This is a genomic window from Paenibacillus sp. OAE614, from assembly GCF_040546645.1.
Classification (GTDB): domain Bacteria; phylum Bacillota; class Bacilli; order Paenibacillales; family Paenibacillaceae; genus Paenibacillus_AQ; species Paenibacillus_AQ favisporus.
In genome coordinates this window covers 1,338,937-1,569,622 of record NZ_JBEPOD010000001.1, presented here as the reverse complement: position 1 = coordinate 1,569,622, position 230,686 = coordinate 1,338,937, and the positions used below count along the sequence as shown (strand labels likewise).

The window sequence follows — 230,686 nt, the reverse complement described above, 5'->3', positions numbered from 1 at the left end:
GTGCAAGGTTCTCAACCACTGCCATACTGCTCCCCCAATAGCCCCGATCGAATCCCCCTCTATCGCTTCCCGGCAATCCCCTTATTCGCCCAGCTTAGCGGATGGAATTCCCATCCGGTGCAGGCAACACTGCGATAACATACCGAGAGTAAGATGGGAAAACAGAGACATCTCAGATCCAAGGCTACCTGAAAGGAGCGAGAATAGTATGGACAATCGGACTTGGTATAGACGTTTTTTGCTGTCGAATCTCTCCATCTTATTCATTTCCGGCACGATCGTCATCGCGATCGTTTTTTCCGTGGCATACGGCAACGTAAGTAAAGAGACCGAAAAGGAGAGCCGCACTTATGCGGAGCAAGTGGTGGACGGCATGACGACCAGGCTCAAAAATATCGAGCTGATGCTTGCCGGCCAGACCGTCAACAACGATGCCATTAACGATTTCTTTAACGGGAGCGCAAACGCCCCCGATCTCGTCGATTACAAAGCTTCTAACGAAATTGCCAAAATGCGCAGCAATCTGCTTATTCACTCGGTATATTTTTACCGTTACAAGGACGGGCTCGTACTGACGGGCGGCTATGCCGCGCCACTTGACGACTTTACGGACAAGACCTTTATTCAGAGCCTGCCGAAGACAATACAAAACCGCTGGTCACCGATTCGGCTCTACAGCGAGTTTCCGTTAATCGATCCGCCGGAGCGGGTCATTTCGATCGTAAAAAGCTCCCGCGGCAACGAAGGCATCATCGTGCTGAACGTAAAGGTGGACAAGCTGCTGTCTATGACCGGCAGCGCGGGCAGCGGCCAGCGCTCCTTCTTGGACATCGCCGACGTTCAGGGCAGCACGATCTTCTCGACTGAACCCGCCGCGCAGAAAACGAAACCGACGACTTATATGGAATCCGATTACATCGGGCTAAAATACGCTAGCGGTCCGGTTAGCCCGGATCTGTTCGGACAAGCCGCGACCCGTTCGCTCGCACCGCTGTCCATCCTGATTCCTTCCCTCCTGGCCATCCTCGCTTACATTATGTTCGTCACCCGGAGGAATTACCGTCCGATCGAAAACATCGTGCGACGTATCTCTGACTATCGGCACGAAACCAAGCCAGCTGCCAGCGACGAATTTTCGATGATTGAGCAGGTCTTTGACAATATGCTTGGCCGTATGAATCTGATCGACCGGCAGGAGGCCGAAAACGTGATCATGCGCCGCAAACGCTTTTTCTATGAGCTGCAGGAGGAAGATGCGGCCTTCACCGCGAGTGAATGGGAGGATTATGCCCGGCTGTTCCGGATGCCGGAGAAGGACGGCGGCATCACCGTCGCGATCGTGGAAATCGACAAATACGTTTCCCTGATGCGCGGAGACCGTCAGCAGCTTCTTGAAGCCAAGCGGCGATTGGAAACGGAGCTTGGCATGCGCCCCGAGCTCGCGGCTGCTGTTGCTGGCTCGGATTGGATTGCCGGCGGCCGCTTGGCCCTGCTGGTTCGCTCCGGAACGGACGGTATCTCCGGTACGCTCGGCCCGGACGCTCTAATGGACGGCTTGCGCAGTTGGGTGCAAGACGCGTTCCCCTTCTCGGTCACGATCGGGATCGGATCGGTCGTGGGCAGCCTCTTAGAAGCCAAAACCTCCTTCCGGGAAGCACTTGCCGCCCTGCAGTACAAAATGACGGCCGGAAATAACCGGGTGATCGTCTATTCGGAAATCAGAAACAGGGAAAACCGGGTCGACACGGATTACTATAAATGGGCGGAAAATTTGATTCATCATTTCAGGCTGCCTGCGCCGGCATGGCGGAACGACCTTGACCGGATCTTCGGCCATTTGGAGGAGCGCCTGCTGAAAGAGGATGAGCTGCGGCTGCTCCTGAACGATCTGACGCACCGGTTCGCAAGGCTTATCGAGGAACTGCCGCCGGCCATTCAGGAGCTCTGGCATGCCGCTTCCTACTCCCGCATGGCCGGGGCGCTTCGGGAAACAGGCTCGGTTGCGGAAATCCGCGAGCTGTACGAGTCGCTGATCGGGGAGCTGTACGATCAGTACGCAGCGATCCTGGATAAAAGCAGCACCAACCCTGTGATCTATGAGGTAAAAAAATATATTGAAGACAATTTTGCGAACCCCGAGCTGTCCCTGAATCATATCAGCGACCGGTTCGGCATAAACGGAAAATACGCGAGCCAGCTGTTCAAGGAGCAGTTCGGCGTCAAATTCGTCGATTTCCTGATCGGGCTGCGCGTTGAGCGGGCACAGAAGCTGCTTCGCGAGACGGAGCTGACGATCGGCGATATTTCCAGACAGGTCGGTTACGAGCATGCGATTTCCTTCGGCAGGGTGTTTAAGAAATCGGTTGGCGTGTCGCCCGGGGACTACCGAAAGCTGATGCAGCACTCCCGCATACCGGAGGAGGTGTGAAAATGCTGAAGGCTCCAGCTAGTCGCATTTCCGAAGACAGTCCGACCTTTCGTATGCCTCCGGAAAAAGGTATGCCCTATACAAAAAATTAAGGCAGATGCGCAAATCTGCTTTTTTGTTTACTCCGCTGAAACGTGTAAATTGCCCGTTCTATTGCGCAGCGCTATAACTTAAGCTGCAGGCCAAAAAAAATAGCGAGGTGTCTTATGAGAGGGAAAGGATTGCGTTTCACGCTGGCTGTGGCGCTGATCGCCGGTTTGCTGGCAGGCTGTTCGCAAGGAAGAAACAAAGAAGGAAGCTCCTCCGCAACGGCTTCGGGTCATACGGAACAGGTCACGCTCAAGGTTGGTATTTTTGACAGGGGCAATGCGCCAGCAGGTTATACGGCAACCGAAAATTATTGGACCGATTACGTCCAGAAAAACTTCGGCGACCCGAATAACATTAAGGTCGAATTCGTACCGATTCCGCGCACCGACGCCAGCGACAAAGTCAATGTGATGATGTCGAGCGGCGATGCCCCGGATATCGTATTCGCCAACACAAGCCCCCTCACCGCCTATGGATATGCCAAAGACGGAGGGCTGCTGCCACTGGACGACCTGATCGAGCAGTACGGGCCGAACCTGAAAAAATATTTAGGTCCCGCCCTGGACAGCGGCAAAGTGGACGGCGTCCAATATTCGATTCCAGGAAGGCGCGTGAACACCGGCAAATACGAAAACCTCATCCGCCAAGACTGGCTGGACAAGCTGGGGCTTCCGATGCCGAAGACGACGGAAGAAGTCTACCAGACCTTGAAAGCCTTTAAGGAGAAAGATCCCGGGCAGACTGGCGGCAGCGTCATTCCTCTCGGTTTCTCACTGACTCCCGCTTCCATCGAACCGATCGTCTGGTCCTTCATTGAGGACGGCCTGACGGATGAGCAGCGCTATTCGCTGTCAGAGAGCCTTGGCTACCCTCTCCTTCTCCCCGGGCACAAGGAAGCGGTCCGATTTTTGAACAAGCTGTACAACGAGGGACTGATGAGCCCCGATTTTTCCCTCGACAAGGACGAGAAGCAGGTATTCCAGGACGTCATGACCGGCAAAGTCGGCATGTACAGCGACAATCTCGGCAACAGTTACAATGCGACGCCGGGCATCGCCAAAGTACTGACGCAGAACGTTCCCGGCGCCAAACTGGTTCCGGTCGATCCATACACGAACAACGCAGGCAAGCATCTCAAACCCGAATACGATCCGACCGGCTTCTTCCTCATGGTGCCCGCAGCGAGCAAACGCGGCGTGGAGGCGATCAAATACTTGGACTGGATGGCGCAGCCGGACGTGCTGAATACAATCATGAACGGAATCGAAGGTGAGGATTACACGCTGACGGACGGCGTGCCGTACCGCATCGAATCGGAAGAAACGAGCACGCGGATGTTCAATGCCAACGATATCGCCATGATTACACAGGGCCAGGATTTCGGCAGCGATGAGAAGAATTGGGCGGCAGCGGCAGCGGCGGTACCTAAGGAATTCCGGGATTATGTCGTGGATGCCTACAAAATGTCGATGACGGATACGATCCGTTATGCGAACTTCACGTCGCCGATCGAGGCTGAAAACAAGTACATCCCTACACTGCAGGATAAGTACGACGAACTTATCGTCAAAAGCATCATGACTAAACCGGGCGATTTCGATAAGACTTACGACAATCTGCTTAAGGACTATATGGCAAGCGGAGGCGACGCCATCAAGCAAGAACGGACTGAAGCCTATGCAGCCATGAAGAAATAATGCAGGACGGGAGGGTGCCGAAATGAAAAGCTTAAGACTCTATCTCTATCGTAACTGGCAGCTGTACGCTCTGTTGATTTTGCCCCTCGCCTTCTTCCTGGTTTTTAAGTACGGCCCGATGTACGGTATTCTGATCGCCTTCCAGGACTATAACCTGTTCAAAGGGGTGACGGGCAGCGAATGGGTCGGACTGGACGTGTTCCGGGAAGTGTTCGGGATGAGCGGCTTCTACGAAGCGCTCAGGAATACGTTCATGCTCAACCTGCTCGATCTGATCGTCTCCTTCCCCGCCCCGATTGTGCTCGCGCTTATGCTCAACGAGCTGGCCGGGCGGCGGTTCAAAAAATTCGCGCAGACGATTCTGTACCTGCCCCATTTTCTGTCCTGGGTCATTATCGGAGGCATCATGTTCCAGGTATTCGCTACGAAAACAGGCATCGTTAATCTGCTGCTCGGCCGGTTCGGCATCGATCCGGTTCCGTTCCTGACGGACAAGTACGCCTGGCTCGTTACCTATTTGGCCGTCGGTGTGTGGCAAAGCGCGGGCTGGGGAACGATCATCTACCTGGCCGCCATAACGGGCGTTAATTCCGAACTATACGAAGCCGCATCCGTCGACGGTGCGGGAAGGCTGCGCCGCATGTGGTCGGTGACGCTTCCGGGTATCCGGCCGACGATCGTCATGCTGCTCATTCTGAAGATCGGTGAAATCGTCCAGATCGGCTTTGATCGGCCGTACGTACTCGGCAATGTCAGCGTCCGCGATTTCTCCGAGGTCATCAGCACTTTCGTCTACAAGACAGGGATACAGACGGCTCAGTATTCGATTGCGACCGCCGTCGGTCTGTTCCAGGCTGTCGTCGGGATCGTATTGCTGCTTATGGCAAACGCGATCGCCAAAAAAATAACCGATAACGGAGTGCTGTAAATGATGGCAGATAACGGCGGGCAGATGGCGGCCCGAAGAAGAACGCCTTTTGAGTATATCAACATCATTTTGATCATCGTGATGGTCATCTTGTGTCTGGCTCCCCTGCTGCACATCGCTTCCATGTCGCTCAGCTCCAACCGGGCGATTCTCTCAGGCGAAGTGAGTGTGCTTCCCAGAGGCATCAATTTGGAGGCTTACCGGAAGGTGTTCCAGGACAATTCCATGCTGAAATCACTCGGACTGACGGTGCTGCTGACGGCAGGCTATACTTTCCTGGCCATGCTCATGACGATTGCGGCGGCCTATCCGCTTTCCAAGCGGCTGAAAGGAAGATCCGTCTTCATGTTCCTCATCCTGTTCACGATGTTCTTCAGCGGCGGCACGATCCCCGACTACCTGCTGATCCGGGGACTGCACCTGACCAATCATATCGGCTCGCTGATTTTGCCGGCCCTGATCAATCCGTTTTTTCTTCTTATTCTCATTTCATTCATCCGGTCGCTTCCGCCAGGCTTATCCGAAGCGGCCGAAATGGACGGATGCAGTCCGATGCGTACGCTGACGCGAATCGTGCTGCCGCTGTCGATGCCGGCAATCGCTACGCTCAGCTTGTTCTACGCGGTAGGACGGTGGAACGGCTTCATGGATGCGCTCATGTATATTACCAATCCGAAGCTGTATCCGATCCAGCTGAAACTGTACCAAGTCATCGTAAACAGCATGACGAACGACCCGCTGTCGATGCAGGGCGACCAGTTGGTGTCGATCATGCCGGAGAGCATCAAGGCGGCGAGCATCATGTTCGCCACGGTACCGATTCTGATCGTCTACCCGTGGCTGCAGAAATATTTTATCTCAGGCGTCATGCTGGGATCCATAAAGGAGTAGGTAGCGGAGATGGACAAAGGCGATTATTCATACTCAACCTGTTGGAACATCAAAAATCACAAAGACGGACGAGCCATGATCGAAGAAATCAAACGACTCGGCTTCGGCAGCGTCGAGCTGAATTATAACGTGACGCAGGGGCATCTCGCTGCGATTGAGCCGATGATTGAGCGCGGCGAAATCCGCATCTCCAGCGTGCATCACGCATTTCCTTTTATCGACGACAAGGAATACGATACGGATTCCGTCATGCTCGGCTACAAAGACGAATCGAAACGCAGACGTGCGGTGGAGCTGCTGAAGCAGTCCGTCGAATACGCCGTCCGTTACGGGGCGGGTGCGGTCGTCGTCCATCCCGGCGAAGTACCGTTTCCGGTTAACGTCGACGCTCAGCTGAAGCGGATATACCGTGATAACGGCCCGGAATCCATAGAGTATCGCGAGCTGTGGGAGCAGATGGCCAAGCAGCGGGATTCCGAAGCTCCGGCTTATCTGGATCGGATCCGGCGCAGCCTGGAGGAGATCAGCGAATATATCGCCCGGAAAGGCTACCGCGTCGCCATCGGCATCGAGACCCGGGCCCGCTGCAATCAGATTCCGACACTCCGGGAGGCGGGCGAGCTTATCGCCGGTCTGAAAGGCAGTCCGGTCGGCCTCTGGTACGACATCGGGCACGCCATGATGATGGACCGGATGGGCCTTTACGACAACCTGAAAGATTTGCCTGCGGTCAGCCCTTATATCGTAGGCGTACACATCCACGAAACGATCGGGCTCTCGGATCATTGGTGCCCTTACGTGCACAGCAAGGACGACGCTTACTTCGACCACTTTTTGGAAATTATTGATCGTTCGCCAATCAAAGTCTATGAGCTGAAATCGCAATGCCTGACCAAAGAAATCGACAAAAGTCACGCCTTGATTACATCCAAAATCGCTTCAATGAAAGGATGAACCCCATGAACTACGAATGGATAGCAAAATACGCCCCTTATATTTACTTTGACGACAACGAGCCGTTCTTCCCCGTCCGCGTCGGTATTACCGTGCTGGAAGCGGCCGGCCCGTCTCCTTCGACGCGGAGAACCTTCGATTTTAGCGATCCCAAGGTCAAAGCGATCATCGAATACGCGATTTACTGGGATTACGATATTCAGCATTTGTACGAGCTTGAGCATGTATGGGTCTATGTTGGTCATGACGGTGAAGTCGTGGACTGCGACGCCAGCTTCCACGGCAGACATTTCAAAGGACTTCTCCATGACCGCAGCAACATCGCTGACGGCACCCATGTCAAGCTGTATTCCCAGCCCGGCAAGCACGCTTTCCTGCCTCAGCCCGAAATGTTCTATCTGCTGCCCGATCTGATGACCAGTACGGACGAAACTGCCGGCCGGCGCGGGCTGCTCATTACTGGCCCGTTCGACGGTGTCTATACGACCGATGAAGAGACAGACCGCCTGGTGGAGCGGTATTTGAAGACACGCCGCTTCAAGCCGGCCATGACGTTTACGGAATACCGCATCGATCCGTCCCTGTATGTCACCTGGCCGGAGCTGCACGCAGAAGTACCGCTGCGGATTAAGGACAGACTTGCCGAGATCAAAGAGATTCTGGGAGGGATCAACGAATGACGGATCAAATTAAGATTGGGATTATCGGCTGCGGCTCGATCGCTAATGGCAAGCATCTGCCTTCGCTCAGCAAACTGGAGCAGGTCGAGCTGGTCGCCTTCTGCGATATCGTACAAGAACGGGCCGTGCAGGCGAAAGAAAAATTCGGAAGCGCGGGAGCGACAGTTTACGCGGACTACCGTGAGCTGCTGGCCGACCCGTCCATCGACGTCGTCCATGTCTGCACACCGAACGATGCCCATGCCGAGCTATCTATCGCGGCGCTGGAAGCGGGCAAACATGTCATGTGCGAGAAGCCGATGGCAAAGACGGCGGCCGACGCCAGACGCATGGCAGAGGCTGCACAGCGGACGGGCAAAAAGCTGACGATCGGCTACAACAACCGGTTTCGTCCGGACAGCCTGTTCATGAAGCAAATGTGCGAGAATGGCGAGCTTGGCGACATTTATTTTGCCAAGGCGCATGCATTACGCAGACGGGGTGTACCGACCTGGGGCGTCTTCCTCGACAAAGACAAGCAGGGCGGCGGGCCGCTTATCGACATCGGTACGCATGCACTCGACCTGACGCTGTGGCTCATGAACAATTACGAGCCGCGGGTCGTGCTGGGCACTGCCTATCACAAGCTGTCGCAGCGCAAGCAAGCAGCGAATGCCGGCGGGTCTTGGGATCCCGATAAATTTACGGTCGAGGACTCGGCCTTCGGGATGATCGTGATGAAGAACGGCGCGACGGTCATGCTGGAATCCAGCTGGGCGCTGAACATGCTTGATACGCGGGAAGCGATCTACACGCTTTGCGGAACGGAAGGCGGAGCCGACGTGAAGGAAACGCTGCGCATTAATGGCGAGAAGTATGGGCGGCTGTACGCAAACGACATTCAATTCAACGTCAAGGGTGCGGACTTCTTTGAGGGCCGGAAGGAAAGCATGCACGACAAGGAGATCCGTCTGTGGATCGAAGCTGTCATGAACGACACGCAGCCCATGGTTCGTCCGGAGCAGGCCTGCGTCGTATCCGAAATTATCGAAGCCGTCTACGAATCGAACCGGACCGGAAAAGCCGTCTATTTCGATTGACCCGGCAGACTGGAGGAATGAAGACATGATTAATGTCGCCATCTTGAGTTTCTGGCATGTCCATGCCAAGGATTACGTGCTGCAGGCGCAGCAGCATCCTGACTTATCCATCAAGGCGGTATGGGACGAGGACCCGGGGCGGGGCCGGGCGAAGGCGGAAGAGCTCGGTGTTCCTTTTTACGAGGAGCTGACCATGCTGCTGGCCGAACCGGGCATCGATGCTGTTATCGTAACCGCGCCGACGACGATGCACCGCGAGATGATGATCGCGGCGGTGAATGCGGGTAAGCATATTTTTACGGAAAAGGTGCTCGCACCTACGATCCGGGAATGCAATGAGATCGTGGCGGCCGTTCGGGATAGAGGCGTGATGCTTATGGTATCGCTGCCGAGGCTGAATATGGGGTTTGCGCAGGCGGCCCGCGAGGTCATCGGCAAAGGTCTGCTCGGCAGCCTGACTCTTGCCCGCGTCAGGCTGGCGCATAAGGGTGCGCTCTCGGAGACCGGGCTGCCTCCCTACTTCTACGACATGAAACAGAGCGCCGGTGGGGCGATGATCGACCTCGGCTGCCATCCGATGATTTTGGCGCGATACCTGCTCGGGATGCCGGAAATCGTCAGCGCCAGCTACGGCTTCATAACCGGCCGCGAAGTGGAGGATAACGCGGTAGCCGTGCTAAGCTACCGGGACGGCGCGCTTGGCATCGTTGAAGCCGGCTTTGTGAACCCGCTCTCGCCATTCACGCTGGAAGTGCACGGCACGAAAGGCAGCCTGCAGTATTCCACGCACAGCCGCAAGGTGATCGTCGCGAGCACCGAAAACGGTGCCGAGCCGATCGTGGAATGGCCGCTGCCGGAGCCGCTGCCTTCGGCGATGGAGCAATGGGTCGACCATATCCTCACGGGCGAGTCCGGCTCGTTCAATACGGAGATGGCGCTCGACCTGACCCGGCTGATGGAAGCTTCCAACCTGTCGGCCCGCTCGGGCTCGGCCGTCAGGCTCGCCGATTTATCGGAATAACTTGCATGAGCAATGATAAGGGCCGTCTTGTAAGCCGCGCGTATCACGCGGCTGAGGACGGCCCTTCGGCTATTGGCAAGCTTAACGATTCGGGGGTGGTCTGCCGAGGAATGAGCAGGTCTACTCGAACCGGAACTGTTCAATGATCCCATTTCAGACCGGATTTTTACTGGCACCTATCTCGTTCCCGACCAGCTTTTTTCCGTTATTTCGTTTCCGACCGGCCTTTATCCCGGTTCGGCTCACCTCCAAGTCAAGCTAATCGTCCCAGTCGCTCCCTTCCCGTGTTCCGCTACGTCCAATAACGGCGGGAAACGCAGTGCTCGTCAGCAAGCTTATACCCTTTCAGCGGAATCAGTTCCACCGAGCTAGCCGAATCCGGCGAATGGATCATGTGCCCATCCCCGGCGTAGATGCCGACATGATGGACGCGTCCCTTGCCCTGCTCATAGGCAAAGAACAGCAGATCCCCCGGCTGCAGCTCCTCCGGCGGGATGCTGGCTCCGTGCAGCGCCTGGACAGAGGCGTCCCTTGGGATGACGATGCCGCAGGCGAGATGCATGGAGTGGGCAAACCCGGAGCAGTCGTAGCCCCAGGCCGACATCCCTCCCCACAAGTAAGGCAGTCCCAGAAAGCGCTTGGCCTGCGCCACGATGGCCTGGCCCCTATTCTGTTCATCCGCACGAAAGCCCGGGTATTCCCCTGGCTCAGCCGCCACCTGTACGTCTGCCCGTCTGATCCGGGCAAGACCGTGCGGGGTCTGTACGACGACAAAGGAATCCCCACGAGAATTTGCCCCTGCCTCAACACCATCTCTCGGAACACTCCCTGCTTGGGGTAAAGCTCCAGCAGCGGGTCCCGCTACCGTTTCGGCTTGTAAACCCGTTACGGCTTGAACTCCATCGCCGGGTTCTACCTCAGGGACCGTCCCCCGCTCTTCCTCGGTCGCCAGCGGCAGCCTTGTCAGGAAGCTGATACGCATCTTCGCCGATGAGGACAACAGCTCCAAGTCCGTCGTAGGTGCCGCAACGATCGCAGAAGCTGAAACAGCAGCGGCGCCGGGAACGCTTCCGCCGCTGTCCAGCAGCCGACGCGCTTCCTCCTCACTCAATGGCAGCAGCTGCTTCGTCGGAATCCAGCCGGGATATCCATTCTCATCCTTGGGCGAGAGCTGGCCCGGAATGGCGACCCGGCTCCAGCCGTCCTGCTCTTCGTAGGCAAGGACAGGCGTGCCGTACAGCGCCTGGGTCTGCACGCGGTTAGCCGCGCACAGGTCGAGCTTATCCGGTACCGTCATTGCGGCGAGCCACGGCTCGATACCGCTCCCCCGCGCAATCCCCGGATCGGTTTCCTCCTCCAACGGGTTCCCCGAATCAGATTGGCCCTTGGCCTCCCGTCTCCTACTCCCAGGTTCGCTAGGGGCAAACCCGGCCAGTGCCGGTTCGTCCAGCGCCCGCGGCGAGGACGAGCTGGTCCAGACGGTGGCTACCGGAACGCTGACCACCCGCCATGCCGGGGATACGGCCTGATCGTCTCGATTCACCATCACCATACCCCCACTTCGTCCGTCGTGCGCACGTCGGTTATGCCCAGACCCGGCGCATCCGAGAAGGTCATCACCCGGCCGTCGTACATGACGCCGCCGACGACATCATCCTGGTGCAGCATCAGCGGCGCGTCAAAGTCGTAGCGGGTGACATTCTTTTTGCTGGCGGCGAAGTGGGCGGCGGCGGTCACCGCCAGGCGGGATTCGATCATGCTCCCCACCATACACTCGACGCCGTATTCTTCAGCCAGCTGGTTGATCAGCTGCGCCTTGTAAATGCCGCCCGCCTTCATCAGCTTGATGTTGATCAGGTCGGCCGCGTGCCGCTGCAGTACCTCCAGCGCCTGCACCGGAGAAAAGACGCTTTCGTCGGCCATAATCAGGGTGTCCACCGCGGTGGTCACCTGCTGCAGCCCGTAAATATCCCCGGCCCGGACCGGCTGCTCCACCAGTTCGATGTTCAGCCCCATGTCCTCCATCTTCCGGATGGAGCGGATCGCCTCCTTGGCCTGCCAGCCCTGGTTAGCGTCCAGCCGGATCTTGACGTCGCTGCCGATGCGCTGCCGGATTTCCTGGATGCGGCGGATATCATGCTCGATGTCGTCCTTGCCGACCTTGATCTTCAGTACGGTAAATCCAGCTTGAACGTATTGGGCCGCATCTTCTCCCATCTCCTCGGGCGAGTTGACGCTGACCGTAAAGTCCGTTTCGATCCGGTCGCGGTACCCGCCGAGAAATTGGTACAGCGGCATACGCCCGTGCTGAGCCACCAAGTCATAAACGGCCATATCGATGGCCGCTTTGGCGCTAGTACAGCCGACCATGGCCTGGTGGACCGACTGCAGGATCTGCTCGTAGGCGAGCAGGCTTTGGCCAATCAGCAACGGCTTGAATGTATGCTCAATGGCGGACTGGATCGCCTCAAGGCTGTCGCCTGTGATAACGACGGTGGCCGGCGCCTCGCCCCAGCCCACTTTTCCGTCGTCGGCCGTCATTTTCACCACAATCGATTCGGCTTGATGAACCGTGCGCAGCGCCGTCTTGAACGGTTTGGTCAGCGGCGTGTATTTGCGCAGCACTTCGATATCATGTATTCGCATTTGCCGGTTGCCTCCTCTATATAATGGCTGACTCCAGCGCTTCCACCTTTTTGTCAGCCGTGCTCAGCTCGGCTTCCATCCCGTGCGGAACCGCGACGTTGGGCGAGCCGTGCCCGATCCCGAAGCCCATCAAGGAAGGTCTGCCCGCTTCAGTCACATAATGCCGGACGACCTCCTCTAAGGTAAAGGAGACCGGGCGCTTGACCGGCTCACAATCGCGGAAGTCGCCCACCAGGATACCGGCCGCCTGCTCCAGCTTGCCCGCCATCCGCAGTTGATTCAGCATACGGTCGATCCGGTACGGCTCCTCCCCGATATCCTCGATAAACAGGAGGCAGCCCCGGGTATCGATCTCAAACGGCGTACCGAGCGTACTTGTCAGTAAAGTCAGGTTGCCTCCGACGAGCGGGCCCTTGGCTTTGCCTTCCACCAAGGTATGCAATGGGGTGATGTCCTCGGTGTAGCGAAACGGCTCGGGCCGGACAAGCTGGGCGAAGCTCTGCCGGGTCAACGGGTGCACATCCTTGTCTCCCAGGCAAATCATCATCGGCCCATGCACCGTGATCAATCCGGTCATCTTCCAGATGGCGGCGTGTAGGAAGGTGATGTCGCTGTACCCCCACAAAATTTTGGGATGCCGGCGGATCTGATCGTAATCGAGCTTCTCCGCAATCCTGGCGGTGCCGTACCCTCCACGAGCGCAAACGATGGCCTGAATGCCGGGATCCGCAAACATGGCGTTCAGCTCGGCGGCCCGCTCGGCGTCGGTTCCGGCGAGGTAGCCGTGGCCGCGGTCCAGCGAATCGCCAAACCGGACCTTCAGGCCAAGCTCTTCAAACACTTCGGCCGAACGGCGGATCGCCTCCGCGTCCCCGCGGCTCGCCGGGGCGGTGATGCCCACCGTGTCCCCCGGCTTCAACCGGGCCGGCCGGATCGGCCTTCTCCCGGCACCAGCCTGCGCCCCTTCTATGCCCGAATCGGCAGCATGCATGAACGGTCTCAGCCTTCTCATTTCAAATCAGCCCACTTAAAGTCCATGTAGCCGTATGGATGGCGGACCACGTCGACGAGCTTATCGCTTTGGAGATAAGCGGAATCATAGAAATACATCGGCATGATCGGCGCCTCGTCCATCAGGATTTTTTCGGCCTGGTGCATCAGGTCATAGCGCTTCGCCTCGTCCGTCTCTTGGTAAGCGGCCTGGATCAGCTTGTCGTATTCGGCATTGCTCCAGCCCGTACGGTTGTTCGGACTTTTGCTTTGGAAAATATCCAGGAAGTTGATCGGATCGGCGAAATCCGGCAGCCAGGACGACCGGGAAAACTGCAGCTGAAGCTGCTTCTGCTCCGCGGTGAGGACTTTGCCTTCTTTGCCCGCGAGCTTGACGTCGACACCCAGGTTTTCCTTGAACATGGCCTGCAGCGTTTCGGCGATTTTCTGATGCAAATCGTTTGTATTGTAAGTCAGCGTCACTTCGGGCAGCGTGCTGTATCCCGCTTCCTTCATGCCTTCCGCAAGCAGGCTCTTGGCCTGCGCCGCGTCAAATGTAATCAGGTCGCCGCCCACCTCGCGAAAATCACGTCCGTCCGGCTCCTTGAGCCCGTAGGATACGAAACCGCCGGCCGGCTTTTGCTTCTGCTTGACCACCAGGTCCACGATTTTCTGACGGTCCACCGCGAGCGCAAAGGCTTTGCGGATTTTGGCGTTGTCGAACGGCTTCATGGTCGTATTGAAGCGGTAAAAATACGTACCTGCCGAATCCTGAACGTTCACCTTGCCTTCCGAAAACAGCTGGTCGCTCATATCGGCGGGAACACCGGCAATGTGCAGCTCGCCGCTTTGGTACAGCTGGTATTCCGTGTTGGAATCGTTGATCATTTTGAACGTGACGCCGTCCAGCTTCACGTTCGCCGCATCCCAATATTTATCGTTCTTCACCATTTTCAGCTCGGAATCGTGATTCCACTGGGAGATGCGGAACGGGCCGTTGCTGACGAACGTATCGGCCTCCGCCGTCCAGTTCGGATTGGACTCCACGGTCTTTTGCGGCACCGGGAAGAAGGCCGGATTCGCCAGCATGCTCAGCAGCCAGGGCGCCGGCTGGGCCAGCGTCACTTCCAGCGTCTTGTCGTCAGCGGCTTTGACCTCCACGTCGTCCGCCGTCCCTTTGCCGGAGTTAAAAGCCTCCGCTCCTTTAAACACATAGGCCAGCGTCGCGGCCGAAGACGCCGTTTTCGGATCGAGCATTCTTTTCCAGGCAAACTCGAAGTCGCTCGCTTTAACTGGCTCGCCATTGCTCCACTGTACGCCTTCGCGCAGCGTGAACGTGTATTTGAGTCCGTCTTCGGATACCTTCCACTCGGACGCCATGGCCGGCTCCGGAGACTGGTCCTTGCCGAGACGCGTCATGCCCTCCATCGCATTGTTCAAAATGTCATAGGAAACCTGGTCGAAGCCGATCGGCGGATCGAGCGAAGTGGGCTCGCGAACGTTGTTGTACAGGAGGATTTTACTTCCGGTATCTCCTCCACCGCCGCTTGCTCCTTCGGTTCCGCCGCCGCATGCGGCCAGCAGCAGACTGAGCAGCATGCACGTCAGCAGCGTCAGTATTAACCTTCTTTTCACAGCCTTGTTCATGACAGCCTTTTCCATGAGACCCTCTCCCTTAAGCCCGAATTGGTTGGTTGCTGCAAATACAAGCTATTCCGTTATTCATGAGCTTGCGCTATTCATGACGCTGATCTATGGTCAAGTCCCAAGGCTTGCAGAGCAAACCTGAAGCAGGATCCTGTTCCCGCAAAATGATGAAACTGTGTTCTTCATGCCTTATTTATCCCTGGCTGGCCGATGCGGTTTCAACCTGCGCCGGCCCTCGCGGCGGCATCGTTCTGGCCCTGGCGTCCTGCAGCCAGCAAGCTACGGTATGCTCTCCGTTCAGCTTCACGCTGTCCGGCGGGAACAGGCCGCATACCTCCATCGCGTGAGGACACCGGGCGGCAAACGCACATCCCTTCGGAGGTGCGAACAGGTCCGGCGGCGTGCCCGGGATTGCGTCGAGCTTCGCCCCTCTTGGCCGGTCCAGGCGCGGGATGGAATCGAGCAGCCCCCGCGTATACGGATGCTGCGGATTCCGGAACAGCTCCTTGACCGGTGCGGATTCCACGACCTGCCCCGCATACATGACATTGACGCGGTCGGCGATGCTGGCGACGACGCCGAGGTCGTGCGTAATCATGATCAGCGAAGCCTGGGTCGTGCGCTGCAGCATGCGGAACAGATCCAGGATTTGCGCCTGGATCGTGACGTCCAGCGCGGTGGTCGGTTCGTCCGCGATCAGGACGGCGGGACTGCAGATCGCCGCCATCGCGATCATGATCCGCTGCCTCATGCCCCCGCTGAACTGATGCAGGTGCTGCTTCAGCCGGAGCTCCGGGTCGCGGATGCCCACGAACTGCAGCATCTCGACCGCCCGCTTCCTCGCCTCCGTCCGGGACAGATGCTGGTGGCGGATGACGCCCTCCATCAGCTGCTCCCCGATCGTCATGGTCGGATTCAGCGCGGTCATCGCGTCCTGAAAGATGATCGCGATGTCCGAGCCGCGCACGTCACGCATCTGCTTTTCGCTCAAACGCGTCAGCTCGCGTCCGTTAAAACGGATGCTGCCCTCCGTAATTTTCGAGTTGTTCTTGGGCAGGAGCCGCATGATGCTGCGGGCGGTGACGCTTTTGCCGCAGCCGGATTCGCCGACGATCGCCAACGTCTCTCCCCGGTGAAGGCGGAGGCTGACGCCCCTGACGGCCTTTACCTCCCCGCCGTAGGTGGAGAACGAAACATGCAAATTGTCCACTTCGAGCAGCGCGTCGTTGTTCATCTTCCGTTACCTCCTTTGCTTCGGATTAAAGGCGTTCAAGAGTCCATCTCCCAACAGGTTGAAGGCGAGCATCGTCACCGAAATGAAAAAGGCCGGGAAGAACAGCCGCCACCAGTTGCCGGACAGAATGGTCGGCAGGGCATCGTTGGCCATCGTTCCCCAGCTCGCCAGCGGCGGCTGGATGCCGAGACCGAGGAAGCTGAGGAAGGCTTCGGCGAAAATGGCCGAAGGCACGGAAAACGTCACCTGCACGATGATGACCCCTACGGCGTTGGGAAGCATATGCCTGCGGATGATGTACCACGACCCGGCTCCCAAGGTCCGGGCGGCCAGGACATACTCCGACGATTTCAGCTGAAGCACCTGCCCGCGGACGATCCGCGCCATCCCGATCCACCCCGTCGCCGTCAATGCCAATATAATGGTCAGCAGCCCGGGGCCCATTACGACCATGAGCAGAATGACTACGAGCAGATAAGGTATGCCGTACAGCATATCGACGAAACGCATCATCGCGTTATCGACGCGCCCGCCGAAATATCCAGCGATGCCGCCGTAAATGATCCCAATGAAAAAATCGATCAAGGCGGCGGCCAAACCGACCGTAAGCGAGATGCGCGAACCGTACAAAATCCGGGCGAAGACGTCCCGCCCAAGGTCATCCGTTCCGAACCAGTGCGCGCCGGACGGAGGCTGGTTCGCGCTCAGCAAGTTCTGGCCGGAGTAGCTCTGATCCGTCAGCAGCGGGCCGAACACGGCCAGCAGTGCCAGCAGCACGATCAGGACGAGTCCGCAGCAGGCCAGCTTGTTGCGGAGCAAACTGCGGACGGCCTGCTGCCATAACGACTGGCGCGGCCTGACGATCCGCTCCTGTTCTCCGGCCGTTCTGTACATCGGGGTAAACAAATGGTCCGGTACCTGCATGCGTCAGGCCCCCTTTCTATGCAGCTTGATACGGGGATCGATGAACCCGTACACGATATCCACAATAAACATCATGAAGATAAGGAGTGCGCTGTAAAAGACCGTCGTGCCCATGATGACGGCGTAATCCCGGTTGTTGATGCCGTCCACGAAGTATTTCCCCATGCCGGGGATCGCGAAGATTTTCTCGATGACGAAGCTCCCCGTCAGCACGTTGGCCAGCAGCGCGCCGAGCAGCGTCACCACGGGCAGCACCGCATTGCGCAGCGCATGCTTGACGATCATCCTCGCCGGCGACAGCCCTTTGGAGCGTGCCGTCTCCATATAGTCCTGGGTCAGCACCTCAATCAGATTAGCACGGGTCAGGCGCGCGATCGTGGCGATGGGCCCAACCGAGAGAGCGAAGGCCGGAAGCACTACATGCTTCCACGTCCCCCACGAAGCGACCGGCAGCAGCCCCCATTTGACGGCGACATATTTGATCAGGAGCGGTGCAATCACGAAGCTCGGCACCGCAATGCCGATGACAGCCAGCACCATGGCGATATAGTCGATGATGCCGTTCTGCTTCAGGGCGGCCACCGTACCCAGTGCTATTCCGGCTGCAATCGCCAGCAGAATGGCTGCTGCGCCGAGCTGGAAGGATACCGGGAAGCCGCGGTCGATCATCGTGTTCACCGTTGTCGGGTAATGGGATATCGATGGCCCGAGATCTAAGGTCAGCAGCGATTTGAGATACAGCAAATACTGGACGCCCAGCGGCTTGTCCAGATGGTAAAACGACATCATGTTCTGCACGACCGCTGCGCTTGCTTCCTTCCCGTCGCGGTCAAACGGAGAGCCGGGAATCGAGTGCATCAGGAAAAAGGTGACCGTGACGATCAGCCACAGCGTGACCAGCATGGATAAGAAACGCTTCAAAATGTATTGCGCCATGAATCTCACCCTCTCTTTACTCGGCATATGGTGCATTCTTTCGGGCCCATCTACCTCGGATAAACCTGACAGCGTATTTTCGGAAAACAGGCGGCCTTCGTCAGCAGAAGGACGTCCGCATGGCCAACTCGGTCATGACCAGCATAGCCTGGTACGCTTCAAGAATATCTTTGGCCTGGAACGAGACGACAGGCGATCCCTGTTCGATCGTGGTGCCTGGCATCAGATGGGCCCATTCCGCCTGCCCGTAATTCGCGAATTCGATCGTCAGCTGCGGGCGTTCCGGCGGAACGAGCGGCTTGACGCGGTCGCGGCCGGCAATCGCTTCAGCCATCTTCTGCCGGAGCAGCCGTCCGCTCTTCTCCGGTGACAGGCACAGCGCCGACGTGCGGGATATACGCTCCTTGACGATCGCCGTCGTCACGCCGGGCAGCAGACTTTCGGCCTCGATAGCCGTCTCGTCGTCACCGGCCACCATCAGTACCGGCACGCCATAATGTCCCGCCACGTACGCGTTAAATCCCAATTCGCCTACGGAGACGTCGTTGATATACATGTTCCGGACGCCGAAAATCATCGTATGGCTGAGGACGCCCTTTCGGGCCGCCATCGCGTGATAGCCGAGAAAGACGGCTCCCGCATAACTTCCGTCAAGCCCCTGCATCATCGAAAACGGTTTGACGTCGCCGGAAATCAATTTGCTGTCCGGGTGGAGATTTTCGATAATCAGATTGTTCATTTTCGAGTGGCTGTCGTTGACGATCACCTCGCTGAACCCTTCTTCAAAAGCAGTTTCGATGACGTGATTCGCCTCGGCCGTCATGATATGCTGGCCCCGGGTGTAGTTGTAGCGGCTGGAATCGACGAATGTCGCGTCCACCAGACCGGTAATGCCCTCCATATCAATGGATATGTACAATTTCATCTTCAAGTCCCTCCGATTGTCGTATTTGGGTATAAGAAAAACGTCTATCGACGTACCTTCAAAGAAGACAGACCGCGTTTAAAAGTAATTTTTCTTGCAATATCAGGAAGCTATGGCTCTGGAGTTTATACTTTCTGATATTATAAGAAAAACGTCTATCGACGTACCTTCAAAGAAGACAGACCGCGTTTAAAGGAAGTTTTTCTTGCAATATCAGGAAGCTATGGCTCTGGAGTTTATACTTTCTGATATTATGAAAAAAACCCGGCAAACGTCATATGCCTGCGCTGCCCGGGCGTGCATATGTCATTTGCTGGGTTTTATTTACGCGTATGTCGCCATACTGATAAACAAAGCAGCGGTATGCAATTGATGAATCACGGAAAAACACGGCTTCAAATCGTTTCGAATCGCTGCTGCTCATGAATCCGGCGAAGCTTCCCTCGACGAAAGCGCCGATTTGTACTTCTTCTGCGCATCCTTGAACGCCACGATGATCGCCTTCTGCGAAGAGCCGTAATACCTCGTCCGGATCTCTTCCGCTACCGGCTCAAGGGAAAGCATGCTCTTCCCGAGAAAGATGGAGCGTACAAACTGCGACGTGAGAGGAATCGTGGAGGAACAGGCGGCATCCACGATTTTGTGGCTGACGGTGTCCACGACCAGTCCGATAAAAAAGGCGCTGTACTGCTGGGTTATCGGATTATTCACCGAGGTCTGTGCATCGCCGACGATGTAGATCGTGTCTTTATCGTACAATTGACGCATCCCCCGTCTCCTCGCTCTCCTGCTGAACCCATAGGGATGTTCGATGGGCGGCATCGGACGACCTATAAGCCGCAAGGACAAGCTGATTTGTTATTTATTCTAACAAGGGATTCGCGATTTTGTAAATACAAAGTTCATGCAAGCGCTTAATATTTTTTGACACGTCAGAAAATATTACATATGCTAACCTTTCATATCTCCGGATCCTGACACACTGGCCTTCCCGGCGCGGTTCGTACCCAGCAGCCAAGGCAAGGAACGCCTAGCCAAATGCACCGACAACCCGAACAGCAGCAGCGCATCCACCGCATGAAGTGCACGCAGCGAACCTGTCACATTTTGAATGGTGATGTGCTGCAGCGCAGTCAAGGCGAACAGCGCGAGCGGCCACCATCTTAGACCACCCCGGATATCCCCCAAGAAGGACAAGACAAACATTACAATAGGAACGAACTCAAAAACGTTCGCAAAGACACGATGCAGCTGCAAATCGCCGGGATCCACCAAAATGCCGAGGCCGGCGAAAAACACCTGCACAACAACACAGGCGAGGTAACCCACCGCCAACAATGCGTAGATCCACCTTACGGTTCGGATCCGGACCGGCATCGTTGCAGCTCCTGCATCACCGGAGTTGAACTGCCACCCAGGCTCCGATTTCGTGCCGAATCCTCCTTTTGCTTCATTTTTCCCCTGCTTTTCGTTCCTGCCACCCATTCCTTACCGCTCCCTTTCATCTTTTAACATGGAGTCTTACTTTGTCCCGCCTTGCTCCCCACGGTTTGAATACCGAAATGATAAATAACCCTGCCAGCGAAACGATCTGCAAAATGATCCCGGTCCACAGCTGCACGTTGTTCACCGTAAATTCCGGGCTGAGGATACCCTGCATTCCCGGCTCGGAGACGTATTGGACCGCTTGCAGCGTCCAGTAATACATGCCGACGGGCCCGAGAATGACCAGAAGCAGCGTCAGGATTTCCTTGATGATGATCCAGTAATATTTGAATAATCCCCACGGCGTCCAGACCGACAGCATGATGCCGGTTACGAGCGTTGCGATCGTGGACACGCGCACCGTCTTTTCGGATAGCATATGCATGATGCTGTAGCATGCGCGAAATACGCCCTCATCCTCTGTGACGGCTGCCGTAATGCTCAAGAACAAGAAAATAACAGCCGTGCCCAGCATGACGGCCGAAAACAGCAAGTGCAGGGTCAGCAGCCATTTCCGCTGCTTCACCGTCATTTTTTTCATCCGATTCACCTCCTACTTCAGCATAGATCTCGTTTCTAAACCGGCTCTAAACCGAATCTAAAAAAAGTATAAAAACACGCTCGGGCCTCAAAGCTCCGAAAACGCAAAAAGGCCTTTACCGACAGTAAAGGCCTTCCCAAAAACGCTTTATTAGGATCAAATGCGTATCTTCATCTATACATTAAAGCGGTAACCCACGCCCCAAATCGTCTCGATATATTGCGGCTTGGAGGGGTTCGCTTCGATTTTCTCCCTTAATTTGCTGATATACACCGTGACGGTGGCGTTATCCCCCATAGCATCCAGTCCCCAAATTCGTTCGAACAGGTCGTCCTTGCTGAACACCCGGTTCGGGTGGTTGCAAAGGAACAGCAGCAGATCATACTCTTTGGAGGTCAGCAGCACCTCCTGTTCGTTCACGAACACCTTGCGGGACAGCTGGTCAATCCGGATTCCCCGCAGCCGCAGCTCGCTCTTCGGCTCTCGCCGATGCTCCGACGTCAGCCGGTCATAGCGGGACAAATGCGCTTTGACGCGTGCCACAAGCTCGCCTACGCTGAAGGGCTTCGTAATATAATCGTCCGCACCGAGGCCGAGTCCCCGGATTTTATCGATATCCTCCTTGCGGGCGGTCACCATCAGAATCGGAATGTTCCTCGCCTCGCGGACCTGGCGGCAGATTTCGAATCCGTCCACCTTCGGCAGCATCAGATCGAGGATGATCAAATCGTACTCCTCTTCCAGCGCCTTCTTCAGGCCGGTATCCCCGCTTGCCGCGACGTCGACGGCATATCCGCCAGCCTCCAAATAATCCTTTTCCACTTCCGCAATGACCAGTTCATCCTCAATGATCAAAATACGCTTCACGCCCGCTCACCGCCATCTCTTGTCATCTTTGGCAACGCAAAATAAATGCTCGTTCCTTCATCGGTACGGCTCTCCGCCCAGACCCTGCCTCCCATGCCCTCGATCATTTGCTTAACGATCGCAAGCCCGAGGCCGCTCCCGCCGGTATCCGTATTTCGCGACGGCTCGGCGCGGTAGAACCGGTCGAAAATGTGCGGCAGCGCCGCTTCTTCAATCCCGGAGCCGTTATCCTTGATTCGGATCACAGCCTCATCCGGCCCGTCGCTCAGGTTTACGGACAGCTCCTTGTCCGCCTTATCCAAATACTTCAGGCTGTTATCGATAATATTCAGGATCACTCTGCGCAGCTTCTCCCGGTCCGCCATCACCTGAACGTGCTCCCTATCAGGCAGCTCACACTCGATCTTCACGCCGGACATCCGTGGATCGAGCCGCAGCTCCTGAACACAGTCCGTAACATATCCCTTCAGATCGGTCGGCTCCATATGAAAAGGCAGCTTCTTCAGATCCAGCTTCGAGAACAGCAGCAGTTCTTCAATCAGCCGGTCCATATCCTCCGTCTTTTTCGCGATCATCCCCATATACTTATCGCGCATCGCGTCGGTATCGGCAATCCCGTCCTGAAGACCCTCCACGCAAGCCTTGATGCCTGTAATCGGCGTCTTGAGATCATGGGAAATGCTCGCGATCAGCTCCTTGCGGTTATCCTCGTACTGCAGCTGCAGGCGGATCGATTCGCTCAGGCGGCTTCGCATTTCTTCAAACGCCTCTCCCAGCTCCCCGATCTCATCCTTGCGCTTCAGCGCGATTTCGTGGCTCAGATCCCCGTCCTTGATCTGCTCTGCGGCATGCTTTAATGCATACAGCGGCTTGATCAGGCTCCGGGAGACCGAGTAGGTCAGAATTCCGTTGGTCAATCCGATGACCAGAAGCAGGGATAGCATCATCAGCGGGAAAAACTTTTTGGCTTCCGCAAAAAATGTGCTCATATCCGTCAAGACGTAGACCGCTCCCGTATGCTGGCCGCTGAACGCGACATCGAATTTCTCCACGGAGAACCGGCCGCTTCCTTTCGCTCCCCAGCGGTGCCAGGACATCGCCGGCTGCCACTTCTGAATTTCCTTCTCCACATCGACGCCGCGGAGCAAATTCGAGGCATATGTGATCCGGCCGTCTTCCGTTACGACGATCCCCGCATCCAATCGGGTCAGCTGTTCGTCCGCTTTGGCCACGAAGGAGGGATCGGCGAACCGATCGGGTTCGGTCTGGATCATAAACTTGAGGCCGGCGGCCATTTCGCCGCGAAGGCTTGCCTTTTCCCAAATGGCAGCGGTGCCACGGCCTTCCCCGATGTTTTTGAACAATACAGTATACAGCCCTCCGGCAATCACAGCGAACAGAACGACCGGGATGAAGGTCATCGCAATATAAGAAAGCAAAAGTCTTGTTTTGATGGACATGGGCCAATCTCCTTAGAGCTGTTTTCTCGCGAACATCATGAATCCCGCCGCATAAGCCATTATAATATAAGACAGCAGCAGGAGAAACGTATTGAGCAGTGTACCCGCCGGCGCTCCGCTGCCGGTCCACAGCACATCCCAGCGTGTGTAGGAAAAGACGGACCAGGCAGACAGTTGCGGCAGCAGCAAAGGCAGCGCTTTGGCCGCGGCGTAGATCAGCACGATGGTCATTAAGGCGCTGGTTCCGGACGAAAACAGCTGCGCAATAAATACGCACACTAGGCCGATGGCCATCATCGGCACAAAGGAAGCGGCGTACGCCTTCAGGCTGTCCGCCATGCCGCCTGCCGGTCCCCCGACCGCCCACGCCGATACGGTTGAGGCGATCCAGAGCACGCCAAGGCATAGGGCGGCAAACACCGCGATGGCGATCACTTTAGACGCGTACGCCCGGGCACGTGTAACGGGCCGCAGCAGAACCAGCTTCATCGTGCGGGCCGCCACCTCCCCGGGAAACGAGTGGGCCGCTGTAGCCGCCATGTAGAGCGGAATGATCGCAAAGGTGAACAAGTGAAGCATGGCCACCGGAAGGCTTCCCTCCAGTCCAAACAGCATGCCTGCCCTCATCTTCAGAAGGCTGGACAGCAGCACGGTAGCGACTGGCAGGATCAGAGCCAACAGCAGAAATCCCTTCGTCCGGCGCTGCCGCCAGAGCTTCTCCGTTTCATTCAGCAGATTGGCGTATAAGCTGTGCATCGCGCTCCCCCTTCTTGGACTCCAGCAATTTAAAAGTGACGTATTGTTCCAGCGACAGACCTGCCCCGTTCCATTCGTTTTCCCTTCCCAGGCTGATCAGATGACCTTCACGCATCACGCCGACGCGGTCCGCGATCAAGCTCAGATCGTGGATCAGGTGGCTGGAAATGAGGAAGGTGATTCCTTGGTCTGCCAGCTGCCGGACCGTGCTGCGAAAATCGGCCATCCCTTCGATATCCAGACCGTTCGTCGGTTCGTCGAGCAGCACCAGCCGCGGAGCGGATAGCAGCGCTGACGCCAGCCCCAACCGCTGCTTCATTCCCAGCGAAAAACCGCGCACCCGTTCATGACGGTATGGCTTGAGACCGACCTTCTCCAATACCTCGTCAATCCGGCTCGCCGGCAGATCCCGGTAAAACCGTGCCGACAGCTTCAAATTATCGCGGGCGCTCATGTATTCATAAGCTTCCGGGGTCTCAATGATACACCCGGTATGGCTGATGGCCTGTTCAAAACGCTCCGCGATATCATGCCCCATGATCCGGACGTTTCCCCGATCAGGCCGGATTAAGCCCGTTATGATTTTGAGCACCGTCGTCTTGCCCGCGCCGTTGGGCCCGATGAATCCGAATACTTCGCCCTCCGAGGCGGTAAATGACACTTCTTTGACCCCGCGGTGGTTACGAAAAAGCTTGGTGATTCCCTCCACTTCAAGTACGCTGTTCATGCGTTCAATCCCTCCTTCTAAAAAAGGGCGGCCGGACCTTCTCCTGCCCGGCCGCTGCCTTCCTGCTTAGCCTTCCTGCTTAGTGATGCTTCCAGCCGTTTCTATCCCAATGGTTTTCGACCTTCTCGGTCTGTTTACCCGCGAGATCGATCCGATCTGGTGTCGTTGCGTCATACCCCGAGAAGCCGGCGTTCAGCTGGAAGGTGAGCACATGCGCTGCTCCTGCCGCATCCTTCCCCGTAACCCGGATTTCCGCCGATTGGTTTTCCAAGGCAGCGTTTTTGCCGATTTTGGCATCCAAATCGACCTGCTCCACCTTGATCTCATCCGTCAGCTTCGGCAGATTCATCTTCCATTCCGAATTTCCGGCCGGCAGATGTCCCTGAACCGCCGCACCGTGATTCCAGCCATCCGCGCTGCCGGACTTGGAAGCGATGAGTGAGCCTACGGCATTCACCACGGCCGGAATCTGGCTGCCCGATAAATGGAGCTCCGCCTCCTTCGTACCGTCGCTGCCCGTCTCCACTGTCGCCAAATCCTTGATGTTCCCCATCAGCGCTTCCATTACCTGCTCCGCGGCTTGCGGCATTTGGGCCGCTTTACCGTCATGCTGCCACTCTGGCGCCTGGTCCATCACCCGATATACTTCCGAATCACTGCTCTTAAGAATCATCTTGCCGTCCTGTCTGTAAGTCTGCATCGTATGTGTCCGTGTACCGTCATCTACCACCGCCGTCATGCTCATCGCCTGCTTGGCGTGATTGACCTTCATGTCCGTCGTACCGGACAGCACCTTCGTACCGTTATCGCTCAAACTCCATACGACATGGGAAGCCATACTGTCAGCACCCTTCGTATGCGTAAACGCTGATTTGTAAGCTTCATATCCGGATGTGTTCGCCATGACGGAATACCCGCTTGCGAACAGCATAACCGCACCCAGCCCGACCACCGCTCCTGCCGACAACCATTTTTTTCTCATCATATCCTCCATTGTTTCAAGAATTAGAAAGCCCGGGTCCCGGGATGGCAGCTGCCGTCCGCCTTCGGAGCGGACTCGCCCTGGCCCTCTAATCACCATCTTATCCCCCGTCTCTAAAACGCCTCTAAACCAAATCTAAAAAAAGTATAAAAATGCGCCCGGTCACCACTGTCCGGGTACGATCCGGGAAAACCTTCCCGGCCGGGCGTCCGTACGTTTCCAAACGCCTGCGTACCGCATTAAGCTGTATCATCGGTTATTTATGGCCAGATTCTATGAACGATGGAGGGAGTGCGCTGCGATGAACCGGCAAGTCATTATCAATGCAGACGATTTTGGCCTGTCACCTGCCGTGAACCGCGGCATTATTGAGGCATACCGAGCCGGTGGAATCACCAGCACCTCGATGATGGTCAATATGCCCGGTTTGGCGGACGCTGTGCATGCAGCACGCTCGCTGCCCGGTCTCGGCGTCGGGCTGCATTTTAACCTGACATATGGACGGCCCTTGTCGGACCCGGCTGCCGTCCCTTCGCTGGTGAGAGAGAACGGGGTATTTCTTGATGGTAAAATCAGACGCAGCCGGAATGCCGCCGATGTTGCCGCCGAGCTGGATGCCCAGTGGAACCGGTTCCTGGAAACCTCCCTGTTCCCCACACACCTGGATTCACATCAGCTGCTGCATCAGGAAGACCCTGTGATCTACCGAGTGATGGCTGAGCTGGCGTGCAGGCACCGGATCCCGCTCCGGAGATCGCAGATTGAACATCCTCATCTTTCCCCGCCTAATCTGAAAATGACAGACCGGGTCCTTCTGGACACCTATGGCGACAGCGAAGGCCTGCAGCGGCTGCTGCACTATATCCGCTCTGCTCCGGATGGGATTACCGAGATTATGTGCCATCCCGGTTACGTGGATGTAGTGCTGCGGGGCTTGTCCGAATGGACAGAGATCCGGGAGCGCGAGCTTCGGGTATTTACCAATCCCGAAATTGCTTGGACGATGCAAGCATGTTCCATTGAACCGGTGAACTTTAACGCGCTGAGGGAGTGCCCCGTTTTATCCGATGACGGAGTTTCATCCGCAGCCCCGCTTAAAAAAACCGCCGTCCCGCGAAGCTCTTTAGCGAAAAGGAGATCGCGCTCGCCGATCACGCAAACCGGCAGGCACGCAAACCATAAGCACCGGCGCAGGCGTTCCGGGTTCCCTTCCGGGAAGCCTACCCTGCCGTAACATGCCGAAAGCCCTCCATGTGGAGGGCTTTCCATCGCATGATAAACTTCAGGGAATGTGCAAAAGGATTCAGCAGTTCATTCCTGCATTCTCTTGGAACGACTCACTGCTGCGGGTGGACGTTTACCGTCACAAACGCATCGTTTCCATAGGTTTACAGTTCGTTTAATAGCATAAACCCGCTTCAGGGGACGATACAGGTGTTTTGTTATGGATTTGGAAGGAACGGCAAAAAAGGAGAAGAAAGCATCTTCTTCTCCTTAGTCCACGGCGGTCAACCGAACGAATCGGCAGTAGATATGCTGCAATGAAACGGCTACGAACGCTGGAAGGTACTTTCCGTGCACAGATGCAGTGCCAAGCATGCCGGTGCAATGACGACTAAGCTTCGTGGACTGCCTTGGCGAGATTTTGAGCCGCGTACCGGTTGGCCGGGACCGGCAGCCCGAGATTCCCGCGCAGCGTATCGCTTTCGTACTCCGTCTGGTACAGGCCCCTCGCTTGAAGGATCGGCACCACGAGATCGACGAAATCGGCCAATCCGTTCGGTACGACGGTCCGGACATTGAAGCCGTCGGCTGCCCCTTCTTCAAACCATTCCTGAATCAGGTCGGCGACCCGCTCCGGGGTACCGATAAATGAGGTGCGCGGGGTCGAAGCGCGCAGCGCCACTTCGCGGAGCGTGAGCCCCTGCTCCCTGGCTTCCTGCTTGATTTTATCCGTCGTGCTGCGGAAGCTGTTGCTGCCCAAATCGCCGATGTCCGGGAACGGCTCGTCCAAGGGGAATTGCGAAAAGTCGAAATGGTCAAAATAACGTCCCAAGTAATTCAGCGCCTGATCGATCGAAACGAGCTCCGCAATCTCGCGGTATTTCCGCTCCGCCTCCTCCTCTGTGCGGCCGACGATCGGCCCGATTCCCGGGAAGATCAGCAGCTCCTCCGGCTTGCGGCCGTACGATGCGGCTCGCCCTTTGACGTCCTGGTAGAAAGCGCGTGCTTCCTCCAGCGTCTCGTGCGCGGTATAAATCGCGTCCGCGGTGCGGGCCGCCAAATCCCTGCCGGACTCGGAGGATCCGGCTTGAAAGATGACCGGATGCCCCTGCTTTGACCGTGCGATGTTGAGCGGCCCCTGCACGGAAAAGTGCTTGCCTTGATGGTGCAGCGTATGCAGCTTGGACGGGTCGAAAAATACCCCTGCCGCCTTATCCCCGACAAACGCGTCATCCTCCCAGGAATCCCACAGCCCTTTGACAACCTTCACATGTTCCTCGGCGATTTCGTACCGCAGGGAATGCTGGGGGTGCTCTCCCTTGCCGAAATTGAGCGCAGAGCCCTCCAGCGGCGAGGTGACCACATTCCAACCCGCTCTGCCCCCGCTTAATTTATCGATAGAAGCGAACTGCCGGGCCACGGTGAACGGCTCGCTGTAGGACGTGGACAGGGTGGCTACGAGGCCGATATTCGTCGTCACGGCCGACAGGGCGGACAACAGGGTCAGCGGCTCGAACCGGTTCAGAAAATGAGGATTGGACTTTTCGTTAATGTACAAACCGTCTGCGATGAACAGCAAATCGAATTTCCCCTCTTCCGCCTTCAGCGCCTGCTGCTTGTAAAACTCCAGGCTTACGCTCGCATCGGTGGGAATAGAGGGATGCCTCCAGAAAGAAATGCTGTTGCCGACGCCATTGAGATTTGCACCCAGCTTTAATTGCCTTCTGGTCATCATACAGCCTCCTCCGGCCGGCTGAGGACCAGCTCGCCTTCGATCGCCTGGGGATCACGGAGCAAATTGAAAATCGGGCAGACCCGTTCGACAGCCTCGTGCAGCGCCTGCAGCGTCTCCTCGCTTTCGTCTGATTCAATGATTAGCCGGTAGCGGATGTCATGCGGGTAGATAGGAATATGCTCGTATCCGGGTCTTCCCGCCAGCGGATGCATCTGCGCCTCCACTTCGACTTCCAGGCTGTGCAGGGACACCTCGCGTTCCGCGGCTTGAATAAGCGTAATATGCGTCAGGCAGCTGCCGAGCACGCCGAGCTGAAGCTCAGGTGACGAAGGCCCCAGGTCATAGCCGGCAAAGTCAGGCGGACTGTCGCTGATCACCCGGTAATCCCGGATCCGGATTTCGCGCACCCCGCTTCTTCCCTTGGCCGACACTTTGGCACGCAGCGTGTTGACGGCCTGCGCCGGCTCCGCTTCGGCCTTTGCTCGCCGGAGCAGCAGCGCATTCCTCTTTTGCTTCAAATACTCATTCAGATCAGCCATATTGGACTTCGCCTCCCACTGATTTTTTCCGCCATGCCACCTACGGAATTTTCTATAAATCCTATAAGAAAAGTAGTAATTATAAATATAGGGGAACTCCAGCGGCTTGTGTAATAGAAAAATCCAATTCGCGCATGCAAAATTTAAATCCAAATAAAAAAGGCCGCCGGAAATGACGACCCAATGATCTAGCCTATTTGGGACAAACCTTAATTTTGTAGCGATAGCTTTCTCACGGCGTTCACCCGCCATGCTCGGCCTAAAGTGCGTACTCCTTCAAAAGCTTTTCCGTCGTTTCCGCATCCGGGTTCTCTTCAACACCTGTATGCTGTGCCTTCCAGCAGGCCAGGCATTGCTCTTCGGTCGTGCACTCGTAAGCTTTCGGACAAGTATAGCAGCAGTGGATCATAAACGTCGTCAGGTCGCGGAGTCGATTGATCTCGGTCATCACCGTTCACCTCTTTCTCGTGATAGGACTGCTCATCCAGGTCATGATGCGAAAGACTGCCAGAGTTGTGAAACACTTCACATCATCGGGCGGAAGAGGCCGGGCCTCCAAAGTTACAATGCTTGAAAGTCCGTCATGCATGCTCTTTTCGGCTTCCCCCTGCAGTTTCATTATATATCCGAACATGAGCTGAAACTGTGACCTATATTACACTTGTGGCGTTCAAACGCTATTTTCGAAAAATAACCGGATTTCCCTGCGCGCATGCTCCGCCGAATCGGATCCGTGGATGACATTCTCTTCAACGGCCAGCCCGAAGTCGCCGCGGATCGTGCCGGGAGGCGCCTCAGCCGGATTGGTGGGACCGATGAGGGAACGCGCGTTAGCCACCGCTTCCTTCCCTTCCACGATCATGGCAAAAACCGGTCCGGACGTAATGTATTCGACCAGTTCTTCAAAGAACGGCTTGTCCTGAAGATGGCCGTAATGCACGCGCGCCGTTTCCTGGGAAATTTCCATGATTTCGCCGCGCAGCAGACGGAGTCCCTTCTTCTCAAAGCGGCTGACGATTTCGCCGACCAGCCCCCGCCGGACGCCGTCGGGTTTAATCATGACGAATGCTTTTTCGCTCATCGTTGTCATCTCCTTCTAGCCCCCATCTTACGGGTTAAGTCGAAAAAAAGAAGTGAGCTTTCTCACAGTTTCGCCGTTGATTTCGGCAGCGTCAACGTTACCGTCGTCCCGCTTCCCGGCGCGGAGTCGATCCGGAGTCGGCCGCCGGCAATTCGGGCCCGCTCCGCCATACTGAAGCGTCCCACCCCTTGGGTTGGCAGGGACGGCTCGAAACCGGCCCCCTGGTCGCTGATGCGCACGGCAACCTCCTCTTCTTGCTCCCTGATCTCCACCTCAGCCTCGGAAACGTCGGCATATTTGGCGATATTGGTCAGCGCCTCCTGAATGACCCGGTAGATCACGGTTTCCTTCTGGATATCCAGACGCTTCCGCAAATTGCATTCAAACGCAACCTTGATCCCATAATGGGATGCATAGTTTTCGATATAAGTCCGGATCGCAGGGACGATGCCGAGATCATCCAAAACGGACGGCCGCAGTTCCCAGGCGAGCCCCCGGACTTCCTCGATGACCCCCGCGACATGCTCGCGGATCCCGCGAAGGTCTTCTTTCTCAGGCTCAGGGGAGGCAATGGCCCGGTCCAGCTGGATCAGCAGGGAAAACAAGCTCTGCCCGATGCCGTCATGGAGCTCGCGCGAAAATTTGCGCCGCTCTTCTTCCTGAATGGTCATGACCTTGGCCAGCGTTTCCTGCAGCTCTTCCTCCACCCTTTTCAGGCGGGTGACTTCGTTGCGGATGGCCAAATATTGATAAGGCTTCCCGTCCTCGCCTATGAACGGGACGATCGTCGTGTTCACCCAATAATAAGTCCCGTCTTTGGCCCGGTTCCGGATATCTCCGGTCCAGACCCGCCCGGAGGAGATGGTGCTCCACAAGTCGCGCATAAACGCTTTGGAATGCGTCCCTGAGTTGATGATCCGGTGGTCCTGGCCCAAGAGCTCCGAGCGGTCGTATTTCGAGATTTCGCAAAATTTATCGTTGACGTATTGGATCTTCCCCCGGTGATCGGTCACCGCCACGATCGACGACTCGTCCAGGGCGAATTTGACATCCGCCAGCTGTTTCAGCGATTCCCGCAAGTCCGTGCGGAACCGGGATTCCGGGAGCTGCTCATCGAGCTTGGACAGAAGCGACTCGACATGCTCGGCGATGATCTTCCTTCCGGGTTCTGGTTGTTTATTCAAATTGCAGCAGCCCCTTCTTCATGGCGTATTTAATCAGCTCCGGACGGGTTTTCAGCCCCAGCTTCTCCATTAGATTGCTCTTATGCGTCTCGACGGTTTTGACGCTGATCACGAGCTGCTCGGCGATTTCTTTGTTGGCATAGCCCATGGCCGTCAGCGACAAGACCTCCTTCTCGCGTTCCGAGAGGCCGTCGAACAAATCGGTGCTCTCGCCCCTCCGCATCTGCTCCACATATTCGTTCATCAGCCGCTTCGTCGCCGTCGGATACAAATAGGCGTCGCCCCCAGCGACCGTGCGGATCGCGGTAAGCAGCTCTTCATGGGGCGCGCTCTTGAGCACATATCCCGCGGCGCCGGCATGAATCGCCCGGAACAAGTATTCGTCGTCGTCATGCATGGTCAGAATGAGAACCGCCACTTCCGGCAGCTGCTGCTTGAGCTCGGTCGCCGCCGTTAAGCCGTCCTTCCCGTGAGGCATGCTTAAGTCCATCAGGACAACGTTCGGCTGATGCTCAAGGGCCATGCGGATGCCTTCGTCCCCTTCGGATGCTTCAGCCGCCACCTCAATGTCGGGCGCCGCGCTCAGCAGCATGCGAAGCCCGGACCTGACCATGGCATGGTCGTCCACAATGATAATGTTGATCATGGCGTCCTCCTTTTGCTTTTATGATCTAATCATATCATTTCTTGCCGGGTTCACAGGCGCTTCTTCCGGATAACGCGGACTTGATCCACGCCGTCTCCGTCTTGGCATATGCCCTGCCATCCCGTCTCCCTAGCAATAGAATACCGCTGCTTGCAGTGGAATGGCCAGTGGTTACCGGAAATGCCATACCGGAGAGCAGCTTTTCGGCGAGCATGACCGGACATTCTTCACGCATGAACGGGTTTTCCCCTTCGTGAGCCGTATATATCGTGCCATGGCGCATCACCATGCCGCCCAAACCAACGCCGGGCTTGATCGTCATCTGCCGCACCCGGACATTGCTGCCACCCAGGATGCGGTCCCATCCCATCCTGCGGGAGCTGCCGGCCGGCTGCGCATAAGCGATGAAATCGCTTCCGCTTTTCAGGCGAATCCATTCCAGCCGGCGGTCGAATTCGTCGTCTGTCACTGCCCTTTCCATGCATATCCCCCTCTATCGAGTCGTGCGCTTCATGAACATCGATATTCCTATTTTCCCAATAGTTCTATTGAAAATAGAAACGTCTAGCGACGTACATTCTATGAATCCGGACCGCGTTTAGTTGAAGCTTTTTTGCGAGATCCGGATGTTTAGCCTCGTCCGTTTATATTTTCTGATTTCTAAAAAAGCCCGCCTGTTTGATGTAAGGGGATCCCCCGATTCCCCGCTCAGGGAGCCGCCACCTATATATGCAAAAAGGCCAGCTTGGTTTGTAATGTGGGCTCACTCCGTACGGAATGCCTGCTGCGCAGCAAAAGGAAGACCAGGCAGCAGCTGCCCGGTCTTCCCCACGCCGGTCCGGATTACATACGGCATATTTCTTTCGGACAGTTCTCGCACCGGCAAATATCCCGCAGATAGTGAAGGTCCTTGATGATGATATGGCCGTCCACCGTTTCGATCACGTCTTCCTTTTTCAAATCGCTCAGCATCCGGTTCACGCTTTCGCGCGTGGCCCCGATCATGTCGGCCATTTCGGAATTGTTGATTTTCAAATCGATATAGACACCTTCTTCCCGCTCCGTTCCATACGAATTCCCAAGCCGAATCAACAGCGAACAGAGCGCTCCCGTCTTGCCGAACATCATGAGATCGCGGAATTTGGTTTGCGTCAAACGATGCATCAGACCCATCCATTTCATGAACTCGACGGCCAGATCGCCGTGCTGCCAGAGCAGAACCTCCAGGTCTTTGCGCTGAATGACCCCGACCCTGGCATCCTCCATGACCTCGGCGCTGAAGCTGTGCATCGAATCCTGGAACGGGTCCATCTGCCCGACCAGATCCCCTTCATGATGCAGGTACAGCGTCAAAGCCCGCCCGCTGTCCGAGGTCTTCGTCGTCCTGACCCGGCCCTCGATGATGAAATACAGCTTGTCGGCCGGATCGCCTTCCCAGAACAGGCAGCTGCCCTTTTCCACGCTGCGCTTATACATGATGCTCTCCAGCTTCTCGAAGCTCTCTTGCGACAGCAGCGGCTCCAAGCCCTCCCGGCCATGCTTCGCCTGTGTCCCCGTCACGGTCTGCCCCATCGTTCATTTCCCCTTCCGCACATCTTTGCCTTTATCATAACCCTTCGGGATGGATTAACCTATCGGGGGATGCACTGATTTTTCATAGGGGTGAGCCCCTGATCCTATGAGAAAAATCACACCAGAGCTCGGTAAGTCCCTTAGGGCAGCCCCGTAAACGGAACGACGCAGCGCTCAGGAAATATCCGGACGGATTCGGATGGAATCGACGGCAGAGAGGATTCCGGCGAACGATTCGGAAATAGGGCCGGGGCTAAGGGCTGCCGGATCCTGTTCCCGACTCTCTGCTCCCTATTATGGCCGGGACGTCGCAACCCTCCGCGCCGCCTCGATCAGCTCTCTTGCGCGCTCCACCTCGCGGTCCGTTGGCGTAGGCACGCCTTCCAGCGCGTACGGGCGGCCTAACTGCTGCCATTTGTATACGCCCATCCGGTGATAGGGCAGCAGCTCGACTTTCTCCACATTGCGCAGGTGTCCGATAAATTCCCCCAGCAGCGTCAGATCTCCTGCCTGATCGGTGATCCCCGGTATCAGAACATGTCTAATCCATACCGGCTTCCCGATGGCGGACAGCCATGCCGCAAATTTCAGAATCCGGTCATTCGGCTGCGAGGTCAGCCGCTCATGCTTCTCGTTGTTCAGCTGCTTCAGATCGAGCAGGACCAGATCCGTATAGCGCATCAGTTCGCCTGCATGAGACGGTTCGCAGAAACCCGAGCTGTCGAGCGCCGTGTGCAGGCCGAACCGCTCCTTGCAAGCCTTGAACAGCTGGGCCACAAAAGGCGCCTGAAGCGTCGGTTCGCCCCCCGTCACCGTGATGCCGCCACCCGAGCTTTTATAGTAAGGCACATAGGGTTCGATTTCCCGGAGAACCTCCTCGACGGTAACTTGGCGTCCCCCCTTCATATCCCACGTATCGGGGTTATGGCAAAATTGGCACTGCAGCGCGCAGCCCTGCATGAACAGGACGAAGCGGATGCCCGGTCCGTCCACCGTACCGAAGGTGTCCATGGAATGTATTCTGCCTTTCATGCGGGCCACGCTCCTCTCTTGATGACAACTTTTGATTTCATTGCTTTATTGCCTTGCTAATCGTAACGGTAACGTCAGATCTCTCCGTGGAACGTGCGGCTGATGACATCCAGCTGCTGCTCCCGCGTCAGCTTGATGAAGTTGACCGCATACCCGGATACCCGGATGGTCAGCTGCGGATAGTTCTCCGGATGCTCCATTGCATCCAGCAGCTGCTCGCGGTTAAAGACGTTGACGTTCAGATGATGTCCGCCGCTTGCGGTATAGCCGTCCAGCAGCGCCGCCAGGTTGCTGTGTCTGGCCGCGTCCTCTTTGCCGAGCGCCTTCGGAATGATCGAGAAAGTATTGGAAATGCCGTCCAGGCTGTGCTCGTAAGGGATTTTGGCGACCGAAGCCAGCGAAGCGAGCGCGCCTTTGCGGTCGCGTCCGTGCATCGGATTCGCGCCCGGTGCAAACGGCTGTCCGGCCTTGCGGCCGTCCGGCGTGCTGCCCGTCTTCTTGCCGTATACGACGTTTGACGTAATCGTCAGAACCGACATGGTCGGAATCGCGCCGCGGTACGTTTTATGCTTGCGCAGCCGGTTCATGAACCCTTCCGCCAGCTCCACGGCGAGCTGGTCGACCCGGTCGTCGTTATTGCCGTACTGCGGATACTCGCCTTCGATTTCAAAATCGACCGCGATCCCTTTTTCGTTGCGGATCGGGCGAACCTTCGCGTAACGAATGGCGCTCAGGCTGTCGGCCACGACCGACAGGCCGGCAATACCGCAGGCCATCGTCCGGACAATATCCCGGTCATGAAGGGCCATTTCGATGCGCTCGTAGCAGTATTTGTCATGCATGTAATGGATCACGTTCAGCGTGTTGATATACAATTTCGCCAGCCAATCCTGGATGACGTCGAACTTCGCTTTCACTTCCTCATAGTCCAGCACCTCGGACGTGATCGGCGCGATGGCCGGTCCGACCTGGGCGCCGCTCTTCTCGTCGACGCCGCCGTTGACGGCGTACAAGAGCGCCTTGGCCAGATTGGCCCGGGCTCCGAAGAACTGCATCTGCTTGCCGATCCGCATCGCGGATACGCAGCAGGCGATGCCGTAATCGTCGCCGAAGTGCGGACGCATCAGGTCGTCGTTTTCGTACTGGATCGAACTGGTCTCGGCCGACACTTTGGCGCAGAACTTCTTGAAGTTCTCCGGCAGCTGTGCCGACCACAGCACCGTCAGGTTCGGCTCGGGCGCAGGTCCCAGGTTGTAGAGGGTATGCAGGAAGCGGAAGGAGTTCCGCGTCACGCGCGTTTTGCCGTCAAGCCCCATGCCGCCGACCGACTCGGTCACCCATGTCGGGTCGCCGCTGAACAGCTCGTTGTAGTCCGGCGTGCGCAAAAATTTGACGATCCGCAGCTTCATGACGAAATGGTCGACGATCTCCTGCGCCAGGCTCTCCGTCAGCGTGCCTTCTGCGAGGTCGCGCTCGATATAAATGTCCAGGAAGCTGGATACCCGGCCAAGGCTCATCGCCGCTCCGTTCTGCTCCTTAATGGCTGCCAGATAAGCGAAGTAGAGCCACTGCACCGCCTCTTTGGCATTCATCGCGGGTCTCGAGATATCATGTCCGTAAGATGCGGCCATCGCCTTCAGCTCGCCGAGGCTACGGATCTGTTCGGACAGCTCTTCGCGCAGCCGGATGACGTCTTCGCTCATCGCGTCGACTTCGAGCTGGAGCAGCTCCTCCTTCTTGCCCTGGATGAGGCGGTCGACACCGTACAGCGTCACGCGGCGGTAGTCGCCGATAATCCGGCCCCGTCCGTAGGCATCCGGAAGGCCCGTGATAATGCCGGCCTTGCGGGCTGCTCGCATCTCGGACGTATAGGCGTCAAACACGCCTTGGTTATGCGTCTTGCGCAGATCGGTAAAAATGCGCTCCAGCTCCGGGTTCAATTGATACCCGTATGCATTGCAGGCATCGACGACCATCCGGATACCGCCGAACGGCTGAACGGCACGCTTAAGCGGTGCGTCGGTCTGCAATCCAACGATGGTTTCCTTGTCTTGGTCGATGTATCCCGGTGCATGCGAGGTTATGGTGGAGACCGTGTTCACGTCCACGTCGTGAACGCCGCCCCGCTCCCGCTCTTCCTTCAACAGCTGGCTGACCTGCTCCCACAGCTCCAGCGTGTTCTCTGTTGGCGGCGCAAGGAACTGCTCATCGCCCTCATACGGTGTGAGGTTGCGCCCGATAAATGAATTGACGTCAATATTCTTCTGCCAGCTGCCTCCCGCAAAACCACGCCATGCCTCCTCGAATCCAGCCCGGTTCTTTACTTCGCTTTCTTTCATCGCCATGATCAAGCACCTCCGTTTTCTATGCTTTCATGTTACTTTTTTCACAGGTTAAAGACAGTGATTTTTCTCACTCTTTTCACTTTTTTCACCATCTTCGCTGCCGCTTATTTTTATTTGAACGATGTTGATGCTTTCCCTTCGTCAGCCAAAAATTCGGTCAGCGCATCTCCCCAAGCATCTTCGAGTGTACGAACAAAGCCGCCGTCCATGCCTTGATATCCGAAATCCGTTTCCGCAACCGCCAGATAACGAAGCAGTTGAACCAGACCATCAGCTTCCGTATGGCCGCTCTCCAGAAACTGCCCAAAATACACGGCGCAGGAGCGATCATAAATACCGTGAAGCGGATGGAGCCTGCCGCCGATCATCGGCAGGACGGCGTCGAGCCCTTCCTCCAGCCTCAACGCCATCAGCTCAGCGGCGTCGGCCGAGGGATACGGCATGTGGCACCCGATGATCCACACGGCCCGGTGTTTAGACAGGGAGAGGCCCGCGTGCATGCCGCCAAGCATTCCTTTTCCGACATAATAATCCGTAATGATCCGGATATCCCGGTCCACTTGGCGAAGCAGCGGCCGGGGATCGTCCGTCACGATCGTAATCTCGCCGCAGCACTTCCGCATTTCACGGACCTGCCGCTGCAGCAGCGTTTCTCCTTGAATCATCCGGAATAGGGTAGGTGCGCCTTTCGTAGAACCATGATTGCCGCCTGCCAAAATAACGCCGGACAGCATATGAATCACTCCTTTCCACTGCGATCAACGCACATCACGATTCTGATACAAGAAGGCTGCCGACGCTTTCGGTCGGCAGCCGGCTGGATCATGCGGTGCAGCTCCTAGAATTTGCCGTAGAAGGCGTTCCGGTAAACGTCCGCCAGTTCACTGACCAGCGGCATCCGCGGGTTGGCCGTCGTGCACTGGTCTTCGAACGCACGGTCGGCCAAATAATCCACTTTAGCCTCGAAATCGGCCGGGTCAAAGCCGAGATCCTGGAATTTCTCCGGAATGCCCAGCGACTGGTTCAGCTTGCGCACCGCCTCGATCAGGCTGTTGACACCTTCCTCCGTATTCCGGGACGGCAGGCCGAGCATCCGGGCGATTTCCGCATAGCGCAGGTCGGCCACGAAATGGTTGTATTTTGGGAACGACGCGAACTTCGTCGGTTTCTGCGCATTGTACCGGATGACATGCGGCATCAGGATCGCATTCGTCCGCCCGTGGGCCGTATGGTACTGGCCGCCCCACTTGTGGGCCAGGCTGTGGTTGATGCCGAGGAAGGCGTTGGCAAACGCCATGCCGGCAATCGTCGACGCGTTATGCATCTTCTCCCTGGCCAGCGGATCCGCTGTGTGGAAGGACTTTTCCAGATTTTCAAACACCAGCCGGATCGCATGAAGCGCAAGCCCGTCGGTGTAATCGCTCGCCATGACGGAAACGTACGCCTCGATGGCATGCGTGAGGACGTCCATGCCGGTGTCGGCCACCGCCGTTTTTGGCAGGCTGTACACGAATTCCGGGTCGATGATCGCCACGTCCGGCGTCAGCTCGTAATCGGCGAGCGGATACTTCGTATTCCCTTCCTTCTTGTCCGTGATGACCGCAAAAGAGGTCACTTCCGAGCCGGTGCCCGAAGTGGTCGGGATGGCGACAAACTGGGCTTTTTCTCCAAGGCGCGGGTATTTATAGACCCGCTTGCGGATATCCATGAACTTCTGCTTCAGCGAGTGGAAACTGGTGTCCGGATATTCGTAGAAGAGCCACATCGCCTTGGCCGCATCCATCGGGGAGCCGCCACCGAGCGCGATAATGCAGTCGGGCTTAAAGCTCTCCATCAGTCTCGTGCCGCGCTCTACCGTCTCGACGGACGGATCCGGCTCCACGTCGGAGAACACTTCGATCGCTACCGGGTTGACGCGTTTGCGCAGGTAGTACTCCACCTTTTCGACGTATCCCAGCTTGACCATCATCTCGTCGGTGACGACCAGCACACGGGAAATGTTCGGCATTTTCTCAAGGTACTGCGTCGCGCCCTTCTCAAAATAGACCTTCGGCGGAACCTTGAACCACTGCATGTTGACCGTCCGGTAGGCCACGCGTTTCACGTTGATCAGGTTCACCGACGTGACGTTGGACGTCGTCGAGTTGTGTCCGTACGAACCGCAGCCGAGCGTCAGCGACGGCAGGTTCGTGTTGTAGATGTCGCCGATCGCCCCGTGCGTCGAAGGCGAGTTGACGATCACGCGCCCGGTCTGCAGGCGGTTGGCGAACGCCTGGATGACGGCGTCATCGTTCGAATGGATGACGGACGAGTGTCCCATGCCCCCGAATTGGACCACTTCGGCCGCGCGCTCGATGCCCTGCGCCGCCGTCTTGACCTTATAGCAGGCAAGCACCGGGCTCAGCTTCTCTGCGGACAGCGGGTAGGCCGGACCGACGCCCGCCAGCTCGGCCACGAGGATTTTGGTGTCCTGCGGTACCTGAATGCCGGACATTTCGGCGATTTTTACCGCCGGCTGGCCGACGATGACTCCGTTTACCGCGCACTTCTCGCTGTTGATGACCAGCTTGGACACGGCCTCGGTTTCGGCCTTGTTCAGGAAGTAGCAGCCGCTGTCCTTCATCAGCTTCCGAACCTGGTCGTACACCGGCTCCTCGATAATGACGGCCTGCTCGGAAGCGCAGATCATGCCGTTGTCGAACGTCTTCGAGAGAATCAAGTCGGTCACGGCTTGCTTCAAATCCGCAGACTGCTCAATGAAGCAGGGAACGTTGCCCGGCCCGACGCCAAGCGCGGGTTTGCCCGTGCTGTAAGCGGATTTCACCATCGCCGAGCCTCCGGTTGCCAGCACGAGCGCCACGTCGGGGTGGTTCATCAGCAGCTGCGTCGCTTCCAGGGACGGCGTTTCAATCCACTGCACGCAGTGTTCTGGCGCGCCGGCCGCAATTCCGGCATCACGCAGCGTGCGGGCTGCTTCTGCGCTGCACTTTTGGGCGGAAGGGTGGAAGGCAAAGATGATCGGATTGCGCGTCTTCGTTGCGATCAGCGTCTTGAACATGGTCGTGGACGTCGGGTTCGTCACCGGGGTAACGCCGGCGATGATGCCGACCGGCTCGGCGACCTTCTTGTAGCTCTCAAACGCGTTCTCCTCGATAACGCCGACCGTCTTGTCATGCTTGATGCTGTGATAGATGTATTCCGTCGCGAATATATTCTTGGTGATTTTGTCCTCGTAGACGCCCCGGCCGGTCTCCTCGACCGCCATCTTCGCGAGCGGCATGTGCCGGTCCAAGCCGGCCAGCGCCATCGCCTGTACAATTTCGTCAATTTCCTCTTGATTCATGTTCAGGTACGCTTCTTGCGCCTTCCTGGCGCGGGCGACCAATCGGTTCACTTCTTCTTGGGCGGAGTTCTTTGTTTCCAGCTTGCTTTCTTTAACAGCCATCGTTTTCTCCTCCTTGGAGACCTTTGCCGGTCCCTCATCTCCTTGATGAGTTCATCCTACTGGAACCCCAGGGGGGCTAACTATGACATTACTCACATCGATCTATAAAATTTTAAAGGTCCGAAAAATGCGGTGCTTAGGCGCTTTTTGCGAAATTCTATCGTCTAAACAAAAAAATACCGAATGGAGCTATGGCTCTCCATTCGGCGCAAAGGAATAGCAGTTAGGAGTCATCAAGACTTGAAGACAACAAACCTGGCTTAATCAGCAAAGAGGTGCCCGTAAGTGCCGTCCGCCCTGCGGTAAACGACTTCTTCACGGTTGGTATTCCGGTTCAAGAACAGATGGAAGCTGTGGTCCAGCAAATTCATCTGCAGCACGGCCTCCTGCAGATCCACCGGCTTCATCACGAGCCGCTTTTCTTTTGCAATGACAAAGGCTTCCTCCGGCGCTTCCGGTTCCGGCTGTCCGCCGTCCTGAATGCCGGTGCCGACCGAGCGTCCGTGGCTGCGCAGCTTGCGGCGCGCCCGCTCCTTGTACTTGCGGAGCTTGCGGTCCAGCTTATCCGCGGCCTGGTCAATGGCGGTATACATGTCCGCATCCTTCACTTCGACCCGAAAGACCATGCCGTGATAGGGAATGGTAGCTTCAACGACATGCTCCTGTTTCCGGGCCTGCAGCAGCAGGGTGACATGGATGGTCACCGTCTCGTCAAACCAGGATTGGGCCGAACCGATCTTCTGCTCGGCATACGCCTGGAGTGCCGGTGTCACTTCAAAATGTTTGCCATGAATGTGTGTAGCCATGGAATCTGCCTCCTTCAACGGGAAAGGACTCTTGCATAACTTTATTGTAAAACGGCTGGGCACCCTGCGCTGTGAAAAATATCACACCATCACGGAAAAGTCCTGCATCCCTGTGCATGACTGATCCTTGACGCAAGTCGGCCATTTACACATGCTTGGTCTGTTTTCGCGGCAGCCGGTGCATATGCTGGTTTTTTTGCACTTTCTCCCTCACCTTCAGCAGCGCAAACGAGCCGGCAAACCAGCCTATAAGTCCCAGCATCAGGCTGGGCCACCAGGCGCCGGTTATTTTCAGGGCATACCAGACCGTCACGACGCAGACAGCGCAGCCGGTCATCCCGTATACCGAACCTCTGGCAACCGCGGCCGCCTTTTCCGAGCCCTGGCTGAGGCCGACCATCAGCACGGCGACGACCATCACGGCGGGGAACGCTGCAAAAATACCGCCAAGCGCCTTCCACGGCAGCAGGACCGACGCCACATAGCTCAATACGACCGCCAGACCGCCCAACACGAACCGAAGCAGCAGCTCCCGTAATTTCATGTTCTGTTTCCCCCTTTACAAGCTGAACAGCACATAGGATATCGTGAACGAAACGAGCAGCCAGCCGCCTACGGACAAGGTCAGCCCCTTCTTCCATCCTTTGCTGGTGCACAAGTAGCCTGCCGCCGCGGCGCACGCCACATTAATCGCCATACCGATCAAAGCGCCTTGCGACAAATCAATCGAATGGGCGACCAGCTCACGGGCCCCGTAATCGAACCTCATCGTCAGCAGCGCCGCCAGAAAAACGGCGGGGAACGCGGCAAAAATGCCGCCGACGGCTCCTCCCGCGCGTTTGGCAATAAGCGATGCCGCCACCACGGCTGCACCTCCCAGAAGGAACCGCAGCAAAATGCCTATCAGCGATAGATGAGCCAGAGCCATGTCCAATCTCCCCCGTCAGTTTTGTGAAAATAATCACTAACTCAACCGACCCCATCATAGCACAGGGCTGGATCAGGTTCTGTAATCTGCATCACAGCCGTGCCCAGGACAGGTACAAAATGCATATCCATGCCAGCAGCTCTTGAATACGGAAGCTGGCGCCGAAATCGCCGATGCTCTGCCGTATCTCTGTTTCAGGCTGCTCGAGGCCGTAGGCCTCCCTTAGCCGCTTCGCTTCCTCATCTGAAAGCTTGGGGGATACAGCCGGGCTTGTGACGACGGGTATGGGTACGCGTTTCGTAAGGATCGGCCCTTCCCATGACGATAACCCCGAAGCTTGAACTCTCTCCGAGTTTGCCGGAAGCCAAAGGGCGCAAATCAGCATCAAGGTAAAGATTTTTTGGATCATGACAACTCTCCATTTACGAAAGGTTAACATTAGTGACGGCTGCAAGCCGCCATCTTGAAACTATTATAATCGTAGACGAGCTCTGTGGCACACGGAATCTATGAAAAAAATCGAGCCCATCAGCTTTGCCCCCGAACGGCCGCCGTATTGCCGGCATAAGCACTAAAAAGATCCTTGGCATGATCGCCAGGATCTTTTTATCCACTGCTCCCGCAGGGTTTCACAGGTTCAGCAGATTTTTGCTTGTCAAAAGCCTATCGAAATAGAGACAACTCCAATTTATTTGTGGTAACATTTAACAAAAATAGAATCGGAGGATCTCACCAATCTATGCTAAAGTATATCGCTTTACCTTTGATCTTTGTCGTTTGTTTTGTTCTTATTCAAACCGGCATTCAGACGGGCCTCGGTATGTATATGACCCAAAAACATACAGCGAACATGATGGCCGCCTATGATCCAAACCGTGCGGAACCCCTGCCGTCCACGGTTGAATTTGGCTCCGACCGTCCGTGGATTACGCCGCAAAAAATAACGGTATGGTTGATTTCTCTCGTGATTTCAGCCGCCGCTGCGTTCCTGTTTCACCGGCTTGTGTTTAGAACATGACGACTGCCACGACGACGATCAGGATCGCGCAATAGAATCGGCAAGCTGATCCTTCATGGTCCATGATGGAGGCGGCAATGTACAGCATAGCTATAATTAATTTTTATTATCGATTGCCACTAACCGCTTATTGGCCAAATCCAACCGGTATAACACATCGCGGGTGTCTTCTTCGGGAGTCCCGGCTCCGATCGAGGGATGAACCACCAAGCGGTCGTTTTCGATGTGCGGAGAAGGCTCTATTTCCGAATACACAAGCGTGCCGAAAGCATGCCCCTTTTGCATGACTTTTAAAGCTGTGGCCTCGCCGCTGCGGCGGTCGATCGCAAACACGTACGCCTCCATTCCATGACCCGACTTATACTGAGGCGCAAGAAAGTAAACATCCGCGTCTTGGAAACGTACCTGCTCGAAAGGAACCTTCTCGTCATTGGGTCTTACAAATAAAAAGGCAGGCAGGTCCAATAACAGAGTATCTTCCTTCCCGGCTTGCCTGTAAACGATGGAATAGTCGGCCTGAAACGTCAGGTCCCCTTCCCGTCCGTAATTGCTCGGAACCGCTAGATGCCCCCGTTCCTCCCTTCCTTGGGAAATCATGAGAAGAGTCCCTTGCCGGGTCACGATTTCTGCACGAACCACTCGCGTATCCGAAGCCGCGTCAAGCACAACCGATCCCGAAATGAACGATTTCGGAAACCGGCTGACCCGTTCAACCGAAGTGCCCTGAGAAGAAGAGGATGGCTGCTGCATACCTTCGCCAGGGTTGTCATCCGTCGATGAAGACTCAGTGGATAAAGCGTTATCCGGTAGATCGTCGCTTTGATTACAGGCGAGCAGGAAACCGAATAACAACATCGATGCCATCGTTAATGGAAATTTCCTCATGTCGCTCTTTCCTGCTGCCGCCCGGCCGATTCCAAATCCGCCAATCCGTCATGTTCAACCGTAGATAACAGCTCTTCATTTCGGACCTCTAATAGATACTCCTTATACACGCGGTCCCTGCCGCCATGCTGGTCGTACCAGTTCTGTATCCGCTGTACGTGTTCCTTGTCGCTTCTTATTTTAGCCTCAATTTCCTCATACTGATCGCGGCTGTCATATTCCCAAATCGCAAAAATTTCGGTTGTGGATTCATCACGAGGCACCATCCATCTTCCGATCAGGCGGGTGCCGTGTTTCATTTGATTCGGTAAATTGGTTTCATTAAAATGGCGGTTGAAAACGTCCACAAATTCATTTTTCACAATGTAAAATTTTCTGCGGTAAAACATCCGTTCACTTCCTTCCAGATTATTCAACCCAAACTTTTCGATCCTCCATATGCTGAAATTCGATCCAAAGACGATCATACTGCTCCTTTAGCTCTTCTCGCTGCGAACTGTCTCGTAATAAGGCCATTCTCCCGCCTCCTTCGACTCGTCTATTATTATAAACGCCTCCCGGAGTGCAAACGTTATGTTTTTTTGCTGGGGCATGCCTTTTATATATGGTAAAATAAAACATTATCGTTCAAGAAACGGAGGGCCATGACTTATGGAAAAGCGGCTGGATAAGTTATAACGTGCCTCAGGCCGAGAGCGCTGTTCCCTTCCGATTCGCGGACCGCCTTCCTTCAAGGATGACATTGCAGAACTAGAGAATAGGGGAGGTTGAAGGCAAAATGCGAAGTGAGCAAGAAATGATGAAGCTGCTTTTGGATTATGCAAAACACGATGACCGGATTCGATTGGTGACCCTGGAAGGATCGCGCACCAACACAAATATCCCTCCGGATGCATTCCAGGATTATGACATTTCTTATTTTGTAACCGAAATGGATTCGTTCAAGGAGCATGACGGGTGGCTAGATTTTTTGGGAAACCGCATCATGATGCAAAAACCTGAGGATATGGAGCTGTTTCCGCCGGAACTAGGCAATTGGTTTTCCTATCTAATTCACCTGGAAGACGGCAATAAAGTCGACTTGACCCTGATTCCATTCAATGAGGTGGAGAATTATTTCACCCAGAGCGACGGTTTGGTCGAGGTGTTGCTGGATAAAGATGCTCTCATTACAAGTGAGGTGATCGCGGATGACCGCCAGTATTGGATTAAGAAGCCTACGGTCAGGGAGTTTGACGATTGCTGCAATGAGTTCTGGATGGTTTCAACTTACGTAGTCAAGGGATTGGCGCGAAAAGAAATCCTGTTTGCCATCGATCACTTGAACGAGGTCGCCCGGCCGAATTTGCTGAGAATGATGGCCTGGCAAATTGGCTCTGAGCACGGGTTTACCTTTAGCGTAGGAAAAAATTATAAATTTATCGACCGTTACCTTCCCGATGAAGATTGGGAGACTCTGCTGTCAACCTACGCGGAGAACGGGTACGAGCACATGTGGAAATCTTTATTCACTTGTTACGAGCTTTTCAGAAAATATTCCAAAGCGTTGTCTAGCCGTCTCGGATATCCGTATCCCGATTACGACGAAGCCATTTCAAAGTATACGGAAAATATTTATTCTGCATGGAAGTAATGAACCGCTATTAAAAAAGGCTGGCATCCGGGGGATGCCAGCCTTTTCCGTTAAGCTGCTTCAAAACGATCACTTCAGAAAAGTCACTTTCTTCTTATTATATATATCGAAGGCTACAGCCGCCAAAAGGACGAGACCCTTAATCCCCTGCTGCCAGTCGACCCCCAGACCGATGAGCGACATCCCGTTGTTGAGCACGCCCATGACGAGGCCGCCGATAATGGCGCCGAAGACCGTTCCGATGCCGCCCGTCGCCGATGCCCCGCCGATGAAGCTTGCGGCGATCGCGTCCAGCTCAAAGTTGGTGCCGGCTCTAGGCGTGGCCGCGTTCAGGCGTGCCGCAAAGATGAGTCCCGAGATGGCGGCCAGCACGCCCATATTGACGAAGACCCAGAACGTCACCTTTTTCGTCTTCACGCCGGACAGATCCGCCGCTTTTTCGTTGCCGCCGAGAGCGTAAATATGGCGTCCCATCACGGTTTTGTTCATGACGAACGAGTAGATGATAATGAGCACCAGCAGTAGAATCAGAATATTCGGCAGCCCGGCGTAGATCGCAAGCATAAAGGTAAATGCGTTGATGATGGCCGCAATGACGACGAGCTTCAGGATGAACAGTCCGCCGGAAACCACTTCAAAGTTATATTTCTTTTGCGCTCTGCGGTCGCGGAGCTCGTTGACGATATAGATGACGGTGAATAGAATACCTGCCAGCACCGCCACGATATTCGTTCCGGCACTGCCGAAATCCGGAATGAAGCCCGAGCTGATCTTCTGAAATCCGTTCGGAAACGGCGCGATGGACTGCCCTTTCAGCACGATCATCGTCAGACCGCGGAACAGCAGCATGCCGGCCAGCGTAACGATAAACGCCGGGATTTTTACATAAGCGACCCAAAAGCCCTGCCAAGCGCCGATCAGCGCACCGACAACCAGGGAGGCGATAACGGCGACAACCGGATGCCAGTGCAGGTCAACCATCATAATGGCGGCCACCGCACCGACGAACGCGGCGATCGAGCCGACCGACAGGTCGATATGCCCGGTAATAATGACAAGCACCATCCCGATCGCCAGGACGAGAATGTAGCTGTTTTGCAAAATCAGATTGGTAATGTTAATCGGCTTGAGCAGCAGGCCGCCCGTAATAATTTCAAACAAAATCATGATGACGACAAGGGCGATGATCATCCCGTACTGCCGGATATTATTTTTGAACAGTTTAACCAACGTTTCCATGCTTGGCCCCTCCAGTCTTGGTCATATATCTCATCAGCGTCTCCTGCGAAGCTTCTTCACGGCTCACTTCGCCCGTGATCCGGCCAGCGTTCATCACATAAATGCGGTCGCAGATCCCTAGAATTTCCGGGAGCTCGGAAGAAATAACGAGGACGCCTTTGCCCTCATCGGCCAGCTGATTGATAATCGTATAAATTTCGTATTTGGCTCCCACGTCGATTCCGCGCGTCGGTTCGTCGAGAATGAGGATATCCGGCTCGGAAAAAATCCATTTGCTCAGCACCACCTTCTGCTGGTTGCCTCCGCTGAGATTCCCCGTTTTCTGCAAAATGTTCGGCGTCTTGATCTTCAGCTTCTTCCGCATTTCCTCCGCCACCAGAACCTCCTGCTTATCGTCGATCACCGTTCCCTTGGCCAGCTTGGGCAGCCCCGTCAGCGAAATGTTGCGCTTGATATCGTCGATCAGGATCAGGCCGTAATGCTTGCGGTCCTCTGTCACGTACGCAAAGCCGTTGTCGATCGCCTGCGTGATCGTGTTGTTCTGGATCGGCTTTCCGTCCTTGATCAGCGTCCCGGAAACGTTGCGCCCATAAGCTTTGCCGAAAATGCTCATCGCCAGCTCCGTCCGCCCGGCCCCCATCAGCCCGGCAATGCCGACGATCTCCCCGCGCCGGATATGAAGATTGACCTGGTCCAGCATTTTGCGGTCGCTCCGCTGTTCGTCGTACACGGTCCAGTCCTTGACCTCCAGAATAGTATCGCCGATCTTCGGCGTACGCTCCGGATAACGGTTCGTCAAGTCCCGCCCGACCATGCCGCGGATAATCCGGTCCTCGTTCACGTCCCCGCCCTTCATGTCAAGCGTCTCGATCGTTTGGCCGTCCCGCAAAATCGTGATCGAATCGGATACTTTCGACACCTCGTTCAGCTTGTGGGAGATGAGAATGCAGGAGATGCCCTGCCGCTTGAATTCCAGCATCAGCTGGAGCAGGTTTTCGCTGTCGTCCTCGTTAAGGGCCGCGGTCGGCTCATCCAGAATCAGCAGCTTCACCTTTTTGGAGAGCGCTTTCGCAATTTCGACCAGCTGCTGCTTGCCGACCCCGATATTGCCCACGGGCGTGTTCGGGTTTTCCTTCAGTCCGACTTTGTCCAGCAGCTCTTTCGCTCCCGTGATCGTTTCATTCCAGTTCATGATGCCGCGGCTCGACCGTTCATTGCCGAGGAATATATTTTCTGCAATCGACAGATACGGGATCAGCGCGAGCTCCTGGTGGATGATAACGATGCCGAGCCCCTCGCTGTGCTTGATATTTTTAAATTCGCAGGTTTTCCCTTTGAATAAAATCTCTCCGTCATAGGTACCGTGCGGATAGACCCCGCTCAGCACCTTCATCAGCGTCGACTTGCCCGCCCCGTTCTCCCCGCACAGGGAGTGAATTTCGCCTTCCCGGATTTTAAGGTTCACGTTGCTCAGCGCCTTGACGCCGGGAAACTCCTTCGTAATGTTCCGCATTTCCAAAATGTATTCCGACATGTGTGCTTCACCTTCCCCTCGCTTCGCTTATGTTGATTCCGAACTTCGGACTACTTCAGGCCGATTTCCGCCTTGGTGTAATAACCGGATTCCACCATCTCTTTCTCGACGTTCGTCGCATCGACCGATACCGGCGGCAGCAGATAAGCCGGCACGACTTTGATGCCGTTATCGTAAGACTTCGTATCGTTGACTTCCGCCTCCTGGCCCTTCAGGATGCTCTCAGCCATCTCAACCGCCTGCTCCGCCAGCTTGCGGGTGTCTTTGAACACCGTCTGCGTCTGCTCCCCGGCGACGATGGACTTGATGGAAGCAAGCTCCCCGTCCTGGCCGGTGATGATCGGCATCGGCTTTTTGGCCGTGCCGTAGCCGACGCCCTTCAGCGAAGAAATGATCCCGATGCTGATGCCGTCGTACGGCGACAGCACCGCGTCCAGGTTCGCGTTCGAGTAGTTCGCGCTGAGCAGGTTATCCATCCGGGATTGCGCCAAGGCGCCGTCCCAGCGGAGGGTCGCGATCTGCGCCATCGTCATCTGCTTGCTGCGGACGACCAGCTTGCCGGAGTCGATATACGGCTTCAAAATGGACATCGCGCCGTCGTAGAAGAAATAGGAGTTGTTGTCGTCCGGCGATCCGCCGAACAGCTCAATATTGAAGGGGCCTTTGCCTTCCTTAAGACCGAGCTTCTGCTCGATGTAAGAAGCCTGAAGCACGCCGACTTTGAAATTGTCGAACGTCGCGTAGTAGGACAGATACGGCGTGTTCCGGATCAGCCGGTCATAGGAGATGACTTTGATCCCCTGATCATGCGCCTTCTTGATGACGTCGGTCAGCGTGTTTCCGTCAATCGAGGCGACGACAATGACGTCAACCCCCTTGGTAATCATGTTCTCGATTTGCGAAATCTGGTTCTCGACCACATCCTCCGCAAACTGCAAATCGGTCTTGTAGCCTTTTTCCTGGAACAGCCGCTCCATGTTTTTGCCGTCGTTCACCCAGCGCTCGGACGATTTGGTCGGCATCGCCAGCCCGACATAGCCCTTGCTTTTATCACCGGCTCCGCTCTCGGCCAGATTGCAGGCCGTCAGGGCCATCAGCATCGCGACCATCAGGAGCGCTAACATTGCTTTCTTCATCGGTACGTTCTCCTTTCCGGTATGCCCAAGGTCGAGAGCGCTTACATCCAATGGATCGTAAAGCCTCTCTGTACTTCAAAGGATACATGCTGACCCGCGCCGGGGTCTTTCCACGGATCGAACCTTTTTTATAAATTTCAAACCTTTGTTGGGATCGTTGCCGGAGGGTCATGCCAGGGTAAGACGTGGGGGATGGATATGAGGGCAAATAAAAAACGACCGAAAAATTTCGGTCGTCGGTCGTTAGGTTTATAATGATGCCGCCTGCTCCTCCCGGGCCTCTACACTTCCTGATACGCGTCGCCTCGCCGGTACCGGTTGGGAGAGACGCCAATCACCTTCTTGAACGCTGTGCTGAAGTAATGCTGGCTGTCGTAGCCGACCTGCTCGGCAATTTCGTAGATGGTCAGGTTCGTCGCGTTCAGCAGCTGGATCGCTTTGCGGATCCTCGTCTGCGTCAGGAAGCCGACGAAGGAAGTCCCCAGCTCCTTTTTCAGCATCCGGCTCAAATAAACCGGCGATACCTGCAGGCTCTCCGCAAACGACTCGAGCGTAAGTTCGGGCCGGTCGTAATTGTCGTGGATGAGCTGCCGGGCCCGCCGCACCAGCGGGGACAGCTGCGCGTCCCGGAACACCGCTTCCCGGCAGGCATCGTACGCGGCCGCCATAGCACCCGGGCCTTCCGGCACCGCTTCGATCTGGCAGTGGACGGTGATTTTCAAATATTGCTGCACCGCCGATTCAATATTCGCTGCCATTTCCAGCGGCGCGTTATTCCACAAGCAGATGCCGATCAATTCCGTATGCTCGCGGAATACCTGATGCGGCGTATCCTGCAGCAGCTCCGAGACGATGTTTTCGATCGCGAACAAATACAGCTGTCTCTCGCTCTCTTTCATCAGCGTCTGACTAGAGGCCGTCTCCGGCCATCTGACAATCCCCAGCTCTGCCGGGAGACCGGCAGGCAGGCCGAGAAATTCCAGCTGCTCGAGCGCGTTCCCGTCATCCACCAGCCCCTGAATCCACTCTTGGCAGAAACGCTGCCGCAGGAGCGGGATGTTCCGCTCAATCTGTTCCGAGGCCTGCTTCAAATAGTGGCTCTGCACCTGCTGCTCATCAAGCTCCTGCTTGACGCTCTGCAGCACCTCTTGCAAATGGCCGCTGTTAACCGGCTTCAAAATATAATCCTTGACGCCGAGGCGGATAGCTTCCTGTGCGTAGGCAAATTCGTCATGCCCGGTAATGATGACAAACCGGCACGCCTGGCGTTCGGCCTTCAGCCGCTTCATCAGCGTCAAGCCGTCCATGATCGGCATATTCATGTCGACCAGAACGATGTCGACCGCTTCGCGCAGGGCGAACTCAAGCGCTTCCTCCCCGTCCTCCGCTTCGCCGGCGACCTCCATGCCAAGCGTCTCCCAATCCACCGAATCCATGATGCCTTCCCGGATAATCGGTTCATCGTCCGCAATCAGTACCTGATATCGCTTCTTCATTAACGATCTCTCCCATCTTGTACACGTTGCGCCGGGACCGTATGCAGCAGCGGATGCTCGATCATCACGCTCGTGCCCGTGCCTTCCGTACTCTCAATGCTAATTCCGTATTTTTCTCCAAAAGTCAGTGCAAGCCGCGCCTGAACGTTCAGCATGCCGTAGCTGCGGCTGGCCGGTCCACCTTCTTCCGGTGGATGATCCATGGCCGCCAAAGGATCTTGAAGCTGGCGGCGGAGCGCATCTAGCCGCTCCTGGGACATCCCCGCCCCGTTGTCCTTAACAATGAGGCGCAGGACGCCGCCCTCCACCTCAGCGGATACCCGTATGATGCCCGGGCCTCGGCGTGCCTTAATGCCGTGATAGATGGCGTTTTCAACGATTGGCTGAAGCACAAGCTTTAGAACGTACAGCCCTTCCGCTTCCTTTGGCAGATCCAGCTCGTAGGTGAGCCGGTCCCGGTAGCGAGTCTTTTGAATCTGCAAATAGCTGGAGATATGCGTCCATTCGTCGGTCATCGGAATGATGTCATCCCCTTTGCTGAGGCCGATCCGGAACAGCCTGGACAGCGACTCCACCATATCGGACACATCGTCGGCCCCTTTTTTCTTAGCCATCCAATGGATCGTATCAAGGGTATTGTATAAAAAATGCGGCTTGATATGCGCCTGCAGGCTGCGCAGCTCCGCTTCGCGCTTCTGCCGTTCCCGAAGCTCGCTCAGCTTCAGCAGCTTGCGGATTTCGGCCAGCATCCGGTTAAAGCTGCGACCCAGCATACCAACTTCGTCCTGCCTTCCGCCCCAATACCGGATCGTCAAATCCCCGGATTCGGCCTTCTGCATAAAGGCCATCAGCTGGCGAATCGGCCGGGACACGGACTGCGACAGCGTATACGAGGCCGTCAGGCCGAACATGCAGACGACAAACAGGAAGCAGATCACGTAGAAGCGGATCTCCCGCACTTCGCGGACCGCTTCGCCGCTGTCGAATACGCCGATGGTCCGCCAGCCTGTAAAAGACGAGGTGCCGTAAATAAACTGCAGCCGCCTGCCGTCGACCTCATGCCTGAACATGCCGCTGTCTTCCCGGGGAATCCAGGATGAAGGAATGTCCCCAACCAGCGGTTCATCCGGGGTGTAAATGGCCGAGCCGCCGGCATCGGTTACCATCAAATACCCGCTTTTACCGAGGGTGACGTTCCGGACCGTGCTGGCCACCGCCCGCAGCTTCAGGTCAATCAGGACGGCTCCGGTGACTTTACGCGTATCCGGATCGACAAAGGACCGCACGACCGAGATCAGCTCATCGTTGGCATAATGCACATGCGTCGTGACGTTTCGCTCAGAAGGATGCCCCAGCACTGTAAAAATCCCTTCGTGTCCCGCAGCCTCCTTATACCACGAATCCCGGGTCAAATTGGCCGGCGTCCGGGCATACATTTCGTTGCTGATGTAATCGCCGTTGTGGTTCACGACCAGGATGGCGGCAATTTCCGGATACAGCGTCGTGAAGCCCTGCAGATACTTCTTCAAGGCGTACACTTCCCCGTTTTGGTCATTAATCTGCGGGCGCTGCGCTTGTCCGGCAACCCCTCCGGCGTGTACCCGCCCCTTCGGCGGCAATCTGCCCATTCAGGAACCGGTTGATGGCCGGGTCGAAGCCGATCAAATACGTAATGTTCTGCAAGTTTTCCATATCGTTATCAAGCGTCTGATTGACTTTGCCGATGAGCTGCACCGTGTTCGCCGTGACCTGCCCGTCGACGATCCGGTTGACCGTCCAGTTGACCAATGCGCCGAGCGCGATCGACGGAAGGATGCCTACCATCAGAAAAAGGATGATCAGCTTGTACCGCAGAGGCAGATCACCGAACCGGGTCCACTGAAGCAGACGCTGCCGCCAGCTATGACGAAGCTTATTTCGCATAATAATCCTTCACATTCTCGCGGGTAACGATCGTGATGCCAGTATCCACCCGCGGCGGCAGCGGGGATACGTCGTTGCCCAGCGTCGGTGCGGGAACGGTCAGCCCATGATGAAGATGGAATAAATACTGCAGCGACCAGTAGCCCATATTCCACGTCCCCTGCGCAATCGTCGCTGAAATCGTGCCGTCGGATATCCGGTCCAGCGTCTCTTTATTGGTATCAAACCCGATGATCTTCACCTTCCCGGTCCGATTCGCTGCGATCACCGCGTCCGCCGCCCCTGTGCCACCGCTGGCTTCCGTCACGAAAATGCCTTTAAGGTCCGGATGCTTGCCCAGCATGTCCGCGACCGCGGCCTTGGCGATCATGGCGTCGCCTTTTCCTTCCTTCACCTCAACCACCGACATCGCCGGATACCGGCTCGCGATCGTTTCCTTGAACCCTGATGTGCGGTCGCTGTGGTTTTGCTGGCCGGACTGCGTGATGATGCCGACCTCGCCCTGCCGGCCGACGATTTGCGCCATTTTATCGGCAGCCGCCACACCCGCATTGTAGTTATTGGTCGCAAGAAAAGAGTACGCCTTGCTGTCCGGGGCGTCCGAGTCGAACAGGACAACAGGAATGCCCGCGTCTACCGCCTTGTTGATCGTCGCGGTCAAAGCGTCGGAATCGATGGCCGACAGCGCGATGCCGGCAGGCTTTTTGGCAATGACCTGCTCAAGGACGGTGATCTGCTCCTGCACGTCGTACTGGGTGGCTCCGTGGTATTCGACGGACACGCCGAGGGCGTCACCTCCATCCTCGAAGCCTTTCACAATATTTTTCCAATATTCCATTCCGGATTGGAAGGTCACCATCACATAGTTCTCCCCGATGCTGCCGTGCAGCCCGCCGTCCGGCCATGCAGAAGAACGTTTGTCATCCATCCGGTACATAAATACATAGACGCCAAACGCAATGATTAGTACCAGGTAAACCATCATCATCTTCTTCATCTGCGTTTCCCCTTGTCACAGTCTGCTGAACTCTATGGAATCGGTTACATTATAGCACAAGGCAAACTTTTGGGAAGCGCAAGAACTTGCCAATATCCATATCACAATCCTGCAGCACCACCTTTTACTGTCCATCGGCAAACCCTTGATTCTCCCCTGTTTTCACCGGAATGGCCAATAGATATTGGGGGAAGCTCATGAGCTTTCCGTTGTTTTTTATCTCCAAAGTGAAACCGATCCGGGAAGTAACACGTAAAATCTTTAGGTACGGTTATAGAATCTTTAAGGTTTTCCTCAGGTTTGCTGTCTATAATGACCTTAGGCTGAAGATCTCACTTACCCCATACCAGTTCACACAAATGACCCGTAACAAAATACATGAAAAGAGGATTTTTACCATGAACATAAAGCGAGTGATGATTGTCGGAACGATGGTCGTGATCATGTCCTTTGGAAGCACCGCGTTAAGCGCCTCCATCACAAGCGCAAGCCCGGCCGCGAAATGGGCTACCACTGGCGTAAAGGATAAAGACGAACTGCTGGAAGCTCTCCACCAGGACTCCGACGAGGAACTGTATGAAGCGCTGTATGAGGGCAAGTCCCTTCATGACATCGCGGCTGATCAAGGAGCCGACATCGAGAGAATTATCGATCTGCAAGTATCGCAGCTGACACGTCAGCTGGATGAGCGCCTGCGCAAAGGGAGCATTAGCGCAGATCAATATTCGGCGCACAAGGCTGAACTAAGGGAAATCGTCGAACGAAGCGTCCATACTTCATTCGGGTAACTGGAAGTACATACGACCGTCCAACGTTTTGATGGTCATCCGGGCGCTCCGATACGGATCCGGCGTGCACACATGGAGGATAACATGATTCTCCACGGCCAACGGAAACAGAATGCTCGAACGAAATTCAAATGGAGACTGATAACGAAATTTGTAAACCAGCCTGGACACGTTGTCCAGGCTGGTTTTTTGATAAGAAAAACGTCTATCGACGTACCTTCAAAGAAGACAGACCGCGTTTAGCTGAAGTTTTTCTTGCGAGATCCGGAAGCGGAGGCTCCGAATCCTATACTTTCTGCTCTCTTAAGAAAAACGTCTATCGACGTACCTTCAAAGAAGACAGACCGATTCTAGAGGAGGTTTTTCTTGCGAGATCAGGAAGCAGAAGCTCCTAAACTTATACTTTCTGATCTCTTAAATAAAGACCCCGCCGGCGCCCGGCAGGGTCTTCGTCTGTTTCCTCTTCCCTCAATGCATATGGAACCTCGAAAGCAGGGATCCTACTAGAAAATCGCATGCGGGGCGGTGCCCACTCTCCAAAATTGCCCGACTTTCTCAAACTTGACCGTCACGTATGCCGGACCCTGAAGATGCTCCGGGTAAGGAACGCTCAGCTTATACACGCGCTGCGTATCCGTCATGCTGAGCAGTTTGGCCGTCGCCTTGTCGAATTCCAGAATGTTGCCGCCGTCGGCGTTCAGCTGGGCCAAACGACCATCATGAGAAATGAAATATTTGTCCACAAAATAGGCCGCTGCCTTTTCCGTATATACGGACTTCAAATAGTTCATCAGCTTCTCCCGGGTTCCGATATCATCGGACAAGTACCGGTACTCCCGGCCATCCACCTTGAATGGGTCCCCTAATCCCTTGCCGCCGCCCAGGGCATAAAAATACCGCTTTTCGGCTTCTATGATTAATGGCGTGACGCTGGTATGGTTCAGCTTGCTGATCTTGGTCGCGTCGGTCACGACGACCTTCTCTACCGTTTGTGCCGGCACCTGCGCCGGAACAGTCACGCTCCCCGCCGGAGCCGCTCCGGCCGCAGCAGCCAGCAGGCTTGCTCCCATCAAACCGGTTGCTAGTGTAAATCCAATTTTTCGATTAAGTTTCATCTTGTATGATCGCCTCCACCCTGTTAAACGAATTCAGGATGGAAAAAGTTTCATCCAGGAAACGATAAGCTATGATTTGAAATGTTTAAACTGCGGCAAATATTCGCGATTGGCTTCAAACATCTCATCAACCATCGATTTGATCTCAGCCAGGCTGAGGACCGCGGAAGTCAGCGGATCGAAGCATACCGCATGGAATACTTTCCGCGGATCGCCCGTAAGCGCGCCTTCCACAGCCATCTCTTCGCAGCGTGCGCTTATATTGGTCAGGGCCGCCAGCTGATCGGGCAGGGCTCCCACATGAATCGGCTCCAGCCCTCTTTTCGAAGCCAATACCGGGACCTCAACGCAGCAGCCGTCCGGCAAATTATCGATCAGGCCATAATTACGGACGTTGCCGTTAAATTTAAACAGGGTACCGTCCCCGATCGTAGCGTTAAAGATATACGCGGCGTACTCTTCGCCCCGTTTTAAATCGACGGGCTCTTCCATCCAGCGCCGCATCTGTTCCTTCCAGCTGCCCTGCCTCTGTTCGTAGCCTTTGATAATATACGCGTATTCACCGGGATTCCAGCCCGTGCCGTTCGTACAGTACTTTTCAATCAAATCCGGCCGCTTTCGGAACCAGGCATTGTATTCAGAGTTATGGCCGCTGGATTCCGTGACGTAATAATCCAGGTGTAGGAACATTTCATTTCTGACCTGCTCCTCGTTGTAAATGTCCGGATGATTCATCGCCTCCCGGATGAGCGGATACGCGTCTTGGCCGTTCCAGCGAAAATCCAGGTAGAACGCCTGATGATTGATGCCTGCGCAGAGATACGTGATCTCTTCTTTAGGCGCCCCGATCCACCTGGCCAGCATCGATGCCGTTCCCTGCACGCTGTGGCACAGACCTGTCACGGTCACGTTCGTTTCGCTCTGCATCGCCCTGCACAGCATCGCCATCGGATTCGTATAATTCAGAAATACCGCCTGCGGACAGTACCGCTCGATATCGCGGCAAATGTCCAGCATCACCGGAATCGTGCGGAGCGCCCTGAATATACCGGATGGCCCGCGCGTATCTCCGACATTAATGTCCACGCCGTATTGTTTCGGAATCTCGATGTCTTTCCGCCATACGTCCAGGCTTCCAGCCAAGATCGTGCAGACGACCCCGTCCGCCCCGTCGAGCGCTCTGGTCCTGTCGGTATGCGCCTCGACTTTCGCCGGATAGCCTCCGGCCGAAATGATTTTCTCCACCGTCTTCTTCGCAAATCCGAGGCGCTCCTCGTCAATGTCAACCAAAGCGATGATGCTGTCAGCGAGCGCAGGGAACGTAAGCAGGTCGCGAACGAGGTTTTTCGTGAACACGAGACTGCCTGCCCCGATAAATACGATCTTCTTCACTGCCGAATTCCTCCCTTTGATCAAGCTGCATGCGGCCAGAATCCCGGCCGGTCAGCTGTCAGCCTTTGATGCCCGTCGTCGAAATCCCCTGAATAAAGGTCTTTTGGGCAAAAAAGAACAAAATGATTATAGGCAGCGTCGCTACGGTGGAAGCCGCCATCAGCATCCCCCAGCGCGTGCCGTATTGACCGATAAACTGCTGTAACCCAAGCGATACGGTGTACATTTTCTCGTCGCTCAAATAAATTAACGGTCCCATGAAGTCATTCCAGTTGTTCATGAACGTAAATAGCGCCACTGTGGCGAATGCCGGACGGGCAAGCGGGAGAATGATCTGCCAGAAGGTCCGAAATTCCGAACAGCCGTCGATCTTGGCTGCCTCGGATAGTTCCTGCGGAATCGTCAGAAAAAACTGCCTCAGCAGAAAAATAAAAAACGCACCGCCTAAAAATGCCGGGATAATGAGCGGTTTGTAGCTTCCCACCCAGCCGATCTTTTTGAAAATGACGAAAATCGGAATCATCGTGACCTGGGAAGGCAGCATCATCGTGCTGAGCATAATCATGAACAGTACGTTCCGTCCCGGCCATTGGATTTTGGCAAACCCGTAAGCCACGAGGGCGGAGGAAACGCAGGTGCCGACCATTGTCCATATGCAAATCGTTAACGTATTGAGGACGTAAGTACCGAACGGGACAAACGTAAGCGCCTCCGGAAAGTTCGACCACAGGAACTGATCCGGAATCCACTCCGGCGGCCATTTGAAAATTTGCGCCTCTGGTTTGAGCGCGGTGGACAGCATCCAAACAAAAGGAAAAAGAAAGGTGATACCCAGCAAGATCAAGCAAACATGGGCGATCAGCTGTTGAAACACGCCTTTCTTTGTTCTGCTTAATTTCGTGGTTTGCTTTGCGTTGATTTCAAGCATCTCGGGCCTCTCCTTTCACGGTTATGGCGGCAGGAGGAAGGGGTAACCGAAATGGATCCCTTTCCTCCCTGCCCTTATCCGTTATTTGCCTCCGGCTTTGGCGATCTCTTCTTCGACTTCCTTCTGCAAGGTTTCCAAGGCCTGCTTCGGATCTTTGTTACCCGTCATGACGGACTCTTCGGCTTTTGCCGCCCGATCCCAATAATACTGCTGCACCGGAATGACAGGTGTGATCTTCGCGTTGGGGCTGCCGAGCAGATCGACGAACGTTTTTCTGGCCGGAATTTCATTCATAAAGTCCTGGTAAGCCTGCTTCTCTGTAATCTTTGGCGATGGCGGGATCCATCCGCCTTTGGTCAGCATTTGCGCCGCCCAATCTTCGTTATGGTAGCCGGTCAGCCACAGGATGAATTCCCACGCCTCTTTCGGATGCTTGGCTTTTTCCGGAATAATGTTAAAGTTTCCATTGACCCAGGTCGCGTCCGGTTTTCCGGTTCCTTCCGGGTAGGGCAGCGTCATGACGCCGTACTGAAGGTCCGGTGCATAATTTTTCAGGTCCTCCAGCCTCCACATGCCGTCCATCGCGAACACCTGCTTGCCGCTGAGGAAAGACCACGCCGAGTTCACGTTGGAAGACATGCTTTTGTTAAAAGCGGCGACTTTGGTCGGATCGTATTTTTTCGCGTAAGACTGAAACCATTCCAATGTGGCAAGGTTGTTCGGATCGGTTGCCGTCGGCTTGCCATCCTCATCCGCCCATTTTCCGCCGAAAGCGGTGCTCCACTGGGTAAGCCCGCTCGGCATATAGCCGACCCGCTGGATGAATCCGCGTTTATCCAGTTTCCACAATTTGTCCTGCATTGCATCCAGCTCCTGGATCGTGGTGGGCGGTTTTTCCGGATCGAACCCTTCCTCTTTCAAAATATCCTTGTTGTAATACATCGCCAGCGTATTCATCGAAAATGGGATCGCATACATTTTTCCCTTGTAAGTTCCGATTTCCTTTACCGTAGGGTACATCCACTCGCCCAAATCCGGCGCGTCGGCCTGGATGTACGGGTCCAGTGAAGCGATGGCTCCCTTTTCCGCCCACGAGGGAATGATCTGGTTCCACTGCGTCATGACGTCGGGCGGATCCCCGCCGGCCTGTGCCGTCAAAAATTTGGCGTTGGCATCGCCGGTAATGGAGAGCGCGGTCACGTGAATGCCGGGATGCGTCTGATTGAACTCATCGACCAGGCTGTCGATTAGCTTCTTCCAGTCACTCGTCCACATATGCCAATATGTAACTTCTACGGCTTTTCCGTCGCCTTTCTTCCCGGAGTCGGAAGACGGGGCGGACGTATCTTCCTTCTTGCCGTCCTGCCCGGCCGCCGGAGTACCCGGTGAGGAACATGCTATTAGGCCGGCAAGCATCAGCATGATCAGCACTATCGATAATAACGGTTTGAGCGTTGACTTCATTCCATGCACCTCCGATATCGTTTTACCTTTCCCCGCCATAGAAAACCCAGCGTGCCGAGCTCTTAAATACCAGCAGCGTGACGGCCATAATCAGCAGGAACAAAATCCATGCCATAGCCGAGGCATACCCCATATGGAAGTAAGAAAAGGCGTTCTTGTACAGATACAGCGAATAGAACAGCGTAGAATCGTTGGGTCCGCCGGACGTAATAATGTAGGCCTGCGTAAAATACTGAAAGGAACCGATCAGGCCCATAATTAAATTGAAGAAAATGACCGGACTCAGCATCGGCAGCGTAATATAGACGATTTTTTGCCACCATACCGCCCCGTCGATCTGCGCCGACTCGTACATTTCCTGCGGAATATCCTGCAGCCCTGCGAGGTAGATGATCATCGCGCCGCCGACGCCCCACAGCCCCATCACGATCAGGGCAGGTTTCGACCATGCCGGGTCGACCAGCCACCCGGGACCCGCAACGCCGATGGCATCCAGCAGACCGTTGATGAGTCCGAACTGCGGGTCGAACAGCCACAGCCACAGTACGGAAGAGGCCACAACTGGAACGATGCTGGGCAGGTAAAAAATCGTCCGGTACAAAGCCATTCCTTTGACCTTCATGTTCAGCAGCAGCGCCAGCGCCACGCCGAAGACGATGCTGAGCGGAACCGAAAATAACGTATAGTACATCGTGTTGGTAATCGATTTCCAGAATAACGGGTCTTTGAATAACTGCACAAAATTATCCAACCCTACCCATACGGGCGAACTGACCACATCGTAGGTCGTAAAGCTGTAGTACAGGGATAGCAGAAACGGCAGCAGTGAAAAGGCGGCAAACCCTGCCAGCCAGGGTAAAACGAACAGCAGACCGTTCCGAAGATTCACTTTTGCGATTTTGCTCATGGTTCCCTTGGACGAACGGGCCTGAACAGACGGCCCAACCTCTGCACTTGAACGGGACAAGCAGACACCTCCTAGCCGATTTTTGCGGATTTAGCAGATCCCCCCTCCTTTGACAGCGTTTTCTTAAACGTGCAAGCCTATTTTATAAAGGGACGCCTTCGCTGTATTTATAAAAAACTTCACAAGTTTTACGATTATCGCTGAACATTTTCCGAAGACAGCCTTCGACTTCTCACCCGCCCCTTCTTCGCTGCTCTTTCCTCCAGGCGGTGGGAGACATCCCCGTCTGTTTTTGAAACCAGGCGGAGAATGCATGAATATTGGGGAATCCGACCCCGCTCGCGATTTGCTGAACCGTCTTGTCGGAGAAGGTAAGCAGCATTTTGGCCTCGGACATCCGGTACTGCTGCAGATATTGCTTGGGTGAGAGACCGTAAGTCTTTTTGAAACAGGAGCGCAGCCCGCTCTCCGACATGCGGATCATCCGCGCCAGATCGGTCACCCTCATTTCTTTGTCCAGGTTGGTGCGGATATACTCGGCAATGGCGTCCAAGGTAATTCTGGAATCCTGTTGTTCGATGCGGTCCAATAAAAACAGCATAAATAACTCGACCCATGTTTTTAACAACCGGTTAAACAGCTGATTCGGGCGGACGGACGTCATGTGGAGCCACACGCTGAACAACTTCTCAAAGCGCTCCAATGCATAATGGGCCAGGGGAAACAGGTGCAGCGATTCTTCATTTGTCATTTGAAAAAATAACCGTTCGAGCTCATGCGACAAATGGTCAACCTGCAGGACGGCGAAGCGGATCGGTGTAACGGAGCTGTAGTCGTGGGGTACGCCGGGGGTGATCAGGATGACGTCCCCCTCCTGAATCGAAAAAACCTGGTCTTCAGCATAGAACACACCTCGTCCGAAAGTGACCACGCAGATTTCGAAATGGGGATGCACATGCGTGCCCATTTTCCATCCGGAAGGGTACGTTACGAGATCGGTGTACAGTGAAGATCTATCCAATACGAATATCCCACCTTCCATGATTTGAAATTGTTGGTTCGAAGTTCATTAACATTATACTGAGGCGGGAATGTCGGATAACCGCAAAAAAACTCCCCGATGGACAGACCCTATACGGGCCGCCTCAGCGAGGAGTTTAATCAGTTCATAGTATACGATTGAAAAGAAACTATAATTGTTCCGCTCTATGGCTGCAGATAAATCCGAATGGAGGAAATCTGCGGACACCACCGGGACTCCCGGATTTGAAGCCGGATATAACGGCTCTTGACGGCGGGAAAACGGCAGATCCGCTTGTGGCCGATAACCGTACCCGCATAAGCTGTTTTCCACGTGTCCCCATCCAGATACTCGAGTTCAAAGCGCTCGACCCGCTGGCTGTACCGGTATTCCTGCAGCACGATGTGGTCAAAGGCGGTCTCCCTCTGCAGATCCAGCGTGAGCGAAGCCTGCTCCGTGCCTTCGGGCGGCGCCCAGTACGTGTCCGGTTGTCCGTCAAGAACATGGTCTGCTTGATGGTCTTCTGCCTGGACGGATGCCTCCACCGCGGCCCCTGCAGCCAAGTCGGTGCCAAACGTGCTGCGGATCCGGTCCCCCAGCTCCTGCAGGCGCAGGACGTCCCGCTCATGAATGAGGCCGCGCCGGTCCGGCGGAAGGTTAAGAAGGAACGTCGCATTGCCGCCGACCGATCCATAATATACGTTCATCAGCTCATCCAGCGATTTGACCTTGTCATCTTCGGAGGCGTGGTAGAACCAGCCCGGACGGATCGACGTGTTGACCTCCGCCGGGTACCAGACCAGATCCTGCTCGTGCTCGATGACCGCCCGGCTGCCCAGGTCCTCGTCCTCCGACCGGTAGCTCCGGGCAAACGCCGGATCGTCCTCCTGCTGCGATTTCGCCTGGATCTTCTCGTTATCCCGCAGCGACGCAGGCACGACGCTCCACTCCGATTCCCGGCAGTGGCCGGCTTCGTTGCCGCACCAGCGGATGTCCGGACCGCAGACCGAAATCGCCGCATCCGGCTGCAGCTCGCGGATCAGCGCGTAGTAAGCGTCCCAGTCGTACACCTGGCGCTTGCCGTTCGGCCCTTCGCCGCAGGCGCCGTCGAACCAGACGCAGAACACGTCGCCGTAACCGGTCAGCAGCTCCCTCAGCTGATTGGTAAAATATTCGTTATACGCCGGCGAATCGCCGTATGTAGGCTCATGCCGGTCCCAGGGGGACAGGTAAATGCCAAAGCGGATCCCTTCCCTCCGGCACGCCTCCGACACTTCCCGGACCACATCGCCCTGCCCGTCCTTCCACGGGCTGTTCTTGACCGAGTGCTCCGTATACCGGCTCGGCCAGAGGCAGAAACCGTCGTGGTGCTTGCACGTCAGAATCAGCCCCTTCATCCCGGCTGACTTGATTGCCGCCACCCATTGGCCGGCATCCAGCTCCACCGGATTAAAGATACCCGGATCCTCCTTCCCGTCCCCCCACTCCCGGTCCGTAAACGTATTGACCGTAAAATGAATGAACGCGTAGAACTCCATCTCCTGCACGGCCAGCTGCCGTTCGGTCGGCTGAACCTGTGCGGCGTAGCGGATCCTTTCGGTCGTTACCATCATGAAATGCCCTCCATCCTGGTTTTGATTACAGGTATGCATACCTTGTTGTTCTCCTTGTAAAAGCCGGATACCTGCTTTACACCTCAGATATCCGGCTGCTCTCCCTTATTTCTTTAACGCTTTTTGGTAGATCGCCAAGTATTGATCCAGCTGCAATCCCTTGAAGCCGGCGATGTAGCTGTCCCAATCCTTGTCGATGTCTTTGTTGCCCGTCACGAACTGCGCCAGGCTCGATTTCACATAATCGGTCAGCGACTTCTGCATTTGCGCAACCGTCATGGCGTCCGCCGGATCAATGAACGTATCCGCAGGATAGACGACTTCCGGCTTGGCGAAAGGCTCGTATTTTTTGGCGGCCAGCCATAAGCGGTATTCATAGGCACCGTTGCCCAGCGGATCACTTGGGGCGGCAAAGGATTCGCGGATGGAGTTAAGCATTTGCATCGTACCGAGCTGCCACCAGAAATTGTCCAGCGTCGTTTCCCCGTTCGCGGACGGAGCCTTCGGAACCACTTCATACTTCGCCGGTTTGCCGTTGTAATCCAGCTTGCCGCTGTCGGCTTTTTTCCAGCCTTCACCTTCAAAGCCCCATGAGGTCATGACCGTTCCCTCTTCGGACCAGAGATAATCCGCCAGTTTGATGGCAGCGACCTGCTCCTCTTTCGTCGCCTTGTTCGTGATCACAAACGATCCGTCGCCCGCGCCAATGCTGTAGCCTGTCAGCTGGACTCCATTTGGTCCTTTCAGCGGCGGAACGACGTCGTAATCCTTATGTCTCGGGTTCGAGTCGTCCACGCTGAAGGCACTGCTAAGCAGAGCGTAACCTACGGTGCCCACGGCGGCGTCCGGCTTGTTGGCCAGCTGCTTCACAGCATCGTTGTTCTGCGTAAAAACGGCTTTATCCATCAAGCCTTCGGCAAACAGCTTCCGTAAATACTTCAGGCCTTCCTTCCATTCGGGCTGCGCCGGTGAATAGATGACCTGGCCGTCTTTGATGCTTAAGTAATCCGAGGTGTTGTCATAAATAAAAGCGTTCATCAGGAACGAATCCACGCCGCCTCCCCACACGCCATCGGACGAGGTGGTGAACGGAATCTCGTCGGCTTTGCCGTTGCCGTTCGGGTCTTTCTCCTTAAAGGCTTTTAGTACGTTGTAAAACTCATCGGTCGTCGTCGGCATCGACAGGCCCAGCTTCTCCAGCCAGGAAGTATTGATCCACATCCGCTGCCCATAGGTGCAGTGCAGACATTCGTTCAGCTTCGGCAGCGCGTAAATTTTGCCGTCCGGGGCGACCATGCCCTGCTTCAGGTAAGACACGTCTTCCATCGCCTTTTTAATGTTGGGGGCGTACTGGTCGATCAGATCGTTCAGCGGGATGAAGGCTCCCTGCTGGCCGTATTTGATCTGGTCCGCTTTGGATATCCCCGCGTTCATAATGACGGCCGGGTAGTCGCCGCTCGCCAGAAGCAGCAGCTTTTTGTCGCTGAAGCCGGCGTCCGGCACCGTGCTCCAATTAAACTTGATGCCGAGCTTGTCCTCGATGTACTTGGAGAACTTGTTGACGTCCATGTTTTCGATCCCCGCCTGCTGCGGAGCGAATACCGACAGCTCCACCGGTTTACTGGGATCCGAGGCGGCAGCCCCTGCGTCATTCTGCTCCTGCTTGGAGCCTCCGCATGCCGACAGCAGAAGGGATAATACCAACAACACACTTAAGCCGATAAATGCCCGTTTTTTCAAAGAAACTCCTCCTTTGGTTGAATGGCTCATATCCATGCCCCCTTACAAATGACCACTTCAAAACATCCTGCAGCGTTAACCCGGTCACACCCCCCTTACGAAATTCCGTTCACCGCCTTCATCCCTTCAGCGATCCGATCATGACTCCTTTAACAAAATGCTTCTGGACAAACGGATAAATGATCAGCACCGGCGCGCTGGAGACGACGATAAGCGAATATTTCAGCAAATCCTTCAGCCCCTGCTGCACGAGCAGGCTGTTCACATTGGTCATCATGTCGGAATTTTCCGAGTTCAGGATGAGAATGTTCCGCAGGAAGATTTGCAGAGGGAACATGCTGTTGTCTTTCAGGTAAATGAGTGCATTAAAGTAAGCGTTCCAATGCCCGATGGCATACATCAGGAACAATACCGCAAGGATGGGCTTGGATAACGGCAGTACGACCTGCAGAAAAAATCTCATGTCGCTGCACCCGTCCATTTCAGCGGCCTCGGCCAGCTCGTCGGGAAGCGACTGGAAGAACGTCCTGGCGATAATGACCTGAAATACGGCCAGCGCGCCGGGGATGATCATAGCCCATCTCGTATTGACCATACCCAAGGATTTGACGAGCAGATAGTTCGGAATCAGCCCGCCGTCGAAAAACATCGTAAACACGATCAGCACCATAATCAGCCCGCGGCCGTAAAACGTTTTGCGGGCCAGCGGATAGGCCAGCATCACCGTGAACGAAACGTTAATGAGCGTACCCACGACCGAATAAAAGAGCGAATTGCCGAATCCGATCAAAATATCAGAATTTTGGAATACCGCCTTGTAGCCGACCAGGCTGAAATTCACGGGCCAGAGCCACACCTTCCCGGACGTCACCGCCGCCGGTGAGCTGAAAGATGCGCTCAGCACATGCAGCAATGGAAATAAAATGACAATCAGCACCAGCGATAAAAACAGGTAGACGATGCCCAGAAACAGCCGGTCCGCTACCGCTTCGCGTATTTTCGTTGATTGCACGCTTTTCGCACCTCCTACCATAAACTGTTGGACGAGATCTTTTTGGCGATGAAATTGACAAGGATCAGCAGCACAAAGTTAATGACCGAGTTGAACAGCCCGATCGCGGCCGAGAAGCTGAAATTGGCGCCCAGCAAGCCGATCTTGTATACGTAAGTCGAAATGACCTCCGACGTGTTCAGGTTCAGCGGATTTTGCATTAAGTAGATCTTCTCGAAGCCCAGTCCCATGATCTGACCCAGGTTCAGAATCAGCATAATGACGATAACCGGAACGAGGCTGGGAAGGTCGATATGGACAATTTTCTGAAACCGGGAAGCTCCGTCTACCTTGGCAGCCTCGTATAAATCGGGATTGACCCCGGACAGCGCCGCGATATAAATGATGGCCCCGTAGCCGGTGAACTGCCACACATCCGAGAGGACGTAAATCGTTTTGAAGTACCCCGCCTTGCCCATAAAATCGATCGGCTCCATCCCGAGCGACCTGAAGATGTTGCTGAGGAGCCCGACATTCGGCGATAAGTTGACGATCAGAATCGAGACGATCACGACCGTCGATATGAAGTAAGGCGCATAGGTAATCATTTGAACCGATTTCTTGAACAAGCCGTTGCGAATTTCGTTCAGCGCCAGCGCCAGAATGATCGGCGCCGGAAATCCGATGGCCATGCCGTACAGCGAAATTTCGAGCGTGTTCTTAAAGTACTGCCAGAAGAACGGGGTATCGAACAGCTGCTTGAAGTACTTCAGCCCGGCCCACGGGCTGCCGAGGATGCCCTGTACGACGTTGTACTCCTTAAATGCGATGATGACGCCGAACATAGGCACGTACTTGAAAATGACGATATAAAGCAGAGGGAAGAAGACGAGCAAATAAAACTGCCAGTGCTTCCTGATTTTCCGGCCGGCCTGTGACCCCGCCCTTTTCCGGCGGGCGGCTAATCCGGGGGGATGCGGCGAAGCCGCCTTGCTGCGAGTTGCTTCCATACCTGCCGACTCTCCTTTGCGCTTGAGTTGCCTTCATGTTATCGGCACGGCACGGATGCGTTCAATATACAACTTTCGCCCGGTCAACTTATTTCCGCGTCCCTGCTGAATCGGCGGTCCAATCGAAAAAAACTGAAGGGTTAAACCTTTTTCTCCGTACAACTTTTTTCTTTCCAGCCTGGTCCATACCCACAAAAAATCCCGCAGGGATCTGTCCCGGCGGGATACGGCACCTTGAGGAACCGGCGCAAGGCCTGTCAGAGAGCGGCTGAATCCCGCTCTGTCCGGGTGATGTGTTCACGGTATTCCCCCGGCGACAGGCCCACGATTTTTTTAAACATCCGACCAAACGAAATGACATTCAAATATCCGACCTCTTCGGCGATTTCCTGCACGGCATGGTCCGTATTCTCAAGCAGTGTCCGCGCGCGGCCGACCCGAAGCTCGATCAAATAGTCCACGAACTTCTGCCCGGTTTCCTCCTTGAACAATTTGCTGAGCGTTTTGGAGGGAAGATCGAACCGTTCACTGAGAAAATCAAGCGACAAATCCGGATTGGCGAATTCCCGCTCCATCGTTTCGCGGACCTTGCGGATCGTATCCGAATGATTCCGGGTGACCTGAATTTGCAGCAGCTGTTCATAACACCGTTCCAGCGTCTTCATGAAGCTCTCTTCCACCTGCTCAAAGGTATCGGACGCATGCAGCGCCTGCTGCAGGGGACGGTGCCCGGTCTCCTCCCACAGCTCCTGATATTCCTTCGTCATTTTGCCCATTTCCCGCCCGATGGAATAGATCAAATAATCCGCCAGGCTGACGATATGGTCGCGGCTCAGCAGATGCTGCCCGATGCCTTGAATCAATTGGCCGTACTTATCCTTCCAGTCCGGCTTGCCGAGCCGGAACGATTGGGCGATCGAGTGGACCAGCTGAAAATAGTCGAACATGGCTCCCTGATCCTCTTTGGCCAGCGAATCATAGAAAATGATCCGGTTGCTGCCGAGAACCATTTTATATTTCAGAGCCTGATGGGCTTGGGCGTAAGATTCCGGAATTTCGGCCGGGCACCGGGCCACCGCTCCCGCACCTATCGTTACGGTAAGCTTCAAATGCTCCTGCACCCATTTTCTTGCATGGTCCAGCATATCCGTGACCCGGCCGCGGGGATCGTCCGTCTCTTCGATCTGCACCAGCACCCCGAGCCCGTCGCCGGAAATCCATTCCGTCCACACGATCCCCCCGTGCTCCTGGGCGGTTTCCTGGATGACGCTCTTCAGGGCGAACTTCATCAAGTACTGGTCCTCTTGGGTGAACTGGCTGCAGAACGAAGCAAACTTGTCGATTTCTACGACGCACACGACCTGCGGCATGTCGAGATCGTTGAGCTGCATCGTGTCCCGCAGGGCTTCCCATTCTTCGGATTTCGGAAGATGCTGTCCTTCAACCAGCTGCTGGAACAAATACGCCTTCTTGACGTGCAGATCCTCCCGGAACTGGCGCTGATAGGTGTTGGACTGCTCCAGCATCTGGTTAATGGCGGACTGCAAAAAGGTAAACTCGTCCTGGCCGCTGCCCTGCATCAGGGCCGCCGCCTTCGTCTGGGATAACTTCTGAACCTGGGTGACGATCCTTTCGATCGGCTTGTAATTTTTTCGTGCGGCATAGACAATCCATAAGCCGCCTGCGGCGATCATGACGATACCAAGGATGAACCAGACGTTATAGAGCTGGCTGGCTACGTCCACCCATTTTCCGTTAATCAGTCCGCTTTGGTAATCCCAGCCGGTCACGGGCGAAATCGCGCTCGACACAATGCTGCGCTCCTGCTCCGATTTACCGTTTGGAAGCACGTCTGCCCCCGATTTGTCGATGATATGGATGTAGCTGACATCCCGGCTGTACATACTTTCGATCAACTGGCTCAGCCCATCCGCCGTTACGTTCACGACCAGGAATCCCTGCCCGGTCTTCAGGAAAGGCGCTTTCAGCGCAAGGCTCACGACCCGCTTCGGCCCTTTGATGCTGAACTCCTCGAAATCCCGGATGCCGCTCCAGCCCTCATCCTTCTTCACCTGCTCGATATACGGCTTGATGAAAGGCGCATCCGGATAGTCTTCCAGGCCGGAACTGGTCGCATTGCTCAGAACAAATCCGTCGCTGGACCGGACGAGATATATGGAATCCACCAAGGGATAGGCATTTCTGAAGTTATTCATAAACTTGACGATCCGAATGTTCAGATAGTAGTCGTTTTCGGTTCCGCTTTTGTAGAAGGTGGATAAGTCCGGGTTGTTGAGCAGTTCCGTCATCAGCATCTGCTCGATCGTTTTCAGGGAAGAGTCAATGGAGCTCATCGCCTGCAGCATCAGCGTCTCATTGGCTTTTACGGCTTCCTTCCGGCTCTGATCCCCCAGCATTTGAAAGAAGACGAAAAAAATAAACGAAATGACGATTAAAAAAGCCGGCATATATGAAAAAAGCTGGCGGTAAAACCAATTCCGTTTCCCCATCCGTTCTTGCACTCCTTATGTAAGGCTCCTAAAGATCCTGTCTGCCGCCCTAGTAAAACGCTTTCATATTTGTTCAATTATAGCATCCCGCGGCTTCGAATTCATTAGTTCCAAATGCGTAACGTGTAAAAAAACGAACCCACACCATCATTTTAACCCCGCCGATTTTCCAAAATTTCGCTTAGAGCCCCAAGGTTTTACCACATATTTTCCAGTTTATGGCTTTGCCTTGTCCGTCCTCCTCCCGTTATAATGCCTCGTGAAGGAGATGATTTCGATGACAACCAAAAAATGGGCAGTTACCTCGATCCTCGTCGTCCTCTTAGTCATTCAAAGCTTCGCGTGGAAGGCTGATCATGCCGAAGCAGCTCCCGTCCTTAAATTAGGGAGCGAGGATCCCAAAGTATCTGATTTACAGTACCGGCTGCAGGTGCTCGGTCTCTATGACGGTACGCTTGACGGAAAATACGGCCCCGGCACGGAAGCCAGCGTCAAGGAATTCCAGAGGGAGTACGGCGCCGTTGCGGATGGCACGGTCGGTCCCGCTACGTGGAGACAGCTCCGGAAGTACACCTTAAGCAAAAACGATATGGAGATCATGGCGAAAATCATTTACGCAGAAGCCCGCGGCGAGTCCTATAAAGGACAGGTAGCCGTCGGTGCCGTCATCATGAACCGGATTCAGTCGGACGAGTTCCCGGACACGATTCAAGGCGTCGTTTTTCAGAAGAACGCATTCACCGCCGTCAGCGACGGCCAGTACGGCATGAAGCCGAACCGGACCGCCTACCGTGCCGCCATCGACGCCGTGCGCGGATGGGACCCGACCCATAACTCGCTCTACTACTATAACCCGAAAACGGCAACGAACAAGTGGATTTGGACGCGCGCCCGTACCGTAAATATCGGACGTCATGTATTTGCCATTTGATATCAACGTACATAGGCCCAGAGGATCATGCCCCTGGGCCTTTTTTATTACGGCAGTAACATCGTGAATGCCACCTGCCTTGACTGTCACATCCCGCTCCCCTTAAGCTGCGCTTAACTCGCGGTGCCGGACTTCATTTCCTCCAGCAGTTGGCCGAACCGGTCGAAATTTTCCTCGTTGCCGTTGATGCACATTTGTTTGATCTGCTCAAACTGCTTTTTCTTTTTGAACGTCTGGCGAAAAACAACTTTAGTCCGGCCCTCTTCTTCTTCAAACGTCGCCGTAACGCGGAACTGGGGCTCGGATAGATGTTCCAGGACAACCCGCTCCATAGGGACAATTTCTACAAAAACGCTCTCGTTTGGATAATCCCGGCCATCCGGTCCGTGCATCGTGAATTTCCAGGCTCCGCCCGGCGTGATGTCGATTTCATGGAACGTATTCGTGAACCCGTGTGGCCCCCACCAGCAGGCCAATAAATCCGGGGTCGTCCAGGCCTGATACACAAGGTGCTGCGGTGCGTCGAACGCCCGTGTGGATATAATTTCGTTCTTACCGATCGTCATGCCAATGTCCTCCTACAGGCTCAATTTTTTAGGCGCCTATTTTTTACCGGTAGGCCCATTATAAAAGGTGACGCCGCGTCAGGTGCAAGCTACTTTTTTAAGCAAACAAAAAACCCGCTCCAAGAGCGGGCTTGAACGAAATACCGAACTAAAATGCTTCGACTTCCTTCATCACCTGTTGTAACACGTCCATCGACGCAAAAAGATCGGTTTCGTATTCCAGGCCGTGATTCACGCCGGGGATCAAGCGCAGCAGCAGATTCGGATTTGCCCGAAGCTGCTGAAATCTCTCCTCGATATAGCAGCTGTCGTTGTCGCCGATGAAGCATAGGCTTCTCTGCTTACTGTGCATCATCGCGTTCCAGACGAAATCTCTGCCCAGCAGGGGTGTAAACCAGATGACCTTGGCCTTTCGGAACAGATCACGCTGCACCTCAAACCCAAGCGCAATCGTTCCAATGGACTTGCCGATCAGAATGTAGTCGTCGTAGGATGCGTTCTGCAGCACACGGTCGATTACGGCGCCGACATCGATGCGGATCGCTTCGGCCATCTCATCAAAGCTGAATTCCCGGTAGAAGTGATCGTTATACTGATAGTTCACCTGCAGCACGTCGTAGTTTTGGTTCAGATAAATCCCCATGGAATAGTACAAAAGAGGTGCTTGTGCGGTGTACCCCTGTCCCGGAAAAATGATCGCCAAGCCGCTGGAGTTGGATTCTGCTTTAGAGAATAATGTATAGGATATTTTCCTCTCCTTATAGCCCTGCACGCAGTCTGCCATGATATTCATCCATAAACCTCCCTTTTCAGACATATCTAATGAGGGTTCCCTTTTTTATCTGGATCAGCGATTTTCTTTAGATGCAGTTTCGCCTGCCAAAAGTCCGACCGCCCTCATGATCGCTTCCCGCAGCTCATCGGTTTTGCCGCTACTAGCCGGATCAATCGATGGACCAAACGGATTGGTCGGCATCCAGGCCGTGGCCAGAACCATGATGCTGGTCAGAAGAAACGCCGGGGAAAAATCCGTTCCGATGTGCCCGGCCTCCTGTGCTTCCGCCAACTCCGCAATCTTGCGGTTATGGGCTTCCTTCCTCTGATCCAGCTGCTCTGTCTTCTGCTCCAGCGTAAACCATGTCATCAGCCGCATCAGGTCGGGATTGGCCATCATAAAATCAAAAACCCGCGCGGCATACCCCGGAAGATCTTCCGGAGTAAAGGCAAACTCCTCGTACACTCTCGTCAAATGCATTTCGAGCACGGTCGAGAAAAGCTGTTCTTTATTTTCAAAATAAATGTAAATCATGTTCTTGTTGCACTTCGCCATCTTGGCGATCCGGTCCACCCGGGCGCCGGCAATTCCGTAGGCGGAGAACTCGGCCATGGCCGCCTCCAGTATTTTCTCTTTCGTCGCTTCGGCGTTACGCATAGTGGTTCCTCCCGTATTTTTGCATAGGATTTACTATATCACGATTTTTAAGCCATTGACAAACCGGTTAGTTAGTTATATATTATGAACTAACCAGTTAGTTAGTAAACCTGATCGCTGGAAAAAACAATGGAAAGAAGGTCCTTTGAATGACTGTACAAACCTCTGATCGAAAAATCGCACTCGTGACCGGCGGAAGCCGCGGTCTGGGCCGCAATACGATTCTTCAGCTTGCCAAGCGCGGCGTCGATTCGATCTTTACCTATCACACCAATGAAGCCGAAGCGCAGCAAGTCGTCCAGTCCGTCCGGGATCTGGGGCGAGAGGCTGTCGCCCTGCAGCTGAACACGGCAGACACCTCTTCCTTTGACGGTTTCGCCCAGAACGTCCGCCAAGTCTTGGCGGAGCTTGGGGCGAAGCGGTTCGATTACCTGGTTAACAATGCCGGAACCTCGCATCACAACTCCATTGAGCAGACAACCGAAGAAGAACTGGACCAGCTGTACAACGTCCACTTCAAAGGCGTCTTTTTCCTGACGCAAAAGCTGCTCCCCCTCATTAACGATGGCGGGCGCATCGTTAACATCTCCTCGGGGCTGACGCGCATGAGCATCCCGGGAAGCGCCGCTTATGCCTCGATGAAGGGCGCGGTCGAGGTGCTTACCCGGTACCTGGCCAAGGAGCTCGGCGAGCGCCGCATCGCCGTCAATACGGTGGCGCCAGGAGCGATCGCGACCGACTTCAGCGGCGGCATGGTGCGCGACAACGCCGAGCTGAATCAGCAGATCGCCGGCATGACCGCGCTTGGACGCGCCGGACTTCCGGATGACGTCGGGCCGATGATTGCTTCCCTCCTCTCCGAAGACAACCGCTGGGTGAACGCGCAGCGGATCGAGGTTTCCGGAGGCATGTTAATCTGACGTCCCTGCCCCAAACGAAGAACTGCCTGTCCACATCGCGGGGGACAGGCAGTTCTCTTCATATATAAAGGTGATTACAACGTGACCGCATTGCCGGTTTCCGACGATTTGTAGATGGCCTCGAGAATCTGCGTCACCACAAGCGCCTGCTCCGGCTTAACCAGCGGCTCCCGATCTTCCAGAATGGCATCGATCCACTGCTTCGCCTCCAGCTCGCCGGCGTTCAGCGATTCCCCTTCGTAAAAGGCGATGCCGCCCCCTACAGAAGTGCTCGTTTCGACCAGCTGCCCATACCGCGCATGGTTAAAAGTCACCGTGCCCTTGTTATCCCAGGCGTCGCCGAACATTTCGGCCCCGCCCTCGGTACCGCACAGGGTGACCTGCGCTTCTTTCGCGTTGATCATGTTCAGCGCCCACGAAGCTTCCAGCGTAATCGTCGCTCCATTTTCCATCTTAATGAAGCCAAAGGCCGAATCCTCCACCTTGAACTCCTCCGGATTCCACGGACCGAACATGTTGCCGTCCATCTTATCCTTCAGCTTATGGAACGCGGACCCGACGACGAGCTTCGGCTTGTAATTGTCCATCGTCCACAAGGCCAGATCCAAGGCATGCGTGCCGATGTCGATCAGCGGGCCGCCGCCCTGCTTTTCGATATCCATAAACACGCCCCATGTCGGAACGCCGCGTCTGCGGATGGCATGCGCCTTTGCAAAATAAACCTCGCCAAGATCCCCTTGTTCACATGCCGCATACAGCGCTCTCGAATCCGCACGGAACCGGTTCTGGTAGCCGATTGTCAGCTTTTTGCCTGTGCGCTTCGCCGCATCCAGCATTTGCTGCGCCTCGGCGGTATTCATCGCCATCGGTTTTTCGCACATGACATGCTTGCCGGCTTCCAGCGCGGCGACCGTAATGACGGCATGCGTGCTGTTCGGGGTAAGCACATGCACCACGTCGATCGACGGGTCCTTGAGCAGCTCCTTGTAATCCGTATATACCTTGGCTTCTTCCGTTCCATACTCCTTGGCCGCAAGCTCCGCGCGATCCAGCTCGATGTCGCAAAACGCCGTCATTTCCGCCTTGTGCCGCTGCTTGGCCAGCGCGGGCAAATGCTTGCCCTTGGCGATCCCGCCGCAACCGATAATACCGATTTTCAAAGTAGTCATCTGGTTCCCTCCCGATTGGTTGTCTATCCGAAGTTCTGCCTTACTGTGCCAGCAGCCGCTGGATGTTGTCGAAGCTTTCCTTAACGCTGCCCAGCTCGCCTTTTACGGTCTGATCCTGTTCCACGATGATGTATTGAACCGTCCCAAGCTCTTCCGCTTTTTTCAGAATCGACGGAATGTCCATGACGCCTGCGCCGATCTCGGTGAAATCCTCCTGGTTTGCGGCTGAGAACACCACTTCATCAGTTAAATGCCCAGAAACCTTCTCCAGCAGATTCACCGGATTGGCCGACGGGGCAAGGTCCTTCTGGTGAAGAAGCCCGATCCGGCTGCCGTACTTGTCCATAAAAGCAATGGGATCCACGCCGCCGCGCAGCGCCCAGAACGTGTCGAATTCAATCTGAACCAGCTCCGGATCGGTATGCTCCAGCAGAATGTCCATAATGGTCTGGCCATCAAACTCCTGAAACTCATGAAAATGGTTATGGAAGTAAAACTGGATGCCGGCTTCTTTGGACTTGCGTCCGGACGCATTGAGCCATTTGGCCAATTCCAACGCATCCTCCCGGTCACGGAAAAAGGCGCACGGCATAACGATGCCTTTGCTTCCGATCTCCGCGTTATAGCGGATGACCGCATCCAGATCCAGATTCGGATGGTAGGCCACGTGGCTCGTAACCACCTGCAGGCCCAGCTTGTCCATCATGGCTTTCAGTTCCGCCGCCGTGTAGTCGACCTCGAACGTGCCGTCTTCCCGGATGTTATGAAACGCGAACTCGATGTTTCTGTATCCGATATCCGCTATGCTTTGCAGCGTCCCGGCGAAATCTTTAGCCAGCGCTTCCCGTACCGAAAACAGCTGCAGACCAACTGGAATTTGAATCATGTGGAATCACTCCTCTATAAAATTTAGGCTTTGACCGACGATGTGCGCAGGTCCAAATCTTGAACAATCTGCTTATGCTCTTTATCCAGCTTATACAGCAGCAGACAACCGATTTGCAGAATGGTGAGCAGGATCGGTCCCAGGTAGAACAGGACCCGGATCATATCGGTCGCCTGCGGGGTAACCGCATCGGGATCATATCCGGCGAAACCAAGCGCATAAGCGACAACGGAGCCGCCGACGGCAATGCCGAACTTGGTGGCGAAGCTGTAAGCCGAATACAGCATGCCTTCGGACCGGTGGCCGAACTTCCATTCATGGTAATCCACTGTATCGGCGAGCATGGAGAAGTTGGCCGGACTGTTAATGCCGATGCCAATGTTGGCAATAAAGAAAATGACGAGATACAGAAATGGCGGACTGCTTTCCAGGAAAAACAGCAATCCGTACAGCAGCACGGCGCCAGTCAGGGCCAAGATGCTGCCGTTACGCTTACCAACCCTTCTGAGTACAAACGGGGCGAGTGCGCCTCCGGCAAAGTTGGCGACATTCGCGAGCGTCAGGTACAGCGGGATCATTTCGGGCTGGCCCAGAACGTACTGTACGAAATACACCAGCACGCCGAACACGACGCCGATCCGCAGAAACATGAAGAGGGAGTTCAGGGCGATCATCACCCAAGGCTGATTGTCAAACATATGCTTGGCCGATGTGAGCGTGTTAAACTCTTTGGTTTTCTCGGCGCTCTCCGAGAACCGTTCCTTGCACTTGAGAAACACCACATAAAACATCACGACGGCGATGACCGTAAAAATGCCCATCGTAACCGGGAACCCCAAGCGGTCGTTCCCGCCGCCGATCCATTTCACCAGCGGGTTGGTGAGCGCCGATACCGCGATGGCTCCAATGGCCATCCCCATGATCCGGAAGCTGCTGAGCTGGTTTTTCTCCTCCGGATCCTTGGTCATCATCGGCATCAGTGCGCCGTAAGGAAGGTTGACGCCGGAATACAGGATCCCAAGAATCAGGTAGGTCAAATAGGCGTAAATCAGCTTCCCGCCTTCCGACCAATCCGGCGTAATGAACGTTAAGACGCTGAAGATGGCGAACGGGATCGTCAAAAAGAGAATGAACGGCCGCGCCTTGCCGAACCGGCTGCTGGTCTTGTCGATCATGACCCCGATCACCGGGTCGATCACCGCGTCCAGAATTCTTGTAATCAGAAACAAGGTGCCGATGGCCGTGGCGGCCAGGCCGTACACATTCGTGTAAAAATAGAGCAGATAGCTTGTCGTCATCCCCCAGACGAAGTTGGACGCCAAGTCTCCAAAGCCGTAACTGATTTTTTCGCTTAAGGAAAGCTTTCCCGCCGCTTGAGCCATGTCTCATCACCACTTTTTGTGTTTTACAATGCGGTTTCTCGGTTTCCTATCCTGATGAACATGTTTGCTTTCTTCCCCCGGGTGAATCTGGAAAATCACCCTTCCTCCGGCAAAATGTAATGCGTTACATTTTAAGGTATGAAAAAGAGATATTGGCCGTACTGGTTGGTTTTTAGAAGCGGTACCTTTGATTCGCGCGAATCCGGATCCAGAAATGTAACGCATTACATTTCTGCGGTTTTAAAAAAACGGCTGCTTGGTAACCGTTTCTTTAAGCGATATTGTAAGCGATTTCTTTAAAGAGCGCAACCCCCATTTTTCACCTGTCAGCGGGACCGCTTTGCCGTCGACTCCCGGATGACGATTTCATGGGGCAGCAGGATCGTCTTGTTCTCGCCCGCTTCTCCGCGCAAGCTTTGAAGGAGCGCTTCCATGGCGGCACGGCCGAGATCATACTTGGGCTGGCGTACCGTCGTGATAGGCGGCCGGCTCATCAGCGATTCCACCGTATCGTCGAATCCGACGACGGCGACGTCATCCGGCACCGATTTGCCCAGCGATATCGCCCCGTTGACACAGCCGATGGCTGTAGCGTCGCTGGAGCAGAAAATGGCGGTCGGATGCTCCGCAGCTTGAAGCCATTCGACGGCAAGGTCGTACCCATTTTGGTATTCGTAGTCACTCTCCCTGATCCACTCCCGGCGCACTGTGATTCCTGCCGATTCCAGCGCTCGCCGGTATCCCTGCTCCCGGGCGGTGGAAGAACTCTTCGCGCTTCCCCCTTTAACCATGGCAATTCGCCGGTGGCCCAAAGACAGGAGGTGGGATACCGCTTCAAAGGCTGCCTGCTCATTGTCGATCGAAACGCTGTACGCGTTCTGCACCTGCTCATATTCCGAGCACTGCACGATGCTGTAATCTTTCGCCAGCTGATCCAGCTCCTCCGCGCTCAAGGTGGAAACTACGACGATCACGCCGTCGACGATTTTTTTCTTGAGCATCTGCAGCAGTTCTTCTTCCTTATCGTGGTCACCCTCGGAGGCGCAGACCAGCACCTGATATCCGTTCTTCTGAGCTACATCCTGTATGCCCTTATACACATCCGCCATAATTGGAAAGACGAGGCTCGGAGTCAGCACCATAATCCGGCGCGTCTCCGCTCTTCTTAATTCCCTGCCGAGGGAATTGGGCTCATAATCCAGTGCTTTTATCGTTTCCATCACTTTCTTGCGCGTCGATTCCTTGACGAGGGGGCTGTTGTTCAGCACCCGGGACACGGTCGCAACGGACACGCCGGCCGTCTTGGCCACGAACTGTATGGGTCTCATATCATAGGCCGCTCCTTTACTCCGTACAAATGGGTTTATCTTTCATTTTATCATAGATTTCAAGGTCAATTCCAATCACATGGTTGGCTGAAGCTCCATATTTTCATAGAGAACGCTGTCCGCGGGATGCCCTTTATCAGTGGGCCTGATGCCGAAATCAAACAGCTCGCCTGTGCCCAACTGGCCGATTCAGCCTTTTTCAATACTGCCATGCCATGTATAATGTATGAATACGAAAATATAAGGACGGACTGCTTATGCTGCAATCGCTGAATGCCCGACTCAACCGAATCATGCCTTTGATTACGCCGGCCAGCATCGTGATCGGCGTCTTATGCGGAGGTTTGCTGTCTTCGTATACGTTCATGTCTCCCTGGCTGTTTGCATTTATGACATTTGCCGGAAGCATCAGCTTAAGCTTCAAGGATTTTCTCAGTGTCATGAAAAGGCCGCTGCCGCTCTTCGCCTGCCTGCTGGTTTTGCATGTGATCATGCCGCTGGTCGCCCTCGGCACGGGCAAGGTTCTATTCCCGCTCGATGCTTATACGATCACCGGGCTTGTGCTTGCCGCGGTCATCCCTACGGGGGTCAGCAGCTTCGTATGGGTAAGCCTGTACAAGGGCCATATCGCGCTGACATTGTCCATCATCCTGGTCGACACGCTGATCGCGCCTTTCGCCGTTCCGGGCATTCTGTCGCTGCTGATTGGAGCGAGCGTTCATATGGACATCCTGCCGATGATCAGCAGCCTGTTCGGCATGATCGTGGTCCCTTCCCTGCTCGGCATGGCCTTGAACGAATGGAGCAAAGGCGCCATCGTTCCGGTCTGGGGACCGCGCCTCAACCCGTTCTCCAAACTGGCCATGGCGCTGGTCATTATGATCAACGGCTCCGTGGTCGCTCCCTATCTGTCCGACATCAGCCCCCGGCTGGTCGGCATGGCTGCGGTCATCGTCTTTTTGGCCGCGGCCGGGTACCTGCTGAGCTTCGCGATCTCCGCCCTGATGGGCTGGAGCGAGCCGGAGCAGGTCGCCCTCGTCTTCAACGGCGGGATGCGCAACATCAGTGCAGGCGCCGTCCTTGCCGTCGCCTATTTCCCAGCGCCGGTCGCCGTTCCCGTCGTTCTGGGCATGGTTTTCCAGCAGATGATGGCGTCCCTGGTCGGCCTCTTGCTCGGCCGCCGCACGCAGCTGCGCATACGGCGGGAGGAGTCGGGGAATACCCAGACATTATAAAAAAACCAATAAAGAAGCTCACCCTTCCGATTCGGGTGAGCTTCTTTTTATCTGGTTCACTTTTCTCCGCGAATAAACCGTCGGTATATATTTTATCTACGCGGATATTAGCTCCGCAGTGCGTTACTTGAATTTGATTTTGGTTTTAATTTTGCTCCCGCAGCCGCAAATGATCGTATGCTTCAAATTTTTGATCGGCTGGTGGCACATGGGGCATACACTTGGCTGAAGCATCATGCCGGATCACCCTCCCTTTCATTTGTTCGCACGCCTCGATCCATGCGGCTGCCGCCCTTAAGGGGCAAAACCGCTGCTGCCGCTTTACGCTTGGACGGTTAAGCCCAAACCTTCGGCAACGCGGGTTCCGTAATCCGGATCCGCTTTGTAGAAATGGGAGATCTGGCGCAGCTTAATTTCCTCCAGCTCCACCGGCTTCATCGCTTCCACGATGGTCCGGATGAGGCGGGCCTTCTCTTCTTCGCTCATCAAGCGGTACAAGTCCCCGGCTTGCGTATAGTGATCATCGTGATCGTACGCCGTTTGTCCAGCATAGCCGTCAACCTCGAACGGAGTGATCCGGGCATGCGGATCTTCCTTCGGTCCGTTGAAGCTGTTAGGTTCGTAATAGACCGATCCGCCGCCGTTCGTACCCGAATTCATGTATCCGTCGCGCTGATAGTTGTTGACCGGTACCTTCGGACGGTTGACCGGCAGCTGGTTGTGGTTCGCCCCTACACGGTAACGGTGCGCATCCGCATAGGCGAACAGGCGGCCCTGCAGCATTTTGTCCGGGGACGGTTCAACGCCGGGAACAAGGTTGCCCGGAGAGAACGTGGCCTGCTCCACTTCGGCAAAATAGTTTTCCGGATTCCGGTCAAGCACCATTTTCCCAACCTCGATTAGCGGATAATCCTTCTGGGACCACGTCTTCGTCACGTCAAACGGATCGAACCGGTACGTGTTTGCGTCCTCCAGCGGCATGATCTGAACATACAGCGTCCAGGACGGATAGTCCCCTGCTTCGATCGCCTGCTGCAGGTCCTGAATATGGTAGTCGGGATTTTCACCTGCCAGCTTTGCCGCCAGATCCGGATCCAGGTTCTTCACGCCTTGGTCTGTTTTAAAATGGTACTTGATCCACACGGCTTCACCCTGCTCGTTGACCCATTTGAATGTATGGCTGCCGAAACCGTGCATATGACGCAGCGTCGCCGGAATGCCGCGGTCGCCCATCAGGTAAGTAACCTGGTGCAGCGATTCAGGAGATAAGGACCAGAAATCCCATACGGCGTTCGGATTTTTCAGGTGCGTTCTCGGATCGCGCTTTTGAGTATGGATAAAGTCCGGGAATTTGATCGCGTCGCGAATGAAAAAGATCGGCGTGTTGTTGCCGACGATATCGTAATTGCCTTCTTCAGTGTAGAACTTTACAGCAAATCCGCGCGGGTCGCGGACGGTGTCTGCGGAGCCCAGTTCTCCCGCAACGGTCGAAAACCGGATAAAGAGGTCGGTTCGCTTGCCCTTGTCATGGAACAGCTTCGCTTTGGTATATTTAGACATGTCGTTGGTCACTTCGAAATAACCGTGCGCTCCGGCACCTTTCGCATGAACGACACGCTCAGGAACTCTCTCGCGATTAAAGTGGGCTAATTTCTCCAGCAGGTGAACATCTTGAATCAGGGTAGGACCGCGATGTCCGGCCGTGATGGAATTTTGGTTGTCCCCAACCGGGGCCCCCCAGCTCGTTGTCAGTTTATTGGAATCGGAATGATTTGTACTCATTAGCTCTCCACCTTTTTCGTAAAATGATCATCAAAAAACCTCATAAACAAATGATAACACTTATCAATTTAAAGTCAATATTTATTTAGAATAATTATAAATAAGATTTTTAAAACCGTTTGAAACGTTGGTCCGTCTGTACCACAGAGACAAAGAAAGGAGGGCTGCCCGCTTGGGCTCTCACGCAGAAATGAAAAAGGTTAGCATGGGACAAGCCGGAGTAGAAACCGGTGTTTATGACGCCATCATGGAGCACCGGGAAACGCTGCTGAACATCGCTTACAGCTATTTGCGCAATCGTCATGATGCCTTGGAGGCGCTGCAGGAAATGACGTGCAGGGCATGGGTCAAACGCTCGACGCTGAAAGACGGCAGGGCGATGAAGGCTTGGCTCATCCGCATTCTCATTTATGTATGCATCGATGAGCAACGGCGCAGGAAGCGGGCCGTTCCTACCGTGGATGAGCAGCTTGAGGAGATTAGCCAGCCTCATGATGCATTCAAAGCGTTCAACCACGATAAGGTCGCCATGGGTCCCCTGCTGGAAAAGGTGAAGCCGAAATACCGCCATGTGCTGATCCTGAAATACTACAACGACCTGACGCTCACGGAAATCGCCGCGGTTCTCGGCAAACCGGAAGGCACGGTCAAAACGTGGCAGCATAAGGGGCTTGGCCAGCTCCGCAAATGGATGAAGAATCGGAGGGATTGGGAATGAACACGAACCCTGAAGAACAAGCCCTGCTTGCCGACGCGGCGCAGCTCCGGCGTGAAAGGATGCAAATCGGCGACACGGAAGCTACCGAGGCGATCCGGCGCGGGTTCGCGAATAGATCGGCTTCGCGAAAGCGGCGTATCCTGCCCTATGCCGTCGCTGCAGTGGTGCTGGCCGTGCTGCTGGGTGCCGGATGGTGGCAGGGCGGCCCGATCGGCGGGCTGCCTGCTTTGCATACCGCGAAGGATATGAGTTGGGGCGCATTGGAAAGGTACAGGGCCCTATCCACCAAAGACGTGGACCATGCGACACTCGAATCCGCAGTACGCAACGATTACATCCAAATCGTCAACAAGTCGGTTTCCTCCGGTCTTTACCGAATTACACTCGATGCCGTCACGGCTGATGAAAACAAGATCATGCTGTTGTACACCGCCACAGCAGAGTCCGGTCAGGAGATCTACAAGGTAAACAGCGTAAAAGTGACCGACTCAAACTCCGGCAAGCTCCTGAATTCCAAATTTCAGATCGGCAACGGCGACGGTCGCAGCTGGTCCGGTCAAAGCACGGTAATGCTTGACCGCAGCCAGCCTTTTCCGAGCCGCATCGAGGTCGACTTTCAGGTGGCCTCCGTAAATCCCGGAAAACTGGGCGACCCGAAAACCGGGACGGTCGCTGCGGATTTCCGTTATTCCGACCGTATGAAAATTGACGTTGATTTAGAACCAAAATTTGAAAAGACGCCGACCTTTGTTATGCAGCCCGATCGTTCTATCAGCATCGATGGCCATAAGGTTGTTCTCTCCAAGGTGGAAATGTCTCCGTTGTTGACGCGCGCCACCTTCGCGATCGATAACGGCAGCGAATTGGATTTCAAAACAAAGCAATCCATCTGGGATAAGCTCCGTTACATGACCATCGTCTCCACTAACAGAAATGGAAGGGCTGTGCAGCTGAGTCCGGTAGCCGGAAACGGGACCGACGAGGGCTTCCGGCAAATATTCAGCAGCAGCATGCTCGACAAGCCCCGCTCGCTTGTGCTGAAGATGTACATCGATTCGGACACAGGTGCCCCCAAACCGCTAAAGGATCTGCCCGTCGTTGAACTGAAAATCAAATGATGGCTGTAATGAAAAGGAAAAAACCGCGATTGTATCGCGGTTTTTTAGTCTTCTGCCTTATGATCCGGGCTCGGGCCTCGCGAGCTTCCTCTACTTATCGCCTGACCAAACCTGACGTGAAGAAACGACGGTTTCTCCAGACTGAATCGCCTGCTGTATGAGCATGCCCAAATAATGATCCTGCGAAGCATCGGAGAGACTGTAGAAACCGGGCCCGCCCGCAGCGTAGACAGCCATTTGCTGCAGGCAGCAGGCAATCGCGATTTCGTCGTCGTACAGCCTTGCAGGGGCTAACGGATTGTTATACACCCACCGTTCTCCCGCCATAATCCCCTCCAGAAAGTACCCTTCCTGATTCTCGAGCTCACCCTTATTGATTCGCCTAAAGTTCAAATGTAGCGGCGTACGGAAGTCCTTCAGGACCGTCAGCCGGTCATCGAATATTTCGCCCCGCTCCCCCCGAACCGACAGGTGGTTCGAGCGGATCCAGGAACGATGCTGGTCCGCGGTGAAATCGTAGATCCCGAGCTTGCCGCCGAAATCCAGCCAGGCCAAATCTCGCCGGGACGTCACGATCTGTTCTTCCGGCGGCGGTCCGCTCCGGGTAGGTCCTGCCACCCAGTCGGACTCAAACCGCATTGCCCGAACGCGGACGTCTTCAAATCCAATACCGAGCATCTTCCGAAGCAGGGCGACTCCGTGGTAAAAGTGTGAAATCGATACGGTTGCCTGGGTTACGTTCCCGAGCAGCCCTTCCCGAATGATGGCCATTCTAGCTTGGTTCATCGGATGGAACGGATACTGCTCGGCGACCTGCACCCGCGCACCGCGGCGTGTCAGCTGGTCATGCAGCCTGATCAGCCCGTCCAAATCAGGTGCAGGAGGCGTTTCCGCCAATGCGGGAATGCCATGGTCCGCAAGCTGAATCAAATACTCCGCGCAAGCCGATGCGCTGACCGATACGACCATGAAATCCGGCTGCGGGCCGGTCAACAGCTGTTCAAGCGTCCTGTATGCAGCCACCTGCCACTGGCGCTCCATCGCCTGGCCTTTGGCTGCGTCCCGGACCACCATTCCCGTGACCTGGAATTTCTCTGGAAGCGCTTGCGCAATTCTTAAAAAATATTGGGCCCGAAATCCACCGCCGCCGATAATGCCGAAAGTTGCAGGCCTTCCCATAACAACACCTCCTTTTTATTGAGAGCAGCCCGAAGGCGGCAGTACCATGAGCGACAGCCATGAACGAATCGCGGATATCGCCCGCTTCTCCCTTGGATAATAACTACCATAGCACCAGCCCTGATCATTGACAATCCGCCGATAGTAAGAAGAAAGAACCGGCCGTTGGCCGGTTCTTCACCGATGAGGATGGAACCATTTTATCTTGCGTACCTGTCATCTTTGTTCCCGGAAGAATTCCAAGCTTCGGATGATTGATTTATTCCGCCTGATACCGATCATAAGCCGCCTGATACACGAACATGTACTGGTCCAGTCCCATTTTCTTCAAGTTATTGACATACCCGTCCCACTGATCGAAAGACGCGGAGCCGTTGATGAATTTTGCTTCCATTTCCGCGGTGTAATCCTCAATGTCCTTGCCGATGGAAGACATGACCTCCGTCTCCTCCGGCGTATAGTTAAAGTTATACAGGATGTTCTTCACCGCGTAAGGCTTGGCTTTTTCGGCCGCGGCCATGGAATTCAGGAGCGTCTCCGACCCTTTGAAATACTTCTCCGTCACGAAGCCAGGATAGCTTCCACCCAGCCAGGTGAAGTATTTGGCCAATGCCTGGTCCTGCGTCAGGCCGTCCGGATTGTTCGTGATTTCATCCACGTATTTCAAATTGCCGCTCGCGTCACTGGTATACGTCTCCCCTTCCTTGCCCATGAAATACAGCTTGGCGCCTTCATCGCTGTAGAAGTAATCCATCCAGCGGATCGTAGCTTCCGGATACGGATCTTTATTCGTAATGGCAAAAGCGCCGACATGCACCATCGGAACTTTGACATGGGCATACAGCTGGTCACCATGCGGCCCTTTCAAGGCCCCGAGTCCCGCAAATTCCTTGCGCCCCATTACTGTTTCAGGGTTCGGCACGACCGTTGAACCGAGCAGACCGGCTTGGCCCTTGGCATTCAAGGCGCTGCCCTCGATCGTAAATATTTCGGGATCGATCAGCCCTTCCTTATAGAGCTTGCTTATGAACTGCAGCACCTCTTTGTACTGCGGCATTGTTTTAATAAAGCGAAGCTTGCCTGTCCCAGGGTCCACATCCACCAGCTTATGCCCGAGGCCGCTTGTGCCAAGCCCCCACGCCCCTTTCATATGATCGATCAGGACCGTGATGCCGCCCGCGCTGAACGGAATCTCGTCATGCTTGCCGTTCCCGTTCAGGTCCGTCGCCTTGACCGCCTGCAGGTACTTGTAAAATTCCTCGGTCGTCTGTGGTTCCTCCATCCCCAGCTTCTTCAGCCACTCCTGGTTGATCCACAGCGGCGTGCCGATCAGCATGGAGAGAAGGTCCGGGTCATAGAAGGATGGAAGCGAATAAATGTTGCCGTCCGGCATCGTCAGCCCTTTGCGGATGTCCGGATATTTCTCCATCAGCTTCTTGAAGTTGGGCGCGTACTTGTCGATCAGGCCATTTAACGGAATGAAGACACCCTGCTGCCCATACCGGGCGAGCTCAGCCGAACCGACGCGCGCCGAATAAAAGACGTCCGGATAATCGCCTCCCGCCAGCGCCAGGTTCCTTTTCTCGGTCAGCGTTTCAAACGGCACCAGATTGAACTTCACCTGGACATTCGACATTTGGCTGTACGTTTTCCAAATCAGCGTATCTTCAAATTTGCTGCCGTTAGTCGGCGACTTGCCTGTGAAAAAGGTCAGCTCAATCGGTTCTTTCACGATCGGCATGCCCGTTTCGTTCAGATTCGCCAGCTTGTCGGTCTTGTTCTCCGCTTCACCTTCTGACGCACTGCCGCTGCATCCGCTCAGCAAACCCGCAGCCATCACGAGCGACAGCGTGAGCGGTCCCCATTTGCCCCTCATCTTACGAAGCCGTTTTTGTTTTCTCATACTCTATCTCCTCCGTTAACATTTAAGATTCGACCCTGATCAGCCCTTAATCGCACCAACCATGACACCTTTGACGAAATACTTTTGCAGAAAAGGGTAAAGAATGAGCATCGGCAGATTCGTGACAATAACCGCCGCATATTTGATCGCCTCGGCATCCATCAGACTGCGGGCCAGCGTATCATCGCTGATATCGACCATCTCCTGCATCTGGTTCTGTACCAGAATCTCGCGCAGAAACAGCTGCATCGGATACAAATCCCGGTCTGACAAATAGAGCAGCGCGCTGAAGTAAGCATTCCAATGTCCGACCGCGTAGAACAGCACCATGACCGCGAGTACGGGTCCCGACAGGGGCAGCACGACTTTGAGCAAAATTTTAATATTGGAGCATCCGTCCATGAAAGCCGCTTCTTGAACTTCCTTGGGGATGGAAGACTGAAAAAACGTGCGCATGATCAGAATGTTCCATACCGAGACGGCGGACGGAATAATCATGGCCCAGAAGGTATTGAGCAGCCCGAGGCTTTTGATCAGCAGGTATGTCGGAATCATGCCGCCGCCAAAAAACATCGTAAACACGATCAGGAACGTAAAGAAGTGTCTGCCTTTAAAATCCGTCCGGGACAGCGGGTAAGCCCCGGCCACGGTCATCACCACATTGAGCGCGGTTCCGACAACCGTATACATGACCGTGTTCAAAAATCCCCGAAGAAGCTCCTTGTTCCCAAACAGGCGTTCATAACCAACGAGCGAGAATCCTTTGGGCCACAGCCAGACCTCGCCCCGAATGACCGACCCGGGATGGCTGACCGATGCGATCAGCACGAAGAACAGCGGATACATAACGATCAGGGTGACGACCCCCAACAGAACATAGATGCCTATTCCCGTGATCCGTTCGGACCTGGTCTCCAGCATGGATGACCCTCCTTCCGTTGTCTAGTCCAGATTACCATAGGCTGCTTCCGCCCATTTTGCGCGCGAACCGGTTTACAGTCAGGAGCAGCACGAAATTGACGACGGCATTGAACAGCCCCACGGCGGCGGAATAGCTGTACTGCGCCCCCAAAATGCCGCTGCGGTATACGTTGGTGGCAATGACGTCCGACGCTTCCATATTGAGCGAATTTTGCATCAGGAACACCTTTTCAAAACCGACGCCTAATATCGATCCGATGTTCAAAATGAGCAGAACGACGATCGTCGGCGCGATGCCCGGCAAATTGATGTGCCACATCCGCTTGAGCCTGCCGGCACCGTCCACCTTGGCCGCTTCATGGAGCTGCGGGTCAATTCCGGACAAAGCGGCCAAATAAATGATCGAGCTCCAGCCCATACTCTGCCACACGCCTGACCAGACATAGATGCTCTTGAACCATGACGGCTCGGTCAGAAAAGCAACCGGCTGTCCGCCAATCCATACGATGACCGCATTGACGAGCCCGCTGACCGGAGACAGGAACATCATCAGCATGCCGACCACAACCACAGTCGATAAAAAATGCGGGGCATAAGTCACCGTCTGGACGAATCGCCGGAACTTGGATGAACGCACCTCATGCAGCAGGAGCGCCAGCACGATCGGAACCGGAAAACCCGCGATCAATTCATACACCCCGATGCCAAGCGTGTTCCACAGAATGCGCGCAAAGTAAAAGCTGTCAAAAAAGCGTTCGATATGCTTGAGTCCGACCCAAGGACTCCCCGTGATGCCTTTCGAGGCGATGTAATCCTTGAATGCGATCTGCACGCCGTACATGGGAATATAGTGGAAGACGATAAAGTAACCCAGAACCGGGGCAATCAACAGATACAGCTGCCAATTCCGGAGCCATGCCGCCGCCTGGCTGCTCCCTCGTCCGTTATTCTCGTACATGCTGCCGCCCTTGCCGGCCATCTTGTTCACCGTCGTTTGGCTGTCCACAACGAATTTCCCTCCCCCTTGATCTTCTGTGCAAGATTCATGCCCCATGCTGGACGCCATCTGACACGAATGCATCATGACACAGCTCTGCCGAGCGCCGCTATGGACAATTATCAAGATGCTTACCCATCTCTCAACTCTTCTAACTTGCAGTCCGGAAATCATGAATAATCAAACTAAATCATAAAATTTGCATATACAATTTTTACGTTCTCTTAACAACCGCGTCCAATCGGCTTAATCGTGAGCCGTTACATTAATGGGATAGGTATCCATACTAAAATGGTTTGAAGGGAGTTTAAGCGGTGATGATGAGCTGGATCAAGGAACGCAGGCGCTCGCTGTTCGTCCAGATTTTCGTTAGTTTTCTTGCGCTGATCCTGCTGTTTGGCGGGGTTTATACGGCCATTTACCATATGTTTAAAGGAACGCTTCAGGAAGAAATCATCCAGTCGAACCAAAGTGATCTGCACGATGCGGCGGGCCGCTTCACCAATCAGCTCCAGCGTCTGCAGGTGCTGCTGTACGATCTGTACAACCAGGAGGACTTGATCGGCTTTAACAGCCAGCTTCACAGCGCCGAGAGCCAAAACGTCGATTATCTAAAAGCCCGAAGCGTGATTCTCCAAATGAGAAGGGATGTATACAACCCCCTCTTTTACCTGGAAGACGTCATTATTTATTTTGACGAAAAAGATTTTGCCCTCAGCAAATCCGGAAGCAGCAGCGCTTCCTACCTGTTCAGCCATCTGTATGCCAGCTCTGCGTACCCGCAGCATTTCTGGCAGGCCGCCTCCGATCCGTCTGATCCGCAGACGTTCCGGCTGCTGCCGGCATCGCCGTTTCACGTCAATGTCACGGTGCCGGATGCGAAGCAGCTGCTGCCTTACGTCTACCAGCGCGCCTGGCGGGCGATATCAGGTGATCGCATTGATCGATATTGAGAAAGCCGCCAGTTCATTTTTCGGCAACACCCAGAACCGGACGGTAGGAATCATGGACCCGGAGGGAAACCTGCTGTATCAGCATGGAAAAATCAGCATGGTTACGCTGCCTGAATTCAAGCCGGGACAGCTGCAGATGCTCATTGACGATACCTATTATTTCAAAACATCGTCGGACCAAGGGCTGACCTTTATTACGGCCGTACCCTACAAGCATGTCTCCTCGCAGTTCAGCCGGGTGACAGGAACCGTCCTGGTCATCTTCATGCTGACGCTCGCCGTTTCTGTAGGCGTTTCCATCCTCCTCAGCCGCAAGCTGCATACGCCCGTCAAGCGCATGCTGTCCGCCATGCTGGACAATAAACCCTTTGATGCAGCCAATGCACCCTTGCGGAAGGGCGCGGTGGAATATGATCTGATCGCGGAGAGGATCCACGAGCTGCAGCGGGACAAAAACGAGATCCGGGCCAAGCTCCAACAGCAGCGGTCCGTACTGACCAGCTATTCCTATATCAGCCGCCTTAAAAACATCAACACGGATATCAACGAATGGAAGGACTTCCTGACGGCGGACGAACGCTATGTCGTGGTGCTGTATCACATCCGGTTCCGCTTGTCCCATACGGCAGATCTGCCTGTGCACGCCGATACAGCCGTCAGGCATCTGCTGGACCATATTCATATCCTGACGACCGGGCAGTTCGAGGGCTCCCATACGTTCCAGCTGGAGAAAAATGAAATTATATCGATTATTAAGGGAGCAACCTCAAGCTCGACTTATCCATTTCTGGAAGAGATCCGCAGCATGCTGGAGGCGGAGAAGGAGCAGATTCTGGGCAGCATCGCCGTCAGCGGCGATATCCACCAGGTATCGGAGTTCAGCCGGGCATACCATGAGCTGCGGTCGTGGACGGCCCAGGCCAAATTGGTCGAGGAGGCCCAGCTGATTACCGGCAGCCGCTCCCTTCCCGCTTCCGTATCCCTAAGCCCTGCTCAGGAGCGCGAATTCACCGCTTCCCTGCAATCGGGCCAGGACACCCGCTGCCTGCAGCTGATTGACCAGGCGCTGAACTTCATGCTGCGCAAGGAAGCCGGCATCGGCCAATTCCGCTTCTTCGCCGATTCCATCGCTTCGCGGGTGATCTACTTTGTGGAAGCCGCCCAGGTGGAACCAGCGAAGATTCAGTCGCTGAAGCAGTGGACCCGCGGGCTGCAGGACTGCCAGTGCGTCACTGATTACCGACAAGTCTTCCAGCAGCTGCTCGAAGCAGCCTGCTCCCTGCTGCGTTCCAAGTGGGATGCGCGGGAAGAACCGCTGATCTCCAAGCTGCTGAAGGTCATGCAGACCCAGTACGCAGATGATTTGTCCCTGGATTACTTGTCGGCCAAATTCAATCTGACGAGCACCTATTTATCCGCCTATATCAAAGACAAGACCGGCTTGAATTTCAGCGACCATATGCAGGGCATCCGGATGGAAAAGGCGCGCGAGCTGCTCGCCTGCACCAGCCTGACTGTGAATGAAATCAGCCAGCAGGTCGGGTACCTCAATATCACCTCTTTCAACCGCACCTTTAAGAAGGTGACCGGCATCACGCCGGGTGCCTACCGCAAAAGGCATTGGCTTCAGATCACCAGCCAAAGCGGTTAGCGGAACCTGGATGCGGCGCTCCGCTCTTTTCGCATGTTGACCCAACACAAAAACAGCCAATTGCCGCTTAAATACGGGCAAATGGCTGTTTTTTGCTTGATTTTACATATCGCGAACAATAAAAATCTGCTCTAATCCATATCCTGTGTACACTGATGTTTCTGCGAACTAAACGCTAGACCCCGATATCCTGAACGACCAGCAGGCCCGGCAGCAGGTTAAGCACGGTTGTGCTGACAACAACCGTTTTTCGCTTGGGGCTGAGGTCGATCGGGTCAAAAACCAGCGGCAGCAGCCATTTCAGGGAGATGAATAACCAGGCCGCTTGAACCACGCCAAGCACGACGAGCCTCATCCCGAACAGCCTGGCCGTTTCCGGTGCCATTCCGGACGAAAAGGCTAACTGGCCCGTCATCCGGAGACTTTCGAACGAAATCAGGAAGATGACAAGAACGATGCCGAGGGCGGAACATATTTTAAACACATCGGGTTCGGGTCTGCTTCCCTTTCGCAAGAGTGGAGAGCCGCGCTCCCTGAAATCCGATCAAAAAAAAGACGACGCCGATGATCAGGGCAGAACCTGTATAGCAGGCCAAGATCAGGTTCGCCGCCATGCTCAGCAATTCGAGTATCCATACCATGATAAGATCCGCCTTAGGTTCATTTTGCTAATTATATCCTAAAGCAAAGCAGGAAAAGTGTCACGTCAATCGACCATGAGAACAACCTAATTGATAAATTGGATTTCCTTCAGCATCCGGACGATCATGACCGCCATTTCGGCACGAGTGCAAGTCTCGTCCGGACGCAGTGCGCCATGCTGGTCACCTTGCATAATTCCCGCCTGAACGATCTTCATCATCGCATCATGGGCCCAGCTGGCGATCTCTTCTTGATCGGAGAAACCCTCGAGACTCATTTGTTCCACGCTGCCTTGAGTATCCGCTTTGCCTGAGTACGTCATGGATTTACTGATCATCAGCGCCATTTCCTGCCGGGTTACCGCGCGATCCGGATGAAATCCGCCGTCACCTGCCCCCTGGATGATTCCTGCCTTCGTGGCCGACTGTACTTCCGCCGCGTACCAGTCCTTATCGTCAACATCTTCGAAGATACTTGTTCCTGTCTGTTCGGGGAGCTGAAGCGCTCGGGCCAGCAGCACAGCAAATGCTCCCCCAACCCCAAACGGTACCGTCAGCTGTCAGCATGAGGGAGTGATAACCGCCAGCCGCTATGTCTTGAATATCGTAAGGCGCAGCCGCTGAAGAAGCGAATGCTTGTACAGGCGGAAATGAATAAATGGATGGAAGCCCGATGCATAAACAAAGGAATAACAATCCAGCTTGTTTCCATCGCCAAAGCAATATGATCAACTCCTAAACCTCAGATTGAACCATTATAGGAGCGAAAAGTGGCCTTGTCGATTAACAAAGGTTAACTCTTTTTAATAAAGCTGATGCCACTACTGTCATAAGAAGCTCTTGTTATCCTCTGCCTTCATTTTGGTTCGACAGTATAATTCATCTAAAATATCCCACTATAAGAAAGGAAAGATTGCCAAAGCAGGAGGAAGATGACCATGAAATCCCCTATTTCGTTTGTTCAATCCGTCATGATCATGATGCTGAGCACGGGGCTGCTGAACCATGTCATCATCATCCCGATTTTGCTGGATGCGGCCGGACGCGACGCCTGGATGTCTATAGTTCTTGCGGGGGCATGCTCGCTGGCATGGATTGCCGTTCTGCGCATAGGCATCAGGCAAGTCAACAAGCAGCCTATTTTTGAGATGCTGTCCAACGCCTACCCACCATTCGTGGGGAAAGTACTCGCCGGGGCGGCAGGGATTTATCTTTTTGTTATTTGTACGCTGACGACCCGGGACACCGTGTACTGGATTCATCTGACCTTTTCTCCCGAAACGCCAATTGTGGTATTCACCCTCATCTTTTTGCTCATTTCGGTGGTCAACGCATACCTAGGCATCCAATCGATCGCCAATACCGCCAGTATCTTGCTACCGATCGTCGTCCTGCTGGGATTTTTCGTCATGTTCTCGAACACCCCTCACAAGGATTATTCCTTGCTTAAACCGTTTCTCGCCCATGGCATGCAGCCGGTATGGAATGGCGTTATCTATGTGGGAGCCGGATTCGTGGAAATAATTATGCTGCTCTTTATGCAGCATCATATCCAGTCGCGACTGATGTATATGCACCTCTTGATCCTCATAGTGATTCTAGCGGGACTGACCATCGGTCCGCTGATCGGCGGTATCGTTGAATTCGGAGTAGATGAGGCCGACAAGCTCAGATATCCGGCATACGAGGAATGGAGGCTGCTGACGATCGGACGCTACATCGAGCACATGGACTTTTTTAGCGTGTACCAATGGTTCAGCGGTGCGTTCATCCGGATGTCTATCACCATGTTTCTCATCCTGGACGTATTTCGGATTCAGAGCAACAAAGGAAAGGCTTGGGTGCTGGGCTGTCTGTACGCGGCTATTCTGTTCTTGGCGTCGATACCGATCAGTGACCAGGTATTTATGAGAACGATGTCTTCCTACGTGCTTCCATTTTCTTTTTGGGGCGTATTGCTGTATTCGGTAGTCGTGGTAGGGCTGATCCTGCTGGCCCGGTTAAGGGGGAGAACGGTGTCATGATAAGAAAAAGCAGCCGGCATGGTCAACAAATCGACGCCCTGATCTGCCGGTTATTTGATTCCAGCGCGGATATCAAGCAAGTGTCCCTGCCCCTATCCAATTCGGGCTATCAGGTGCAACTGGTATACTGCCGGGGTTTGTGCGAAGAAAACAAGGTGGAGCAATATATCGTCCCTGAGCTTAAGAACATCCCTGAAGATATTTTTCAATCGGAGCAAATGAACCTGCAGCAGAAGGTTCCGTTCTATATGATCACCCTGCCTGAAAATAACCTGGAAGAAGCCTTCAAGGAAACCGTGCTGAATGGGGATTTGCTGCTCATCTTTAAACCTACGTGCCAAATCTACGCGGTAACCTTGGCTAACCCTCCCAAAAGGCAGCCGGAAGAACCCAATACAGAGGTTTCCACTCGTGGTCCGCGCGACGGTTTCACGGAAGACGCAATGACCAATCTGGCTTTGATCCGAAGACGGCTCAAAACCGACCGGCTCGCGGTCGAGGGGTTCACGTTCGGCACCGAGACGTCAACCCAGGTGTTTCTGATGTACCATAAGGACGAAATTCAGACACGGGTTCTCAAGGAAATCCGATCTAGGCTGGCGGAAGTACGCACCAAAGGGATGATCAGCAACACCCAATTGGAAGAGACGCTGGCAGGGTTTTCATTTTTTCCACTGATGTCCTATACGGGCCGGCCGGACTATGCCGTCAACTCGCTGCTTCACGGTAAGTTCGTGCTGGTCATGAACGGGTCGCCGACGGTGATCTTTGGCCCCGTAACCTTCAACCTTCTTCTGAACACGTCGGAGGATGCCCATAACGTCAATATCTTCGTGGCCTTCACCAGATTTTTAAGAATATTCGGAGTCATCCTGTCGATCTTTCTGCCCGGCTTTTGGACCGCCGTTACTACATACCATCAGGATCAGATTCCTTTCACCCTCCTGGCAACCATCGTCAACTCGAGGCAGGGTGTGCCGCTTCCCGTACCTCTGGAGGCCGTGGTCAGCCTGCTGCTCTTTGAGATTTTCAGGGAAGCGGGAATGAGGCTTCCTTCCTCCTTCGGTCAAACCTTGTCGGTCGTCGGAGGGCTCATCATCGGCCAGGCTGCCATCAGCGCCGGAATTGCAGCACCAGGAACCATTGTCATTACGGCGATTTCGGTCGTTTCCACATTTACGCTGTCGAACCAATCCCTGGTCACGGTGGTCAGCTTGGTACGGCTGGCGGTTCTTCTAATTAGCGGGTTCCTTGGGCTGTTCGGCACGCTGACCAGCCTGCTGGGGCTCGTACTTCTCCTTGTCAATATTCAGTCCTTCGGCATTCCGTATATGGCCCCTTTGTCGCCGCCGCAGTACAGGTACATGTTTAAAGTCCTATTCCGCATGCCTTGGGGCAAGGGAAAATTCACCGACCATACCGGAAACAAAGGATGAACCAAGTATGAAAACGATCCGATGCATTGTCATCGTTATTCTGCTCTCCACCCTGCTGACCGGCTGCTGGGGATCCAGAGAAATCGAGCATATGATCTACGTGAATACGCTGGGAGTGGACTACGTCAAGGACAAAGTGGTCGTATATATCCAAATGGTCAACTTCAGCGGAATCGCCAAGAGGGAATCCGGACAAGCCCAGCAGCAGAAAACCTTCGTCGGCAAAGCGGAAGGGGACGCGTTCGACACCGCGATATTCAATTTGTACACATCGAGTCCCCAAAGGGTTGTGTGGAGCAACGTCAAAACGATCGTATTCACTGAGGAGGCGCTGAAGCACGGACTGATCAATCAGGTTTTGGACGTATGGGACCGATATTACGAGTTTAGGTACACGGTCTGGACGATGGCGACCAAAGAGCCGATGGAAAAAGTGCTGAATACTCCTTCGATCAGCGAACTGTCGGTCATTTACTCCCAGTTGAACAACCCGATGCAGAACTATAAACAAAGCTCGATGGTCGCTCCCTTGTATATGTACAAATTTATATGGAAATGGAAGGAAAAAGGCGAAACCGTGCATCTCCCTTACCTGAGGGTCGTGCCCAGCTGGACTGATAACAAGAAGCCGTCGCCCAACATCAGCATGGCCGGGGTATGTTTCCTGGATCATCAGAAGTACAAGGACTGCCTAGAGACCAAAGACATTCTGGGACTCCGCTGGACGGAGAAAAAAACAGTCAGAACTCCCCTGATCATCAAGGGGGGAAAGAAAATCAAGTCCATCATGGTCATGAACAAAATCAAATCATCGATCAAGCCGCGGCTCGTCAACGGGAAGCCCGTCTTCGATTTCAAAGTGTCCATGCAGGCGACGCTTCCGCAGCTGAGCACCAGCCTCCATCGGCAGCAGCTCGAACTTCAGGCGACCAAGGAAATCAAAAACCAGATCATGGACACGTATTTAAAGGGGCTCGAAAAGGACATTGACGTATACGGGCTCTCGGCCAAATTTTACCGTATCATGCCCAAGGAATGGGAGCAGCTCAGCGTCAAGGAACAACTGAGGCTGGATCCAAGCAGCATCGGGACAATCGACGTCAAGGTCAATCTGATCAGCGGCGGCATCTCCAAAATGAGATGAAATGATGCAGCATTACTCCCGTTGACCCAAGGGGTACTTTTCGCGGATGAAGTCAAGGAAAGTTTCCGATACTGGGGTAAGCGGCCTGTCTTTTTTCCACACTACGCCGATCGGAAGCTTGCATGCCGGGTCATCGACCTTCACCCAGTGCAATTGATGATTTTGAACACCTATCGTCTTCGGCAGCAAGGCAACTCCAAAACCCGCAGAAACGAGCCCGGCCACCGTATCCAATTCGTCCGCTTCAAATACGGTGTTCGGGCGAATCTGTTTTTTTTCGAACAATTGGTTGATGGTGAAATTTAACCCGCAGGACGTCTTTAAACCGACAAACGGCTCATCCTGCAGCTCCTCCAAACTGATTTGGCTTTTGCTGCTCCACCGATGATGCTGCGGAAGGGCCAGAAATAGTTCGGGCATGCCGAGCAAATGCCAGTTGAACTTGTCATCCAGCAGCTCGGGCGTGGAAAGGCCGAAATCGCATTCGTGATTGGAGATGAGCGTGAGCAATTGTTGATTGGAGCTCTCATGAAGCTCAAATCGGATGTCGGTATAACGCTCCCGGAAGGAACCAAGCAGGCTGGGGATCAGCTGAGCTCCGAGCGTATGCAGGAAGCTAAGGGAAATCACCCCCGCCTCCGGATTAATTTGATTTGCGATCTCCTGTTTGGCTTGCTCAATTTCACGAAAAGCAAGTTCGGCCCGTTCCAGAAAAAGGCGCCCGAACCGGTTCAGGACCAGATTACGTCCGCTCCGTTCGAACAAAGCCACGCCCAGCTCCTTCTCCAAGCCTGCGATGGAACGGCTCAAGGCAGGCTGGGACAGGGATAACTGCTGTGCCGCCTTCGTCATATGCTGCAGCTTCGCCACCGCAATAAAATACTCTATCTGCTGCCACTCGATTTCCATCCCCTCCTCATCCATTACATTTATGCATGATTTATATACGAATTATAAATTAGACGAAATGAACGAACAAGGATACGATTTTAACTATAAGGAGGGATCGTAGATGACGTTCGATAAGCAGATGCTAAACCACTTACGGCAGCCCGTGTCTTTTACGGTAACTGGGGGCGGCGGCGTTAAGCTCCATGTTGAGGAATCTGGCAATGTCCATGGCCGCCCGCTGCTGTTCCTGCACGGCGGATCGCAGTGCAGCTTGTGTTGGAAGAAGCAGATTCATTCGGAGCTTGCCCTGGATTTCCGCCTGGTAACGATGGATTTTCGCGGACACGGGCAATCGGATAAACCGGCGCAAGGGTATGCCGACGGACAGCTGTGGGCGGAGGATATTCATTCAGTCATCCGAGAGATGGGATTGATTCAACCGGTACTGGTCGGGTGGTCATTTGCGGGAATCCCCCTTCTCGACTATATCCGGGAGTATGGGGAGAACGAAATTGGAGGTATCCTGTTTGCGGGTGCCTTAACCCGGCTGGGCAGGGAAGCCTTCATGGCTGATATGGGAAGCGACACGCTGAACATGTCGGCGAGCCTCTTCTCTGACGAACCGATGGTTCGGATCAACTCGCTGGATCAGTGGCTGGAGCAAAGCGTGTTTTATCACACTTTGACCCGCGAGGAGCACTATCTCTTTCTCGGATCCAATGTGGTCGTTCCGGCATTCGTACATCAAGGAATCTTTAACAGGCAGATCACGAACGACGATGTATTGTCATCGATGACGAAGCCCATTCGGATCACGCACGGAGCCGAGGATTGCACCGTGAAGCTTGAAGCCAGCCGGCGAACCGCTGAAATCATCCCCCATTCCAGGGTATCCCTGTATGAAGAAGCAGGGCATGCGGTCTTTTGGGATCAGCCTGAGCGCTTTAATCTGGAACTCAAAGAGTTTGTTGATTCGATCGGACCGAGCTGAATCCGAAACGCTGCATCTATGCTCAGAGCTTAATTTTCTGCAAATCAACTATCATTTTTCAAGAGAGGCGGCATCAAAAATGAACTCTTATCAAGCATTAACGGTAGATTGGAAAGGGGAACATCTGAAGCCGGAAATACGGGAGTATTCGCTGGACGATCTGCCGGAAGGAGACGTAACGATCCGTGTTGCATACTCAGGCGTGAATTATAAAGACGGGCTGGCCAGCATCCCTGGAGGCAATATCGTGAACAGTTACCCGCATATTCCGGGAATCGACTTGTCCGGAACCGTCGTCGCTTCGTCTGACCCGGCATTCCGTGAGGGAGACGAAGTCCTCGTTACGGGATACGGATTGGGGGTATCCCATCCGGGTGGCTTCAGCCAAATGACGCGGGTTCCCGCTGCTTGGGTCGTCCCCCTGCCGCCGGGTATGTCAGCGAAGGCAGCGATGGCGGTCGGCACCGCCGGGTTCACCGCTGCCTTATCCATTCACCGGATGGAGGAGAACGGACTGGCTCCCGGCCAAGGCCCTGTGCTCGTGACCGGTGCCACCGGCGGCGTGGGAAGCTGGGCCGTCGCCATGCTGGCGCGGTCGGGTTATGACGTGACGGCCAGCTCCCGCAAAAGCACTGAAGCCGATTATTTGAAAAAACTAGGCGCCGCCGAATGCATCTCGCCCCCGGAGCTGGAATTGCCTGAAGGACGCTCCCTTCATCAGGAGCGATGGGCCGGTGCGGTCGATCCGGTAGGCGGGGCTCTTCTGCCTCATGTCCTAAGATCGGTCCGTTACGGAGGCTCTGTCGCTGTCAGCGGTTTTACCGGGGGAATGGACTTCGCCTCATCGGTGCTTCCGTTTATTTTACGCGGCGTTAATCTGCTCGGCATTGACTCGGTGCAGTGCCCGATGGAGCTGCGGCGAAAAGTATGGGAGCGGATCGCCGCTGAGTGGCTTCTGGAAGAAGAACTGCTGGCTTCCGTCGTCCACGAGATTGCGCTGTCCGATCTGCCGGAAGCGTTCGCTCAGATTCTTCAAGGCCGCATGCGGGGCCGGGCCGTTGTTGACCTCACTTGAGCAGCATGTCATGGTAAAGTGTGAGACGTGTATTGGAACGCTGGTCGCTGTTAACGACCAATCCGGTCACGTCTTTTCAATCGTTAGGAGTTGAATCAGTTATCATATAATTGAGCAGTTCTGCGTACTCGATCGGCGATCTCTGCCCTTATGTGTTCAGGTTTCAATACGAGGACATTCGGCCCAAAACTTAGAATAGTATCATATAGCCAACTATCCTCCAAAAACTCCCCTTTAACTTGAAGTGCGCCGTCAGGTAAAGGGGTGATCGATTCCGCTTTGAAGTAGTCCTGTACTCTTGTCCTAACCTGCGGCTGAAAATGTAACTCCAAATGAGTAACCGGACCGCGAGCGTTCCATAAAGCATCTAAATCCTCGATCGTTTTATCTCGGCGAACAAAGCTCTCTAAGACAATCCGCAGGTTGTTTATTCGGGATAATCGAAAGATTCGATAATTCTTCCGAGTCGTACAATACCCGTACACATACCAATGATAACCTTTTAATGCTATCGTCATCGGTTCTATTTTACGAGCATGATATTCGCAAATCGTGTTTGGGTAATCAAATTCAACCATCAGGTTGTCCTTAATGGCTCCGCGCAATTGTTCTATAATGTCTTGTTCCGATCGTCCGTGCCCCCACGGATTAAAGTCTACGATCATTTTCTGCTTATGCTCCTGTATTTGATCACGTTCCGCTTTTACGATAAGAGCTTGTACCTTATCCATTAACAGTTGGATCTTCTGATCATCCAGCGAGGAAAGCATCCCGTTCAGGGCCGTCTCAATCACAAACAGTTCTTCAAAAGTCAGCAGCTGACGGTCTAGTTTATAATGATCGATCAGTCCGTAACCCCCAGCGATTCCCGTATAGGATACGATTGGGATACCCGCCTTATTAATTGCGTCGATATCTCGGCAGATCGTTCGGACCGATACCTCAAAACGTTCGGCGAGTTCCTTGCCGCTTATTCTATCGCGCCCCAACAGCAGCGTCACGATAGCAAGAAGCCTGTCGATTTTCAAGGCCCTTGTCCTCCATTTCCGCTTCACACTATAGTTGTTCAATACACACTCATTAAAACACAAAACGTTGGCCTAAAAAACCCGAAAAGTTAATGACATAATGATGTCGTAAACGGTATAGTACAATGTCACTGCACCTTAAACGAAAGGAGAGGCAAACCTTGATGAATTTAATGATTACAGACAATAAGTATTATCACGCTCCGGATCACCCCGAACTGATTGAGCTTGAGAGCAACCTTTATCTTACAATTTCCGATCAGGGTGCCCCTGGTGGATCTGCCCACCTGGCTGCGGTACAAGCACTTCACACCTCTGCATACGGAGTCAAGTCACTGATGATGAAGGAAGGCAAAGATTTTATCGTGCCGGTTCTGGAGGGGCTCTGGTGGGTGGACGGCAATAAGCCTGTTCGGGAAGTGCCAATGGAGCAATGGTATTGGAAACTGCTCATACGAGTTCCCGACTACGTGACGGAGAGCCATTGGGAGAGGACCAAAATAAATGCGAGCATGGACAATCCGCTCATTCAATCTATCCTCCTAGAAACGATCAATGAGGGTAAATGCGTGCAAATGATGCATAACGGCCCCTATGATCGGGAGCAGGAAACCGTCGATTTGATTGAGGCATTTATGAAGGACCATAACCTGGTACAAAACGGGCTTCATCATGAAATTTATATTTCCGATATCATGAGAACCCCTCCGGAGAAGGCAAGGACCATTTTACGACACCCGGTAAGAAAGGGCACACTCCTATAAACCAGAAGGTGAGCCTTGAGGTCGGATCACTTCGCTTGCCCGTAATTTGCCAAAGGAGGCGGCAATCGACTGGAAGACAAAAATGGCGGCGCAGGGATAACCCCCTGCACCGCCATTTTATCAGTTCCATTCGAGCAAACTTACTGCGGGCGCTCAATCGTAAATATGTCCCCGATCCTCGCGTAATGGTTGCCGGCCAGCCGGCTAACCGCAGCCAGACGCCGGGCGTCGATTCGGCCGTTCTCATACAGATCCTCCTGGATATGAAACTGAACGATTCGGCCGATAATGAAGTCGCATCCGTCAGAACCCGTTCCGCCCAGCTCAAGCGCTTGTTCGAGCACACACTCCATCCGGATCTTGGCTTCGGCGACGCCCGGAACAGAGACTTTGGTGCTTTCGACTGGCGTCAATCCGGCTATTTCGATTTCGCTGTGGTTCGGAGGCAGCTTGGCCGCGGTTTCATTCACTTGCCGAACATTCTGCTCATCCACGATATGAACGACAAACTCCTGGATGTCGCGAATGTTTCTTGCCGTATCCTTAAGTTCGCCGCCTGACCGCTGAATGGATAGGGAAATCATCGGCGGGTTACTGGACACGATGTTAAAGTAGCTGAACGGCGCCCCGTTCAATACGCCATCCTGTGATTTCGTCGTCACAAACGCGATCGGCCTGGGAATGATGCTGCCAATCAGCAGCTTGTAGTTATCCCTTTCGCTCTGGGCTTGGGGATCGATGGATATCATACAGGTTGCCCCTCCCTTCAATTAGTCCAGTGTTCTGACTTCAAACGGAAGCAGAACCCGTTCAAGCTCAGCGCGGTGAGGTTCGTATTGCGCCGGCAGCATCAGCTGCTGTCCCATCGTTTCCAAGGACTCGTCGTGGGCAAATCCTGGAGGATCGGTTGCGATTTCAAACAAGATTTCGCCATGCTCTTTAAAGTAGACGGCATTGAAATAGTTGCGATCGCGTACATGCGTCACGTGATAGCCGTTGTCAGCAACATAGCTCTGCCAGTCCAGCTGATCCTGATCATCTTTGGCCCGCCAGGCAATATGGTGAACCGTTCCGACCCCCATCTGGCCGCGGCCTGCCGAGGCCAGCTTCAGATCGATGACGTTGCCGATATCTGCGGTAGAGCGATACCGGGCCAAATCCCCTTCTTTGCCGATGAGTTCCAGACCCATCACGTTCTCCAGCAATTCCGCCGTCTGCTCCGGATGCGCAGAATACAGGGTCGCGCCTCCGAATCCTTTGATCGCAACGTCCGCAGTTACGCTGCCAAAGCTCCAGGCATTAGGCTCCCCTTCCTCCCGCTCAACGATTTCCAGATGGAGTCCGTGCGGATCGTCAAACGCCAAGTACGTTTCGCCAAAGCGCTGCGTTTTTGTAAAAGGAACCTGAAACTGCTCCAGCCGTTTTTCCCAGAAGGACATCGCACCGGCAGGAACAACATAAGAGGTTACTCCAACCTGGCCGTCGCCGATTTTGCCCTGATATGCGTTTGCCCAAGGGAAGAATGTAATGATCGTCCCCGGTTTGCCACCTTCATTGCCAAAGTACAAATGATAGGTACCCGGATCGTCAAAGTTGACGGTTTTCTTTACCAGGCGAAGCCCCAATACGCCGGCATAAAAATCGACGTTTTCCTGCGGATGACCCACAATGGCTGTAATATGGTGAATTCCCATCGTTTTTTTACTCATTTTAAATTCCTCCCGTGATCTTCATTATTTTAGATAGGATGATTAAACCTGTACATGAAGCTGATGTTTGATTTTTCCGAGCAGCTGTACGAAGGTTCCCGACTCCTCTTCAGACAGTGATCCGAACAGCTGCTCCACCCGATCCTGATGTCTCGGCATGATGGACTGCATGAACGCTTCCCCGTCGGGGGTAAGAACCAGATGGATCACCCGGCGGTCGTCAGGACACGGTACCCGTTTGAGCATATTCTTGCGCTCCAGCTTATCGATCACATACGTCATGGATCCGCTTGACACCAAAATGCGCTGCGCCACTTCGTGGATCGTCTGCTTACCATGGAAGTAGAGGACTTCCAATACTGAAAATTCCGTAACGTGAAGGTCGGTTTTCGCCAGCTCGGCTCTAATGCATTCCTGGATTTCTTTAGAAGTCTGCATTAACGCCAGGTACGCTTTATTTTTGCATGTCGATTGCATCCGATTCCCACCCTTCAAAAACCTTAAATTCATTTGTCTTTAATTTGAGATATTTGATTATGAGACAATTCTATGCTTAAATGCGGTTGGTGTCAACCCCCTTTTTTTCGTCTTTCTGAATAACCCCTTCCCTGCCTCAGTTAGCCGCTTCTAGAGGGTTTGTCCAGAGTTGATGATGTTTAAATCGACTTTGCATTTCACGGTAAGATGAGCATACTCTTCATACCAGTCAAGTTTCTTCCAGGACGCATAACTCATACTGTTGCGCACATAAGCACCAATCCCGATGCTGTCCACCTTGTTATCCTGCATAAACTTGATCATCTCTTCGGCTCTGCTCTCTAGATGCCTGGCTGCCTGCTGCAATAATGTATTTCGGTCCGCATCACTGTGCAGCTTCGATTTTCCGATATACTCGAGCACCGATCCGGACGCCTTAATATGAATCATCACCAAGGGTTTGCCGCTCTTGTCGCGAAGAACATCGATCTTCCGGTCACTCTTCAGATAGTTGAAGGTGATCAGCTCTTTGTGCTGTCCTTCCGAGGCCAGATGGATCGTCATATCCGCATGCCGCAGATTATGTCGTAACAAAGCCAATATGTGCAAATCATCCGGTTTGATTCTGGTAATATATCTGTCCCCTCTAAACAGTCCTACGCCCGAGACCGTAATCGTATCTCCCGCGTCTTTGATGATGGGAGCGATCGGATCAATTCCGTCATCGTAATAATCCCGTATGAATTCGTACAGGGTAGCCTCAGGCACCGTTTGATACGCCGCTTCCTTTTCCAGCAAAGTATAAATGTACCGGTCAGTTCGGGGGTGCTCCTTGTAATTTTTTTTAAGCAAATCATAGGCATCGCCATCAGCCAGAGTAATCTTGACTTTAGGCGGAATCGATGGATCTCGGCTCAGCGTATCCATCTGGTCCAAAAGACCGCTCTCGGCTAAAGGCAGGCTGAAGAGAAGGTTCCGCAGCTGTCCGTTAACCAGCAGCAGACTGGTTTGTCTGACCAATTTCGGTTGTGAGTCCTTACTGCTGTGGGCGATGGCTTGCAGCACCTCCCGGTCCGTCTTGGAGTTCGGATCTGCCTTGGGTACGCTCAGTCCGATTTTAAAATTATGGTCCGGCAAAAGATCATAGCTGATCGTGTGGCAAAATCCGGTTCTCTCCAATATGTGCTGATCGTCGCATCCCGTAAGCATTGCAAGGGTCAACAATAATCCGGGCCATCTTTTGTTCATGATTGTAATTCACCTCTGCTTCGTTGAATAAGCAACAACAAGATCAGAGCAATCGGGAAGCCGAAAGCAAGACCGATTTCTATGTAAGCTGCGTAATGCAGCCACCTTTGAGCCTCCATCAGCACTTCCGGGATAAAGGAGATCACATAACCGAACAGTATTATCAAAAAGCTTAATACGGCATTTTTTAATTTGGGGAACATCCTTTTCCCGACCTCAACGGCAGCCCAGCTGTTCATCACCGTTGTGATCATGGTCGTAAACAAGAGAAAACCGTAAAGCAGATTCTCAATGCGTTCAATGAGCGGAAGGTGAACATACGCAAACAAGACCAGAATCGGGTATTGCAGCACCTTCAGATAGCCCAAACCGAAAAAGCCAAAAGAGACGAAGGCAATGAACGCATATACGATGGTCGCCAGCCCACTGCTTATAAATGCCGACCGCATTAGATGCGTTTTTTTGTCCGCATATGGAAAAAGCAGTATGGTCAGCTCGTATCCGAGAAAAGCTGGATACACATCGAAAAAACCTTTGATTTTGTCCGGATTTCCACCTTGAAAAATGAAAGGCGTAAGCCGGGTCCACTTAAAGTCATGATAGTAAAAAAAGAACAAAAAAAGGATCCACACCGTGATGATATAAAAAACGGTCGAAACTTTGGCAATATTGTAAATTCCCTTATTAATTAATAAATAGGCGAGCACACAAAAAATAAACATAAAGATCATCGGATGGGTCGAAGGAAAAGCGATAATTTGAAAGATAAATATGTATTCCTTCGCGGCCAAACAGCCGATCGTTACCCAGAAACAGCATAAACAAAGGTAAATCGGGAACAGAACGATTTTGGGAATCGACCTTTCTAACGTTTCAAATACGGATTTCCCTTTGGACAGCCGATAAACAGCAGCAATGATCGCGGTGTTTAGAAAAACAAAGGCCGCCAAAATGAATATCGCAAGCCAACCGTTCGTTCCAAAATGCTGGGCAAGCATTCGGGGAAGGCTGAAACTGAATACGCCGACTTGGGTCATATAGATTAATATGGTGGCGTGAAACGCAGATAACTTCTCCTTCATGAGCCGTCACCTACCTTCTGGGCTTTTGTCTTATCCGGTTTGGAGTCTTGGTTTGCGTAGGTCTTTCATCCAGGATAAAAAATGGAGCCCGGATAAACGTATCTTTCCAATCCCTAAACTTAAACGGGGCAACGGGAGTTAAATATGACGTACCGAGGCTGAGCACTCCCCCCAGATGAATAATGATCGCGGTGAAACCGATCGCAATTCCGAAGTTCCCCCATATTCCTGCCAATACGATGATTCCGAAACGAATGATTCGAATCGAGCCGCTCATGGCATAACTGGGAATAACAAAGGAGGAGATCGCAGAGATCGCCACGGCGATAATTAAAATATTACTTGTCAGACCGGCCTGAACGGCTGCCTGTCCTATCACAATACCCCCGACGATACCGATGGTTTGCCCGATTTTAGTAGGCAGCCGGGCGCCGGCTTCCCTTAGCAGCTCGATCGTGGTTTCCATCAGCAGAGCTTCGTATAAAGGCGGAAAGGGAACCCTGCTTCTGGATTCCGTTAACGGGATCAGCAGATTTTCAGGAATCATCTCATAATGATACGTCGTGACGGACACGTAAAGGGCCGTGAAGGCTACCGTAATAATAAAGGCAACGAATCTAAGCAGGCGGATCCCTGTACCGACCATCCATCGTTGGTAGTAATCGTCCGAGGAAGAGAAAAATTCGAACACGGATGTAGGTGCGCTGAATGCTGAAGGACTCCCGTCACAGAGCCCGACCACCCGCCCGGATACCAGCTTGGATGCAATCGCGTCCGGACGTTCCGAAGTAATGAATTGGGGAAACACGGATTTCGGGCTGTCCTCTATGCATTGGATGAGCATCGAGGTGTCATACATAGCATCCATTTCAATGGCTTTAATTCTGCGTATCGCCTCATGGACATAATCCATGTTTGCAATTCCTTCTATATAAAGGATAAACACATCCGTTTTGGTGACTTCCCCCACAGACAACCGGATCACTTTCAGATGTGAGCTTCGAATTCGGCTGCGAATGAGCGCCAGATTCGTTCCCGCACGTTCTGTAAAAGCATCATGGGGGCCCGTAATGACCGTCTCCGTTTCGGATTGGGTAACGGCGCGCGATTCGGGGCCGAAAACATCCACTAAATAGGCGGATTGCCCGTAAAAGACGGCTGCCTGCCCGGAAAGAATCCCTTTAACGATTTGCTTACTGTCCTCATTTTTGGAAAATTGGCTTTGCTCCAACACGCCGGATACTTCAGCTTCACCAGCTTGCAGCAGCGGGGTTAATACGTCGCGAGTCAGCTTGTCCATATCCATCATGGGACTAAAGTACACGATATCCACTTGAAGTTTGGGGTAAGTTCGATGCACGAGATCGGCGCAATTGTCAAATTGCTCCAGCGTATGTTGAAGGGAGGGACTTTCGTTGTTTTCAGGATATGCCTCGACAATGGCTTCCTGTGATTTAGATTCATCCTTGAGCATGGCCTTCCATAGTTGCTTGAAAAATGACATTTGCCGGTCCCCTTGCAGCACGGTTTATGAATCTTTCTCATCATTTTCGCCATTTCGCAGAGCCCATATACTTGAGAATCGTTGTGCATCTGTATGCGTCCGAGGATTGCCAAATACGAAAACTCCTTTCCGGAACGGCTGCACAGGCGCTGTGCAGCCGTTGGAAGAGGAGCAGATTCTGCCGTTATTTTAAGTCAGTCTCAATCGAAATTATGTCCCGGTTCAAACTCGAACCGCTGTGCCGCTTCGTCAAGCTGGCCGTCAAACTGGTAACGTCATCCGCTATCCCTTAACAGATCAGCCTGCAGCAAAGAGTTACCTTTCATATGGTGGTTCGACAACTTGCCGTCACGAACTCAGGTCTTCCTGCCAAAGAAAATCTCAATGATGCGGTGCCTTCATCAGCTGTACCGGGCCAATCAACCCGGACGGGAAGGACTTGCCGTCGTAGCGGTTGGCCAGGCTGTTCCTGACGGACACACGCAGGCGGTTCGTTCCCGGAAGCACCGCCGTTTCGGCAAGGTCAAAAACGTAAGGCTTCCACATCCGGACCCCCGCCTCCCTGCCGTTCACCTCGAGCTGAACGATTTCATGGGCATCGCCGAGATCCAGCAGGAGTTCCGCCCACGCGGACGGGTCTGCGAGTTCCAGACTCCGCTCGTAAACAACCGTTCCCGAGAAGCGGTCCATCCCTTCCCACTGAGTCCATGACGACAGCGAAGGGAGCTCCCCGGTCCATGGACCATCCACCACCTGCCAGCCTTCCGACAGGCCCTCTACCGATACGTCCCTATCCCTCTTCCTCTTCGCCGGCTCCGATCTGAGGCTTGCCCCCTGGTCATCCGAGGCCGGATTCACGGCAACGATGATGCATTCCCTGCGCTCTATACGTAAATCGACGACCTGTCCATCCTCTGTTCGAACCGTCCTCGCCGCTTCGCATTCCCCCGTCCAAGGCCGCCAATATTCCGCCGTACCGGTGTGGTTGATCCGCAAGGCACCTTCGTATTCTTCTTCGCCTTCATTGACGATGACATAGAAACAGATATCGTTCTTCATCACCCGGCTGATCCGAATCGCTACCGCGGCGGGTTCGAGCTTATGCTTCCAGCCCAGCCTGCGCTCCAGCGCTTCCGGAACTTCTTCGGCACGGCTTACCGCGATCTGGCCGATGTTTGCGCTATCCTTGCCTTCCGGATTCCATTCGATGATCACCCCGCCCTGATCGGCAAACGCCCTTAGGAACAGCAGGCTGGACGGTGCAAGCCGCAGGGAATTCTCGATCAGGAGCGCTTTATACCGGTAACCGGCAATCGCAATCGTCCCGTCCTCTAACTCGCAAGAGGTATTCAGCAGCGAATCCTCCAAGTAATTAAACTCGATCTGCTGCTCATACAACGGCTTGACGATTTGCCAAGGCAGATGCTTGGCCCCCGCCAGTACGGCGACCTCCGCTCCGTTCACACCGCCTGTCATCATCCAGCTCATCCGCTTGATGTACCTTGCGAACCGGCCGTATTCCGGCCACCATATGTTATGAGGTCCGACATCCGGCGGACGCTCGTCCCTGCGCTCCCCGCGGATGGAGTAATAAAAGGCATGCGGGCTGATCAGATTGACACCCCGGACGAACAGCCAGTCCAGGTACCATTTCATATTGTCGGCGGTCAGCGACCAGCCGCCTTCGATTCCACAGACGCCGAAGCACTCGTTCAGGTTTCTTCGTCTTCCCCGGTGGCGGGCGGCATCCGATGAGCACTTGCCCATGGTGCTGTGCACGCCTGTGAGCGACTTGCCGTCTTCGGGAGCAATGTACCTCCAGACGACATCCTGCCCGGGAATATGAAAATGCTCCAGCAACCCGATGTCGTCGCTTCCCGCCGGATGACCGGTAAGGCTGATGCCGTGCGCTTCGCACCAATCGGCGATCTGCTTATAATACGTGCGGCCCAGCCGGTTCCGAACCGCCGTTTCGTAGGCTTCGCGGACCGAAGCGGCCGAGTCTCCCGTCTCGAACCACAGCGCTGGCAAATCCTGCTCCCGAAAGCCGCCTTCGATAAGCTCATTCAGGAAGCCATTGGTCCATGGCTTCAGCCCCCTGATATGGCCGCGGCCGAGCAAATCCGGTTCGTCGGTGAAAAAGGCGAATACGGTCGTTCCAAAATAGTGATGCAGCCTTTGATAGTATCTTTCATGCGTTATCGTAATAAAGCTTCTCACCGCATCCGGATTCAGCAAATCGGCCGCTAATGGAGCGTCCGGCTCGCCATCGTCCTGTCCGGGATGAACGCCGCGGATGGTTCCCCGTGATGGAGTCTCGATGAACAATAAGACCGACCAGTTTCCTTCGGCCGGCGGCGTGAACGACACGCCGTCGTTCTCGCATTCGAGCACGAGGGCCGTTCCCAATTGGGCCTCACCTGCAGACGGCTTAATGACGGCTTGAACCGACACCAGCGTCTCCCCAGGGGACAGCGAGATGGGAACCCTGACGGGGCCTGATCCTTTACCGCATGGGATCTCCTGAAGCCGCAATCCGCGGCTGGCAAACCCGGGATTCTGCTGCACGACGAGTCCGCAGGCAGAGCCGGAAGGATACATCCCTTCGTCATACAGAATGACCCTCATCCCCAGATTGGCGGCTTCCGATACGGCTGTTTCGACCAAGTCCATGTACTTCTCCGACAAATAGGGGATCTCTCTGGGCATGCCCATCCGCGGGTGAATGACGAAGCCTGCCACCTCTTTGGCATAAAAATCATGAATTTGGCGGATGATTTCCTCCTCGTTCAGGGCATCGTTCCAGAACCAAAAGGGGATAGGGCTGAATTCAGCAGGCGGATCGGCAAACTGCTGTTTAAGATTTTCGATTTCCGTCATGAACTGCACCTCATTTTCACATTGATCAGCAATCCTTACGTGTAGAAATACGCATATGGAATTCTCTTTAGGAAGCGGTTTCAATTCAAACTACAACGATCTTACCGTCATGCAGTGGAAAGGACAATATTAAAATAGTGCGGAATCATATAATAATATTGACTTCAGGGCTGCGCCTCCCCAGAATATCACCTGCTGCCGGACGTGAAAATAATCAAATTTTATGATTATCCGCTGTAGTGAGTATCCCCGTGCATCCTATTCCCCAGTAAAACATAAAGCCGCCGCACCGGGCAGTATGTGCTCCAGTACGGCGGCACCTATGCCAATACCGTATTACTTGATGACCATATCCTCCGGCCCCCAGTATGCCTTCATCGAAGCGATGCTGCCTTGTTCGTCGAAGGTCATCACTTCAATGACCGGTATGGAAATGGTTTTCCCTTCAGCTGAGGTCGTAATTTGCAGCGCCATGGCTCCCGAATTGCTGTGAGATCCCCGTATGGGTCCCTCTAGCCGGATTCGAGTATTTCCATTAACCACCCTTTTGTAAAATTCAGCGATTGCGGATTTCCCTTCGACAGCCGGTGAACCGACCGGATCTTCCACGGTGGCTTCTTCCCCGAAAAGGGAAAGCACGCCTTCCACATCATCCTGATTGAAGCGGTCAATGTACTGTTTCATCACGGTTTTGATCACATCTTCCTGCGGCATGGTTCCCCTCCTATGAACAGATTTTCCTGGGTCATTTGCGATGCTCGCCCAAATGGTATTGTATACCTCCCTTCGTCCGTATGCCAATGGAGTGCACCTTATTCATGAAAAGCAGGATCGGCTTCCTGTTAACAGGCGCTCTCTTTCCACCCATTTTTCTTTTTCGGACTATTTAGTCAAAATATTATTGACCATTTAGTCCGGAATTGTTATATTAGGTCCATACCTTTGGCGAATTGCTAAACAGGTCCAATCCACCGCAGAAAGCGAGGCATCTGAAATGAGTACGATTTCTTACGCACAAGCAGAAACGATCATGCAATTGTTCACAGATCGTATTAAGAACAAAGATTATGAAGGTTTTCTAGATTTATTTGATGAGGATGTCATTTTCGAATTCCCTTACGCGCCTGAAGCGCTAACGCAACTTTTAAATGGTAAAAGAGCGCTGAAGGAGTACCTGGAAACGCTGGACACCCTCCTTGAGATTCGTTCTTTTACCGAACCGCTTATCCATGTATCGGCGGAATCCCCGGTATTTATCGCCCAGTACAAAGGAAGCGGGACGGTCCTCGCAGATGGTAAACCGTACGAGCAGAAGTATATTTCTGTCGTAGAGGTTAAGAACGGAAAAATTGTCCGGTTTCAGGACTACTGGAACCCGTTAGCACTTTGATCATCATCCAAACGATAAAAAAGGAGCTGTTCTTATGCATACCGATTCATCCAATCGCATTCTAATCACGGGAGGACAAGGAAAAACTTCCTCCCGTCTCGCCCAGCTTTTGATCAACCAAGGCTGCTCCATCCGGACTGCCGGACGAAGTCCGTCCAACATGGAGAATGCGCTGGCAGACCATGTACGCTTTGACTGGTACGACGATTCCACCCACGAAGCGGCCCTGCAAGGTGTTGGTGCCATTTATCTCGTCGCCCCGACGGGCATGCACCCGGATAAAGTCATGATCCCTTTGATCCGCAAAGCACTGGCCGCCTCTGTCCGCCGCTTTGTCCTGCTGTCCAGCGCATCTGTCACGGAGCAGGGGCCGGTCTTCGGCCCCGTCCATCAGTACCTGAAAGAGCATGCGCCTGAGTGGGCCGTGCTGCGGCCATCCTATTTCATGCAGAACTTTACGGAAGCAGGACATGGCCATACGATTCGCCAGCAGGGAGAAATCATCACCGCAGCCGGAGACGGCAAAATCGGCTTCGTTGATGCGGATGATATTTCAGCCGTCGCCTTCCATGCGCTGACGGATAAGGAACCGCACAATACGGAGCATATCATTACGGGCCCCGAATCGCTCAGCTATGATGAAGCCGCAGCGATAATCAGCCGGGTTACCGGCCTGGCCGTCAAGCACAGCCGCATTACGGAAGAGCAGCTGGCACAGTCGCTTACAGCTGCCGGTATTCCGAATGATTACGCCGAACTCCTGGCTGATCTGGATCGCCGTATTCGGACGGAAGGCGTGGAAGATCAGGTTACGGACACGGTTCTGCGAGTAACCGGGCGGAATCCGCGGTCGCTGGAGGATTTTATCCGGGACAACCGGTGCTGGCTGGAAAAGGCTTACGTCTGAGCAACTATGTATAGTTTCGGGCTGCTGATTAACCAATAAACGCTAGCAAAAGAATAGCTCGACTTTATTACGGTCATGGAGCGGGCTTACGGCAAAGAACGATTTGATCATAAGCAGAAGAACAATCCTTTGTCATAAGTCCGTTCCTTTTCCTTAAGGGACCATCTTGCTTATGCAATAAAGATATTCAGAGGCGCAATCTCACCGCAAATAATAAATATAATAGGACGGGTAATCCTATTGCCGATAGTATTGTCATTGCAGTACGTACTTTTTTCTTATCCCGTAATATAAACATTAAAAACGTATACCCTAAAACACCGGCGAATCCACCCAAACCATTTAAAATGATGTCATCCATGTCTGATGCTCCAATGCCTAAAAGACCCTGAATGATTTCAATAAATAAACTTATTATTACTATGAAAAGCAGATTGGTTGTTCTTTTATTGTTCTTAAATAACGACAAATAGGTGCCGAGAGGAATAAAGATAACGATATTGCCAACCACATTAGCAAAAGCGAATTTTTTTATCGTGGCAGAGTTGCTAAATATATAGTCCTTTATACTATGAAAAGGGATGAGATTGATCGACCTATCTACAGTCCTTTGACTATTGAACAAATCCACAAGGGAAACCCTTGATAAGAACAATAATTTACATAAAAAAAGGATGTAACAAATGAACACTGCATATAAAAAGGCAGTTTCCATTCTCTCTTGTGTACTCATCATACTTCCGTTTTTCATTTTCATTTTTCCCCGCCTATGCTCCAGTGTTCAGTTCACAAAATTCACATCGGCTTTGGCTTTAAGCCGCCCTACGTGTAAAACCATTCTACCACGCCTGTAATAGCTTATTTACTCTTTAAGCAACATGAAGAAAGGCTATCCCCATGATCATGACCGATGACCACGGGATAGCCCTTTTTGTGCACCGCTTCTATTCAACATGACTTCTACTTGGATTGACGACCGACAGCACGATCTCCATGATCCCCAACAGGCTCTGTTCATCCATCCCCATCTTTGCCGCAACGACCAAGGATATCCGTTCATGCGCCAGAAAGCGGGCCAACTCGCGGATATGGGTTTCCGGTTCGATCTCGCCCCGCTCCTTCCCGCGCTCCAGCATGCTATAGAAAGCCTGCTCCACCTGTTCGGTGTTGGAGCGAATATAGGCGGCCAGCTCCTCGTCATGAGGCGCATGCTCAATCGCGCTGCTGATGATAAAGCACTCCCGGCGCAGCTCCGGGTCCGCCAGAGCGCTGATCATCGCAGTGAAAGCCAGCTTCACTTTATCAATAACCGCACCCGGCTGGTCCATCAATTCCAGCAAATCGCGATTTTTTCGATCCATATAATATTTGACGGCTGTCACGAACAGGTCACGCTTCGTGCCGTACGTGTCATACAAACTCTGGCGGGCGATGCCCAGCCCGGTTAGCAGGTCCGGCAGCGTAGTGCCCTCGTAGCCCCGGCTCCCGAAAACCTTCATCGCTTTATGCAGAACTTCATTCGTATCAAATGCTTTGGTTCTTGCCACGTTCAGCTCCCCTTTTCTCTCTCATCATAGGGCAAATTACGGGGAGCTGCAACGTCAGCGGCAGCTTTGCTCAACCAAACGTCCCCGTGTTTTCAGCATCGTCCGGTTTGGATGGAGCCATTCTGAAGATCGTGAGCTTATAGGATAGCCTGAAGCTCGGAAGGCGCAAGCTCAACCTGCGGATCAAAATCTTCCGATCGTACGTATTCGATCAGGCTGTGCAGGAACTGCTTGCCCTCCGGCGTACCGGTCACTGCTTCCGTATTCAGCGGACAGACAAGGAGCCTGCCGGCGCCGACCCGGCACTCGAACAAGAGGCCCAGCTTATGGTTGCGCTCAAAATTGTCGATCGTCTGTACGATCGGCGACAAAGCTTGGGACAGATCGTCCAGAATGAGCGGACGCGAGTGGGTCGCGATGCTCCACCAAGGATACGTCGAATGCGATGCGCTTGGAAAATGCCGCAGTGCCGGATGCAAGTGATCGATCAGCAGTCCCATCGTACCGACAGGCACAGGCTTGTTCATGCTCTCCGATATCGACCGGAACATCGGGTAACACCAGAAATCCGTGCAGTACGTGCCGTCTACGGCGGAATCCAGCCGGGCCGGGTCCGGCGTAAGCAGCAGAGACTCTCCCTGCGCAAGACGCGCCAGGACGCCTGGGTCCAGTGCGGTTACCCACTGCTCGGCTGATTCATCGACAGTCACTCCCGACGGGTAGAGCCAGAGCGGGTAGGTTTTACGGATATCCGTCCCGGTGATGGCGAGTGACAAGGTGACCTGTGTCATACCTGCAGGTTCCGGAACCACAAAGGAGATATCCCCGAAATCGACGTAGTTGTCGTCATTCGATACTTCTGCAGCCAGCGTTCCTTCGGCCAGGATTGTCCCGCCTTCTGTAACGTTCCAGACCACCTCAGCCGCGTTTAGCGGTATGCCGCGGAAATAAGCCAGTTCGACATGCGCGTCGAAACGCTCGCCGGCTGTAAAATGATACTTGTCAAAACGCGCCAGCAGCACGGCGTCGGAGCAGAACGTCCGCCACTCCTCCGGAGTCACCAAGCCTTTGCTGTCCATAAAAGCATCCAGCACACCCACAAGTGCCGTCCCTTGGCCGCTGAAATCCTGAAGATCCAACAGCTGAAACCCTGCCAGCCGGCGGGAACGGAAAGCAGCTTCCAGCTCCTCCTTATAGCAGTCTACCGCCAGCTGCCCAGAGTTCCAAAAGTAAGCTTCCGCCAAATGGCCGAGCCCCTTATCCTCGAGCCGTTTCCGGAACGTTTCGAAATTGCGGGCTTTGAGGGGACCCGTGTATTTTTCGATCTCGCCAAAATTCGGGAAGGTGGCATACTGTCCGATCTCGTGCGAAACGACAGGAATGCGGGGGATCAATTGTTCCTCTACGGCCGACGCCTGCACGGTCTTCGTACCTGTGCCGTACTGGATCTGGATGCTGTTCCCAGATCCTTCCTCCGGACCTTTACCGAAGACGGACGGCTGGATCTGCTCGTCATAATCTTTCCGGGTGCTTGGCATGTCCGTTTGCACATGGCCCTGCGGCGCGTCACACATGGCGTAGGAGCCGCGGAAGAGACGATCCCGCGAGAAGCGGACGCCGCAGAAAAAATCCTCCTCCGGGAGAATATCCGGCACGAACTGGAAGTTGTTCGATCCTTGCGTATACAAGGGGCGGTCATCGAACGCTTTGTAATTGGCCAGGATCTCACTGAGGCGCGACTTGCTCCCCCACAGCTCGTTCCCGAGCGACATCATGACAAAAGACGGATGATTGCCGAAGCTCTCCAGCATGGAGAACCCTTCCTGAATCAGGTATTCCTGTTCGGCGGCGTTATGATTCGGATCGGATTCGTCGGTGACGGTTCCCCAGAACGGCAGCTCCGGCTCCATATAGATCCCCAACAGATCGGCCGCGGTAAAAGCGGCTTCCGGCGGACAGCAGGTATGGAAGCGGTAATGGTTGATGCCGTACGATTTGGCAATGGTAAGCACCCGCAGCCATTCGTCAACGGTTGTCGGCGCATAGCCTGTCAGCGGGAAAATGAGGCCGTCATGCTTCCCTCGCAAAAAGGTCCGGACCCCGTTAATGGTAAACTTATCGCCGTCAGCCTGGAATGCCCGCAGTCCGAATACGATTTCGGTCACGTCCAGCAGCGTCCCCACCTCGTCCTCCAGACGAAGGTTCAGCTTATACAGGTAGGGATCGAACTCGCTCCACAGTCTGGCGTCTTCACCGAGCGGGTATGTGATAACGACCTCGCGATCATCGGAAAGGCTGAACGTTTGCGCCTCCGGCCGATGCTCGGAATCGCCGTTGAATCCGGATGCTGACACGACCAGCTTGTCTGCGGAGATGCCCACGCGGCGCGCCTTGACGGTGACCGACCGGTTTGCCGCGTCCGGATAGACCTGGACATTTTGCAGGTAACGCTGGCCCGCAAATTGCAGCTCGATCCGTCCGGTGATGCCGTTCCAGTTCGTCTGCGTATCCGGGGATGTGAGATGACCGCCTTTGGTCGGATAGTTCGTGTTGTCGACGCGAATGAGCATCGTATGCGTTCCTGCCGTCAGTCCTCCGGAGATCTCATACACATGGGGGGTGCTCAGACTGTTACGGCTGCCCAATTCCTCACCGTCGATCCACACGGTTGTTACACGCGTACGCTCCAGGTAAAGGAAGCAGGGTAACCCCACGAGTGATGCGTCCACTTCAAACGTCCGTGAAAACCAGGCATAGCCTTCAAAACGATACTCATCCGTCAGCGAGCCGATCTCTGCGGCTTCGTTCCGCTCCCCTTTTCGGGCATGGGATGTCGTGCCAGGGAGCGCCATCGTATCGGTGAACGGCGTTTGCATTCCGGACTTCTCCCCATCCAGTTGGAGTTCCCAAATTCCGGCTAGATTTAATGTAGTAAGCAAATGATAACCTCCTTGAGATCGTTACGCTGTATGCAGCGTTATATGTAAGACAGACTATCGTTTTCCGGCTCTTGCAGAGTCACCGAAAACGTATTCTGAAAAATTGAATAAAGTATACCCCTAGACCTTGACGAAGGTCAATCGGCTTCTCAGATACAGTACAAAAAGCCTGAACTCCAAATGGAGTCAGGCTTCGGCATTGCGGGTCATGTGTTCCGCACTTTGGCTGCTCTGAACGTTTCAATCAGGCTGGTAAAGCTGTTCCCGGCATATCCTTGGTCCATTCCCCGCCTGAAAATCTGGAGAACGGCAGCCGGTAAATCAGCATCGATTCCCGCATCTTCGGCTGTATGCACGACATGCTGGACGCTCGCCACGCCCATGGCCAGTCTGTCCACATCGCCGGGATGCAGCCCTTCGTCAAGGCGAGGCGTGTAGAACGCGATAAAGCCCGGCAGCGACGACAGGGTCGCTGAAGCATACGGCAGAAGCTGTTCCGCCGAAATGCCGTTTGCCTCAGCCAGCGCAAGCGCATGTAAATAGCTGAGCATGGATGTCCAGAACATGTCCATTTGGATCTGGTAATACACCATGGAAAGTCCGGGATCCTCTCCCCTGTAATCGGTGCCGGTCAACACCTCCAGCGTCTCCTTATAAGCGTCAAACGCCTCCCTTGGCCCGCTGTAATACGTGTAGGATCCGGATTGGCCGATCCCTGAAGGAGGAACCTGCACGCCGCCTGTGACGAGACGGGCACCGCGGTTCGCTAGCCACTCCGCCGCCTTACGGGCGTTCGCTGGCGTGTCCGAGCTCAGGTTGACGATCGTTTTGCCAGCCAATTGCTCTGAGGCCGGTTCGAAAATAGTGTACATAACGTCGTAATCGGTGAGGCTGAGTATCGTGAGCTCATTCGCATCCAAAGCGCAGCCCACCGTCTCGGCCCGGACAGCGCCTTGCATGACGAGCTCTTCCACCTTGCCGGGGGTCCGGTTCCACAAGGTCACTGCGTAGCCGCGGTCAAGCAACACGCGACCCATCGCCTGCCCCATTGGGCCCAGTCCGATGAGGGTGACTGATTTGGAATGGCCGGCTGCATACGAGTCGCCAGCATGACGGTTGTCTTTTGGAAAGTCTGTATTCATAGCTAAAGCTCCCTTCATCACGAGATTAAGCCCATCATAAAGGTTTCCACTAGTGTCAATGTCAACATAAAAAAAACCGGAGCATGCTTCCGCCGCTCCAGTGATGCCATGGCTATACAATGTTCTTTTTTCCGTTGGTAAAGGCGATTTGCCTTTCCAGTAATGCTTTCAGCCCGTGCAAGGCTTCGATCTGCTCATTTACCTGCTGCAGCTTTCCCTCATATGTGGCCAGCATCTCCTCGCAATATTCATAACCGTCAGGATCGGCCACTTCCGTTCTGAATAACGCTTTGATCTCTTCAACGGTCAATCCCAGCTTCAAGTACAGCTGGATCGCCTTGACCCGCCCGACGGCCGATTCAGGGAAATCCCGGTAATCGTTATCCAGTCTGTCGGCGATTAGAAGACCTTGATTTTCGTAATGACGGATCGAGCGGGCACTGACATGGGTTAATTGCGACAATTCGCTGATTTTCACTCCGGGTCGCCCCTTTCCTGATCATTTTATCTACATTATACATTCAGGATTGTTACAGCCACAATCCATTGTCCCCGCCCGCTTACTGTCTGTTCCGGCCGCTTTACGCTCCTGGCGTTATTTATCTGAACAGGAATACTTTGGATGGCCTTGGTTCACAATAAGATGCGACTTTACGCTCAGAACGGAGGCTTCTTATGGATAACGTTATGCTGGCACGGTCACTGTTCGGATCGTCCATGGCGTTTCATATCATCTTTGCGACACTCGGGGTAGGCATCCCCTTCATGATCGTGATCGCGGAAATTTTGTACCAGGTGAAAAAGGACAAGGACTACGCCACGCTCGCCAAACGCTGGACCAAAGGCCTCGCCATTCTCCTTGGCGTCGCCATTCCGTCAGGAACCCTGGTCGGCGTGATGCTGTCCCTCTTGTGGCCCGGCTTTATGGAAATTGTCGGCCAAGTGATCGCGCTTCCCTTCCAGATTGAGATCTGGGCCTTTTTCCTCGAGGCGCTGTTCATGTCCATCTACGTCTACGCGGCGGATCGGCTTCCGCCAACCCTGCGGATTCTGAGTGTCATCTTCGTTGCGATCGGATCCAGCATGTCCGCTGTGCTCATTACCGACGCCCACGCCTGGATGAATACGCCCAGCGGCTTCCGGATGGAAAACGGCCGGGTGTTTGACGTTCATCCATGGGCGGCCGTGTTCAACCCGAGCCTGCCGACGACGGCCATGCATGTCCTGCTCTCGGCCTATATGACCGGGGCGTTTGCGGTCGCTTCGGTAGCCGCCTATAAGCTGCTAAAGCGCGGATCGTCGGAACGCGAGCGGTCCTATCACCAGAAGAGCCTGTTCCTTGGGCTGCTCATCGGCGGGATCATTTCGCTCATGACGGCGCTTAGCGGCCACGAAACCGCGCAAATGCTGCATGAGCATCAGCCCGAGAAGCTGGCGGCCGCCGAGGGACTCTTTGAGACCCAAGCCTATGCTCCGCTCGCGATCGGCGGTGTCACTGATAAAGAAACCCGCAGTATTAAAGGCGCCATCGAAATTCCGTGGGCGCTCAGCTTTCTGGCGGGCAACCGGTTCGACACGGTGGTGAAGGGTCTGAACGATTTTCCGGAGGATCAGTGGCCGCCGCTGATCATTCATACGCTGTTCAACGTCATGGTCGGGATCGGCACGCTGCTGATCCTCGCATCGGCTTTTACCGTCGGCCTGCGACTGCTGACCAAGCGTCCCTATCCGAGGTGGCTGCTGTCCGCCCTGCTGCTGGCCGGCCCGCTGTCCATGATCGGCATTGAAACGGGCTGGGTGTTCAGCTGTACGGGGCGTCAGCCGTGGACGATCTACCATATGCAGACGACGGCGTCGGCCGCGACGAAGGCGCAGCATCTCGGTTCGCTGTTTGTCCTTTTCCTTGGCCTGTATGTTTTTCTGCTCATCGTCACGGCCGTGGTGATGTACTACTATTTCAAACGGCATCCGGTCACCTTCGACGGGGTGGAGGGCGTAAACGGAGAGGGGAGAAGCCTATGAGCGACACGCAGCTTGCGATCACCATTCTCTGGTGCTTTATTTTCATCTATTCCATCGCCGGTTCCATTGACTTCGGCGCCGGCTTCTGGTCCATGGTGTTCAGCAGACGGAATCCGCATGCGGCCGACATCGCGAATCGCTTCCTGTCCCCTTCCTGGGAAGTCACCAACGTCTTCCTCGTCCTGCTCGTGGTCGCGCTGGTCGGCTTTTTTCCCCGGGCCGCTTATGTCCTGGGCACGCTCCTGCTCGTGCCGGTGAGCCTGGTGCTCGTCCTGCTGCTGTTTCGGAGCGCGTTCATCGTCTATTCGTACTCTGTCCAGAAGCATGAACTGGCGCTTCGGATCGTGTCCGGCGTCACCGGACTGCTGATCCCCGGTCTGCTCGTCAGCGTGCTGCCGATTTCGCTTGGCGGATTTATTCACATGAGCCAGGGGTTTCCCCAGCTCGAGTTCGGGAAGCTGCTGACCAGCGCCACGCTGTACGCCCACGTCGGCTTCGGCATTCTGACCGAGCTGTTCCTGTCCGCCTTGTTCCTGTCCGACTATGGCCGGGAAGCCGGCGACGAACAGGTCTCGCAGCACTACCGCTCGATCGCGGTCGTTCTGGGGCCGCTGGCGCTGGCGATGGCCGTCCTGGCGACGTTTACGATGGTTCCGGAAGCGTTATGGATCGTGGCCCGTATGCAGGAGCAGTCGATGTGGTTCTTGCTGTCGGTCGTCGCTTTTGCCATCGGGTACGGTGCGCTGTGGATCCGCCGGAAAAACGGCAGAAAAGGCTGGCTGCGCCTGTCCGTCGTCGCCGTGATTCTGCAGTTTGCCTTGGCGAGCTACGCCTACGGGAGAGCCCATATGCCCTACATCGTCCACCCCGACCTGACCGTGGAGGCCGGTTTTACGAACCACTCGATGTTCGTGTCGCTGCTCTGGGGATACGGCTTCGGCACCGTCATTCTGCTGCCGGCGTTTATTTTGTTCTGGTGGTTATTCCTGAAGGACAAGCGGTATTTGCGGACAAAATAATACGGCCTGCAGAAGCTGACTGGCGCCCATTGCCGGTCGGCTTCATTTGCATGGCATACTGCCGAAACATTGCGGCGTTTGAGCATAGGGAAATTGATGACAACTGTCACATCAAAGTCATGACAACCGTGAATACCGGGGGTTTCGGTCCGTTTGATATGATGAATCCAGTGAAGATCATATCCATTCGGAGGAGTTAACATTATGAAAAAACCATCTGGCACCATCCATAGTTCCGCCATACGCGGAACGGCAAGCGGCGTTTTTTTTATGGCCTTATTCGGTACGCTGTGGGCGTATACCGGCATCATGGGATTGCAGGAGTTAGCAGCTCCTTTGTGGTTAGCCGCAGCTGTCGCCATTGGGGCTGTGCTGTTCATCGGAGGTGCCTCGCTGATCCGCGGGTCGCGGAAGTTCAAGGATCAAAGCGCAGTAGCTGATGCCAGGCCCGGCAAACGGATCGCCATCCGTTTCAATATCGTCTTTGCGGCAGAGGGTGCCGCAATCGCCATTGCGGTTGCCGTCTGCAATGCCGCCGGCCGCACGGCGTTGATCCCCATCGTCACCGCTCTGATTGTCGGAATTCACTTTTTTCCGCTGGCCTCATTGTTCCGGGTCAAGTTTTACCATCTAACCGGGGCGTTACTGTGTCTGCTCGCGCTCGCAACACTGGTGTTCCTGCCTGTGGAGGCCAGCTTTGGCGCGGCTCACATCAATGCTTATATGTCCGTTGTCGGCCTTGGGTCCGCCCTGATTCTGTGGGGCACCGGCACTGTCATATGGTTCATGGGAAAAAGATTGCTGACAGTAAGCAAACTGTAACATCTGTCTTTCATTCCGCCACTCGCCGCATTAGAAAACGTCGATCAACGAATCTTTAAGGAAAGCAGGCTGCACTTAGCGGAAGCTTTCCTTGCGATATCGGAAATCCAAGTCTCAGATCCACATACTTATCTTTAATCCAGGAACCGGCCAAATGCCGGTTCTTTTGTGTTACCGTCCTGCTTGAAACGTCGATAGTAAATATCGGGCGCAATATGGGCATACATAGAATGTATTCCAAAATAGAAACCGCTGCGAGGTTAATGATATGCCGGAAATTCATTTAGGGCCCGTAACCCTCAAACTAATCGTCGGATTTTTTTTATTGTTCGTGATCGTGAGATTTGCCGGAAGAAAAATCATCAAACAAATTACGCCCTTCACCTTCATCGCCTCCATCGTGTTTGGAGAGCTGCTCGGAAACGCCTTGTATGAACCGAAAGTCGGGCTGTCTTATATCATCTATTCCATTTGCCTGTGGGGCGTGCTGCTTGTCATTATCGAATACCTGGGGCAAAAATCGCTGTTTTTCCGGGGGATATTTGAGGGCAAGCCTTCTGCATTGATCAAAAACGGCGTCCTGGATCTTCAGGCGCTGAAGAAAAACCGGATGAACATAAACCAGCTGCAAAGCTTGCTCCGCCAGAGCGAAACCTTCTCGATTCGGGAGGTCGCCTTCTGCTATTTGGAGGCCGACGGCTCCCTCAGCATTTTAAAAAAATCCAAGTATCAGAAAACGACCGGGGAGGACTTGAATCTACCGGACAAACCGGTATACGTTCCCGTAACGATCATCCGCGACGGGAAGGTGTTATGGGACGAAATTAAGGATCTCGGATTTGACGAAACCTGGTTGAGAGCACAGCTGGAACCGTATCACATAACCGATTATAAAGACGTTCTGATCGCCGAATGGCAGGAAGGGGACGGTATTTACGTCCAGACATATGACAAAGACGCTAGCGGCAGGTAGGACCTGGGGTTCCATCATTCGATTTACCAACCTTCGGATCCTGTAGAGGATAGCAGAACGAGGAACTGGATAAAAAGAGCCAGTCGCTGGATATCCTCCAACCACTGGCTCTGCATATCTGCCAAAGCTCTTGTTCGCTGACAGCTACATTCGTTAAACAAGCTTCGACTTTACGGATAACAACATTCGCTTCGGTCGTCTTACTTCAATAGACCGTATAAGTTTGTCCGGTCTGGGCACCTTCCACACTTTTCCGGAACGCTAAGGCAGCTCTTCTTGCAGGTATAGGCTCAAAGCCCGGGAAATAAGGACCATAGGTATCCATGGACTCCTCCAGTACGTTCGGGCTGACATTGTTGATCCGGATTCCTCTTGGCATTTCAATGGCTGCCGACTGTACAAAGGCTTTGATTGCGCCGCCCGCCATCGCGGATGAGATTCCGCCCACAATGGGACTGTCCATAATAATACCGGTAGTCAGGGTAAAGCTTCCTTGATCATTTACATGATCCAACCCCAGCAGCACAAGGTTGATTTGTCCTTTCAGCTTCCCTAAGACCGCGATTTCATTTTGTTCCGGTGTTAATTCCTGCAGCGGACCGAAGTAAGCTTGTCCAGCAGTGCATATCACCGCATCGACCTTGCCGACGGCATCATACATGGCGATAATGCTATCAGGTACCGACATATCGACGGTGACGTCAGCCCCTTTGCGTCCGGCCGTAATGATCTCATGGCTCTGCTCCAATTCACGGCGAACCGCCGTTCCAAGCGTACCCGTTGCGCCGACGATCAATATTTTCATGTTCGAACCCTCCTGTGCCAGCTATTATTCGGCAATCTGATTGAACAAACACTTGAATTCTAACACATCAGGCGAAATCCCACCAATCCTCGCTGCACTGATTTGGTTTGGCGTATCTGAATATGCTGCTCCAAAAAATGCCCTCATATTAAAATAAAAAACCCGGATCCATCAGAGATACTGACGAATCAGGGATTTAAAACAATCACAAAATCCATTAAAAAATCATCTCACCGATGCCTGTACGAATCGGGACGTAATTTCCTTCGGCCTTGTAATGGCAGCTCCTACGACGGCGGCGTATGCGCCAAGCTTGAGACAGCGGCTGAACACGTCCGGCGTGATGACGTTGCTTTCGTTACCCAATCACATTCACGGGCGAGCCTTTCAAGTACGCATCGATCGCCTCGACGATGCCGCGGAAGTAGGCGCGATAGGTCGCTTCGGTCACGTAACCGATATGCGGCGTGGCCAGCACGTTCGGCATCCTCCGGAGCGGGTCGTCCGCAGGCAGCGGCTCCTGCTCAAATACGTCCAGGCCGGCACCCGCGATCTTACCGCTGCGCAAGGCTTCGATCAAAGCCTCGCGGTCAACGATCGGTGCCCGCGAGGTGTTGATGAGGTAGGCGGACGGACGCATGAGTCCAAGCTCCCGCGCGCCGATCAACCCTCTCGTGCGATCACTGAGCACGACATGGATGGAGACGAAATCGCTGCTCTCCAGCAGCTCGTCCTTCGACGATGCGAGCTTCACCCCCGCGGCGGCGGCTTTGTCGGCGGTCAAGTTCTGGCTCCAGGCCATAACCTCCATGCCGAACGCCTGCCCGATGCGAGCGACGTTGCTTCCGATATGGCCGAGGCCGAGCAGTCCTAACCGCTTGCCGATCAGGTCTACGCCGATCGTGCTCTGCCAGGCTCCGCCGCTGCGCAGCGCTTCGTTCTCCTGTACCAGCCTTCTTGCGAGCCCGAGAATGAGCGCCCAGGTCAGCTCCGTCGTCCCCTCGCCGCCTCCTCGCGTCCCGCATACGACGACGCCTCGTTCCGCAGCCGCGGCCAGATCGACCGAGGCGTTGCGCATGCCCGTCGTGACCAGCAGCTTCAGGCGCGGCAGACGCCGGAACAGCGATTCCCGGAACGGCGTCCGCTCCCTCATAATGACGACGATCTCGCAATCTTCGATCGCGGCGGCCAGCTCCTCCTCGTCATCGAAATGATGATCGAATACACGGAGCTCGACGCGCTCCGCGATGGCCGACCAGTCCGTCATCGATAAGGCAACCCGTTGATAATCGTCCAGAATTGCGCATTTCATACCCGTTATTTCCCCTTCCCGAGCGAATATATGAACCCATCATCGCATACGGCGAAATGTTTGCCAAGCATCCAAAATGACCCGCCGCTTCGAATGACACCTTCAGCCCGGGTTCGTCCCCGTTAAATATAGACGACGATCTTCGCGTCCTCCACTTTGACCTCATAAGTTTCAACGGAAGGGCTCTCTTCCTCGATATTCTCCTCTTCGACCTCCACCTTGTAAGTCTTCACCAGACATTTATGCGGATCAAAGATCGACTTGCCGTTCGTAATGTCAAACTCCCAGCCGTGCCATGGACACCGCAAAATCTCGCCGTCCCTTCCATACAAATACTGTCCCGGCTCGGACGGCAGGGTCATCCCGGTCACCCGGCCCATGCATAGCGGTGCGCCTTGATGCGGGCAGGCATTTTTCAGCGCAAAATAGCTACCGTTTACGTTGAACACGCCGACGGAACGGCCTTCGACCGTCACGATCTTGTTCTTGCCCGGAGGCAGTTCCACCGCTGCCCCGATCACATGTCTTCCCATCTTTCACGCTTCCTCCCAGCCGAATAGGTTATAAGTTATACAGTTCGCGGGCATTTTCGAAGAAAATCCGCCGGTGCATCTCTTCAGGCAGCCTCGGAAAGGTTTGCGTAGGCGAATCGAAATCCCAGTGCGGATAATCGCTCGCAAACATCAGAATGTGCTTCGCGTCCATCATCTCCAGCATCTGCAGCAGCTCGCGGTCATCATCGGGCCGCTCCAGCGGTTGGGAGGAGAGCCGGACGTGATCCCGCAGGTAGTCGCTCGGGCGGCGTTTCATCCACGGCACCTCGTACCGCAGCGCCTTATACTCCGCGTTGAGGCGCCACATCAATCCGGGCAGCCAAGCGACGCCGCCCTCGGTCAAGACGATTTTGAAATTCGGGAAGCGTTCGAACACGCCTTCTGTGAGGAAGCTGACAAGATGGGCCTGGAAGCCCAGGGAAAGACAGGTATGCCATTCGATATAATGCGTGGGGTAACCGGGAGAAGGCTGGATGTTGATGCCCATGCCGTCCGTACCCGGGTGGATGGCGAAGGGGAGGCCGTGGCGTTCGCATGCCTCGTAGATGGGGTAGTACTGCCGCTGTCCGAAAGGGGCCCTAGCACCGGAATCGGTCATGACCTGGACGAAATGCGGATGTCCGGCCCATCGCTCGATTTCCCGCGCGGCGGCCTGCGGATCCTGATGGTTGACCGTAATCGATCCTTTGAACACGCCGTCATGGTTGTACTTGCCGAGCCAGGTGTCGGCCAGCCAATCGTTGAATGCGGCAGCGATTGCGGTTCCGAAATCAGGGTCGGGCTGCAAATTGCAGAAGGCGCGCGGCAGCAAAATCGCATACGCATGGCCATATTTGTCGATGAGCTGCTCCCGCAGAAAATCGGGGTCGGAACCGGTCGGGCCGCCCCCTGGTGGCGTCGCGTCCAGACGTGCGCCGTGAACCGGATTGCCGAAGAAACCACGCGTGCTTCCGTGATAGCGATCTTTCCACGGCTGGGACATATAAGACCGGATTTCGTCCGTGTTTCTGGGGGACGGATGAACGTCGCAATCGATAATGCCGTAGGTCCGGCCACCCCTCGTTTTCTTCGTTTCGGTTTGTACCTGCTGCTCCATTACTTCCTCAACCTCCTTAACGTAGTCGGCTCTCTGCAAGCGCATACACAAACAAGCGGCAATTCCGCCGGCCTCTTTGCATGACCCTTCCGTGCTGCGGCGTATTCTTCTAAAACCAATTAACGCTGCGTTGTCAGCGGTAATAATGATCCAATTCATTTTATGTGCGCTATTACATCATTTATCCGTCTTTTCGCCATTTCCTGCCTGACGACCTACATTTTTATCATTCCCGGCGTTCTTCATTGCTGCTGCGTCATAACCTGTTAGATGTAATTGATTGATCTTTCTAATGACAACCGCGGTACAAACGGATATGACGCTTGCTAAGTACAAAAGGGCGTAAGCAATCGCCGCATAATAGGTCAGTTCTGCATCAATATCAGAGCTTGTAAGAAGTAAAATAACGATCAATCCTACAACAAACACTGCAACTCCCAGAAGAACATTTTGAACGACTCCTTTCAGATCAACAACCTCCTCGAATCTCTGTCTTAAGTTCAGCATCAGTATTTCGGCCGTCACCGGGTTCCCAATTCAAGTGGGACGCAGACGTGACGGCCCGACCAATCAATTTATCAATAGGCTGCATGTTGACAGCTACACGGTTGCGGCTCCCCGTCTGCTTACTCCACCCGGACAGCCTGAATATAGACGGATTCTCCGGAAAAGCTGGAAAGCCTGCCGTTTTCATCAGAACATATCGAGAAAAACCGGCGTACATCTTCTGCAGACTGAAGCATCTTGTTCTCTAGAGCCTCTCTCTCCGCTTGCGGAAGCCCCGCCCGCTCGCACCAATCCTGAAACCGGAACGGTTTCGGGAAGCAGACGGCCATCTCGATACGGAAGCCGGTGCATTCGAGCAAATGAATCCACTCCGATTTCTTCCATGCCCGGACATGGCTCGGGTCCCGTAACTTTTCGATATCATTATAAAATTGATCCAAAGGGTCCTGCTCGGGAGCTACGTTGTCTATGAAGAGCAGTTTCCCTCCAGGTTTGGCAACCCGCAGAGCCTCAGCGGCAAACGCCGGAACATCTGTGAAATGATGCGCAGCGATTCGGCAGGTCACCAGATCGAAGGATTCATCTTCAAAAGGCAGCTGCTCCGCGTCTCCCGTTATGTAGCTAACGTTCGTGTGTCCATTTCCGCCGATAAAGCGTTCTGCTGCCGCCAGCATATCACGGGTTAAATCACAGGCCGTTACATGCCGAACCAGCGGGGCAAGCGCATTGGCTACATGTCCTCCCCCGGTTGCGATATCGAGCACATTCATATTCGCGTTGGCTTTGGCGCATGACACGAGCCAGGCCAGATCCTCGCCTTTGGCATGAATTGCACTCGTCACGTACTTATCCGCATTCCGGGAAAACTGCTGCTTTACCTGGTTTTTCCTCGACTCATCCATCATAGACTCTCCCCCTTAAATCATCATCAGCTTCCGAATTGAATTGTCCACGGTCGTCGTCCGTTTGTTTCATAGGATGAAACAACATATCACTTGTTGATACAAGATTAAATTTAACACAGTACTTCCGCATTGTAAATGAACCAAGAGTCGCGTTTGAGCGGCGGTCACAAATGCCAGCCTTACCTCGTTATATGTGTAAACCCACGAAAGAAGGTTGATCCCATATGATCACAGCGGAGAATAAAAAAGAAGAAATTTTAAAGGCTTTTCAATTCAGACATGCTTGCCATGTATTTGATAGCAGCCAAAAAATCCCGGTTGAAGACTTTCGCTTTATTTTGGAGGCAGGGAGATTGTCTCCGAGTTCGGTTGGCCTTGAGCCTTGGAAGTTTGTCGTGATTCAGAATGCGGCGCTCCGCGAAAAGTTAAAACCTGTCACGGGCGGTGCCCTGGGACAACTGCCTACGGCGAGCCATTTTGTTGTGATTTTGGCCAGACAAGGCTTAAGGCATGATTCGGCTCATGTCATTAAAATGCTGAAAGACATCCAGCATATGCCTGAAGAAGTGGTGCAGCGGGTTTCCGGGTTCTATAAAACCTTCATCGAAACGGAGCTCGAAAATAATGACCGTCTCCTGTTTGAATGGGCATGCAAACAAACGTATATCGCACTGGCCAACATGATGACAGCCGCGGCTCAAATCGGCATTGATTCCAGTCCCATCGAAGGTTTTGATAAAAAGCAGGTGACCTCTATTTTACAAAACGAGGGTATTATCGGTGACGGCGATTTCGGCGTGTCCTGTATGGTTGCTTTCGGATACCGGCAAGAGGACCCCAAACGTCCAAAAGCAAGGCAGCGCCTCGATGAGATCGTCGAGTGGCGGTAAGGGTTGTGTAAAAGCCCTAACTCCTTTAAGGTGAAAATAGAAAATCAGCTGCGGAAGGAGCAAGTCGGATGCAGGATCTTTACAAGCAGTACAAGAAGCTGTTATTCAAGCTTGCTTATCAATTGACAGGTTCGGTTTCCGATGCGGAAGACGCCGTGCAGGATGTTTTTGTGAAGGTACATGATATCCCACGGGAACGTTTAACACAGCCCAAGGCTTTTTTGTGCAAAATGGTCACGAACCACTGTAAAGATATGATGAAATCAGCACGAAAACAAAGGGAGGAATACTATGGAGAATGGCTTCCCGAGCCCTTTCTCATGTTAAACGACGATTCAACCGAAGCATTGGAAAGGGATGATCTCCTCTCTTATGGAATGCTTGTTCTGCTGGAAAACCTGACGACCTCCGAGCGTGCCGTGTTCATCCTACGCGAAGCGCTGGGCTTCAATTACAACGAGATCGCCGAGCTTATGGAAAAAAGCGAAGTGAGCTGCCGGAAACTGTTCAGCCGTGCGAGCGCCAAGATGGGACGGATCTCCGATGAGCCCGTTCAGATCCACCCTGAGAGCCAGCAGTGGGTTCATGGATTTATGGGAGCCCTCAAGAAAGGGAACATGGATCAGCTTTTATCGCTGCTGGACCAAGATGTCGTGCTGGTTGCCGACGGTGGCGGCAAAGTGGTTGCAACGGTCCATCCGGTTGTCTCCCGTGAACGGGTCGGGCGTTACCTTCTCGGCGGCATGCGCAAAGCAGCCATGTTTGGAGAAGGAACTACTGTCGAAATGGGGCAAGTCAATGGAGAAGCTGCCATACTGCTGCGTTCGGAAGACAGCGCGGTCAATGGAGTGCTGCTCTTTCACTTCGAAGATGGGAAGATCCACAACATCTATATTGTTCGAAACCCCGACAAGCTGGGGCATATTTTCTAGCGTACGAACTGGAGCACCGGTCATCCCAAAAAAAGTCATAGCCACAATCTGTGGTTATGACTTTTTCGTTTGAGTGAGAACGGGAGGGTTACTGTCCCTGCTGCCGCACAAATGTAATATAATCCACGTTGACCGGCTCCATGCCGGCTGTGCGCAGCTTCATGTTGATTTGCCCCCTGTGATACTGGCCATGCAGCGCAAGATGAGTCAAAATGTCTTGAACGGATGTCCGATACGACCTCCCGTACTGGTTGCTGTAGGTAATCACATCGTCCAGACGTTCGTCGGTTAGCTCGGCGAGATATGCGCTGAAGGCTTCCCGCATCTCTTGCGCGAGACGTTTACAGTCATCCAAACTGTCATTTGGCCAAAGCGGCAGGTGGTTGCTGTCCTGTCCCTGCAGCCGGGTGAACCACACCTGCTCCGCACGCAGGGTATGACTTAGCAGCCGGATCGCTTCGGCTTCGGATTCCCCATCCCCGCCAGCTTCCAGCGCATCCAGTATGCGCTTGTCGGCCCAATACAGCTGTTCGAACATGCTGCGAATCGTTTTCATTTCCTTAAACGCCCCCTCCATACCATAATTTCCTTTTTTAAAATTCGGTTATTTGAGGAGTTCGCCAGCCTGGACCCATTTCCTTCTATGCTCAGTTCGCATGACATAGCGATGATTATCTTAATACATCCGCATAATTTGGCGGAAAGTGATCTTTGTCAGGACCTTTTAAATGCTGGGTCCCAGTGACCTTCACCTATGATTCTTTATCGATTATTCTCTATAGCTAAAAAGCCGTTTATTTATTCGGGCCGGACGACAAGTGAACATCAAAAAACTCCAAGCTAGACAGCTTGGAGTTCCCTACGCTTAAAATACTATTGGCGAGGTACACAGATCGTTAATCTGCCTGAGGTTGTTCCTGAAGAAAAGACAATGTTGACACAACGTCTCCCGTCTTGAGCCGTAAAGAACGAGATGGAAGACGGTCTGGGGAGTCCTAGAATATTGCGGACGGCTTGTGCATTCCGCGTACGTACGGCCGCTCTGAATGCATCCGTGTTTAAAGAAATGTTTTGGGAATACAACACATAGGCATCGGCAACGATCATCAAATCGTCCCCTTGCTTTACCCGTGGTTTTTTCGGCATGGATCTCACCTCCTCGAAATCTATGATGTATTCTATTCGTAAAAATGATAGATTTCTTGGATGCTAACATAACCAAAGCAAAATACACCGATACACAAAAAAGACAATGAAATCCCCCTCTCTCCAGCCTTATGAAAATATTGCGAACGCATCAAAAAATGTTGCTTGCCTTGCATACAAGGCCCCATTTACCATCAATCATGCGGAAGGGTGTCACCATGACTTACACCTATCAGATCGAATCGCAGTGAGGGGGTGACGGAAAGTTTGATTCGGAGAAAATGCTGACCAAAATTTGAAAGCGGTTTCTTAACTTGAGAAAAGGAGCTGATCTTGATGAGTTGGTATAAAAGATGGGCTGCGGTTGCCATGACTGCAGTCATGATGGTGTCGCTGGTTCCGGCGGCCCAAGCGAGCGAGCTGGTTCCGACGATGCAGGCAAAAGGGATTTCCCCGGCGGATGATCCCGCGTCGCCACCGGATGAGGAGCAGCCAAAGCTCCGTAATCTTGCCCTTGGACTTCCTTATGAATGGTCTGAAGCCCCGGATCCGTCACATCCTGATGCCGGGAATAAGCTTACAGATGGGAAATATGGACAATTAGATATGAATGACCCGGCCTGGGTAGGACATGTTCGGGGCAAAGCGCGCGAAGTCGTGTTCGATTTGGGTGAGGAGAAGTCGATCGGAAAAATAACCGCCCATTTTTTTCAGGATTACCCTGCCAACTCCATCCTCGTGCCTCTCACGGTATCGATGTATGTCTCGGACGATAAGGAGAATTGGGGCCTTCTCTCCCATAACGCGACTCAACTACTTTGGGGAGAAGGACCGCCCAGGCAGGAAATGTTTGCGTGGGACGGCAGCCGGGACGGAATCCAAGGCGGGAGTGCGGACGACAAGCTGGCTTATGCCCGCTATGTAAAAGTCATCTTCACGATGCATCCCACCCAATGGGAATACATTGACGAAATTGAAATTATGGGCACGGACGGAAAGATTGACGGAGCGGTAAAGGTTCCCGCTGAGCAGCCTCATTTTTTGGAGCCGGGCGACGCTACGGGCGGGATCCGGAATCTGAATCTGCTGTATAACGGACAGTATGCGGATGGTTTAGGGGACTGGACCAAGGAACGGATCATCCCGAACATCAGTTACGTGGATCAGAACGGGGAACCTGCCGACTGGCTTTTTGACGGTGTTTTATATCTCGGGCTTGCTTCCCCTGCCGGCCGGGATTTCGGTCTTGGGCAAACAAATCTGGGGGACTGGACCTGGTATTTGGACAAAACCTTTGCAGCTGCGGGAGATATGCAGCAGTTGAATGAGGCGACCAAGGAAGTCGGGGCCAAGCTGAACCAACCTGATTATAAAGAGAAGGTTGTGCTCATGATTCCGAATCCAGGGGAGTCTTTAAACGATTTTGGCGATGTGGACGGGTCAGGGGAATCGTTAAGCTTTAATGCCTCTGTCATCGGACAAGAGAAAGCCCTCGAAAACAGAAAAAAAGCGGTTCAGTGGTGGCTGGACCAGGTCCGGCAAAGATGGCAGGCCGCGAATTATTCCAATCTGGAGCTTGTCGGCATGTACTGGCTGGAAGAACAAATCAGCACAAGCGAAACGGGGCCCGGCTTGATTAAAGCCGTGAGCGATAAAGTCCATGACATGAATCTGAAATTTTTCTGGATCCCCCACTCTTTGGCTTATAAAAGCTATATGTGGAAAGACGTAGGATTTGATGCCGCGGCGCTTCAACCGAACTATTTCTTTGGCGGCATGGATCAAGACCGGCTGGAAGATGCCGCAAATACTGCAAAGCGGTACGGCATGTCGAACGAAGTCGAATTTGATGACCGTATGCTTCAGGACGGCGTATTCCGTGAGCGTTATATCGATTACTTGAACAGCGGCGCCGCAACCGGCTTGATGCAAAAGGGATTCAGAGCTTATTACCAGGGAAATAATGCGGTTTATAATTTGGCGGTGAGCAAAGATCCCGGCCTGCGTCTCATGTATGACTGGCTGTATCAATACTTGAACGGAACATACGCCGTTCATAACAGTACACCACCAGAAGCAAACGTATTTATCAACGGACAAAAGTTAAATGGCGATGTGGTGGTTCCCAATACTGAAACAGTTGCATTCACATGGGAAGTCCAAGACGATGACAGCGGTTTGACCAGGGTTACGGCCACTTTCGACGGTAAACCCTACGCCCCGGGAACGCCGATTGATCTGAAGGGAATGCCGGGTAAGCATCAATTGGCCATTACCGTGGCGGCTGCCAAATCCAAGACGACGGCTTACACGATCCGGGCGGCATCTACCGCTGACACCATGAAAGCTCATGTGAACCTCTTCGCCGAGCAAAAGCAGTTCACGACGCCCGGAGCTCCCCGCTCGTTGAACGCGCAGCTGGACCAGATGAAGCGTTTTGAAGGAAAGAATGCTGCGCAGTTTGATCAATTCCTCAAAAGTTTCAATGCAAAGCTGGATCAACTGTACGCGGATCGTATCGTTTCGGATACGGCTTATGCCTCGCTGAAAGAAGAGGTGTATGATCTTGCCGGTAACCTGGCGGAAAATAAAACCGCAACCGCCTCTTCCGTCGAAGGCTCCGTTTCGACCTTGGCGCCGAAATATGCCGTCGATGGGTTTTCATCGACAAGATGGGCGAGCAGCTACGTAAATGACAGCTGGTTTCAGGTCGACCTAGGCGAAGCCAAAACCTTCGATACGGTCCGAATCGAGTGGGAATTCGCCCGTGCCAAAACCTACAAAATTCTTGTCTCCGACGACCAGCAGAACTGGAGCAGCGTGATCCAGGACAATGATGGCATCATTACGGCCCATGAAGGCAAAGAAACGGTCCATTTTGCCCCCGTTACAGCCAGGTACGTTAAATTTCAGGGGATTGAAAGAGCCACCGATTATGGATATTCCTTTTATGAGTTTGGGATCTATAACCTCTCTCAGTCAAGGGAGTAAGAACTTTGGTACAAGATAAATCTCCTCTTTTCATCCATATAGTCCTTATGAGAAGAAGACTGCCGTTTAACCGGCAGTCTTCTTTCTTGCTTGCTCCGCATCGGTATAATCCCACCCTTTTCCATATATCTGGACTTGGCTTTAAGCGAAGATTCTAATCATTTCATTTACACATGATCATATGATCATGTATTATATAATTAACATTCATTTTACTGGGAGGAGTTTCAATGCTGGACGTTTTGATCGTTGGTACCGGACAGGCTGGTCTTGCAGCTGCCTACTTCTTAAAGCAAAAAGGAATACCATTTATGTTAATCGATAAAGCCAAAGCCTTAGGCGATACCTGGCGTAACAGATACGATTCCTTACAATTATTCACACCCAGGAATTACAGCCGTTTACCTGGTCTTGATTTGCCTGGGGATCCGAATGGTCTCCCTACAAAAGATGAGGTTGCCGCATACTTATCGGAATACGCTTTAACCTTTGATTTTCCGATTCAGTTGGATACGGAAGTCAAATCGTTAACCTCCATCCCAAGGGGATTTGAGGTGGAGACTAGCAGAGGAACGATTCAATCCAAAAATGTAATCGTGGCTACAGGTCCTTTTCATAAGCCGTATGTTCCAGCCATAGGCCAGTCCATTTCAAATGTTACAACTCAGCTTCATTCTTCCGCATACCGGAATCCCGGCCAGCTTACACCTGGAAGTGTGTTGGTCGTGGGAGCAGGGAATTCAGGTGCACAAATTGCAGTAGAACTGTCTAATGACTTTGATGTCTATTTATCCGCATCAAACCAGCTCCATTTTAAACCTCTGTACATATTGGGAAAGAGCATTTTTTGGTATTACGACAAATTGGGTTTCTTACAGGCCGGAAATCACACCAAACGCGGGAAATGGTTACGCCAACAACCTGAGCAAATCTATGGATACCAATTAAAACAACGATTAAAAGAAGGGAAAATCAAGCTATTCCCGAGGGCAGTCAGCGCGGAGTCACGTACTGTGTTTTTTGCGGACGATCAATATATTGAGGCTGACAATATCATTTGGGCAACCGGGTTCCGGCCGGATTTCTCCTGGATCCAAATCAATCATCTGTTTAATGAACATCAAGAAATTACCCAGTTCAATGGTATTTCTAATATCCCTGGCCTATATTTCATCGGTCTACCGTGGCTGTCCTGCAGAGGATCTGCTCTTTTGGGGTGGGTACAGCATGATGCCAGACGTATCGCCGAATACATAAATAACGATTTAAAGTCAATGTAGCTGTTCTCACCGGGACTTAACTGGGTTTAGCACTTCTTTTTTTCGCTCGTAAACAAAAGTCTGAAACCAGCTTCCCGTGTACCGGCCACCCTCGACGTGTCAACCTTGCCTAGAAGTATGCATAATTATTTCTCAGGAAACTATTTATGATATACTGAAAAAAATGAGTCGAGGAGCCAGCATGAACCATGGACACTGCAGATAAAAGCAAAGCCGCAATTCATGAATTTTTTATTCAGTTTCTTCAGCAAAAAGAAGAATACGAATCCCGAATATCCGCAACCTATCTCGAAGATATCCGGAAGCACATCGGTGCCGAATTCAGTTTGAACATGACAGAACTGCACACCATTGCGTGCATCGGGGAGCAGGAGCCGATCAATGTCACTTCCATCGCGGAAAAGATGAATTTGAGCAAAGGGAACACCTCCAAGATCGCGAGCAAATTACTTAAAGCCGGTTGGGTGCGGAAAGCCCAGCTCAATGATAACAAAAAGGAAGTGTACTTTCGGTTAACTCCTGCCGGCAAAAAGCTGTTTGCTGCGCATGATGAGCTCCATACGATGGAAAAGCAGAGAATGTACGAGTTTTTGGGAAGGTACAGCGATGCCGAGCTTGATTTGATCAAGCGCCTGTTTGCAGACATGGTTGACTTCTATCGCTGACACGTACCACCGGCAAACGAATCCCAATCAAAAAGCAACCGGTAGACGCCCGGCTGCTTTTTTTGTTGAAGTGAGCACAGCGCCGAGAGCGCTACTTTGATCAAACGATTCATTTCACACCTACATTTTCAAAGCCCCCTGCGTCATGCCCTGAATGTAATATTTCATGCCGAAAGAGAAAATCAAAATTAACGGAATCGAGGAAATGGCGTATGCCGAAAACCGAGTTCCCATATCGGTGATGCCGAACTGTTTCGTAAAGACGGTAAGGCCAACAGCAACCACCTGTAGACTGCTGTCCCTGATCGTAAGCAGCGGCCAAATGTAATCATTGTACACGCCAACGGCCTGCATAATGAACAAGGTGGCCAGGATCGGCAGCGACAGCGGGATGACGATTTGAAAAAATACGCGAATCTCCGATGCCCCATCGATCCGGGCCGCTTCAAACAGCTCGCTGGGGATGCCGGACATAAAACTTCTGCACAAGAAGGTTCCGAAGATTTGCCCGCCGGCTGCACCGGCAATAATGATCACCCAAGGTGTATTCGTTAGTCCCAGGTTATTATACAGGACGTACGAAGGAATCAGCGTAAGAACACCCGGAATCATCATCATGGCCAGCATCATCATAAACAGCAGTTCTTTTCCGGGAAAGCTTTTTTTGGCGAATATATATCCTGAAATGGAAGAGAGCAGAATGACACAAGCACTGGCTCCGACCGCATACAAGATGGAATTCACCATATATCGCCAAATACTGGTGAACGCATCGCCGTAATTATTCCATTTGGCCGGAGAAGGCAGCCCCCAGAAATTGCCGAGAATTTGCGCATTGCTTTTTAAGGAGCTGACGATCATGAACAGAATGGGCACCAGCATCAGAATGACCAGCACGCACAGCAGCACGATGATGGTGATCTGGGGGAAACTGAGATATTTGATGAGACCGCCTTCGTTTTTTCTGAGCTTTCTCACGGGGCTGACGCTTTCAGCGGCTGTATCCGTTTCGGTATACATCGATCCCTCTCCTCCTTCCTTAATCTTCTGTTTTAATAAGCTTCATGTTCACAACCGTAATGGCAAGGATCACCAGGAACATACTTACACCGAGCGCCGAGGCATACCCGAGATCGTTGAACTTGGTGGCGGCATAATACATCTGCAGAGCGGGTACGTAAGTCGAGTCCATGGGACCGCCGCCCGTAACGATCATGATGCCGTTAAAGTCCTGAATAATGCCTATGAGGGTTAAAATGATCAGAAACTTGAATTGACCGCCCAGCAGCGGCAAATGAATGGAACGGATAATCCGCCAAAGATTGGCCCCATCGATTTTTGCGGACTCGATCAGCTCGTTCGGAATGGACAGCAGACCTGCATAAAACACCAGCAGCTGCAGGATGCCAATAAACGGAAAACCGATAAAAATAATAGCCCACAAGGCGGTATTAGGGTCACCAAGCCAACCATGCGCCCAGGAACCAAGCCCGATCAGTTCTAAGACGTTATTGATCAGACCCACGTTAGGATCATACAGGTTTTGCCAAATCAACAGCAGTGCCACACCCGGAATTACCATCGATGCGGTAAATGCCGTCCGAAAGCCGTATTGCAGACGTTTGCTGCGTAAATGGAATATGAGTTCAGCGGTAATGAGTGCAGGGATAATCGCTTTGATCAAACCTGTGATGATCAGAATGACCAGGTTGCCCATCCCCTTAATGACATAAGGATCATGAATCATTCGTTCAAAATTGTCCAAGCCGACAAAGGTGGTCCTGCCCCCTGGCTGCCAGTCATATAAGGAATAGAACAAGCCCGAAAAAGCCGGGTAATAGAGAAAGACGAACACCAGAATAAAGGTCGGTGCCAAGCCCAGGTAAATATATTTGCTTTTCCATATCCGGCGGAAAATAACCAGCCGATTGCGCTTCTTCAAATAATTCATGTACAGCAGAATAAGGACGACCGCCAAGACACCGGCTGCAGCCCATAGCATAGCATTTAGGCGTGCCTTGCTCGCCGCTTTATCGATGACACTGCCTACATCGTACTTAAAAATCCTTCCGTCATTGGTGCCCGAATACAGCGTCTTGCCCTCCCGGTCAAATTGAACGCCCCTGCCTTCCCCAGTGATCTTTGACTCCCACAGCTGCTTTCCGCGCCCGTCGAAAATATAGTAGTTACCGGATAAATCCGAGACGCCGATCCGTTCCCCATCACTTGAGAAGGCGACATCGGTCACGATGTCCCGCGTGTTAATTGAACTGTTAACGCTCCCGTTCTGATCAAACAATTCCACCTTATTGGAAGCCGTACCTACAGCAGCCAGGCCATTCTCTGAAACGGCCACCGCCTGGATTTGATTATCCGCGCTGAATTTATACAGCAGGCTGCCATCCTTGTCCAGGAGATAGGCGAATTGGTCGCTTGTCGCCGCAACGATCCACTGTCCGCTGCCCGATACGCTCACTTCCTTCAACAGGGAGCCGATGGGGATGCTGCCTGTCTGTTCTCCACTGTTTTGATCCACAACGATGAGATCTTTGCTGCGCTGGGTAACGAGAACGATGGTGGACCCGTCCTGCGATGCTGCCAAGCTTTTGACCTGCCGCTTCAGATCCGAATCCCACAACTGACCTCCTGTCTCGTCATATGCATACAGATGCCTGTCATCCGATGAAACCAGAAAGGTGCCGTTACTCAGAAGCGCTACCCCTGTAACGACATTTCCGGCTCCAACCTCATGGATGGGATTGCCTTCGGAATCATAAAGAAATGCCTTCGCATTATGTCCCCCGACGGCCACACGGCTCCCATCCGCTGATACGGAGAGGGAGGTGATATTCCCCGCTCCTTCAATGGACCAATGGTCTTTGGCAAGTGCTGCGCCCGGGACAAGCCCTAGAAGCAGGATCAGTGCAAGAAATATCCATGGGGCTTTCCTCATGATGAACCTCCCTTTTTATCCGTCATCCTTACGAATTGCCTGCTTCCCTCGGGTAATCATACGGGGTCTGCACATGCACATGCATGTGCAGACCCGTGTGAAAAAGTGATTAACGCTGCGGCGGACGCCGCTCGGGGTGATCCAAGTCGGAGAGTTCTTTCTTAGCTTCTTTCATGGCAGGTTCCATATATTTATCGATATTCGCCTGCAGCTGCTCTAAATATTGATCCGTGGTCAGCTTACCGCTGAAGTACCGCTGTACGAGCCCTACCCAATCCTGCACGGACGGTTGGTAATCCCACATTCCCCGGGCCAGATTGTTCGCGGCGCTGGTGTAGCCTTCGGTATTTCCAATCGGCTTGAAATCGGCGAATGCCGCCGCCATCTCATCCGGGAGCGTAATGCCTTTAATGGCCGGTGCGCCTGAGAGGGAGGCATCGTCACTCTTCTGGATCGCATCCAAATATACGGCGTAACCTTCCGGACTCGTCAGGTACATCATGAAATCCACATTCAGCTCATTTTGCTTCGCATCTTTATTGACGAAACCATAGAATCCGATCGGAATCTGGATCGTTCGGGCCGGTGCCATCACCTCAGGTCCTTCCATGGAAGGCATGTTGAAGAATCCGTATTCGAAAGGCTTCACGCCGCCTGTGGCACCCGTTTTTTCCTCATCCGCGAAATCTTTAGGGAGCTGCCAGTAGGAGGCCGGCGTGCCTAACATTGTCGCCGCCTTTCCCGTCAGGAACAGATTGTAAGCCTGGTCCTCTTTCACTCCGAAAAATCCGTCAGGCACATAATCGAACAGTTTTTTCAGATTTTCCGAGTAAGCCTTCCACTGGGGATTGCCGGCGATTTTGAAGGGACCTTCTTTGTCTTTAACAGCTTTCCACAGCCGCATTTCGTTTTTGGTCACTTTACTGTTGGAATCGTTATACGGATCCGTCAGATCATATTTCCACTGCTCGTCGAGCTCTGGAACGTAAGTATAATCCTGTTCTTGGGACCGGATGATGTTAATATAATCGCGCATGTACTGATCGGCATAGATTCGCACCAGCCATCCCGCCTGGCCGCTCCACATCGATTTAGAGTCTCCGCCGAGCGCCAGCGGTGTATATCCGGCCTTTTTTATTTTATTGAAAGCGTCGATCATCTCGTTAAACGTTTTGGGAGCTTCGGTAATACCGACTTTCTGGAAAATCTCCTTGTTGTACCCCCATACGATCTGCACGGATTCAAAGTTCAGGTTGTACAAATGATCTTCGGCTCCAATGCCTTCGAGGTTAATGCCCATCGCCTTCAGATCCAGGGTGTCCTGCCAAGGCTGGTTCGTATAAGGATTGACCTTATCGAAATAAGGGTAAAAGTCCATAAATTTTTTACTGTTAACTAGGCCACCGACTTCGTTATTCGTAACCAGGTCAACATCCGGCACACCTGCTGCAAATTGAGCTGTCAGCCATTCCTTGTAGCCTTCCGCCGGCTTGTTGTCGACTTTGACCTTCACTCCCGGATTTTTCTTCATATACGCTTCGGCAACCGCATTCCATACTGACGCCGATGCATTCGGCAAGGAAATATTAATATTTCCTGTCAGCTGCGACGCGGCCGGATCCTTCCCTGCGTCTTCCTTACCCTGATCCTCACCCGTTGGATTGGATTCTGCGGTGCCTGGATTGTCTGGTGGTGTGGGAGCTGCTTTGGTGCATGCTGACAATAAAGCCAAAAGCATCACAATACTCAAGAGAACGATGAATCCCTTCCTTTTGTTCACATTGATCTCCCCTATTTTCGAATGGTCATGATCTGAAGCGCTTACAATTGCAATAAACTTGAACGAATACGCTTCAGCTGTAAGTATACGTCTTAAATTTTGTATACTTTGATAAACAAAGTATACTGTAGTAGTTTGCCTATTGCAACAGTTTTTATTGCGAAACACGCTGAGGAAAGCTGAAGTTTTGCTGGCGGGATAAGGATGATACAACATTACCGGGGAACATGTTCTTCTTTCTTGAAAAAAAGCTCCCGTTAACCGGGAGCCCTGCAAATTAGCTATTCTTGATGCGCTGCTTCGTCGATAAGGGAGCGGTGCTGTCGCGCAAGATCAGCGTCGGAACGATCTCGTCTTTCACCAGGGACGAATGCTCCTCCTCCAGTTCAAACAGCAAAATTTCCGCCGCCCTCTGTCCCATCATGCGTGTATTCTGATTCACCGTGGTGAGCCTCGGATAGGAATACTCGCCGAGTTTCACATCATCGTAACCGATAATGCTTATATCTTCGGGGATGTTCATCCCGGATTCTCTCGCCGCGTTCATCGCACCGAAAGCCTTGTAGTCGCTTGTGGCGAATATCGCCGTTGGCGGTTCCGGCAGCTTCATCAGCCTTTTGAACCCTTCCTCCCCCATCTCCGCCCGTTCGTCTTCACCGTCGACAACGGTGATCAGGTCCGGATGGAAAGGAATATTATGCTGAGTCAGCGCCAGCTTGTAGCCTTGGAGGCGAAGGGAGAAATCCTGATTTAATTCCAAGAGCGAACTGCCTGTCAGGATAATCCCTATTCGCTGATGCCCATGAGAGATCAGATGCTGGGTGGCCAGATATCCTCCTGTCAGATTATCCGCGATAACATAGGGAATGCCCAAATGCGGATAATAGAAATGCACCGTGACAATGCGCCGATTCTCTTCCTGCCAAGCCGTTAAACGCGAAAAGTCAAAATGCCCTTTTACCGTCAGGAGGATGATGCCGGCGCTTGGATCTTCGGGCAGCTCGTAGTTTTCCCCGATATCCCAAATGTGGAACGCGACGCCGTTATCATCACATACCTCTTTAATGCCTTCAAACATATCCGTAAAAAACGGGTGGTTCAGGATGCTCACTTCATGATTCTGATGGGCAAAATACAAGGTGCGCAGCCCTTTGGAATCGGCTTGAGCCGGGTTCTCATGGACAAAGCTCCCCTTCCCCCGGATCCTGTACACGAATCCTTCCTGAACCAGATCCGACAGTGCCCGCCTGGACGTAATTTCGCTGGTGTTATACTCTTTCGCCAGCTCAATCTGAGTGGGGAGCGGATCATGCGGCTTGAGTTCTCCGGAGGCGATCTTTCGTTTAATATCGTTCATTATATATTGATACATCGGAGTCTTGTCCGATTTTTCCATATCCATGAAGCCATCACTCCTTACCAAATTGAGTTAAGTATACTTTAAACACGGTCACTCCTGCAAGCAAAAAGGCAGTCTCTGATCCTGGCGGAAAGAGAGACTGCCTGTAGGCGGCGGAACAGTAATATCATTTAAGGAGCGTCCGGAGACCGGATTCCTCCCGGCAACCCATGTTCCAGATCCGGCCATCCAACCCCCCTAAGTTTTTTTATAGGCTATACCGGCAGTATAATAGAATGAGCAGGCAGATTTGCACACTTTCTAGCGGATTACGCGCACTTCCTAATGATATATGTTACTTGATCGTCTGACACGACGATTCACGACAATAACAGAAGCGTAGCAAGGAGAGATGAAGATGACACATCCTTATCACCCTGTTCATTCACCTAATTTACAGCCTGAGTTACATCGCCCATGGTACAGTTGTCAGGAATATCCTCCGAGCAGGCACCTGGAATCTCATGTTGCTTCTTATTGGACAATGCATTTTCAACCCGTCCCGGAAAAGCAAATCCACTGGATCATACCGGACGGCTGCATAGATATCGTCATTAATCTTTATTCCCCGTCCAGCCGGAAGGCCGCCCATGTTACTGGGTTGACAACTCGTTCAGAAGTGCTGCACTTTTCGGAAGCTCGTTCGTTATTCGGTATTAGGATCTATTCGGAAGCGGCCCGGGCCATTTTAAAGTTCCCCCTTTCGATGTTTCAGGGACAACGTGTTTTTCTGGAAGATGTTTGGGGTTTTGAAGGGTTGTATTGGGTCGAACAAATCCTCACTGCGGAGACAACCCCGGACATCCTTGCGATTGCCGATCGTCAATTAAGCAAAGTGTTAGCGGAGAATAATGCGGTTACTCTCCCTTTGGTGTCTCAGAGTATGCAGATTATTTATCATAATAAAGGAAATCTATCCGTTACGGATTTAGCCGAGCAGGCTCACTGCAGTGAAAGGCATCTTAGAAGGAGCTTCAAACAGGAATTGGGTTTAAGCCCTAAGGAGATGCTGGGAATCATCCGATTTCAAAGCACACTAAAAGAGTTCTATAAGAAAAACTACTCCAGTTTGACGGATCTTGCGCTTCTTTCTGGCTATTACGACCAATCCCATTTTACGAATTCTTTTCCTCGTTATTACGGATTGCCTGTTAGACACTTAACGAGATCGTGAAAGAAGTCCGTTTTTTCCTATTTGACGGCCGATCGTACGGATACAATGATGACGTAACATGAATTCATACGATGGGAGCTGGAAAGCATGGCAATAAAGCTGAAGAGAATTGGAATTTTCGTGGAAGAGATGAAACGGGCTTTGGATTTCTATCGGCTCTTGGGATTTGAAATACCGGCTAGTGCGAACGACGAACAGCATGTTGAGGTAGAATGCAACGGATTGATCTTGGCTTTCGATACGAGGGAAACGGTGCAGACGATTCTGGGCAGCTTACAGGAGCCGATTGGAAATCGAATGGAGATTGCTTTCCATTTAGACAGCCGTGAAACGCTGGATGAATCGTATCGCCGATTGACGGCGCAAGGATATATTCGGCAGCTTGAGCCGACCGATACGCCTTGGGGCGAGCGCTATGCTATTATAAAGGACCCAGACGGCAATTTGGTTAGTCTCGTCGCTTGATTCCTGATGGAGTGGAAAGGACTGGCCGAATAGTACTTATTTGAGCTTGACGGAATTTAGTAAAGGGCTGAAATTTTTCAGCCCTTTTTATCATGCTGCAGCTGCGCAGCTGTTCAAGTTGAACGTTGTTGTCTTCGTTACCCGCTGCAATCGACCAATGGTGTCCGCTTTGGTGCTGCCTCATGAACCGGAACCGTTCCTCGAACGTGGACATGATCCTGATCCATAGACACGGATATGTCGCGCAATCCTGGCGCCTTCCATGTCATTTGTGCGGGCAGGCGAGCTTCAAAGCGGTACACTCCGTCCTCATCCCTTTTCCACTTGGCACTGATTTTTCCGTAACGGGTGACCACCGAACCTTCCGCCCACTCCACTTCCGTCACTGCGCTGGGACGGATCGTAACTTGCCCGTGACCCGCCTTAGAAATATCAATCCCAAGCAGCTCCCTGTTCAATAAATACGTCGGTGATGCCCCCCAGCCATGGCATAAACTTACCGGAACAGCGTCCTCCAGATAGGTTGGCGTATGCCCAAGGTAGGGGCTCGGCGTAGTCGAAAAGGGGAGGTTCGGATCAAAGGTTTCCCACCAGGTTGTCGCGCCCCGATCCAGCATCTCGCCCCAATAATTTCGGATGATGCGTACGGCATCCGCAGCATAACCGTAACGGAAAAGGGTCTCGAGCACGATATGATAGAAGAACGCTCCGCGAATTTGCGGAAGCCGTTCCTTCAAGTAGTACTCCTGCAAGAACACGGATATTTCCTCATCATCCATGATCCCCGACCAGGCAGCCGCAAAATTGGTCTGGGCCGTAATACTGGAGGAAAGACCATCTCCATTCAAACAGTCTGCATAAATGGCCGTATTCCGTACCCGAAGCAGGTTCCGGATGGACTTGCGAAGCTCCGCTGCTTGATGCATAAAGGAATTCCCGCGCCCCTCTTCGCCCAGCTCATACGCCAACGCGGCGGCCGTATGCAAAAATTTATAATAGAAGCAAGAGACGGCGGTTACACGATCCTCCCGGTGGATTTCATCCGACCAGTCGATAAAGCACCACATGCCGTCCCGATCCGCGTTGGCAAACAATCCGGCGTCATCTTCCTGCCCCGTAAACCACGCGGCGAGCTTCACGATATGCGGCCATAATTCCTCTAAAAAAGCCTGATCCTTCGTATAATCGTAATATTCGGTTGCACCAAACAGCCAATGCGCGCAAAAATCGGGCAGCAAATAGGCGTTCCGCTGCGGTCCGGTGCCGGGTATGGAACCGTCGTCGTTTTGTATTTTCGCCGCCTGAAGCAATGACTTCCGGACGAGCCGGGGATCGCTGAACGTTTGATAGACCACTTTGGCCATAACAACCGAGTCGGCTACCCATAGCGCGCCTTCGCGATAAGGGCAATCCTCAAAATGGTTCTGGCTGTTGACCATGGTCGTATACCGGCCGACTTCCCAAATCCGGTTCAGCTTATCATCGCTGCTGCGGAAATGTCCCCCGTCCTTGTACGGATAATGAACAAAACGGACCCGCAGGTCACAAATACGCAAGGGAACGGGCGTCGCCATGACACCCACCTTAAGATAGCGAAATGCACGCCTTCCGAACGGAGTGATCTTGTTTACGCCTTTGCGGAGGAGGTACGTATCCCTCAAATCCAATTCCAGCGATTCCCCATAAAACAGCTGCAGAACCCCGCCTTCACCGGCGATAACTTCAAGCTCCGGATAGCCGACGATCTCAGCTCCGAAGTCGTAGGTAATCTGGGGAAAAGAGCCGGGAATCGAAGCGTCCATGACCACCGGTCCCCTTCCTTCCGCCGTGTCAGCAGCTAATTGTGCTTCCGGGGCTTGGATGGACCCAAGTAACGATTCAGCCGATACCACCCTTACCGGGGATACCAAGTCTTCCTGCAGATACGGAATATCGCGCGCGACCAAGCGTGGCCAGGGGGAATCCTCCTGCTCTGCTGCTGCGATCACTTCCGCGGGCGGCCAAGAGGAATCGTCATAATGTTCGCATTCCCAGCCGTCTTCCCGGGACACATCCATCAGCTCCCGGTATCCACCCCACATGTGGAGGCGGCTTACTCCCGTTTTCCACCGGGGGGACCGCCTGCATTTCCATTCGGAGCTGCTGGCAACCGTCAGCAGGCTTGCCCCTTGGTCGTCAGCGCTGTATACGTCGAGCTGGCATATCAATCCGCCGGGCCCCTGCAGCTGCTCGGTGACGATTCTGTCCTTACCAAAATTGTGTGCGGCCACCGCAATGCAGTTCCGGCCGTTCCGGAGCAGTGCAGTAACGTCGTGCGTATCGAAAGACATCCATAACAAGTCGGATGGCGCGGGGCCTCTGCCCGCTTCGATGCCGTTAATATACAGCTTGTAGGATTGGTTGGCGGAAATCCGTACGAGCGCTTTTGTAAAGGGTACCGTCAGTTCAAGGGATTGGCGCGCTTCCACAAATACATTATTCTCATTCCCGGTTCCCTCGGCCCAAATCCATTCCGCTTCCCAGCTTGGTCTATTCATCTCTTTACCTCCAGCTTGTGCTGATCTCGAGTATCCAGAAAATGAGTGCTTATGAATGATGATTCGTCGACCGATCTGTACACAAAGTTCAATCGTCCTTCCGGCGCTGTGTCGCCGTGCAGATAAAAGTCTGCGATGTCCCCTTCGTTCTGCATATTGTCTATCCACTTGAACTCGATCCATATTCCTTTCGCCCGGTCCTTCGGAGCTTCATCGCCCCGTAGCAGTGCGAGCGGAATTTCAACATACATTTCATTCCCCGAAACGAAATAGCGGATCTCTGCCGACGCTTTCCAGTTCCAACCCCCAGTGCTGTGTTCCATCAGCGCCTTGGAGCGGTCTATGACTGTCCTGTTCACAATGTAATGGTACCCCTCCCATCCCGGGCTATGTTGTCTCCGGTTACGGATGAGCAGCATCATCCAGTGACGGTCCGTATAGGGGGTGATGGGATTTTTCGTTTTTGCGTAAAAATAAAGACAATGATCCGTATGAGCGGCTTTCAGGGTAACCAAATCATTTCTACCCGTGTCTTGAAAATAATGAAAACTCCCATATCCGGCATGATCCCGGCGCATCGTATCCCCTTCAAAGTCCCTGTATAGCTCCGGTACAGACGGCCATGCCGTAAAGTCCGGCTGTGCAGCCAGGAAGGTTCCGCTGTCCACCGGTTCGGACATGCCCTTGTAGCGGCGGATATAACCGATCAGCTGCATATAATAATGGTCTTGATACCCGCCCTTCATCGGCTCGATATCCCGGCTGAATGCAAGCGTAGCTTGATCGACGAACAAAACCGGCCGATCCGTTGTTCCCTGCAGGCGCATGGCGATCCACTCGTTCCAGCCGGTAACGAAAATGATCTGCGGGACCTCGTCAATAGCAAACTCCCATTGTTCGGCGATATTCATGCCCCGATGAATGGATTCGGGCAGATCAGCCTCCAATTTCTCCATCCCTTCGTGATAACCTCTCCCCCAATTGTTCCCGTACCCGTAAAAGGGCGTATCGCTCATGGCTACACTGGGGTGCTGCGCGACGGAAACGCTGATCACTTCCTTCTCCCCTTCATCATTAAAAAACACCCGCTGCGGCCGCTGAAATTCGATCCATGGAAATCCGTTTACCTTCGCTTCTTCATTTGGCCATTGGTTTAGGCGAAAAGTGAAAAAGGCCCGCTGTTCCTCCGTGCATTCCGCCGGATCTCCAATGATCAAAGGTTTGCCTCTCCAGTGAAACCATAGATGCTTATAGCGCCCCGGTTTGTATATATCTTCGTACAATTCCGCAATCGTTGTTCCTGAATCCGTGTTCGTGTAAAAGGCAAACTGCGGTACGGTAAAGCTTTGTCCCCATACCTCGTCCAGCACGCGAAACAATACGTCGTATACCTTCTTGTACGTAACGGCATTAGTCGTGTCAAACACGATAAAATCCACGCCCGCACTCGTCAGAAGCTGCACGTGTCTGCGAAGCACCCAGGCATCGTCATTCAGATAATAGCCATACAAAGGCTCGCCCCAGAAGTGGAATGCATTTTCCGGCCCCCAGGCCGGGTGGGTTGGGTCCCTGACCGCTTCGGGATATTGGGCGAGAATTTCGCTGTTATCAAAAGGGCCTGACGTTCCGTGCTGCCCCAGCCACAGAAAGTAAAATAAACCTACGTACCTGCCTTCGCGCCTCGGCCCCGTTTCTGCCCGCGTTGGAAGCTCCCTTCCCAACCCGTCAATACCTCCCCATTGATCGGCGTGCATTCGACTCACATGATTCCGCATCCTTTCTGCTCCTCCCAACGGATCCGTGTCACACATAGGCGGCTCAACCTCCATTAACGAATATCGCAAGCACTTATTTCTAGAATTAAGTATTCTTATTAATTATATAATATACTTTGTTTGGGATGTTTACAACTAAATATACATTGACTGGACCGATCCCCAAAGTTCAGATTAAAGGACAACTGCTCGATATCAAAAAATGACTGCAGCACTCTACCGAGTACCACAGTCATTTCTATATAAGTTGAGAAGCTTGAATGGATGATGGACGCAAGTACGTAAAATGTCCCTACGATCGCTCTTGTTTTCGGATTTCTTGATTTGATTGAAGGAATCATGCTACTCCCTTGCTTACATCATTCCAAAGGAAAGGTGAATTTACGGGAATCATAGTCCAAAGACAATGTCAGTTCTTTTTCATTTATTGGAGCATATCCGGTGATCTCCAAGGTGATGTTCTTGCTCATCCCTGTTCCAACGTCGCCAAGATCAATACTTCCCGGGGATGCTTGAATTCCTTGGGGGAGCTCCACCCTCAATTTCTTGTTCAGCTTTTGGGATCCGAGATTGGTGACCGTGACGGTAAGCTTCGCTCCCACCTCAAGCTTGTGCGACAGCTGTTGTACCGAGATCGCCAAGTTAGGAGAATGAGGATCATATTTCACTTTTTCGGCAAAACGGGCTTCATCCACACGGAATTCTCCCGTCAACGGGGCTCCTCCCTCGGAGCGCACCCAGACCTTCACCCGGTCAACGGACTTCGCTCCCTTCCAATCCCCAACTGGAAGAGAAACCAGCTGCCATCCCTGGGACGGATCCAGCTTGGCAGTTCCTTCGATCCGGTCAAATCCGCTGTACACAATAATCTTCGCCTCATATGCCTTTTCCGGATCCACATCGGCCAGCCGAAGCGCGGCTGTGAAATATGGTGTTTTTCTGGCATCGACCGGCTCCGTGAACTCTTTCTGCACGCCGGCCCAATTTTTCGCGTACGGGCTGTTGAATCTGGCTGCCAGGTAGCCTGTTCCGTTGAAGGCATCGCCGGAAGCTTTGCTCACTTCCTGCACCTCATCCGATGCGGCATAGCCGTCAGTGCCGGACTCAAAACCGCTTCCTTCCCTTGGCTTCTGCACGTCACGAATATAATCGAGGCCACCGATCGAGGGAATCGTCCGGTCCTGAAGCTGGCCGGGATCAAAATTCGGAATCGCTTCCCGCCAATCCGAAATCCCGATGATCGGCTTGGCAAACTCGGTTACTTCCAGCGAGCGGGCCGTATCGATATATTTAAAGACATCATAAATATATTTCGGTTGATCCGGCGTCACGATGCTGTCCGGGGTATGGGTCCACAAGCCGAGATTAAGCCCGCCCTCCTGTCCATGGTCAACATGCCGGTGGAGGATGAAAGCGTCAATGCCATCCAAAAACTTCACTTTATAATAAGCATAGGCATAAGCGGCCGCCTGAAGCTTCTGATGCTCTTCCGAATTGGTCAAGCTGTGGAAGCCTTGCTCCGACAGGATGATTCGCCGCATCTGACCGTTATGGAGAAGCTCCGGCTGCTTCATATAATCCACAAGAACGCCCAGGTTTTTAAACGTAATGCGCTGGGTGTCAAACGAATCCGTTGCCGTGGCATCATTCCAGAAACGCGGGTTGAACAAATCTTCCGGGTAAGGATGCGCGGCAATGTTCCAGGCGAAATCGCCTTCTTTACGCGATAATTCCGCCATTTTATCGACAATGACCTTGTTGTCGTATTTCCAAAGAGAAGCATCGTCCAGCTTTTCATTCCAGAAATGGTCCAAAGATACATACGTTCTGGCGTTGGCATACTCGCTTTTGACGATCGTGTCGATCAGCCGGAAGGTCTGGACATACTCCCGGACGTAGGCATCCACCTTTTTGGGCCCCATATTGTTCCAAACTTTGTTCTGGCCGACTTCATTGCCGACGATATAATTGACGGCTCTCCCGTATTGTTCGCTTGGCATCGAATAACGCTGCGCCATGAACCTGGTAGCCGCCTTCACGTATTTTACGCCCATGTCATTACTCGTATTGAGCGCATATACGGTCCCTCCAGGCTCGGAGTCCGGATGGATCAGGAACTCATTGGGTGAATCGGGATCCTTGATATCATACATGATCAAGATCAGGGAGACGATAATGCCGTTGTCGGACAAGCTTTTGATAGCGTTATCCATACGTTCGATCCGGTCTTTGCGGAAATAGAAGGTTTCCCCTTCAAGGTCGTAAGATATCGTATTATCTGGATGGTTATTGGATTTGTACATCAGTTCGTTGTAGCTTACATTCAGAGCGGCATGGCTGATTCCAAGCTCCTGGGCGTCACCCGTCATTTGTACCTGAAGCCCCTTAATGCTTTGCGCCTCCGGATAGGGCTCAGTGTTGCGAGCGGTGGCTTCCGGATTGGTGATATACTGCGGAGCGTCCATTGGGGTATATGTGCCGTCTTCCGCACGGAACGCAACGGCGAATTTGGAGTAGAGACGGCTCCGCTGCCCGTCATTCACAGCCGTTTCGAACCGGAACGACTCGCCTAGAGCGGTCTGTGCAAGAGGCGTCTTGGCTGAAAGCACATCCTTCGCCTCCTCGTAGGTCGCCAATTCAAACAGCTCCAGCTGTCCTTCGGGATGAGCAGACACAAAGTCTGGATTAACCTTTCCTTCCACGATGATCCTGCCGTCCTGATTTATACTGGCTTCCGCTTTGCCTGCATACGGCTGCTCCATTTCCGGCAGCTGCCTGAAGCGAATCTGGTCCACCTTGATCGTGCCGGCTGCTGCTTCCGGAATGATGCGGAATGCAGTGACGATGCCCTGCCATCCAGGATGATCCGAGAAGTTAAAGTCTTGCGAGAAAGTACCGCTGGCCGGAACGGTGAACGATTTCACCTGGTCGTCAGACCACTCTCCCCCCTCGGTCCGCCACTGGATTTTCAGTTCCTGAGCACCCGTGTCGTTCGTCATGTCGATCGTCATGCCGTTCCTCTGCGTAGTATCGATCTTGATTTCCGGTGATTCGATGTACCCGCCTTCAGCCTCCATGCGGTATGCCAATGCCCCGTCCTGTGCCTGAACCGAGCCGTTCAGGGCGGTGAAGCCTTCGGTTTCCTCTTCCTGATTAAATCCAAGATCAATTACGTTCGTCGCGCAGATATAATCGATCTGAAACCGTCCATCCCAGGAATCGTATCCCGGCTGGCCCGGCTGCACATTTTCCAGATCAAAATTTTGCATAAAGGATATTTCCATCTTGGTGACGGCATGTTTGCCTTCCCAATCCCCCAGCCGGATGAAGATCCACTTCCATTGATCCGGGCGGATATGGGCAATGCTCTCAAATTCGTCGTCTCCACTGAACAATTTCACCTTCAGCACATAGTCTGCAGATGCCTGCCAACCCCAGCTGTCTGCCGCAAACGCCAGGAAACGGTATGCAGACAAGTCCTTCGGCTGCTCGTATTCCGTATAAATCGTGCGCCATTCATACACTTTGACCGGGTCCGGGACCTGTTCCAGAGCACCGCTTCCTTCATACGGCGAGTTCGGGCCGTTTAGCATACTTGTCACATACTTGACCTCTTTGGTGTTGGTTCCCGCTTTCCATGACGCTACATCTTCAGGTGTGTTGAAATCGTGGAGGACGAGGGCTGGAATCAAATCCTGGCCCGTGAGGACATGACCCGATTGCGGAAGATCCGGTACATACGGACCTGCGTGCACCTTGAATACCGGAACAAGCTGAATAAGCATGACCACGGACAAAATACCTGATAACAGTCGCAGACGCACTTTGTGAACCTCCTTTATCATTATATTCGGTATGTATTTTATATTTTAAGTATTCTTAATTCAATTATTATTTTTCAATGTATACTTAAATAATTCTCCAGGCCTATTCGTTCCATTCCTCAATGACAAAATTCCCTTGATTCAAGCAATTCTCTGCGATTTTTGCGAAAGTTTGCGATGTGAAATAAATAAGGTAATGCCTCCGCTGGTACTAGCCGGATTCTCGTTCTCTGTTATCAAGGAAAATACTTTAATGAGCTTTCAATGTTTTGCTGCGGACTTGGATGAGTGAACCTCCTATCTCTGCTAGACTTCAATTCTAATTATAAAAGAGCAACGAATCATGTTTGATTCGTTGCTCTCTTGAGTGGTAATCCCACGCTCTCAATCACGTTCTGTTACAAGAACATCATTCTATTCATCTCACAAAGCATCCACCGACTTGTGATCCACTCTCGCTTCATTTTTCTTGAGTTCCTCAATCACCGAGGTCAGAAACGCGAGCGCCAGTCCTTGCCCCCAGCCCTGGGCCCATTTCCTGTCGATGCCGAGGTATCCGGAGATGTCATTCATGACAGCGGTGCCGCCCGATACGTTTAGCACGCGGCCGTTGCCGGCAATGTTCGCCAGCAGGCCGTCAAGCGCCTTCTGCACATATTTTGCGTGCAAAGGATTGCCTTGGGTTACCATGGCCGCCCCGATGCCCGCCGTGGCCGATACCTCGCCGTAAGCTTCCGGGTAATCCAGAACCGTTCCCCACAGGCCGTCTTCCTTCTGTAGCTTCTTAATCGCGGCAAGCTGATCGCGCAATGAGCTCCAAATATGCATCATCGGGGGATAAAGGTACCCTTCCGGCAGAATACGTGCCGCGCGGGCCATCGTATAGGCAGCCCAAGCGTTCGCACGCGCCCAGTAAATGCCTGACATATGGTCCTGTTTAATATGGTTGTAGCCGTGATACCAAAGGGCGTCGTTGTCGTCCTGCAAGTAGTTGATATGCCAGAAAAATTGATGCAGGGCGTCGTTAATGAGGTGTTTTTTATCGAACAGGATGCCCGCACGCAGCATGAAATATGCCGCCATGAACAGCGTATCCGCCCAACACTGCTCCGGAAAATCGTTCCCCGACGATACCGTATGCTGAAGCACCCGATCGCCGAAACGCAGCGCATCATTCTCCAGGTAATCGAGTTTGCTGTGAATGATCTCCGCATACTTCTCATCTTTTGTCTGCTCGTATAGCGTGAGCAGTATGTGACCCATGGCGCACGTATTCACCGTCCAGTCCGGCAGACCGGCTTCGATATATTCATCCACCCATCCCTTCATCCGTTCCAGGTAGGCCTGCTCGCCGGTTACTTCAAATGCTCTGCTGACGCCATAGTAAGCGACGCCTCCCGGCCAATCCCACGTCAGGTCCATGTCGAACGTGTAAGACGCTACTCGTCCGACGATCTGCTCCAGGTCGTTTAGGTTTGCGTTTATTTTCATCTCGGTTCATCCCCTATTCTCGTAATAGAGCCACGCGGTAACCAGGAACCCTTAAGGTGTAACTCTGCCAACCTTATGAACTTGCTTCCTGAGACGTTATGCTACCGATCGAGCTTGACAATCCATACATCATGTCCCATCAGTTCCGCCCTTCCGCCATATAGCGTACGGCCGGTCAACAGGTCGATGCCGGCCCGATCCCCCAGTTCGACGGTTGCGGCATCGGCGTTATGATTGAGCACAAATAGGTAGTCTTGGCCCTCCTTGGATCGAAGCGTCGTCTCCACGCCTGCCGGGGCGGAAGGAATGTGGGGCTTAATCCCATGGGAGGCGCACAATTGCGACAGCCAGTCTTGAAGGAATGACGCCTCCGGGCTTGTCGCCACATACCAGGCTTCACCTGAGCCGAACTTGTTCACGGTTAGCGCCGGCATGCCGCGGTAGAAATCTTCGCCGTATACCGCCTTGACCTCGGCGCCTTCCGAATGAATCAAGTCACAGAGCATGCCGCATTCGTATTCCGGCTTCATACCGGGGGTGCCGTCAGACACGACAATGCGGTTGCGCTGGTCCGGAAGCAGGGCATCGATTTCTTCCGCCCATATCCCGAGAAGCTTGCGCAGCTCGCCGGGATATCCGCCCGTCCGGACAAGATCGTTTTCATCAACAATCCCACTGAAGAAAGTCGTAACAAACGTGCCGCCTGCTTGTACGTATTTCTCCAGCTTGTCCGCTACGCCCTGCTTCACCATATACATCACTGGCGCAATGACCAGACTGTAGCTGCTTAGATCCGCCTCCACGCTGACGACGTCCGCCGCAATGCCCGAACGATACAGCGCGTCATAGAACTTATGAACTTCGTCTACATAACGCAGAGCGATTGACGGACCGCTCGACATTTCGACTGCCCACCAGTTCTCCCAATCGAACAAAATGGCCGTTTTGGCCTGAACACGGGCATCAAGCAGCGTATCCCCGAGCTGGGCAAGTTCCTCGCCGAGCTGGGCACATTCGCGAAACACGCGTGTATGCTCATGGCCGACATGCTCGATCACGGCCCCGTGATATTTCTCGCAGGCGCCGATTGATCGGCGGAGCTGGAAGAACAAGATCGTATCTGCCCCTCTGGCCGCTGCCTGGTAGCTCCACAGCCGCATGACTCCAGGACGCTTAAGCGAGTTGTAAGGCTGCCAGTTTTGCTGGCTCGGCGTCTGCTCCATGAGCATAAACGGCTGCCCCGCTTTTAAACCGCGCATCAGATCATGCATCATACCTGTGTAACTGTGGGGCGTATCGAAACGGGGATAGTTGTCCCATGACACGACGTCCATGTGCTGAGCCCATTTGTGGTAGTCGAGCTTTTTGAAGGCGCCCATCAGGTTCGTCGTTACAGGAACGTCCGGGGTGTGCTTTTTGACGGCTTCATATTCAAGCTTGTAGCACTCCAGCAGGCTGTCGGAATGGAAACGGATGTAGTCGAGCGAAATGCCTTGGAAGTTCGTCTCCGTCCGCCCGTTCGCCCCGGCCCATTCCTCGCTCAGTCCGCTTGGCAGGACAATATCTTCCCAATCGTAGAACGTGTGGCCCCAGAACCCGGTGTTCCAGGCCCGATTCACCTCATCAAGCGTGCCGTAACGCGCTTTGAGCCATTCCCGGAAAGCCGCTTCGCAGTTGTCGCAGTAGCAGTTCCCCGCACCGCCGTATTCGTTGTTAATATGCCAAATAAGCAATGCCGGGTGGTCCTTGTAACGCTCCGCCAGTTTCTCCGCCATACGAGCTGCAAACTTGCGGTAAGTCGGGCTGTTCGGGCAGGAATTGTGGCGTCCGCCGAACTTCCGTTTACGGCCATGAAAATCGACTTGGAGCACGTCAGGGTACCTGCGCGCCATCCATGCGGGATGGGCTGCCGTACTTGTGGCGAGGCAGACGCCGATTCCATCCGCGTGCAGCTTGTCCATCATCTCGTCGAGCCAATCGAAATTGTACGTGTCTTCGTCGGGTTGGTTCTTCGCCCAGGCAAATACGTTGAGCGTCACGACGTCTATACCAGCCAACTTGAACATACGTAAATCTTCGTCCCAGACCGGCTTCTCCCATTGATCCGGGTTGTAATCGCCGCCATACCAAATTTTCGCTTTTTTCGTATTAATCAACTTGTCACACCTCAATCTATATGATAAAACTGCAATAGATAACCCTATCTTAATGGCTTATGATATCTGTAAAAAATATAAAATTCGGGATTTTTTATATAAGAATATGGAGGTTTTTATAAGATGCGCCGAGTCGTTCCCGCCTTCCCTTCGGAGCTGCTGCCCCTGCAGCTGGAGACAATTGGGATCAAACCCGACCAGGAGACCATAGCAAGGCCCTCGGGCTATCCCTATTTCCATTGGCTTCAGACATTACATGGAGAGGGAGAACTATCAATGAACGGGTACACGTGGAAAATGACGGAACGATCGGGCGTTCTTCTCGCCCCGGGGACGCCTCATCGATATGAGCCCAAAGGCGGCGGCTGGCAGACCGGTTATATCACTTTTCATGGAAGTATCGCCGCCAGTTTCGTCCGTTCCCTCGGCTGGAGTGCCGCCGAATGGTTTCAATGGGAAGCCGGCCATGATCCGATAACCGACCAGCTAAAAGGCATGCTGGCGTTCGCCGAATCGGGCGGCGATCCGTCGGGATGGCGGTATTCCGCGGATTTATACCGATTTCTTACGCTGCTTCGTACGGACGCCCGCACGGACAAGCGGCCCTCCATCTCGAAGCGGCTGGACCGGGTTCAAGGCCTGCTGAACTGGCTGGAACACGAATTCGCCAACCCGGAAATCGGCTTGGCGGAGATGGCTGCGCAGCTGGGCATCGGTGAACGGCAGCTGAATGAAAGATTTCGCGATTTATTCGGGATGACGGCCTATGCCTATCTCATTCAGCTAAGGCTCCGCAAGGCGAAGGAATGGCTCCCTTACCGGCCCGATTGGACGGTGCGCCGCATCGGAGAAGCGGTGGGGTTTCGCGACGCGAGTCACTTCGTGGCTACGTTTCGGCAGAAGGAAGGCATGACGCCAGAGACCTACCGAAAGCTGTACGGCCCGGGGTCTGACCCGGAACGTCGATTATGATGCAATCTATTACCATGAATAGCAAAAGCCGCGGAGCAAATTCTCTCCGAGGCTTTCAGATTACCCTTAGTATTGGCTTTATTGTTGGCTAGCCAGGTAGTTTGCAAGTTGCTCAAAGGTACCTTCGAACCCTTGTGCAACCATTGGCGCCATCGAGTCGAATGCTTCCTGCTCCTCCTTAGAGGCATTGAGCGGTCCACCTTGCAGCGTCAGCACCGTCTTCCCCTCATTTTCCTCAAGCGTCAGAATATTCAGAATTTCCAGCGGCCAGTTCGGATTGAACGGAGCGCGAACGGTGTTACCCTCTTCATCGGAAAAGGACTGGACCCATACCAGCTTCTCCGGTGCCTGCACTTCCTGGTAAACGAATTTGCCCCACATCGCCTGCTGTCCATCCGGCGACTTCTGGCAGCCGAGAAACATTCCGCCTGGCCGAACGTCCATCTTAGCCACTTCAAGCGAAAACCCCTTTGGTCCCCACCAGTTGCCAAAGTGCGCCGGATTGGTCCAGACCTCAAATACCAGCTCCCGGGGGGCGTCAAACTCACGTTTCAATAAAAGTCCTTGAGTATTCATTAGATCTCCTCCTTGGAATTTAGGGTTAATCTGATTTTTTTAATTGATTAAGATAATCGGATAAACGGTCAAAACGGTCTTCCCACATACTGCGAAACGTATGGAGCCATGCATCCATTTCCATGAATGGCTCGGGGCGAAGCCGGTAGATTCGCCGGTTGGCGTCCGCCCGAACTTCGACAAGGTCGGCTTCACTCAAAACTTTTAAATGTTTGGACGCTTGGGGTTGCCGAAGGTGCAGCCGATCCGCAATTTCCCCGACCGTAAGCGGACCTTCGCGCAACAGTTCAATGATCTGCAATCGGTTGGGTTCCGCGAGCGCGTTCAAAGTTGTCGTTTTCATTGTCCCCCCCGATTTCCTGTTACAACGTGCTGGAAGCTTGCTTCAGTAGACCTGACAGCAGAGCCAGATCCGGAGTGTCGCCTTCCCGCAATTTGATCCATTTCCGTTCAGCAGGCCCGTCGAATTCCTTTGGAAAATCGATGCTGTCTGCGTTCATGATCATGAACGCAATGGCGTCCTTTGCCGGCGAGATCACCGCTGCATAATGGCCGTTTTTCAAAAAATGCGGTTTCTTGTACTGAATGCGTTCTTCGACTTCCGAAATCGTCTCATGAACCATATTCCGCAGGGTTGAACTCATCTCTCCCTGCCATTTCGGCAGATTTTCGATGTAGGCTGTAACTTCCTGATTCATCCTGTTTTTCCCTCCCATTTGAATACTGCTAAGCTTATGGGAAAAATATACCACTGTAGGAATATTCCTGTAAAGGAATATTTAAATTATTTTTTTGTTTATTATCAAAAAAACTAAAGCGTTATAACTAGATGGATGTTCATTACATTATGAAACGTCATTCTTAAGCCAGCGTAAAAGTAAGTATCTTTAATTCTATTGTAGAGATGAGACCGAACGCAGGATGCCCAATTTGCGCATCAAGCCGGGGAGTTTTTTACAAAATGGAGGGAAATCATTTGTTCACCACAAACAAAGCATTGCGCTTTGGCATGCTTATCGTATTACTGTTTTTGATCATTTTCTTAGGATCCAAAGTGAGTTTTGTATTTCGTCCGATCATTGCATTAATCGAGGTAGTGGCCATCCCGCTGCTTCTATCCGTATTTTTTTACTATTTGCTCAGGCCGCTGGTGAAGTTAATGGAAAAATATAAAGTTAACCGGACCTTGGCCATTTTGATTATTTACGTCATTTTCGCGCTTGCAATCGTTTGGTTCATTACTAGCAAATGGCCTGTGCTCTACGGACAGTTTATAAGCTTTCTTGATAATATCCCAAGTCTCTTGAGTTCAGTAGGGGAACAGATCAATGAGCTTGAGAAGAACGGATTCCTCGCTTCCTTATTTCCGGCCAATGAAAGCAATGGACTCTCATCAATCACCAATTACTTAAACAAAGGCTTTTCTTTCATGTCGAATTATTTAGGCGGTTTGTTTTCATTTGTGTCTAATTTTACGATTATCCTGTTCACCTTCCCCATCCTCCTGTTTTTCATGCTAAAAGAAGGAGAGAAGTTCGGAAATTTACTTGTGCGCGCAACGCCAACTCGTTATCAAAACGATTCCCGTGAGATTGTCACAGGAATCGACCATATGTTAAGCGGATTTATCGTCGGAAGAGTGATCGTCAATCTTTCGTTGGGTGTCTTAATGTATATCGGCTTCCTGATTATTGGCTTACCTTATGCTTTCTTGCTTACGGTCATATCAGTCATTGCAAACTTTATCCCGTTTGTCGGTGCGATCCTGTCAGCGATTCCGATTGTCATCGTAGGGCTGACGCAATCGCCGGCGACGGCTATATGGTCGCTTGTCATCATACTGGTCGCTCAGCAAGTTCAAGATAACTTGATCGCTCCCTATGTATTTGGTAAAAAGCTGGATATTCACCCCCTTACAACCGTAATCCTTGTCCTGGCTGCCGGCAATATCGGGGGAATCATCGCGATGATTGTTATCATTCCCGTTTATATGATGCTGAAAATCATTGCGGTTCGAGTCTTCTCTCTATTTTTCAAAGAGAAATGGATGAAACTGTAACATCAACCCAGTGATCTCAGTGGGGCTTCTTTTTTGTTTGCTTTAATCACCCAGAATCTAACAGAAAATAAATTGAAAAAAACTTTGAGCGCCGTCATAATGAAAAAAGAACCGGTAAATTTCAGCTACATATCATTCAAGTAAATTTATTGCATTTTTCTTGGTAAAGTAGGGGGATTGATTTGACGAAGTTATCCTTGATCTCGGAGTCTAAAAAGAGATGTGAAAAGCTAGGTATTGATCCACAGGGGATTCCCTCCTTTACTAACTTTTTATCAGAAAGCGATTTGAATCTAAAACGGGCAGAATACGAGGAGATACTGTCCGTCATTGATTTCTTTGTTCATAAGTTGTTGGAGCTCATGAAAGGGCTCCCGCTGCTCATCCTGATTACCGATGAGAACGGCTGCATACTGGAAATGGCCGGGGATGAAGCGATCAAGACTGTGATTCAGCAATCGGGCATTAAAGTTGGCCTCGTGTTCAATGAACACGAAGCGGGAACCAACAGCATTAATTTGGTTTTGGATCATCGTGAGCCGATTCAACTTGTCGGGGACGAGCATTATTATGAATTTTTATGGTCCTCGGCCTGTTATACCGTACCCTTTCAATATACAGATATCTCCAATTTGCTTGGAACCATTACGATCATGACGACGATCGACCAGCACAACCCCTTTTTACTGGCGATGCTATGCACGGTTGTCGATTCGATCGAAAGAGAACTGCTATTGAAGAAGCAAAACAGACGATTGCACATATTGAATCAGGTGGTCATCGAAACGACAAGAAACGGCATTATTATTACGGATCGGGATGGAAACATTACCGAGTTCAACAAGTTTGCTGAAATTTTAACCGGTGCCAAAAAGCAGGATGTCATCAATAAACCTATTCCGAATGCCAAAACAAACGACTTCATTAAAGAGGTCCTTCAAACGGGGAAAGAGTATGAAGATATGGAATTCATGCTGCGTCCTAAGATGGGACAAGACGAGCTGGTCTGCCTGTTTGACGCCTTCCCTATTCGTGATGAGAATATGCAGATCATGGGCGCATTCGCACAGTTTCGGGACATCACGGAGCGTTATCATACGCAAAAGCAAATCAATTATTTAGCCTACCATGACGATTTAACCGGTTTGCCGAATCGAAGGTTTTTCACCGGGCATATTGGTGAATTGCTGAGACAAGGGGGGAAAGAAAACCGTATCTTTGCCGTCATGTTTCTCGATCTGGACAGTTTCAAGAAGATTAACGATACGCTGGGTCATAACAACGGCGACGTGCTGTTGAAGATGGTTGCCGAGCGGCTGAAAGCTTGCTGCCACGCTTCGGACCAACTGGTATCCAGAATGGGTGGGGATGAATTCACGATCCTCTTGGAAGAGATTAAGGATCAGACGGAAGCCATTCAGGTTGCGGAAGAGATTATTAGAGCATTCGAGAAACCATTTGCAGTGGACGGCTATGAATTATATATAACAGCCAGTATCGGTATTGCCTTCTATCCTCAAGATGGCAGGGATGTCGAGATGCTGATGAAGAACGCCGACATTGCCCTTTACCAGATGAAAGACGATGGGAAGAACAACTATAACATTTTCAAATCTATCCCGAGCGGCGGCGGTATTGAACGGCTTACGCTGGAGAATTCGATCCGTAAAGCGTTGCAGCTAGAAGAATTCGTGTTATATTACCAGCCCCAGATCGATTCAAAGACAGGGGAAATCATCGGTACCGAAGCGCTTGTTCGCTGGAATCACCCGACTCTTGGCTTGATCCCCCCGGCTAAGTTCATCCCGATCGCCGAAGAAACAGGACTCATTGTCCCCCTCGGAAAATGGGTGCTCAAAACCGCCTGCCTTCAGCATCAAAAGTGGAAGGAAAAAGGGTTTACCCCGATGCGCGTGTCGGTGAATCTCTCTTCTCGCCAATTTTCAAAGCATGATTTGGTAGAGACCATCAAAGAGATTTTACTCGAAACCCACATCGATCCCTCCTATCTGGAGCTCGAAATCACAGAGTCGATGACGATGAATGTTGAAGTTGCAATCGAGATACTCGGAAAGCTGAAGGAACTAGGTATACTGATCTGCATCGACGACTTTGGGACAGGTTACAGCAATCTCTCCTATCTGAAACAGTTTGCGATTGACCGGCTGAAGATTGATCAATCCTTTGTCAGGGATATCATGACGGATTCGAATGACGCGGACATTGTAGCTACGGTAATCGCGATGGCCCACAAGCTTGGAATCGATGTGATCGCAGAAGGTGTAGAAACGAAGGATCAGTTGAATTTCCTGCGCAGTCAGAACTGCCATGAAGTACAAGGCTTTTATTATTACCCACCTATACCAGCAGAACAAATCGAACCGTTGTTGATGCAAACGACGACCATAAAAACCAATTTGCAGGGGTGATAAGATGAAACAAAGAGTGTATACAATATTAGTCGAGCATTTTAAAAAATGGGGAATTACCCACGTGTTCGGCATTCCCGGAAAGTCCATCTCTCCGCTGATGCTGGAACTCGAAAACTATGATATTCAATATGTGCTGGGTCGTCACGAAGCCGGCTGTGGGTTTGAAGCGTCCGGTTATGCTCTGGCAGCAAAAACGATGGGGATCGCGATTGGCACTTCCGGGCCGGGAGGAACAAACCTGATTACAGCCGCAGCGCAGGCCAGAGAATTCCAGCTGCCTGTATTGTTCATTACCGGACAGCCTTCGATGCAAGAGACTGGACGCGCTTTAAGCCAGGATTCAAGCCAGTTCGGGGCAGATTTGGTTAAAATGTTCGAACCTGTCACCTTGTTCAGTGCTCGCATCGAACGGGGGGACACTCTCTATCTCTACCTTAAACATGCCTTGGAAAAAGCCTACACCGGTGAAAAGGGACCCGTTCATCTGTGCATCCCATTTGATGTGCTGATGGAGGAAGTGGAGACCTTCTACCTGCCATTGCCGGACCATATTTCACCCGTTGTATCTCCCGACATTGATAAGGCCATCTCGTTGCTGGATGAGGCCAAGAAACCAGTCCTCTTCGTGGGCAAAGGGGCCGTCATGTCGGATACCTATGACCAATTGCAGACGATTGCAGAACATTGGGGAATTCCTGTAATGACCACTCCTGGCGGGAAAGGGGCCTTTCCTACCAATCATCCCTTATACTTGGGCGGGTATGGCCTCGGCGGTTCCAAGTATGCAACCGATTATTTGAAATCCGGCGTTGACCTGATGATCGTCGTCGGCAGCAAATTGTGCGACATGTCTTTGTCCGGATTTACGGCCGATATGGAGCCGGACAAGGTCTTGCAATTTGAGTATGACCTTACGTTCGCAGGCAAAACCATTCAGGCGCCGACGCAATTGATCCTTGGCGATATCCACTCCAACTTGACTCAACTCATTTTGCGGAGCGGGGCAACGTCCAAAGAGCATGAGATGCTGACACCGCGGGCACAAGCGGCAGCGGCATCCTCCCAGATGGAATCCACCATGTTGTCAGCGGGAGCGGCGTTCAGGAGCTTGCGGGCCGTGCTCCCGAAAGAGGCGGTACTCTTCGGAGATGCAGGGAGTCACTCCTTTCATGCCGTACAGCATTTCGAAATCATCGAGCCCGGGACGTTCTTTTTCGATGAGGTGTTCATCGCGATGGGAGCGGCGATCGGCTATTCGATCGGAGCGAAAATAGCTATGCAAGATCGCCCTGTCGTCTGTGTGACCGGCGACGGCTGCATCATGATGCACGGCACCGAGATATCGACAGCAGTGAACCACGGGATTCCGGTTATCTTCTTTGTGCTGAATAACGGTCGCTTAGATATGGTGGAAAAGGGAATGTCCTATAACACGGGACGCTCCGTCGGTGCTGTCTATGAGCGGCCGCTGGATATTAGCTTGTTTGCCCAATCCATGGGCGCAATGGCATTTCGCTGTGAGAATGAAATCGACATCAAGCAGGCGGTTCAGACAGCTTTGCAGTCGAATACAGTAGCGGTCATCGAGGTCATGGTGGACCCTCAAGAAATCCCGCCGATCCTCACCAGACTGCTTAGCTTAGATTAAAACTTACGGAGGACGTATATGGAATCGAATCGGTATGATAAAGGAATAGAAGTACTACAACGGATGGTCAGTGAAGAAACGCTGAACGCGACGGTTAAAAAAATGGAGAAATTCAGTCCTGACATGGCCAAGCTGATTGTCGAGTTCCCTTATGGCTCTCTGTATTCCCGTCCAGGTCTGGATATAAAGCAGCGGAGCCTGCTTACCATAGGGGCTATGATTGCTTCAGGAGCGGCCGCTCAAATCGATTTCCATATTCAAGGGGCTCTGAATGCCGGGCTTACGCCCAATGAGATTGTAGAGGCCGTCATGCACTGTGTATCTTATGCGGGCTTTCCCAAAACGCTGGATGCCATGTTTGTGGTCATGAAAGTGTTTGATGAACAGGGAATTACATACGAAGAAGCATGACACTTAGCTGTCATGCTTTTTTTTCTGCGCTCTCGCCCTATAATATTCTCAGGGCAGACAAGTGGTATATGCGTTTGTCTTTGTATCTGTAGTGTCGATCCGGCCCCAGGGATATTCCAATTCTGATCATAGCCGAAGTCCCTGCCGGCCAGCTCAATAATCATGGCCGCTGCGTCCGGCAAATAAATGAACTCTCAGGGAGTATGCATATTGCCGATGTAAAACGCCATTTTGCCGGCAGCGATTGCTTCGAAGATGCGGACTCGATCACTTGGTGGAAGGACTCAAAGATTCGCAACCATGATACTTCAAGCGCTGACAACAGCAGCTGTTCCTTCGTAGCGAAAAAGCGGAACACATAGGGCTGTGAGATTTGAACCCGCTGAGCGACTTGTGCCGTAGTAGCTCTGTAGTAGCCGATCTCGGCAAACACTTCTATCGCCGCAGAGATGATATCGGTTCGACGGTTGATCGATGTCTTCGCGTCTTGGTTCATGAATTTGAGCTCCTTTTCGAATTAACGTAATGCTTACGTTATAAGTCGGGAAGATTGCCTGATTTGGTTCCTACCCGGTATGTCGTCGTAATGCCTTCGTAATTCAACATCATGCTCATTCCCATCGAGGCGTGCTTGAGGTTGTGGCAATGTATCATCCAGAGGCCGGGATTGTCAGCTTCCAGGTACAGTTCGTAAGTCTCGCCCTTTTTCGTCAGAAGCGTATCGAGATACACTGGGCTGCCTTGCAAGGCTTCACCGTTCTTACTCAAGACTCGGAATACGTGCCCATGAAGGTGGAAAGGATGATCTCCTCCCCCTTCGTTGGAGACTGTAATGAAAACATGGTCGCCCTCCTTCACGGTCATCGGAGGAATATCGTGAAAGGATTTTCCGTTAATGGACTTGGTGAAAAGAGTTTGGCCGAGCTTAAGCTCAAAATGCCGATCGGGCTTGACATGTAAAACGGGGTCGTCAGGCAACGGGGTGCCGTAATCGAGAAACGAGAACTGCTGCCCGCCTTCTTTATGCTGCGGCTGGCTTCCGCTGCCTATTGTAATCGGTAAATCCTTAGCCGAGGGACTGGTGACGACGACTTTACCTGACCGCGGAACTTGGATAAGCATGTCATAACGCTGGCCCGCCCCTATCGGAACTATCGTCCCTTCCAGCAGACCGGGTTCATGCAGATCGTGGCCATCCATTGCCAGAATCCGGAAGGGAGCCCCGTCAACGCCAAATTCCATCGTTTCATTGCCCGAATTGATCAGCCTTAGTCTGACCTGTTCGCCTGGCTGGCCGGGGATCGTCAGTCCTCGCTCGCTTCCGTTCACCAGCATGGAAGAACCTAGCTGTTGATAAAGAGCCGTTGTCTCCGATGTTGAAGTATCGGATTCAGAACCGTTCTTCGGCTCGACGATGAGCGCTCCTAGAAGTCCTTTGCTTACCTGAATCGAGCTCATCTGATGAGAGTGATACCAATACGTGCCCGGAGTCGTCGCGATGAAGGTGTACGTGAACTGTTCCCCAGGCGGAACGGCGTCCTGCGTTACTCCCGCAATCCCGTCCTGCGAGCACGGAACCGTAATTCCGTGCCAATGAATTGTAACGCCGTCCTCAATATCTTGGTTATGCAGAGTAACAACAATCTGGTCTCCCTCCGTGACGCGAAGTTCCGGACCCGGAGATAAGCCGTTGAAGGTCCAGGCATCGACGGTCTTACCGTTGTCCAACTTCAATGTCGTTCGGGCGGCCGTCAGATCGAACTTGCGAATCGGAGCCGATGACTCCGGGGTCGTGATTGAGGAACAAGACACCGCGCCTTCCTTGGAGGAGGAACTTTCCATGCCATCCATATGCTCCATTCCCGCCATATCGGTCATGTTATCCATTCCATTCATGCCAGCCGCCATCTGATGGTGAGCCATGTTGATTTCCTCCGGCTTCTGAAGCCGCATTTGCCAAAAATAAGTGACAAGCACCGATCCGACCAGAAGCACAAAAGTTAAAGGAAGGCCAAAGTAAATCAGACGTTTTGCGATTTTTCTTCTATTCAAGATTATTTTCTCCTCCACTATTGATTGATTGATTGATTAATCAATTACTATTCCGCCGATGTCAGCTGCAAACTCTCGGCTGTTGATTTGAGTGCGGCTAGCCAGGCATTCAGCGAAGCCATAAGCGCAGCGCGCATGCCGTCGGGGTCAGCTGCTACGGGCGGACCGTCCCAGGATTCCGTGGTGTGCACGATTACTCCTTTAGGTGATGGGGTGATGTTCCATACATGAACGCCTTCGATACCATGTGCTGGACCTCCCCATACAATACGTTTCATGGGGTCAACCTCAAGGATCGTGGAGACGATTTGTAGCCCATGAGTCTCCCACCAAAACGTGCTTCCTATCGCGATTGGACCGGATAACCGCACTTGAGTGATATCCTTTTGCCAAGTCGGCCACTGTTCGACGCCAGTCTGTATTTGCCATACGATCTCCTGCGAAGCTTCAATCTCAATGGACAGGTCGACGATGACCTGCGCATTTCGGTCAACGTCGACCGTGCCCTCCAGTACGAACAATTCTTCTTTGTACTCCGGTTCCGTTATGCTGGCTACCCCATTTACCATCGATTTTTTCATTTTATTGACCTCATTTCGTTGGATTTGTAATTGATTACGAACTTGAATTTCATGTAGCGCTTAATAAGTAACGGTTATTAGCTATGGTTGTGCTTTGCCATCATGCTTTTTATCGTAGAGGCTATACCCTCTTTATAAGATGTTGGCGATACGCCACTATACTCAGTGCCACAAGTTCCAAGATCGTCGCCAAGCCGCTCATAACGATCCAGTCTTTTCTTGGCCGTCGGCTCATACCACCGAAGTAGGGACTGCTGCAACCCTCCGATTGGCTCAAACCGCGGCGCATCTTGAACGACTGAGCCCGCGAGGTCAAGAAGTTCCGCTTGCGAAATTGGGCCACTGCCGCGAAGATGCCAATCGCTGCCATACGCGGTCCCCATCGAAGCCAGCTCTAAAACATAACGGGTAGCGTCGTCCACATATAGATAGTCCCTTCTAACGGACGAATCAATGAGCTGCTTAACGGGTTTCCCTTGAACGATTTTTCGAAGTGCATAATGAATGAGCGTGTTGGAAGCCGCCTCTCCGTACAACTCCGGGCTAAAGATTCGCATGCAAGTTGTGCCAGGAACGATCGAGTTCACCGGTTCCTTCTCATCGACGGGGCGATACACCCCTTCGAGGGTAACCATCTTGGCTCCACTCATCAGCGCGATGCTTCGAACGGCTTTTAGCATCCGCCGCACCTTCTCCGAGTTGTCATCGTAGGTTAAGTAAACCCCCCAGAAAATCACGTCAACGCCTTCTGCTGCTGCCAGCAGATCGGTCCGATTCCCGGCCTCTCCCCTGACCGTTCGAAGAAGCGATGAGGAAGAGAAGGCCTCCTGCAGCGAATCCAGCTTTCGTTGTGATCCCGAATAGGCAACGACCTCAACATTAGCCCCGATCAATTGCTTGACAAGCGCCCTACCCCATCCACTACCTGCTCTCACGACCATTGCTTTAAACATTCAGATCACTCCTAAATTAAGGTTATATAGATATCCTGAAGGTTGCCTCCTTGGTTCCTAACGTGATGGCATCGCAATCATTTTGTGATTGATTAGTCACTCACTTCGAAAAACGGGAATGCCTTACAACCGCGAGGACCACTATAGCTCCGATCATCGCAAACGCGGCAGCTCCAAGGAACACCCAGGAGAATCCTCCGGTCAACGCTTGTGCTTCGGATACGCCGCGGCCCAACAAGCGATCGCTTCGAGCTGATGCTGCCGTTGTCAGTACAGCAAGTCCAATGGCTCCGCCAATCTGTTGGCTCGTATTGACCAGGCCGCTGGCAAGCCCAGCTTCTTCGTCCGCTACACCGTGAACCGCAAGCTCTGTTCCGGAGACAAAAGCGCCTCCCAGTCCGATTCCAATCAATATGGACGGTCCTAACAAATCGGCTGCGAACGTAGCGTCACTAGGCGATAGAGATAACCAGATTAGCCCTGAGGCCAACAGGACGAGCGATGTCGCAAGCGTCTTGTTCGGACCTATTGCCTTAACTACCGTCGGCACGACTCCGGCAATTGCGACCAGCGCGCCGGCTAGCGGGAGCTGGGTAAGCCCTGCTTTTAACGCATCGTAATGAAGCACTTGCTGCATGTAAACCGAGAGTGCGAAGAACAATCCCGTTGTCGCCCCTCCGATGAGAAACATCGCCAGATTGCCACCCGTAACCGATTTGTTATGGAAGATGCCTAGCGGCATTAACGGATTCGCAGCACGCTTCTCGAGGATGATGAACGATGCGAGCAGCACTATTGCCAAGCCTGCCAGAATCAGCGTCTGCGGGGACGTCCAGCCGATCTGCTCTGTTCCGGAAAGCGCGGCCACAAGTGCTACGATGCCACCCGTTACCGCAACCGAGCCTGTCATATCCAGAGTTATGCGTTCGCCGAGCGAATCTTTAGCGATGAGGAAGGGAACTGCCGCCAGAACTAATACCGCTACAGGAACATTCACATAAAACACTGCGGACCAGCCAAGCGAAGCCGTAAGCACGCCTCCCAGCAAGACGCCCGCCGCACTGCCGATACCTGCAACTGCACCCCAAATGCCGAGCGCCCTCGCCCGATCCTGAGGATCTGCGAACAGCATGGTGACAAGAGCAAGCGCGGCAGGGGCGAGCAGAGCGGCCGATGCGCCCTGTATCGCTCTGGCTGTGAGCAGCCAGGCTCCCGAGGTTGCCAGTCCGGCTGCGGCCGAAGCAAGCGCAAATCCGGCGACTCCGATCATGAACAATCTTCGATGTCCGAATCGATCCGACAACCTTCCACCGAGAAGCAGCAGGCCCCCGAAGGGCAAAACATAAGCCGTAATGACCCAGCTCAGCGTATTAGTGCTTAGGTGAAGTTCTGAGCCAAGAGAGGGAAGCGCGATATTGACGATGGATGCATCAAGCACGACCAGGAATTGAGCTAAAGCCAGCACGATTAGCGCCCACCACCGAAGCGACATATGGCGAGATTTCGCAATTGCCGGTTGAACCATTGAATTCATAACAATTCCTTCCGTTATTGATTGATCAATTACAAACTATTAAAAAAATATTCGACCCGCCAAACCTCTTGAAGGTTTTCGTTATAGTCCCTTCGACCACTGTCGATCGAGTCTCTGTCAACAGGTGGGACTGTCCTCACCGCCTCGCTTTCCCTGTTAGTGATTGATCAATCACTTACTTGGTGATTTCAATATATCAGATCGTTATCAGTTGGTCAATAACATTTGGGAACAAATTTCACCTCCTCATCCTTTCATCAATTCAGGCAAATTAATCGCAACGGCAACATTGCACAGCATTCCGCGGGCTAGAAACAGCATCGTTCGCTCTTCCGGCTTATCAATACCAGCTTCACGGAAGGCAGTCAGCACCATATCGCGGACTTCCTTAAAGCCGCTCCGCATCGTCTCCTGGATTGCGTCCTCCCGGATAGTCTGCGCCTGCATCTGCAAAAGCACCTCGTTCTGGTACATCTCCTGTATGTTCACGTACTCCTGAATAAGCTTGGCCTCCAGCAATTCTGGCGAAGTCGTCTCTACCAACTTACGGAATGATTCGATTACCCGGGACCAAGAAACCTCCAGGGCGGCCAGCAGTAGATTTTCCTTCGTCGCGAAAAAACGGAATACGTAAGGCTGCGAAATTTTTGCCCGTTCCGCCACCTGTGCCGTTGTTGCTCGGTAGTATCCGATTTCTGCGAATACTTCAATCGCTGCGGAGATAATCTCGGATCTGCGATTAACAGACGTTGTTTCGGGTTTAGCCATCCTCTTCTTCCTCCTTTTAAAAGTGATTGATCAATAATTAAATCATTATACAACGATTTCCAGAACAAATCAACAGGCTAGCTGTATGCTCAAGCGTCAATCGGGATCTTCCTTTATCTCCATGTCGCCAGTACAAGATTCGATCTTACTTTGTTTTTAGCTGCTATTCATTCCTATTTGATTAAGCGGGGCCATTGTTGTGGCCCCAGGCCAAATGACGTTGGATAAAAGGAAATATTATGGACGAACCGTCCCATCTTAGCCGAGAAGCTCGGATGTGCAGTGGTGACTTTTCCGGGACATCACATTTCCTTTTTCAGCGGCTAATCCCAGATGAAAATAAAAATGCCCGGCATCGCCCCGGCCCAATCATCGTCTGCCATATAATTTGTCGATTAAGCCCGTCCAATCCTGTTATTGTAATCAGGCATATACGTTAATATCTCTTTTGTGAAGGAGGTTAAATGGATGCCCAATTTCTTAGTAGACACTCAGGTATCCCAAAATGCCAGTACGGCTGGAGCTATTGCGGTTCCAGTAGGTCCCGTTCTTGATATTTTGGCTCCACCTACTTCGGCACTATTCGGTACGCTTGGACTGAATACGTCCACAGCTGGGACAGACCTTCGAGTTGTGTTTAATTATACAGTTACGATAAGCGCATTGATTGAAATTCTGACTCCCATAACGATTACGGTTAACCGGGTGATTGGCGGTGTAGCGACAACGATTTATTCTGTCACTGAAACATTGCCTCTGGTAGCAGGCGTGCTGACAACGACTGTATTGTCTGGGGTTGGCATTGATTATCATCCACCGAACCCAGGTTTCATTGTTTATCAAGCCATCGTTAGCGTACCTTCCGTTGTCTCCGTATTTCCGACACGTACGGGTCCGGAAAGCTTCAATGCCGAGGCCTACTCGAACCCACCTGTTATGTAAGTCTAAATTAATCCGGAATGCATGCAGCTTTCCGGTTTTACTAATCTTAAAATAAATATGAATAAGAACCTGTTGAAAAAATAATGGAGTCTGTGATAATATCCTCATAATATCATTTGAAAAGCGATGAAGAGGAAAAAGTACCAAGGGCTCTTATGTCCAGAGAGCGAAGGGAATGCTGAAACCTTTGCCTTAACCCCTTGTATATCAGTCACCTCGGAGCTGTTGATCGAAAACCGGATCTGATCGTTGATTTGGCGAGTAGTTCCAAACGGATGGGCACACGTTATCGTGCTGAAGTAAGGGAATCCTTACTTCATGAGGCCGGAATCGTGAGATTTTAGGCAAACCAGGGTGGTACCGCGAAAATAACCCCTTTTCGTCCCTATTGTTCGGCAGATCGCTGCCGAGCTTGGGAGGAGAGGGGTTTTTATGTATATAACGAACAAGCGATGAAGAGAAAAAAGTGTCAAGGGCACTTATGTCCAGAGAGCGAAGGAAATGCTGAAACCTTTGCCTTAACCCCTTACATGACGTCATCTCCGAGCTGTTGATCGAAAACCGGATCAAGCGCTTGATCTAGCGAGTAGTCTCAACCGGATGGGCACACGTTACCGTGCCGGAAGTAAGGAAACGCTTTACTTCGTGAGGCCCAAAATCGTGAGATTTTAGGCAAACCAGGGTGGTACCGCGAAAATAAACCCCTTTCGCCCCTTTAGTGCGGCAGTATGCTGCCGGCTTTTGGGATGAGAGGGGATTTTTTATTGGAGGGATATCACATGGAAACGAAGAGAGACAAAGCTGAACTCATCACCGGATCCGAATGCCTATTGCGCTGTTTATTGCTCGAGGGGGTTGAACATGTTTTTGGTTATCCTGGAGGTAACGCGCTGTACATTTATGACGCCATGGTCGACAATCCAGAGTTCAAACACATTCTGGCCAGGCACGAGCAGGGAGCGATACACGCAGCAGACGGTTATGCCCGATCGACAGGGAAAGTCGGCGTCTGCATCGCTACATCCGGTCCGGGAGCGACAAATTTGATTACCGGGATTGCGACGGCTTATATGGATTCCACACCTCTCGTCATCATTACGGGCAACGTGTCGACTACGGTTATGGGCACGGATGCTTTTCAGGAAGCGGATATCGTCAGCATGACCCTGTCTATAACGAAACATAGTTACTCCGTTCGTCATGTGCAAGACCTGCCGCGTATCGTCCACGAAGCCTTTCATATTGCAAATACGGGCAGGAAAGGTCCTGTATTAATCGACATTCCTAAGGATGTATCCAATCACAAGCTGTATTACCAACCCGCGGGAGCGATTCATCTTCGAGGGTACGATTCCGATCCGAATTTGGATACAGACCCGATCGATACCTTGATTCAAGCGATTACCGAATCCGAAAGACCGGTCATGATTGCAGGAGGAGGAGTGGTTTATTCAGGTGCATCCAATGAGCTGTTGGAGTTCGTGAATAAAACCAACATTCCGGTGGCGACCTCATTGCTTGGTTTGGGAGGTTTTCCAAGTGCTCACAACCTGTGGCTGGGCATGGCGGGCCACCATGGGGCATATGCAGCGAATATGGCCATCCAGCATGCCGATCTGATTATTTCCATGGGTTCACGGTTTGATGACCGGGTGACCATGAGGGTGGATGGTTTCGCCCCCCATGCCAAACGGATTGCCCATATCGATATTGATCCGGCTGAAATTGGCAAAAACATCAAGGCGGATATTGCATGCATCGGTGATATCAAGGCTGTACTGGATTATGCGAATACGAAAGCTACAGCCTCCCCATCCGATCGTTGGATCAAGGAAATCCAGCAATACAAACGAAATTTTCCGTTTCGGTACAAAGATTCGGATACGGAGCTTAAGCCCCAATATGTCATTGAAATGATCCATGAAACAACACAAGGGGATGCGATCATAACCACGGACGTTGGCCAGCACCAAATGTGGGCAGCTCAATTTTACAAGTTTAACCACCCCCGCTCACTGATCACCTCAGGAGGTCTTGGAACGATGGGGTTTGGGTTACCGGCCGCCATTGGCGCACAGATCGGGAATCCGAAACGTCTTGTGGTCTCCGTAAATGGTGACGGGGGCATGCAAATGTGCGCGCAGGAGATGGCTATTTGTTCCATTCATCGGATTCCTGTCAAAATTGTCGTGATTAACAACCAGGTGTTGGGGATGGTTAAGCAGCAGCAGGAACTCAGTTACGCCAAGCGTTACAGCCAGATCGACCTTGCCGGCAGCCCGGATTTCGTAAAGCTGGCTGAGGCTTACGGCATCAAAGGGTTGAGAGCGAGTAATAAAGCAGAGGCTATCCGCGTTTGGCAAGAGGCTCTAAATACACCTGGTCCCGTACTTGTAGAGTTTGTCGTACCGAAAGAAGAGAATGTATATCCTATGGTCCTTGCAGGAACGGCGTTACATGAGATGATTCTGGGGGATCTCGAATAATTTGTACGCTGCAGCCGGCCGTTGGGAGGCAACATTGTATCAGCGGCCGCTTTCGTTATATGACAGTCCCTCTACTTCGTACAACAATCGCGGCAGTTATTTTTGCTTTGCCGTTCGACGCCTTAAAATCAATAGAACCGGCCACCGGCTGGTTCTATTCAAATTTTCGTATGCTTTTTCATTATCTCCTTAATCGCGAATATCTTTCTTATCAATAATGTTGATGCATCAAGGCGTGTTTTCATATTTAATGAGAAGAGATTCTTTAGTAAACGCCAGATATAATGCATATTTTTACTATTAGTGAGATTTCCTGCAAACCTGGATTGAATATATTTATTCACCTATATACATCAATTAGCTCGACTAGAACCAATTAAATAGATATGTTCCATCCACTTGCTCACTTACAGGCTAGTTACGTTGCATGTACGGAATTAAAATGATATAAAAATAGATAAGGGGGGTATACTACCATAAAAGAAAGGTGAGTATTTAGTATGTCTCAATGGAAAAGATCATGGTATGCGAGTCAAACCCAATTTGATGATCGGTTTTTTGGTCATGCTTTCTCCCATGCTTCATTCGAGAACCAGACTGTACGCATGGTGATACATCCTCATGATTACGGATCGATATGGCGTATTAAATTTTCTAATCGTTACGGAGTTTACCCCTTAACACTTGACAGTGTCACGCTAGCAAGCCACCGCAAGAATGTAAATTTTGATGATCAAGATGTTAGCAATGTTACATTTAAAGGGTCATCCAAGGTTGTCATACCGGTTGGGACAGAATTGTATAGTGATCCTATCTCGTATCATGCTGATCCAAGCGCTGATTTAACCATTAGTCTCTATTTGCCCGTTTATACAAAGGTTTCAACTTGGCACTTTTCCCCTGCTCGTTCCACGTACATCGCGCAAGGAAACCAAACTAAGGTGAACGATGCCAATATATTTGATACTACGACACATTCGTATTATTGGTTAACCGCAATAGACGTAGAAGTGATATCTTCAGGGGTTGATCCTGGGGTCTTTGTTGTGATGGGAGACTCCATTACAGAAGGCTATGCTTCCAGTCTAAATGCTAACCAACGTTGGCCAGACTTATTACTGAATCGAATTCGTCAAGTGAGTCGTGATCAGCCGTTGCCCTCGATTCTAAACGCGGGACTAACCGGCAACATGATTTTAAGAGATGCAAGAGATGTTGAAGAAGGGGCAACTCTTGGTTTAGCAAATGCCGGTGAACGAATGCTTGATCGTTTAGAGCGAGAAGGTTTTACCCAACCAGGTCTAAAGGGAATAATATTTAATTGCGGCATAAATGATATTTTCGGTGATGCTACCTCGGAACAACTGATAAGAGGGTTGAATGAAATGATCGACCGAACAAAGAAACAACATCTCAAGGTAGCAATATGTACCGTGACACCCTTTGGGAAATCACATTTTTTTACTGATGAGCGAGAAAAAGTACGTCAAGAAGTGAATCAATGGATCCGTTCTAACGCTCAAACTTATCTAATCATCGACCTGGATCGGACATTGGCGGATCCACGAGAGCCGACTCAAATGCTCCATATTTATGATTCAGGCGACAAAGCTCACCCCAATGACGATGGGAACAAGGCCATAGCGGAAGCAATACCGTTATCATTTTTTTACGAATCAAGCCAAAATTAGTGATTAATTTGGTCTAATACCCGCTGTACTTTTAGCAGGTATTCGTCGCGCCTCTCGAACTTGTACCAGAAAAATCCGACCTCCAGCAAGTTGCAACGTAAAAGGGCTCTAACTTGGAATTCTACAAGTTAGAGCCCTTTGAACCCTCAAATCCTATTCATGCTAGTAATGCACTTATTTCCTTGAAGTTTTCTGCAAACCCAATGAACACTTTATCGTCAATAAGGATGGTCGGAACAATTTGTTTACCCGTAAGATTTTTAACTTCTACTGCATATTCAGGGTTTTCTTCGCAGTTATATTCTATATAAGGAACGTTTTGCTCTTTGAAGTATCGCTTCGCATGATTGCAATCACTGCAGGTGGGAATCGTGTAGATTTTTACGTTTGCCGACATGCCCTCACATCCTTTTCCCAATATTAATTAGCGACCTCATACCCTTTACTCCGGATAACATCCTTAATGTCTTCAAGGGTGAATGTTGATTCGTCGTACTTGACTTCAAGTGTGCCTTGATCAAAATGAACCTTTCCCTCCACACCGATGGAATTCAATGTTCCTTCAATTTTACTAATGCATGAACGGCAGCTCATTCCATGTACTTTGACGTTTGCATCTTGCATCATATTCACCTCCTTTCAATTGCTGTTGGCTATCTTATCGTTTCTGCTGCAAACGTTAGCTGCGTACTTTTACACGCTGCAGCCGAAGTGCGTTCAGTACAACGGATACGGAGCTCAGAGCCATCGCTGCTCCTGCTACCCAAGGTGCCAGCAAACCGATGGCTGCAATCGGAATGCCTAGAGTGTTATAACCAAGCGCCCAGAATAAATTCTGGCGGATGTTACTCATCGTTTTACGGCTCATGTAGATGGCGTCCGGGATACTCGTCAGATCGCCACGCATCAAGGTCACATCAGCTGCCTCCATGGCAACATCCGTTCCTGTCCCAATAGCCATTCCTATATCGGCTGTAGCTAATGCCGGAGCATCGTTAATGCCATCACCCACCATGGCTACGGTTTTTCCTTGGGCCTGCAGGGCTTTAACTTCTTCTGCTTTCCCCTCGGGCAACACTTCTGCACGTACATGATCAATGCCAACCTGGGCAGCGATCGCTTTAGCTGTACGCTCATTATCACCCGTGATCATGATCACCTGAATGCCCATTCCTTTTAAGCGTTGGACAGCTTCTTTGGAAGTCTCTTTAATGGTATCCGCCACCGCAACCATGCCGGCATATTGCTTATCGATCGCTACGAGCATTGCTGTTTTTCCCGTTTCTTCGAGTCTGGACATCGTTTCGTAGGCATGCATAGCATCTACACCGTATTTCTCCATCAATCTTCTAGTACCGATCAGCAGTTCTTTTCCTTCGACGACAGCCTGTATTCCGTAGCCTGGAATGGCTTCAAATGCCTCTGTTCCAGGAAGGGAAATATTGCGTTCCTGAATGCCGGTCACAATCGCTTCGGCCAAAGGGTGTTCCGAATTTTTCTCCGCAGCGCCGACGAATCTAAGGAATTCCTCCTCGTCCAGTTCTGTGAGCACATCCGTAAGTTCGGGTTTACCTTTCGTTACCGTTCCTGTTTTATCCAGGATAATGGCGTCAATCTTATGAGTCTGTTCAAGGTGTTCTCCGCCTTTGAACAAGATCCCGAGCTCTGCAGCACGACCCGACCCGGCCATAATCGATGTTGGAGTTGCCAACCCCAGCGCACATGGGCAGGCAATAACCAGGATGGCGATTGCTTTTTCCAAGGCCTCTGCAAACTCGCCAGGTGTGACCAAGAAATACCAGACCAGGAAAGCGACCACCGCAATACCTACCACAATGGGAACAAAGATACCGGAGATCACGTCTGCCACCCGCTGAATCGGGGCTTTGGAACCTTGGGCTTCTTCAACCACTTTAATAATCTGTGCCAGCGCAGTCTCCTTGCCGACTTTGGTTGCTTTAATACGGAGCATGCCATTTTTGTTGATGGTCGCTCCAATGACGGCATCACCGGCGGTCTTCTCAACGGGTAAGCTTTCGCCGGTTAGCATGGATTCATCCACGGAGGATGTTCCTTCGAGCACCACACCATCAACCGGAACTTTGTCTCCGGGCCGTACAAGAACCATATCCCCGACAATCACTTCATCGACCGGAATCGTAATTTCCTGACCATCGCGTACAACCAGTGCCGTCTTGGCCTGAAGTCCCATCAGGGACTTGATGGCTTCGGAAGTCCGGCCCTTGGCCAGCGATTCGAACAGCTTACCCATGATGACTAAAGTGATTAGGATCGCACTTGTTTCATAGTACAATGATGGACCGTGGTGGGCGTTCGCTCCTGCAGTGAACCAGTCAATCGTCAGGTACAGACTGTAGAAATAAGCAGCTGAAGTCCCTAGCGATACTAACACGTCCATATTGGCGCTTCCGTTTCGGAGTGCCTTATAGGCCCCCACATAGAACTGTTTTCCGACATAAAATTGGACCGGTGTTGCTAAAATGAGCTGAAACCACGGGTTCATCAAAATTTCTGGCATGTAGATCCACGAGGTGAACGAAAAGTGTGCCACCATACTCCACAGCAACGGAAGGGACAAGATTGCCGATAAAAGCAGCAATTGTTTCTGATGCTTAATTTCTTGTTTCCGGTGGTCGACCGTTTTCTTGTTCTCTTGCTTCGTTACCGCTTTATAACCGAGCTGCTTGACTTTATTCTGCATATCAGAAACGGAAATATCAGCTGGCGAATACTCAACTCGTGCCGTTTCCATCGCAAAGTTGACGGATGCGTTAGTAACCCCGGGAAGTTTGCTCAAGCCTTTTTCAATACGGTTAGCACACGCAGCACAGGTCATTCCTTCGAGGTTAAAATCAACGACTTCTTTCGCCGTATCATACCCAAGTTTTTTTATCGTTTCCTCCAACTTATCGACGCCTACCTTACCTGGATCATACGTTACACTTGCCTTTTCCAAGGCAAAGTTCACGTTGGCTGAAGAAACACCTTCCAGTTTATTCAGTCCTTTTTCAATACGATTGGCGCATGCAGCACAAGTCATCCCTGTAATTTGCAGCGTTGTCTGTTTGCTCTCTTTTCCGGCTACGGCTTCCATGTTCATCACTCCTAGAGGATAATGGCAAATGCAATCTCACAGTTTTAAAACTTGCATGATATTACTTTTTGTCATGAATTGTTATATTAAGGCGTTTATTTTGCTTTCCAACAACTTCCTTGCATTTAGTATACCCCCCTACCCTATAATTAGTCAACACTTTTTCTATTTTTTTGTGTACCCCAGTACCCTATATGATGATCCAAAATAAAAAAGCAGCGTGATCGCTGCCTTTTAAAGGTCTTTATTTCATTAATTTATTCATGGTCTTCAATAACTCATCCAACACCTCAGTATCTCCTTCTTGGATCCGATCGATAACACAGCTCTTCATGTGATGCTCAAGTAAAAGCTTACCTACCCCATTTAAAGCCGATTGCACCGAAGCAATCTGGTTTAAAACATCATCGCAGTAAGTGTCTTTTTCGATCAATCCTTTGATCCCCCGGATCTGCCCCTCTATTCGGTTCAACCTAGATATCATATTGTTTTTTTCTTTTTCGGAATGATGGCTCTTTCGCCCCAGTTCCTCACTTGAGCAGCACCCTGCATTTTCTGCTAAAGTACTTTCTACCGTTTCCAGTTCAGCACTCATTGTCCCTGCCTCCATTCCTGTATAAAGATCCTTACAAACGTATTGGTTTACTTCATATATCACGGCATGATTAATCTCTTGTACTCAATATATACCCCCTACCCCTATAAAGTCAAGTTGGCAACACCCATTAAGTCTCTGCCGCCAAATCACCTAAAATTAGCCGGAGTCAAAAAACTTCAGCCACAAGGTGACTGAAGTTAAAAGGATTACATCGATTTAAAGATGTCGGAGCCAACTTTTTTTGGTGAACGAATGAAGATCAATACCAATAATGCGCCAATAAATGCAACGATACCCGACCACAAGAATGCAGCTTGAAATCCACTGTTCAGAGCTACCATTGGATCGCCACCTGCTTGTGCCGAAGTCGTTGTTGCAGCAATGGCAACCATAATCGCCAAGCTGATCGCTGAACCAATCTGGTAGCTGGTATTGGCAAGCCCTGATGCAAGCCCTGCTTCCTCAGGTTTAGCTCCGTTCATGGCAGACATCATGGAAGGAATATAAGCCAGAGACATCCCGAGCGCACCTAAAAGTGAAGCCGGCAGCACATTCGCTAAGAAGGTTCCGTCTACAGGGGTGTTCGTGGAGAACAGGATCATCGAACCTCCTAAGGCAGTCAAACCTATTACGATATTCGCTTTTACGCCAATCTTGGCGATGAGCTTGCCCGTTATCGCAATCATGAAAATGGCGATGACAATGGTCATCGGCAGCAGCGCAACACCGTCGGTAAAAGCTGAAAATTTCAAAACCTGCTGCATGTATAGATTGAGGAAGTACCAAAGCGGGATCCATCCTCCTGATAACATTAACAGTGCGACATTACCTGCTGCTAGATTAGGTACCTTAAAAATTCGAAGAGGTACAAGGGGTTCCTTTTTGACCGCCTGAACAATGAGGAAGAGGATAAATAGAGCTGTACCTAAGATCAGTGTCCATATCGTTGTAGGTGCTCCCCATCCGTTATGTTCTGCGGTGACAATCCCATACACTATTAAAACTAATGCAGCCGTAACAAATACGGATCCTACGATATCAATGCCGCCTTTTCTGCGTGTTCCTTTTGCTAAAAGCCCGGGAGACAATAGTAGGGCAAGAATTCCGACAGGGACGTTGATCAGAAATGTCCATTCCCAGCTTAACCATTCGGTAATGACACCGCCAAGAAACACTCCCGCGGAACCTCCTGCAGCTGCGGATGCCCCCCAGAATCCCAAAGCCTTCCCTAATTCCTTGGGATTTCCGCTAAATAACATCATAACGATCGTTAACGCGGACGGTGCAATGAGTGCAGACCCAAAGCCTTGGAGCGCTCGGCCGATGTTGAGTACGGTGTCGTTCCATGCTAGCCCTGCAAGTAACGAAGCTGCAGTTAGAATAAGAAATCCCCACATGAACATGCGTTTTTGTCCAAACAGATCAGACAACCGGCCCCCCAGCAAAAGAAAGCCGCCAAAGAAAATAACGTATGCGTTAAACACCCATTGTAAGCTTTCCTGGGAATACCCCAGCGCTTCTTTAATAGCGGGCAAAGCTACCCCGATAATTGATGTATCCATAATCACCATAAAATTCGCAAGGCATAACAATGCGAGGGCCATCCAGCGCCTCGGATCAGTCTGGGAAAGACCTTGAGACTGAGTTGTCATTTCTATAATCCTCCTTTAGAGAGATAAAACCGGTCCTTCATCCCTTTCACGCTCGTGACGGCCGTCAGTGAACGAGGTGAAATACCATAAATCCCGGCTTCGATGTGAATATAGTATAGACCCCTACCCTATATTGTCAAGAAGTTTATTTTTTCTTTATCCAATGAATATTGGAACAGCAAAAAACGCCCCGGTAGGAGCGTCATGAATTGCAGCCATTATAATCCTCACCTTTGTATCGGTAATTGTAAGTAAAATTGTGCACCATTTTCACTTTCAGCCCATATCTGCCCACCGTGGCGCTCTACCAACGTTTTGGTAATGGCTAATCCAAGCCCACCGCCTCCCATTTTACGGCTGCGTGATTTATCTACCCGATAAAAACGCTCAAAGATATGCGGAAGATCCGCTGATGGAATTCCTATGCCATTATCTGAGACGGTAATTTGGACCACACCTAACCGGACGGTACCCTTGACTTCAACGGTACCGCCTTCAGGTGTATATTTCAATGCATTAGATAACAGGTTTGTCCAGATTTGAATAAGCCGGCTTTCATCGGCAATCACGCAAACATTGGGTATATCTTTTTTCTCCAGGTTGACTCCCTTTTGTTGAAATGAAGGACGCATGAGGTCCATGACTTGATCGATGGACTTCTTTAAAGAGACTTGCTCAAGCATGAATTGAAAATCGATGGAATTAACGATTTGAAGCTCTTCCAAATCATGAACCAGCTGAATCAAACGATGGATTTCTTCACGGCTGGACTGGATCCGTTCCGGAGTAGGCTCCCATATTCCGTCTTGAATAGCAGCGAGGTAACTATTCAATGTGGTTAAAGGTGTCCGCAACTCATGGGCAATATTTTCGGTCATAGCGATTCTCAATTTTTCTTGCTGCTCCAGTTGTTCAGCTAAGTGATTGATGGACGCGGCCAGCTCCTCCAGCTCATCTTTGGGCAAACTCTTCAACGGGAGACGGACATCCCGTTTTCCTCGGGCCATGATTAATGTAAGATTTTTCATGCTGATTAATGGCGACGAAATCCGTTTGGCGATATACACACTTAACACAAATGAGACGATTAAAGCTCCCCCAATCGTTAAGCCAATGGATTGTATAATCGCTTGCTCCAAGTGAGAATTCAGTGAGTCAGCTGAATGCTGCGCTTCTGACGTTTCGCTTCCATACATTTGAAAATGGTAGTGGGTTGCATTGATCATAGCAATCGAAGCGATCACTAAAATAAAGCCGATATATAAAATCAGAACCGTGCTTAAGCGAAAGGATAACGTATGTTTCATAAACTCCCCCCATTAAAGCGGTACCCTGCTCCAAAAACAGTCCGGATGAATAAGGGGTTCTTCGGGTCCTCCTCCATTTTTTGACGCAAATTTTTGACATGCTGATCAATAATACGCGAGTCTCCATCAAATTCAAACCCCATAACGAGTTCAATCAATTCTTCCCGGGAGAACGTACGCTCCGAGTTTCTCGCCATAACTAAAAGCAATTTATATTCGGATGGAGTTAAACTGATGGGTTTATATTGAACGAAGACCTGTTTTGCATGGCTATCAATCATCAGACGTCCTTCGCCATATTCTAATCGATCGGCCAGAAGTTCTTGCTGATTGGTTCGCCGCAGTACAGTGCGAATTCTGGCTATGAGTTCTTGAGGATCGAAAGGCTTCACAATATAATCGTCTGCCCCAACAGACAACCCATGAATACGATGTGAAATGGACGATTTAGCTGTCAGCATAATAATTGGTGTGGGATAAGATGTTCGAATCTTCTGGCATAATTCCTCTCCGTTCATATCGGGAAGCATAAGATCCAATAAAACCAAATCAAAAGGTTGATTGGCTAATTCACTCCATGCACTCTCCCCTGTAGCCGCTTCGTGCGCTTCAAACCCTTCCTTTTTTAAATAAGCGATGATGACTTCCCTGATTTTCTCCTCGTCTTCAACAACTAAAATTCTACGCATGAGTTCCCTCCAAACGTATAGACGGAGTCTTTTTTATACGCCTCAACTCCCGTTCTCCTCTGCAAGACTATATAATCAAACAGATCATTTTTCACAACGAAATGACCTGTTATGCTTCTTCCCGATTTTCTTCATTTTGACGACATCAATGTCTTTTATTAAGGGTTCACTTGTTCCGAGCATAGTTAGAGGCGCCAAGGTTTTCTTGGCACCTCTATTTATCACTTCAAGGTTACTTATTACTTAAACAACATCATAACCCTGGTCTTCGATGGTCTCTTTAATTTTGCTTTCCGGAAGTTTGGTCTCATCGAATTGAACTTCAACAGAGGCATTGGACAAGTTAACATTCCCCCCAGCCCCTATTTGCTTAAGAGCTCCTTCAATGGAATTCACACAGTGTTGACAGCTCATTCCGTTTACGTTTAAAGTAATGGTTTTCAATTTCGACTCCTCCTTTCGATTTGTTATTAGTATACCCCCCTATAGTATAATATTCAAGCCTAAAGTTATACTACCCCAGCCATCTTCATCATTTCTATACATGTTTATTTTATGATGAATGAGGCTTACATCAAAAGAATTAGAAAGGGGTTCTTCAAATGAAAGCAGCGATATTAAGAACAATAATCCTCGCCAGCGTGGTGGCCGTTTTTGCGGCTGGCTGCTCGAAAGTAAGCAATATGAACGGAATGGATCATTCAAAAATGAATATGGGTTCAAACTCTACTTCCAACTCGAGTGAATCCGCTACATCCGTTAAATTAACAACAGCAACACCTGTTGTGAATGGTAAAGGATTCACCATAACCGCAAAGGAAAGTAATCTTGAAGTGGAAAAGGGAAAAACCATTCCCGTATGGACATTTAATAACTCGGTTCCCGGTCCACAAGTCCGGGTAAAGGTTGGGGATACGGTCAAAATAAACTTGAAAAATAACCTCAAGCAGCCTGTCTCCATCCATTGGCACGGCTATCCGGTTCCCAACAACATGGACGGAATTCCAGGAGTCACACAAGATGCTGTCGAACCCGGAAAGACCTTCACCTATGAATTTAAAGCCACCGTACCGGGTACTTATTGGTACCACTCACATCAAGACAGTGTGAATCAAGTGGACAAAGGCTTGTATGGTTCTCTTGTTGTCGAAGATCCCCAAGATACAGCTGACCGCGATTACACCCTTGTGCTCGATGAATGGATGAGTTCTGGAGATATGAACATGGATAACGGTGGGATGAAAATGGCAGGACATGATATGAGTATGTATGACCTTTATACGATCAACGGAAAAACAGGTGATGCGATCGATAAGCTTACCGCTAAAGAGGGTGAAAAAGTAAAACTTCGGTTGATTAACGCCGGCTACATCACGCACCGGATGCATTTACACGGTCATTCTTTTAAGGTTGTTGCATCCGACGGGCAGCCCGTGAATGACCCGGCTGTGATCAAGGATCAATTCGTCTCGATTGCTCCCGGTGAACGATATGACATTGAATTTAACACAGATCATCCCGGAATCTGGTTACTTGAAGAACACGCTAAGGATAGTCGAGCACAAAATATGAGAGCCATGATTCAATACGAAGGTTCCAATGCGAAACCCGACCCTTCCGATGCATCCAAAGAACTTCCCGATTTTGATCTGGAGGAGTACGGAAGCATGTCTGCGTCCGCATTTTCTTTGGATCAAACCTTTGATGAAGACGTGACAATGAATCTGAATACCGAAATGAGAAATGGAGAAATGGTTTACACGATCAATGGAAAGGTTTTTCCGGATACGGATACAATCAAAGTAAAAAGAGGAGATAAGGTAAAGGTGACCTTTGTAAATCAATCCAAAATGGACGATCACCCGATGCACCTACACGGCCATTTCTTCCAAGTCTTGAGCAAGAATGGCAAGCCAGTTCAAGGATCTCCGATCATGAAAGACACGCTGAACGTCAAACCTGGCGAAACGTATGAAGTTGCCTTTGAAGCTGACAACCCCGGTGAATGGATGTTCCATTGCCACGATTTACACCACGCGTCCGCTGGAATGGTAACTGATGTGATGTATGATGATTATCAAAATAATTATACGCCTGATCCCAATGTGAACAACGTACCTGAATAAACAACAAAACGCACCGGCTGACTTCAGCCGGTGCTTTCATTTTTGATTTAGGTGGCTTATCTCGACTAGATCAAATTTCGCTGATCATTTTCAGGTAACTTTGTTGACTCAAGACGCGGCGTGCTGTAACATACCGATTTTTATAATATGAATCCGATAATTTGCTAATGGTAACGCCTTTACTGCTTGAAGAGTGTGCAAACTCATTATTGCCGATATAAATACCCGCGTGAGATATTCCCGTACCGTCCGTATTAAAGAATACCAGGTCTCCTGCTCTAAGGTTTTCACGATCTACTGGAGTTCCGACTTGAGCCTGTGTTTTAGATGTGCGGGGTAAATCTAAATTGAATTTATCAAATATGTATAAAATAAAACCGGAACAGTCAAAACCAGCCACTGTTGTGCCGCCCCACTGATAAGGAGTGCCTACGACCTTATCCACCTCACTTTCGAGTTTAACGGAGCTGGCAAAGGAACTGGTTGCACTTGCTGAAAAAACAATGGCCGCACCTATCAATGACAAAATTACTTTCTTCACTATGTAGTTCTCCTTCCGATGCCTACGGAGTTAGCTAAGGGTTCGGTAGAAGGTTCCCTCTATTCTTCAATGAGAATATTTCACCCAAAAATGGTTCCCCCGTTTTCAGTATCAAGAAATTCGGCAATAATTATTAAAAAAATGTAACCCTACATAATGTAGTATATAATCAGATTTTTTGTCAATGCCTAATTAATAGATTCCCATTAACCGTAACTTTTTCACTGATATTTGTTGGATTTAATGGAAGTTCAGCGAAGCTGAGTAAAGTTTGTCGATTTCTATTCCCGAAATCGAGGTCCTTGTCTTGGTAACGGAACATGTTAAGCAAGAAAAAATAACAATTTTGTAAAGGATTGATTCCGAGCAACAGAAAAACCAAGGCAAATAATCATATGGACGCCAAACAAAAAAACCGATCTGGCATTGCAAGATCGGCTAAAGCTATTTATCCGTCAGTACACAGTCGAACCACGATCTTCATTGAGCTTGTCGATAACACGTCATAACGCTGCCCATGTCCAATATTTACAGTATCAGTCATATAACGTGCATAAGGAGAAAGGAATTCACCGTCTTGTGCCACTCAACATCATTCACTTGCTAAAAAAACTCTATTTAGAAAGCTCACTTTCGACTACCCATTGATGATTCCTAATGGGGTTTCCTCCCGTAGTTGGCGTGTAGTCAACCATATACACCGTTGTTTTTTCAGCAGAGTCAATGGTGCCCTCTGCGCCTTTCATACCTTCCATATGATCAGCCTCAATGGTCACCTTAGTTCCTGGTTGCAAGGGCTCACTACCCGCATCCTTTATTTCCTCCTGGATAATCCACTTGTGATTGGGAACGGGTTCACCTCCAGTGGTTGGAGTATACGTTACAGCATAAGCCACCGTGTCATAGGCACCGACCACTTTAGCCTTGGCTCCATCCATGCCTTCCATATGCTTGGCATGGATCACAACCTCATCTCCAACTTTATATGTGGAATTTTGAGCTTCTTTTAACCCTGCAGGAACCTCACCAGAACCGGAATGATTCATGCTGTCCATATCCCCCATATTTGAATGGTCGCTGCCCATGTCCATGTTCGTATTATTGTTTGCGTTATCCTTGTTTCCACACGCACTTAGCACCAGGATTGCTGCAAGGCTAATAAAAATGAATACTTTTTTCACAGTTTGTCACACACCTTTGCATATTTTTATTTGGATTGAATCCTCAGCTCCCAAACATTCTACCTAAAACTTATGAAGAACTTGTGAAGGTTTCCCGGACTTATTGGTTATTGTTAAAACCAAAAAACTCTGCTGCAGGCAGAGTTTAGTGAAGACATAATTCATGTAATATTTGCTTTTCTATCCATTTCTGCAAACGTGAACCTGGATCCCGATTGTTGTTATCATCCCCCTATGGGGGTTATAATTTGCAGAAAGGGGGTTGAGACATGACTGAACATGATCACGGTACTGGTGGGGAACATACTCATATTGTTACTCATACACATTCTCATACGCATAAAAATATGAAGGCCGTCGTCAATCGGCTTGCTCGGATCGAGGGACATGTTCGATCAATCAAAGAAATGGCTTCAAATGAACGTGATTGTTCCGAGATTTTACTGCAAATCGCAGCTGTTCGAAAAGCATTGGAAAGCACAGCAAAGGTGGTTTTGAAAGATCACCTAGAAACCTGCGTGATTGAAGCCGCATATCACGGAAATGAAGAGGAAGTTCTGCGCGACCTCAATAAAGCGCTGGATCACTTTATTAGATAATACACGAATGGCAAGAAGGGATTGTGGATTTATGAAAATTTTGATGGAGATATTCTCATTCCCCGTCTCCATTGCATTATTAACGTACTTTTTTCCCATCTTTCTAATGAAGCTACGAAAGGAACAACCTGGTCCGACTTATTTTACGATCTATCCATTAACCAGATTAAACACTTCATTATCCAAATATCTAGGTCACAATTTTTACTTTAGTTACCTGAATGATGAATATGCAGAAAAATCCAAAAAAAGAGTTATGATAAAAGGAACTCTTTTTACGATCGCATTTGTTATAACAGCCCCATTTTTCTTGTCTTCCATTTGGACTATCATTCTATCCCCAAGACAATTTAGTACAATGTTTACTCTAATTGTGGCCACCATGGTATACCGCTTCATCAAATGAGGAATAACGCTATTGGATATTCAACTTTTTTATATGCTTATCATATGTCCATTTATCTATCTGTTTATGAAAGTTCATCTTTGGGTTAGACATCTGGTTGAGTATACACACTACATAGATATAAAGATTTTCACAAATCATTCGATTTGGAAAGACACCCTACTGATCGTGATGGTTTTGGGGATATTTTCACCTTGTCTTATTAACATGATATTCAACAGAAAAGTAAGACAAATGAACATAAAACAAAAGGCAGACACTAAAAGAATTTCATCTTATTAAAGGAAGTTAATACTCCCCTGAGATTGCCAATATCCTCTGAAAAAATTATTCCTGTAAAAATTCACTGTTAATTATCTACAGGGAAATTACGCTTGATTACATCCCCCCCAGGGGGATGTAATCAAGCGTAGATCATACCTCCGGGTGCCTCATGAAGGCATTCGATAGTTTCCATAAAGGGAGGGAGTAGATAATTGTGTCCAAAGGAATTGAAATTAAAGACACGAGCAATAGGGAGAAAATTAAGATCATATTGTCCTTAGGTTTGCCTGCAATGATCGAAAATCTATAAAAACCCCATCGCTGTGATGGGGTTAAAGATCAGGTCAGCTTGCACCTCGGCAACGGTCAGGACGGTTTGATGTCGGCGTTGACCCGCCGGCATCATGTTTAAAGCTCACCCGCGCAATCATTGGCTTATCACTTTCCTTGTGCCGTCAAACGGGAAAGAGCCCACGCCTTTAATATTGACTGTGCCCGAGACGAAGTCGCCGTCGATTATCCCGTCCCATGTGATGGTAGCAGGGAACGGTTTCGTCATGACGGTTGTGAACGTCACCCGGTTTCCGCTTACCGCCCCCTCCGAGACAGGCGCGGTGATACCCACCGCCTCATTGGTGATTGAGCCGGACAGTGTACCCTCTTCCGACACAACCTCGAGCCGGAGCTCCTGCGTCGCGGCGGGGTGGTAAAATTTCAGTTGCCACGTCCCGTATGCTGTAGCTTCTGTCTGTGCTTCGGCCAACGAGGAGCTGAATGTCCTGGCCGGAGTTGCGGGGGCCTCGTAGGCCATACCTTGTCCCAGCCCCGGGCGGCCGGGCTCGACCTGTATTCCCAGCGAATTCAGGAATCCGGCGTTCATCCGGTAAAACCCGATCAACATCACCAGCTCAATGATTTCACCCTCGGTATACGCCGCCGTCAGTGCCTTCCATGTCTCCTCTGAGGCGCAGTTGTCCGTACAGAGATCGTCGACCAGGTCTAGCACAGCTGCTTCGGCGGCGGGCCAGGAGCCCGTACCGTCCGCGAGGGCGGCAATCTCGCTGGCAGTAACGCCAGCGCTGAGGGCTCCGGGAACGTGGTTGCCCCACTCGTACGCGCACGATGTCCGGAGCCCTACACGTAAAATCAGAAGTTCGCGCGTCCGCATGGACACCCGCCCCCCGCTAATGAGGTGCATTCCGAACTCAAGCCAGGCGGACATCAAATCTCCGCGGTGCGCCAGCGTCAAAAGCACGTTCGACGCGCCGATGCCGGCCACCGCGCGCAGCTCCTCCGGCAGCTCGGAAACAGCCAACTGAGGTATGCGGGCCTCTGCCGGACGCTCAATCTTGTCCTTTAATTGCTTTTCCATTATTTTTCCTCCTTTTTATAGAAACACTGCTTTAAGAAAGCCAAATATTTTTGCCATTCCTCGAGCACATCCGTACTGATTTCGTCCGAGGAGCTCAGCCGATCCGTTTGCTGCTGGGCAAAACCCGTCATGGTCCAATTAATAACGCTGATTGCCGCTTCAATATCGATATCGTCACGGAATTTCGTCAGATCCGTATCCTTGTAAAACCGTTTGAATGCGATCTCAAAGTTAGCCTTGCTCATTTTGTCGATTTCGGATTTTACCTCGGCAGCGTTCTCATGACTGGCCGCCTTCAGAAAATCAAACGCCTGCGGGTACTTTTTATATAACTTTAACTTAATGAGGCCTATATCCCAGATTCTTTTCAGGATATCGGTTTCAGTCCAATCCACCTCGTCGTAGATTTTACTCACGGCCTCACTGACGTAATCAAGCAGAAACAGATACAGTTCCTTTTTATTGTTAAAGTATACGAATAAGGAGCCTTTTGCTATATCTGCTTTTTTGATGATCTCATTTGTGGAAGCCCTGTCGTAACCGCTTCGCGCAAACTCTTTCATTGCCTCGTTAATAATGCGTTCCTGTTTCTTTTGCTCCAAAGAATAAAACTTTGTATAAATGAAGACCACTTCTTTCCTGATCTGTATATATCACCCAATGACCACTTTGGTCATTTTTATTCTACATCGAATGACCAAAGTGGTCAAATGATTTGTTTTATTAGCTTAAGGCAAACCAAATGCACAGTGTTTGCCGGGGATTAGATTTAGAGATACCATGCTTTGAAAGTTTGACCAGTGATTATGGTTCCGGCGTATGAATTATTACGTCAAATCAAAAATTATACATAATTATAAATATCTCGGCGGAACACCTATGTCTTATTTTCTTTTTTTATTGTCTTTGCTAATGTTATATATAAAAATGGAAACCAGTCTTCAGCCGTTATCCTCGGTGTGGCACCCTTGCTGCTTGTAGCGATACTCATTCCTTATCATTTGGCTTCCCAAGGGGACTCTGTGCCCTCTTCCTCTAATTCTGCTTAATCTCGCTCGGCAGAACCCCCCAGTACTTATGAAACACCTTCGAAAAAAAACCGCTGTTGATATATCCAACTTGTCTCGCGGCCTGCCCAACCTGTCCTCCCTCCTGGATGAACTGCTTGGCCAGCGTCATCTTGCGTTTAAGCACATATTGGGAGAACGACTCACCAACTTCATGCTTGAATAGTCGGCTTAAATAGGACTTGTTTACATATAACCGATCCGCGATCAAATTCAGGCTTATATCCTGACCGATTTCCTCCTCGACAAGGACAAGCAGACGCTGAATCAATTTATGTCCGCTTGGCTGAGGGCGCTTTTGCGAATGGGTCGTAATCTTACGTACGATCCGGTGCAGGGTTTGCTGAATTTGTTCCCTTGAATGAAGGTTCAGGACACTGTAAAAATAAACGGCATCCTCCCCCACCATCTGGCGCAGGTTCCACTGTTGTTCGCGAATGACGCGAAGCAAACCATGCATGAGATAAAGCAGCTTCTCCTGTACCTCCTCTACCGCAGAAGCATGCCCGAACACCTTCTCCAACAATCGATCAAGCGCCGCTTCGGCTATTTGAATATCTCCAAGCTCGATTCCTGTTTCAAGTGCTCTTTCATCAGAGGCAATCGTTAAATTCGCCGAACCATCTTCCCCGAGTTCATCCGCATAAGGGATCGCAAGGTCATGTCCATATACGACTCTTTTCCGAAGTGCATTCTGCGCCTGGGCATATAACATGGGCAGATGCTGCAGTCCAGTCGCGATACTGCTGATTCCCGCACTAGCTGTCACTTTCAAACACTCTTTTAACGTGGACAACACTTTGGTTGTGGTAAAGCTGACACGAAGCTGGAATTCACCTGGGGCCTCCTCCGGTCTGCTATGAAAAATAATGACCGTAGAGCCCTTCGCATCCTGAAACAATTCGGAATTCATGCCTGATATCACGTCAAACGCAATGCTTCGCAGTGAAAATTGAAGCAGCGGTGTGTCCTCTGCCCGAAATCTCCCCCCGTCAATCAATGGATCCGGCTCCAAGACAACAACGGATAATCGTCGTTCCGCTTCAAACGGGATCAACAATTCCTTGCTTCGGCTTTCATATTCCCAATCGGCAAAGGCACCGGAAATGCAATTATTATAAAAAGTTTCCTGCAGTCTCGGCAGATAATTCCTCCATTTCGAGAACAGCATCTCATAGTTATGCCGCTTCTCCAACTCGCTTTTTAGGATAGCTGCCGCTTCCAGAACGGCCTGCAGGATCTCCTCATTGCTTGCAGGCTTAATCAGATATTTGAGTACGCCGGACTCCATGGCAGAACGCGCATATTCAAAATGTTCATAACCGCTGAGGATGATCATTTTCACCATTTCATTGGACTCGTGAATCCGCTTCGCCAATGTGAGTCCATCCATTTCCGGCATCCGAATGTCCAGCACAATGATATCCGGGCGGGTACGTTCCATCATTTGAAGCGCTTCACTCCCATTCTCCGCAAGAGCAACCACTTCGATGCCGTTCTCTTCCCAGGGGATGGTTCCCGCCATTCTTGCCCGGATACCGATCTCATCTTCCACGATCATTAAATTCATGCCCCGTCCCCTCCATGTACTGGATACTTCCGCATTCAACCCGCGGTATGTACAATCGAATACGCGTTCCTTCCAGTTCATCACTATCAATCACTAGATCTGCATTCTCCCCGTAGTGCAGTTTCAGCCTGGATTTCACGTTTCTCAAACCGTATAATTCCGCATCCATCCGGTCCCTTCCCGCTGAGAGATCCCAATTCATCACGGAGATTCCATCCAGTTGCTGTTGAATATACTGCAGACGATCCGGCGCCATTCCAACACCATTATCCTTTACTTCGGCAATGAACCATTCCCCGTCGTTCACTGCAGAAATTTCGAGTGCCCGGCCGCCATGTTTTCGCTCAAGTCCATGCAAAATCGCATTCTCCACTAGCGGCTGGAGCAGCAATTTAAGCAGCAGGATATCTTCCGTACCTTCTCCCATCCGATATGTAACTTCAAAATCAAATCGTCGCTGCTGTACTTTAATATAATAGTTCAGATGGTTAAACGTCTCCGAGACCGTGTAGTGTTCCTTTCCCTTACCCAGGCTGTATCTCAAAAACTTGGACAAATTGATGACCATCTCTCCCACATCGTCGGCGTCGCTTAATACCGCCGCCGAATAAATCGAATCCAGCGTATTGTACAGAAAATGAGGATTGATCTGCGACTGCAGCAATTTGAATTCCGTCTTCGTCAGCAAAATCTGCTTCTCATACACATCTTCGATCAGGTGCCGCTGCGCACTGGCCAGATGGTTGAACGTATCCATGACATACCCGAACTCATCCTCCCTTCGATGGATGATTTGGATATCGAGTTGTCCCCTCCTCATTTCCTTCATCGCGGCTACCATCTTCTTCATCGGTTTGGATATGCCGCTGTAAACGATCCACGATATCCATAACGATATCAACACGCTTACGGCGATGATCAAGTACGTCCACCCTTGCAAAGTGCGCGATTCCTGCAAAATATCCTTCTCGGGCTGTATCATGACGAGTTTCCAGCCCGAGTCCTGTGACGTTACCCGAACCATAAGCATCCGCTCAGGGTAACCCGGGAGATAGCCTGCAATCAGATCCTTGCCTTCGTCCGGCCAGGAGGGAGGAGTCGCAGTGCTGCTTGCCGTCGTAGCAATTAATTTCCCGTCCTGGGTAAACAGAAAAGCCTCTGCATGGCTGCTTGGAAGCAAACGCCTCAATTGGCTCACAAAATAATCCTTGCTCAGCGGCAGTATAACGATATTTTTGTTTCGTTCAGGATTGAGCAAACTCATCCGCCTCATAACCACCATGACGTTCTTGTTATAGATCGGGTCTATCATATGGTTCGCATTGTACCGGTTCTCTTCCGGGAAGAATAACGTGATTTTCCCATCGGCTTCGATGGCCTGCTTGACCCATTCCAGCTGCTCCGGATTCTGTTCTTTTTGATATCCGGTGGTTGACAATAATATGCCGGAATCATAATGAAATAGGGACGCCTTCGGAGCCATCCGGTTAACAGAGGAGATAGCGGCGATTTGCTGATCAATCCACTGGAAATCCAAAATCGACTGCGGCGTGAGCACTTTTCCAGCGTATTCGAATCTGCGGTTAATATCATAATTGTTCGCAAGGACCGTTGTCAGCTCATACACCCCCTGCATTGTAAGGTCCACATAATGGACGACGGATTGCATGGCGCTTTGCGTACGATCGCCAATCTGATTTTTTAGAATCGTGCGCGATCGATGATTCGAAAAGGTCGATATCACAACGAGAGGGATAAGGATCAGAATAAAATAACCGGTAAGCCGCAGCTGAATCGATTGCCTGAAACGGTTTTTCCATGTTCTGATCAAACCAGCATCATCCTTGTCTACATAAATCAAAGTGAAGGCGCCTCGATAGGAAGCCCCTTCACTTTGTTATTCAGCTTATTTGTTCATCTTTGCATAATTCTCGTTCACCTCAGCGGTGATGGATTCACCGCCCTGGCTCTGCCACTGCAGCACGTATTGATCGAATGCTTCGATCGGCACTGTCCCCATGATGATCTTCGTAAACGTCTCCTGCATCAGCTTGGTCAATTGCACCCCGTTTTTGCCCATGCTTGGCGTCGGGGGTCCGTTGTATTCGTTCTTGATCAGGTTGCTGCTGATCCGCGTCACGTTATCCTTAAGCTTGAATTCAGGGCCGAGCGCATCAAGCCGCTGATAGTCAAGCTCCTGATCCCATGGAGCGGCATAGTCCAAAATATTGTTGCGGTAGACGTGCTTGTTGTGTTCCTCAAAGTCCATGACCAGCTTGCCGTTTTCCCTCTTCGAAATATTGTGCTCCGGCAAACCGAGTTTGATCGGCTCATGGCCTTCACCATTGGCAAAATTGAACATTTTGATGACTTCATTCGCCTTCTTGCTCTTTGCAGGCACGATGCTGTAGCCCATCACCATGCTGGAGGCAACGACGCCGGACTTCCCGTCCTGGCCCACCGGATAGTCAAGGGGAATCCATTCCGCCTTTGGATCGTTTGTCTTATTCGTCAAGATCGGCCCCCGCGTATCAAACCAGGTTGCCGAGAACAGGCCGGCTTTGCCGCTGGCTACTTTCTCTTCGATATTGTTGTTCTTGTTCAGCGCCCATTCCGGATCAATCAGCTGTTCTTTATAGAGGTCCGCCAGGAACTGGAGAGCTTCCTTCGTTTCTGGCAGAGTGGTAGCATTCACCAGCTTGCCGTCTCTCATCACCCATTGATTGACCGCAGACGTACCATTGAACGGTACGCCAAAAGAGCCAAAGAAAGGCGCCGATCGGATGAGATTTTCCCCCATCAACAAGCCGACCGTGTCATCCTTGCCGTTACCGTCGGGATCATTCTGAGCAAATTGACGCATCACATTCACATATTCATCCAGCGTCTTCGGCGGCTGCAATCCCAGATTGTCAAGCCAATCTTTACGCACATACATCAAATCGTTACCGAGAATATAATTGACCGCTGGCACCGCGTAGATGTTACCGTCCACCGTAACGGAGTCCCATGCTTCCTGTGGAACCGACTTCTTCAGATCGGGACCTGACGCCTCGATAGCATCATTCAGCGGCTGCAGCGCCTTTTGGTTTACCATGTTAATGAACCAGGAAGCATCCTGCGTAAATACCATGTCTATATCGTCGCCGGATGACATCATCACATTCAGCTTGTCCTGATAGCCGTCGGAGGGCGGGTATACCACATGCACGTCGATATTGACGCTATCATTGACGTATTTTTGATAGGGGTTGTTGTTCTCGTTCATACCGTCCAAAAATTTACGACCAAAGTTAGGCTGCACAATATTGATGGTCTGCCTTTTGCCGACTTCTCCTGACTCGGGACTGCCAGAAGCCTCCTTCCCGCCTCCGCATCCACTGAGCAAACCGGCCGCTATAGCGGAGATCACCAATAGTGACAACATGTTTCGCAATTTCATACTTTCAGCCCCTTTATATAAAAATATTACGAAATGTAAACGGATACAAGAACAATATGTCCTATTACCCCTTGACCGAGCCGATCATAATTCCCTTCACAAAATATTTCTGAAGGAACGGATACACGAGCAATATTGGCAATGTGCTCGCTATCAATGCTGCGGCTTTCAGCGACTCCACCGCCAGGAGCTGCCGTTCCAGGCTATCCGTCGTATTAATGTTCGATTGCCCCGACATCACAAGCTCCCGCAAATAGATTTGCAGCGGCTTTAAGGAAGAGTCGGTAACGTACATGACCGCATCGAAGAAGGAATTCCATTGTCCGACCGCATTAAACAAGGCGATCGTGGCAATCACCGGCATGGAGAGCGGTACTACGATGCGAAATAAAATCCCGAGATTGGACGAACCGTCGATTCTTGCGGATTCCTCCAGTTCATTCGGGATGGACTGAAAGAAATTTTTCATGATGACCACATGAAATGCGTTAACGGCACCCGGAATGACGTAGGCCCAGAAGGTGTTCATCAGATGCAGCTCCTTGATTACCAGGTATGTCGGGATCATCCCGCCGCTGAACAGCATGGTAAAGACAATAAGGAACATGATAGGACCGCGGCCTTTAATGTAATATCTTGATAGAGGGTATGCAAGCAGCATGGTCAAGACTACGCTGATGAGCGTTCCCACAACCGTCCGCTGCACACTGACGAGAAAAGATTGAATGAACCCGGGGTCATTGAACACCTTCACGTAAGCTTCCGTCGTCCATTCTACCGGCAGGAAGGAGACTTCGCCGGAAACAATCGCCCGGTAGCTGCTGAACGACTGGGCCAGAATGTGAATGAAGGGCGCTAAAGCCAAAAGCCCAAAACAGGCAAGCGCAAAGTGATTGATGCCGCTGAACCATTTTTCTCCTTTTGACATTTTCATAATCAGTAGATCCCTTCTTGACCCGTTCTTTTAACGGCTTTGTTGACGATAACGACCAGCGCCAGACTGATGACGGATTTAAGCAATCCAACCGCAGTCGAATAACTGAACTCGGACTGACCGATACCAATCCGGTACACATAGGTCTCAATGACATCGGCAACATCATATACAAGCGAGTTATACAGAACGAATATTTGTTCAAACCCCACATCAAGGATGCTGCCAAGCCTAAGCAGGAACAGCACGATGATCGTCCCTTTAATAGATGGAAGGGTTACATGCCACAGCTGCTTCCACTTCCCTGCACCGTCCATGACGGCTGCCTCATACTGCTGCTGATCGATGCCCGCTAGAGCCGCAAGATAGATGATGGCCCCCCAACCGACCTCCTTCCAAATATCGCTGATGACCAGCACCGATCGAAACCAAGCCGGATCCGCTAAGAAAAACACGGGTTCGAATCCAAGCCATTTCATGATTTCATTGACTGCGCCCGTGGCGGGAGACAGGACGTTTACCAATATACCGCCTAAAATGATCCAAGACAGAAAGTGCGGCAAGTAAGCAAGCGTTTGGATCGTCCGCTTATAAAACATGCTGCGGATCTCATTGAGCAGAAGTGCTAAGATGATGGGACCCGGGAAACCCCAGATCAGCTTATATAAACTTATAATGACCGTGTTCCAGAACACCTGATAGAATTGGGGATCATGAAACAGCCGTACAAAGTGGTCGAGCCCTACCCATTCGCTGGCATTAAATCCTGCAAATATGCTGTAATCCTTAAAGGCGATCACAATCCCCCACATCGGAAGGTACTTAAAAACGAGAAAATACACGATACCAGGAACCATGATCAAGTACAAATCCCAATATTGCCTGAGGTTTGCGAAACGTTTTTTGTCTAAGACCGTATCGGTGCTGGTGCCGGACGGTCTGGGCACGGTGACAGCCTTATGTTGTGCCACGGCATTCACCTCTCTTTTGTTGTCTTGTCGCTATGATAAAAAATGGACTCGCTTCCGCCTAAACTTCAGCAAGCTCGCCCAGCCAGGCCCCTTGCTCGATGAGAAGACGCTGCAATTGTTTGATATCGACCTCCCGGGATGTACTGCCCGTCTTTGCACAGATGGCCGCGGCTGTTCCCGCTGCCTGCCCCATTGCAAAGCAGTTGGGCATTACCCGAAGCGAGCCCTGTACGACTCGGTCAGCGGAGGCGGCCCGTCCCGCAACCCACACATTTGCCAAACCTTGAGGAAGAAGGGAACGGTATGGAACCCCATGCGACCGACCGGGGGGAAGATGGTGAATTTCCATGTTTTCTTTGCTGGTAGCCATATGGATATCAATAAAATAAGCATTTCTTGCAATGTCGTCTTCAAAGCTTCGCATGGATATAAAGTCATCCTGAACCAGCAAGTAGTCACCGACGATGCGGCGGGTTTCACGTATGCCGATTTGCTCGCCTGTGCTGACCAAATGGGCGTCTTCAAATCCGGGTACATACTTCCGCAGAAATTCGACCTGAATGTTGACCAGCTTTCTGCCTTCTACCGCAGCCTTCGTGAGATCTTCCGCCTTCGTTCCGTCTACGCCGAACACATGCCCGAAGTTGACCCCAACCAAGTAATCCGACACCCAGGCAAAGCCAGAGACTTCCTTCCGGCCGGGAGGAAGATCGCCGTTGCTCTGCGCCAGCTGAACCGCTTGCGGGATTTGTCCGGTGTCACCGCTATCCCTCATATATTGCCTGAAGCGCTCCCGGTTCACGTTGGTTAACAGGTAGCACATCGTCCCCGGCTGCAGCTCGCCGGCATCCCCGCCTTTCTGAAACGGAGCGCCGGCCAGCGCCGCAATATCGGCGTCACCTGTGGCATCAATGACGTACTTGGCCTCGACGATCGATCTTCCGGACTTATTCAGAAGCACCAGACCGTTCACGCCATGCCCCCCCGGATTCATGACCAGCTGTCCAACAAATGTATGGAACAGAACCTTGGCTCCGCTCTCAAGCAGCGCTTCATCGTACACCCGCTTCAATACCTCAACGTCAATCGGAACCCAATCCAGCTGTTCTTTATATTCCGTGATATAAGAAGGTTTACAATTCGCTTTCATTCGCTCCATCAGCTCGAGCCCGATACCGCGAATGACAGGCTTCTCATGGTCGGTAAAAGGACAAAAGGCAGGTACCAGTGCCGTCGTGCCCATACCTCCTAGAAATCCCCTTTGCTCAATCAGCAAAGTATTTGCTCCATTATTGGCGGCAGCGATGGCAGCGGCAATGCCGGTCGGCCCTCCTCCGACGACGACGACATCAACCTGGTTCGAGATAGGCAGTTCTTCCGGCGGCAGCGTCCATGTTCTTTTCGTTGTCATGTTTAGACCCTCCAGTTGGTAAACTCGAAATGTCCCGATCCATTCGGGTATACCTACATTTTAGATCCCAATGGCGGTTATGATTAGCACACGCTGATGACATTCACTGTTCGGATCATGACCTTTTCATGGGCTTAAAATAAAAAAGAGCTGATTCACAGACTGGAACCTGCGAAAATAGCTCTTTAACGAACACACTCATCCAAATTCGTTAGATACTTATTTTCCTTTTATGAATGAACGCTCCCGGGTTTATCTTTGCACGGTTTATCCTTGAGTTTGCTTCCGTGGTTAGTTTGTTGGTTACTCGGCTTGCCTCTATCAGGCTTCTCGCCGCCTGGGCAGCTGTTACCCGGACGATCGACTCCCGGCGTACCGGAAACCGTGACGCCAAGAGACTTATTCCCCGCCTCATCCACCGTTCGGATCCGATACGCGTATTCCGTCCCATTCACGAGCCCGTTTATTGTAACGGTTTGTACGCCTTTGCCTACATGAACCGCTTCAGCTTCGGCTGCACCTTCTTCCAAAACGACGACTTGGGCGAAATCGTCATCCTCCGGATCCGTCCAGTATAAGGTCAGCTGGCCGTCCCCTTCCACTACCGCCGCGCCATTCACTTCCTTCGGTGCCGTATCGTCGTTGTAGCCTGTCTCCATGTCCATAACCCTGGCGATTTTATCATTCGGATTCACCGGTATCCCTTGCCATGAAGGCTTCGTAATATTTAAGCGCAAGGCTGCCGTTTGAACTGTTTCGAAGTGCATATCATTATACTCGCCATAAAAGCCGTCCTTGTCATTATCAACAACGGATGCCACCGGCACCCATACGGTTCCGTCCCAGTAATCTACGCTAAAATCACGGATATGCCATTGTTCACCGCTCGCGGCTCCACTCCAAATTTTTAAGTAGTTGAGTTTTTGCGGAACCGTCCATTCCATTTCAATAAAATGGCTCTCTTCCTGCCCTTGAGACAACCAGCGGGTGTATAGATTTCCATCAACGGCATATTCCTTAACGTTAGATCCGTTGGTTGAATCCACAGTCAAAGCTGCGAGCTGGGCTATGTTGCGGACGGTTATCGGTCCGAATATTTCAGACGGCTCCGAGGCACCGCCCGTGTTTTTGGCCGTAATTCGGTAATAGTACGGTATGCCGCTGCTTGCGGACGCATCCTTGAACGGTTGATCTGCTACCGCGAGATCCGCCCCAACCACCGACCAAGGTCCGTTTGGCGCTTCAGCCCGTTCGATATCATACGATTCAGCCCACTCTACCGGGTACCAGGTCATGGAAGCAACTGAGGTAAAAGGTATCCACATCGGCTGATCCGGTACCGGTGGAACGGAAGAGGCGGTAATGGGGCCAACGACATTCGAAGGCTCCGAGATTCCGGCTCCGTTCATCCCTTTTACCCGATAATAATAATTCATTCCTTCCGCAGCCGTCGTATCTTGGAAAGGACGAAAAGGAATATCACTATCCAGAACCTGAGTGCCTATGATGGTCCATGGCCCATCCAGGTGTTCTGCTCTTTCGAATTGATAGGATTCCGCTCCCGCAGATCCTCTCCAGGCGATGCCAAGCACCGAATCGATCGGCAGTAGCTGAGGTGCGTCAGGTACTGGCATCGGCGGGATCGGCAGTCCGCGGATTTCATGGGCTTTTTCGCGAATCATGGACATAATTGCCTTTTCGTCATAGGTTTCACCCGATGGAAAGCCCGGCCAACGGAAATCTCCTTCTTTGTTGTAAAAGCCGCCGTCCTTGTTGTGAGACTTCAACGTCCATAACAAGGCTCCGGATGTACCGTTAGCGATCGCCTCATCAGCCGTTCGGGTCAGATTTGTCCTGTTCGAGTGTCCAAACTCCCCGATAACAAACGCTTTTTTACCCAAACTCAAGTTTCGGTCCGCAGCAGCACGCAGCGCATAATCAGCTCCTCCGCTCTCATAATAATGATTGGATACGATATCCACATTGGGATCCTCAAGGGAAGCCTGACTGATACCGTACCGTCCGTCCATTACGATGTGATTAGAGTCCATACTTTTTATATAAGCACTCATCTCCTGTGTCCAAGCATCCGTCGGGTATAATTCATTGCCGGTTTCCCAAGCAAGGATGGCTTTGTCGTCTTTATATTTGATGCCGGTATAAGTATTCGTCCTGTTCAGCACATAGCTAACCAGGTGTTTATAATCTTCCTTCAATTCGGGATCGGTGTAGAACTCCCCGGCGGTCTTCCCCCGAAAACCTGCAAACTGTTTAATCCCTCCGACATGCTCCCATGTATCGATAAAAGGAATAATGACGCGGATATGATACTCATTTGCCAGTTTCAGCACATGGTCCAGGTCCCGGAAATAATCCTCATTATACTGCCTTAAGCCAGTTACATGACTTGGCTGATTCCCATTGGCGGTTCCCCCTTTGATCGTGAACGTATACAGCCTGACTACTGTGCCACCCATTTGCTGCAAGGATCTAAATACATCCTCCTGTTCCCATGGATCAGGGCGATGCCATACGGGAGCTGGCATATACGTGAGATTTGAGCCGTTCATGGATATGAATCGGAACTCCTTCTCGCCATCCATCAATCGATCCCCGCTGCGCGTGATAAAGTTCCATTCTTTTGGCGGTACGCCATCCGCTGCGGCGGTTAAACCTACACGATCCATTCCTCCCAACATAAGTAAACATGTAAGCATGACAGAAATCCAATGTCTTCGCATTCTTCTCAACCACCCCTGTCCCCACTTCGATTAATAACGAGAATAAACTCAGCTTTGTAAGCGTTGTCATTCTCGTTGTTGATCTAGATTATAGGGACACTTGCGCAAAATTGTTAGGATGCGTTCATGACATCTACTGTTCCGCTGATGACTTTTTATCACAATCTATCCAAGTGCTGTCTTGTAAAATTCTGTTGCTTACCTAAGTACTGTGTGTTGTCATAATTGCTGAGAAAAACCAAGACGAAAATGTTGATGCATCAAGGCGTGTTTTCATATTTAATGAGAAGAGTTTCTTTAATAAACGCCGAATAAGATACCCGTTTTCAGTATTAGTGACAATTCCCGCGAAACCAGGTTTGCATATTTATTTCGCCTATATACATCGATTATGGACAAGGTCTCAGCTCACTCGTCAGGCAGCCCTCACGTTGTTTTGGCAGCGGTAGAAATCAGTAGTTTTGTTTCGGGTAGACAGTAGTTCGCTCCTTGTTGAATCCAGGCCAGGGAGGATACGGTTGTTGCAGAACAAATCCCCCTCCCCCACTCCAGTCAGTAGTTTTTCGATCCCATTGTCCGTACACCAGGTTTCAGGCTCTTCATCTGGTTTCTTCCCAAATAATAAACATGCAGGTGAACGCTACAGAATCTTAATCGCCAGCAGCAAAAACCAATTTAGCTAGCGCTCTCTTCCTTGAAGCGCTCCGTATGCATATCCAGATAAACATACCAGTGCCATTTTGCATGAATACGAGAGAGTTCATCCGTGTCGGACCTCGCTAATGGAGTATACCGGATATCCGCCGCAATTCCGCATTCTTCCGTTGTCCCTTTCGATTCGGTCCTCGCTTCTTTTGAAAAGGCATGTACCAATAACTGCACATTTACCTCAAATCTCTTACCTTCTGTATTAAGAATCTGATGAGTATCAATTTCACATACCCAAGCGCCTGATTACAGAAAAAATAACCTTGATATCAAAGTCCAAGGTCCTCTAAACAAATAACGAATTTTTCTCACAAAATTATAAAGTGCATTCAAATATATTTCTGGCTACTGAACAACTTCACACTATCAAGGCAAGATACAGCGCTAACATTGTAGTTGATAATTCTTTTCAATTTCGGTTATCGATATATGATCTTGTCGTCGGGCTTTGACCGTTAAAACAAAAATAGCCGCAGCTACGCGGCTATAAAGTTAAAGGAGAGGAGGATAACATTTCTATCCCGGAAAGCTTGATAGTCAAATCTTCATCCTCAACAAGTTGTAAAATTTCTCCAAGCAAATTATCTTTATTTTCAGTAACCTTCTATTCGATCAATTTTCTCCTGTTTATTCATAAGTTCATCCTCCATTGTAAGAAAGAGCATGTGTTTTCTTATTTCATGAGAAGAGTTTTTTAATAAACGCCGGATATAATGCTCATTTTCAGTATTAGTGAGAATTACCGCAAAACCGGTCTTGCAGTTCGACCCTATCGAGCCTATCTAACGAATGAATTTTCCTTACACCTGATCATCTTTTAGAAGTGTATTTCATAAAATACTATTTCTTTATCCATTTATTGTCGCTGGTATCAGTTATGTTGGTACTTCCCCTATTAAAAACGAAAACTGATTTGGCAGGAATTGCTTTGCAGTTCCAAGTAGCTCTAGCAACCGAAGATCTAGCGATAACATTTACAGATTCGTCGATATTTTTGTCTTCGAATTCATTTTAGTTCAAACTCCATAAACACATCTGCTCTTACATAAGGCATAGGCCCAATCTGTTGAACAGGAACGTGCTTGAACCCAACCGATTCGTAAAGATGAACAGCGTTCGGCAACTTGGTGCTACTGCCCAAATCAATCTTTTTTGATGTATTTACCACAAAATTACAATATCAGCTCATATCCTTAATATCAATAAGATTCAAATAATCTTTAACATGGATCGTCAGATAACTTCGCCAAACTCAGCTAGATTCCACTCCAACCAAAAAACAGCTCCTTAGAGCCGCTTCAACATCGTTCTATTTCTTTAACAGCACTGGAGCCTAATGACTAGACCAGCACTCTTTTCCACATTTATCCTTAATGAATAAGCCGAGATCACTCTAGGCATTTTTTTCGTCACATTTATTCTCCCGTCTTAGCGAATCGCTCAATCCGATGCCAATCTGGTCACGAACCCGTTGGAACACAGCCCATTTCTCCACATCAGTCCCTTGAGCTTTTGCTGGTCATCACCCCCCCAATGTTCACGACAGACATGTGGTGGTGTCAATAAATATAACCCGATCTTCGATTTCCAATATCACGGAATTTAACGAGCTGCCTTTACGGTTTTTGATCCTTCGCCGAACTCTTCATTTATGTACCCTCGCTACTACTTCCTGTTCCAAAATACCCTTCTTACAAGTGGGATGTCTCTAAATATGAACAACATTTGCGAAATTTGCAGCGTAATCCCTCCCAGTGAATACTTTCGGCTGTCCTATGTTCCTGACCGGAATCAAAAAAGGATCCGCCTTTGGCGGACCTTTTATTCGGTTATTTTTTTATAACAACAGGCCGAACTGTTTCGTCGTCAAGACGTTAAGTGCATCACGCACGTCTCTAGCGAAAGTTAACGGTTTAGCGTTTTTTTCGAAGTGAATATACCAAATGTTAGGGTTTGTAAATAACCAGTGATTATGAAGCGCTGTTACTTTGATGCCATGGCTGCGAAGTCGAGAAATAAAAGGATTGATTTCTGCAGTCAAAATTACGGTTTCGCCTAGACACAAGGCTCTCCCGTCCCGGCCAATGTTCTCAAAGGAAAAGGCCTGGGGAATGGCCAGAAAAGACTTGGATCTTTTCCCTAAGATTGTAGGCTTGATGTTATTTCTGACCGAAGAAGCTGTGCAAACACCATTAATAACCTGCGGCTTCGCCTTCAAATCTTTATTGAGCTATCGTTTCCCGTTAGTTCAAAATCATTTATCAGCTAGGTCTAATTCAAAAATAAGTGAATCTCTATCAGGGTAATCATATTGAATTGGCAAATCCTCTTTAGCAATTTCCTTAAATCCAACCTTCTTGTAAAAACTGTGTGACCTAGTGGCTTTGGAAGGAGTGTCCAAAATCACCTTAGAAAACCGATGTTTCTGCGCAAAATCAAGCAAAGCTTCGTAGAGTCCTGTTCCTATCCCAAGCTCTTTACCACGGTAATCTTTATAAACAAAAAATTTCTTTAATACGGCAACCTCGTTAGTTTTCTTTTGCAAACCGATAGAGCCTACAACCTCGCCGTTATCGTTTAACGCTACCCAAAAGTTACCCCCATCCTTAATATAATTCGATTGAATATCTAGTATATCTGGTTGTTCTTCGACACTAATCCCTACACCATATTCAACATTCTGTACATGCAATATCAGTTTAATGACTTCTTCTTTATACCTATCAGCATAAATCGTAATCATTTTAATAACTCCTTCAAGTGTTTTTATAACAGAATACTACTTTAGTTTTATAAATGAAACTATGAGCTAAACTGCCCGTTAGCTTAATGAAGCCGCCGATCAGCACCGGGAGCTTCATCCTTGTCGGTTATTCAACTATCGTTTCCCGATAGTTCTATGAGCGTTAGAAGCTAGTGATTCTTTTCTTAATCAAGTATTACTCTGATAGTACTAGATCGAGCCAGGATCTCGCCTCCTGATACAGAACTGGATTGTTTTCCGGCGTGTAGTAAGCCAGTACTCCCACTGCCTGAGAAACGACCCATCCGCGGGCTCTTGCCCACGTAGCGTCGTCCGTCGGAAGATATTCACGGAACGCATCACGGGCCGCCTGCGAGTGTAACTTCCAAGCGACCATGACATCGCATGCAGGATCGCCAATGCCCATTGTAGCCCAATCGATCACACCGGTGATACGTTTATTTCGCACGAGCCAGTTACGCGCGTCAAGATCACCGTGATGCCAAACCGGCGGGCCTTTCCACGTAGGCGCAGCAAGCGCCGATTCCCACACAGTAGACACCGAAGGATCGCCATCGAACCGCGCCAGCCAGTAGCGGAACTCCTGATCCAGTTGAGCCAAAGGAATGCCGCGGCCCGGCGGCCCGCCCGATGGATCGAGTTGTTGCAGCGTTGCAACGAACGCCGCAAGATCACGCGCGGCCTGAATCGCATCAATCTCCTCTATCGGTACAGTCTCGCCTTCAACCCACGTATGGATCTCCCAAAACCACGGATATTCACTATTCGGATGTCCCTGAGCGATAGGTACGGGGATTTCAAGCGGAACCAATGGCGCCAGCTCAGGCAGCCAAATAAACTCACGACTATCTGGTGTCGAAGGCCCCTCCCGCCGCGATAGCCGAACAGAAAATTCGTCGCCTAGCCTGAAGACGGCGTTCTCTGTGCCAGCAGGCTCGATCCGTCGCAGGGACAGCCCAGCCCAGTGGGGAAACTGGGCGACAAGCAGTCGGCGCACGAGCGCCTCATCAATTTCTATTTCGTCGTCGTGCATCTTCTCACCCATTAGTCGACTCCTCCTCGTCCGCGAGTCCTGCATCATGTGATCAAATGTTGTTCCCACTCTAACACCTCTTTAGTTCGTAGCTCTCGTATAACGAGTCCTCACAGCCGCTTGTTCCTGAATCACTGCGCAGTTATCAATAAACAGAACTTGACCACCATCGAAATGGTATCAAAAAAGAGTCAATTATCTGATCATACCTAATTATAGTTAAACTATCCTGCCCGTTAGTTTAACAAAAAGCAGGCCAGTTCCTATTGTGGCAATATGTGCCCTGTTTACGGTTTTAGTCGTCTTACGCTGTTAATACCAATTCTTAACATATGCAGAAAATAGCCCGGTTTATTACCGGGCTTAAAACCCTATCGTATCCAAGTCTGTTCCCTAAGAAATGAATAAATCTCTGTATTATTTTATGATTAGCTTTAATAAATTAAGGCTTATTTATCCATTATATTTCATCTTGTATTGAACTAAACTACTCAATACTTCGATGAAAATGGCAGCCGATCCTGTGCTAGGTTAAAATTTTAGTCAAAATGAATTGCTTGAGTAAAATAAATTAAACAGTTTTAATTAAACTCTACCCGTTAGGAAAAAGGCAGCTGGCTTTGGGCCAGCTGCCTTCAAATGTCTTCATTACGCTATCGTTCCCCGTTAGCTTAATCACATTTTAGAATAACAATCCATAAAAATAAAAGTGATTTACACATATACATTGACACATATATACGTGTTGGTGTATATATAAGACATGAACACATCAACTCTCCAAATGACATTACTTACATTGGCGGAGCCTAACCGGTTCAATATTGTCGAACTACTCAAAAAGGGGCCGCTGTCGGTGAGCCAAATCGTTGAAGCCCTTAACATGGGGCAGCCGCAAGTGTCCCGCCATCTGCGTATTTTAAGCGAGGCCGGGTTGGTGCGATCCCGTAACAAAGCACAACAGCGAATATATAGCCTCAAGGCTGAGCCGTTCCAAGACCTGGATGAATGGTTTGATTCTTTTAGCATCCTGTGGGAGGAGCGTTTGGACAATTTCGAGGAGTATATGCTCGACTACAAAAAAAAGGAGGACTTATAAACGTTTCGTTGAAGTTCGGAACCTTCCGTTGGTTGGTTTGAAACTTACGAATGAGGTGGTTACACATGAGAAGAAAAACGAAAATTCACCGGGACCATAAACGCCGCGAACTAATTGTTGAGCGTACAGTAGCCATGCCACAGAGTCTTGCTTGGGAAGGATGGACAAAACCGGAGCACATCGCCCGTTGGTGGGGACCTAAACGATGGACTGCCACCGTGTATGAGATGGATGTAAAACCCGGCGGTGTTTGGCGATATAGTCTGAGAGCCGATGACAATAGCGGGGAAGAAGCGTTTTGTCATGCCGTTTATCAAGAAGTTAGTGAGCCCTCCAGACTCGTTTACATGGATACTTTCGCTGATAAAGACTGGAATATCGTAGAGAACAGCGAGATGAGTACAACCGTCTTATTCGAAGAGGCGGCCAAAGGAACAAAGCTTAGCATCGTGACACATTTTGCTACGGTCGAAGACCTGGAAAATGCTGAAGCCATGGGAATGATCGAAGGCTTCTCGGATGCGTTTGACCGACTTGAATTCTATTTTGAATCGTCAAAAGGAGGAAACTTAACCATGGAAACTGTCATTTCAAAAGATGGAACAAAGATCGCTTATGAAAAACAAGGTAACGGCCCTGCCCTTATCCTCGTTGCCTCTGCAGCTGCTGACCATCACGATGCTGCTCAGCTTGCCGACCAGTTGGCCAACCACTTCACCGTTTTCAACTATGACCGACGAGGCCGCGGTCATAGCTCCGATACCCATCCGTATTCTGTTAAGCGCGAGGTAGAAGATATCGAGGCATTAATTCAAAGGGCCGGCGGCAAAGCATGTCTATTTGGAAGCTCTTCCGGCGCCGTTTTGGCTCTTGAGGCAGCCAGCCACTTAGGGGAGCAGGTCACGGGGCTGTATCTGTATGAGCCTCCATTTATTATTAACGATAGCCGCAAGCCGGTGCCCGCAGAATACGTCGATCACTTGAACGGTTTGATTGAAGCCGACAGAAGAAGCGATGCAGTTGCCTATTACATGTCAGAAGCACTTGGTATTCCTGAGGAGTATATAGGTTACATGAAAGCCGATCCTTCTTGGAATTCGATGGAGTCCTTAGCTCACACTCTCGCTTATGATGGCATGATTATGGGCGATACCCAATCCGGCAAGCCGCTTCCGGCCAATCGCTGGAACGTCAGCATTCCGGCTATGATCATGACAGGTGAAAACAGCGAACCTTTGTTTCACGCTGCGGCCAAAGAGCTTGCTGGACTTCTGCCAGCTGCTGAAACCCTCACGCTGATAGGCCAGGATCATTCCGCTGTTGTTATGGCTCCGAATGTCCTGGCTGAAGCGATAATCGCTAAGACTTTGGAACAAGCGTAAAGGGGGATATCTACGAAGTGATTAAACCGGTTTTGAATACAAAACCAATTTCTGCGTCGGCTGCACGATTGTCCATCAGTTCCGGAGTAGTGTTCGTAATCATTCTGGGAAGCCTCCATTTACTGGAGCCGGAATTCGATCCGACTTGGCGATTTATCAGCGAATACGCATTAGGCAATTTCGGTTGGTTAATGCATCTTGCTTTTGGGTTGTTAGCAGTGAGCCTAATCAGCGCCGGAATCGTGATCCACTCACAGGCCCGCAATATTGCAGGATACATAGGACTCGTTATTCTAGGGCTAAGCGCTATCGGTATCCTGATCGCCGCCATTTTCGTGACAGCCCCTTTATCGGTAAGTCCGGATGATGCAACGTTCAGCGGTAAAATGCATTCTATTGGAGCCACGCTCGACTACACGCCAGTTGCCGCGCTCCTGATCAGCTTTGCCTTAGCACGCAATGAAGCTTGGAGGACCATTCGAGTACGTCTGTTTGTTACCGCCGGCATTACGTTCATCATCATGGTGCTTTTCATCCTTCAGATCCCTCACGACGGGAAGTTTGGTCCTGGCGTGCTTGCAGGTTTGTACGGGCGTATCCTCATTGTGTCCTATCTTGGCTGGGTCTTGATTGTTGGGACTCATGCGCTGAAGCTACGCAGACACAACCCCAAGGTGTAAGTGAAAAATTCCGAGATGGGCGTTCCCCCTCGGAATTTTTTCATTTAACCGTTTATATACCCTCAGGATGTTACTCTTCATTCAGACAGAATTAATTGATGAATGAATCAAAATTCAGCCTGGTCATTCCCTTTTTTCATAATGTAGTGAGTGTCAGAACTCCATTGCCACTCCCTAATATCTATCTTTTAGGCCCTTTTTTCGTTTCGTTGGAACTATCCTGCCCGTTAGCTTAACGAAGCTGCCGATCAGCACCGGCAGCTTCTTCATGGTCGTATATTCAACTATCGTTTTCCGTTAGCTTACAAGAAAAAGGCAAGTCACATCAATTGAAGTTCAAGAAGATCTAAATTATTTCGAACGAGGATCATTTTGTCCTTATAGTCCCAATGGCCGATCAAGTTAGGAAGCTTCGTCAAATTGTAATCTTTATTCCATGCCAACAAGTCGTGGATGCCTTCGAGCGTCTCGCGCTTCTTGTTTGGGACGATACCCGCAATACGCTCTTCATAACGCTTCCAGATTCGTTCCTCCTGAATGGACAACGGCGTTAAAAGTACGACGAACTTGTCTGCAGCAGCAAAACTTGGCTCTACCCACGACCTGAATACGCCTTCCACGATCCACGAATCGAAACTGATGATTTCTCTGAGTCGGCGGTCACGCTCATCCTCCAGTGCTTTTACACCATATTCATTCGATTGGTGATCCCAGAAAATATCGTCTAGGTCGTAATGGGGGATGCGGAGCTTATCGCTCAATAACGCCGCGATATAGGATTTACCGCTACCTGAGCCGCCGATGATATGGATTCGAATAGAAAACACCTCTTTGTACCAGATTGTATTAACTAACTATGTTGAGAGTACTTCGTCGTATTGTTTAAACTATCCTGCCCGTTAGCTTAACGGGCTACCTATCACTCCCACCACTTTCCCCTCAATTTTATCTGCGGGTAATGGGCCGAACAATCTACTGTCATTACTGCGGAACCAATCATCACCTATAAGATAAACGCTGTCTTCGGGGATCTCGATTTCCTCTACGCTCGTTTGTTGGAAGTATTTTACGATATTCTCTAAGTTTTTTCTTACCTGCTCTTCTAAGTCAACATGCTCTAAAGCTTTTTCCAAACTTTCAAGATCATCGCCCAGTCGATGTGCTTTTCCGTAAAAAGCATCAAGCAATTTGCCGTCAATATAGATCTGTCCTTTTTCAATCTTTAGTTTTTCGCCAGGTAGCCCGATCACTCTAGAAATACCGTACTTACCAAGGTTCTTTTTAGTTTCAGGATTTGTGAAGTATACGATATTGCCACGGCTAATCGCATGATCATTGTAATACTTCAAATCAATCACAACCTGTCCTTCTAAATCATGATTCCCTCGATCCATGTTGTCATAGTTATGATTATAGATGATCTGCCCGGAATCCAGCTCATTATTGGTTACTGTACTAATCATTGGACTAGTTATGGAATCAGTGATAATTTTACTTGTGTCACCCGAACTACATCCTGCAAGCAAAAACACGAAAATGAAAATGATTTCCTTCATCATTTGCCACTCCCTCCGATTTTTTATCCCTTATACAGAAATACGAAATCTCAAGGTGAATTGATCCAAATAACGACGGCAGCCGATTATTTTGGCCGGCTGCCGTCGTGTCATGTTTGAGCTATTGTGTCCGGTTAGCTGGGAACTGAATTTGTTTAAAAATAGTATCAACCAACCATAAACCTGCTGAGGCAATAAAAACCGAGTAACCCAAAACACCGGCATACTTAAATTCGGGTTCGCTAAGAGAATACAAATATACAACAATTTTCGCACACAGAAGATGTAAACTTAATCCGACTAACATTCCGAGTATTTTCCCTTTCACTTTCAAGACAATAATGTCTAAAATAACAGAGCAAGGTAATCCAATTATTAAGTAACCGATCGCAGTGTACAAAAAATAGATTGAAAACGTGGCATAACCATGAAATCTAACGAGAATAATCGAAAGAATTGCTGCCATGAGTACACAGGATATCAACTTCCTGCCAATCCAAACTTTTGTGACTACTGTGAATTCCCCCTTCTGAACCATGGAGCACTGTTTTGCAAATCGTTCTAATAATAAGGACGTAATAATTATTGTAATAGTTACGTTATCCTGCTGTTAGCTTAATGAACTAGTGCAGTGAAATGTAGTTTGATGCTTATCTAATCGGTAATCGGATTATGTTCTTGTCCTTTACGGCAATCGGTACAAGTTCTTGTCTTTTGTTCGGGACAAGAACTTGTACCGATAAACAAAAAAACCGCTAAAATAGCGGCTTTCATTGGGACCATGTTCTTGTCCCTCGACAATTTTGTCATTTTCGGTTATGCGGCTATTAAGCGTGTATGTTCTTGTCGTCTTACATTTGATTCCTAATGTCACCTTATACTGACTTTGTTAAAAAAGAGAAACCACTGATTTAAATCAGTGGTTTCTGCCATCGATGTAATCCCCTTACTAAGCGAGAATAGACGCTTAGCTCCTTGGTTTTTTACGAGCAACATCCTATTTTGTTGCTGAGGGTGTTCCAAAGTTTACTTTTGGGACACCCTCTTCATAGTTGAATCAAAGCAAGACCTTCGAGCCCTAATTAATTGTAACTTGCCTTGCGGCAAACTCGTGGGTAACCAATTTTACTCAAGATGATAATTCATTATGGCTTCAAAAGCTCGTGTTGGTGCCCACTCAGCTTGATTTTGTACTGTCCAAACGTTTTCTCCCTTTCATCTGAACTTAGAATTTCAGCGCGTTGATAACCGAATGTAGAGATCCCATCTTTATCAATGGTCCAATCATAGACCTTACCTAAGGTATCAAACCCATAATAAAATCCAGTCTTACCTAAATAATCTGAAGACCATTGTCCATTATTGTGTGTTGCATATTTCAAATTGGTTGTTTGATCGGCATCTTGCAAGCCACGTTGATACCGAGTTAGATAATAGACATTGCTTAAATATGTTTTTACCGACTTTATAGGCACATTTTCAGTAGCTACTCTTGAAATCGATTCTCCATTTACCTGATATAAAATAAATTTTTGCGTTGTATTGTAATCATAATTCAGATAGAAGTCACTCTTCTCAGTTTTGAACCAAATATCTCCAAGATGAACTGAGTTCTTGTCGTCATTTGTTACATGATAACTAAAGTCGTTGAACGTATAGAAATCATTGCTTACCCGTAATTTATTGTTCTCTTTTGTTACAACCAAATATTTATCACTATAAATAACATTCTTACCTTCGTAGGTCAGCCCATAGACGCGAATTAGTTTGGACTCTTCAATCGTTTACACACACCCCCTATTGACCTCTCCCTTATTTACCTTTATAATTAGTACCAGATACTAATACTTGATATTAATAATTGAACTTCAGTTTTTATATTCCCTAATATACATCCAACCCTTAAACCCTAAAGAACTCATATTTTACTAAAAGGAGCGATTGATCATGAACCTTACGGTTTCGACAGCCCGCATTACGGCTATTGGCAGCTATGTTCCAGAAAAAAAATTGACGAACGCGGATTTGGAGCAAATGGTGGATACGAGCGACGAGTGGATCGTCCAACGGACCGGTATGCGCGAGCGGCGGATTGCCGGCGAGAACGAATACTCCTCCACAATGGCTTATAAGGCCGTGGAAGACTTGGTCAGCCGTTACGGTCAGGACTTGACTGACGTGGACTGCATCATCGTGTCGACGACGACGCCGGATTACGCTTTTCCGAGCGTGGCCTGCCAAATTCAAGGGTACTTTCACATCCCCAGCACTGCGGCATTTGACCTGAACGCCACCTGCGCTGGCTTCACCTATGCGCTGCATATGGCCAACGGCCTGATTACAGCCGGTTTGCACCGGAAGGTCCTGGTAGTCGCGGCCGAGACGCTGTCCCGCGTAACAGATTATACGGACCGGTCGACCTGCATCCTGTTCGGCGACGGAGCCGCGGCCGTTCTGGTTGAGAAGGACGAGCAGCGTCCAAGCTTTATCGCGGCCCATCTGGGCACGAATGGCGAAGGCGGCATCCACGTCTATCGCACGAACCTTTCCAAGACGATGAACGGTGAGGAGCTGCTAACGAGCGAGAAAATGGTCCAAAACGGACGGGAAGTCTACAAATGGGCGACGCGCACCGTGCCTCAGGGCGTAGAAACTTTGCTGGAGCAGGCGGGAATGACGGCCGGGGACGTGAATTGGTTCGTTCCGCACAGCGCCAATTTCCGCATGGTCGAATCCATCTGCGAAAAAGCCGGCATCCCCGTGGAGAAGACACTGACCAGCATGGAGTATTACGGCAACACGTCTTCGGTTTCGATTCCGCTGGCTCTCCAGCTTGGACTGGACGAAGGCAAGCTGCAGAACGGAGACACGCTGCTGCTGTACGGATTCGGCGGCGGCTTGACCCATGCCGGACTGATCCTGAAATGGGACGTGGATGACCGCGGTTGATCAGCGGCAAAGAGTATGACGTAAATGTTTATAAGGCTTCCGACCATGTCGGAGGCCCTTTTTTTCATAAATTCTTTAATGCATGAGCCTCTCTCCTGCGGCCTTTACGGCCAGCATTCTGCAAAGTACAATAAGAGCAACTCATCGATCCGATGAATGCAACATTTCGACTCATAGAAAAAATCGATGATTAGGTCACAGGCAGGCATGCAACTACAAATTTAAAACAATTTGAATACAATCCAACGACAAAGGTGGGAAAAGGATGAATCTGCACGCGTTGCGCGTATTCGCGGAAGTGGCCAGTACGGGGAGCGTAACCCGGGCCGCAGGTAACCTGCTGCTCAGCCAGCCCGCAGCCACTGCCCAGTTGCGGAATCTGGAGCAGGAGCTCGGGATGAAGCTGGTTGCCTCCAAGGGGCGCTCCATCCAATTGACGCCAGCCGGCGAGCGGCTGGCCGCCCGGGCACGGCAGCTGTTTTCGCTGGAATACGAGATGGAGCGGGAGATGAACGCACTCAAAATCGGGCTCGAGGGCAGCCTCCGGATCTGCTCCACGGATCTGCCCGGCCGGACGGTGCTTCCCGCCTGGATCGTCCGCTTCAAGCAGCAGTATCCGAAGGTGCATGTCCAGTTGACCCGGGGCAGCTCCCGTATCGCAATGGAGCGGCTGCTCGACCACTCGGTGGACATCGCGCTCATCTGCGGCGAGGGTCCGAAGGATTCCGGTTTGGAATACATCACGCTCCTGGAAGATGAGCTGATCTTCATCGCCCACCGGGACCACCCCTTAGCGGGTGCCGCCACAACGCTCCAGGAGCTGATGGCAACCGCCTTTATCCTCCGGGAAGAAGGCAGCTATACCCGTAGGAAGCTCTTCTCCCTGTGCGACGCCTATGAAGTTCCAAAGCCGCGGACCGGAATCTGCATTGAAGGGATGCATGAAACGATTGAAGCCGTCAAATCGGGATACGGTGTTTCTTTTGTGCCCTCGCTTGCGGTAGCCCGGGAGCTCAAATCCGGCGAGCTGGCGGAGGTGCGCGTTCCCGGGGTGCGCGTCAAGGACCCGATCCGGCTGTACACCCGGATTGGCGAAGAGCCTCTGGCGCCGGCGGCTAACTTTATGGCTATGATTGCTCCTCCTCTGTCCCAGGTCGGATCGTAAATCATCAATTATTTTGATGATTCTGTTTGATATATATATTGGATTTATACTCAAAATCTCATTATGCTGAAAGCACAGCACGGTCATGAAACCGCTGTGGAGAAGGCATGGATGAGATTTTTGTTTTTCAGACCGATATTCCAAAGGAGGCACAACCTATGACATCAACACTGTTCACAACATATCAAAGCGCGGTCAAAACCCGCCTGGAAGAAATGAAACGCACGGCCGAAGCTGCCATCGGGCAGCTCGAGGATTCTGCCCTTGCTTGGGCTCCGGAACCCGGTTCCAACAGCATCACCGTGATCGTCAAGCACATGAGCGGGAATATGATTTCCCGATGGACTGATCCATTTACCACCGACGGGGAGAAACCGGACCGAAACCGCAATGCGGAGTTCATTCATGAAGAACTCGACCGCGTAGCCCTGCTGGATCGCTGGGAACATGGCTGGAGCCTGTTCCTGGGACAAATCGCCGCGCTCCGGGAGGAGCAGCTGCTGACGGAAATCACGATCAAGGGCCGGTCCGTCACCGTCATCGAGGCCATTGAAAAAAGCCTATACCATAACGCATACCACATCGGCCAAATCATTTATATCGCCAAGCAGTACCGCAAGGATCAATGGGTCAGTTTGACGTAATCCATAGGCGCTTTTCAAAACAGGGGGCATGCCCCCTGTTCTTTTCTATACAGAACAGGGATTTAAGCAACTCATTCACTTAGTGGGCAGAACCCCGGAACACTTACGGTTACAAAGTCGCTTCTCGTGCTATCCGCATATTTTTTGTACCCTCAAAGTTCATGACAATAATTGTCACTATTAAGCGATACAATAGCAGCAAGAACACCCTCTCCATAACCACGGAGAAGGAAAGGAGAAGGAAATATGAAACTTACTGCGTTGTTTTTTCTGATCATGTTTATGATCGGGACGGATACCTTCCTCATCTCCCCGATGATTCCGACGCTTCAGGACCTGTACGGCGTCCCCACGGGAATGTCGGGCTGGATGATGGGCTCCTACACGCTTGGCGCCGCGGTCTTCGCCTTGATTGCCGGCCCGCTCTCGGACGGTTTGGATCGGAAAAAGGTCATGCTGCTCGGGCTGCTGGGCTTTGCGGTGTCCACCGCGCTGTGCGGAATCGCCGCAGACTTCTGGATGATGTGCCTGTTCCGGCTGCTCGCCGGGATCAGCGCAGCTTTTGCCGCACCGCAGGTGTGGGCATCCATTCAAACGCTGCTGCCCGCAGAGAAAAAAGGCAAGGCGATGGGGCTTGCCTATGCGGGGCTCGCGGTATCCCAAGCGTTCGGGGTTCCGATCGGCAGCTGGCTGGCGGCAGAACGCTGGTCCCTCCCCTTTTTCGCAATCGGAGTCCTGTCCCTGCTGCTTGCCGGAGCCGCCTTTTTCATCCTGCCTTCCATGAAGCCACAACCGAATGCTGGTCAATCGCGGCAGGCCTTCTGGCGCAGATACGCACCGCTTCTCGGAAGCGGCAGGGCTAGAGGCGCTTTCCTGGCTTATTTCCTGATCCATCTGGGCAGCAATGCCGCGTTTGCGTTTTTGGGCAAATGGTCCGCGGAACGCTTTCACCTACCCGTTGACCAGATCGGCACGATTATGATTTTCCTCGGCGTGGGCAATTTAGGCGGCAGTCTCGTCAGCGGATATGTCAACAACCTGTGGACGCCGTCCAGGATTGTGGCCGCTGCTGTGCCGCTCCTGATGATCGGCTATGCCGCGCTCCCACACCTGCCGTCTTTCATGGCCGCATCGATCATGTACTTCGCCATCTTTTTCATCCTGGGCATTCTTTTCCCGATGATCATGGGCGTCCTGAACAGCCTGAATCCGTCGCTGCGGGGGACGATTTCAAGCACGGCTACGGCGACGATGAACGCTGCCACGACGGTCGGCGCCTCCCTTGCGGGCCTGCTGTACGCCGGATCGGGCGGGTATGCGGCCGTCGGCCTGTTCTCGGCCTGCTGCTTCGCCGCATCCCTGCTTATCTTTGGCACGAGCCGCGTGCTGGCGAAAGAGCCGGTACCACAGGCTTAAAAAGTCTATCGACGCATATTTTAAGCATCCATGACCCTTTCAGCGGAAGTTTTTCTTACGCGACATAAGGAAGTCATTGTCTCCGAAGCTATGTCTCCTTTATCTAAAAAAGCCCCACCGACCCTGTCGGCGAGGCTTGCTTTCTTTTACAACGAACATCCTAACAGCACGGCATATGAACAGGAAGCAAGGGCATAAATGAACCAATCCGGTCGTCCCAAGCTCAATGCTATAGATCAACCCATACCATGCCCTAGCCTCACGCCCCGGACAATGCTGGACTTGGCTGCTGGACGGTCACCCGGTATACGCCGGATCCCAGCTCCAGCTTCAGTGTGCCGTCGTCTTCCCTGGCGCTCAGCACGCCCGATGCCTGATCCGCCGGCTGCCCATTGACCCGCGTTGCAGCGATCGACACGCCCGGCAGTTCGGCCTCAGCGGTCGTGTTCGGCGGAATTTCGAATTCGTAGGACGCCTGTGGGCTGTCCCCGTCCCCGTCCACGTCCGCCAAGCTCCATTCGCTCCGGATCGTGCCGTACATCGTATCCAGCGCCGCTTTGGCATAAGACAGCGCCGAATCGGTCCGCGGACGAAGTCGGATCCGCTTGTACCCCGGACCTTCAGCTTCATTCAGATCCAGCCCCGCCACGGCCCGGTACAACCAATCGCCGATGGCGCCGAAGGCGTAGTGGTTATACGAGTTCATGTCATCGCTCCAGAACGAGCCGTCCGGCTTGATACCGTCCCAATGCTCCCAGATTGTGGTCGCCCCCTGCTTAACCGAATACAGCCAGGACGGGTAATCCTCCTGCATCGCCAGCTTCACGGCCAGGTCGTGGTAGCCGTTCTCCGTCAGCACATGGCATAGGTATGGCGTACCGACGAATCCGGTGGTCAAATGGTGGTTCTGTTCCTTGACATACTCCGCCAGCGTAGCGGCCATCCGGCGCTGAACCTCCCCTTCCACCAGCCCGAACATCAGCGGAAGGATCATCGCGGTCTGCGTATGCGCGGCCAGCCTTCCGCCCGGTGTGACGAAATCGTTCAGGAACGCTTCGGCCACCCGTTCGTACAGCTGGCGGTAAGCGGCGGCATCCTCGGTACGCCCGAGAACCTCGGCGGTCTTTACGAACAGGGAGGTCGAATATGCATAGAAGCAGGTGGCGATCAAATCCCTTGGCGTCGCCCCGACGTAGCTGCCTTCCTTCGCGTCAAGCGCCAGCCAGTCGCCGAAATGAAACCCGGTATTCCACAAATATTCATTGTCCCCTTGGGCGCGGATATGGTCAACCCATGCCTTCATGCTGTCATATTGCTCCTCCAGAATCCGCTTATCGCCATAACAAAGATAGATCGTCCAAGGGCAAATGACGGCGGCATCTCCCCAAGCCGCGGACGAGCAGGCATTATCGTCGAGAACCTGCGGTATGACATGCGGCACGCCGCCATCCTCCCGCTGGTCGGCCTTCAGGTCATGGAGCCACTTGGAGAAAAACGGTGCCACGCCGAAATTAAACGCGGCGGTCCGGACAAACACCTGAGCGTCCCCAGTCCACCCCAGCCGCTCGTCGCGCTGCGGGCAATCGGTCGGAATGTCCAGGAAGTTGCCGCGCTGGCCCCACTCGATGTTATGCTGCAGCTGGTTCAACAGCTCATGCGAGCACTCGAACCGCCCTGTCTGCGGCATATCCGTGTGCATGACACGGCCTGTAAAACGGTCCGGATTCAGCGGCTCGGCATCCGGCCAGCCCTCGACCTTCACATAACGGAAGCCCTGGAAGGAGAAATGAGGCTCATACGTTTCCTCACCGCCGCCTCTGCAGGTATACGTTACGGATTGCTTGGCCTTGCGGAGATTGCCCGTGTAAAAATTTCCGCGGCTGTCCAGCACCTCTGCATGCTTCAGCGTAATCGCCGTGCCGGCCGGCAGGTTCAGGCGCATATGCATGCGGCCCACCATGTTCTGCCCCATATCGAGTACGGTATCCCCTTCAGGCGTTCGCAGGACTGTAACCGGTTTCAAATCTTGGATGACCCGCACCGGTTCGTTTTCCTGCATGACGAGGATGTCCTTGGCATGGTCCAGCTTCACCACCCCTGTCCAGTCTGCATCATCAAACCCGGGCTGGCTCCAGCCGCCCGCCTCCAGCCGCGCATCATACGTTTCCCCGTGGTAAATTTCCGACATGCGCACCGGACCGGTCGACGCTTTCCAGGAAGGATCGCTTCCAATGATTTCCGTGCTGCCGTCCGCATATTCAAGATGCAGCTGAAGCAGCAGCGCCCGCTGATCCCCGAACAGGTTGCGATGGTTCTCCCAAGCCAGATTGCCCTTATACCATCCGTTGGCCAGCGCCGTGCCGATGGCATTAACAGCCCGGGATCGGATCAGGTCGGTGACGTCATAGGCCTGAACCTGCAGCCGGTGCCGGTAGCTGGTCCAGCCCGGTGTGAATGCCCAGTCGCCCACCCGTTCGCCGTTCAGCTCCAGCTCATAGAAGCCAAGGCTCGTCGCGTATATTCGTGCCTTCCGGACGTCCTTACTCACACGGAACGCTTTGCGAAGAAGGAATTCTTCCTCCGCCTGGGGATCGATCCGTCCCGGTTCGGGCGTAATCCAATCCGCACTCCAGTCCGACGTCCGCAGCAGCCCCATTTCAAAATGGGACGTATCGCTCCATTCCGACTCCTGCCCCTGTTGATCCCACACCTTGACGCGCCAGCTGCAGCGTTGTCCGGACTGAAGCATGGCACCCGCATATTCGACAAGCACCGATTGGTCCGAGTCCACGACGCCCGTGTCCCAAATCAGATGATCCTCGTTAAAATCCCCTTCCTCTCCCGCCACCTGAAGATGATAAGCCGACTGCAGCACATGCATCCGGCCGGACGTGAGCTGCCAGCTGAATCGGGGACGCTCCGTGCCGAGCCCAAGCGGCTCGCTGCGGTATTCGCAGGTCAATTTCGTAATGCCTAGCGTTGACATAGACTTCCCTCCCGTTTTTTGCGTTGGATGCTAGCAAGGGTCTTTGGCTACGTGTTCCAACTACTGCTTCCATTGTAAGAAAAACGCCAATCGACGTACCTTCAAAGAAGACAGACCGCGTTTAAAGGTGATTTTTCTTGCAATATCAGGAAGCCATGGCTCTGGTGTTTATGCTTTCTGCTATTATAAAAAAGGCAGCTGTGCGATACAGGCGCTGATCCGGACGAAAATATAGGCTGATCTGGACATATCACCAATGATGACCTAGGATAGGAGCAAAGGTTGATTTTCCGAAAATCCACCATCGAGGGGAGAATGCAAGTGAGCGTAAAACGAAGCCAGGCCTTGCTGCGGATGGACGCTTTTTTCGAGCCGGGGGTGCCTTTCTACGTCAACCGCGTATCCGAATCGTTCGATATGCTGGAACACTCGCACGAGTTTGTGGAGCTGACCTATGTCAGCGAAGGCTCGGGCGTCCATTATATCGGCGGAGAAGCCTGGCCGGCCGAGCAGGGCAGCCTGTTTCTCATCCCGGTCGGACTCTCGCATGTATTCCGTCCGAAGACCCCGCGGAAGGACCGGCAGCTGGTCGTGTACAACTGCATCTTTCCGGCCGATTATCTCCGGGAGCTTGAGACTGCTTTCCCGCGCGATCGGGAGGTGTTCGCCGCCTTTCTGGAACCGGATATGCCGTGGCTGGAAATCAAAGATCAGAGCGGCGAGTATCACGCCTTGTTCCGTGAACTGTACCGGGAATATGCCGGCCGAAGCCCCGGCTGGCTGCTGCTGCTGACCTCGCTGCTGGTCCGCGTGCTGACCGGCCTGTACCGGCACCGGCTGCAGCTGGATCCGCCAGCCGACAGGCGCCAAGGCTCGCTGACGATCGACGAATCGATCGCTTATATAGAGCGTCACTTCGCCTCCGAGTTGCGGCTGGGCGAGCTGGCGGCGCAGGCCAGCCTCAGCCCGAGGCATTTCAGCCGGCTGTTCGCCCGCCAGACGGGAATGAGCTTCACCGCCTATTTGCAGGGTATCCGCATGGATGCCGCCTGCCGTATGCTGATCGAAAGCGACGGCAGCGTGAGCGAAATCGCCGCCCGGGCCGGGTACAGCGATTTGAAGTTTTTTCACCGGCTGTTCAAGCAAAAAACCGGCCTCACGCCCAGGCAGTACCGGCAGCGGCGGAAGGGCTGAGAGACGGGTGTCAACTGAAATTCATTGAATAGTTAGCAGAGGCCCCGTACCTCCCTTTTCAAAACGTTATTACAGTAACATTCCAGGGTACAAAAAAGCCTCCTCAAGAGAGGGGGCTGAAGTACTTCATTAACCTCTTACTTTTATTTTCCTCCGGTAACCCGAATCAATTCGCCGTTAATATTCCCGTTTGCCTCAGACCCGAGAAAGACGACCAGGTTCGCGATATCCTCAGGTGCGCTATGTTTGCGCGTAGGCACGTTCTCCCGCTCCTTCTCGATCATCTCCGCCGGAAAAATCGCTAGGGCTTTCTCCGTCATCGTCCAGCCCGGCATCACCACATTCGTCAGGATTCCGGCGGGTCCCAGCTCTTTGGACAACGTCGCCGTCAAACCGTGCAGACCGGCCTTGGCCGCTGTATACGCCCCGCCTCCAGCCATGCCGTCCTCAGCCAGCTCCGAAGAGATATTGATGATCCTTCCCCAGCCGGATGTCCGCATCAATGGCAGCACTTTCTGAATGGTATAGTAGTATCCCTCAAGATTTGCGCGTATGGTTTGTCTCCAACCGCTTGCATCCGTGTCTTCAAAGGCCAGGCCTATGACGCTGCGGTCTCCCCACAGGACAGCATTGTTAACGAGTACCTGAATACCTCCCCACGTCTCGGCAATCTGATGTACGGCTTGATCCATGGAACGGTCGTCCGTTAAATCATAATGGACTGCAATGGCCTCTGCGCCATGGCTTCTGATTTTCTCTGCCGTACGTTCCGCCGCTTCCCGCCCGCTCGCATACGTAACGGCAACCTTGGCCCCTTCCATACCGAATTTTTCAGCCGTCGCCGCTCCGATTCCGCTTGAGCTTCCAGTGATGACTACAACCTTGTCTCTAAGTCCCAGATCCATCCCGATCTCTCCTTTATAAATGAAAATGAATCATAAATTGAGCTGCATTTTATTTAGTCACTTAAATCTTTAGTTATCCTAAATATATATCCAAAAGGAAAACGTCACGAATCACGATGCGTGCTTGCATCCCCGATTCTCCAACGCTTCCTGCCGGCTGTCCTTGATGGCAACCGCCAGGATACCTCTGATGCCTCCGCTGCTCTGCTACCTCTGTTATCCCCGCTACCTTCTCTACTCCGCTACCTCTGTTATCCCTGCTACCTCCGCTATCTTCGATACCTTCGCTTATTCCGAATCATTCTCAATAAACAATGAATGCAAGTCTTTCCCTCGATCCTCTCCTCCTTCCATCACGCCGCTGTGGATCTTTCTCAGCCAAACGAGCATCAATGCGCTCTCCTCCGGGGTCAGCTGCTGTTGGATTCGCTCTTCGATGTCTTCCACGATACCGCCGCAAACCTGTTCCAACGACCGGCCGGCGTCCGTTAGAAATATACGCTTTACCCTGGCATCCTCTGCATCCTGTTTACGGATAACCCAGCCTCCCTTGACCAGCGGATCCAGCAGGTTGGTCAGCGAAGCTGGCCGAATCCGAAGCCGCTCATGCAGCTCTTTCTGGGTCAGCCCATCCCCGACATTCCACAGTTGGACAAGAACCCCAACCTGCGAAGTGGTAATGCCATACTGGGCCAACCGCTGATCGTAAAGCCTGCCGGTCTCCCGGAAAATTTGTTTGATCCAATACCCGATACTGTTTTGAAATGAGTGCGACATTTATTTAGTCTCCCTAAAAATATATTAAACTCATCGTCGTCTGTCAATATTTCTTAAATACACCAACAGTTTAGCACAAACAGACGGTTCAGACACAACCATGCAGGTCTCATTTCGCGGTGACGATCCTGCGCCTTTTTAAATATCTCCCCAAACAATCCCGTCCAGTTTCCTTAAAATGATATTACCGTTCATTCTCCCCGGACCCGCAAAAGACGACCTGGTTCTCGTGTCCATCTCCCTTCATTTCTCCCCTAACACCCGACTGTATTTTGGAAACGGAATGGTCTAGAATGGCATGTAGACTTACATTTCCGTGAACTATCGCTTATGGCTGTTCCACCCGCATCCTAACACAGCATCTTCAGAGTTCACCCATCATTCCAAAGGAGAATCGCCTGCCATGACGATCCAATCCGTTTTCCGCCGGGCCAACCAAATCTGCAACCGCGAACTGACCCGGCTGGAGGAAGCCGGCCTGTCCATCGCCATCATGTACTGGGGGTTTATGCCCACGCACTATGACAATTCCATGCACCGCCACTCCTTTTTTGAAGCCTGTTACGTTGTGGACGGCGAAGGCGCATACATCGAACAAGGCAAAGAATACCCGCTGAAGAAAGGCACCGCTTTTCTGTCGCTGCCCGGCGTCTGGCACCAGATCCAAAGCGAGACCGGCCTTACGCTCGTCTATGCCGCTTTTGAGGTGGATGAAAAGCATACCGGGAGCCCATATCTGGAGGCTTACCGGCACTTGGCCGAGCATGGGCAGCCGGTGGTGGATGGTGCGGACGAGCAGCCCGCCGGGCATTTGTGGGATGCGCTCATCTCTATGTTTCAGACTCCAAAACCGGCCCTCCAACCGGTACTCAGCCACGTCTCCATGTCCCTGATGCTGTCCATTCTCTCCCTGCACGGAACACAGCAGCAGGACACGCCGGAAGCTGGCTCGGATGTGGCAGCCGCCGAAGAGAACTCTCTCTTTCGGCAGGCCAAGCTGTTCATTGACGACAACCTGGGCGAAGAGCTGACACTCGCCTTGGTTGCAGGGCACCTGCATATTTCGTCCCGCCATTTAACGAGGTTGTTTCAGGCCAACCTGAGCCAATCATTCGTCCACTATATTCAGGAACGCCGGGTGCGCCGAGCTTCCCAGCTGCTGCTTCAGAGCGACCTGCCCGTCAAGGACATCGCATCACAGTGCGGCTTTCAGTCGGTCCATTATTTCACACGAATATTTACCCGCCGGCTCGGTGTATCCCCCGCGAAATTCAGACGTTCCCAGTTCACCGAAGGGCGTTCGGGCAAAGAACATTTCCCTCCGAACATGTCCTGATTGTACAAAAGCTGTTCTGGATCGTTTAAAGACGCTTCCTCTCCCTCGTCTTACAATGTTACACATAACGACAGACAAGAGGGAGGAACACCATGACTGCATCAGTACCCCCATCCTTTAATCCGTTACCCGTCAATTCCATTCCCGTTCACAGCCTCGAGGAACCTTCTCTTATTCTGGACGGCTTCTCCAAAGATTACGATTCCTTAATAGCCCGGCTGACCGCCATGTACAAAAATCACGGCGGCGAGGCTTTCGTCGTCGCGATCGATGCGGCGAACGGAGCCCAGTACGGCCGCTGGGTGAACCGTCTCCGCACTTACTGCGAGGAAGAAGACATTCCCTGGATCGGAATCGATACTGCCCGTTATATGAAGAAACCGGAGGATCTTCAGCGGCAGTTTCATCCCTATCTGACCGATAACCGCGCGTTTGGCAAAATCGCCGCCGACGTTTCGGAAGACGGCTATTTTCAGGAAGGAGCCCGGAAAAAGTGGCTCCAGGACGTTCAGCAGAAGTTGAGAATCTGCAGCGAAGCGGTCAAAGCCGGCGAAACCCCGATTCCGATGGTCGTGACCGCCGGTCCCGGGGCGCTCTTCCTCTGCCCCTCTCCGGATGTTTCCGTTTACTGCGACCTGTCCAGAGAGTACCAGCAGAAGCTCCACCGGATGGGCATGGGCAGTCTCGGCCTAGGCGAAAGCGCCGATCCGGTTGAGACATACAAACAGGCCCTGTTCCTGGAATGGCCCGTATGGGAGAACTATCGGAATCGGCATCTGTATGATTTCGATGTGTATATCGATATGAATCAGCCGGAATCGCCGGCCTGGGTTACCCTCCCGGCGCTCAAGGAGCTGCTGGCCGCCGCCGCCCGCCACCCGTTTCGGGTCAAGCCGTTCTTCGCGCCGGGCATATGGGGCGGGCAGTATCTGAAGGAGCTGTGCGGACTGCCTGAAGATTGGCGCAACTGCGCCTGGGCATTCGAGCCGATCGCCCCCGAGAATACGCTGTTGATCGAAGCAAACGGCAGCGTCATCGAAGTGCCGTTTCCGCTCCTGCTTACCTCACACCCGGAGGAAATCATGGGAGGGCGGAATGTGGAGCTGTTCGGGGATTATTTTCCGATCCGCTTCGATTACCTGGATACGATCGACGGCGACAACCTGTCGCTGCAGGTCCATCCGCAGCAGGCATACATCGAGCGGACGTTCAACGAAACGATGACGCAGCAGGAATCCTATTACATTATGGAGCAAAAACCGGGGTCCTCCCCCATCGTTGCCTTGGGCTTCCAGGAGGGAATTGGCGGCAGCGACCTGCTTCAAGCGGTGGATCAGGCCCATGAGACGCGGCAGCCGCTCGACATCGGGCAGTATGTCAACGTATGGGAATCCCGCAAAGGGGATCTTTTTCTGATCCCGCCGGGCGCCGTCCATTTTTCCGGAAGGGACAATCTCGTGCTCGAAATATCGTCCACCACCTGGTGGTTTACCTTTAAAATTTACGATCACCTCCGCCTTGACCAGGACGGCCTGCCCCGTCCGATCAACCGGGACCATGCGGAGCAGAACATGATCGACGATTTCGACACCGCGTATGTCCGGGAGCATCTGATCGCACAGCCGAAGATCAGCCGCGTGCAGGGAAACAGCACCGAGGAGCTGCTCGGCGAGCGGGACGACCTGCTGTTCCAGGTCAAGCGGCTGCGTCTGGACGGACCGTGGGAGGATCATACCGAAGGCGGTTTTGTCATGTACAACCTGGTCGAGGGGCAGCGCGTCCGTTTGATTCCGGAACGCGACGAGGAAGCCGCCGTGGAATGGGGGTATGCAGAAGCCTACATCGTTCCCGCCTCGATCGGCGGCTACCGGCTCGAGCCGGTTGGTCCCGGGCCCTGCACCTTGATCCGCGCCCAGGTTTCGCCGGGCTGGAATACGCCGCTCCTTCCGCACCAATGGAAGCCCGGTGGGCGGGTATGATCGGCCACCCCGGCCAAACGCCGGCTGGGACGGTCGTCACATTGGCCATCGATGCCGGCGGAACCTTCATGAAAGGCGGCGTGCTGAAGAACGGGATCCTTCTGCCCGAGCCATATCTGGAGCAGCCTTCACGCTCGGAAGCGGATGCCGAAAGCTTCATTGCCCATTTCGCCAGCCTGATCATCCGGCTTGCCGGAGCATACATGAAGGGAAGCGGCACCCCGGAGCACGATGTGACGTTTCGCATCGGGACGGCCTTTCCGGGCCCCTTCGATTATGAACGCGGCATCAGCCGCATCCGGGGGCTTGGCAAATATGAGCAGCTGTACGGCGTGCCCGTAGGTGAGCTGCTCAAGAAGGAGCTTCGCCGCCGCGCCGGGCTGCCGGGCAGCGACCCATGGATGCGGACGCTCGCGGATGCGGACATCACCTTCGGCAACGATGCCGTCCTGTTCGGCATGGGCGCGGCCAAGCGCTACCCCGGCGAGCGGCTGCTCTGCCTGACCTTGGGCACCGGTCTCGGCTCGGTCTTCATGGACCGGGGCCGGACGGTCAGCGGCTCGGACGGCGTGCCCGAGAGCGGCATGCTGTATGCCGAGACGTTCGAGGGCGCGCCGGTCGACGGCCAGTTCGGCAGGCGCGGCGTGCTGGCGCTGGCAGACGCGCTTCAGGCCCGGCGGCAAGGTGATGATGTCATCGACCTTGCCGCCGCGGCCGCCCGGGGCGAGGCCGCCGCCCTCCGGGTCTGGCGCGCCTACGGCGAGCGGCTCGGACGGATGCTGCGCCCGTATGCCGCCAGCTTTAGGCCGGACCGCCTGATCCTGGGCGGCCAGATTGCCAAAAGCCTGCCGCTCTTCGGCGCTTCCCTTATGGACGCGCTGCTGCCGATACGGCTGCCCGTGCTGTATGAAGACGATCTGCTGCGGCTGGTCTTTTACGGAGCCGACATGCTTTTTGACTAATACGGATCCTTTTTCCCTAAATCGGCTTTCGCTGGAAGGCCAATACAACTCTCCCCTTAAGGAGGATATACGATGACACTAGAACAACAGTTAAAACAGGCCGACGCGCCGCTGCCCGCCCGTAAATGGACGATTTACGCCATTCACCATTCCCACACCGACCTCGGCTATACCGATCGTCAAGAGAAGATCGAGCAGTACCATGTCGATTTCATCCGCCAGGCGCTGCGGATCGCCAATGCCGCTCATGCAGGTGCCAAACCCGAATGGAAAGGCTTCCGCTGGACGTGCGAAACGTTCTGGGCGGTGGAGCAGTTTCTGAAGGCGGCTTCGCCCGAGGAGCAAAAATCGTTTGCCGAAGCCGTCCTCCGCGGCGACCTCGAGCTGTCCGGCACCTATCTGAACATGACAGAGCTTCCGGACGAACAGCTGCTCAGCAGCCTTCACAGCAAAGCCCAAGCCTACGCCGCCTCCATTGGCAGCCGCGTGGACAGCGCCATGACCGCAGATATCAACGGGTACGGCTGGGGGTATGCCGACAGCCTGCTGAACCATGATATCGAGCATTTGTTCAGCTGTATCCATACGCATCACGGCATGTACGCCCTTGGCCGCAAGCAGGCTCCTTTCTGGTGGGAAACGCGCGACGGCCGCCGCCTTCTCGTCTGGAACGGAGAGCATTATATGATCGGCAACGAGCTGGGCCTGTGCCCCGGAGCGCTCGGCAAATACATGATCCGCGACGAGTTCAATCACCAGCTGGTGGAACCGGAAGCGATCCATGACGGCATCGCCACGGTCCGCATCCGCCGGTACTTGGCTCAGCTGGAAGCCGAGCAGTACCCGTATGCGTTCGTGCCCGTCATGCTCTCGGGACTCGGTACCGACAACGGCGCGCCGAACAGCCGGATCATCGAATGGATCCAGGCCTGGAACGAGCAGCACGGTGACCTGATTACGATCGAGATGACCAGCCTCAGCGGCTTTTTTGCCCGCCTGAAGCAGGAAAATCTGGCCGAACTGCCCGTCCACCGGGGAGACTGGCCGGACTGGTGGACGGACGGCGTCAGCTCTACACCGATGCATACCCAGGTCTTCCGGGATGCCCAGCGGACGCTCCGCAAAGCGGTCAAGCTGGACCCTGAAGCAAGCGTACTCCGCCGGGCCGAGATCGATGAGACTGAGGAAGCGCTGGCGCTGTATGCCGAGCATACGTGGGGCTACCATTCCTCCATTTATGAACCGTGGCATAAAAACGTCCAGCTGCTGGAGGTCCGCAAGCTGGCGCATGCCGCCGAAGCAAGCCGCCTGGCCTACCGCGCCTTGGACAAGGTGCTGCTGCAGCAGGGCAGCGCCACGTTGTACCCGGATCGGCCGTACCGGTTCCGGGTCAGCAATCTGGCCGCGCGGGAAGTGACAGAGCTCGTCACGCTCCAGCTGGACGGCTGGGAGCCTGGCGCCTTGCGCGAAGGCGTCGAAGTCGTGCGGGAGGATACCGGCGAAGTGCTGCCGCAGCAGTCCGTCCATCCGCACACCATCGTCACCGAGCTCAAGCTGCAGGCACAGGAAACCTGCTTCCTGCTTCTGCGCCCGCTGGCTCAGGGACGGCAGCAGGGCACGACGACGACCAACACCCGCCTGATCGGAGCAGACCAGGTATACGACATGGACGACATGTTCCAGGGGGCTTCCGGCGCTGCCGGCCATCCGCCGATCCGCATGACCCGGAACGGCCTGGAATCCCCGTTCGTCCGTCTGGCCTGGTCCGACAGCGGCATTCATTCCTGGTTCAACAAGGAGCTGGACACCGAGATGCTGCGCAGCGGCAATCCGTACGGTGCGTTCACACCGATCTACGAAGTTACCCGGCCGGCGGATGAGACGGACGCCTCCCAGGTATGGAGCACCCGGGCACGGATGGGCCGCAACCGCAAGGGGCTCCACGCCGAGCGCTCCGCCGGGCGCATTACATCGGTGCGCACCGTGGAGAACGGACCGCTTTATGCCACGGTAGAAATCACGTACCAGTTGAACGGCTTGTCCTACTTCGCCTTGTTCCTGCGGGTCCATGCCAACCGGAACCGGGTCGACGTGTCGGCCCGCTTCCATAAAGACAGCGTCTGGAGCCCGGAGAACGTCTACCTCTCGCTTCCTTTTACAAGCGGGGACACCTTGCGGGATACGCTGTATGCGGATAAACCGGGAGGCTTGGTGCGTCCGTGGAAGGACCAGCTTCCCGGGACCTGCCTCGATTATGCCTGCGTCCAGGAAGGCATTGCCTGGCAGGATGACCGAAGCTCGGTGCTGCTGGCTTCCCCGGATACGCCGCTCATGCAATGGGGCCCGCTGGAGTACGGCACAAGACGCCTCCACACCCAGCAAGCGGAGGACGAGAAGCCGGAATCGTACGCCTGGCTGATGACCAACTATTGGGAGACCAATTTTAAAGCGACGCTCGGCGGCTTTTACGAATTTCAATACCATGTCAGCTCGGAGCCGGCGCTGCCGGAGGATGAGCTTGCGGCAGCCCTCCGGGCGCTGCATGAGCCGTTTGTCGTGTGCCGGATGCGTCCGGAAGGCGTGTAAGCGGCTAACAAGGCGCAATATTTGGACGTCCATCGACGCCAGATTCAAGGAAGACAGACCGCGTATAGCGGAGGCTTTACTTCCATATAAGAAAGATCACTCTCTGGAGCTTATATATTCTTATATCTACAGAAGGAGCTGTCCCTCATGGGACGGCTCCTTTCTTGTTTGTTCTTCCGCTCATGCCAAAACGTATACACCGATCCGAGGGACTGCGGCGAACCAGCGCTGCAACTTCGGTCTTCCTCTTCGCTCTTTAGGTCCGCACAATCCCCTTTCCCCCTTTCTCTGCGCACTTTAGCTCGTCACGAATACTCCTCCTTCTCTTCCACACCTATACAGCAAATTAATGCTATTCCCCGTCATTTCTCTATAGCAGTAATTTCTTCTTTCCCCTGCGCCCTTAAATTTGTTATCATTTTGTTATATTAATAACACTAATTTTTATTGTGATTAGTATAATAGAAGACAATAAATAACAAATGAGTACATTTAAAAAACGCATTCAAAAGGCTATAATAGCAATGCAAACGCTAACATATTCGAAATGGGGAGAGTAGAAATGAAAAAGAAATCTGTTACTTTGTTAGGATTTGTTATGATCCTGATGCTTTCCATGTCCCTGTCCGCCTGTGGATCAAGCGACGGCAGTGATGATTCGGCCAGCAGCGGAGGAGGCACGGATACCACCGGCACTTCGTCCGGTGGATCTACCGGAAGCGGAACCGAGCTGTCGGGCAAAATCACCTTTTTGACCAACCGGACCGACATGATCGGCAAAGAGTATGACGATTATGTAAAGCGCTTTAACGAGAAATACCCGAATATCAAAGTGGAATTCGAGGGTTCGCAAACCGATTATAACCAGCAGGCAAAAGTGAGAATGGCTGGCGATGAGCTTCCGGACGTGATGTTTATCCCGACGATTCCGAACTCCGACCTGCCGAAGTATTTTGCTCCGCTCGACGATCTCGGGCTGGATGACAAGATTACGTTTAAAGACTTCAGATCTTATGAAGGCAAAGTATACGGTATCACAACAGGCAACTCCACTTCCGGTATCGTGTACAACAAAAAAGCGTTCGCCGATGCAGGCATTACAGAAATCCCGAAAACTTGGGACGAGTTCCTGGCAGCTTGTGAAAAACTGAAGCAAAAGGGCATCGTGCCGCTGGCTTCCAACTTCAAAGATAAATGGCCCCTGAACAACTGGGTGTATGACCTGCCGCGGCTGATCGAGAACAATGCGGACTTCCCGAACGCGAAGCTGAATACGGACACGCCGTTCACGATGGACAACGGTTACGGCAAGGCGTTCAGCCTGATCCGTGAACTGAATGAAAAAGGCTACCTGGAGAAGGACATCAACTCCACCAACTGGGAGCAGTCCAAGAAGGATGTGGCCTCCGGCAAGTTCGCCATGTACTTCCTTGGCAACTGGGTCATCAATCAAGTCGTCGGAGCAGGAACGGCTTCGGACAACGTCGGCTTCTTCCCGCTGCCGTATGACAACTCCGGCACGCTGCGCGCCGCCCTTAGCCCTGACTTCTTCTATGCAGTATCCAAAAACAGCAAAAACGTTGAAGCCGCCAAGGCTTTTGTCAAATGGATGCTTGAGGACTCCGGTTACGAAGACTTCGCCGGATTCATCCCGCCGCTGAAAGACAAAGAGTCCAAGCTGGCCCAGCTGAAAGAATTCCAGGCTACCGGCGTGGAGCTTCAGGAAGGCACACCGGATGATGCAACGGTTACCGACATCCTCAATAAAGCCCAGATCGATTTGCCGGCCATGGTTCAGGAATTCGTCCTTGCCAAGGATCCGCAAAGCGTCCTGGATAAATGGAACAAGGCGTGGGCCAAAGCCAAGAAAGATCTCGGCAAATAACGCCTGAATAGCCCGGCAAAGTGGATTATCCGCCTTAGGAGGTAATCCGCTTTGCTGTCGGCTTACATCCAAGAAACGCCTATAAGCTTGCAGAAAGAAGGTATAGCATGTTCGGAACGCTCTCGTACCGCAAACAGAAGACGATCATTATCGTCTCTTTTTTACTGATTCCTTTAATTCTACTAGCCACCTTCACCTACTACCCGGCGATCAAGCTGATCTATTACAGCTTTACGAACTGGGACGGCTACAGCCCGGAGAAGCCTTGGGTCGGCCTGGACAATTACCGGGAAGTGTTCTCCAATTCGGATATTTTCAAAGTGTTCGAGCACAACTTCGCTTACTTTGCGATGGGAATCGTCCAGAATATCATCGCCATTTACTTTGCTGTCGTCCTGAACAGCCGGCTGCGCGGCCGGAACGTGTTCCGGATTCTGCTGTTTCTGCCTTACATCATGAAC

196 protein-coding genes, 5 pseudogenes and 1 riboswitch (1 of these 202 cut by a window edge) are annotated in these 230,686 nt (G+C 52.1%); of the genes and pseudogenes, 62 read left to right on the top strand and 139 right to left on the bottom strand.

Annotated elements, in window-relative coordinates:
- Positions 1-208: 208 nt before the first annotated feature.
- From ABIE48_RS07615 to ABIE48_RS07580, 8 genes are all read left to right on the top strand, one after another.
- Positions 209-2,428: a helix-turn-helix domain-containing protein gene (locus tag ABIE48_RS07615; RefSeq protein ID WP_192714881.1), complete on the top strand. Its 2,220-nt coding sequence runs from the start codon at positions 209-211 to the stop codon at positions 2,426-2,428.
- 206 nt (positions 2,429-2,634) lie between these two features.
- Positions 2,635-4,215, top strand: coding sequence for an extracellular solute-binding protein (locus ABIE48_RS07610; RefSeq protein ID WP_192714882.1), 1,581 nt, complete (start codon positions 2,635-2,637; stop codon positions 4,213-4,215).
- Between the two features lie 22 nt (positions 4,216-4,237).
- Positions 4,238-5,143 (top strand): ABC transporter permease, encoded by a 906-nt coding sequence (locus ABIE48_RS07605; RefSeq protein ID WP_192714883.1) that lies wholly within the window; start codon positions 4,238-4,240, stop codon positions 5,141-5,143.
- Between the two features lie 24 nt (positions 5,144-5,167).
- On the top strand, positions 5,168-6,034 hold the full coding sequence (locus ABIE48_RS07600) for a carbohydrate ABC transporter permease (protein WP_192715349.1): 867 nt from the start codon (positions 5,168-5,170) through the stop codon (positions 6,032-6,034).
- Positions 6,035-6,043: 9 nt separating this feature from the next.
- Positions 6,044-6,988, top strand: a complete 945-nt coding sequence (locus ABIE48_RS07595; RefSeq protein WP_192714884.1) for a sugar phosphate isomerase/epimerase family protein — start codon at positions 6,044-6,046, stop codon at positions 6,986-6,988.
- Positions 6,989-6,993: 5 nt separating this feature from the next.
- On the top strand, positions 6,994-7,668 hold the full coding sequence (locus ABIE48_RS07590; RefSeq protein ID WP_192714885.1) for a hypothetical protein: 675 nt from the start codon (positions 6,994-6,996) through the stop codon (positions 7,666-7,668).
- Positions 7,665-8,747 (top strand): Gfo/Idh/MocA family protein, encoded by a 1,083-nt coding sequence (locus ABIE48_RS07585; RefSeq protein ID WP_192714886.1) that lies wholly within the window; start codon positions 7,665-7,667, stop codon positions 8,745-8,747. The genes ABIE48_RS07590 and ABIE48_RS07585 overlap by 4 nt, the downstream gene beginning before the upstream one ends.
- A 25-nt stretch (positions 8,748-8,772) precedes the next feature.
- Entirely contained in the window at positions 8,773-9,768 is a 996-nt protein-coding gene (locus tag ABIE48_RS07580; protein WP_192714887.1) for a Gfo/Idh/MocA family protein, read from the top strand.
- Positions 9,769-10,060: 292 nt separating this feature from the next.
- On the opposite strand, the gene ABIE48_RS07575 is transcribed toward ABIE48_RS07580, so the two are convergent.
- The 16 genes from ABIE48_RS07575 to ABIE48_RS07500 all read right to left on the bottom strand — a co-directional run bounded on the left by ABIE48_RS07575 (position 10,061) and on the right by ABIE48_RS07500 (position 25,888).
- Entirely contained in the window at positions 10,061-11,314 is a 1,254-nt protein-coding gene (locus tag ABIE48_RS07575) for a C40 family peptidase (protein ID WP_192714888.1), read from the bottom strand.
- Positions 11,314-12,414, bottom strand: coding sequence for a mandelate racemase/muconate lactonizing enzyme family protein (locus ABIE48_RS07570; RefSeq protein WP_192714889.1), 1,101 nt, complete (start codon positions 12,412-12,414; stop codon positions 11,314-11,316). Before ABIE48_RS07570 ends, ABIE48_RS07575 begins: the two co-directional genes overlap by 1 nt.
- 16 nt (positions 12,415-12,430) lie before the next feature.
- Positions 12,431-13,405 (bottom strand): S66 peptidase family protein, encoded by a 975-nt coding sequence (locus ABIE48_RS07565; RefSeq protein WP_192715350.1) that lies wholly within the window; start codon positions 13,403-13,405, stop codon positions 12,431-12,433.
- Between the two features lie 17 nt (positions 13,406-13,422).
- Positions 13,423-15,051, bottom strand: coding sequence for a peptide ABC transporter substrate-binding protein (locus tag ABIE48_RS07560; RefSeq protein WP_186325948.1), 1,629 nt, complete (start codon positions 15,049-15,051; stop codon positions 13,423-13,425).
- A 193-nt stretch (positions 15,052-15,244) separates the two neighbouring features.
- The gene (locus tag ABIE48_RS07555; protein WP_145022425.1) at positions 15,245-16,285 is read right to left on the bottom strand and encodes an ABC transporter ATP-binding protein; all 1,041 of its coding nucleotides are present in this window, start codon (positions 16,283-16,285) and stop codon (positions 15,245-15,247) included.
- A gap of 6 nt (positions 16,286-16,291) precedes the next feature.
- A complete protein-coding gene (locus tag ABIE48_RS07550; RefSeq protein ID WP_145022428.1) occupies positions 16,292-17,209 on the bottom strand; it encodes an ABC transporter permease in 918 nt (305 codons plus the stop codon).
- A gap of 3 nt (positions 17,210-17,212) precedes the next feature.
- Entirely contained in the window at positions 17,213-18,145 is a 933-nt protein-coding gene (locus ABIE48_RS07545) for an ABC transporter permease (protein ID WP_145022431.1), read from the bottom strand.
- 100 nt (positions 18,146-18,245) lie between these two features.
- The gene (locus ABIE48_RS07540) at positions 18,246-19,070 is read right to left on the bottom strand and encodes a M55 family metallopeptidase (protein WP_116231420.1); all 825 of its coding nucleotides are present in this window, start codon (positions 19,068-19,070) and stop codon (positions 18,246-18,248) included.
- 420 nt (positions 19,071-19,490) lie between these two features.
- Positions 19,491-19,829 carry a DUF3870 domain-containing protein gene (locus ABIE48_RS07535; RefSeq protein ID WP_145023204.1) on the bottom strand — a complete coding sequence of 113 codons (339 nt, stop codon included), beginning with the start codon at positions 19,827-19,829 and terminating at the stop codon, positions 19,491-19,493.
- Positions 19,830-20,021: 192 nt separating this feature from the next.
- On the bottom strand, positions 20,022-20,555 hold the full coding sequence (locus ABIE48_RS07530; RefSeq protein WP_192714890.1) for a DUF6220 domain-containing protein: 534 nt from the start codon (positions 20,553-20,555) through the stop codon (positions 20,022-20,024).
- 16 nt (positions 20,556-20,571) lie between these two features.
- A complete protein-coding gene (locus tag ABIE48_RS07525) occupies positions 20,572-21,096 on the bottom strand; it encodes a DUF2269 family protein (RefSeq protein ID WP_192714891.1) in 525 nt (174 codons plus the stop codon).
- A gap of 174 nt (positions 21,097-21,270) precedes the next feature.
- Positions 21,271-21,963, bottom strand: a complete 693-nt coding sequence (locus ABIE48_RS07520; RefSeq protein ID WP_145949316.1) for a response regulator transcription factor — start codon at positions 21,961-21,963, stop codon at positions 21,271-21,273.
- Positions 21,960-23,423 carry a sensor histidine kinase gene (locus ABIE48_RS07515; RefSeq protein ID WP_192714892.1) on the bottom strand — a complete coding sequence of 488 codons (1,464 nt, stop codon included), beginning with the start codon at positions 23,421-23,423 and terminating at the stop codon, positions 21,960-21,962. The genes ABIE48_RS07520 and ABIE48_RS07515 overlap by 4 nt, the downstream gene beginning before the upstream one ends.
- Positions 23,424-23,435: 12 nt before the next feature.
- A complete protein-coding gene (locus ABIE48_RS07510) occupies positions 23,436-24,179 on the bottom strand; it encodes an ABC transporter permease (RefSeq protein ID WP_192714893.1) in 744 nt (247 codons plus the stop codon).
- Positions 24,148-24,906, bottom strand: a complete 759-nt coding sequence (locus ABIE48_RS07505) for an ABC transporter ATP-binding protein (RefSeq protein ID WP_192714894.1) — start codon at positions 24,904-24,906, stop codon at positions 24,148-24,150. Before ABIE48_RS07505 ends, ABIE48_RS07510 begins: the two co-directional genes overlap by 32 nt.
- 79 nt (positions 24,907-24,985) lie before the next feature.
- Positions 24,986-25,888 carry a hypothetical protein gene (locus ABIE48_RS07500; RefSeq protein ID WP_192714895.1) on the bottom strand — a complete coding sequence of 301 codons (903 nt, stop codon included), beginning with the start codon at positions 25,886-25,888 and terminating at the stop codon, positions 24,986-24,988.
- Positions 25,889-26,189: 301 nt separating this feature from the next.
- Between ABIE48_RS07500 and ABIE48_RS07495 the strand changes: the two genes are divergently transcribed.
- Positions 26,190-27,122, top strand: coding sequence for a carbohydrate deacetylase (locus tag ABIE48_RS07495; protein ID WP_192714896.1), 933 nt, complete (start codon positions 26,190-26,192; stop codon positions 27,120-27,122).
- A gap of 381 nt (positions 27,123-27,503) precedes the next feature.
- Here ABIE48_RS07495 and ABIE48_RS07490 read toward each other — a convergent pair whose 3' ends face one another.
- From ABIE48_RS07490 to ABIE48_RS07415, 16 genes are all read right to left on the bottom strand, one after another.
- Positions 27,504-28,847 carry an LLM class flavin-dependent oxidoreductase gene (locus tag ABIE48_RS07490; protein WP_192714897.1) on the bottom strand — a complete coding sequence of 448 codons (1,344 nt, stop codon included), beginning with the start codon at positions 28,845-28,847 and terminating at the stop codon, positions 27,504-27,506.
- The gene (locus tag ABIE48_RS07485) at positions 28,844-29,386 is read right to left on the bottom strand and encodes an OsmC family protein (RefSeq protein ID WP_192714898.1); all 543 of its coding nucleotides are present in this window, start codon (positions 29,384-29,386) and stop codon (positions 28,844-28,846) included. The genes ABIE48_RS07490 and ABIE48_RS07485 overlap by 4 nt, the downstream gene beginning before the upstream one ends.
- 259 nt (positions 29,387-29,645) lie before the next feature.
- A complete protein-coding gene (locus tag ABIE48_RS07480) occupies positions 29,646-29,834 on the bottom strand; it encodes a hypothetical protein (protein ID WP_192714899.1) in 189 nt (62 codons plus the stop codon).
- 222 nt (positions 29,835-30,056) lie between these two features.
- Positions 30,057-30,467 carry a nucleoside-diphosphate kinase gene (gene ndk / locus ABIE48_RS07475; RefSeq protein WP_192714900.1) on the bottom strand — a complete coding sequence of 137 codons (411 nt, stop codon included), beginning with the start codon at positions 30,465-30,467 and terminating at the stop codon, positions 30,057-30,059.
- 62 nt (positions 30,468-30,529) lie between these two features.
- The gene (locus ABIE48_RS07470; RefSeq protein WP_192714901.1) at positions 30,530-31,651 is read right to left on the bottom strand and encodes a sensor histidine kinase; all 1,122 of its coding nucleotides are present in this window, start codon (positions 31,649-31,651) and stop codon (positions 30,530-30,532) included.
- Positions 31,644-32,297, bottom strand: a complete 654-nt coding sequence (locus tag ABIE48_RS07465; protein WP_145022471.1) for a response regulator transcription factor — start codon at positions 32,295-32,297, stop codon at positions 31,644-31,646. The genes ABIE48_RS07470 and ABIE48_RS07465 overlap by 8 nt, the downstream gene beginning before the upstream one ends.
- A 34-nt stretch (positions 32,298-32,331) precedes the next feature.
- The gene (locus ABIE48_RS07460) at positions 32,332-32,778 is read right to left on the bottom strand and encodes a hypothetical protein (protein ID WP_192714902.1); all 447 of its coding nucleotides are present in this window, start codon (positions 32,776-32,778) and stop codon (positions 32,332-32,334) included.
- 362 nt (positions 32,779-33,140) lie between these two features.
- The gene (locus ABIE48_RS07455; protein ID WP_145949329.1) at positions 33,141-33,869 is read right to left on the bottom strand and encodes a Crp/Fnr family transcriptional regulator; all 729 of its coding nucleotides are present in this window, start codon (positions 33,867-33,869) and stop codon (positions 33,141-33,143) included.
- A 294-nt stretch (positions 33,870-34,163) separates the two neighbouring features.
- Complete coding sequence (pflA, locus tag ABIE48_RS07450) at positions 34,164-34,901, bottom strand: pyruvate formate-lyase-activating protein (protein WP_192714903.1); 738 nt, start codon at positions 34,899-34,901, stop codon at positions 34,164-34,166.
- 74 nt (positions 34,902-34,975) lie between these two features.
- Positions 34,976-37,246, bottom strand: a complete 2,271-nt coding sequence (gene pflB / locus ABIE48_RS07445) for a formate C-acetyltransferase (protein WP_192714904.1) — start codon at positions 37,244-37,246, stop codon at positions 34,976-34,978.
- Positions 37,247-37,356: 110 nt separating this feature from the next.
- The gene (mobA, locus tag ABIE48_RS07440) at positions 37,357-37,980 is read right to left on the bottom strand and encodes a molybdenum cofactor guanylyltransferase (RefSeq protein WP_192714905.1); all 624 of its coding nucleotides are present in this window, start codon (positions 37,978-37,980) and stop codon (positions 37,357-37,359) included.
- A gap of 104 nt (positions 37,981-38,084) precedes the next feature.
- On the bottom strand, positions 38,085-40,691 hold the full coding sequence (adhE, locus tag ABIE48_RS07435) for a bifunctional acetaldehyde-CoA/alcohol dehydrogenase (protein WP_192714906.1): 2,607 nt from the start codon (positions 40,689-40,691) through the stop codon (positions 38,085-38,087).
- Positions 40,692-40,951: 260 nt separating this feature from the next.
- Positions 40,952-41,497, bottom strand: coding sequence for a ribosome hibernation-promoting factor, HPF/YfiA family (gene hpf / locus ABIE48_RS07430; RefSeq protein ID WP_192714907.1), 546 nt, complete (start codon positions 41,495-41,497; stop codon positions 40,952-40,954).
- A gap of 145 nt (positions 41,498-41,642) precedes the next feature.
- Positions 41,643-42,041 (bottom strand): DUF3147 family protein, encoded by a 399-nt coding sequence (locus ABIE48_RS07425; protein WP_076168807.1) that lies wholly within the window; start codon positions 42,039-42,041, stop codon positions 41,643-41,645.
- A 15-nt stretch (positions 42,042-42,056) separates the two neighbouring features.
- Positions 42,057-42,419, bottom strand: coding sequence for a DUF3147 family protein (locus ABIE48_RS07420; protein ID WP_145023206.1), 363 nt, complete (start codon positions 42,417-42,419; stop codon positions 42,057-42,059).
- Positions 42,420-42,516: 97 nt separating this feature from the next.
- Positions 42,517-42,834: a hypothetical protein gene (locus ABIE48_RS07415; RefSeq protein ID WP_192714908.1), complete on the bottom strand. Its 318-nt coding sequence runs from the start codon at positions 42,832-42,834 to the stop codon at positions 42,517-42,519.
- Between the two features lie 330 nt (positions 42,835-43,164).
- On the opposite strand from ABIE48_RS07415, the gene ABIE48_RS07410 reads away from it, so the two are divergent.
- Positions 43,165-43,443: a hypothetical protein gene (locus ABIE48_RS07410; RefSeq protein ID WP_354518623.1), complete on the top strand. Its 279-nt coding sequence runs from the start codon at positions 43,165-43,167 to the stop codon at positions 43,441-43,443.
- Between the two features lie 96 nt (positions 43,444-43,539).
- Here ABIE48_RS07410 and ABIE48_RS07405 read toward each other — a convergent pair whose 3' ends face one another.
- Complete coding sequence (locus ABIE48_RS07405; RefSeq protein WP_192714910.1) at positions 43,540-44,328, bottom strand: hypothetical protein; 789 nt, start codon at positions 44,326-44,328, stop codon at positions 43,540-43,542.
- Positions 44,325-44,717: an NIPSNAP family protein gene (locus tag ABIE48_RS07400; RefSeq protein ID WP_192714911.1), complete on the bottom strand. Its 393-nt coding sequence runs from the start codon at positions 44,715-44,717 to the stop codon at positions 44,325-44,327. Before ABIE48_RS07400 ends, ABIE48_RS07405 begins: the two co-directional genes overlap by 4 nt.
- Before the next feature lie 389 nt (positions 44,718-45,106).
- Between ABIE48_RS07400 and ant(6) the strand changes: the two genes are divergently transcribed.
- Positions 45,107-45,961 (top strand): aminoglycoside 6-adenylyltransferase, encoded by an 855-nt coding sequence (ant(6), locus tag ABIE48_RS07395; RefSeq protein WP_192714912.1) that lies wholly within the window; start codon positions 45,107-45,109, stop codon positions 45,959-45,961.
- A gap of 69 nt (positions 45,962-46,030) precedes the next feature.
- On the opposite strand, the gene mmsB is transcribed toward ant(6), so the two are convergent.
- The 6 genes and pseudogenes from mmsB to ABIE48_RS07365 form a co-directional block, all read right to left on the bottom strand.
- The gene (mmsB, locus tag ABIE48_RS07390; RefSeq protein WP_089546345.1) at positions 46,031-47,200 is read right to left on the bottom strand and encodes a multiple monosaccharide ABC transporter permease; all 1,170 of its coding nucleotides are present in this window, start codon (positions 47,198-47,200) and stop codon (positions 46,031-46,033) included.
- Entirely contained in the window at positions 47,184-48,734 is a 1,551-nt protein-coding gene (gene mmsA, locus ABIE48_RS07385) for a multiple monosaccharide ABC transporter ATP-binding protein (RefSeq protein WP_192714913.1), read from the bottom strand. The genes mmsB and mmsA overlap by 17 nt, the downstream gene beginning before the upstream one ends.
- A gap of 50 nt (positions 48,735-48,784) precedes the next feature.
- Positions 48,785-49,870: a multiple monosaccharide ABC transporter substrate-binding protein gene (chvE, locus tag ABIE48_RS07380; protein WP_192714914.1), complete on the bottom strand. Its 1,086-nt coding sequence runs from the start codon at positions 49,868-49,870 to the stop codon at positions 48,785-48,787.
- Between the two features lie 281 nt (positions 49,871-50,151).
- Positions 50,152-51,366, bottom strand: coding sequence for a response regulator transcription factor (locus ABIE48_RS07375; RefSeq protein WP_192714915.1), 1,215 nt, complete (start codon positions 51,364-51,366; stop codon positions 50,152-50,154).
- Positions 51,366-53,289, bottom strand: a pseudogene (locus ABIE48_RS07370) (cache domain-containing sensor histidine kinase). Before ABIE48_RS07370 ends, ABIE48_RS07375 begins: the two are co-directional and overlap by 1 nt.
- Complete coding sequence (locus ABIE48_RS07365; protein ID WP_192714916.1) at positions 53,279-54,286, bottom strand: substrate-binding domain-containing protein; 1,008 nt, start codon at positions 54,284-54,286, stop codon at positions 53,279-53,281. The pseudogene ABIE48_RS07370 and the gene ABIE48_RS07365 overlap by 11 nt, the downstream one beginning before the upstream one ends.
- A gap of 398 nt (positions 54,287-54,684) precedes the next feature.
- Here ABIE48_RS07365 and ABIE48_RS07360 point away from each other — a divergent pair, with 398 nt between their 5' ends.
- Positions 54,685-55,074 (top strand): hypothetical protein, encoded by a 390-nt coding sequence (locus ABIE48_RS07360; protein WP_192714917.1) that lies wholly within the window; start codon positions 54,685-54,687, stop codon positions 55,072-55,074.
- A 503-nt stretch (positions 55,075-55,577) separates the two neighbouring features.
- Here ABIE48_RS07360 and ABIE48_RS07355 read toward each other — a convergent pair.
- From ABIE48_RS07355 to ABIE48_RS07305, 11 genes are all read right to left on the bottom strand, one after another.
- Positions 55,578-56,189, bottom strand: coding sequence for a DL-endopeptidase inhibitor IseA family protein (locus tag ABIE48_RS07355; protein WP_145022530.1), 612 nt, complete (start codon positions 56,187-56,189; stop codon positions 55,578-55,580).
- Positions 56,190-56,258: 69 nt separating this feature from the next.
- Complete coding sequence (gene melA, locus ABIE48_RS07350) at positions 56,259-57,581, bottom strand: alpha-galactosidase (protein ID WP_192714918.1); 1,323 nt, start codon at positions 57,579-57,581, stop codon at positions 56,259-56,261.
- A gap of 58 nt (positions 57,582-57,639) precedes the next feature.
- Complete coding sequence (locus ABIE48_RS07345) at positions 57,640-58,509, bottom strand: carbohydrate ABC transporter permease (RefSeq protein ID WP_192714919.1); 870 nt, start codon at positions 58,507-58,509, stop codon at positions 57,640-57,642.
- An 81-nt stretch (positions 58,510-58,590) separates the two neighbouring features.
- Positions 58,591-59,973 (bottom strand): ABC transporter substrate-binding protein, encoded by a 1,383-nt coding sequence (locus ABIE48_RS07340; protein ID WP_192714920.1) that lies wholly within the window; start codon positions 59,971-59,973, stop codon positions 58,591-58,593.
- Between the two features lie 22 nt (positions 59,974-59,995).
- Positions 59,996-60,940: a carbohydrate ABC transporter permease gene (locus ABIE48_RS07335; RefSeq protein ID WP_354518618.1), complete on the bottom strand. Its 945-nt coding sequence runs from the start codon at positions 60,938-60,940 to the stop codon at positions 59,996-59,998.
- Between the two features lie 172 nt (positions 60,941-61,112).
- Positions 61,113-61,901, bottom strand: a complete 789-nt coding sequence (locus ABIE48_RS07330; protein WP_076168852.1) for a helix-turn-helix domain-containing protein — start codon at positions 61,899-61,901, stop codon at positions 61,113-61,115.
- Between the two features lie 185 nt (positions 61,902-62,086).
- The gene (locus ABIE48_RS07325; protein WP_192714921.1) at positions 62,087-63,514 is read right to left on the bottom strand and encodes an alpha-L-fucosidase; all 1,428 of its coding nucleotides are present in this window, start codon (positions 63,512-63,514) and stop codon (positions 62,087-62,089) included.
- Between the two features lie 105 nt (positions 63,515-63,619).
- The gene (locus tag ABIE48_RS07320; protein ID WP_373309531.1) at positions 63,620-65,284 is read right to left on the bottom strand and encodes an ABC transporter substrate-binding protein; all 1,665 of its coding nucleotides are present in this window, start codon (positions 65,282-65,284) and stop codon (positions 63,620-63,622) included.
- 88 nt (positions 65,285-65,372) lie between these two features.
- A complete protein-coding gene (locus ABIE48_RS07315) occupies positions 65,373-66,287 on the bottom strand; it encodes a carbohydrate ABC transporter permease (RefSeq protein WP_285854925.1) in 915 nt (304 codons plus the stop codon).
- On the bottom strand, positions 66,281-67,255 hold the full coding sequence (locus ABIE48_RS07310) for an ABC transporter permease (RefSeq protein ID WP_192714922.1): 975 nt from the start codon (positions 67,253-67,255) through the stop codon (positions 66,281-66,283). The genes ABIE48_RS07315 and ABIE48_RS07310 overlap by 7 nt, the downstream gene beginning before the upstream one ends.
- Before the next feature lie 257 nt (positions 67,256-67,512).
- A complete protein-coding gene (locus ABIE48_RS07305) occupies positions 67,513-69,765 on the bottom strand; it encodes a helix-turn-helix domain-containing protein (RefSeq protein ID WP_145022551.1) in 2,253 nt (750 codons plus the stop codon).
- 277 nt (positions 69,766-70,042) lie between these two features.
- Between ABIE48_RS07305 and ABIE48_RS07300 the strand changes: the two genes are divergently transcribed.
- Positions 70,043-70,696, top strand: a complete 654-nt coding sequence (locus tag ABIE48_RS07300) for a cell wall hydrolase (RefSeq protein WP_244879207.1) — start codon at positions 70,043-70,045, stop codon at positions 70,694-70,696.
- Positions 70,697-70,809: 113 nt separating this feature from the next.
- Here the strand turns inward: ABIE48_RS07300 and ABIE48_RS07295 are convergent, their stop codons facing one another.
- From ABIE48_RS07295 to ABIE48_RS07285, 3 genes are all read right to left on the bottom strand, one after another.
- On the bottom strand, positions 70,810-71,262 hold the full coding sequence (locus ABIE48_RS07295) for an SRPBCC family protein (RefSeq protein WP_145022557.1): 453 nt from the start codon (positions 71,260-71,262) through the stop codon (positions 70,810-70,812).
- Positions 71,263-71,410: 148 nt separating this feature from the next.
- Positions 71,411-72,055, bottom strand: coding sequence for an alpha/beta hydrolase (locus ABIE48_RS07290; protein ID WP_145022560.1), 645 nt, complete (start codon positions 72,053-72,055; stop codon positions 71,411-71,413).
- A 54-nt stretch (positions 72,056-72,109) separates the two neighbouring features.
- Complete coding sequence (locus tag ABIE48_RS07285) at positions 72,110-72,694, bottom strand: TetR/AcrR family transcriptional regulator (protein ID WP_145022563.1); 585 nt, start codon at positions 72,692-72,694, stop codon at positions 72,110-72,112.
- A 149-nt stretch (positions 72,695-72,843) separates the two neighbouring features.
- Here ABIE48_RS07285 and ABIE48_RS07280 point away from each other — a divergent pair, with 149 nt between their 5' ends.
- Positions 72,844-73,614, top strand: coding sequence for an SDR family NAD(P)-dependent oxidoreductase (locus ABIE48_RS07280; protein ID WP_145022567.1), 771 nt, complete (start codon positions 72,844-72,846; stop codon positions 73,612-73,614).
- Between the two features lie 74 nt (positions 73,615-73,688).
- Here ABIE48_RS07280 and ABIE48_RS07275 read toward each other — a convergent pair whose 3' ends face one another.
- The 4 genes from ABIE48_RS07275 to ABIE48_RS07260 all read right to left on the bottom strand — a co-directional run bounded on the left by ABIE48_RS07275 (position 73,689) and on the right by ABIE48_RS07260 (position 78,379).
- Entirely contained in the window at positions 73,689-74,783 is a 1,095-nt protein-coding gene (locus ABIE48_RS07275; protein ID WP_145022570.1) for a Gfo/Idh/MocA family protein, read from the bottom strand.
- A 40-nt stretch (positions 74,784-74,823) separates the two neighbouring features.
- Complete coding sequence (locus ABIE48_RS07270) at positions 74,824-75,669, bottom strand: sugar phosphate isomerase/epimerase family protein (protein WP_192714923.1); 846 nt, start codon at positions 75,667-75,669, stop codon at positions 74,824-74,826.
- A 23-nt stretch (positions 75,670-75,692) separates the two neighbouring features.
- A complete protein-coding gene (locus ABIE48_RS07265; RefSeq protein ID WP_192714924.1) occupies positions 75,693-77,051 on the bottom strand; it encodes an MFS transporter in 1,359 nt (452 codons plus the stop codon).
- 326 nt (positions 77,052-77,377) lie between these two features.
- Entirely contained in the window at positions 77,378-78,379 is a 1,002-nt protein-coding gene (locus ABIE48_RS07260) for a LacI family DNA-binding transcriptional regulator (protein ID WP_145022579.1), read from the bottom strand.
- A gap of 257 nt (positions 78,380-78,636) precedes the next feature.
- Between ABIE48_RS07260 and ABIE48_RS07255 the strand changes: the two genes are divergently transcribed.
- A complete protein-coding gene (locus ABIE48_RS07255) occupies positions 78,637-79,614 on the top strand; it encodes a bile acid:sodium symporter family protein (protein ID WP_192714925.1) in 978 nt (325 codons plus the stop codon).
- Between the two features lie 321 nt (positions 79,615-79,935).
- Here the strand turns inward: ABIE48_RS07255 and katA are convergent, their stop codons facing one another.
- Positions 79,936-81,396 carry a catalase KatA gene (gene katA, locus ABIE48_RS07250; protein ID WP_192714926.1) on the bottom strand — a complete coding sequence of 487 codons (1,461 nt, stop codon included), beginning with the start codon at positions 81,394-81,396 and terminating at the stop codon, positions 79,936-79,938.
- A gap of 172 nt (positions 81,397-81,568) precedes the next feature.
- Between katA and ABIE48_RS07245 the strand changes: the two genes are divergently transcribed.
- Positions 81,569-82,114, top strand: a complete 546-nt coding sequence (locus ABIE48_RS07245) for a sigma-70 family RNA polymerase sigma factor (protein ID WP_354518611.1) — start codon at positions 81,569-81,571, stop codon at positions 82,112-82,114.
- On the top strand, positions 82,111-83,232 hold the full coding sequence (locus ABIE48_RS07240; RefSeq protein WP_192714928.1) for a DUF4179 domain-containing protein: 1,122 nt from the start codon (positions 82,111-82,113) through the stop codon (positions 83,230-83,232). Before ABIE48_RS07245 ends, ABIE48_RS07240 begins: the two co-directional genes overlap by 4 nt.
- A gap of 90 nt (positions 83,233-83,322) precedes the next feature.
- On the opposite strand, the gene ABIE48_RS07235 is transcribed toward ABIE48_RS07240, so the two are convergent.
- The 4 genes from ABIE48_RS07235 to ABIE48_RS07220 form a co-directional block, all read right to left on the bottom strand.
- Entirely contained in the window at positions 83,323-84,411 is a 1,089-nt protein-coding gene (locus tag ABIE48_RS07235; RefSeq protein WP_145022591.1) for a Gfo/Idh/MocA family oxidoreductase, read from the bottom strand.
- A 259-nt stretch (positions 84,412-84,670) separates the two neighbouring features.
- Positions 84,671-86,314 carry a type 2 periplasmic-binding domain-containing protein gene (locus ABIE48_RS07230; protein WP_354518608.1) on the bottom strand — a complete coding sequence of 548 codons (1,644 nt, stop codon included), beginning with the start codon at positions 86,312-86,314 and terminating at the stop codon, positions 84,671-84,673.
- Between the two features lie 39 nt (positions 86,315-86,353).
- Entirely contained in the window at positions 86,354-87,235 is an 882-nt protein-coding gene (locus ABIE48_RS07225) for a carbohydrate ABC transporter permease (RefSeq protein ID WP_145022593.1), read from the bottom strand.
- A gap of 31 nt (positions 87,236-87,266) precedes the next feature.
- The gene (locus ABIE48_RS07220) at positions 87,267-88,193 is read right to left on the bottom strand and encodes an ABC transporter permease (protein WP_260869323.1); all 927 of its coding nucleotides are present in this window, start codon (positions 88,191-88,193) and stop codon (positions 87,267-87,269) included.
- 356 nt (positions 88,194-88,549) lie between these two features.
- Between ABIE48_RS07220 and ABIE48_RS07215 the strand changes: the two genes are divergently transcribed.
- Positions 88,550-89,185: a hypothetical protein gene (locus tag ABIE48_RS07215; protein ID WP_354518606.1), complete on the top strand. Its 636-nt coding sequence runs from the start codon at positions 88,550-88,552 to the stop codon at positions 89,183-89,185.
- On the top strand, positions 89,163-90,836 hold the full coding sequence (locus ABIE48_RS07210) for a helix-turn-helix domain-containing protein (protein ID WP_354518604.1): 1,674 nt from the start codon (positions 89,163-89,165) through the stop codon (positions 90,834-90,836). Before ABIE48_RS07215 ends, ABIE48_RS07210 begins: the two co-directional genes overlap by 23 nt.
- Positions 90,837-91,011: 175 nt before the next feature.
- Here the strand turns inward: ABIE48_RS07210 and ABIE48_RS07205 are convergent, their stop codons facing one another.
- From ABIE48_RS07205 to ABIE48_RS07190, 4 genes are all read right to left on the bottom strand, one after another.
- Complete coding sequence (locus ABIE48_RS07205) at positions 91,012-91,320, bottom strand: hypothetical protein (protein WP_192714930.1); 309 nt, start codon at positions 91,318-91,320, stop codon at positions 91,012-91,014.
- Positions 91,313-91,477, bottom strand: a complete 165-nt coding sequence (locus tag ABIE48_RS07200; RefSeq protein ID WP_192714931.1) for a hypothetical protein — start codon at positions 91,475-91,477, stop codon at positions 91,313-91,315. Before ABIE48_RS07200 ends, ABIE48_RS07205 begins: the two co-directional genes overlap by 8 nt.
- Positions 91,478-91,563: 86 nt before the next feature.
- Positions 91,564-91,998 carry an S-layer homology domain-containing protein gene (locus ABIE48_RS07195; RefSeq protein ID WP_192714932.1) on the bottom strand — a complete coding sequence of 145 codons (435 nt, stop codon included), beginning with the start codon at positions 91,996-91,998 and terminating at the stop codon, positions 91,564-91,566.
- A complete protein-coding gene (locus ABIE48_RS07190; RefSeq protein ID WP_354520594.1) occupies positions 91,934-92,173 on the bottom strand; it encodes an RCC1-like domain-containing protein in 240 nt (79 codons plus the stop codon). The genes ABIE48_RS07195 and ABIE48_RS07190 overlap by 65 nt, the downstream gene beginning before the upstream one ends.
- A 242-nt stretch (positions 92,174-92,415) precedes the next feature.
- Between ABIE48_RS07190 and ABIE48_RS07185 the strand changes: the two genes are divergently transcribed.
- Genes ABIE48_RS07185 through ABIE48_RS07175 form a run of 3 tightly spaced genes read left to right on the top strand, consistent with a single transcriptional unit; the run spans position 92,416 to position 96,081 of the window.
- The gene (locus ABIE48_RS07185; protein WP_192714934.1) at positions 92,416-93,501 is read left to right on the top strand and encodes a GerAB/ArcD/ProY family transporter; all 1,086 of its coding nucleotides are present in this window, start codon (positions 92,416-92,418) and stop codon (positions 93,499-93,501) included.
- Positions 93,498-94,937, top strand: a complete 1,440-nt coding sequence (locus ABIE48_RS07180; RefSeq protein WP_145022605.1) for a spore germination protein — start codon at positions 93,498-93,500, stop codon at positions 94,935-94,937. Before ABIE48_RS07185 ends, ABIE48_RS07180 begins: the two co-directional genes overlap by 4 nt.
- 7 nt (positions 94,938-94,944) lie before the next feature.
- Positions 94,945-96,081 (top strand): Ger(x)C family spore germination protein, encoded by a 1,137-nt coding sequence (locus ABIE48_RS07175; RefSeq protein WP_145022608.1) that lies wholly within the window; start codon positions 94,945-94,947, stop codon positions 96,079-96,081.
- A 12-nt stretch (positions 96,082-96,093) separates the two neighbouring features.
- Here ABIE48_RS07175 and ABIE48_RS07170 read toward each other — a convergent pair whose 3' ends face one another.
- Positions 96,094-96,990: a LysR family transcriptional regulator gene (locus ABIE48_RS07170; protein ID WP_192714935.1), complete on the bottom strand. Its 897-nt coding sequence runs from the start codon at positions 96,988-96,990 to the stop codon at positions 96,094-96,096.
- A gap of 103 nt (positions 96,991-97,093) precedes the next feature.
- Between ABIE48_RS07170 and ABIE48_RS07165 the strand changes: the two genes are divergently transcribed.
- Positions 97,094-97,963, top strand: a complete 870-nt coding sequence (locus ABIE48_RS07165) for an alpha/beta fold hydrolase (protein ID WP_192714936.1) — start codon at positions 97,094-97,096, stop codon at positions 97,961-97,963.
- A gap of 79 nt (positions 97,964-98,042) precedes the next feature.
- On the top strand, positions 98,043-99,038 hold the full coding sequence (locus tag ABIE48_RS07160) for an acrylyl-CoA reductase family protein (RefSeq protein WP_192714937.1): 996 nt from the start codon (positions 98,043-98,045) through the stop codon (positions 99,036-99,038).
- A gap of 95 nt (positions 99,039-99,133) precedes the next feature.
- Here the strand turns inward: ABIE48_RS07160 and ABIE48_RS07155 are convergent, their stop codons facing one another.
- Positions 99,134-100,066, bottom strand: a complete 933-nt coding sequence (locus ABIE48_RS07155) for a helix-turn-helix transcriptional regulator (protein WP_192714938.1) — start codon at positions 100,064-100,066, stop codon at positions 99,134-99,136.
- A 164-nt stretch (positions 100,067-100,230) separates the two neighbouring features.
- Between ABIE48_RS07155 and ABIE48_RS07150 the strand changes: the two genes are divergently transcribed.
- Positions 100,231-100,830 (top strand): GyrI-like domain-containing protein, encoded by a 600-nt coding sequence (locus tag ABIE48_RS07150; protein ID WP_186325932.1) that lies wholly within the window; start codon positions 100,231-100,233, stop codon positions 100,828-100,830.
- 140 nt (positions 100,831-100,970) lie between these two features.
- Here ABIE48_RS07150 and ABIE48_RS07145 read toward each other — a convergent pair whose 3' ends face one another.
- The 8 genes from ABIE48_RS07145 to ABIE48_RS07110 form a co-directional block, all read right to left on the bottom strand.
- Entirely contained in the window at positions 100,971-101,579 is a 609-nt protein-coding gene (locus ABIE48_RS07145; protein WP_192714940.1) for a flavin reductase family protein, read from the bottom strand.
- Between the two features lie 21 nt (positions 101,580-101,600).
- The gene (locus ABIE48_RS07140) at positions 101,601-102,539 is read right to left on the bottom strand and encodes a ring-cleaving dioxygenase (protein ID WP_192714941.1); all 939 of its coding nucleotides are present in this window, start codon (positions 102,537-102,539) and stop codon (positions 101,601-101,603) included.
- 42 nt (positions 102,540-102,581) lie between these two features.
- Positions 102,582-103,016 carry a MarR family winged helix-turn-helix transcriptional regulator gene (locus ABIE48_RS07135; RefSeq protein WP_192714942.1) on the bottom strand — a complete coding sequence of 145 codons (435 nt, stop codon included), beginning with the start codon at positions 103,014-103,016 and terminating at the stop codon, positions 102,582-102,584.
- Positions 103,017-103,166: 150 nt separating this feature from the next.
- Entirely contained in the window at positions 103,167-104,264 is a 1,098-nt protein-coding gene (locus ABIE48_RS07130) for a Ger(x)C family spore germination protein (RefSeq protein WP_192714943.1), read from the bottom strand.
- Entirely contained in the window at positions 104,261-105,346 is a 1,086-nt protein-coding gene (locus tag ABIE48_RS07125; protein WP_192714944.1) for a GerAB/ArcD/ProY family transporter, read from the bottom strand. Before ABIE48_RS07125 ends, ABIE48_RS07130 begins: the two co-directional genes overlap by 4 nt.
- Positions 105,347-105,356: 10 nt before the next feature.
- The gene (locus tag ABIE48_RS07120; protein ID WP_354518597.1) at positions 105,357-106,850 is read right to left on the bottom strand and encodes a spore germination protein; all 1,494 of its coding nucleotides are present in this window, start codon (positions 106,848-106,850) and stop codon (positions 105,357-105,359) included.
- A gap of 381 nt (positions 106,851-107,231) precedes the next feature.
- Positions 107,232-109,730 (bottom strand): glycosylhydrolase-like jelly roll fold domain-containing protein, encoded by a 2,499-nt coding sequence (locus tag ABIE48_RS07115; RefSeq protein WP_192714945.1) that lies wholly within the window; start codon positions 109,728-109,730, stop codon positions 107,232-107,234.
- A 336-nt stretch (positions 109,731-110,066) separates the two neighbouring features.
- The gene (locus tag ABIE48_RS07110) at positions 110,067-110,444 is read right to left on the bottom strand and encodes a nuclear transport factor 2 family protein (protein ID WP_192714946.1); all 378 of its coding nucleotides are present in this window, start codon (positions 110,442-110,444) and stop codon (positions 110,067-110,069) included.
- A gap of 280 nt (positions 110,445-110,724) precedes the next feature.
- Here ABIE48_RS07110 and ABIE48_RS07105 point away from each other — a divergent pair, with 280 nt between their 5' ends.
- Both ABIE48_RS07105 and ABIE48_RS07100 read left to right on the top strand, forming a co-directional pair.
- Positions 110,725-111,120 (top strand): nuclear transport factor 2 family protein, encoded by a 396-nt coding sequence (locus ABIE48_RS07105; protein WP_145022645.1) that lies wholly within the window; start codon positions 110,725-110,727, stop codon positions 111,118-111,120.
- Between the two features lie 34 nt (positions 111,121-111,154).
- A complete protein-coding gene (locus ABIE48_RS07100) occupies positions 111,155-112,027 on the top strand; it encodes an ergot alkaloid biosynthesis protein (protein ID WP_145022648.1) in 873 nt (290 codons plus the stop codon).
- A 187-nt stretch (positions 112,028-112,214) separates the two neighbouring features.
- Here the strand turns inward: ABIE48_RS07100 and ABIE48_RS07095 are convergent, their stop codons facing one another.
- The 5 genes from ABIE48_RS07095 to ABIE48_RS07075 form a co-directional block, all read right to left on the bottom strand.
- Positions 112,215-112,784 (bottom strand): VanZ family protein, encoded by a 570-nt coding sequence (locus ABIE48_RS07095; RefSeq protein ID WP_354518596.1) that lies wholly within the window; start codon positions 112,782-112,784, stop codon positions 112,215-112,217.
- A 187-nt stretch (positions 112,785-112,971) separates the two neighbouring features.
- Positions 112,972-113,574, bottom strand: coding sequence for a TetR/AcrR family transcriptional regulator (locus ABIE48_RS07090; protein ID WP_145022651.1), 603 nt, complete (start codon positions 113,572-113,574; stop codon positions 112,972-112,974).
- A 137-nt stretch (positions 113,575-113,711) separates the two neighbouring features.
- Positions 113,712-116,513, bottom strand: a complete 2,802-nt coding sequence (locus ABIE48_RS07085) for a glycoside hydrolase family 2 TIM barrel-domain containing protein (protein WP_192714947.1) — start codon at positions 116,511-116,513, stop codon at positions 113,712-113,714.
- Positions 116,514-116,719: 206 nt separating this feature from the next.
- Complete coding sequence (locus ABIE48_RS07080; protein WP_192714948.1) at positions 116,720-117,655, bottom strand: NAD(P)-dependent oxidoreductase; 936 nt, start codon at positions 117,653-117,655, stop codon at positions 116,720-116,722.
- A 112-nt stretch (positions 117,656-117,767) separates the two neighbouring features.
- Positions 117,768-118,133 carry a MerR family transcriptional regulator gene (locus tag ABIE48_RS07075; protein ID WP_145022661.1) on the bottom strand — a complete coding sequence of 122 codons (366 nt, stop codon included), beginning with the start codon at positions 118,131-118,133 and terminating at the stop codon, positions 117,768-117,770.
- Positions 118,134-118,330: 197 nt separating this feature from the next.
- Between ABIE48_RS07075 and ABIE48_RS07070 the strand changes: the two genes are divergently transcribed.
- From ABIE48_RS07070 to ABIE48_RS07055, 4 genes are all read left to right on the top strand, one after another.
- Positions 118,331-119,677, top strand: a complete 1,347-nt coding sequence (locus ABIE48_RS07070) for a cytochrome ubiquinol oxidase subunit I (RefSeq protein WP_145022664.1) — start codon at positions 118,331-118,333, stop codon at positions 119,675-119,677.
- Positions 119,674-120,696 (top strand): cytochrome d ubiquinol oxidase subunit II, encoded by a 1,023-nt coding sequence (locus ABIE48_RS07065; RefSeq protein ID WP_192714949.1) that lies wholly within the window; start codon positions 119,674-119,676, stop codon positions 120,694-120,696. Before ABIE48_RS07070 ends, ABIE48_RS07065 begins: the two co-directional genes overlap by 4 nt.
- A 204-nt stretch (positions 120,697-120,900) precedes the next feature.
- Positions 120,901-121,518 carry a hypothetical protein gene (locus ABIE48_RS07060; protein WP_192714950.1) on the top strand — a complete coding sequence of 206 codons (618 nt, stop codon included), beginning with the start codon at positions 120,901-120,903 and terminating at the stop codon, positions 121,516-121,518.
- A 268-nt stretch (positions 121,519-121,786) separates the two neighbouring features.
- Positions 121,787-122,491, top strand: coding sequence for a DUF421 domain-containing protein (locus ABIE48_RS07055; protein ID WP_145022673.1), 705 nt, complete (start codon positions 121,787-121,789; stop codon positions 122,489-122,491).
- Positions 122,492-122,696: 205 nt separating this feature from the next.
- Here ABIE48_RS07055 and ABIE48_RS07050 read toward each other — a convergent pair whose 3' ends face one another.
- The 7 genes and pseudogenes from ABIE48_RS07050 to ABIE48_RS07020 form a co-directional block, all read right to left on the bottom strand.
- Positions 122,697-123,296 (bottom strand): short chain dehydrogenase, encoded by a 600-nt coding sequence (locus tag ABIE48_RS07050; protein ID WP_145022676.1) that lies wholly within the window; start codon positions 123,294-123,296, stop codon positions 122,697-122,699.
- A 225-nt stretch (positions 123,297-123,521) separates the two neighbouring features.
- Positions 123,522-123,653, bottom strand: a pseudogene (locus ABIE48_RS07045) (N-acetylmannosamine-6-phosphate 2-epimerase); the annotation flags it as partial.
- A gap of 1 nt (position 123,654) precedes the next feature.
- A complete protein-coding gene (locus ABIE48_RS07040) occupies positions 123,655-124,608 on the bottom strand; it encodes a D-2-hydroxyacid dehydrogenase family protein (protein ID WP_145022682.1) in 954 nt (317 codons plus the stop codon).
- 122 nt (positions 124,609-124,730) lie between these two features.
- On the bottom strand, positions 124,731-125,141 hold the full coding sequence (locus ABIE48_RS07035) for a Rieske (2Fe-2S) protein (protein WP_145022685.1): 411 nt from the start codon (positions 125,139-125,141) through the stop codon (positions 124,731-124,733).
- Positions 125,142-125,169: 28 nt separating this feature from the next.
- On the bottom strand, positions 125,170-126,258 hold the full coding sequence (locus tag ABIE48_RS07030) for an amidohydrolase family protein (protein ID WP_145022688.1): 1,089 nt from the start codon (positions 126,256-126,258) through the stop codon (positions 125,170-125,172).
- Between the two features lie 177 nt (positions 126,259-126,435).
- Positions 126,436-126,765: a hypothetical protein gene (locus tag ABIE48_RS07025; RefSeq protein WP_192714951.1), complete on the bottom strand. Its 330-nt coding sequence runs from the start codon at positions 126,763-126,765 to the stop codon at positions 126,436-126,438.
- A 119-nt stretch (positions 126,766-126,884) separates the two neighbouring features.
- On the bottom strand, positions 126,885-127,667 hold the full coding sequence (locus ABIE48_RS07020) for a class I SAM-dependent methyltransferase (protein WP_192714952.1): 783 nt from the start codon (positions 127,665-127,667) through the stop codon (positions 126,885-126,887).
- A 227-nt stretch (positions 127,668-127,894) separates the two neighbouring features.
- On the opposite strand from ABIE48_RS07020, the gene ABIE48_RS07015 reads away from it, so the two are divergent.
- Together ABIE48_RS07015 and sigJ are read left to right on the top strand one after the other, a co-directional pair.
- The gene (locus ABIE48_RS07015) at positions 127,895-128,560 is read left to right on the top strand and encodes an NAD(P)H-dependent oxidoreductase (RefSeq protein WP_192714953.1); all 666 of its coding nucleotides are present in this window, start codon (positions 127,895-127,897) and stop codon (positions 128,558-128,560) included.
- A 68-nt stretch (positions 128,561-128,628) separates the two neighbouring features.
- On the top strand, positions 128,629-129,492 hold the full coding sequence (sigJ, locus tag ABIE48_RS07010) for an RNA polymerase sigma factor SigJ (protein ID WP_145022698.1): 864 nt from the start codon (positions 128,629-128,631) through the stop codon (positions 129,490-129,492).
- Positions 129,493-129,580: 88 nt separating this feature from the next.
- Here sigJ and ABIE48_RS07005 read toward each other — a convergent pair whose 3' ends face one another.
- On the bottom strand, positions 129,581-130,048 hold the full coding sequence (locus ABIE48_RS07005; RefSeq protein WP_192714954.1) for a DinB family protein: 468 nt from the start codon (positions 130,046-130,048) through the stop codon (positions 129,581-129,583).
- 317 nt (positions 130,049-130,365) lie between these two features.
- Positions 130,366-130,638 (bottom strand): hypothetical protein, encoded by a 273-nt coding sequence (locus tag ABIE48_RS07000; RefSeq protein ID WP_145022703.1) that lies wholly within the window; start codon positions 130,636-130,638, stop codon positions 130,366-130,368.
- 336 nt (positions 130,639-130,974) lie between these two features.
- Between ABIE48_RS07000 and ABIE48_RS06995 the strand changes: the two genes are divergently transcribed.
- The 3 genes from ABIE48_RS06995 to ABIE48_RS06985 all read left to right on the top strand — a co-directional run bounded on the left by ABIE48_RS06995 (position 130,975) and on the right by ABIE48_RS06985 (position 135,574).
- Positions 130,975-133,629: a DUF4855 domain-containing protein gene (locus ABIE48_RS06995; protein WP_192714955.1), complete on the top strand. Its 2,655-nt coding sequence runs from the start codon at positions 130,975-130,977 to the stop codon at positions 133,627-133,629.
- Between the two features lie 230 nt (positions 133,630-133,859).
- Positions 133,860-134,909, top strand: coding sequence for a flavin-containing monooxygenase (locus ABIE48_RS06990; RefSeq protein WP_192714956.1), 1,050 nt, complete (start codon positions 133,860-133,862; stop codon positions 134,907-134,909).
- Positions 134,910-135,097: 188 nt separating this feature from the next.
- Positions 135,098-135,574, top strand: a complete 477-nt coding sequence (locus ABIE48_RS06985; protein ID WP_192714957.1) for a MarR family transcriptional regulator — start codon at positions 135,098-135,100, stop codon at positions 135,572-135,574.
- Between the two features lie 120 nt (positions 135,575-135,694).
- On the opposite strand, the gene ABIE48_RS06980 is transcribed toward ABIE48_RS06985, so the two are convergent.
- The 4 genes from ABIE48_RS06980 to ABIE48_RS06965 all read right to left on the bottom strand — a co-directional run bounded on the left by ABIE48_RS06980 (position 135,695) and on the right by ABIE48_RS06965 (position 141,709).
- Entirely contained in the window at positions 135,695-136,594 is a 900-nt protein-coding gene (locus ABIE48_RS06980) for a carbohydrate ABC transporter permease (RefSeq protein ID WP_192714958.1), read from the bottom strand.
- Positions 136,595-136,613: 19 nt separating this feature from the next.
- Positions 136,614-138,527: a DUF5711 family protein gene (locus tag ABIE48_RS06975; RefSeq protein WP_192714959.1), complete on the bottom strand. Its 1,914-nt coding sequence runs from the start codon at positions 138,525-138,527 to the stop codon at positions 136,614-136,616.
- 109 nt (positions 138,528-138,636) lie between these two features.
- Entirely contained in the window at positions 138,637-140,307 is a 1,671-nt protein-coding gene (locus tag ABIE48_RS06970; RefSeq protein WP_354518588.1) for an ABC transporter substrate-binding protein, read from the bottom strand.
- 277 nt (positions 140,308-140,584) lie between these two features.
- The gene (locus tag ABIE48_RS06965) at positions 140,585-141,709 is read right to left on the bottom strand and encodes a GntR family transcriptional regulator (RefSeq protein ID WP_192714960.1); all 1,125 of its coding nucleotides are present in this window, start codon (positions 141,707-141,709) and stop codon (positions 140,585-140,587) included.
- 355 nt (positions 141,710-142,064) lie between these two features.
- On the opposite strand from ABIE48_RS06965, the gene ABIE48_RS06960 reads away from it, so the two are divergent.
- Entirely contained in the window at positions 142,065-142,880 is an 816-nt protein-coding gene (locus ABIE48_RS06960; RefSeq protein ID WP_192714961.1) for a DUF6597 domain-containing transcriptional factor, read from the top strand.
- A gap of 87 nt (positions 142,881-142,967) precedes the next feature.
- Complete coding sequence (locus tag ABIE48_RS06955) at positions 142,968-143,345, top strand: VOC family protein (protein WP_145022724.1); 378 nt, start codon at positions 142,968-142,970, stop codon at positions 143,343-143,345.
- A 137-nt stretch (positions 143,346-143,482) separates the two neighbouring features.
- On the opposite strand, the gene ABIE48_RS06950 is transcribed toward ABIE48_RS06955, so the two are convergent.
- The 5 genes from ABIE48_RS06950 to ABIE48_RS06930 all read right to left on the bottom strand — a co-directional run bounded on the left by ABIE48_RS06950 (position 143,483) and on the right by ABIE48_RS06930 (position 155,128).
- Entirely contained in the window at positions 143,483-145,882 is a 2,400-nt protein-coding gene (locus ABIE48_RS06950; RefSeq protein WP_192714962.1) for an alpha-L-rhamnosidase-related protein, read from the bottom strand.
- Entirely contained in the window at positions 145,879-147,645 is a 1,767-nt protein-coding gene (locus ABIE48_RS06945) for a hypothetical protein (protein ID WP_192714963.1), read from the bottom strand. Before ABIE48_RS06945 ends, ABIE48_RS06950 begins: the two co-directional genes overlap by 4 nt.
- Positions 147,646-148,016: 371 nt before the next feature.
- Positions 148,017-151,481: a DUF5722 domain-containing protein gene (locus ABIE48_RS06940; RefSeq protein WP_192714964.1), complete on the bottom strand. Its 3,465-nt coding sequence runs from the start codon at positions 151,479-151,481 to the stop codon at positions 148,017-148,019.
- A 423-nt stretch (positions 151,482-151,904) separates the two neighbouring features.
- A complete protein-coding gene (locus tag ABIE48_RS06935; protein WP_192714965.1) occupies positions 151,905-152,972 on the bottom strand; it encodes a glycoside hydrolase family 88/105 protein in 1,068 nt (355 codons plus the stop codon).
- A 101-nt stretch (positions 152,973-153,073) separates the two neighbouring features.
- Entirely contained in the window at positions 153,074-155,128 is a 2,055-nt protein-coding gene (locus ABIE48_RS06930; RefSeq protein ID WP_192714966.1) for a beta-galactosidase, read from the bottom strand.
- Between the two features lie 123 nt (positions 155,129-155,251).
- Between ABIE48_RS06930 and ABIE48_RS06925 the strand changes: the two genes are divergently transcribed.
- Entirely contained in the window at positions 155,252-156,100 is an 849-nt protein-coding gene (locus ABIE48_RS06925; RefSeq protein WP_192714967.1) for an AraC family transcriptional regulator, read from the top strand.
- Positions 156,101-156,178: 78 nt separating this feature from the next.
- Here the strand turns inward: ABIE48_RS06925 and ABIE48_RS06920 are convergent, their stop codons facing one another.
- The 3 genes from ABIE48_RS06920 to ABIE48_RS06910 are packed head-to-tail and all read right to left on the bottom strand — an operon-like array spanning position 156,179 to position 157,374.
- A complete protein-coding gene (locus tag ABIE48_RS06920) occupies positions 156,179-156,676 on the bottom strand; it encodes an SRPBCC family protein (RefSeq protein WP_145022745.1) in 498 nt (165 codons plus the stop codon).
- Positions 156,677-156,701: 25 nt separating this feature from the next.
- Entirely contained in the window at positions 156,702-157,019 is a 318-nt protein-coding gene (locus ABIE48_RS06915; RefSeq protein WP_192714968.1) for an ArsR/SmtB family transcription factor, read from the bottom strand.
- Positions 157,020-157,038: 19 nt separating this feature from the next.
- A complete protein-coding gene (locus ABIE48_RS06910; protein WP_192714969.1) occupies positions 157,039-157,374 on the bottom strand; it encodes a DUF1801 domain-containing protein in 336 nt (111 codons plus the stop codon).
- Between the two features lie 278 nt (positions 157,375-157,652).
- Between ABIE48_RS06910 and ABIE48_RS06905 the strand changes: the two genes are divergently transcribed.
- The 4 genes from ABIE48_RS06905 to ABIE48_RS06890 all read left to right on the top strand — a co-directional run bounded on the left by ABIE48_RS06905 (position 157,653) and on the right by ABIE48_RS06890 (position 163,226).
- Positions 157,653-158,735: an AI-2E family transporter gene (locus ABIE48_RS06905; RefSeq protein ID WP_354518582.1), complete on the top strand. Its 1,083-nt coding sequence runs from the start codon at positions 157,653-157,655 to the stop codon at positions 158,733-158,735.
- A 182-nt stretch (positions 158,736-158,917) separates the two neighbouring features.
- Positions 158,918-161,164 (top strand): EAL domain-containing protein, encoded by a 2,247-nt coding sequence (locus ABIE48_RS06900; RefSeq protein ID WP_145022756.1) that lies wholly within the window; start codon positions 158,918-158,920, stop codon positions 161,162-161,164.
- A 4-nt stretch (positions 161,165-161,168) separates the two neighbouring features.
- The gene (locus ABIE48_RS06895; protein WP_145022759.1) at positions 161,169-162,815 is read left to right on the top strand and encodes a thiamine pyrophosphate-binding protein; all 1,647 of its coding nucleotides are present in this window, start codon (positions 161,169-161,171) and stop codon (positions 162,813-162,815) included.
- An 18-nt stretch (positions 162,816-162,833) separates the two neighbouring features.
- Positions 162,834-163,226, top strand: coding sequence for a carboxymuconolactone decarboxylase family protein (locus ABIE48_RS06890; RefSeq protein ID WP_192714971.1), 393 nt, complete (start codon positions 162,834-162,836; stop codon positions 163,224-163,226).
- 98 nt (positions 163,227-163,324) lie between these two features.
- On the opposite strand, the pseudogene ABIE48_RS34455 reads toward ABIE48_RS06890, so the two are convergent.
- The 7 genes and pseudogenes from ABIE48_RS34455 to ABIE48_RS06860 form a co-directional block, all read right to left on the bottom strand.
- Positions 163,325-163,477: pseudogene (locus ABIE48_RS34455) on the bottom strand (epimerase); the annotation flags it as partial.
- Positions 163,471-163,722, bottom strand: a pseudogene (locus tag ABIE48_RS06885) (TetR/AcrR family transcriptional regulator); the annotation flags it as partial. The pseudogenes ABIE48_RS34455 and ABIE48_RS06885, both read right to left, overlap by 7 nt.
- Positions 163,723-163,760: 38 nt before the next feature.
- Entirely contained in the window at positions 163,761-165,278 is a 1,518-nt protein-coding gene (locus ABIE48_RS06880) for a multicopper oxidase family protein (RefSeq protein ID WP_354518579.1), read from the bottom strand.
- A 47-nt stretch (positions 165,279-165,325) separates the two neighbouring features.
- The gene (locus tag ABIE48_RS06875; protein WP_192714973.1) at positions 165,326-165,847 is read right to left on the bottom strand and encodes an SRPBCC family protein; all 522 of its coding nucleotides are present in this window, start codon (positions 165,845-165,847) and stop codon (positions 165,326-165,328) included.
- 89 nt (positions 165,848-165,936) lie between these two features.
- Positions 165,937-166,812, bottom strand: coding sequence for an NAD-dependent epimerase/dehydratase family protein (locus ABIE48_RS06870; protein ID WP_192714974.1), 876 nt, complete (start codon positions 166,810-166,812; stop codon positions 165,937-165,939).
- A 100-nt stretch (positions 166,813-166,912) separates the two neighbouring features.
- Positions 166,913-168,346 (bottom strand): DHA2 family efflux MFS transporter permease subunit, encoded by a 1,434-nt coding sequence (locus tag ABIE48_RS06865; protein WP_192714975.1) that lies wholly within the window; start codon positions 168,344-168,346, stop codon positions 166,913-166,915.
- Positions 168,347-168,592: 246 nt separating this feature from the next.
- On the bottom strand, positions 168,593-169,114 hold the full coding sequence (locus tag ABIE48_RS06860) for a TetR/AcrR family transcriptional regulator (RefSeq protein ID WP_192714976.1): 522 nt from the start codon (positions 169,112-169,114) through the stop codon (positions 168,593-168,595).
- 468 nt (positions 169,115-169,582) lie between these two features.
- Between ABIE48_RS06860 and ABIE48_RS06855 the strand changes: the two genes are divergently transcribed.
- The 3 genes from ABIE48_RS06855 (at position 169,583) to ABIE48_RS06845 (ending at position 174,233) form a co-directional block, all read left to right on the top strand.
- Positions 169,583-170,056 (top strand): hypothetical protein, encoded by a 474-nt coding sequence (locus tag ABIE48_RS06855; protein WP_192714977.1) that lies wholly within the window; start codon positions 169,583-169,585, stop codon positions 170,054-170,056.
- Between the two features lie 779 nt (positions 170,057-170,835).
- The gene (gene ilvB, locus ABIE48_RS06850; RefSeq protein WP_354518576.1) at positions 170,836-172,542 is read left to right on the top strand and encodes a biosynthetic-type acetolactate synthase large subunit; all 1,707 of its coding nucleotides are present in this window, start codon (positions 170,836-170,838) and stop codon (positions 172,540-172,542) included.
- 500 nt (positions 172,543-173,042) lie between these two features.
- On the top strand, positions 173,043-174,233 hold the full coding sequence (locus ABIE48_RS06845; protein WP_192714978.1) for a GDSL-type esterase/lipase family protein: 1,191 nt from the start codon (positions 173,043-173,045) through the stop codon (positions 174,231-174,233).
- 157 nt (positions 174,234-174,390) lie between these two features.
- On the opposite strand, the gene ABIE48_RS06840 is transcribed toward ABIE48_RS06845, so the two are convergent.
- The 8 genes from ABIE48_RS06840 to ABIE48_RS06805 form a co-directional block, all read right to left on the bottom strand.
- Positions 174,391-174,630, bottom strand: a complete 240-nt coding sequence (locus ABIE48_RS06840; protein WP_145949412.1) for a glutaredoxin family protein — start codon at positions 174,628-174,630, stop codon at positions 174,391-174,393.
- 23 nt (positions 174,631-174,653) lie between these two features.
- Positions 174,654-174,860 carry a heavy-metal-associated domain-containing protein gene (locus ABIE48_RS06835; protein WP_354518573.1) on the bottom strand — a complete coding sequence of 69 codons (207 nt, stop codon included), beginning with the start codon at positions 174,858-174,860 and terminating at the stop codon, positions 174,654-174,656.
- A gap of 52 nt (positions 174,861-174,912) precedes the next feature.
- Complete coding sequence (locus tag ABIE48_RS06830; protein WP_192715357.1) at positions 174,913-177,348, bottom strand: heavy metal translocating P-type ATPase; 2,436 nt, start codon at positions 177,346-177,348, stop codon at positions 174,913-174,915.
- A gap of 244 nt (positions 177,349-177,592) precedes the next feature.
- Positions 177,593-177,943: a metal-sensitive transcriptional regulator gene (locus ABIE48_RS06825; RefSeq protein ID WP_192714980.1), complete on the bottom strand. Its 351-nt coding sequence runs from the start codon at positions 177,941-177,943 to the stop codon at positions 177,593-177,595.
- Positions 177,944-178,152: 209 nt separating this feature from the next.
- On the bottom strand, positions 178,153-179,598 hold the full coding sequence (locus ABIE48_RS06820; protein ID WP_192714981.1) for an MFS transporter: 1,446 nt from the start codon (positions 179,596-179,598) through the stop codon (positions 178,153-178,155).
- A 227-nt stretch (positions 179,599-179,825) separates the two neighbouring features.
- Positions 179,826-180,905 (bottom strand): sensor histidine kinase, encoded by a 1,080-nt coding sequence (locus ABIE48_RS06815; protein ID WP_192714982.1) that lies wholly within the window; start codon positions 180,903-180,905, stop codon positions 179,826-179,828.
- Entirely contained in the window at positions 180,902-181,594 is a 693-nt protein-coding gene (locus ABIE48_RS06810) for a response regulator transcription factor (protein WP_192714983.1), read from the bottom strand. Before ABIE48_RS06810 ends, ABIE48_RS06815 begins: the two co-directional genes overlap by 4 nt.
- Positions 181,595-181,837: 243 nt before the next feature.
- Entirely contained in the window at positions 181,838-182,038 is a 201-nt protein-coding gene (locus ABIE48_RS06805; protein ID WP_192714984.1) for a copper ion binding protein, read from the bottom strand.
- Positions 182,039-182,196: 158 nt separating this feature from the next.
- Between ABIE48_RS06805 and ABIE48_RS06800 the strand changes: the two genes are divergently transcribed.
- Positions 182,197-183,720 carry a multicopper oxidase family protein gene (locus tag ABIE48_RS06800; protein WP_192714985.1) on the top strand — a complete coding sequence of 508 codons (1,524 nt, stop codon included), beginning with the start codon at positions 182,197-182,199 and terminating at the stop codon, positions 183,718-183,720.
- Between the two features lie 70 nt (positions 183,721-183,790).
- On the opposite strand, the gene ABIE48_RS06795 is transcribed toward ABIE48_RS06800, so the two are convergent.
- Positions 183,791-184,261 (bottom strand): C40 family peptidase, encoded by a 471-nt coding sequence (locus ABIE48_RS06795; RefSeq protein ID WP_145022807.1) that lies wholly within the window; start codon positions 184,259-184,261, stop codon positions 183,791-183,793.
- Between the two features lie 4 nt (positions 184,262-184,265).
- A riboswitch (cyclic di-AMP (ydaO/yuaA leader) is annotated at positions 184,266-184,397 on the bottom strand.
- 478 nt (positions 184,398-184,875) lie between these two features.
- Positions 184,876-185,442, bottom strand: coding sequence for a YdhK family protein (locus ABIE48_RS06790; protein ID WP_354518569.1), 567 nt, complete (start codon positions 185,440-185,442; stop codon positions 184,876-184,878).
- Positions 185,443-185,711: 269 nt separating this feature from the next.
- Between ABIE48_RS06790 and ABIE48_RS06785 the strand changes: the two genes are divergently transcribed.
- Complete coding sequence (locus ABIE48_RS06785) at positions 185,712-186,041, top strand: metal-sensing transcriptional repressor (RefSeq protein ID WP_192714986.1); 330 nt, start codon at positions 185,712-185,714, stop codon at positions 186,039-186,041.
- Between the two features lie 1,097 nt (positions 186,042-187,138).
- On the opposite strand, the gene ABIE48_RS06780 is transcribed toward ABIE48_RS06785, so the two are convergent.
- From ABIE48_RS06780 to ABIE48_RS06720, 13 genes and pseudogenes are all read right to left on the bottom strand, one after another.
- The gene (locus ABIE48_RS06780) at positions 187,139-188,083 is read right to left on the bottom strand and encodes a carboxymuconolactone decarboxylase family protein (RefSeq protein ID WP_192714987.1); all 945 of its coding nucleotides are present in this window, start codon (positions 188,081-188,083) and stop codon (positions 187,139-187,141) included.
- On the bottom strand, positions 188,083-188,715 hold the full coding sequence (locus ABIE48_RS06775) for a TetR/AcrR family transcriptional regulator (RefSeq protein WP_260869290.1): 633 nt from the start codon (positions 188,713-188,715) through the stop codon (positions 188,083-188,085). The genes ABIE48_RS06780 and ABIE48_RS06775 overlap by 1 nt, the downstream gene beginning before the upstream one ends.
- Before the next feature lie 403 nt (positions 188,716-189,118).
- Positions 189,119-190,720: a response regulator gene (locus ABIE48_RS06770; RefSeq protein WP_192714988.1), complete on the bottom strand. Its 1,602-nt coding sequence runs from the start codon at positions 190,718-190,720 to the stop codon at positions 189,119-189,121.
- The gene (locus ABIE48_RS06765; protein WP_192714989.1) at positions 190,695-192,551 is read right to left on the bottom strand and encodes a sensor histidine kinase; all 1,857 of its coding nucleotides are present in this window, start codon (positions 192,549-192,551) and stop codon (positions 190,695-190,697) included. The genes ABIE48_RS06770 and ABIE48_RS06765 overlap by 26 nt, the downstream gene beginning before the upstream one ends.
- Positions 192,552-192,626: 75 nt before the next feature.
- A complete protein-coding gene (locus tag ABIE48_RS06760; RefSeq protein ID WP_192714990.1) occupies positions 192,627-194,162 on the bottom strand; it encodes an extracellular solute-binding protein in 1,536 nt (511 codons plus the stop codon).
- A 64-nt stretch (positions 194,163-194,226) separates the two neighbouring features.
- Positions 194,227-195,096: a carbohydrate ABC transporter permease gene (locus ABIE48_RS06755; protein ID WP_145022818.1), complete on the bottom strand. Its 870-nt coding sequence runs from the start codon at positions 195,094-195,096 to the stop codon at positions 194,227-194,229.
- 2 nt (positions 195,097-195,098) lie between these two features.
- Positions 195,099-196,067 carry an ABC transporter permease gene (locus tag ABIE48_RS06750; RefSeq protein WP_354518564.1) on the bottom strand — a complete coding sequence of 323 codons (969 nt, stop codon included), beginning with the start codon at positions 196,065-196,067 and terminating at the stop codon, positions 195,099-195,101.
- Between the two features lie 58 nt (positions 196,068-196,125).
- Positions 196,126-197,478 carry an FAD-dependent oxidoreductase gene (locus ABIE48_RS06745; RefSeq protein ID WP_192714991.1) on the bottom strand — a complete coding sequence of 451 codons (1,353 nt, stop codon included), beginning with the start codon at positions 197,476-197,478 and terminating at the stop codon, positions 196,126-196,128.
- Positions 197,479-197,708: 230 nt separating this feature from the next.
- Complete coding sequence (locus tag ABIE48_RS06740) at positions 197,709-200,165, bottom strand: cellulase family glycosylhydrolase (protein WP_354518561.1); 2,457 nt, start codon at positions 200,163-200,165, stop codon at positions 197,709-197,711.
- Between the two features lie 2,177 nt (positions 200,166-202,342).
- Positions 202,343-202,490: pseudogene (locus ABIE48_RS06735) on the bottom strand (arsenate reductase); the annotation flags it as partial.
- A gap of 274 nt (positions 202,491-202,764) precedes the next feature.
- Positions 202,765-203,145: a DUF1259 domain-containing protein gene (locus ABIE48_RS06730; RefSeq protein WP_192714993.1), complete on the bottom strand. Its 381-nt coding sequence runs from the start codon at positions 203,143-203,145 to the stop codon at positions 202,765-202,767.
- Positions 203,146-203,181: 36 nt separating this feature from the next.
- Entirely contained in the window at positions 203,182-203,670 is a 489-nt protein-coding gene (locus ABIE48_RS06725) for a GNAT family N-acetyltransferase (RefSeq protein WP_145022830.1), read from the bottom strand.
- A gap of 196 nt (positions 203,671-203,866) precedes the next feature.
- A complete protein-coding gene (locus ABIE48_RS06720) occupies positions 203,867-204,736 on the bottom strand; it encodes an aminoglycoside phosphotransferase family protein (RefSeq protein ID WP_192714994.1) in 870 nt (289 codons plus the stop codon).
- Positions 204,737-205,487: 751 nt separating this feature from the next.
- Here ABIE48_RS06720 and ABIE48_RS06715 point away from each other — a divergent pair.
- From ABIE48_RS06715 to ABIE48_RS06705, 3 genes are all read left to right on the top strand, one after another.
- On the top strand, positions 205,488-205,823 hold the full coding sequence (locus ABIE48_RS06715; protein ID WP_145022834.1) for an ArsR/SmtB family transcription factor: 336 nt from the start codon (positions 205,488-205,490) through the stop codon (positions 205,821-205,823).
- Positions 205,824-205,888: 65 nt separating this feature from the next.
- A complete protein-coding gene (locus ABIE48_RS06710; protein ID WP_354518558.1) occupies positions 205,889-207,205 on the top strand; it encodes an alpha/beta fold hydrolase in 1,317 nt (438 codons plus the stop codon).
- Positions 207,206-207,222: 17 nt separating this feature from the next.
- Positions 207,223-207,885, top strand: a complete 663-nt coding sequence (locus ABIE48_RS06705) for a DUF998 domain-containing protein (protein ID WP_192714995.1) — start codon at positions 207,223-207,225, stop codon at positions 207,883-207,885.
- Between the two features lie 320 nt (positions 207,886-208,205).
- Here the strand turns inward: ABIE48_RS06705 and ABIE48_RS06700 are convergent, their stop codons facing one another.
- The 3 genes from ABIE48_RS06700 to ABIE48_RS06690 all read right to left on the bottom strand — a co-directional run bounded on the left by ABIE48_RS06700 (position 208,206) and on the right by ABIE48_RS06690 (position 211,147).
- On the bottom strand, positions 208,206-208,712 hold the full coding sequence (locus ABIE48_RS06700; RefSeq protein ID WP_192714996.1) for a P-loop NTPase family protein: 507 nt from the start codon (positions 208,710-208,712) through the stop codon (positions 208,206-208,208).
- Positions 208,713-208,784: 72 nt separating this feature from the next.
- The gene (gene lepB / locus ABIE48_RS06695; protein ID WP_354518555.1) at positions 208,785-209,444 is read right to left on the bottom strand and encodes a signal peptidase I; all 660 of its coding nucleotides are present in this window, start codon (positions 209,442-209,444) and stop codon (positions 208,785-208,787) included.
- A gap of 1,142 nt (positions 209,445-210,586) precedes the next feature.
- Entirely contained in the window at positions 210,587-211,147 is a 561-nt protein-coding gene (locus ABIE48_RS06690; protein ID WP_192714999.1) for a hypothetical protein, read from the bottom strand.
- Positions 211,148-211,388: 241 nt separating this feature from the next.
- Between ABIE48_RS06690 and ABIE48_RS06685 the strand changes: the two genes are divergently transcribed.
- The 4 genes from ABIE48_RS06685 (at position 211,389) to ABIE48_RS06670 (ending at position 215,615) form a co-directional block, all read left to right on the top strand.
- Positions 211,389-212,390, top strand: a complete 1,002-nt coding sequence (locus ABIE48_RS06685; protein WP_145024679.1) for a ketoacyl-ACP synthase III — start codon at positions 211,389-211,391, stop codon at positions 212,388-212,390.
- Between the two features lie 265 nt (positions 212,391-212,655).
- Positions 212,656-213,555, top strand: a complete 900-nt coding sequence (locus ABIE48_RS06680) for a LysR family transcriptional regulator (protein WP_145024681.1) — start codon at positions 212,656-212,658, stop codon at positions 213,553-213,555.
- A 158-nt stretch (positions 213,556-213,713) separates the two neighbouring features.
- Positions 213,714-214,199, top strand: coding sequence for a DUF1572 family protein (locus tag ABIE48_RS06675; protein ID WP_145024683.1), 486 nt, complete (start codon positions 213,714-213,716; stop codon positions 214,197-214,199).
- Between the two features lie 246 nt (positions 214,200-214,445).
- Complete coding sequence (locus ABIE48_RS06670) at positions 214,446-215,615, top strand: MFS transporter (RefSeq protein ID WP_192715000.1); 1,170 nt, start codon at positions 214,446-214,448, stop codon at positions 215,613-215,615.
- Between the two features lie 259 nt (positions 215,616-215,874).
- On the opposite strand, the gene ABIE48_RS06665 is transcribed toward ABIE48_RS06670, so the two are convergent.
- Complete coding sequence (locus ABIE48_RS06665; RefSeq protein ID WP_192715001.1) at positions 215,875-218,601, bottom strand: alpha-L-rhamnosidase; 2,727 nt, start codon at positions 218,599-218,601, stop codon at positions 215,875-215,877.
- 321 nt (positions 218,602-218,922) lie between these two features.
- On the opposite strand from ABIE48_RS06665, the gene ABIE48_RS06660 reads away from it, so the two are divergent.
- Positions 218,923-219,795, top strand: coding sequence for a helix-turn-helix domain-containing protein (locus ABIE48_RS06660; protein ID WP_192715002.1), 873 nt, complete (start codon positions 218,923-218,925; stop codon positions 219,793-219,795).
- A 143-nt stretch (positions 219,796-219,938) separates the two neighbouring features.
- On the opposite strand, the gene ABIE48_RS06655 is transcribed toward ABIE48_RS06660, so the two are convergent.
- Positions 219,939-220,700 carry an SDR family NAD(P)-dependent oxidoreductase gene (locus ABIE48_RS06655; RefSeq protein WP_192715003.1) on the bottom strand — a complete coding sequence of 254 codons (762 nt, stop codon included), beginning with the start codon at positions 220,698-220,700 and terminating at the stop codon, positions 219,939-219,941.
- A gap of 288 nt (positions 220,701-220,988) precedes the next feature.
- Complete coding sequence (locus ABIE48_RS06650; RefSeq protein WP_192715004.1) at positions 220,989-221,477, bottom strand: MarR family winged helix-turn-helix transcriptional regulator; 489 nt, start codon at positions 221,475-221,477, stop codon at positions 220,989-220,991.
- Positions 221,478-221,880: 403 nt separating this feature from the next.
- Between ABIE48_RS06650 and ABIE48_RS06645 the strand changes: the two genes are divergently transcribed.
- The 6 genes from ABIE48_RS06645 to ABIE48_RS06620 form a co-directional block, all read left to right on the top strand.
- Positions 221,881-222,813: an AraC family transcriptional regulator gene (locus ABIE48_RS06645; RefSeq protein ID WP_145159601.1), complete on the top strand. Its 933-nt coding sequence runs from the start codon at positions 221,881-221,883 to the stop codon at positions 222,811-222,813.
- 92 nt (positions 222,814-222,905) lie between these two features.
- Positions 222,906-224,792 (top strand): class I mannose-6-phosphate isomerase, encoded by a 1,887-nt coding sequence (locus ABIE48_RS06640; RefSeq protein WP_192715005.1) that lies wholly within the window; start codon positions 222,906-222,908, stop codon positions 224,790-224,792.
- Positions 224,789-225,754, top strand: a complete 966-nt coding sequence (locus ABIE48_RS06635) for an ROK family protein (protein WP_354518549.1) — start codon at positions 224,789-224,791, stop codon at positions 225,752-225,754. The genes ABIE48_RS06640 and ABIE48_RS06635 overlap by 4 nt, the downstream gene beginning before the upstream one ends.
- 72 nt (positions 225,755-225,826) lie before the next feature.
- Entirely contained in the window at positions 225,827-228,340 is a 2,514-nt protein-coding gene (locus ABIE48_RS06630) for a glycoside hydrolase family 38 N-terminal domain-containing protein (RefSeq protein ID WP_192715007.1), read from the top strand.
- 562 nt (positions 228,341-228,902) lie between these two features.
- On the top strand, positions 228,903-230,225 hold the full coding sequence (locus ABIE48_RS06625; RefSeq protein WP_192715008.1) for an ABC transporter substrate-binding protein: 1,323 nt from the start codon (positions 228,903-228,905) through the stop codon (positions 230,223-230,225).
- A 107-nt stretch (positions 230,226-230,332) separates the two neighbouring features.
- Positions 230,333-230,686 carry the beginning of a carbohydrate ABC transporter permease gene (locus tag ABIE48_RS06620; protein WP_076169143.1) on the top strand. It continues 540 nt past the right edge of the window, so the window shows 354 of its 894 coding nt (coding positions 1-354); its start codon is at positions 230,333-230,335; its stop codon lies beyond the right edge, outside the window.

What these genes read in the sequence shown, in the direction of transcription:
- ABIE48_RS06950 (WP_192714962.1), bottom strand. Translation starts at nt 145,882, where the DNA reads ATGAATAGACCAAGCTGGGAAGCGGAATGGATTTGGGCCGAGGGAACC.
- ABIE48_RS07325 (WP_192714921.1), bottom strand. Translation starts at nt 63,514, where the DNA reads ATGATGGTAACGACCGAAAGGATCCGCTACGCCGCACAGGTTCAGCCG.
- adhE (WP_192714906.1), bottom strand. Translation starts at nt 40,691, where the DNA reads ATGGCTGTTAAAGAAAGCAAGCTGGAAACAAAGAACTCCGCCCAAGAA.
- ABIE48_RS06670 (WP_192715000.1), top strand. Translation starts at nt 214,446, where the DNA reads ATGAAACTTACTGCGTTGTTTTTTCTGATCATGTTTATGATCGGGACG.
- ABIE48_RS06915 (WP_192714968.1), bottom strand. Translation starts at nt 157,019, where the DNA reads ATGAAAACGACAACTTTGAACGCGCTCGCGGAACCCAACCGATTGCAG.
- ABIE48_RS07275 (WP_145022570.1), bottom strand. Translation starts at nt 74,783, where the DNA reads ATGACTACTTTGAAAATCGGTATTATCGGTTGCGGCGGGATCGCCAAG.
- ABIE48_RS07225 (WP_145022593.1), bottom strand. Translation starts at nt 87,235, where the DNA reads ATGCTGGAGACCAGGTCCGAACGGATCACGGGAATAGGCATCTATGTT.
- mmsB (WP_089546345.1), bottom strand. Translation starts at nt 47,200, where the DNA reads ATGGAAACGTTGGTTAAACTGTTCAAAAATAATATCCGGCAGTACGGG.
- ABIE48_RS07150 (WP_186325932.1), top strand. Translation starts at nt 100,231, where the DNA reads ATGAATTTAATGATTACAGACAATAAGTATTATCACGCTCCGGATCAC.
- ABIE48_RS07580 (WP_192714887.1), top strand. Translation starts at nt 8,773, where the DNA reads ATGATTAATGTCGCCATCTTGAGTTTCTGGCATGTCCATGCCAAGGAT.
- ABIE48_RS07605 (WP_192714883.1), top strand. Translation starts at nt 4,238, where the DNA reads ATGAAAAGCTTAAGACTCTATCTCTATCGTAACTGGCAGCTGTACGCT.
- ABIE48_RS06685 (WP_145024679.1), top strand. Translation starts at nt 211,389, where the DNA reads ATGAACCTTACGGTTTCGACAGCCCGCATTACGGCTATTGGCAGCTAT.
- ABIE48_RS07345 (WP_192714919.1), bottom strand. Translation starts at nt 58,509, where the DNA reads ATGCTTGAAATCAACGCAAAGCAAACCACGAAATTAAGCAGAACAAAG.
- ABIE48_RS07260 (WP_145022579.1), bottom strand. Translation starts at nt 78,379, where the DNA reads ATGAGACCCATACAGTTCGTGGCCAAGACGGCCGGCGTGTCCGTTGCG.
- ABIE48_RS06715 (WP_145022834.1), top strand. Translation starts at nt 205,488, where the DNA reads ATGAACACATCAACTCTCCAAATGACATTACTTACATTGGCGGAGCCT.
- ABIE48_RS07180 (WP_145022605.1), top strand. Translation starts at nt 93,498, where the DNA reads ATGATAAGAAAAAGCAGCCGGCATGGTCAACAAATCGACGCCCTGATC.
- ABIE48_RS07200 (WP_192714931.1), bottom strand. Translation starts at nt 91,477, where the DNA reads ATGGTATGGATACTCGAATTGCTGAGCATGGCGGCGAACCTGATCTTG.
- ABIE48_RS06825 (WP_192714980.1), bottom strand. Translation starts at nt 177,943, where the DNA reads ATGAGTGCTGAACTGGAAACGGTAGAAAGTACTTTAGCAGAAAATGCA.
- ABIE48_RS06865 (WP_192714975.1), bottom strand. Translation starts at nt 168,346, where the DNA reads ATGAATTCAATGGTTCAACCGGCAATTGCGAAATCTCGCCATATGTCG.
- ABIE48_RS07025 (WP_192714951.1), bottom strand. Translation starts at nt 126,765, where the DNA reads ATGCTGAACTTAAGACAGAGATTCGAGGAGGTTGTTGATCTGAAAGGA.
- ABIE48_RS06665 (WP_192715001.1), bottom strand. Translation starts at nt 218,601, where the DNA reads ATGTCAACGCTAGGCATTACGAAATTGACCTGCGAATACCGCAGCGAG.
- ABIE48_RS06965 (WP_192714960.1), bottom strand. Translation starts at nt 141,709, where the DNA reads ATGGATATGGAAAAATCGGACAAGACTCCGATGTATCAATATATAATG.
- ABIE48_RS06980 (WP_192714958.1), bottom strand. Translation starts at nt 136,594, where the DNA reads ATGTATACCGAAACGGATACAGCCGCTGAAAGCGTCAGCCCCGTGAGA.
- ABIE48_RS07255 (WP_192714925.1), top strand. Translation starts at nt 78,637, where the DNA reads ATGCTGCAATCGCTGAATGCCCGACTCAACCGAATCATGCCTTTGATT.
- ABIE48_RS06975 (WP_192714959.1), bottom strand. Translation starts at nt 138,527, where the DNA reads ATGAGGAAAGCCCCATGGATATTTCTTGCACTGATCCTGCTTCTAGGG.
- ABIE48_RS06720 (WP_192714994.1), bottom strand. Translation starts at nt 204,736, where the DNA reads ATGGGTGAGAAGATGCACGACGACGAAATAGAAATTGATGAGGCGCTC.
- ABIE48_RS07305 (WP_145022551.1), bottom strand. Translation starts at nt 69,765, where the DNA reads ATGGGGAAACGGAATTGGTTTTACCGCCAGCTTTTTTCATATATGCCG.
- ABIE48_RS07315 (WP_285854925.1), bottom strand. Translation starts at nt 66,287, where the DNA reads ATGGTAGGAGGTGCGAAAAGCGTGCAATCAACGAAAATACGCGAAGCG.
- ABIE48_RS07410 (WP_354518623.1), top strand. Translation starts at nt 43,165, where the DNA reads ATGCTAAAGTATATCGCTTTACCTTTGATCTTTGTCGTTTGTTTTGTT.
- ABIE48_RS07215 (WP_354518606.1), top strand. Translation starts at nt 88,550, where the DNA reads ATGATGAGCTGGATCAAGGAACGCAGGCGCTCGCTGTTCGTCCAGATT.
- ABIE48_RS06925 (WP_192714967.1), top strand. Translation starts at nt 155,252, where the DNA reads ATGCGCCGAGTCGTTCCCGCCTTCCCTTCGGAGCTGCTGCCCCTGCAG.
- ABIE48_RS07100 (WP_145022648.1), top strand. Translation starts at nt 111,155, where the DNA reads ATGCATACCGATTCATCCAATCGCATTCTAATCACGGGAGGACAAGGA.
- ilvB (WP_354518576.1), top strand. Translation starts at nt 170,836, where the DNA reads ATGGAAACGAAGAGAGACAAAGCTGAACTCATCACCGGATCCGAATGC.
- ABIE48_RS06855 (WP_192714977.1), top strand. Translation starts at nt 169,583, where the DNA reads ATGCCCAATTTCTTAGTAGACACTCAGGTATCCCAAAATGCCAGTACG.
- ABIE48_RS07495 (WP_192714896.1), top strand. Translation starts at nt 26,190, where the DNA reads ATGAACCGGCAAGTCATTATCAATGCAGACGATTTTGGCCTGTCACCT.
- chvE (WP_192714914.1), bottom strand. Translation starts at nt 49,870, where the DNA reads ATGAAGAAAGCAATGTTAGCGCTCCTGATGGTCGCGATGCTGATGGCC.
- ABIE48_RS07185 (WP_192714934.1), top strand. Translation starts at nt 92,416, where the DNA reads ATGAAATCCCCTATTTCGTTTGTTCAATCCGTCATGATCATGATGCTG.
- ABIE48_RS07405 (WP_192714910.1), bottom strand. Translation starts at nt 44,328, where the DNA reads ATGAGGAAATTTCCATTAACGATGGCATCGATGTTGTTATTCGGTTTC.
- ABIE48_RS07500 (WP_192714895.1), bottom strand. Translation starts at nt 25,888, where the DNA reads ATGAGAAAAAAATGGTTGTCGGCAGGAGCGGTGGTCGGGCTGGGTGCG.
- ABIE48_RS07270 (WP_192714923.1), bottom strand. Translation starts at nt 75,669, where the DNA reads ATGATTCAAATTCCAGTTGGTCTGCAGCTGTTTTCGGTACGGGAAGCG.
- ABIE48_RS07615 (WP_192714881.1), top strand. Translation starts at nt 209, where the DNA reads ATGGACAATCGGACTTGGTATAGACGTTTTTTGCTGTCGAATCTCTCC.
- ABIE48_RS06650 (WP_192715004.1), bottom strand. Translation starts at nt 221,477, where the DNA reads ATGTCGCACTCATTTCAAAACAGTATCGGGTATTGGATCAAACAAATT.
- ABIE48_RS06840 (WP_145949412.1), bottom strand. Translation starts at nt 174,630, where the DNA reads ATGTCGGCAAACGTAAAAATCTACACGATTCCCACCTGCAGTGATTGC.
- ABIE48_RS07290 (WP_145022560.1), bottom strand. Translation starts at nt 72,055, where the DNA reads ATGAATATCATGGCAGACTGCGTGCAGGGCTATAAGGAGAGGAAAATA.
- ABIE48_RS07480 (WP_192714899.1), bottom strand. Translation starts at nt 29,834, where the DNA reads ATGACCGAGATCAATCGACTCCGCGACCTGACGACGTTTATGATCCAC.
- ABIE48_RS07065 (WP_192714949.1), top strand. Translation starts at nt 119,674, where the DNA reads ATGAGCGACACGCAGCTTGCGATCACCATTCTCTGGTGCTTTATTTTC.
- ABIE48_RS06740 (WP_354518561.1), bottom strand. Translation starts at nt 200,165, where the DNA reads ATGGATCGTGTAGGTTTAACCGCCGCAGCGGATGGCGTACCGCCAAAA.
- ABIE48_RS07360 (WP_192714917.1), top strand. Translation starts at nt 54,685, where the DNA reads ATGAACATAAAGCGAGTGATGATTGTCGGAACGATGGTCGTGATCATG.
- ABIE48_RS07115 (WP_192714945.1), bottom strand. Translation starts at nt 109,730, where the DNA reads ATGACGGAAATCGAAAATCTTAAACAGCAGTTTGCCGATCCGCCTGCT.
- ABIE48_RS07015 (WP_192714953.1), top strand. Translation starts at nt 127,895, where the DNA reads ATGATCACAGCGGAGAATAAAAAAGAAGAAATTTTAAAGGCTTTTCAA.
- ABIE48_RS06875 (WP_192714973.1), bottom strand. Translation starts at nt 165,847, where the DNA reads ATGGTAAATGGGGTAGCCAGCATAACGGAACCGGAGTACAAAGAAGAA.
- ABIE48_RS07540 (WP_116231420.1), bottom strand. Translation starts at nt 19,070, where the DNA reads ATGAAATTGTACATATCCATTGATATGGAGGGCATTACCGGTCTGGTG.
- ABIE48_RS07355 (WP_145022530.1), bottom strand. Translation starts at nt 56,189, where the DNA reads ATGAAACTTAATCGAAAAATTGGATTTACACTAGCAACCGGTTTGATG.
- ABIE48_RS07375 (WP_192714915.1), bottom strand. Translation starts at nt 51,366, where the DNA reads ATGAAGAAGCGATATCAGGTACTGATTGCGGACGATGAACCGATTATC.
- ABIE48_RS06815 (WP_192714982.1), bottom strand. Translation starts at nt 180,905, where the DNA reads ATGAAACATACGTTATCCTTTCGCTTAAGCACGGTTCTGATTTTATAT.
- ABIE48_RS07300 (WP_244879207.1), top strand. Translation starts at nt 70,043, where the DNA reads ATGACAACCAAAAAATGGGCAGTTACCTCGATCCTCGTCGTCCTCTTA.
- ABIE48_RS07240 (WP_192714928.1), top strand. Translation starts at nt 82,111, where the DNA reads ATGAACACGAACCCTGAAGAACAAGCCCTGCTTGCCGACGCGGCGCAG.
- ABIE48_RS07455 (WP_145949329.1), bottom strand. Translation starts at nt 33,869, where the DNA reads ATGGGGCAGACCGTGACGGGGACACAGGCGAAGCATGGCCGGGAGGGC.
- ABIE48_RS07005 (WP_192714954.1), bottom strand. Translation starts at nt 130,048, where the DNA reads ATGAAAACGATTCGCAGCATGTTCGAACAGCTGTATTGGGCCGACAAG.
- pflB (WP_192714904.1), bottom strand. Translation starts at nt 37,246, where the DNA reads ATGGCGATGAAAGAAAGCGAAGTAAAGAACCGGGCTGGATTCGAGGAG.
- ABIE48_RS07070 (WP_145022664.1), top strand. Translation starts at nt 118,331, where the DNA reads ATGGATAACGTTATGCTGGCACGGTCACTGTTCGGATCGTCCATGGCG.
- ABIE48_RS06755 (WP_145022818.1), bottom strand. Translation starts at nt 195,096, where the DNA reads ATGAAAATGTCAAAAGGAGAAAAATGGTTCAGCGGCATCAATCACTTT.
- ABIE48_RS07400 (WP_192714911.1), bottom strand. Translation starts at nt 44,717, where the DNA reads ATGTTTTACCGCAGAAAATTTTACATTGTGAAAAATGAATTTGTGGAC.
- ABIE48_RS07600 (WP_192715349.1), top strand. Translation starts at nt 5,168, where the DNA reads ATGGCGGCCCGAAGAAGAACGCCTTTTGAGTATATCAACATCATTTTG.
- hpf (WP_192714907.1), bottom strand. Translation starts at nt 41,497, where the DNA reads ATGGCTACACACATTCATGGCAAACATTTTGAAGTGACACCGGCACTC.
- ABIE48_RS07220 (WP_260869323.1), bottom strand. Translation starts at nt 88,193, where the DNA reads ATGTACGAGAATAACGGACGAGGGAGCAGCCAGGCGGCGGCATGGCTC.
- ABIE48_RS06645 (WP_145159601.1), top strand. Translation starts at nt 221,881, where the DNA reads ATGACGATCCAATCCGTTTTCCGCCGGGCCAACCAAATCTGCAACCGC.
- ABIE48_RS07110 (WP_192714946.1), bottom strand. Translation starts at nt 110,444, where the DNA reads ATGCCGCAGGAAGATGTGATCAAAACCGTGATGAAACAGTACATTGAC.
- ABIE48_RS07235 (WP_145022591.1), bottom strand. Translation starts at nt 84,411, where the DNA reads ATGGGAAGGCCTGCAACTTTCGGCATTATCGGCGGCGGTGGATTTCGG.
- ABIE48_RS07585 (WP_192714886.1), top strand. Translation starts at nt 7,665, where the DNA reads ATGACGGATCAAATTAAGATTGGGATTATCGGCTGCGGCTCGATCGCT.
- ABIE48_RS06955 (WP_145022724.1), top strand. Translation starts at nt 142,968, where the DNA reads ATGGCAATAAAGCTGAAGAGAATTGGAATTTTCGTGGAAGAGATGAAA.
- ABIE48_RS07490 (WP_192714897.1), bottom strand. Translation starts at nt 28,847, where the DNA reads ATGATGACCAGAAGGCAATTAAAGCTGGGTGCAAATCTCAATGGCGTC.
- ABIE48_RS06625 (WP_192715008.1), top strand. Translation starts at nt 228,903, where the DNA reads ATGAAAAAGAAATCTGTTACTTTGTTAGGATTTGTTATGATCCTGATG.
- ABIE48_RS07485 (WP_192714898.1), bottom strand. Translation starts at nt 29,386, where the DNA reads ATGGCTGATCTGAATGAGTATTTGAAGCAAAAGAGGAATGCGCTGCTG.
- ABIE48_RS07145 (WP_192714940.1), bottom strand. Translation starts at nt 101,579, where the DNA reads ATGATATCCATCGATCCCCAAGCCCAGAGCGAAAGGGATAACTACAAG.
- ABIE48_RS07230 (WP_354518608.1), bottom strand. Translation starts at nt 86,314, where the DNA reads ATGAGAAAACAAAAACGGCTTCGTAAGATGAGGGGCAAATGGGGACCG.
- ABIE48_RS07165 (WP_192714936.1), top strand. Translation starts at nt 97,094, where the DNA reads ATGACGTTCGATAAGCAGATGCTAAACCACTTACGGCAGCCCGTGTCT.
- ABIE48_RS07525 (WP_192714891.1), bottom strand. Translation starts at nt 21,096, where the DNA reads ATGAAAAAAATGACGGTGAAGCAGCGGAAATGGCTGCTGACCCTGCAC.
- ABIE48_RS07135 (WP_192714942.1), bottom strand. Translation starts at nt 103,016, where the DNA reads ATGCAATCGACATGCAAAAATAAAGCGTACCTGGCGTTAATGCAGACT.
- ABIE48_RS07140 (WP_192714941.1), bottom strand. Translation starts at nt 102,539, where the DNA reads ATGAGTAAAAAAACGATGGGAATTCACCATATTACAGCCATTGTGGGT.
- ABIE48_RS06800 (WP_192714985.1), top strand. Translation starts at nt 182,197, where the DNA reads ATGAAAGCAGCGATATTAAGAACAATAATCCTCGCCAGCGTGGTGGCC.
- ABIE48_RS07515 (WP_192714892.1), bottom strand. Translation starts at nt 23,423, where the DNA reads ATGTCCATCAAAACAAGACTTTTGCTTTCTTATATTGCGATGACCTTC.
- ABIE48_RS07030 (WP_145022688.1), bottom strand. Translation starts at nt 126,258, where the DNA reads ATGGAGCAGCAGGTACAAACCGAAACGAAGAAAACGAGGGGTGGCCGG.
- ABIE48_RS06770 (WP_192714988.1), bottom strand. Translation starts at nt 190,720, where the DNA reads ATGAATTTAATGATCGTGGAAGATGAGATCGGTATCCGGGCAAGAATG.
- ABIE48_RS06680 (WP_145024681.1), top strand. Translation starts at nt 212,656, where the DNA reads ATGAATCTGCACGCGTTGCGCGTATTCGCGGAAGTGGCCAGTACGGGG.
- ABIE48_RS06830 (WP_192715357.1), bottom strand. Translation starts at nt 177,348, where the DNA reads ATGGAAGCCGTAGCCGGAAAAGAGAGCAAACAGACAACGCTGCAAATT.
- ABIE48_RS07040 (WP_145022682.1), bottom strand. Translation starts at nt 124,608, where the DNA reads ATGAAATGCGCAATTCTGGACGATTATCAACGGGTTGCCTTATCGATG.
- ABIE48_RS07575 (WP_192714888.1), bottom strand. Translation starts at nt 11,314, where the DNA reads ATGGTGAATCGAGACGATCAGGCCGTATCCCCGGCATGGCGGGTGGTC.
- ABIE48_RS07510 (WP_192714893.1), bottom strand. Translation starts at nt 24,179, where the DNA reads ATGCACAGCTTATACGCCAATCTGCTGAATGAAACGGAGAAGCTCTGG.
- ABIE48_RS07160 (WP_192714937.1), top strand. Translation starts at nt 98,043, where the DNA reads ATGAACTCTTATCAAGCATTAACGGTAGATTGGAAAGGGGAACATCTG.
- ABIE48_RS07265 (WP_192714924.1), bottom strand. Translation starts at nt 77,051, where the DNA reads ATGGCTCAAGCGGCGGGAAAGCTTTCCTTAAGCGAAAAAATCAGTTAC.
- ABIE48_RS06780 (WP_192714987.1), bottom strand. Translation starts at nt 188,083, where the DNA reads ATGGAAAAGCAATTAAAGGACAAGATTGAGCGTCCGGCAGAGGCCCGC.
- sigJ (WP_145022698.1), top strand. Translation starts at nt 128,629, where the DNA reads ATGCAGGATCTTTACAAGCAGTACAAGAAGCTGTTATTCAAGCTTGCT.
- ABIE48_RS07170 (WP_192714935.1), bottom strand. Translation starts at nt 96,990, where the DNA reads ATGGAAATCGAGTGGCAGCAGATAGAGTATTTTATTGCGGTGGCGAAG.
- ABIE48_RS07175 (WP_145022608.1), top strand. Translation starts at nt 94,945, where the DNA reads ATGAAAACGATCCGATGCATTGTCATCGTTATTCTGCTCTCCACCCTG.
- ABIE48_RS06675 (WP_145024683.1), top strand. Translation starts at nt 213,714, where the DNA reads ATGACATCAACACTGTTCACAACATATCAAAGCGCGGTCAAAACCCGC.
- ABIE48_RS07505 (WP_192714894.1), bottom strand. Translation starts at nt 24,906, where the DNA reads ATGAACAGCGTACTTGAAGTGGAGGGAATCACCAAGCTTTTTCGTAAC.
- ABIE48_RS07095 (WP_354518596.1), bottom strand. Translation starts at nt 112,784, where the DNA reads ATGAAAATGAAAAACGGAAGTATGATGAGTACACAAGAGAGAATGGAA.
- ABIE48_RS06785 (WP_192714986.1), top strand. Translation starts at nt 185,712, where the DNA reads ATGACTGAACATGATCACGGTACTGGTGGGGAACATACTCATATTGTT.
- ABIE48_RS07020 (WP_192714952.1), bottom strand. Translation starts at nt 127,667, where the DNA reads ATGGATGAGTCGAGGAAAAACCAGGTAAAGCAGCAGTTTTCCCGGAAT.
- ABIE48_RS07465 (WP_145022471.1), bottom strand. Translation starts at nt 32,297, where the DNA reads ATGATCAACATTATCATTGTGGACGACCATGCCATGGTCAGGTCCGGG.
- ABIE48_RS07280 (WP_145022567.1), top strand. Translation starts at nt 72,844, where the DNA reads ATGACTGTACAAACCTCTGATCGAAAAATCGCACTCGTGACCGGCGGA.
- ABIE48_RS07060 (WP_192714950.1), top strand. Translation starts at nt 120,901, where the DNA reads ATGAAAAAACCATCTGGCACCATCCATAGTTCCGCCATACGCGGAACG.
- ABIE48_RS07570 (WP_192714889.1), bottom strand. Translation starts at nt 12,414, where the DNA reads ATGCGAATACATGATATCGAAGTGCTGCGCAAATACACGCCGCTGACC.
- ABIE48_RS06895 (WP_145022759.1), top strand. Translation starts at nt 161,169, where the DNA reads ATGAAACAAAGAGTGTATACAATATTAGTCGAGCATTTTAAAAAATGG.
- ABIE48_RS07415 (WP_192714908.1), bottom strand. Translation starts at nt 42,834, where the DNA reads ATGATCCAAAAAATCTTTACCTTGATGCTGATTTGCGCCCTTTGGCTT.
- ABIE48_RS07035 (WP_145022685.1), bottom strand. Translation starts at nt 125,141, where the DNA reads ATGGGAAGACATGTGATCGGGGCAGCGGTGGAACTGCCTCCGGGCAAG.
- ABIE48_RS06835 (WP_354518573.1), bottom strand. Translation starts at nt 174,860, where the DNA reads ATGATGCAAGATGCAAACGTCAAAGTACATGGAATGAGCTGCCGTTCA.
- ABIE48_RS07285 (WP_145022563.1), bottom strand. Translation starts at nt 72,694, where the DNA reads ATGCGTAACGCCGAAGCGACGAAAGAGAAAATACTGGAGGCGGCCATG.
- ABIE48_RS06820 (WP_192714981.1), bottom strand. Translation starts at nt 179,598, where the DNA reads ATGACAACTCAGTCTCAAGGTCTTTCCCAGACTGATCCGAGGCGCTGG.
- lepB (WP_354518555.1), bottom strand. Translation starts at nt 209,444, where the DNA reads ATGATGAAGGAAATCATTTTCATTTTCGTGTTTTTGCTTGCAGGATGT.
- ABIE48_RS07080 (WP_192714948.1), bottom strand. Translation starts at nt 117,655, where the DNA reads ATGAATACAGACTTTCCAAAAGACAACCGTCATGCTGGCGACTCGTAT.
- ABIE48_RS06845 (WP_192714978.1), top strand. Translation starts at nt 173,043, where the DNA reads ATGTCTCAATGGAAAAGATCATGGTATGCGAGTCAAACCCAATTTGAT.
- ABIE48_RS06910 (WP_192714969.1), bottom strand. Translation starts at nt 157,374, where the DNA reads ATGAATCAGGAAGTTACAGCCTACATCGAAAATCTGCCGAAATGGCAG.
- ABIE48_RS07565 (WP_192715350.1), bottom strand. Translation starts at nt 13,405, where the DNA reads ATGCATGCTGCCGATTCGGGCATAGAAGGGGCGCAGGCTGGTGCCGGG.
- ABIE48_RS07120 (WP_354518597.1), bottom strand. Translation starts at nt 106,850, where the DNA reads ATGTCATTTTTCAAGCAACTATGGAAGGCCATGCTCAAGGATGAATCT.
- mobA (WP_192714905.1), bottom strand. Translation starts at nt 37,980, where the DNA reads ATGCTGTCCGGCGTTATTTTGGCAGGCGGCAATCATGGTTCTACGAAA.
- ABIE48_RS07610 (WP_192714882.1), top strand. Translation starts at nt 2,635, where the DNA reads ATGAGAGGGAAAGGATTGCGTTTCACGCTGGCTGTGGCGCTGATCGCC.
- ABIE48_RS06655 (WP_192715003.1), bottom strand. Translation starts at nt 220,700, where the DNA reads ATGGATCTGGGACTTAGAGACAAGGTTGTAGTCATCACTGGAAGCTCA.
- ABIE48_RS06870 (WP_192714974.1), bottom strand. Translation starts at nt 166,812, where the DNA reads ATGTTTAAAGCAATGGTCGTGAGAGCAGGTAGTGGATGGGGTAGGGCG.
- ABIE48_RS07460 (WP_192714902.1), bottom strand. Translation starts at nt 32,778, where the DNA reads ATGGAAAGGGCAGTGACAGACGACGAATTCGACCGCCGGCTGGAATGG.
- ABIE48_RS07595 (WP_192714884.1), top strand. Translation starts at nt 6,044, where the DNA reads ATGGACAAAGGCGATTATTCATACTCAACCTGTTGGAACATCAAAAAT.
- ABIE48_RS07050 (WP_145022676.1), bottom strand. Translation starts at nt 123,296, where the DNA reads ATGAAAATATTGATCGTCGGCGCAACGGGTACGCTTGGAACGGCGGTT.
- ABIE48_RS07365 (WP_192714916.1), bottom strand. Translation starts at nt 54,286, where the DNA reads ATGAAGAAGATGATGATGGTTTACCTGGTACTAATCATTGCGTTTGGC.
- ABIE48_RS07590 (WP_192714885.1), top strand. Translation starts at nt 6,994, where the DNA reads ATGAACTACGAATGGATAGCAAAATACGCCCCTTATATTTACTTTGAC.
- mmsA (WP_192714913.1), bottom strand. Translation starts at nt 48,734, where the DNA reads ATGTCGGAATACATTTTGGAAATGCGGAACATTACGAAGGAGTTTCCC.
- ABIE48_RS06935 (WP_192714965.1), bottom strand. Translation starts at nt 152,972, where the DNA reads ATGAAAATAAACGCAAACCTAAACGACCTGGAGCAGATCGTCGGACGA.
- ABIE48_RS07560 (WP_186325948.1), bottom strand. Translation starts at nt 15,051, where the DNA reads ATGAACAAGGCTGTGAAAAGAAGGTTAATACTGACGCTGCTGACGTGC.
- ABIE48_RS06920 (WP_145022745.1), bottom strand. Translation starts at nt 156,676, where the DNA reads ATGAATACTCAAGGACTTTTATTGAAACGTGAGTTTGACGCCCCCCGG.
- ABIE48_RS07055 (WP_145022673.1), top strand. Translation starts at nt 121,787, where the DNA reads ATGCCGGAAATTCATTTAGGGCCCGTAACCCTCAAACTAATCGTCGGA.
- ABIE48_RS06890 (WP_192714971.1), top strand. Translation starts at nt 162,834, where the DNA reads ATGGAATCGAATCGGTATGATAAAGGAATAGAAGTACTACAACGGATG.
- ABIE48_RS07310 (WP_192714922.1), bottom strand. Translation starts at nt 67,255, where the DNA reads ATGGAAGCAACTCGCAGCAAGGCGGCTTCGCCGCATCCCCCCGGATTA.
- ABIE48_RS07530 (WP_192714890.1), bottom strand. Translation starts at nt 20,555, where the DNA reads ATGGGTGGCAGGAACGAAAAGCAGGGGAAAAATGAAGCAAAAGGAGGA.
- ABIE48_RS07550 (WP_145022428.1), bottom strand. Translation starts at nt 17,209, where the DNA reads ATGCAGGTACCGGACCATTTGTTTACCCCGATGTACAGAACGGCCGGA.
- ABIE48_RS07340 (WP_192714920.1), bottom strand. Translation starts at nt 59,973, where the DNA reads ATGAAGTCAACGCTCAAACCGTTATTATCGATAGTGCTGATCATGCTG.
- ndk (WP_192714900.1), bottom strand. Translation starts at nt 30,467, where the DNA reads ATGAGCGAAAAAGCATTCGTCATGATTAAACCCGACGGCGTCCGGCGG.
- ABIE48_RS07295 (WP_145022557.1), bottom strand. Translation starts at nt 71,262, where the DNA reads ATGACGATCGGTAAGAACGAAATTATATCCACACGGGCGTTCGACGCA.
- ABIE48_RS06760 (WP_192714990.1), bottom strand. Translation starts at nt 194,162, where the DNA reads ATGAAATTGCGAAACATGTTGTCACTATTGGTGATCTCCGCTATAGCG.
- ABIE48_RS06635 (WP_354518549.1), top strand. Translation starts at nt 224,789, where the DNA reads ATGATCGGCCACCCCGGCCAAACGCCGGCTGGGACGGTCGTCACATTG.
- ABIE48_RS06860 (WP_192714976.1), bottom strand. Translation starts at nt 169,114, where the DNA reads ATGGCTAAACCCGAAACAACGTCTGTTAATCGCAGATCCGAGATTATC.
- pflA (WP_192714903.1), bottom strand. Translation starts at nt 34,901, where the DNA reads ATGAAAGGCAGAATACATTCCATGGACACCTTCGGTACGGTGGACGGA.
- katA (WP_192714926.1), bottom strand. Translation starts at nt 81,396, where the DNA reads ATGAGTACAAATCATTCCGATTCCAATAAACTGACAACGAGCTGGGGG.
- ABIE48_RS06985 (WP_192714957.1), top strand. Translation starts at nt 135,098, where the DNA reads ATGGACACTGCAGATAAAAGCAAAGCCGCAATTCATGAATTTTTTATT.
- ABIE48_RS06725 (WP_145022830.1), bottom strand. Translation starts at nt 203,670, where the DNA reads ATGATTACGATTTATGCTGATAGGTATAAAGAAGAAGTCATTAAACTG.
- ABIE48_RS07425 (WP_076168807.1), bottom strand. Translation starts at nt 42,041, where the DNA reads ATGAAATTACGGGAGCTGCTGCTTCGGTTCGTGTTGGGCGGTCTGGCG.
- ABIE48_RS07105 (WP_145022645.1), top strand. Translation starts at nt 110,725, where the DNA reads ATGAGTACGATTTCTTACGCACAAGCAGAAACGATCATGCAATTGTTC.
- ABIE48_RS06640 (WP_192715005.1), top strand. Translation starts at nt 222,906, where the DNA reads ATGACTGCATCAGTACCCCCATCCTTTAATCCGTTACCCGTCAATTCC.
- ABIE48_RS07000 (WP_145022703.1), bottom strand. Translation starts at nt 130,638, where the DNA reads ATGCCGAAAAAACCACGGGTAAAGCAAGGGGACGATTTGATGATCGTT.
- ABIE48_RS06745 (WP_192714991.1), bottom strand. Translation starts at nt 197,478, where the DNA reads ATGACAACGAAAAGAACATGGACGCTGCCGCCGGAAGAACTGCCTATC.
- ABIE48_RS07555 (WP_145022425.1), bottom strand. Translation starts at nt 16,285, where the DNA reads ATGAACAACGACGCGCTGCTCGAAGTGGACAATTTGCATGTTTCGTTC.
- ABIE48_RS06990 (WP_192714956.1), top strand. Translation starts at nt 133,860, where the DNA reads ATGCTGGACGTTTTGATCGTTGGTACCGGACAGGCTGGTCTTGCAGCT.
- ABIE48_RS06810 (WP_192714983.1), bottom strand. Translation starts at nt 181,594, where the DNA reads ATGCGTAGAATTTTAGTTGTTGAAGACGAGGAGAAAATCAGGGAAGTC.
- ABIE48_RS06710 (WP_354518558.1), top strand. Translation starts at nt 205,889, where the DNA reads ATGAGAAGAAAAACGAAAATTCACCGGGACCATAAACGCCGCGAACTA.
- ABIE48_RS06630 (WP_192715007.1), top strand. Translation starts at nt 225,827, where the DNA reads ATGACACTAGAACAACAGTTAAAACAGGCCGACGCGCCGCTGCCCGCC.
- ABIE48_RS07320 (WP_373309531.1), bottom strand. Translation starts at nt 65,284, where the DNA reads ATGAGCCATTCAACCAAAGGAGGAGTTTCTTTGAAAAAACGGGCATTT.
- ABIE48_RS07545 (WP_145022431.1), bottom strand. Translation starts at nt 18,145, where the DNA reads ATGGCGCAATACATTTTGAAGCGTTTCTTATCCATGCTGGTCACGCTG.
- ABIE48_RS06995 (WP_192714955.1), top strand. Translation starts at nt 130,975, where the DNA reads ATGAGTTGGTATAAAAGATGGGCTGCGGTTGCCATGACTGCAGTCATG.
- ABIE48_RS07125 (WP_192714944.1), bottom strand. Translation starts at nt 105,346, where the DNA reads ATGAAGGAGAAGTTATCTGCGTTTCACGCCACCATATTAATCTATATG.
- ABIE48_RS07130 (WP_192714943.1), bottom strand. Translation starts at nt 104,264, where the DNA reads ATGAACAAAAGATGGCCCGGATTATTGTTGACCCTTGCAATGCTTACG.
- ABIE48_RS06960 (WP_192714961.1), top strand. Translation starts at nt 142,065, where the DNA reads ATGACACATCCTTATCACCCTGTTCATTCACCTAATTTACAGCCTGAG.